211 protein-coding genes, 3 tRNA genes and 2 pseudogenes (2 of these 216 cut by a window edge) are annotated in these 225,264 nt (G+C 64.5%); 88 read left to right on the top strand and 128 right to left on the bottom strand.

Annotation, left to right across the window (positions count from 1 at the left end; translation table 11 throughout):
* On the top strand, window positions 1-387 hold the 3' portion of the coding sequence (locus JQ580_RS01895; protein ID WP_212278054.1) for an ABC transporter ATP-binding protein. Its footprint begins 345 nt before the window's first position; 387 of the gene's 732 nt are visible here — the last part of the coding sequence; its start codon lies beyond the left edge, outside the window; the stop codon is at window positions 385-387.
* A gap of 180 nt (window positions 388-567) precedes the next feature.
* Here the strand turns inward: JQ580_RS01895 and JQ580_RS01890 are convergent, their stop codons facing one another.
* Window positions 568-1,206 carry a pyridoxamine 5'-phosphate oxidase family protein gene (locus JQ580_RS01890; protein WP_212278053.1) on the bottom strand — a complete coding sequence of 213 codons (639 nt, stop codon included), beginning with the start codon at window positions 1,204-1,206 and terminating at the stop codon, window positions 568-570.
* A 120-nt stretch (window positions 1,207-1,326) separates the two neighbouring features.
* Between JQ580_RS01890 and JQ580_RS01885 the strand changes: the two genes are divergently transcribed.
* Window positions 1,327-2,211, top strand: a complete 885-nt coding sequence (locus JQ580_RS01885) for a LysR family transcriptional regulator (protein ID WP_212278052.1) — start codon at window positions 1,327-1,329, stop codon at window positions 2,209-2,211.
* 151 nt (window positions 2,212-2,362) lie between these two features.
* Here the strand turns inward: JQ580_RS01885 and JQ580_RS01880 are convergent, their stop codons facing one another.
* Both JQ580_RS01880 and pobA read right to left on the bottom strand, forming a co-directional pair.
* Window positions 2,363-2,782 (bottom strand): PaaI family thioesterase, encoded by a 420-nt coding sequence (locus tag JQ580_RS01880; protein WP_212278051.1) that lies wholly within the window; start codon window positions 2,780-2,782, stop codon window positions 2,363-2,365.
* Between the two features lie 212 nt (window positions 2,783-2,994).
* Window positions 2,995-4,164, bottom strand: coding sequence for a 4-hydroxybenzoate 3-monooxygenase (gene pobA, locus JQ580_RS01875; RefSeq protein WP_212278050.1), 1,170 nt, complete (start codon window positions 4,162-4,164; stop codon window positions 2,995-2,997).
* A gap of 266 nt (window positions 4,165-4,430) precedes the next feature.
* Here pobA and JQ580_RS01870 point away from each other — a divergent pair, with 266 nt between their 5' ends.
* The 9 genes from JQ580_RS01870 (at window position 4,431) to JQ580_RS01830 (ending at window position 13,419) form a co-directional block, all read left to right on the top strand.
* Window positions 4,431-5,447 carry a TRAP transporter substrate-binding protein gene (locus tag JQ580_RS01870; RefSeq protein ID WP_212278049.1) on the top strand — a complete coding sequence of 339 codons (1,017 nt, stop codon included), beginning with the start codon at window positions 4,431-4,433 and terminating at the stop codon, window positions 5,445-5,447.
* 279 nt (window positions 5,448-5,726) lie between these two features.
* Window positions 5,727-6,236, top strand: coding sequence for a TRAP transporter small permease (locus JQ580_RS01865; protein WP_212278048.1), 510 nt, complete (start codon window positions 5,727-5,729; stop codon window positions 6,234-6,236).
* A gap of 2 nt (window positions 6,237-6,238) precedes the next feature.
* On the top strand, window positions 6,239-7,558 hold the full coding sequence (locus tag JQ580_RS01860; protein ID WP_212278047.1) for a TRAP transporter large permease: 1,320 nt from the start codon (window positions 6,239-6,241) through the stop codon (window positions 7,556-7,558).
* 12 nt (window positions 7,559-7,570) lie between these two features.
* Complete coding sequence (locus JQ580_RS01855; RefSeq protein WP_212278046.1) at window positions 7,571-8,032, top strand: DUF3237 domain-containing protein; 462 nt, start codon at window positions 7,571-7,573, stop codon at window positions 8,030-8,032.
* A 236-nt stretch (window positions 8,033-8,268) separates the two neighbouring features.
* Window positions 8,269-9,078 carry a crotonase/enoyl-CoA hydratase family protein gene (locus JQ580_RS01850; protein ID WP_094976671.1) on the top strand — a complete coding sequence of 270 codons (810 nt, stop codon included), beginning with the start codon at window positions 8,269-8,271 and terminating at the stop codon, window positions 9,076-9,078.
* The gene (locus tag JQ580_RS01845) at window positions 9,075-10,958 is read left to right on the top strand and encodes a feruloyl-CoA synthase (protein ID WP_212278045.1); all 1,884 of its coding nucleotides are present in this window, start codon (window positions 9,075-9,077) and stop codon (window positions 10,956-10,958) included. Before JQ580_RS01850 ends, JQ580_RS01845 begins: the two co-directional genes overlap by 4 nt.
* A gap of 25 nt (window positions 10,959-10,983) precedes the next feature.
* Window positions 10,984-11,745 carry an SDR family NAD(P)-dependent oxidoreductase gene (locus JQ580_RS01840; protein ID WP_166476237.1) on the top strand — a complete coding sequence of 254 codons (762 nt, stop codon included), beginning with the start codon at window positions 10,984-10,986 and terminating at the stop codon, window positions 11,743-11,745.
* A 12-nt stretch (window positions 11,746-11,757) separates the two neighbouring features.
* On the top strand, window positions 11,758-12,177 hold the full coding sequence (locus JQ580_RS01835) for an acyl-CoA thioesterase (RefSeq protein WP_094976668.1): 420 nt from the start codon (window positions 11,758-11,760) through the stop codon (window positions 12,175-12,177).
* A 90-nt stretch (window positions 12,178-12,267) separates the two neighbouring features.
* Complete coding sequence (locus tag JQ580_RS01830) at window positions 12,268-13,419, top strand: ABC transporter substrate-binding protein (RefSeq protein WP_212278044.1); 1,152 nt, start codon at window positions 12,268-12,270, stop codon at window positions 13,417-13,419.
* A 195-nt stretch (window positions 13,420-13,614) separates the two neighbouring features.
* Here JQ580_RS01830 and JQ580_RS01825 read toward each other — a convergent pair whose 3' ends face one another.
* Entirely contained in the window at window positions 13,615-14,343 is a 729-nt protein-coding gene (locus JQ580_RS01825) for a glutathione S-transferase family protein (RefSeq protein ID WP_212278043.1), read from the bottom strand.
* 29 nt (window positions 14,344-14,372) lie between these two features.
* Complete coding sequence (locus JQ580_RS01820) at window positions 14,373-14,633, bottom strand: hypothetical protein (RefSeq protein WP_212278042.1); 261 nt, start codon at window positions 14,631-14,633, stop codon at window positions 14,373-14,375.
* A 113-nt stretch (window positions 14,634-14,746) separates the two neighbouring features.
* On the opposite strand from JQ580_RS01820, the gene JQ580_RS01815 reads away from it, so the two are divergent.
* Entirely contained in the window at window positions 14,747-15,445 is a 699-nt protein-coding gene (locus tag JQ580_RS01815; RefSeq protein ID WP_097660039.1) for a helix-turn-helix transcriptional regulator, read from the top strand.
* A gap of 16 nt (window positions 15,446-15,461) precedes the next feature.
* Window positions 15,462-15,785, top strand: coding sequence for a YkgJ family cysteine cluster protein (locus JQ580_RS01810; RefSeq protein ID WP_212278041.1), 324 nt, complete (start codon window positions 15,462-15,464; stop codon window positions 15,783-15,785).
* Here the strand turns inward: JQ580_RS01810 and JQ580_RS01805 are convergent.
* Together JQ580_RS01805 and JQ580_RS01800 are read right to left on the bottom strand one after the other, a co-directional pair.
* Window positions 15,782-16,180 carry a hypothetical protein gene (locus JQ580_RS01805; RefSeq protein WP_212278040.1) on the bottom strand — a complete coding sequence of 133 codons (399 nt, stop codon included), beginning with the start codon at window positions 16,178-16,180 and terminating at the stop codon, window positions 15,782-15,784. The two genes, JQ580_RS01810 and JQ580_RS01805, sit on opposite strands and share 4 nt — an antisense overlap.
* Window positions 16,181-16,450: 270 nt before the next feature.
* Window positions 16,451-16,798, bottom strand: a complete 348-nt coding sequence (locus JQ580_RS01800; RefSeq protein WP_212279174.1) for a DUF3307 domain-containing protein — start codon at window positions 16,796-16,798, stop codon at window positions 16,451-16,453.
* 416 nt (window positions 16,799-17,214) lie between these two features.
* On the opposite strand from JQ580_RS01800, the gene JQ580_RS01795 reads away from it, so the two are divergent.
* The 3 genes from JQ580_RS01795 to JQ580_RS01785 all read left to right on the top strand — a co-directional run bounded on the left by JQ580_RS01795 (window position 17,215) and on the right by JQ580_RS01785 (window position 20,705).
* The gene (locus JQ580_RS01795; protein ID WP_212278039.1) at window positions 17,215-18,660 is read left to right on the top strand and encodes a TAXI family TRAP transporter solute-binding subunit; all 1,446 of its coding nucleotides are present in this window, start codon (window positions 17,215-17,217) and stop codon (window positions 18,658-18,660) included.
* Window positions 18,661-18,800: 140 nt separating this feature from the next.
* Window positions 18,801-19,907, top strand: coding sequence for a cyclic nucleotide-gated ion channel (locus JQ580_RS01790; protein WP_212278038.1), 1,107 nt, complete (start codon window positions 18,801-18,803; stop codon window positions 19,905-19,907).
* 12 nt (window positions 19,908-19,919) lie between these two features.
* Window positions 19,920-20,705 (top strand): enoyl-CoA hydratase/isomerase family protein, encoded by a 786-nt coding sequence (locus tag JQ580_RS01785; protein WP_212278037.1) that lies wholly within the window; start codon window positions 19,920-19,922, stop codon window positions 20,703-20,705.
* 9 nt (window positions 20,706-20,714) lie between these two features.
* Here the strand turns inward: JQ580_RS01785 and JQ580_RS01780 are convergent, their stop codons facing one another.
* Window positions 20,715-21,359, bottom strand: a complete 645-nt coding sequence (locus JQ580_RS01780; protein WP_212278036.1) for a glutathione S-transferase family protein — start codon at window positions 21,357-21,359, stop codon at window positions 20,715-20,717.
* Window positions 21,360-21,445: 86 nt separating this feature from the next.
* Between JQ580_RS01780 and JQ580_RS01775 the strand changes: the two genes are divergently transcribed.
* Complete coding sequence (locus tag JQ580_RS01775) at window positions 21,446-22,426, top strand: helix-turn-helix transcriptional regulator (RefSeq protein WP_212278035.1); 981 nt, start codon at window positions 21,446-21,448, stop codon at window positions 22,424-22,426.
* A gap of 138 nt (window positions 22,427-22,564) precedes the next feature.
* Window positions 22,565-22,810: a hypothetical protein gene (locus JQ580_RS01770; protein WP_212278034.1), complete on the top strand. Its 246-nt coding sequence runs from the start codon at window positions 22,565-22,567 to the stop codon at window positions 22,808-22,810.
* A gap of 56 nt (window positions 22,811-22,866) precedes the next feature.
* Here the strand turns inward: JQ580_RS01770 and JQ580_RS01765 are convergent, their stop codons facing one another.
* The 5 genes from JQ580_RS01765 to JQ580_RS01745 form a co-directional block, all read right to left on the bottom strand.
* Window positions 22,867-24,099, bottom strand: coding sequence for an EAL domain-containing response regulator (locus tag JQ580_RS01765; protein WP_212278033.1), 1,233 nt, complete (start codon window positions 24,097-24,099; stop codon window positions 22,867-22,869).
* A gap of 273 nt (window positions 24,100-24,372) precedes the next feature.
* Entirely contained in the window at window positions 24,373-25,338 is a 966-nt protein-coding gene (locus JQ580_RS01760) for a fatty acid desaturase (RefSeq protein ID WP_212278032.1), read from the bottom strand.
* 14 nt (window positions 25,339-25,352) lie between these two features.
* Window positions 25,353-26,363: an alpha/beta fold hydrolase gene (locus JQ580_RS01755; RefSeq protein WP_212278031.1), complete on the bottom strand. Its 1,011-nt coding sequence runs from the start codon at window positions 26,361-26,363 to the stop codon at window positions 25,353-25,355.
* A 156-nt stretch (window positions 26,364-26,519) separates the two neighbouring features.
* Entirely contained in the window at window positions 26,520-27,323 is an 804-nt protein-coding gene (locus tag JQ580_RS01750; RefSeq protein WP_212278030.1) for an MBL fold metallo-hydrolase, read from the bottom strand.
* Between the two features lie 306 nt (window positions 27,324-27,629).
* Entirely contained in the window at window positions 27,630-28,481 is an 852-nt protein-coding gene (locus JQ580_RS01745; RefSeq protein ID WP_212278029.1) for an outer membrane protein, read from the bottom strand.
* A 509-nt stretch (window positions 28,482-28,990) separates the two neighbouring features.
* Here JQ580_RS01745 and JQ580_RS01740 point away from each other — a divergent pair.
* A complete protein-coding gene (locus JQ580_RS01740) occupies window positions 28,991-29,710 on the top strand; it encodes a helix-turn-helix transcriptional regulator (RefSeq protein WP_249133893.1) in 720 nt (239 codons plus the stop codon).
* Between the two features lie 55 nt (window positions 29,711-29,765).
* On the opposite strand, the gene JQ580_RS01735 is transcribed toward JQ580_RS01740, so the two are convergent.
* On the bottom strand, window positions 29,766-30,773 hold the full coding sequence (locus tag JQ580_RS01735) for a zinc-dependent alcohol dehydrogenase family protein (RefSeq protein WP_212278027.1): 1,008 nt from the start codon (window positions 30,771-30,773) through the stop codon (window positions 29,766-29,768).
* Between the two features lie 15 nt (window positions 30,774-30,788).
* On the bottom strand, window positions 30,789-32,402 hold the full coding sequence (locus JQ580_RS01730) for an acyl-CoA synthetase (RefSeq protein WP_212278026.1): 1,614 nt from the start codon (window positions 32,400-32,402) through the stop codon (window positions 30,789-30,791).
* A gap of 207 nt (window positions 32,403-32,609) precedes the next feature.
* Here JQ580_RS01730 and JQ580_RS01725 point away from each other — a divergent pair, with 207 nt between their 5' ends.
* The 4 genes from JQ580_RS01725 to JQ580_RS01710 all read left to right on the top strand — a co-directional run bounded on the left by JQ580_RS01725 (window position 32,610) and on the right by JQ580_RS01710 (window position 39,013).
* Entirely contained in the window at window positions 32,610-33,815 is a 1,206-nt protein-coding gene (locus tag JQ580_RS01725; protein WP_212278025.1) for an ABC transporter substrate-binding protein, read from the top strand.
* A 247-nt stretch (window positions 33,816-34,062) separates the two neighbouring features.
* Window positions 34,063-35,130, top strand: a complete 1,068-nt coding sequence (locus JQ580_RS01720; protein ID WP_212278024.1) for an HlyD family secretion protein — start codon at window positions 34,063-34,065, stop codon at window positions 35,128-35,130.
* Complete coding sequence (gene rbbA / locus JQ580_RS01715; protein ID WP_212278023.1) at window positions 35,127-37,898, top strand: ribosome-associated ATPase/putative transporter RbbA; 2,772 nt, start codon at window positions 35,127-35,129, stop codon at window positions 37,896-37,898. The genes JQ580_RS01720 and rbbA overlap by 4 nt, the downstream gene beginning before the upstream one ends.
* 2 nt (window positions 37,899-37,900) lie before the next feature.
* Window positions 37,901-39,013 (top strand): ABC transporter permease, encoded by a 1,113-nt coding sequence (locus JQ580_RS01710; protein ID WP_212278022.1) that lies wholly within the window; start codon window positions 37,901-37,903, stop codon window positions 39,011-39,013.
* Window positions 39,014-39,022: 9 nt separating this feature from the next.
* Here the strand turns inward: JQ580_RS01710 and JQ580_RS01705 are convergent, their stop codons facing one another.
* The 3 genes from JQ580_RS01705 to JQ580_RS01695 form a co-directional block, all read right to left on the bottom strand.
* Window positions 39,023-39,511, bottom strand: a complete 489-nt coding sequence (locus tag JQ580_RS01705) for a DUF2059 domain-containing protein (protein ID WP_212278021.1) — start codon at window positions 39,509-39,511, stop codon at window positions 39,023-39,025.
* 29 nt (window positions 39,512-39,540) lie between these two features.
* Entirely contained in the window at window positions 39,541-40,755 is a 1,215-nt protein-coding gene (locus tag JQ580_RS01700; protein ID WP_212278020.1) for an OpgC domain-containing protein, read from the bottom strand.
* Between the two features lie 315 nt (window positions 40,756-41,070).
* Complete coding sequence (locus JQ580_RS01695) at window positions 41,071-44,124, bottom strand: ATP-binding protein (protein ID WP_212278019.1); 3,054 nt, start codon at window positions 44,122-44,124, stop codon at window positions 41,071-41,073.
* A gap of 290 nt (window positions 44,125-44,414) precedes the next feature.
* Between JQ580_RS01695 and JQ580_RS01690 the strand changes: the two genes are divergently transcribed.
* The gene (locus JQ580_RS01690; RefSeq protein WP_212278018.1) at window positions 44,415-44,906 is read left to right on the top strand and encodes a hypothetical protein; all 492 of its coding nucleotides are present in this window, start codon (window positions 44,415-44,417) and stop codon (window positions 44,904-44,906) included.
* Between the two features lie 178 nt (window positions 44,907-45,084).
* Here the strand turns inward: JQ580_RS01690 and dusA are convergent, their stop codons facing one another.
* Together dusA and JQ580_RS01680 are read right to left on the bottom strand one after the other, a co-directional pair.
* Window positions 45,085-46,032, bottom strand: a complete 948-nt coding sequence (dusA, locus tag JQ580_RS01685; protein WP_212279173.1) for a tRNA dihydrouridine(20/20a) synthase DusA — start codon at window positions 46,030-46,032, stop codon at window positions 45,085-45,087.
* Window positions 46,033-46,458: 426 nt separating this feature from the next.
* Window positions 46,459-46,535, bottom strand: a tRNA-Met gene (locus JQ580_RS01680).
* 368 nt (window positions 46,536-46,903) lie between these two features.
* Between JQ580_RS01680 and JQ580_RS01675 the strand changes: the two genes are divergently transcribed.
* Together JQ580_RS01675 and JQ580_RS01670 are read left to right on the top strand one after the other, a co-directional pair.
* Complete coding sequence (locus JQ580_RS01675; protein ID WP_249133990.1) at window positions 46,904-48,280, top strand: coniferyl aldehyde dehydrogenase; 1,377 nt, start codon at window positions 46,904-46,906, stop codon at window positions 48,278-48,280.
* A gap of 113 nt (window positions 48,281-48,393) precedes the next feature.
* On the top strand, window positions 48,394-49,986 hold the full coding sequence (locus JQ580_RS01670) for a GMC family oxidoreductase (RefSeq protein WP_212278016.1): 1,593 nt from the start codon (window positions 48,394-48,396) through the stop codon (window positions 49,984-49,986).
* Window positions 49,987-50,023: 37 nt separating this feature from the next.
* Here the strand turns inward: JQ580_RS01670 and JQ580_RS01665 are convergent, their stop codons facing one another.
* Window positions 50,024-50,785, bottom strand: a complete 762-nt coding sequence (locus JQ580_RS01665; protein WP_212278015.1) for an SDR family oxidoreductase — start codon at window positions 50,783-50,785, stop codon at window positions 50,024-50,026.
* A 119-nt stretch (window positions 50,786-50,904) separates the two neighbouring features.
* Here JQ580_RS01665 and JQ580_RS01660 point away from each other — a divergent pair, with 119 nt between their 5' ends.
* Entirely contained in the window at window positions 50,905-51,417 is a 513-nt protein-coding gene (locus JQ580_RS01660; protein ID WP_212278014.1) for a CvpA family protein, read from the top strand.
* Between the two features lie 125 nt (window positions 51,418-51,542).
* Window positions 51,543-52,325 carry an SDR family oxidoreductase gene (locus JQ580_RS01655; RefSeq protein ID WP_212278013.1) on the top strand — a complete coding sequence of 261 codons (783 nt, stop codon included), beginning with the start codon at window positions 51,543-51,545 and terminating at the stop codon, window positions 52,323-52,325.
* 136 nt (window positions 52,326-52,461) lie between these two features.
* On the opposite strand, the gene JQ580_RS01650 is transcribed toward JQ580_RS01655, so the two are convergent.
* A complete protein-coding gene (locus tag JQ580_RS01650; protein WP_212278012.1) occupies window positions 52,462-52,938 on the bottom strand; it encodes a DUF3775 domain-containing protein in 477 nt (158 codons plus the stop codon).
* Window positions 52,939-53,051: 113 nt separating this feature from the next.
* Between JQ580_RS01650 and JQ580_RS01645 the strand changes: the two genes are divergently transcribed.
* The 9 genes and pseudogenes from JQ580_RS01645 to JQ580_RS01605 all read left to right on the top strand — a co-directional run bounded on the left by JQ580_RS01645 (window position 53,052) and on the right by JQ580_RS01605 (window position 62,787).
* Window positions 53,052-53,900 carry an MBL fold metallo-hydrolase gene (locus JQ580_RS01645; RefSeq protein ID WP_212278011.1) on the top strand — a complete coding sequence of 283 codons (849 nt, stop codon included), beginning with the start codon at window positions 53,052-53,054 and terminating at the stop codon, window positions 53,898-53,900.
* 144 nt (window positions 53,901-54,044) lie between these two features.
* Entirely contained in the window at window positions 54,045-54,887 is an 843-nt protein-coding gene (locus JQ580_RS01640) for a fumarylacetoacetate hydrolase family protein (protein WP_212278010.1), read from the top strand.
* A 157-nt stretch (window positions 54,888-55,044) separates the two neighbouring features.
* Window positions 55,045-55,656 carry a glutathione S-transferase family protein gene (locus tag JQ580_RS01635; RefSeq protein WP_212278009.1) on the top strand — a complete coding sequence of 204 codons (612 nt, stop codon included), beginning with the start codon at window positions 55,045-55,047 and terminating at the stop codon, window positions 55,654-55,656.
* 15 nt (window positions 55,657-55,671) lie between these two features.
* Complete coding sequence (locus JQ580_RS01630; protein ID WP_212278008.1) at window positions 55,672-56,541, top strand: MBL fold metallo-hydrolase; 870 nt, start codon at window positions 55,672-55,674, stop codon at window positions 56,539-56,541.
* Window positions 56,542-56,664: 123 nt separating this feature from the next.
* Complete coding sequence (locus JQ580_RS01625; RefSeq protein WP_212278007.1) at window positions 56,665-57,813, top strand: alpha/beta hydrolase; 1,149 nt, start codon at window positions 56,665-56,667, stop codon at window positions 57,811-57,813.
* 67 nt (window positions 57,814-57,880) lie between these two features.
* Window positions 57,881-58,852, top strand: a complete 972-nt coding sequence (gene mbfA, locus JQ580_RS01620; RefSeq protein ID WP_212278006.1) for an iron exporter MbfA — start codon at window positions 57,881-57,883, stop codon at window positions 58,850-58,852.
* A 178-nt stretch (window positions 58,853-59,030) separates the two neighbouring features.
* A pseudogene (locus JQ580_RS01615) lies at window positions 59,031-59,561 on the top strand (cytochrome b).
* A gap of 90 nt (window positions 59,562-59,651) precedes the next feature.
* Entirely contained in the window at window positions 59,652-61,124 is a 1,473-nt protein-coding gene (locus JQ580_RS01610) for an amidase (protein WP_212278005.1), read from the top strand.
* Between the two features lie 292 nt (window positions 61,125-61,416).
* Window positions 61,417-62,787, top strand: coding sequence for a hypothetical protein (locus JQ580_RS01605; RefSeq protein WP_212278004.1), 1,371 nt, complete (start codon window positions 61,417-61,419; stop codon window positions 62,785-62,787).
* A gap of 33 nt (window positions 62,788-62,820) precedes the next feature.
* On the opposite strand, the gene JQ580_RS01600 is transcribed toward JQ580_RS01605, so the two are convergent.
* Both JQ580_RS01600 and JQ580_RS01595 read right to left on the bottom strand, forming a co-directional pair.
* Window positions 62,821-63,909: a Zn-dependent alcohol dehydrogenase gene (locus JQ580_RS01600; protein WP_212278003.1), complete on the bottom strand. Its 1,089-nt coding sequence runs from the start codon at window positions 63,907-63,909 to the stop codon at window positions 62,821-62,823.
* A gap of 44 nt (window positions 63,910-63,953) precedes the next feature.
* Complete coding sequence (locus JQ580_RS01595) at window positions 63,954-65,738, bottom strand: acyl-CoA dehydrogenase family protein (protein ID WP_212278002.1); 1,785 nt, start codon at window positions 65,736-65,738, stop codon at window positions 63,954-63,956.
* Window positions 65,739-65,969: 231 nt separating this feature from the next.
* On the opposite strand from JQ580_RS01595, the gene JQ580_RS01590 reads away from it, so the two are divergent.
* Both JQ580_RS01590 and JQ580_RS01585 read left to right on the top strand, forming a co-directional pair.
* Window positions 65,970-66,671: an SDR family NAD(P)-dependent oxidoreductase gene (locus JQ580_RS01590; RefSeq protein ID WP_212278001.1), complete on the top strand. Its 702-nt coding sequence runs from the start codon at window positions 65,970-65,972 to the stop codon at window positions 66,669-66,671.
* A 114-nt stretch (window positions 66,672-66,785) separates the two neighbouring features.
* Window positions 66,786-67,616 carry an enoyl-CoA hydratase gene (locus JQ580_RS01585; protein WP_212278000.1) on the top strand — a complete coding sequence of 277 codons (831 nt, stop codon included), beginning with the start codon at window positions 66,786-66,788 and terminating at the stop codon, window positions 67,614-67,616.
* A 185-nt stretch (window positions 67,617-67,801) separates the two neighbouring features.
* On the opposite strand, the gene JQ580_RS01580 is transcribed toward JQ580_RS01585, so the two are convergent.
* On the bottom strand, window positions 67,802-68,425 hold the full coding sequence (locus JQ580_RS01580) for a GNAT family N-acetyltransferase (protein ID WP_212277999.1): 624 nt from the start codon (window positions 68,423-68,425) through the stop codon (window positions 67,802-67,804).
* A gap of 69 nt (window positions 68,426-68,494) precedes the next feature.
* Window positions 68,495-68,698, bottom strand: coding sequence for a DUF1127 domain-containing protein (locus JQ580_RS01575; protein ID WP_212277998.1), 204 nt, complete (start codon window positions 68,696-68,698; stop codon window positions 68,495-68,497).
* A gap of 110 nt (window positions 68,699-68,808) precedes the next feature.
* Here JQ580_RS01575 and JQ580_RS01570 point away from each other — a divergent pair, with 110 nt between their 5' ends.
* Both JQ580_RS01570 and tcuC read left to right on the top strand, forming a co-directional pair.
* Window positions 68,809-69,708 (top strand): transcriptional regulator GcvA, encoded by a 900-nt coding sequence (locus tag JQ580_RS01570; RefSeq protein WP_212277997.1) that lies wholly within the window; start codon window positions 68,809-68,811, stop codon window positions 69,706-69,708.
* A 141-nt stretch (window positions 69,709-69,849) separates the two neighbouring features.
* Window positions 69,850-71,175 carry an MFS transporter gene (gene tcuC / locus JQ580_RS01565; RefSeq protein WP_212277996.1) on the top strand — a complete coding sequence of 442 codons (1,326 nt, stop codon included), beginning with the start codon at window positions 69,850-69,852 and terminating at the stop codon, window positions 71,173-71,175.
* A 50-nt stretch (window positions 71,176-71,225) separates the two neighbouring features.
* Here the strand turns inward: tcuC and JQ580_RS01560 are convergent, their stop codons facing one another.
* Genes JQ580_RS01560 through JQ580_RS01550 form a run of 3 tightly spaced genes read right to left on the bottom strand, consistent with a single transcriptional unit; the run spans window position 71,226 to window position 73,832 of the window.
* Window positions 71,226-71,639 carry a Rieske (2Fe-2S) protein gene (locus JQ580_RS01560; RefSeq protein WP_212277995.1) on the bottom strand — a complete coding sequence of 138 codons (414 nt, stop codon included), beginning with the start codon at window positions 71,637-71,639 and terminating at the stop codon, window positions 71,226-71,228.
* Entirely contained in the window at window positions 71,639-72,748 is a 1,110-nt protein-coding gene (locus tag JQ580_RS01555; RefSeq protein WP_166476270.1) for an amidohydrolase family protein, read from the bottom strand. Before JQ580_RS01555 ends, JQ580_RS01560 begins: the two co-directional genes overlap by 1 nt.
* A gap of 25 nt (window positions 72,749-72,773) precedes the next feature.
* A complete protein-coding gene (locus tag JQ580_RS01550; RefSeq protein ID WP_212277994.1) occupies window positions 72,774-73,832 on the bottom strand; it encodes an amidohydrolase family protein in 1,059 nt (352 codons plus the stop codon).
* A 168-nt stretch (window positions 73,833-74,000) separates the two neighbouring features.
* Here JQ580_RS01550 and JQ580_RS01545 point away from each other — a divergent pair, with 168 nt between their 5' ends.
* Window positions 74,001-74,483, top strand: a complete 483-nt coding sequence (locus tag JQ580_RS01545) for a CinA family protein (protein WP_212277993.1) — start codon at window positions 74,001-74,003, stop codon at window positions 74,481-74,483.
* A gap of 114 nt (window positions 74,484-74,597) precedes the next feature.
* On the opposite strand, the gene JQ580_RS01540 is transcribed toward JQ580_RS01545, so the two are convergent.
* The 12 genes from JQ580_RS01540 to JQ580_RS01485 all read right to left on the bottom strand — a co-directional run bounded on the left by JQ580_RS01540 (window position 74,598) and on the right by JQ580_RS01485 (window position 87,802).
* Window positions 74,598-74,873 carry a DUF1488 family protein gene (locus JQ580_RS01540; RefSeq protein WP_212277992.1) on the bottom strand — a complete coding sequence of 92 codons (276 nt, stop codon included), beginning with the start codon at window positions 74,871-74,873 and terminating at the stop codon, window positions 74,598-74,600.
* 79 nt (window positions 74,874-74,952) lie between these two features.
* Complete coding sequence (locus JQ580_RS01535) at window positions 74,953-76,422, bottom strand: AMP nucleosidase (RefSeq protein ID WP_212277991.1); 1,470 nt, start codon at window positions 76,420-76,422, stop codon at window positions 74,953-74,955.
* A gap of 126 nt (window positions 76,423-76,548) precedes the next feature.
* A complete protein-coding gene (locus JQ580_RS01530; protein ID WP_212277990.1) occupies window positions 76,549-77,880 on the bottom strand; it encodes an HlyD family type I secretion periplasmic adaptor subunit in 1,332 nt (443 codons plus the stop codon).
* Entirely contained in the window at window positions 77,877-79,625 is a 1,749-nt protein-coding gene (locus JQ580_RS01525; protein ID WP_212277989.1) for a type I secretion system permease/ATPase, read from the bottom strand. Before JQ580_RS01525 ends, JQ580_RS01530 begins: the two co-directional genes overlap by 4 nt.
* Window positions 79,626-79,882: 257 nt before the next feature.
* Window positions 79,883-80,152 carry a GlsB/YeaQ/YmgE family stress response membrane protein gene (locus tag JQ580_RS01520; RefSeq protein ID WP_106947916.1) on the bottom strand — a complete coding sequence of 90 codons (270 nt, stop codon included), beginning with the start codon at window positions 80,150-80,152 and terminating at the stop codon, window positions 79,883-79,885.
* A gap of 217 nt (window positions 80,153-80,369) precedes the next feature.
* Entirely contained in the window at window positions 80,370-81,347 is a 978-nt protein-coding gene (locus tag JQ580_RS01515) for an ABC transporter ATP-binding protein (RefSeq protein ID WP_212277988.1), read from the bottom strand.
* The gene (locus JQ580_RS01510; RefSeq protein ID WP_212277987.1) at window positions 81,344-82,759 is read right to left on the bottom strand and encodes an amidase; all 1,416 of its coding nucleotides are present in this window, start codon (window positions 82,757-82,759) and stop codon (window positions 81,344-81,346) included. Before JQ580_RS01510 ends, JQ580_RS01515 begins: the two co-directional genes overlap by 4 nt.
* Window positions 82,756-82,953 (bottom strand): hypothetical protein, encoded by a 198-nt coding sequence (locus JQ580_RS01505; RefSeq protein ID WP_212277986.1) that lies wholly within the window; start codon window positions 82,951-82,953, stop codon window positions 82,756-82,758. Before JQ580_RS01505 ends, JQ580_RS01510 begins: the two co-directional genes overlap by 4 nt.
* On the bottom strand, window positions 82,950-84,011 hold the full coding sequence (locus tag JQ580_RS01500; protein WP_212277985.1) for an ABC transporter ATP-binding protein: 1,062 nt from the start codon (window positions 84,009-84,011) through the stop codon (window positions 82,950-82,952). Before JQ580_RS01500 ends, JQ580_RS01505 begins: the two co-directional genes overlap by 4 nt.
* Window positions 84,012-84,091: 80 nt before the next feature.
* Window positions 84,092-84,994 (bottom strand): ABC transporter permease, encoded by a 903-nt coding sequence (locus tag JQ580_RS01495; protein WP_212277984.1) that lies wholly within the window; start codon window positions 84,992-84,994, stop codon window positions 84,092-84,094.
* Between the two features lie 3 nt (window positions 84,995-84,997).
* Window positions 84,998-85,951 (bottom strand): ABC transporter permease, encoded by a 954-nt coding sequence (locus JQ580_RS01490; protein ID WP_212277983.1) that lies wholly within the window; start codon window positions 85,949-85,951, stop codon window positions 84,998-85,000.
* Between the two features lie 195 nt (window positions 85,952-86,146).
* Window positions 86,147-87,802 carry an ABC transporter substrate-binding protein gene (locus JQ580_RS01485; protein WP_212277982.1) on the bottom strand — a complete coding sequence of 552 codons (1,656 nt, stop codon included), beginning with the start codon at window positions 87,800-87,802 and terminating at the stop codon, window positions 86,147-86,149.
* Window positions 87,803-88,002: 200 nt separating this feature from the next.
* On the opposite strand from JQ580_RS01485, the gene JQ580_RS01480 reads away from it, so the two are divergent.
* Window positions 88,003-89,598 carry an ABC transporter substrate-binding protein gene (locus tag JQ580_RS01480; protein ID WP_212277981.1) on the top strand — a complete coding sequence of 532 codons (1,596 nt, stop codon included), beginning with the start codon at window positions 88,003-88,005 and terminating at the stop codon, window positions 89,596-89,598.
* Between the two features lie 122 nt (window positions 89,599-89,720).
* On the opposite strand, the gene JQ580_RS01475 is transcribed toward JQ580_RS01480, so the two are convergent.
* On the bottom strand, window positions 89,721-91,952 hold the full coding sequence (locus tag JQ580_RS01475; protein WP_212277980.1) for a CHASE2 domain-containing protein: 2,232 nt from the start codon (window positions 91,950-91,952) through the stop codon (window positions 89,721-89,723).
* A 136-nt stretch (window positions 91,953-92,088) separates the two neighbouring features.
* A complete protein-coding gene (locus JQ580_RS01470; RefSeq protein WP_409363189.1) occupies window positions 92,089-99,153 on the bottom strand; it encodes a VCBS domain-containing protein in 7,065 nt (2,354 codons plus the stop codon).
* 621 nt (window positions 99,154-99,774) lie between these two features.
* Between JQ580_RS01470 and JQ580_RS01465 the strand changes: the two genes are divergently transcribed.
* Both JQ580_RS01465 and JQ580_RS01460 read left to right on the top strand, forming a co-directional pair.
* Window positions 99,775-100,506 (top strand): transglutaminase-like cysteine peptidase, encoded by a 732-nt coding sequence (locus JQ580_RS01465; RefSeq protein ID WP_212277978.1) that lies wholly within the window; start codon window positions 99,775-99,777, stop codon window positions 100,504-100,506.
* Between the two features lie 86 nt (window positions 100,507-100,592).
* Window positions 100,593-101,705, top strand: coding sequence for a lysozyme inhibitor LprI family protein (locus JQ580_RS01460; protein WP_212277977.1), 1,113 nt, complete (start codon window positions 100,593-100,595; stop codon window positions 101,703-101,705).
* A gap of 195 nt (window positions 101,706-101,900) precedes the next feature.
* On the opposite strand, the gene JQ580_RS01455 is transcribed toward JQ580_RS01460, so the two are convergent.
* The 6 genes from JQ580_RS01455 to JQ580_RS01430 all read right to left on the bottom strand — a co-directional run bounded on the left by JQ580_RS01455 (window position 101,901) and on the right by JQ580_RS01430 (window position 108,747).
* A complete protein-coding gene (locus JQ580_RS01455; protein ID WP_212277976.1) occupies window positions 101,901-103,100 on the bottom strand; it encodes an ABC transporter substrate-binding protein in 1,200 nt (399 codons plus the stop codon).
* A gap of 137 nt (window positions 103,101-103,237) precedes the next feature.
* The gene (locus JQ580_RS01450) at window positions 103,238-105,076 is read right to left on the bottom strand and encodes an AMP-dependent synthetase/ligase (protein ID WP_212277975.1); all 1,839 of its coding nucleotides are present in this window, start codon (window positions 105,074-105,076) and stop codon (window positions 103,238-103,240) included.
* Between the two features lie 91 nt (window positions 105,077-105,167).
* Window positions 105,168-105,956 (bottom strand): ABC transporter ATP-binding protein, encoded by a 789-nt coding sequence (locus JQ580_RS01445; RefSeq protein ID WP_212277974.1) that lies wholly within the window; start codon window positions 105,954-105,956, stop codon window positions 105,168-105,170.
* Between the two features lie 3 nt (window positions 105,957-105,959).
* Complete coding sequence (locus tag JQ580_RS01440; RefSeq protein ID WP_094976599.1) at window positions 105,960-106,718, bottom strand: ABC transporter ATP-binding protein; 759 nt, start codon at window positions 106,716-106,718, stop codon at window positions 105,960-105,962.
* Window positions 106,715-107,866: a branched-chain amino acid ABC transporter permease gene (locus JQ580_RS01435; protein ID WP_212277973.1), complete on the bottom strand. Its 1,152-nt coding sequence runs from the start codon at window positions 107,864-107,866 to the stop codon at window positions 106,715-106,717. Before JQ580_RS01435 ends, JQ580_RS01440 begins: the two co-directional genes overlap by 4 nt.
* Before the next feature lie 5 nt (window positions 107,867-107,871).
* Window positions 107,872-108,747: a branched-chain amino acid ABC transporter permease gene (locus JQ580_RS01430; protein ID WP_018321344.1), complete on the bottom strand. Its 876-nt coding sequence runs from the start codon at window positions 108,745-108,747 to the stop codon at window positions 107,872-107,874.
* Window positions 108,748-109,020: 273 nt separating this feature from the next.
* On the opposite strand from JQ580_RS01430, the gene JQ580_RS01425 reads away from it, so the two are divergent.
* The 5 genes from JQ580_RS01425 to JQ580_RS01405 all read left to right on the top strand — a co-directional run bounded on the left by JQ580_RS01425 (window position 109,021) and on the right by JQ580_RS01405 (window position 113,951).
* Complete coding sequence (locus JQ580_RS01425) at window positions 109,021-109,770, top strand: ABC transporter ATP-binding protein (RefSeq protein ID WP_212279172.1); 750 nt, start codon at window positions 109,021-109,023, stop codon at window positions 109,768-109,770.
* Window positions 109,767-111,296, top strand: coding sequence for a permease (locus tag JQ580_RS01420; protein ID WP_212277972.1), 1,530 nt, complete (start codon window positions 109,767-109,769; stop codon window positions 111,294-111,296). Before JQ580_RS01425 ends, JQ580_RS01420 begins: the two co-directional genes overlap by 4 nt.
* A gap of 91 nt (window positions 111,297-111,387) precedes the next feature.
* Window positions 111,388-112,200: an MBL fold metallo-hydrolase gene (locus JQ580_RS01415; RefSeq protein WP_212277971.1), complete on the top strand. Its 813-nt coding sequence runs from the start codon at window positions 111,388-111,390 to the stop codon at window positions 112,198-112,200.
* A gap of 64 nt (window positions 112,201-112,264) precedes the next feature.
* Window positions 112,265-112,786, top strand: coding sequence for a hypothetical protein (locus JQ580_RS01410; protein WP_212277970.1), 522 nt, complete (start codon window positions 112,265-112,267; stop codon window positions 112,784-112,786).
* Window positions 112,787-112,898: 112 nt separating this feature from the next.
* A complete protein-coding gene (locus JQ580_RS01405) occupies window positions 112,899-113,951 on the top strand; it encodes an amidohydrolase family protein (protein ID WP_212277969.1) in 1,053 nt (350 codons plus the stop codon).
* Between the two features lie 81 nt (window positions 113,952-114,032).
* On the opposite strand, the gene JQ580_RS01400 is transcribed toward JQ580_RS01405, so the two are convergent.
* Entirely contained in the window at window positions 114,033-114,488 is a 456-nt protein-coding gene (locus JQ580_RS01400) for a cupin domain-containing protein (RefSeq protein ID WP_212277968.1), read from the bottom strand.
* A 236-nt stretch (window positions 114,489-114,724) separates the two neighbouring features.
* Here JQ580_RS01400 and JQ580_RS01395 point away from each other — a divergent pair, with 236 nt between their 5' ends.
* The gene (locus tag JQ580_RS01395) at window positions 114,725-115,279 is read left to right on the top strand and encodes a hypothetical protein (protein ID WP_212277967.1); all 555 of its coding nucleotides are present in this window, start codon (window positions 114,725-114,727) and stop codon (window positions 115,277-115,279) included.
* Window positions 115,280-115,442: 163 nt separating this feature from the next.
* Here the strand turns inward: JQ580_RS01395 and JQ580_RS01390 are convergent, their stop codons facing one another.
* On the bottom strand, window positions 115,443-116,699 hold the full coding sequence (locus JQ580_RS01390; protein ID WP_212277966.1) for an aminopeptidase: 1,257 nt from the start codon (window positions 116,697-116,699) through the stop codon (window positions 115,443-115,445).
* A 113-nt stretch (window positions 116,700-116,812) separates the two neighbouring features.
* Window positions 116,813-118,174, bottom strand: coding sequence for a 3-carboxy-cis,cis-muconate cycloisomerase (gene pcaB, locus JQ580_RS01385; protein WP_212277965.1), 1,362 nt, complete (start codon window positions 118,172-118,174; stop codon window positions 116,813-116,815).
* Window positions 118,175-118,649: 475 nt separating this feature from the next.
* Between pcaB and JQ580_RS01380 the strand changes: the two genes are divergently transcribed.
* Entirely contained in the window at window positions 118,650-120,209 is a 1,560-nt protein-coding gene (locus tag JQ580_RS01380; RefSeq protein WP_212277964.1) for a winged helix-turn-helix domain-containing tetratricopeptide repeat protein, read from the top strand.
* A gap of 49 nt (window positions 120,210-120,258) precedes the next feature.
* Here JQ580_RS01380 and JQ580_RS01375 read toward each other — a convergent pair whose 3' ends face one another.
* The 4 genes from JQ580_RS01375 to JQ580_RS01360 form a co-directional block, all read right to left on the bottom strand.
* Window positions 120,259-120,960 (bottom strand): hypothetical protein, encoded by a 702-nt coding sequence (locus tag JQ580_RS01375; protein ID WP_212277963.1) that lies wholly within the window; start codon window positions 120,958-120,960, stop codon window positions 120,259-120,261.
* An 87-nt stretch (window positions 120,961-121,047) separates the two neighbouring features.
* On the bottom strand, window positions 121,048-121,764 hold the full coding sequence (locus tag JQ580_RS01370; protein ID WP_212277962.1) for a hypothetical protein: 717 nt from the start codon (window positions 121,762-121,764) through the stop codon (window positions 121,048-121,050).
* Window positions 121,765-121,899: 135 nt separating this feature from the next.
* The gene (locus JQ580_RS01365; protein ID WP_212277961.1) at window positions 121,900-122,148 is read right to left on the bottom strand and encodes a hypothetical protein; all 249 of its coding nucleotides are present in this window, start codon (window positions 122,146-122,148) and stop codon (window positions 121,900-121,902) included.
* A gap of 138 nt (window positions 122,149-122,286) precedes the next feature.
* On the bottom strand, window positions 122,287-123,261 hold the full coding sequence (locus JQ580_RS01360; protein WP_212277960.1) for an NAD(P)H-dependent flavin oxidoreductase: 975 nt from the start codon (window positions 123,259-123,261) through the stop codon (window positions 122,287-122,289).
* Between the two features lie 124 nt (window positions 123,262-123,385).
* On the opposite strand from JQ580_RS01360, the gene JQ580_RS01355 reads away from it, so the two are divergent.
* Window positions 123,386-124,948 carry an AMP-binding protein gene (locus JQ580_RS01355; RefSeq protein WP_212277959.1) on the top strand — a complete coding sequence of 521 codons (1,563 nt, stop codon included), beginning with the start codon at window positions 123,386-123,388 and terminating at the stop codon, window positions 124,946-124,948.
* Window positions 124,949-124,969: 21 nt separating this feature from the next.
* On the opposite strand, the gene JQ580_RS01350 is transcribed toward JQ580_RS01355, so the two are convergent.
* The 9 genes from JQ580_RS01350 to JQ580_RS01310 all read right to left on the bottom strand — a co-directional run bounded on the left by JQ580_RS01350 (window position 124,970) and on the right by JQ580_RS01310 (window position 134,454).
* Window positions 124,970-127,024, bottom strand: coding sequence for a hybrid sensor histidine kinase/response regulator (locus tag JQ580_RS01350; RefSeq protein WP_212277958.1), 2,055 nt, complete (start codon window positions 127,022-127,024; stop codon window positions 124,970-124,972).
* Window positions 127,021-128,520, bottom strand: a complete 1,500-nt coding sequence (locus tag JQ580_RS01345; RefSeq protein WP_212277957.1) for an ATPase domain-containing protein — start codon at window positions 128,518-128,520, stop codon at window positions 127,021-127,023. Before JQ580_RS01345 ends, JQ580_RS01350 begins: the two co-directional genes overlap by 4 nt.
* Window positions 128,521-128,681: 161 nt before the next feature.
* The gene (locus JQ580_RS01340; RefSeq protein ID WP_212277956.1) at window positions 128,682-129,455 is read right to left on the bottom strand and encodes a thioesterase family protein; all 774 of its coding nucleotides are present in this window, start codon (window positions 129,453-129,455) and stop codon (window positions 128,682-128,684) included.
* Between the two features lie 147 nt (window positions 129,456-129,602).
* Complete coding sequence (locus JQ580_RS01335; RefSeq protein ID WP_212277955.1) at window positions 129,603-130,571, bottom strand: NAD(P)H-dependent flavin oxidoreductase; 969 nt, start codon at window positions 130,569-130,571, stop codon at window positions 129,603-129,605.
* Window positions 130,572-130,832: 261 nt separating this feature from the next.
* On the bottom strand, window positions 130,833-132,233 hold the full coding sequence (locus JQ580_RS01330) for an aspartate ammonia-lyase (RefSeq protein WP_212277954.1): 1,401 nt from the start codon (window positions 132,231-132,233) through the stop codon (window positions 130,833-130,835).
* Between the two features lie 28 nt (window positions 132,234-132,261).
* Window positions 132,262-132,780, bottom strand: a complete 519-nt coding sequence (locus JQ580_RS01325; RefSeq protein WP_212277953.1) for a hypothetical protein — start codon at window positions 132,778-132,780, stop codon at window positions 132,262-132,264.
* Window positions 132,781-132,827: 47 nt separating this feature from the next.
* Window positions 132,828-133,430 (bottom strand): YqaA family protein, encoded by a 603-nt coding sequence (locus tag JQ580_RS01320; RefSeq protein WP_212277952.1) that lies wholly within the window; start codon window positions 133,428-133,430, stop codon window positions 132,828-132,830.
* Between the two features lie 133 nt (window positions 133,431-133,563).
* Window positions 133,564-133,968: a phosphoribosyl-ATP diphosphatase gene (hisE, locus tag JQ580_RS01315; protein WP_063200315.1), complete on the bottom strand. Its 405-nt coding sequence runs from the start codon at window positions 133,966-133,968 to the stop codon at window positions 133,564-133,566.
* A 117-nt stretch (window positions 133,969-134,085) separates the two neighbouring features.
* Window positions 134,086-134,454: a hypothetical protein gene (locus tag JQ580_RS01310; protein WP_212277951.1), complete on the bottom strand. Its 369-nt coding sequence runs from the start codon at window positions 134,452-134,454 to the stop codon at window positions 134,086-134,088.
* A 225-nt stretch (window positions 134,455-134,679) separates the two neighbouring features.
* Between JQ580_RS01310 and JQ580_RS01305 the strand changes: the two genes are divergently transcribed.
* The 6 genes and pseudogenes from JQ580_RS01305 to JQ580_RS01280 all read left to right on the top strand — a co-directional run bounded on the left by JQ580_RS01305 (window position 134,680) and on the right by JQ580_RS01280 (window position 142,302).
* Entirely contained in the window at window positions 134,680-135,729 is a 1,050-nt protein-coding gene (locus tag JQ580_RS01305) for an ABC transporter substrate-binding protein (RefSeq protein ID WP_212277950.1), read from the top strand.
* An 84-nt stretch (window positions 135,730-135,813) separates the two neighbouring features.
* The gene (locus JQ580_RS01300; RefSeq protein ID WP_212277949.1) at window positions 135,814-137,610 is read left to right on the top strand and encodes a glucan ABC transporter ATP-binding protein/ permease; all 1,797 of its coding nucleotides are present in this window, start codon (window positions 135,814-135,816) and stop codon (window positions 137,608-137,610) included.
* A gap of 189 nt (window positions 137,611-137,799) precedes the next feature.
* The gene (locus JQ580_RS01295) at window positions 137,800-139,272 is read left to right on the top strand and encodes a D-alanyl-D-alanine carboxypeptidase family protein (RefSeq protein WP_212277948.1); all 1,473 of its coding nucleotides are present in this window, start codon (window positions 137,800-137,802) and stop codon (window positions 139,270-139,272) included.
* A gap of 189 nt (window positions 139,273-139,461) precedes the next feature.
* Window positions 139,462-141,147 carry a long-chain fatty acid--CoA ligase gene (locus JQ580_RS01290; RefSeq protein WP_212277947.1) on the top strand — a complete coding sequence of 562 codons (1,686 nt, stop codon included), beginning with the start codon at window positions 139,462-139,464 and terminating at the stop codon, window positions 141,145-141,147.
* Window positions 141,148-141,163: 16 nt separating this feature from the next.
* Window positions 141,164-141,718, top strand: a pseudogene (locus tag JQ580_RS01285) (DUF924 family protein).
* Window positions 141,719-141,816: 98 nt separating this feature from the next.
* Window positions 141,817-142,302: a peroxiredoxin gene (locus JQ580_RS01280; protein ID WP_212277946.1), complete on the top strand. Its 486-nt coding sequence runs from the start codon at window positions 141,817-141,819 to the stop codon at window positions 142,300-142,302.
* Window positions 142,303-142,462: 160 nt separating this feature from the next.
* Here JQ580_RS01280 and rnhA read toward each other — a convergent pair whose 3' ends face one another.
* The 3 genes from rnhA to ispH are packed head-to-tail and all read right to left on the bottom strand — an operon-like array spanning window position 142,463 to window position 144,882.
* Complete coding sequence (gene rnhA, locus JQ580_RS01275) at window positions 142,463-142,927, bottom strand: ribonuclease HI (protein ID WP_212277945.1); 465 nt, start codon at window positions 142,925-142,927, stop codon at window positions 142,463-142,465.
* Window positions 142,924-143,907 (bottom strand): homoserine kinase, encoded by a 984-nt coding sequence (locus JQ580_RS01270; RefSeq protein WP_212277944.1) that lies wholly within the window; start codon window positions 143,905-143,907, stop codon window positions 142,924-142,926. The genes rnhA and JQ580_RS01270 overlap by 4 nt, the downstream gene beginning before the upstream one ends.
* 6 nt (window positions 143,908-143,913) lie before the next feature.
* Complete coding sequence (gene ispH, locus JQ580_RS01265) at window positions 143,914-144,882, bottom strand: 4-hydroxy-3-methylbut-2-enyl diphosphate reductase (RefSeq protein ID WP_106947874.1); 969 nt, start codon at window positions 144,880-144,882, stop codon at window positions 143,914-143,916.
* A 243-nt stretch (window positions 144,883-145,125) separates the two neighbouring features.
* Here ispH and JQ580_RS01260 point away from each other — a divergent pair, with 243 nt between their 5' ends.
* Window positions 145,126-145,818, top strand: a complete 693-nt coding sequence (locus JQ580_RS01260) for a DUF1013 domain-containing protein (RefSeq protein ID WP_162307747.1) — start codon at window positions 145,126-145,128, stop codon at window positions 145,816-145,818.
* 120 nt (window positions 145,819-145,938) lie between these two features.
* Here the strand turns inward: JQ580_RS01260 and JQ580_RS01255 are convergent, their stop codons facing one another.
* The 5 genes from JQ580_RS01255 to JQ580_RS01235 all read right to left on the bottom strand — a co-directional run bounded on the left by JQ580_RS01255 (window position 145,939) and on the right by JQ580_RS01235 (window position 151,769).
* On the bottom strand, window positions 145,939-146,685 hold the full coding sequence (locus JQ580_RS01255) for an OmpW/AlkL family protein (RefSeq protein ID WP_212277943.1): 747 nt from the start codon (window positions 146,683-146,685) through the stop codon (window positions 145,939-145,941).
* A gap of 181 nt (window positions 146,686-146,866) precedes the next feature.
* Window positions 146,867-147,133: a hypothetical protein gene (locus JQ580_RS01250; RefSeq protein WP_106947872.1), complete on the bottom strand. Its 267-nt coding sequence runs from the start codon at window positions 147,131-147,133 to the stop codon at window positions 146,867-146,869.
* 118 nt (window positions 147,134-147,251) lie between these two features.
* The gene (locus JQ580_RS01245; RefSeq protein WP_212277942.1) at window positions 147,252-149,162 is read right to left on the bottom strand and encodes a propionyl-CoA synthetase; all 1,911 of its coding nucleotides are present in this window, start codon (window positions 149,160-149,162) and stop codon (window positions 147,252-147,254) included.
* A gap of 273 nt (window positions 149,163-149,435) precedes the next feature.
* Window positions 149,436-150,821, bottom strand: a complete 1,386-nt coding sequence (locus tag JQ580_RS01240; protein WP_212277941.1) for a tetratricopeptide repeat protein — start codon at window positions 150,819-150,821, stop codon at window positions 149,436-149,438.
* 183 nt (window positions 150,822-151,004) lie between these two features.
* Window positions 151,005-151,769 (bottom strand): tetratricopeptide repeat protein, encoded by a 765-nt coding sequence (locus JQ580_RS01235; protein WP_212277940.1) that lies wholly within the window; start codon window positions 151,767-151,769, stop codon window positions 151,005-151,007.
* A 115-nt stretch (window positions 151,770-151,884) separates the two neighbouring features.
* On the opposite strand from JQ580_RS01235, the gene JQ580_RS01230 reads away from it, so the two are divergent.
* On the top strand, window positions 151,885-153,462 hold the full coding sequence (locus JQ580_RS01230) for a cation:proton antiporter (protein ID WP_212277939.1): 1,578 nt from the start codon (window positions 151,885-151,887) through the stop codon (window positions 153,460-153,462).
* 101 nt (window positions 153,463-153,563) lie between these two features.
* Entirely contained in the window at window positions 153,564-154,334 is a 771-nt protein-coding gene (locus JQ580_RS01225; protein ID WP_212277938.1) for a hypothetical protein, read from the top strand.
* A gap of 54 nt (window positions 154,335-154,388) precedes the next feature.
* Here JQ580_RS01225 and JQ580_RS01220 read toward each other — a convergent pair whose 3' ends face one another.
* The 5 genes from JQ580_RS01220 to JQ580_RS01200 all read right to left on the bottom strand — a co-directional run bounded on the left by JQ580_RS01220 (window position 154,389) and on the right by JQ580_RS01200 (window position 159,702).
* Window positions 154,389-155,195, bottom strand: a complete 807-nt coding sequence (locus JQ580_RS01220) for an SDR family NAD(P)-dependent oxidoreductase (protein WP_212277937.1) — start codon at window positions 155,193-155,195, stop codon at window positions 154,389-154,391.
* Between the two features lie 87 nt (window positions 155,196-155,282).
* Entirely contained in the window at window positions 155,283-155,696 is a 414-nt protein-coding gene (locus tag JQ580_RS01215) for a DUF1850 domain-containing protein (RefSeq protein ID WP_212277936.1), read from the bottom strand.
* On the bottom strand, window positions 155,657-157,774 hold the full coding sequence (locus JQ580_RS01210) for a TRAP transporter permease (protein ID WP_212277935.1): 2,118 nt from the start codon (window positions 157,772-157,774) through the stop codon (window positions 155,657-155,659). The genes JQ580_RS01215 and JQ580_RS01210 overlap by 40 nt, the downstream gene beginning before the upstream one ends.
* Window positions 157,775-157,933: 159 nt before the next feature.
* Window positions 157,934-158,881 carry a TAXI family TRAP transporter solute-binding subunit gene (locus JQ580_RS01205; RefSeq protein ID WP_212277934.1) on the bottom strand — a complete coding sequence of 316 codons (948 nt, stop codon included), beginning with the start codon at window positions 158,879-158,881 and terminating at the stop codon, window positions 157,934-157,936.
* A gap of 341 nt (window positions 158,882-159,222) precedes the next feature.
* Complete coding sequence (locus JQ580_RS01200; protein WP_212277933.1) at window positions 159,223-159,702, bottom strand: hypothetical protein; 480 nt, start codon at window positions 159,700-159,702, stop codon at window positions 159,223-159,225.
* Between the two features lie 195 nt (window positions 159,703-159,897).
* Between JQ580_RS01200 and JQ580_RS01195 the strand changes: the two genes are divergently transcribed.
* Window positions 159,898-160,212 (top strand): hypothetical protein, encoded by a 315-nt coding sequence (locus JQ580_RS01195; protein ID WP_212277932.1) that lies wholly within the window; start codon window positions 159,898-159,900, stop codon window positions 160,210-160,212.
* A gap of 162 nt (window positions 160,213-160,374) precedes the next feature.
* Here JQ580_RS01195 and JQ580_RS01190 read toward each other — a convergent pair whose 3' ends face one another.
* Both JQ580_RS01190 and JQ580_RS01185 read right to left on the bottom strand, forming a co-directional pair.
* Entirely contained in the window at window positions 160,375-161,589 is a 1,215-nt protein-coding gene (locus tag JQ580_RS01190) for a hypothetical protein (RefSeq protein ID WP_212277931.1), read from the bottom strand.
* 53 nt (window positions 161,590-161,642) lie between these two features.
* On the bottom strand, window positions 161,643-162,269 hold the full coding sequence (locus tag JQ580_RS01185; RefSeq protein WP_212277930.1) for an NUDIX hydrolase: 627 nt from the start codon (window positions 162,267-162,269) through the stop codon (window positions 161,643-161,645).
* A 71-nt stretch (window positions 162,270-162,340) separates the two neighbouring features.
* Here JQ580_RS01185 and JQ580_RS01180 point away from each other — a divergent pair, with 71 nt between their 5' ends.
* The 4 genes from JQ580_RS01180 (at window position 162,341) to JQ580_RS01165 (ending at window position 166,171) form a co-directional block, all read left to right on the top strand.
* The gene (locus JQ580_RS01180; protein ID WP_212277929.1) at window positions 162,341-162,766 is read left to right on the top strand and encodes a PaaI family thioesterase; all 426 of its coding nucleotides are present in this window, start codon (window positions 162,341-162,343) and stop codon (window positions 162,764-162,766) included.
* A 291-nt stretch (window positions 162,767-163,057) separates the two neighbouring features.
* Window positions 163,058-164,080 carry an aldo/keto reductase gene (locus tag JQ580_RS01175; protein ID WP_212277928.1) on the top strand — a complete coding sequence of 341 codons (1,023 nt, stop codon included), beginning with the start codon at window positions 163,058-163,060 and terminating at the stop codon, window positions 164,078-164,080.
* A gap of 15 nt (window positions 164,081-164,095) precedes the next feature.
* Entirely contained in the window at window positions 164,096-165,409 is a 1,314-nt protein-coding gene (locus tag JQ580_RS01170; protein ID WP_212277927.1) for a tetratricopeptide repeat protein, read from the top strand.
* A 165-nt stretch (window positions 165,410-165,574) separates the two neighbouring features.
* Window positions 165,575-166,171: a hypothetical protein gene (locus tag JQ580_RS01165; protein ID WP_212277926.1), complete on the top strand. Its 597-nt coding sequence runs from the start codon at window positions 165,575-165,577 to the stop codon at window positions 166,169-166,171.
* Between the two features lie 3 nt (window positions 166,172-166,174).
* Here JQ580_RS01165 and JQ580_RS01160 read toward each other — a convergent pair whose 3' ends face one another.
* Both JQ580_RS01160 and JQ580_RS01155 read right to left on the bottom strand, forming a co-directional pair.
* Window positions 166,175-167,734: an oleate hydratase gene (locus JQ580_RS01160; RefSeq protein ID WP_212277925.1), complete on the bottom strand. Its 1,560-nt coding sequence runs from the start codon at window positions 167,732-167,734 to the stop codon at window positions 166,175-166,177.
* A 94-nt stretch (window positions 167,735-167,828) separates the two neighbouring features.
* Window positions 167,829-169,655: an AMP-dependent synthetase/ligase gene (locus JQ580_RS01155; RefSeq protein ID WP_212277924.1), complete on the bottom strand. Its 1,827-nt coding sequence runs from the start codon at window positions 169,653-169,655 to the stop codon at window positions 167,829-167,831.
* Window positions 169,656-169,897: 242 nt separating this feature from the next.
* On the opposite strand from JQ580_RS01155, the gene JQ580_RS01150 reads away from it, so the two are divergent.
* Both JQ580_RS01150 and JQ580_RS01145 read left to right on the top strand, forming a co-directional pair.
* Window positions 169,898-170,467, top strand: a complete 570-nt coding sequence (locus JQ580_RS01150) for a cysteine hydrolase family protein (protein WP_212279171.1) — start codon at window positions 169,898-169,900, stop codon at window positions 170,465-170,467.
* Between the two features lie 165 nt (window positions 170,468-170,632).
* Window positions 170,633-170,953: a hypothetical protein gene (locus JQ580_RS01145; RefSeq protein WP_212277923.1), complete on the top strand. Its 321-nt coding sequence runs from the start codon at window positions 170,633-170,635 to the stop codon at window positions 170,951-170,953.
* Window positions 170,954-170,987: 34 nt separating this feature from the next.
* Here JQ580_RS01145 and JQ580_RS01140 read toward each other — a convergent pair whose 3' ends face one another.
* The 5 genes from JQ580_RS01140 to JQ580_RS01120 form a co-directional block, all read right to left on the bottom strand.
* Window positions 170,988-172,259 carry a flavin monoamine oxidase family protein gene (locus JQ580_RS01140; RefSeq protein WP_212277922.1) on the bottom strand — a complete coding sequence of 424 codons (1,272 nt, stop codon included), beginning with the start codon at window positions 172,257-172,259 and terminating at the stop codon, window positions 170,988-170,990.
* Between the two features lie 9 nt (window positions 172,260-172,268).
* The gene (locus JQ580_RS01135) at window positions 172,269-172,976 is read right to left on the bottom strand and encodes a dihydrofolate reductase family protein (protein ID WP_212277921.1); all 708 of its coding nucleotides are present in this window, start codon (window positions 172,974-172,976) and stop codon (window positions 172,269-172,271) included.
* Window positions 172,977-172,997: 21 nt separating this feature from the next.
* The gene (locus JQ580_RS01130) at window positions 172,998-173,660 is read right to left on the bottom strand and encodes an FABP family protein (RefSeq protein WP_212277920.1); all 663 of its coding nucleotides are present in this window, start codon (window positions 173,658-173,660) and stop codon (window positions 172,998-173,000) included.
* A gap of 173 nt (window positions 173,661-173,833) precedes the next feature.
* Complete coding sequence (locus JQ580_RS01125; protein ID WP_212277919.1) at window positions 173,834-174,013, bottom strand: hypothetical protein; 180 nt, start codon at window positions 174,011-174,013, stop codon at window positions 173,834-173,836.
* A gap of 166 nt (window positions 174,014-174,179) precedes the next feature.
* Entirely contained in the window at window positions 174,180-174,677 is a 498-nt protein-coding gene (locus JQ580_RS01120) for a hypothetical protein (protein ID WP_212277918.1), read from the bottom strand.
* Between the two features lie 343 nt (window positions 174,678-175,020).
* Between JQ580_RS01120 and JQ580_RS01115 the strand changes: the two genes are divergently transcribed.
* A complete protein-coding gene (locus JQ580_RS01115; RefSeq protein ID WP_212277917.1) occupies window positions 175,021-176,166 on the top strand; it encodes a helix-turn-helix transcriptional regulator in 1,146 nt (381 codons plus the stop codon).
* A gap of 13 nt (window positions 176,167-176,179) precedes the next feature.
* Here JQ580_RS01115 and JQ580_RS01110 read toward each other — a convergent pair whose 3' ends face one another.
* Complete coding sequence (locus tag JQ580_RS01110; RefSeq protein WP_212277916.1) at window positions 176,180-176,428, bottom strand: hypothetical protein; 249 nt, start codon at window positions 176,426-176,428, stop codon at window positions 176,180-176,182.
* Between the two features lie 298 nt (window positions 176,429-176,726).
* Between JQ580_RS01110 and JQ580_RS01105 the strand changes: the two genes are divergently transcribed.
* From JQ580_RS01105 to JQ580_RS01090, 4 genes are all read left to right on the top strand, one after another.
* Complete coding sequence (locus JQ580_RS01105; protein ID WP_212279170.1) at window positions 176,727-177,272, top strand: sigma-70 family RNA polymerase sigma factor; 546 nt, start codon at window positions 176,727-176,729, stop codon at window positions 177,270-177,272.
* Window positions 177,269-177,910 carry a ChrR family anti-sigma-E factor gene (locus JQ580_RS01100; RefSeq protein WP_212277915.1) on the top strand — a complete coding sequence of 214 codons (642 nt, stop codon included), beginning with the start codon at window positions 177,269-177,271 and terminating at the stop codon, window positions 177,908-177,910. The genes JQ580_RS01105 and JQ580_RS01100 overlap by 4 nt, the downstream gene beginning before the upstream one ends.
* A gap of 79 nt (window positions 177,911-177,989) precedes the next feature.
* Entirely contained in the window at window positions 177,990-178,574 is a 585-nt protein-coding gene (locus tag JQ580_RS01095) for an RNA polymerase sigma factor (RefSeq protein ID WP_212277914.1), read from the top strand.
* Window positions 178,575-178,593: 19 nt separating this feature from the next.
* The gene (locus JQ580_RS01090; protein ID WP_212277913.1) at window positions 178,594-178,893 is read left to right on the top strand and encodes a hypothetical protein; all 300 of its coding nucleotides are present in this window, start codon (window positions 178,594-178,596) and stop codon (window positions 178,891-178,893) included.
* A 36-nt stretch (window positions 178,894-178,929) separates the two neighbouring features.
* Here JQ580_RS01090 and JQ580_RS01085 read toward each other — a convergent pair whose 3' ends face one another.
* Window positions 178,930-179,319 (bottom strand): DUF2177 family protein, encoded by a 390-nt coding sequence (locus JQ580_RS01085; RefSeq protein WP_311981879.1) that lies wholly within the window; start codon window positions 179,317-179,319, stop codon window positions 178,930-178,932.
* Window positions 179,320-179,455: 136 nt separating this feature from the next.
* Window positions 179,456-180,226 carry a DUF1295 domain-containing protein gene (locus JQ580_RS01080; protein WP_409363188.1) on the bottom strand — a complete coding sequence of 257 codons (771 nt, stop codon included), beginning with the start codon at window positions 180,224-180,226 and terminating at the stop codon, window positions 179,456-179,458.
* Between the two features lie 202 nt (window positions 180,227-180,428).
* Here JQ580_RS01080 and JQ580_RS01075 point away from each other — a divergent pair, with 202 nt between their 5' ends.
* From JQ580_RS01075 to JQ580_RS01065, 3 genes are read left to right on the top strand one after another with little or no spacing between them, the layout of a single operon-like run.
* Complete coding sequence (locus JQ580_RS01075) at window positions 180,429-181,742, top strand: NAD(P)/FAD-dependent oxidoreductase (RefSeq protein ID WP_212277910.1); 1,314 nt, start codon at window positions 180,429-180,431, stop codon at window positions 181,740-181,742.
* 4 nt (window positions 181,743-181,746) lie between these two features.
* Entirely contained in the window at window positions 181,747-182,535 is a 789-nt protein-coding gene (locus JQ580_RS01070) for a DUF1365 domain-containing protein (protein ID WP_212277909.1), read from the top strand.
* Between the two features lie 3 nt (window positions 182,536-182,538).
* A complete protein-coding gene (locus JQ580_RS01065) occupies window positions 182,539-183,756 on the top strand; it encodes an SAM-dependent methyltransferase (protein WP_212277908.1) in 1,218 nt (405 codons plus the stop codon).
* Between the two features lie 62 nt (window positions 183,757-183,818).
* Here JQ580_RS01065 and JQ580_RS01060 read toward each other — a convergent pair.
* The 13 genes from JQ580_RS01060 to JQ580_RS01000 form a co-directional block, all read right to left on the bottom strand.
* Window positions 183,819-183,894: transfer RNA gene (locus JQ580_RS01060), tRNA-Phe, on the bottom strand.
* A 174-nt stretch (window positions 183,895-184,068) separates the two neighbouring features.
* A complete protein-coding gene (gene yacG, locus JQ580_RS01055) occupies window positions 184,069-184,251 on the bottom strand; it encodes a DNA gyrase inhibitor YacG (protein WP_212279169.1) in 183 nt (60 codons plus the stop codon).
* 138 nt (window positions 184,252-184,389) lie between these two features.
* Window positions 184,390-185,019 carry a Maf-like protein gene (locus tag JQ580_RS01050; RefSeq protein ID WP_212277907.1) on the bottom strand — a complete coding sequence of 210 codons (630 nt, stop codon included), beginning with the start codon at window positions 185,017-185,019 and terminating at the stop codon, window positions 184,390-184,392.
* 280 nt (window positions 185,020-185,299) lie between these two features.
* Entirely contained in the window at window positions 185,300-185,767 is a 468-nt protein-coding gene (locus JQ580_RS01045; RefSeq protein WP_212277906.1) for an arsenate-mycothiol transferase ArsC, read from the bottom strand.
* A gap of 6 nt (window positions 185,768-185,773) precedes the next feature.
* The gene (locus JQ580_RS01040) at window positions 185,774-186,271 is read right to left on the bottom strand and encodes a UPF0262 family protein (RefSeq protein ID WP_212277905.1); all 498 of its coding nucleotides are present in this window, start codon (window positions 186,269-186,271) and stop codon (window positions 185,774-185,776) included.
* A complete protein-coding gene (gene hisD, locus JQ580_RS01035) occupies window positions 186,268-187,563 on the bottom strand; it encodes a histidinol dehydrogenase (RefSeq protein WP_212277904.1) in 1,296 nt (431 codons plus the stop codon). The genes JQ580_RS01040 and hisD overlap by 4 nt, the downstream gene beginning before the upstream one ends.
* Before the next feature lie 145 nt (window positions 187,564-187,708).
* The gene (locus tag JQ580_RS01030) at window positions 187,709-188,158 is read right to left on the bottom strand and encodes a DUF2948 family protein (protein WP_212277903.1); all 450 of its coding nucleotides are present in this window, start codon (window positions 188,156-188,158) and stop codon (window positions 187,709-187,711) included.
* A gap of 81 nt (window positions 188,159-188,239) precedes the next feature.
* Window positions 188,240-188,899, bottom strand: coding sequence for an NAD-dependent epimerase/dehydratase family protein (locus JQ580_RS01025; protein WP_212277902.1), 660 nt, complete (start codon window positions 188,897-188,899; stop codon window positions 188,240-188,242).
* Between the two features lie 103 nt (window positions 188,900-189,002).
* A complete protein-coding gene (locus JQ580_RS01020; protein ID WP_212277901.1) occupies window positions 189,003-189,827 on the bottom strand; it encodes an alpha/beta fold hydrolase in 825 nt (274 codons plus the stop codon).
* 128 nt (window positions 189,828-189,955) lie between these two features.
* Complete coding sequence (locus tag JQ580_RS01015) at window positions 189,956-190,465, bottom strand: hypothetical protein (protein ID WP_212277900.1); 510 nt, start codon at window positions 190,463-190,465, stop codon at window positions 189,956-189,958.
* A 195-nt stretch (window positions 190,466-190,660) separates the two neighbouring features.
* Complete coding sequence (locus tag JQ580_RS01010) at window positions 190,661-190,969, bottom strand: EthD family reductase (RefSeq protein ID WP_100175035.1); 309 nt, start codon at window positions 190,967-190,969, stop codon at window positions 190,661-190,663.
* A 230-nt stretch (window positions 190,970-191,199) separates the two neighbouring features.
* Window positions 191,200-192,906 carry an FAD-dependent oxidoreductase gene (locus JQ580_RS01005; RefSeq protein ID WP_212279168.1) on the bottom strand — a complete coding sequence of 569 codons (1,707 nt, stop codon included), beginning with the start codon at window positions 192,904-192,906 and terminating at the stop codon, window positions 191,200-191,202.
* A gap of 11 nt (window positions 192,907-192,917) precedes the next feature.
* Window positions 192,918-193,118: a hypothetical protein gene (locus JQ580_RS01000; RefSeq protein WP_212277899.1), complete on the bottom strand. Its 201-nt coding sequence runs from the start codon at window positions 193,116-193,118 to the stop codon at window positions 192,918-192,920.
* 316 nt (window positions 193,119-193,434) lie between these two features.
* Between JQ580_RS01000 and JQ580_RS00995 the strand changes: the two genes are divergently transcribed.
* Both JQ580_RS00995 and JQ580_RS00990 read left to right on the top strand, forming a co-directional pair.
* A tRNA-Thr gene (locus tag JQ580_RS00995) sits at window positions 193,435-193,509 on the top strand.
* Window positions 193,510-193,568: 59 nt separating this feature from the next.
* Window positions 193,569-193,919 carry a RidA family protein gene (locus JQ580_RS00990; RefSeq protein ID WP_212277898.1) on the top strand — a complete coding sequence of 117 codons (351 nt, stop codon included), beginning with the start codon at window positions 193,569-193,571 and terminating at the stop codon, window positions 193,917-193,919.
* Between the two features lie 1,025 nt (window positions 193,920-194,944).
* Here JQ580_RS00990 and JQ580_RS00985 read toward each other — a convergent pair.
* From JQ580_RS00985 to JQ580_RS00975, 3 genes are all read right to left on the bottom strand, one after another.
* Complete coding sequence (locus JQ580_RS00985; RefSeq protein ID WP_212277897.1) at window positions 194,945-195,421, bottom strand: cyclic nucleotide-binding domain-containing protein; 477 nt, start codon at window positions 195,419-195,421, stop codon at window positions 194,945-194,947.
* A gap of 149 nt (window positions 195,422-195,570) precedes the next feature.
* Window positions 195,571-196,209 (bottom strand): ferric reductase-like transmembrane domain-containing protein, encoded by a 639-nt coding sequence (locus JQ580_RS00980; RefSeq protein WP_212277896.1) that lies wholly within the window; start codon window positions 196,207-196,209, stop codon window positions 195,571-195,573.
* Between the two features lie 13 nt (window positions 196,210-196,222).
* Window positions 196,223-196,726 carry a peptidase associated/transthyretin-like domain-containing protein gene (locus JQ580_RS00975; RefSeq protein WP_212277895.1) on the bottom strand — a complete coding sequence of 168 codons (504 nt, stop codon included), beginning with the start codon at window positions 196,724-196,726 and terminating at the stop codon, window positions 196,223-196,225.
* A 299-nt stretch (window positions 196,727-197,025) separates the two neighbouring features.
* Here JQ580_RS00975 and JQ580_RS00970 point away from each other — a divergent pair, with 299 nt between their 5' ends.
* Entirely contained in the window at window positions 197,026-198,033 is a 1,008-nt protein-coding gene (locus JQ580_RS00970) for an LLM class flavin-dependent oxidoreductase (protein WP_212277894.1), read from the top strand.
* A gap of 192 nt (window positions 198,034-198,225) precedes the next feature.
* Here JQ580_RS00970 and JQ580_RS00965 read toward each other — a convergent pair whose 3' ends face one another.
* From JQ580_RS00965 to JQ580_RS00940, 6 genes are read right to left on the bottom strand one after another with little or no spacing between them, the layout of a single operon-like run.
* The gene (locus tag JQ580_RS00965) at window positions 198,226-199,101 is read right to left on the bottom strand and encodes an amidohydrolase family protein (protein ID WP_212277893.1); all 876 of its coding nucleotides are present in this window, start codon (window positions 199,099-199,101) and stop codon (window positions 198,226-198,228) included.
* 11 nt (window positions 199,102-199,112) lie between these two features.
* A complete protein-coding gene (locus JQ580_RS00960) occupies window positions 199,113-199,508 on the bottom strand; it encodes a RidA family protein (RefSeq protein WP_212277892.1) in 396 nt (131 codons plus the stop codon).
* A 24-nt stretch (window positions 199,509-199,532) separates the two neighbouring features.
* Entirely contained in the window at window positions 199,533-200,336 is an 804-nt protein-coding gene (gene hpaH, locus JQ580_RS00955) for a 2-oxo-hept-4-ene-1,7-dioate hydratase (protein ID WP_212277891.1), read from the bottom strand.
* 3 nt (window positions 200,337-200,339) lie between these two features.
* The gene (locus JQ580_RS00950; protein WP_212277890.1) at window positions 200,340-201,200 is read right to left on the bottom strand and encodes a fumarylacetoacetate hydrolase family protein; all 861 of its coding nucleotides are present in this window, start codon (window positions 201,198-201,200) and stop codon (window positions 200,340-200,342) included.
* Window positions 201,201-201,245: 45 nt separating this feature from the next.
* Window positions 201,246-201,863: a flavin reductase family protein gene (locus JQ580_RS00945; RefSeq protein ID WP_212277889.1), complete on the bottom strand. Its 618-nt coding sequence runs from the start codon at window positions 201,861-201,863 to the stop codon at window positions 201,246-201,248.
* A gap of 3 nt (window positions 201,864-201,866) precedes the next feature.
* A complete protein-coding gene (locus JQ580_RS00940) occupies window positions 201,867-202,832 on the bottom strand; it encodes a Bug family tripartite tricarboxylate transporter substrate binding protein (protein ID WP_212277888.1) in 966 nt (321 codons plus the stop codon).
* 126 nt (window positions 202,833-202,958) lie between these two features.
* Here JQ580_RS00940 and JQ580_RS00935 point away from each other — a divergent pair, with 126 nt between their 5' ends.
* The 4 genes from JQ580_RS00935 (at window position 202,959) to JQ580_RS00920 (ending at window position 207,033) form a co-directional block, all read left to right on the top strand.
* Window positions 202,959-203,750: an IclR family transcriptional regulator gene (locus JQ580_RS00935; RefSeq protein WP_212277887.1), complete on the top strand. Its 792-nt coding sequence runs from the start codon at window positions 202,959-202,961 to the stop codon at window positions 203,748-203,750.
* A gap of 153 nt (window positions 203,751-203,903) precedes the next feature.
* Complete coding sequence (locus tag JQ580_RS00930) at window positions 203,904-205,199, top strand: O-acetylhomoserine aminocarboxypropyltransferase (RefSeq protein WP_212277886.1); 1,296 nt, start codon at window positions 203,904-203,906, stop codon at window positions 205,197-205,199.
* Between the two features lie 4 nt (window positions 205,200-205,203).
* Entirely contained in the window at window positions 205,204-205,986 is a 783-nt protein-coding gene (locus tag JQ580_RS00925) for an alpha/beta fold hydrolase (RefSeq protein WP_212277885.1), read from the top strand.
* A 315-nt stretch (window positions 205,987-206,301) separates the two neighbouring features.
* Window positions 206,302-207,033 (top strand): SDR family NAD(P)-dependent oxidoreductase, encoded by a 732-nt coding sequence (locus JQ580_RS00920; protein ID WP_212277884.1) that lies wholly within the window; start codon window positions 206,302-206,304, stop codon window positions 207,031-207,033.
* Between the two features lie 125 nt (window positions 207,034-207,158).
* On the opposite strand, the gene JQ580_RS00915 is transcribed toward JQ580_RS00920, so the two are convergent.
* Genes JQ580_RS00915 through phnG form a run of 9 tightly spaced genes read right to left on the bottom strand, consistent with a single transcriptional unit; the run spans window position 207,159 to window position 214,130 of the window.
* Complete coding sequence (locus JQ580_RS00915; protein ID WP_212277883.1) at window positions 207,159-207,770, bottom strand: pyridoxamine 5'-phosphate oxidase family protein; 612 nt, start codon at window positions 207,768-207,770, stop codon at window positions 207,159-207,161.
* Between the two features lie 22 nt (window positions 207,771-207,792).
* Window positions 207,793-208,389, bottom strand: a complete 597-nt coding sequence (gene phnN, locus JQ580_RS00910; RefSeq protein ID WP_212277882.1) for a phosphonate metabolism protein/1,5-bisphosphokinase (PRPP-forming) PhnN — start codon at window positions 208,387-208,389, stop codon at window positions 207,793-207,795.
* Window positions 208,386-209,543: an alpha-D-ribose 1-methylphosphonate 5-triphosphate diphosphatase gene (locus JQ580_RS00905; protein ID WP_212277881.1), complete on the bottom strand. Its 1,158-nt coding sequence runs from the start codon at window positions 209,541-209,543 to the stop codon at window positions 208,386-208,388. The genes phnN and JQ580_RS00905 overlap by 4 nt, the downstream gene beginning before the upstream one ends.
* Before the next feature lie 11 nt (window positions 209,544-209,554).
* Window positions 209,555-210,253: a phosphonate C-P lyase system protein PhnL gene (phnL, locus tag JQ580_RS00900; protein WP_212277880.1), complete on the bottom strand. Its 699-nt coding sequence runs from the start codon at window positions 210,251-210,253 to the stop codon at window positions 209,555-209,557.
* Window positions 210,254-210,261: 8 nt separating this feature from the next.
* Window positions 210,262-211,059 carry a phosphonate C-P lyase system protein PhnK gene (phnK, locus tag JQ580_RS00895; RefSeq protein ID WP_212277879.1) on the bottom strand — a complete coding sequence of 266 codons (798 nt, stop codon included), beginning with the start codon at window positions 211,057-211,059 and terminating at the stop codon, window positions 210,262-210,264.
* Entirely contained in the window at window positions 211,052-211,948 is an 897-nt protein-coding gene (locus tag JQ580_RS00890; RefSeq protein WP_212277878.1) for an alpha-D-ribose 1-methylphosphonate 5-phosphate C-P-lyase PhnJ, read from the bottom strand. The genes phnK and JQ580_RS00890 overlap by 8 nt, the downstream gene beginning before the upstream one ends.
* Window positions 211,945-213,048: a carbon-phosphorus lyase complex subunit gene (locus JQ580_RS00885; RefSeq protein WP_212277877.1), complete on the bottom strand. Its 1,104-nt coding sequence runs from the start codon at window positions 213,046-213,048 to the stop codon at window positions 211,945-211,947. The genes JQ580_RS00890 and JQ580_RS00885 overlap by 4 nt, the downstream gene beginning before the upstream one ends.
* 4 nt (window positions 213,049-213,052) lie before the next feature.
* Window positions 213,053-213,661 (bottom strand): phosphonate C-P lyase system protein PhnH, encoded by a 609-nt coding sequence (phnH, locus tag JQ580_RS00880; RefSeq protein WP_212277876.1) that lies wholly within the window; start codon window positions 213,659-213,661, stop codon window positions 213,053-213,055.
* A gap of 4 nt (window positions 213,662-213,665) precedes the next feature.
* Window positions 213,666-214,130, bottom strand: a complete 465-nt coding sequence (gene phnG / locus JQ580_RS00875) for a phosphonate C-P lyase system protein PhnG (RefSeq protein ID WP_212277875.1) — start codon at window positions 214,128-214,130, stop codon at window positions 213,666-213,668.
* A 118-nt stretch (window positions 214,131-214,248) separates the two neighbouring features.
* Between phnG and phnF the strand changes: the two genes are divergently transcribed.
* Window positions 214,249-214,980 (top strand): phosphonate metabolism transcriptional regulator PhnF, encoded by a 732-nt coding sequence (phnF, locus tag JQ580_RS00870; RefSeq protein ID WP_212277874.1) that lies wholly within the window; start codon window positions 214,249-214,251, stop codon window positions 214,978-214,980.
* A gap of 150 nt (window positions 214,981-215,130) precedes the next feature.
* On the opposite strand, the gene phnE (JQ580_RS00865) is transcribed toward phnF, so the two are convergent.
* The 4 genes from phnE (JQ580_RS00865) to phnC all read right to left on the bottom strand — a co-directional run bounded on the left by phnE (JQ580_RS00865) (window position 215,131) and on the right by phnC (window position 218,739).
* The gene (phnE, locus tag JQ580_RS00865) at window positions 215,131-215,979 is read right to left on the bottom strand and encodes a phosphonate ABC transporter, permease protein PhnE (protein ID WP_212277873.1); all 849 of its coding nucleotides are present in this window, start codon (window positions 215,977-215,979) and stop codon (window positions 215,131-215,133) included.
* Window positions 215,976-216,860, bottom strand: coding sequence for a phosphonate ABC transporter, permease protein PhnE (phnE, locus tag JQ580_RS00860; RefSeq protein ID WP_212277872.1), 885 nt, complete (start codon window positions 216,858-216,860; stop codon window positions 215,976-215,978). The genes phnE (JQ580_RS00865) and phnE (JQ580_RS00860) overlap by 4 nt, the downstream gene beginning before the upstream one ends.
* 72 nt (window positions 216,861-216,932) lie before the next feature.
* Window positions 216,933-217,868 (bottom strand): phosphonate ABC transporter substrate-binding protein, encoded by a 936-nt coding sequence (gene phnD, locus JQ580_RS00855; RefSeq protein WP_212277871.1) that lies wholly within the window; start codon window positions 217,866-217,868, stop codon window positions 216,933-216,935.
* Between the two features lie 61 nt (window positions 217,869-217,929).
* Window positions 217,930-218,739 carry a phosphonate ABC transporter ATP-binding protein gene (gene phnC, locus JQ580_RS00850; protein WP_212277870.1) on the bottom strand — a complete coding sequence of 270 codons (810 nt, stop codon included), beginning with the start codon at window positions 218,737-218,739 and terminating at the stop codon, window positions 217,930-217,932.
* A 173-nt stretch (window positions 218,740-218,912) separates the two neighbouring features.
* Here phnC and JQ580_RS00845 point away from each other — a divergent pair, with 173 nt between their 5' ends.
* Genes JQ580_RS00845 through JQ580_RS00835 form a run of 3 tightly spaced genes read left to right on the top strand, consistent with a single transcriptional unit; the run spans window position 218,913 to window position 221,479 of the window.
* Window positions 218,913-219,572 (top strand): LbetaH domain-containing protein, encoded by a 660-nt coding sequence (locus JQ580_RS00845; RefSeq protein WP_212277869.1) that lies wholly within the window; start codon window positions 218,913-218,915, stop codon window positions 219,570-219,572.
* Entirely contained in the window at window positions 219,569-220,762 is a 1,194-nt protein-coding gene (locus JQ580_RS00840) for an alpha-D-ribose 1-methylphosphonate 5-triphosphate diphosphatase (RefSeq protein ID WP_212277868.1), read from the top strand. The genes JQ580_RS00845 and JQ580_RS00840 overlap by 4 nt, the downstream gene beginning before the upstream one ends.
* An 18-nt stretch (window positions 220,763-220,780) precedes the next feature.
* Window positions 220,781-221,479, top strand: a complete 699-nt coding sequence (locus tag JQ580_RS00835; protein WP_212277867.1) for a DUF1045 domain-containing protein — start codon at window positions 220,781-220,783, stop codon at window positions 221,477-221,479.
* 128 nt (window positions 221,480-221,607) lie between these two features.
* Here JQ580_RS00835 and JQ580_RS00830 read toward each other — a convergent pair whose 3' ends face one another.
* The 3 genes from JQ580_RS00830 to JQ580_RS00820 all read right to left on the bottom strand — a co-directional run.
* Window positions 221,608-222,546 (bottom strand): dihydrodipicolinate synthase family protein, encoded by a 939-nt coding sequence (locus JQ580_RS00830; RefSeq protein WP_212277866.1) that lies wholly within the window; start codon window positions 222,544-222,546, stop codon window positions 221,608-221,610.
* Between the two features lie 131 nt (window positions 222,547-222,677).
* A complete protein-coding gene (locus JQ580_RS00825) occupies window positions 222,678-224,759 on the bottom strand; it encodes a methyl-accepting chemotaxis protein (RefSeq protein WP_212277865.1) in 2,082 nt (693 codons plus the stop codon).
* 107 nt (window positions 224,760-224,866) lie between these two features.
* Window positions 224,867-225,264: the 3' portion of an enoyl-CoA hydratase gene (locus JQ580_RS00820; RefSeq protein ID WP_212277864.1), read on the bottom strand. Its footprint extends 373 nt past the window's final position; only the last 398 of its 771 coding nucleotides appear in the window; the start codon falls outside the window, past its right edge; the stop codon is at window positions 224,867-224,869.

Raw genomic sequence — 225,264 nt, 5'->3', positions numbered from 1 at the left:
GAGCGCGTCTACTCGCTGTTTCCGCGATTGAAAGAGCGGCGCAAGCAGTTCGCCGGCACGCTCTCCGGCGGCGAGCAGCAGATGCTCGCGATGGGCCGCGCGCTGATGGGTGAGCCGAAACTGCTGATGCTGGACGAGCCGAGCCTCGGCCTCGCCCCGATCATCGTCGCCGACATCTTCCGCATCGTCACCGAGCTGCGCGCCGCGGGCGTCTCCGTGCTGCTGGTCGAGCAGAACGCCCAGGCCGCGCTCAAGATCGCGGACCAGGCCTACGTGATGGAGCTCGGCGAGTTCGTGCTCAGCGGCAGGGCCAGCGACATCGCGGCCAACGAGCGGGTGGCAGCGAGCTATCTCGGCTTCCAGCACGAAGGCGAGAGTGTGATTTAGCTGAGAACTCGTTATTCCCTTCGCCACTTGTTGCAGGAGAAGGTGGCGCGGAGCGCCGGATGAGGGTTCTCTCAACTTGCAACACCGCTCGAGGGGATAGAACCCCTCACCCGGCTTCGATGCATGTATCGAAGCCACCCTCTCCCACAAGGGGAGAGGGTGTGTAGCCCACACTCCGCTCTAGCTTTCGTTGACAGATAACCCCTTCTCACCCTTCAACGCCGCCACCTCTGCCTCCAGCTCCGCAATTCTCGCATCCCTCGCCGCCAGTGCCGCAGCGACATCGCCCGCGTCGAACTTCTGGGGAATGTGCTGCGGGCAGTTGGTGTCCCAGGCTTCGATCTTGAACAGGATCACCTGCTCCGGCCGTGCGCGGTAGCCCTTCGGCATCAGCGACGTGGTCAGCGCCTCGTCATCCTCGACCACGCGGGCCTCACCCCAGAGCTTCACCCGGCGGCGATGGGCGTAGTCCATCACGAAGATGTAGGCCTTGGGATTCTCCGAGAGATTGCCCTGGGTGATAAACTGCTGATTGCCGGCATAGTCCGCAAAGGCGAGCGTCTGCTTGTCCAGGACCCTGAGGAAGCCCTTCGGGCCGCCGCGGTGCTGGATATAGGGCTGGCCATCGGCCGATGCGGTGGCGAGGTAAAAGCTGTTCGCGTCCGCGAGAAAGGCCTCGAGGTTTTCGTCGACCTCGGTGCGCCAGCCGCGTTGCTCAACGCGGCCATAGGCCTCGCGCGACCCCTTGCGCGCCTGGATCGCCTTCACCGCGGGGGTGAAGGCAACGTCGCTGGCATAAGTTGGGACTGTTGTCGTCATCGGAACATCTCCTGAATTCCGGCGCATTGCTGCGTCTTTCGCCGCTTAAAATGGACCTTTCGCCGATCAAAACAATCTGCCCGCTTGACACTTCATCATTGCAATATATGCAATAATTAAATGGATCGCCTCGAAGCCATGCACGTCTTCGTCACCGTCGCCGATCTCAGCGGCTTTGCGCCGGCGGCGCGCAAGCTGCAATTGTCACCGTCGGCCGTAACGCGGCTGATCGCGGCGTTGGAGGAGCATCTCGGCGCCCGACTGCTGCAGCGGACCACGCGGCAGGTGAGATTGACTGACGTGGGCACGCGTTACCTGGAGCGTGCACGGCGGATTCTCGCCGACGTCGAGGAGGCCGACGGCTCCGCGCGGGAGGAGCGCAACCGGCCCAGCGGACGGTTGGTGGTCTCGGCGCCGGTCGGCTTCGGCCGGCTGCATGTCGGGCCGGTCATGACGGCCTATCTCAAGCGCTATCCCGAGGTCGGCGCGGAATTGCGCCTGTCCGACCATCTCGTCAATCTCGTGGAGGACGCCGTCGATGTCGCGGTGCGGATCGGTCACCTCGCCGATTCCTCGCTGGTGGCGCGTCAGGTCGGCGAGATGCGGCGGATCGTGGTAGCGACGCCGGGCTATCTGAAGCGCCATGGCGAGCCGAAGACGCCGGACGCATTGCTCCAACACCAGACCATCCAGTTCGGCCCAATCGCCGGCTGGCATTTCGTGCAGGACGGCCGCGACGTCGAGGTCGCACCATCGCCCCGCTTCATCAGCAACAGCGCCGACGCCGCCCTGCAATACGCCGAGGCCGGCGGCGGCGTAACGCGCGTGCTGGCCTATCAGGCCGCCGAGGGGCTGAAGCGCGGACGGCTGAAGATCGTGCTGGCGAAGTTCGAGCAGCCGGCGCTGCCGATCCACATCATCTACCCGACCTCGCGCCTGCTCTCGGCCAAGGTGCGCGCGTTCGTTGATCTCGTGGTGGAAACGGCGGAGTGGAGGTTTGGGTGACGGTCTCGCGTCCCGGACGCGCTGCAGCGTGCAACGCTGCTGCGCTGAGCCCGGCCCCAAAAATCCGTACCATAAGCTGCAGATAGAGATGGGCCCCGGCTCTGCAGCGCACCGCTCAGAAGCGCTGCGCTGCGTCCGGGGTACGAGAGCATCACGCCTTCTTCGGAACGACGCGAAAGGCCCCGCTCGCCCGCGCGATCACGGCGTCATCGGCCCTCACCAGGCATTGCGCAAAACAAATCGTGTTGCCGGTCTTGATCGCCTCACCTTCCACCGCGAGCCATTGGCCGATCTGGGCGGCACCGACATAGTCGACCGACAGCGAGATCGTGACGAACGACGTCGTCCAGCCCGTTGCCTGGGCACAGCTGTAGCCCATGGCGGCATCGGCCAGCGCGGCGATCAGGCCTCCATGGATCAGCCCGCGCGCGTTGGTGTGCGGCGTTGCCAGCCGCAATCCGACGGTGACGCCCTTGTCGGTCTTTTTCGAGTAGAGCGGCTCCCAGGGATCAGTGAGCGGCGCTTTGCGGAAATGCGGCTCGAAGCCGGCGGGAATGTCGGTGTCGGTCATGGCGATCTCGCGTCCTCGGTTACCGGCATTGAACGCGAACGAGGGAACGAAAGCATCACCTACAAAGCTTTAAACGGAAATTGAGCAGGTGTTTGAAACGACCTCCGCCGTCATTGCGAGGAGCTCTTGCGACGAAGCAATCCAGACTGTCTCCGCGGAGGGATTTCTGGATTGCTTCGCTACGCTCTCAATGACGATGCAGAACAACCATCCTAAAACGGCAATCCCACGTAATTCTCCGACAGCGACGTCATCGCGGCCTTTGACTGCGTGACGTAATCGAGTTCGGCGAGCTGAATGCGCGCACCGATGCTGCCGTTATCGGGGAATTTGTGCAGCATCGAGGTCATCCACCACGAGAAGCGCACCGCCTTCCAGACCCGCGCGAGCGCCGTTGCAGAATAGGCATCGAGCCCGGCGCTGGATTTCTCGTCGTAGAATTCGCGCAGCGCGGTCGAGAGATAATGCGCGTCGCTGGCGGCGAGGTTCAGCCCCTTCGCGCCGGTCGGCGGCACGATGTGGGCGGCGTCGCCGCACAGGAACAGCTTGCCGAAACGCATCGGCTCGGCGACGAAGCTGCGCAATGGCGCGATGCTCTTCTCGATCGAAGGGCCCGTGACGAGGCTGTCGGCCGCCTCCTGGTCGAGCCTGCGCTTCAATTCGTCCCAGAAACGGTCGTCCGGCCATTGGTCGACATGGTCGTCGAGCGAACACTGCACATAATAGCGGCTGCGCTTCGTCGAGCGCATGGTGCAAAGCGCAAAGCCGCGGGCATGGTTGGAGTAAATCAGCTCGTGACTGACCGGCGGCGTATCAGAGAGGATGCCGAGCCAGCCGAATGGATAGACCCGCTCGAACTCCTCGATCGCGGATCTCGGAACGCTGGCACGGCTGACGCCATGGAAACCGTCGCAGCCGGCGATGAAATTGCAATCCAGCGTGTGGGTGACGCCGTCCTTCACCCAGGTTACGCGCGGGTGACTGCCGTCAAAATCATGCGGCTGCACGTCCTTGGCCTCGTAGACCGACGTAAGACCCGCAGCTTTCCGCGCATTCATCAAATCGAGCGTGACCTCGGTCTGGCCGTAGATCATGACCGTCTTGCCGGTCGCGCCCTTCATGTCGATGCGGTGACGACGGCCTGAGAAGGCAAGCTCGATGCCTTCATGCACCAGGCCCTCGGCATGCGCCCGGGCGCCGGCCCCAATCCGGTCGAGCAGCCCGACGGTTCCTTCCTCCAGAAGGCCGGCGCGGATTCGACCGAGCACGTAATCCGGGCTCTGCCGCTCCAGGATGACATTGTCGATGCCGTGGGCATGAAGCAATTGCCCAAGCAACAATCCGGCCGGCCCGGCCCCGATGATTGCGACTTTTGTCCGCAATACTTGCTCCTCCCTGTCCCTTAGGCTTTCGTCGCAGCCCGCTTGTCGCGTTGCCCTGCGCAGGATAATTATATCATATAACAGTTGGGCAAAAGGGAGTGCTGGTCGCGCGAACGGCGACAATTCTTTCAACAGGGCTGACGGTTAAGGATGCGACAGGGGGTGCGCGCCAGTTCCGGCTTGAACACGTCGGCCATTTAGATAACATGTTAATTAATGAGACCGGGCCATCGAAGCCCGCTGTCGACAACAGGGAGAGACGTGTGATGAGGAAAGCCTGTCTGGCTTTGCTGCTGGCAGCAAGCGTGACGCCCGCGTTCGCGCAGGACAAGACCTTCGATTTGAAGATCTCGCACTGGGTGCCGGCCTCGCACCCGCTGCAGAAATCGCTGGAAGACTGGGCGGCCGCAGTCGAGAAGGATTCCGGCGGCACCATCAAAGGCAAGGTGTTTCCGGCTCAGCAACTCGGCAAGGCGTTCGACCATTACGACATGGCGCGCGACGGCATTGCTGACGTCACCTACGTCAATCCCGGTTACCAGCCCGGCCGCTTCCCGATCATCGGTGCCGGCGAGCTGCCCTTCCTGATCTCGGATGCCAAAGGCGGCTCCATGGGCCTGGACGCCTGGTATCGCAAATATGCCGAGAAGGAGATGAAGGACGTCAAATATTGCCTGGCGTTCGTCCACTCGCCCTCCTCGTTCCATTCCAAGACCAAGAAGATCGTCATGCCCGAGGACGTGAAGGGCATGAAGATCCGCCCGGCGCACGCCACCATGGCGAACTTCGTGACATCGCTCGGCGGCACTAACGTGCAATCCTCCGCGCCTGAGGTCCGCGACATCATCGAGCGCGGCGTCGCCGACGGCGTCACGTTCCCATGGGGGTCGCTGGTCCTGTTCGGCATCGACAAGGTGACCAAGTTCGACATGGAGGCGCCGCTCTACACCACGACCTTCGTGTTCGTCATGAACAAGGACAAGTACAATGCGATGTCCGACAAGCAGAAGGCAGCGATCGACAAGAACTGCTCGGTCGAGATGGCCGGCGTGGTCGGCGAGCACTGGGGCAAGTTCGAGGATGCCGGCATTGACAAGGTGAAGGCGGAATCCGGCCACGAGGTCTACAAGCTGACGGCGGAGCAGACCGCCGCCTGGAAAAAGGCCGCCGAGCCGCTGGTGAAGACCTGGTCCGAGGGCGCCAAGAAGGCCGGCGCCGATCCCGATGCCGCGCTGACCGAGCTCAAGGCCTCGCTGAAGAAGTACAACGCGCTGGCGGAGTGACGGCGAACTGCGGCCACGCACTCGCTGCACCTCTCCCGCTTGCGGGAGAGGTCGGTGCGATCGGGCGATGCGAAGCATCGACCCGCGCGCCGGGTGAGGGCTTTCTCATCTAGGGGATTGTCCCGCTGTGGAGACACCCTTTCCCATAGCCGATGCTTCGCATCGGCGTCGTCTTAAAGAACGGCGGCCGAAGGCCGCCTATCCCTCCCCCGCAAGCGGGGGAGGGAGCGCACCTCGATCGCGGACACATCGCAAACCCGTCGGAAGGATTTTTTCCCCATGAAGCGCTCCTGGATGGACCGCATCATCGACACCATCGAATGGATCGCGGCCGGCTTCGTCGGCATCGTCGCGCTCGACATCTTCCTGTCGGTGCTGCTGCGCAACACGCTGAACTACTCGATCCCCGATTCCTTCGACATCGGCCGCTTGCTGCTCGGCATCCTCATCTTTTGGGGGATCGCAGCGACCTCCTATCGCGGCACCCACATCACGGTCGACCTCGTCTGGGGCAATGTCGGCCCGCGCCACCAGCGCTGGATCGACGTGTTCGCGACCCTGGTGCTGCTGTTCGTCGTGACCGTGCAGACCTGGACGCTGTTCGACAAGGTGCGCGGCACCTACAACGACAACGTCCAGACCTTCGACATGCACATGCCGACATGGCCGTTCTTTGCGGTCGCATGGATCGGCGATGCCGCGGCCGTGCTGCTGATCGCAATCCGCACCTACCGCCTGATCTTTCATCCCGAAGACATGCACGATCCCAAATTGAAGGCGACGGAGTAATCATGAGCACCGATGCCGTCGCCTTAATCGGCTTCGTTTCCCTGTTCGTCCTGATGCTGTTGCGCGTGCCGGTCGGCATGGCCATGGGCCTCGTCGGCGTCTCCGGCTTCGCCTATCTCGTCAACGGCAACGCGGCGCTGAAGCTGGTCGGCCAGACCTCGATGCGCACGGTGACCGACTACACCTTCGGCGTCATCCCGATGTTCCTGCTGATGGGCTCGTTCGTGTCCAATTCCGGCATGAGCCGCGAGCTGTTCCGCGCCGCCAACGGTTTCGTCGGACATTTGCGCGGCGGGCTCGGCATTGCCACCGTCGGCGCCTGCGGCGGCTTTGCCGCGATCTGCGGTTCGTCGGTGGCAACTGCCGCCACCTTCTCCGCCGTCGCCTACCCAGAGATGCGCCGCTTCGGCTATCCGCAATCCTTTGCCACCGGCGTGATCGCCGCCGGCGGCACGCTGGGCGCAATGCTGCCGCCTTCAACCGTGCTTGCGGTGTACGGCATCATCACCGAGCAGGACATCGGAAAGCTCTTCATCGCCGGCATCATCCCGGGCCTGCTGGCGATGAGCATGTACATGATCACGATCTTCCTGATCGGCTATTTTCGTCCCGACTTCCTGCCGAAGGGCAAGTTGACGCCATGGCGCGAGCGCTTTGCGGGCCTGAAGGAGATCTGGGCGCCGGTACTGCTGTTCATCTTCGTGATCGGCGGCCTCTACGGCCTGCCCTTTTTGCCACGCTTCACGCCGACCGAGGCCGGCGGTGTCGGCGCCGCCGGCGCGTTCATCATCGGCGTGCTGACCGGACGGCTCGACCGCGAGAAGATCCTGGCCTCGCTGCTGCAGGCGACGCGCACCGCGGCCGCCGTCTTCACCGTGCTGATCGGCGCGCTGATCTTCGGCTATTTCCTCACGGTGACGCAGACGCCGCAGAAGGTGACGGAATTCCTCACCGGCCTCGGCCTTGGCCCTTACGGCGTGCTGGCGCTGATCATGGTGATGTATCTCGTGCTCGGTTGCCTGATGGATGCCATGGCGATGATCATCCTCACGGTGCCGATCATCTTCCCCGTCATCACGCATCTCGGTTTTGACCCGATCTGGTTCGGCGTCATCATCGTGATGACCGTCGAACTCGGCTTGATCCATCCGCCGGTGGGCATGAACGTCTTTGTCATCAAGAGCGTGGTGAAGGACGTCTCCTTCTCCACGATCTTCAAGGGCGTGATTCCGTTCGTCGTGACGGACCTGATCCGCCTCGTGATCCTGATCGCCTTCCCGCTGCTGGCGACCTGGCTGCCGACGCGAATGATGGCGCATTGAAGAGGTGAAGCGATGACCACGCCGACGCTCGAGACCAAATACGTCTTCACCGTCACCGCGCGCATCGGCGACGTCGTCACCGCCGGTGAGACCGGCATCGGCGTTCGCCGCATCATCCCTATCATCGGCGGCGAAGTCACGGGCGCGATATCAGGCAAGGTGCTGCCGTTCGGCGCCGACTTCCAGACCATTCGCCCCAACGAGCTGATCGACCTTGAAGCCAAATACGCCTTCGAAACCAACGACGGTGCGGTCGTCTATGTCGAGAACAAGGGCATGCGCTTCGGTCCCGTCGAGCTGCTGCAGAAGCTCAAGCGCGGCGAGCCGGTCGATCCCAAGCTGATCTACTTCCGCACCGTGCCGAAATTCGAGACCGGGCATCAGACGTATCGCTGGCTGATGGAGCACATCTTCGTCGGCTCGGCCGCGCGCCATGCGGATCGCGTCGTGATCGACGTGCATCAGGTGATGTGAGGAAGGCCCTCACCGCGTCATTGCGAGCGCAGCGAAGCATTCCAGAGTCCGTCCGCGGAAACATTCTGGATTGCTTCGCTGCGCTCGCAATGACGGAGGTGGGGCAGTCGCGCGTCAAATTCCTGCAAGTCCGCTGGACGCCGGGTCAAAGCCCCTGCCCCGGGGTGATATAGTCCACCCCTCCTTGACTCCCCAAGAATTCGTTATACAACATAACTATTCTAACAAGGACGCAAATGACACAGGGAAACGCCGAGACCGCTGACGCGGGCGCCTCCGGGCTACTCCGGATCGAGAGGGCGGACCGGGTTCTGACCGTGGGTCTGAACCGGCCGGCCAAGCGCAATGCGCTCAACGACGGCATCATCCTGGAAATCGGCGAGTGCTTTGCGTCGCTGCCCGAGGATATCGGGGCGGTCGTCATCCACGGCATCGGCGATCATTTCTCCTCGGGCCTCGACCTGTCCGAGCTGACCGAGCATGACGCCACCGGCGGCCTGCTGCATTCCCAGATGTGGCACCGGGTGTTCGACCGCATCCAGTACAGCCGGGTCCCCGTGATCGCAGCCCTCAGGGGCGCCGTGATCGGCGGCGGGCTGGAGCTCGCCTGCTCGGCGCATATCCGCGTCGCCGAACCCTCGACCTATTTTGCGCTTCCGGAAGGACAGCGCGGCATTTTCGTCGGCGGCGGCGGCTCGGTGCGGCTGCCGCGACTGATCGGCGTCGCCCGGATGATGGACATGATGCTGACGGGCCGCGTCTACAGTGCGACCGAAGGCGCGTCCTACGGTTTCGCGCAATATGTCACGGAGGCCGGCAACGGGCTCGGCAAGGCGATGGAGCTTGCAACCAAGGTCGCTTCCAACGCGCCGCTGACGAACTTCGCCGTGCTGCAGGCGCTGCCGATGATCGCGGAGGCCAATCCGCAGACCGGCCTGCTGATGGAATCGCTGATGGCGACGGTCGCGCAGAGCGACAAGGAGGCAAAGCGCAGGATCCGCGAATTCCTCGAACACAAGACCGCAAAGGTGAAGCCGAAGTCATGAGCGCGCAGCCGTCCTCTTCCAGCATGGAGCGCGGCGCGAGCACTTTCCCGCTGCGGCCCATCTCGTTCGGCGATCCCGCCGTCAACATCGAGCGGCGCGACGACGGCACGATCTACCTCAGGCCGAAGCAGCCGCTCGGCGACTATCCGGTGCGTCTCACCGACCGCCTGCATCATTGGGCCACCACGACGCCGGACCGCGTCTTCATGGCCGAACGCGACGGCGCCCGCTTCTGGCGCAAGATCACCTATGCCGAGCTGCTCGTCGCAAGCCGTCACATTGCATCGGGCCTGATCGCGCGCGGCCTGTCGGCGGAGCGGCCGGTCGTCATCCTCTCGGGCAATTCGATCGATCACGCCCTGCTAGCGTTCGGCGCGTTCTACGCCGGCATTCCGTTCTGCCCGGTGTCGCCAGCCTATTCGCTGGTGTCGAAGGACTACGGCAAGCTGTCCTATCTGATGAAGCTGCTGACGCCCGGCCTCGTCTTCGCCGAGGATGCCGACAAGTTCGCCGATGCGCTTGCCGCCAACGTCTCGCTCGGCACCGAGATCGCCGCTTCCTACGGCCACGTGCCGGGCCGCGACGTCACCACGCTCGCCGACCTCATGGCGACGCCGATCCGCGCCGATCTCGACGATGTCCATGGCAGGATCGGCCCGGACACGATCGCAAAATTCCTGCTGACCTCGGGCTCGACCGGCAACCCCAAGGCCGTCATCAACACCCAGCGCATGATCTGCGCCAACCAGGTGATGCTGCGCGAGACACTCGCCTTCCTCAAGGACGAGCCGCCCGTCATCATCGACTGGCTGCCCTGGAATCACACTTTCGGCGGCAACCACAATATCGGGCTGACGCTCTACAACGGCGGCTCGATGTATCTGGACGCCGGCAAGCCAATGCCCGGCGGCATCGAGGAGACCGTGCGCAATCTCCAGGAGATTTCGCCGACGGTCTATTTCAACGTGCCGAAGGGTTATGAATCGCTGCTGCCCTATCTGCGCGACGACCAGGGCCTGCGCGCAAAGTTCTTCGACCGCCTGCATGCGATGTTCTTCTCGGGCGCCGCGCTGTCGCCGTTCATCTGGGACAGCCTCGACGAGCTCGCCGTGAAGGAAAAAGGCTATCGTGTGCCGATGCTGACCGGCCTGGGCGCGACCGAGACCGCGCCGTTCTTCATGTCGGTCAATCCGCGCACCAGCCGCTCCGGCCATGTCGGCCTGCCGGTATTGGGCAACGACGCCAAATTGGTGCCGAACAACGGCAAGCTGGAAGTGCGCGCGAAGGGGCCGAACGTGATGCCCGGCTATTGGCGGCAGCCCGACATCACCGCGAAATCCTTCGACGAGGAAGGATTTTACAAGATGGGCGACGCGCTGAAGCCGTCCGATCCCGATGATTTCAACGCCGGATTCGATTTCGACGGCCGCGTCGGCGAAGACTTCAAGCTCGCCAGCGGCACCTGGGTCAGCGTCGGCCCCTTGCGCGCGCGCCTCACGGCGGCCTGCGCCCCGCTGGTGCGCGACGTCGTCATCGCCGGCATCAACCGCGACGAGGTCTCAGCGCTCGTGGTGCTCGACCTCGACGGCTGCCGGCTGGTCAACCCGACGCTGCCCACCGACGATCTCGTCGTCGCGACGCGCGACCGGCTGGTCCGTGAAGCCTTTCGCGAGCGCCTGACCCGTTTCCTCAGCCAGGCCACCGGCTCCTCGACGCGGATCACGCGTGCAATCCTGATGGACGCGCCGCTCTCGATCGACAAGGGCGAGGTCACCGACAAGGGCTCGATCAACCAGCGCGCGGTGCTCGAGCATCGCACCGAGTTGATCGAGGAGCTCTACGCTGCCAATCCGTCGGACCGTGTGATATCGGTCGGATAAGAAACCACCGCACCAGGAGAACGCCATGTTGTTGAAGGATCAGGCAGCCATCGTCACCGGCGGCGCATCGGGACTGGGCGCTGCCACCGCGCGAAAGCTGGCGGCGCAGGGCGCCAAGGTCGCAGTGTTCGACCTCAACGCCAAGCTCGCCGAGACCGTCGCTGCCGAGATCAAGGGCGTCGCAATCACCTGCGATGTCTCCGATGCCGCCTCGGCCGAAGCCGCGGTCGCGCAGGCCGCCAAGGCCCACGGTCCGGCCCGCGTGCTGGTCAATTGCGCCGGCATCGGCGTTGCCAAGCGCGTGGTCGGCCGCGACGGCCCGATGGCGCTCGCCGATTTCGACAAGGTGATCAAGGTCAATCTGATCGGCACCTTCAACATGCTGCGCCTGGCCGCCACCGAGATGTCCAAGCTGGAGCCGCAGGCGACCGGCGAGCGCGGCGTCATCATCAACACGGCCTCGGTCGCCGCCTATGACGGCCAGATCGGGCAATCGGCTTATTCCGCGTCCAAGGGCGGCATCGTCGGCATGACGCTGCCGATCGCGCGCGAGCTCGCGCAATTCGGCGTCCGCGTGCTCACCATCGCGCCCGGCCTGTTCCTGACTCCGCTGCTGGCGAACCTGCCTCAGGAAGCCCAGGACTCGCTCGCCGCCGCCATCCCCTTCCCGCGCCGGCTCGGCCATGCCGACGAATTCGCCGCGCTCGCTTTGCACATGGTCGAGAATTCGTACCTGAACGGCGAAGTGGTGCGCCTCGACGGCTCGCTGCGCATGGCGCCGAAATAAGGTCCGCGACACATGTTCGTGAACCGGCGCGAGGTCCAGATCCAGTGGGGCGATTGCGACCCCGCCAACATCGTCTATTACCCGCGCTATTTCGCGATGTTCGACGATTCGACTTCGACCCTGTTCGAGGTCGCCGGGTTCTCCAAGCAGGACCTGGTCCGCAAATACGGCCTGGTGGGCATCCCCATGGTCGACACGCGGTCCAAGTTCTACATCCCCTCGACCTATGGCGACTGGATCACCATCGAAACGAAGATCGAGAGCATCAAGCGATCGAGCTTCGAGGTGAAGCACAACGTCTACAAGGGCGAGGCGCTGGCGATCGAGGGTTTCGAAACCCGCGTTCTGGTCGGCCGCGATCCCGTTAACCCCGACAAGCTGAAATCGGCACCGTTCCCGGCGGAAATGGTAGCCAAGTTCACAGGGAGCTAAGTGCGGAGCTAAATCGCCGCATCACCAAAAGAGGGGGCTGAATTACCCCCCGATTTCTGCTTTCAAAGAAACACGTAAAGGGAGGAATAGATGAAACGCTTTTACCTGACCGCCGCCATTGCGGCTGCGACGCTTGCCCTGCCGGCGCTGCCCGCGCTGGCCCAGACCAGCGAAATCACCATCGGTATCACCACCACCACGACCGGCCCCGGCGCCGCGCTGGGCATTCCCGAGCGTAACGCGCTGGAATTCGTGCCGAAGGAAATCGGCGGCGTGCCGCTGAAGGTGATCGTGCTCGACGACGGCGGCGATCCCACCACCGCGACCACCAACGCCCGCCGCTTCGTGACCGAATCCAAAGCCGACATCATCATGGGCTCGGCGCTGACGCCGCCGACGATCGCGGTCTCCAACGTCGCCAACGAAGCCGGCATTCCGCATTTCGGTCTCGCGCCGTTCCCGATCACGCCCGAGCGCATGAAGTGGTCGGTGGCGATGCCGCAGCCGATTCCGATCGTCGGCAAGGTGCTGTACGACCACATGAAGTCCAAGGGCGTGAAGACGCTCGGCTATATCGGCTACTCCGACTCCTATGGCGACCTCTGGTTCAACGATTTGAAGGCCCAGGCCGTGCCGATGGGCATGACCATCGTCGACGAGGAGCGTTTCGCCCGTCCCGACACCTCGGTGACCGGACAGGTGCTGAAGCTGGTTGCCGCCAATCCCGACGCGATCCTGGTCGGCGCATCCGGCACCGCGGCCGCGCTGCCGCAGACCGAGCTTCGCGAACGCGGCTACAAGGGCTTGATCTACCAGACCCACGGCGCCGCCAGCATGGATTTCATCCGTATCGCCGGCAAGGCGGCGGAAGGCGTGCTGATGGCCTCGGGCCCCGTGATGGATCCGGAAGACCAGCCGGACAGCGCACTCACCAAGAAGCCGGGCCTGGCGCTCAACGCGGCCTATGAGGCCAAGTATGGTCCCAACAGCCGCAGCCAGTTCGCCGGACATTCGTACGATGCGTTCGAGATCCTGAAGCGGATCGTGCCGGTGGCACTGAAGACGGCCAAGCCGGGCACGCCGGAATTCCGCGAAGCGATCCGTCAGGCGCTGCTGTCGGAGAAGGACCTCGCGGCGAGCCAGGGCGTCTACAACTTCACCGAAAAAGACCGCTACGGCGTCGACGAGCGCGCCCGCATCCTGCTCACGGTGAAGGACGGCAAGTACTCGCTGGTGAAGTAAGCGCAGTAGCAGCTCTGAAACAACGAGAACCGGCCCCGACGGGCCGGCTCTTTTGTTTCGTGCGTCTAGAATGGCATTGCCACTGAGGTCGTCATGGCCGGGCTTGTCCCGGCCATCCACGCCTTGCCACGCGGCGCGAAGAACGTGGATGCCCGGGACAAGCCCGGGCATGACGAAGCGGATACGCTGCGTTCCTCACGCTGCCTGCCGCAGCGGGGTCCAGCCGAACTCCGGATAGTACTTGTCCATCATGCGATCGACATAGGCAGTGAGGTTCGGAAAGCCCTCGGCACGCTCGCGCAGGGCCGATTCGAAGAACGGCGAGAGGATGCCGGCGAGCATGCCGAAGGCGGTGGCGTCGACGCCGCAGGGCTTGCTGCCCATCAGATACGACTTGTCGCCAAGCTGCACCGAGAGCGCGAACAGCGAGCGCGCGGCAAGGGCGACGTCGTCATCGGGCCCATGACGGCCGAGCCCCGAGAGCAGATAGTTCTCGGCGACGCGGAATTGCGCATCCTCGCGCAGCTTCTCGCGATTGTGCTCCGGTGCGCCGTCGAAGAAATGCGCAGGGCCCTTGGCGAAATTGACCGGATCGACCCAGCGCGCGCCGACCAGTCCCCAATAGACGTGGTGCTCGATCATGCGTTCGAACGCCCAAGCCTGCGCCCGCTCCTGCACGGAGAAACCGGCGTCGAAATCGAAGCCGTAGCGGCGCTCGATATGGGCGCGGATGAAGGTGGAATCGGCCACCGCCTCACCGCCGTCGTCGATGAACGGCAACTGCCCCTTGGGGGAGGCCGGCGGCATCGCCCGCTCCTTCCGGTAGGGCAATCCCGCCATCTTGAGCTGCACCTCCGTCTTGGTGACGAAAGGGCTGATTTCCGGCAGGCCGAAGCCGGCGCCAAATCCGTAGAGCGTGATCATGAAGCTTCTCCTGAACCAGTTGACGGAACCTAGTGACGGGCTGCTGCCACCATGGTGGCAGCAGCCGTGATATCTTCTGCGAAGCGGGCGCCCCGCCAGGCACGGCTCATCACCTGCCGGGCCAGCGCGTCCGCAGCCTGGATCAGCGAGCGCGCCACCACGCTTGCGAGGGCAAACCGGAGGTCGACGGCCATGAGATCGAGTGAAACGAGGCGGCCGAACGCGGATGCGGACCACGCCTGTGCCCGCAACACCGGAATCGCCGGGCCGAAATGGGTCGGAATGATCATGGACAAATCCCCTTCAGTCGATGTGTCGTCCCGGTATAGAACCCCCCTGCTGCCAACATCCTGTCAGCAGCCGCGCGCCGCCTTTTGAGAAGAAGACCAACGAGAGACCCGTCATGAGACGCGCCGACCGGCTGTTTCAGATCATCCAGGTGCTGAGGCGCACCCGTAAGCCGCTGACGGCGGATGCCATCGCGGCCGAGCTCGAGACCTCGAAGCGCACGATCTATCGCGATATCGCGACGCTGATCGGCCAGCGCGTGCCGATCCGCGGTGAGGCCGGCATGGGCTACATCCTGGAAAAGGGTTTCGACCTGCCGCCCTTGATGCTGACGCCCGACGAGATCGAGGCGGCAGTGCTGGGCGCACAATGGGTCGCCGGCCACGCCGATTCGGCACTGGCACGTGCGGCCGAGGATCTGATGGCCAAGATTGCCGACACCGTGCCCGAGCGCCTGCGTCCCTTCGTGCTGGAGCCGGCAAGCCGGGCACGACCGAGCTGGAACAGGGAGCCGGACCGCCTCGACATGGTACGCACGCGCACCCAGATCCACGAAGGCAAGAAGATCATGCTGCGCTATCGTGACGAGCAGGGGCGCGCCAGCGAGCGCATGATCTGGCCGATCTCGGTCGGCTATCTCGAGGCCGTGCGGCTGCTGGCGGCCTGGTGCGAGCTACGCGGCGACTTCCGCAGCTTCCGCACCGACCGCGTGGTCGATGCCAACTATCTCGATGAAAAATATCCGGAGCGGCGCGACGTGCTACGTGCGAGATGGCGGCAGAGCCTGGTCTGGGGCCCGCCCAAAGACACCTGAGGAATACGTAACAAGGATGGAAGAGAGCTCCCCCATCGATCTGTCGAGCTGTTGCCAGAGTTGCGGCGCTTGCTGCGGCTATTCGGCCAACTGGCCGCGCTTCTCGATCGAGAGCGACGAAGAGCTCGCCGCAATTCCGGAAGCGCTGGTCAACGACCGCCAATCCGGCATGCGCTGCGAGGGCAATCGCTGCTCGGCCTTGCAGGGGGACATTGGAAAAGCGACCGCATGCGGCATCTATGCGGTACGGCCTGAGGTGTGCCGCACCTGCATGCCGGGCGACGCCGAATGCGCGATGGCGCGGCGGAAGTTCGGGCTTCCGGCGATCGAAGCGAGTTAGGCTGGAACGGCTTCGCTGATGTCGTCGTCGATCTCGTCGTCCAGCGGTGCGAGCACCGAGAGCGGCTTGGTCGACAGCGTGATCGGCTTGCGTCCGCCCGACAGCGACGGCGAGGATTTCGCCGTGCTTTCGCGCGACAGCGCATAGAGCGTCGAGCCGACGCGGCCGCCGTTCTCGATCAGGTCCCGCTCGCTACAGCTTCCCGCGATCGCGACCGCCAGCGAATGCAGATGGCTGCGGCGATAGCAGAACAGCGCCAGCTTGGCGCGTGCGTCCGGGGAAACACTCTCGACCAGCCTCGGCAGGCCGCTCTCGCTGGCGCGATACATCTCGCCGAGGAGTTCGTCCTGAACCGGGCAGGAATCGCTTTCAAAGGCGTCGCGGCTTGAAAACATTGCAGTTCTCCCTCGACTCCGAAGATGCAGTGCAATTCTCTAATGAAAGGTTAACCAACCCCTCCGGTAGTCACCCGGTGTACTTGCGCGCCCGCCGCGAATCAGGAGGTCGGCAGTGAGCTTCCCGCGGCCGTTCTTGGAGACGCCCACGTTCGGCGGGCTCTTCAGGATGAAGTCTGGAGCAGCAGACAGAGCCTCCCCGCAGGGTGAGGAAGCGCGCAGCGCCGTCGCGAACCAGGCAGGCCCGACCGTCGCCCCGAGGCACTCGCCTCAGTTCGCAGCCATGAAGATGGACAAGCCGATGCCGGTGAGATGATGCAGCGCCTGGTCGACGCCGAGCAGAGTCCAGAACCAGGGATGCGCGAGGTCGACGCCGAAATTGGCCGAGACCAGTCCCTTGGCGCGGTCGATCGTGATGTGGATCACGAAGTCGATGAAGGCAACGAACCAGAATTTCGGCGCCACGATCAAAATCAGCGGCAGCGCAACCGCCAAGTGAACCAGGCAATGCACCAGAAGCGGCAGGGCCCAGCCGTGCTTCTGGTCCTTGCCATGCGCCATCCAGGCGGTCTGAAGGACGAAATCGGCGATGATGTGCTTGAAGGTGAGCAGCAACATCCAGCCAATGAGCGCTTCGACCGGAACCGCCGATGACATGGGTGGAAACGACAAGGCCGACGCCCTCATTGAGCTGACAAGAAAAATTGGAGCGTTCAGCGCAACTTCTTCTTGGACCGGTCAAATCGCCGGGACCTTTGATTTATGACATCTCCCGTGTCGGAATGCAGCCGGGGGGAACCGGAAAATCGCCAAGTGTGGCTAACCGGTGATAGGATGCCTTTCGCCGAGGCCGGACCGAGTAAGGTTACCCTCGGCTCGAAATTTGCTTTCCAAACCTGGCACGCTATCATTGCCGGCACCGATTATCGTTCTTTTTTCAGAGCTTTAGGAATTGCAGGGCGCCCGCCGCGATCACGTCCGCGAGCCGCCCGTCACCCGCGAATAAGGCCAGAGTGCAGCCATGAGTACTGACCATGAGTACTGAAGGCCCCGCCGCATCTCCGATCGAGCCGCCGCCGCGGCGCCCCAAGGTGATCAAGACCAATCAGCAACAGGTCTTCCTCTACGTCGTGCTGACCCTGCTGCTGTCGCTCGCCACCGTCTGGGGCGGCCGCGCCTTGCTGCACAATTCGGAGACGCTGACCTTTGCCGTCGGCGCCCCAAACAGCGACGAGGCGCTGTTCGCAGCCAAGCTCGCTGCCGTGCTGAAGACCAACGCCTCGCGCTTCCGGATCAAGGTCGTCAACAACCCCGACAACGCCAAGGCGATCGCGCAGTTCGATCGCAAGCAGGCCGACCTCGCCGTCCTGCGCACCGACGCCAAGGTGCCGCTGCGGGCGCGCACGCTTGCGATCCTCGAGCACGATCTCGTGCTTCTGCTCGGCCCCGGCACCAAGTACATCAAGTCAATCGCCGAGCTGAAGAAAAAGAAGATTGCCGTCGTCGCAGACAGCGAAGCCTCGCTCGCCTTCGTCCGCAGCATTCTCGACATCCCCGAAGGTCCCGACGCCGCGAAGATCCAGATGGCGCCGCAAGGCATGACGCTCGACAAGCTGTTTGCCCCGTCAAACGGCTTTGGTGCGGTGATTGCCATCGTCCATGCATCCAGGGCCGTGCGTGACAAGGCCTATGAACAGGTCGCCAGGCGCGGCGGCTTCACGCTCAACGCGATCGACGAGGCCAAGGCGCTGGCGCGCAGGCTTCCCGGCATTTCCAGCGAGACGCTGACGGCGGGCACGCTGTCGACCTCGCCGCAGATTCCCGACGACGACCTCGACACGATCGGGCTCGAATGGCTGCTGGTCGCGCAATCCAGGATGGCGGCCTCGACGGCGGGCGAGCTGGCGCGCACCATCTACGAGAACAAATCCGCGCTCGGACTCGACAACGGCTTTGCCAGCAGAATTGAGCCGGCGTCGACCGAGAAGGACGCCTTCGTGATGGCGCACCAGGGGGCGGCCGACTACATCAACGACGACACCAAGTCGTTCATGGATAAGTATAGCGACCTGATGTATCTGGGCGCCGCCGCGCTCAGCGTCATCGGCTCGATCTTCGCGGCGATCTACGCCAAGATCACCCGCATCGCCCCCGAGAAAGCCAGCGAACTCTCCACCGCCATTCTCGACATCGGCGAGCGGATCGAGCACGCCCACTCCCTGGACCAGCTTGAATGTCTGCAGGACGAGCTGGAGGGCATTTTGCGCGGCGCCGTCATCGGCCTGAGGGACGGCACGATCAGCACCGACGGGCTCGACACCTTCAAGCTCGGCTATGAATTCGTCCGCGACGAGATCGGCATGCGCCGCGACTATCTGAAGCGCCATGCCGGCGAAACCGAGAAGCCGGTGCGCGAGGACGGCCCTGCCCAGCACGACGACAGCAATGTCGTGGTGGTGAAGACCGCCCAGAGCGCCTGACGGCACGCCGGTCGGCCGCCCGCTGCTGCGCAGATAAAGCCTGCCCCCTCGTTGACGGCCTCCGCACAGGCAGGCACTTTGGCGCCGCCGTCCCAGCCGGGACTCGTAAGACAAGTCCCGATACCGAGCCGCCTTCCCGCATGTCCAAGCCGTTGACTACCGCTCTGGCCCAGTTCACGGCCGCCACGGCCGGCCGCAACATGACCAAGGCGGCCTATGTCGCGGTGACCGGCGGGGTGCTCAGCATGGTGCTGCTGACGGACAAGCGGGCCGACGGGGCGCACAATTGGGTCAGTGGCCTGCTCTGGGCCTGCCTCGCCTATTTCGTGTTCGAATGGCTGGTTCGGCTGCGCCATATGGCGCGGCAGGGACGGCTGTCGCTCTATGTGTCCTCCTCCGCCGGGCTGGTCGATGCAATCGGGGCGCTGGCCGTGCCGGTCGCGCTGCTCCTTGGCATCGAACCCAGAACGGCCTGGCTCCTCAGCGTGCTCTGGGTGCTGAAGGTGGTGCCGGGCATCCCCGGCCTGCGGCAGCTTCGCCGCGTGCTGGTGCTGGAATCGGGCCCCTTGCTCAGCGTGCTCGTGATCTTCCTGATGGTGGTCTTCCTCGCCTCCGTCGCCGAATATTTCCTGGAGCGGGACGTGCAGCCGCAGACCTTCGGCAGCGTGCCGGCGGCGCTGTGGTGGGCGGTGGTCACCTTGACGACGACAGGTTATGGCGACGTCGTGCCGGTCACGCCGCTCGGCCGCATCGTGGCGGCGGCGGTGATGATCTCCGGCCTCGGCGTGTTCGGTCTCTGGACCGGTATTCTGGCGACAGGTTTTGCCGCCGAGACGCGGCGCGATAATTTCCTCAAGACTTGGGAGGCTGTCAGCCGGGTGCCGTTCTTCGCGGCCCTCGGGCCCTCAGCGATTGCCGACGTCACCCACATGCTGCGGACCATGGAGTTGCCGGCGCGCACTTTGGTCATCCGCAAGGGCGCGCAGGGCGACTGCATGTATTTTATCGCCGCCGGCGAGGTCGAGGTCGACCTGCCCGGCAAGAAGGTGCAACTCGGCGAAGGCGCCTTCTTCGGCGAGATGGCGCTGCTCGGCAACAATTTGCGCGGCGCCAATGTCTCGACCACGAAAGTGTCGCGGCTTCTGGTGCTCGACCTCGTCGACTTCCGCGTGCTGATGGCACGCCATCCCGATCTTGCCGAGACTATCGACGCTGAGGCGAAGCGGCGCGCCCTCGAAAACAAGTAAAAGGAGACAAGGATGTCGGACATCACCGACGCAGCCACCGGCCCCGTGCTCGAACGCGACGGCGCACGCGCCACCATCCGCCTCAACCGGCCGAAGCATCTCAACCGCCTGCAGGCTGAGGATCTCGTCGAGATTGTCAAGCTGTTCGACCAGGTCGAGGCCGATCCTGCGATCCGCGTGCTGGTGCTGACCGGTACCGGCCGCGCATTCTCCGCGGGCTACGACCTCAATTCGGTCGCCGAGCGCGCGGTGAGCGCAAGCGCGCAGCCGAGCGCGGGCTCCGCGTTCGAGGTGGTCGTCAACCGTCTGGAGGATTTGGGCGTGCCGACGATCTGCCGGCTCAACGGCGGCGTCTATGGCGGCTCGACCGATCTTGCACTCGCCTGCGATTTCCGCATCGGCATCGATACCGCCGAGATGTTCATGCCGGCGGCCCGGCTCGGGCTGCATTACTACAGGAGCGGCATCAAGCGCTACGTGACCCGGCTTGGCGTCGACAATGCGAAGAAGCTGTTCTTGACGGCGCAGAAGATCAGCGCGCCGGAGATGCTGCGCATCGGTTATCTCACCGCAATGGTGCCCGAGGAGGCGCTCGACGAGGAAGTCGACAAGCTCGCCAACATTCTCGCCGGAAACGCACCCCAGGCGATGCGCGGCATGAAGCGCGCAATCAACGAATTCGCCCGCGGCGAGCTCAATGAAGCCGCCGCCGACCAGCGTCACCGCGACAGCATGCGCGGCGACGAGATCAAGGAAGGCATCAAGGCGTTCGCGGAGAAGCGAGCGCCGCGGTTTTGAGCGTGCCCCTTATCCTCCAACAGCCGCCGCGTGCTGCGCCGCCATCTCGTCGTCCGCCGCATTGATGCGCTGGAACGCAGGCCGTGCGGTCATGCGCTCGGCATAGCGGACGAACACGTCCTTCTTCGGGACGATGCCGAACATCATGGTCCAGCTGAACGCTACGCCCCACAGCACATCCGCCGCCGTCATCCGCTCGCCGAGCAGATAAGGCCCCTTCGACAGCTGCGCTTCCAGCGCGCCGAGCATGGTGTCGTAGTCGGCATAGGGTGATTGCGTGATCGGCGCCGGCTCGCGCTGCATGAACTTGTCGATCAGCGCCGGCTCGAAGGATGAGCCGTAGTAAGCGATCCAGCGTAGATAGGGCCCGCGCAACGGATCGTTCAGCGCCGGCGTCAGACCTGCCTGCGGGAAGAGATCGGCGAGATAGATGGTGATCGCGACCTGCTCGGTCACGAGGGCTCCGCCGTGGCTGATCGCCGGGACCTTTCCAAGCGGATTGATGGCGAGGTAAGCCGGCTGACGCTGCTCGCCGGCTTTCATGTTGAGGACATGCAGATCGTAGGGCGCCCCGAGTTCCTCCAGCAGAACGCGCGTGCCGGTGGCGCGGCTCTGCGGCGAATAATGCAAGGTCACACGGTTTGAATCGGTCATGGCGCATCCTCTCTGGCCTGCTGGCGATGGCGGAGCTTGTAGCGCGCCATACCTGACATCCTGTGTCAGGTATGGTTTAAGCAATCATGCGCGCGAGCCGGATGTTGTCGATCCTCACCACCCTCCAGGCCAGGGGGCAGGTCACTGCGCCTGAGCTCGCAGAGGCCTGCGAGGTCTCGGTCCGCACGATCTATCGCGACATCGACGCGCTCGCCGCGTCCGGCGTTCCCGTCTACGCCGACCGTGGCGCGGAAGGCGGCTACCGTCTGCTCGACGGTTATCGCGTGCGGCTGAACGGCCTGTCGCCGAGCGAGGCCGAGACGCTGTTTCTGGCAGGCTTGCCGGGCCCGGCGGCAGCGCTTGGGCTGGATGCGGCAATGATCGCGGCCCAGAACAAGCTGATGGCGGCGCTGCCAGTCCACCTGCGCCAGGATGCCAGGGGGATGCAGGAGCGCTTTCACCTGGACGCGCCGGGCTGGTTCGGCGAGGCCGAAGAGCCGAAGCATCTGCGCACGATTGCAGGCGCCGTGCTGCGCGGGACGCTGATCAAGATCCGCTATCAGAGCTGGCGCGCGGAAAAGCAGCGTCGCCTCGCGCCGCTCGGCCTCGTGCTGAAGGGCGGCAGCTGGTATCTGGCCGGACAAGTCGACAGCAGCGTGCGCACGTACCGCATCGCGCGCGTGCTGGACTGCACCGCGCTCGACGATCGCTTCGATCGTCCCGCCGATTTCGATCTTGCCGGCTATTGGCAGGCCGCGACGCTCCGCCTCGAAGCGGAGATGCATCCCAATGTCGCGATCGTCAGGCTGTCGCCGTTCGGCGTCAAACTGCTGGACGCACTGAGCCAGCCTTACGTCAAGGCGCGCATCGAGATCGAGGAGACCACCGACGTGGACGGCTGGCGCATCGCGCGCGTGCCCGTCGGCAAGACGTCCTGGCACGCCGCGTCCGAATTGCTGCGGCTTGGTTCCGAGGTCGAGGTGCTGGAGCCCGTCGATCTCCGCGACAAGATGGCCGAAATGACAGAGGCGATGGCTGCGCGCTACCGCGCGGCGCGGAAAACATGATGCCGGCATATTTTGCCGAAGCCCACGAAACAGTCCTGAAACACGATTCTCCCCTTGCCGTGTGAACGCATTCGCATTTCGGCCCGACCGAGATGCAGGGACACAACAACGGCCCTAGCGCCACACTGGAGAATGAAAATGTTTCGTAAGCTTGCTCTTGGCCTGATCGCTGCCGGTTCGCTCGGCGTCGCCGCTCTCGCGCCCACCGCGGCGTCGGCCCACGGCATTCACCCCCACTGGCATCATGGCTGGGGTCCGGGCTTTGGCTTTGGCGGGATCTACGTCAACACCGGCGTGAGCAACTGCTACCAGGAGCGCCTCGTACGGACCCGCCACGGCTTGCGCGTGCGCGTCGTGAATGTCTGCGCCTACGGGATCTACTGAGCCCGCCTGCATCGGTCGACGCAGCCCCGGTCGTTTCGCGACCGGGGCTCGCCGTTTCAGACCGCGAGCGCCGTCGGCGTCGCGGATGCGGCCTGGTCGTCCACGAGAGCATTGCGTTCAGAGATCCATCGCTCGGCGCGCGAGCGCCGGAGCGATGGCGCAAACAGGAAGCCCTGTGCGACGTCACAGCCGATCCGCCGGACGATCTCAAGCGCCTCCGGGCTCTCGACGCCTTCGGCCACCACTTTCATGTTGAACGCCTTCGCGAGCGCCACGGAAGCATCGACGATCTTCATCATGTCGTCGTCGGATTCACAGCCCTTGATGAAGGACTGGTCGATCTTCAGCTCGCTGAACGGAAGCCGCGCCAAGGCCGCCAGCGACGAATAGCCGGTGCCGAAATCGTCGATGGCCGTGCCGATCCTCTTGATCCGCAGCCGCACCAGAATGTCGTTGGCGCGGTCGACGTCGGCCATGGCCGAGGTCTCGGTGATTTCCACCGTCAGCGACGAAGGGGAGACGTTCTCGCGGCGCAGGATCTCCTCGATCCGCTCGGGCAGGGCCAGGTCCGACATCAGCGTGCCCGAGATGTTGACCGCGATGGTGAAACCGGGATTGCGCTCGATCAGCTTGCGGCCCTGCGACATCGCCGACGACAGGATGCAATCGGTCAACTGGGGCATCAGGCCGGCCGCCTCGGCGATTGGAATGAAGACCATCGGCGAGACCATCCCGAATTCAGCCGTGCGCCAGCGCGCCAGCGCCTCGGCGCCGACGACCCTGCCGGTCTGGAGCGCGACCTTCGGCTGAAACTCGACGAAGAATTCGCCGTCGGCGAGGCCTCGCAAGATCCTGTCCGACACGATCGGGAACTGCGGCGAGGCGGACTTCGCGGCCGGCGGCGTGCGCTGTGGTAATTCCAGTGCGCTGCGCAGGCGGTTCAGATCCAGCGGCTTCGTCAGGCATCCGCCGAGCGACAGCTTCAACCCGTTTGCGAGCCGTCGCGTCGCTTTCATGATGCGATCATCGCAGCCGCTGATGATCACGATCGACATCGCGCGGAGGCCGGCTTCCGCGACGAAGCGCAACAACTCCACCCCGTCATGCTCACCGAGCGACAGGTCGAGTGCCATGATTTCGAAGGTGTCGCGGGCCAGAATTTCGGTTGCAGCCTCATAGGAGGAAGCAACGACCGTCTCGTAACCAAGCTTCGCCCCGATCTTGCCGATCAGAACGCGTTGCACCAGATCGTCGTCGACCACCAGAAGACGGCCTCTCGTCGCACTCATCACCCAGCTCTCCACACGTCGGCGGCGTTGATGTCGCCAACGTAGAGCAGCGGCCTAGCTTGGTCATGAATACAAGACGGCTAAAACTTTCCAGATCCGGAAGGAATCGTTAGGTATAATTTTCGGCCGCTGTAAGCCGTTGAATTTCTAAGCATTTATGCGATGCCCGACGGAACGGTATTCCAATGTTCTGCGCCATGCGCAAGCGCAATGAACACGTCGTAAAACTTGCTATCGGAACCCGGCAGATGCCCGACAAATTACGGGACGTCGTCAGCGACGTTCGTCAATCGGGCCGGCCTCCAGCTGCCGACGAAACCAGATCCAGGTCTCACGCGTCGTTCTGATGTAACCGCGACCGCGATGGACGATCTCGCCGTCCACGATTGCGTTAAGCTTCGGCAGTGCGTGAAACGGGATCGAGGGGTAGGCGTGGTGCTCGACATGGTAGGGCATGTTCCACGCGAACCATTTGACGATCGCCGCGGTGTAGGTGGTGCGGGTATTCTGGAAAGCGCTGCGCGTGCGCTCGCAGCCGGTATGCTCGGCATAGAGATAGGGCCGTAGGAAGAACTGCCCGACGACCAGCGGAACGATCCAGACCCAGAGCAGCAAGGCCGAGGAGCACCACAGCGACAGCGCGAGCAGCAGTGCATAGAGCGCGATATAGGCACGCGCCTCTCGCACGATGACGGCGCGCTTGCTTTCGGGGATCCAGGGCACGGTGACCTTGCCGGTGATCGCATGGCCGAGCATCAGCCGGAGGCGGCCGGCGACCTGGAGCACACCGCTATAGGCGATCGCGAGCTGCGTGTCGGATGTCGGCTTCACCCCGACGATCAATTCGGGATCCTTGTCCGGATCCTGGGTGTAGCGGTGATGGTCCCAGTGAAACAGGCAGTAATATTCGTAGGGCAATCCGATGAGGAAAGCCGAGAGATAACCGACGACGAGGTTGAGGCTCCGGCTCCTGAACGCGGTCTTGTGCGCGGTCTCGTGCACCGCCATGAACAGGAAAGCGATGACATAGCCCTGTACCGCCATCAGCGGCAGCGCCCAGAGCACGCCCCATGTCGACGAAATCTTCCAGATCAGCGTTCCCACCAGCAAGATCACGCCATAATGGCCGAGGCTCTGCGCCGCACCCCGGAGATCGGAGCGAACCGACAGCTCGCGCAGCATCGCCGGTGACAGCGGCTTCAGGCGGTGGCCGGACTCTGAAACGGTTGCGTCGGTCATGATCGATGCCTGCCTTACTTGCCGAGAAGCGCCGCGACCTCGGCCCTGAGAAAGGCCTGGTCGCGAAGATTGCCGATGGGGTTGCCGGCGCGATGGCCATGCAGCGACGGGATCGGATGCAGTACCGCCGATCTCGCGCCAGTCAGCCGGCCGAGTTCGTCTTCGTTGTCGCGGACATCGAAATAGCGATCGGTCGCGCCCGGCATCAGCAGCATGTGCGCCTTGATCGCCGCCAGCGCGCGATCGAAATCGCCAGCGAAGGTCGCACAGCGGCTGATGTCGCCATTCTGCCAGATGCCGACCTGCGCCATCAGATCATTGGCATCGCGGCGGGCGAACGTCGTATCCCAGACGCGGGCGAGATAATCCTCAAGCGAGGTGAAGCCGGCCTCGCGCCAGAGCTCGTCGCGATAGAAGCCATGCGACATCGCCCAGCCGGCATAGACCCGCCCCATGGCGCGATAGCCGGCAACCGGCTTCTCCACGAAGCGGCCGTCGCGGAAGGCGGGATCGGCAGTGAGCGCGGCCTTCACGCTCTCTAGGAAGACGTAATTGTAGGGCGCGCAACGCGCGCTGCCGCAGACCACGGCTGCACGTTGCACCATGTCAGGATGCAGCGCCGCCCAATGATAAGCCTGCATGCCGCCCATCGACCAGCCATAGACCAAGGCAAGCTTCGCGATGCCGAAGCGCTCGGTGAGCAGCCGGTGCTGGACCGCGATGGCATCGTGATAACTCACCTCGGGAAACGGCACTGCTGTATTCGACGGCGACGACGACAGGCCATTGCCGAACAGGTTCGGGATGACGATGAAGTAGCGCGTGGGATCGAGCACGCTCTCCGGACCAATCAGCCATTCGGTGTCCGTGTGCTGCGCGCTGAATGAGGTCGGATAGAGGATGACGTTGTCTTTGGCCGGGTTCAGCGTGCCGTAGGTCTTGTAGGCGAGCTTCATCGAGGGGAAGACGGTCCCGGACTGGAGGGTGACGTCGCCGGCCTCGAAGATCTCGTAGTGCGCCGTCATGAACCGAACTCCGCCCGCAGCAAAGAATACGCCGCTGACGCGGCAATGCATCGATCATGCCGGGTTCCGCGGACGCGCCCTTGCGCCACGCTCTTATAACTGTACTTTTAGTACAGTTAAGATGGGCCGGCAAGATAAATCCGAACGCCCGCCCATTCACGCGATGGCCGCCAGATAGCGCTCCACTGACGCCGCAAAGGCGGCCTTGGCGCCGCCAGCGATGTTGCAACCCCACCAGGCGCCATAAATGCGGTCGAAGGCGAGCGGCGCGACGGCGGCCGCGATCCGCCGCACCGCAGCAGCATTGAGCGGGATGTAGTTGGGGTAGGAATACATGAAGCTGACGAAGCGGCGGTCCATCGTCACCTGGGCGATGTCGCCGGTGAGCAGCGCGCCCCTGCCATCCGCACTGCGCGCCGAGTGCAGCATGGTGGCGCCGGCGAAATGTCCGCCGGTGCGCAGCAGCCGGACATCGTCGGAGATGCGGAGGCTCTCACCGGTCCAGTGCACGATCGAAGGATGCGGCCGCGTGACGAAGGCGCGATCGTCGGCGTGCAGATAGACCGGCACGCCGCCAAAGGCGTCGCTCCAGTCGGCGGCCGCGCCGTAGTAATGCGGATGCGAGATCGCGATCGCCTTCAGCCCGCCGAGTGCTGCGACATGTGGGATGACGTCGTCGGTCGCGAGCGGAATGCAATCCCACATCACGCAGCCGTCGCCTTGAGGCACCAGTAGCGCGCGCTGCCCGATGGCGAAGCTCGGCTCCAGGCCGATCCCGGTGAGGCCGAGATCGTCGCGTTGCACCAGCCGGTGTCCGCGCGCCAGCTCCTCACGCGTGAGAAAGGTCTGCCCGCTCCAGTTCACGAACTGCCGCTCGTCCTCGCAGATCACGCAGGAGGCCGGCGGATTTGCACCATTCGGGAATTGCGCGCCGCAGGTTTCGCAGGTCCAGAAAGGCATGGCCAGAGCTCCGTGGGAAGAGCCCAGGATGGCATTGCGAACACGCGTTCAGCAAGGTCGACGAGCAGCAGCGGCGTGACTGGAACCGACGCGGCGGGCGTCAGTAACGTTCGGATCAACGCCACAACGATCGGCCTAGAAGGCGCGAGCATGATCGGCATGCAGTCGGGCGTTGGATCGGCGTCATCCTTCAGGCGCGCAGCCGGTCGACCGGGCTGATCGGCGGTTTCGGTCTTGCATCGATGGCGTTGTGGCTGGCCTTCGGCGCGACGATGAAGACTTTCAGCTTCGCCGCTATCACCGACATCATGGCGCAAATTGCCGGTTCAGACCGATCCTGAAGGTATGGAGCTCGATGTCGCTGGCGGCGAGGCTCGTCGCGGGAATGGACAGGGAAAGCTGACGACCAAGGTTAAGATACAAATACTCCGCCTTGAACGACCAGTGCGGCGCGAACGCCCACTCTCCGCCGCCGCCGACCGCGTAGCCGAGATTGTAACCACTCGCCGAGGCATGACCGTCCAGTGCGCCGGGGAGACCGGGAATTGGGAAATTATTGGTCAGCCTGACATGGCTGCTGTCGAGACGTGCCTTGACGTGCGCCCAGGCGAGACCGCCTGTCGCGTAGAACAGCCAGTTGTGGCTGGCATAACCGAGGCGGCCGCGCAGCGTGCCGAGATAATCGATGTCCTGGGTCACCGTCACGGTGCCGGTGTAATTGTCGAAATCGCCGACCAGGAAGACCGGGCGGAACGCATAAGAGCCGGACGCGCGTCCGCCGATCCCGGCGGCACTGATGTCTGCCTCGACGCCGGCGACCAGATGCCCGCTCTGCCAATTGTAACCCGCCTGCAACCCGCCCAGCCAGCCCGACTGACCGACACCAAGCGCGAACGGCGCAGATGACGTCGAGGTCAGCTTGTTCACGCCGGGAAACAGCGCCGGAAGCGCACTGGGATCGACCCGCGCCGCATTGCCGTCGCCGGTGCCGTAGCCCACATGAACACCCGCATAGAAGCCCGTCCAGCTGAAGCCGACCGGCAGCGGCGCAGGCGGCGCCTTCAGCGCGACGTCGGCAGCCGTTGCATCGGCAGCGCAAGCCGCCCCAAGACCAAGCGCCAGCAGAGCCTGCAGCAGATAGCGCGCACGAGGTGTCATCTGTCATTCCCTTCCAATCGGTCGATCACTCACGGACGACGATAGGCAGGAAGCGATTTGCGTTCGTGGCAGGGAGCGCAGCGCGGGATGGACTGAAATGAAAGGCCGCCGCAAAGCTGGAGCCTGTTGCGATCCGGGCACACGGGATGCGGCACCTGGTCGCGTCTCAGCGCGCCATCGCGAATGGCTTATCACGCAATCCCGCGCTTTTGGCGTTGCGGCGCAGCGGACCGACGATACAACCTGCAGACATCGCCAACTCACCGCCTCTCCGATCAATGATCCAGCCTCAACTCTCGTTCGACGGCGACCCGAATGGCCCGGCCTATGAAAGATGGCGCGAGCAGTTCTGCCGTCAGGTCGCGAATGTCGATTTCGTCCCGGTTGGAGAAGGGCGCGTTCACCGGACCATTGCGCCGGCCATCCTTCCCCGCCTCAGACTCTCCGCCTCGTTCGGCTCGCCGATATCTTTCGTGTCGCTGGGGACGAATGACGAACTGGTGATTACGATGTCGCCCAATTCAGCGCTGAGCGGCGCCATGGGGAAGCGTCCCCTGGAGGTTGCCGCGGGCGACGTCACGATCGGCGACCCCTCGATCAAGGGCGCCCAGATCACCCAGATGGGGCACGGCCATTTTCAGACCGCGCTGCTACCGCGCAAGGCGTTGCTGCGCGCCTGCCCGAATGCCGAGGACCTGATTGCAGGATCGATCCCCGGCGCCAATCCAATCACCTCGATGTTCCTCCGATACTACGATCTCGCGCATGCCTATGCCGACAAGCTCGCGGCCGCGGAGCTCGATGCTGTCTCGCAGCATTTGTTCGATCTTGCGGTGTTGATGATCGGGGCCCGCGGCGACGTCGCCGAGGAAGCGCGGACGCGTGGCCTTGCCGCAGCGCGTCTGGAGACGCTCAAATCCGACATCCTGGCGCAGCTGGACAGCCCCGCGCTGTCGCTCGCCGGCCTGTCGGCCGCGCATCGGGTCAGCCCGCGCACGATCCAGTTGCTGTTCGAGCAGGCCGGCATCACCTATAGCGGCTTCGTGCTGGAGCAGCGCTTGCTGCGCGCCGAGCGTCTGCTCCAAAACCCAGCCATGCGCACCCGCAAGATCATCGAGATCGCCCATCTCGCGGGCTTTCACGACGTCTCATACTTCCATCGCGCATTTCGCCGCCGCTTCGGGCAAACGCCGGACGACGTCAGGAAACTCTCCGGCGAGAGCAAGTAGAGCTTCTTTTTTAACGCGTCGTCTTAACGCAAACCCTTTTTCGCTCGAAAGCGCTTTAGTCGAATTCGACCACGATCTTGCCGAAGTGGCCGCCCTGCTGCATCAACCGCAGCGCATCCGGTACGGCATTGAAGCTGCACACACGATCGACCACCGGCTTCATTCCGTTGCGTTCGATTGCGGCCGTCATCCCCTCGAACATGCGGCGGCTTCCGACGGAGAGGCCGATGACGTGCAGGTTTTTGGCGAACAGGCTCGGTATCGCGATCTGCTGCGAGAAGCCCGTGAGCACGCCGATCACCAGGATCGTGCCACCGACGCGCACGGCCTCGAGCGATTGCGCGAAGGTGTCTTTGCCGCCGACTTCGACGACGTGATTCACCCCTCCGCCGGTCCATGCCGCAGCGGCCTTGCCCCATTCCGGTACTGAACAATAGTTGATGGTGTGGTCGGCACCGAGCGCCCTGGCGCGTTCGAGCTTCTCGTCGCTCGACGACGTCACAATCACGCCGGCGCCGGCGAGCTTCGCGAATTGCAGCGCGAAGATCGAGACTCCGCCGGTGCCCTGCACCAGCACGGTATCACCGGGCTTCACACGCGCTTCTTCGAACAATGCACGCCAGGCGGTGAGCCCGGCGCAGGGCAGCGTCGCGGCCTCCCGGAACGACAGATGCGAGGGCATCCGGCTGACACCCTCGGCATCGAGCACCATCGCCTCCTGCAGCACGCCGGGCCGCGTGCCGCCGAGCGCGTAACGGCGGCTGGCCGCCGAAACCTGTCCGTCGATCCAGGACTGGAAGAACATCGGACAGACGCGATCGCCTGTCGCAACGCGGGTGACGCCGTCGCCGATTGCGACCACCTCGCCCGCTCCGTCCGAGAACGGGATCAGCGGCAATCGGGTGACGCCGCCCTTGCCGCCGATCGTAAGCAGATCGCGATAGTTGAGCGCTGCCGCCTTCATCCGCACCGCGACCTGGCCCGGTCCTGGCGCAGGCTCCGGCAGATCGGCCAGCTCCATCCCCTCGATCGACCAGTCCCGCGCGACCTGCCAGGCTTTCATGGGAAGCGCTCCCTCTCAGGTGCCAAAGCTCTTCTGCACCGCCTTGTCCAGCGTCTCGCCGCCGACAAACCGCTGGCGCAGCTCGCGCTTGAGCAGCTTGCCGCTCGGGTTCTTCGGCAAGGCCTCCACGAAGATGACGCGCTTGGGCACCTTGAAATGCGCCATCTGTCCGGCGCAATGCTTGATGACGGCTTCCTCGTCGAGCTTCTCGCCGTTCTTCACGACGACGATCGCGGTTACTGCCTCGATCCAGCGCGGATCGGGCAGGCCGACCACGGCGACCTCCGAGACCGCGGGGATGCGATAAACCATCTCCTCGACCTCCCGGCTGGCGACATTCTCGCCCCCGGTCTTGATCATGTCCTTGACGCGATCAACCACGGTGATGTGGCCCTCCTCATCGACGGTGGCGAGATCGCCGGAGTGGAACCAGCCGCCGGAGAATGCCGCCGCGGTCTTTTCAGGATCGTTATAATAGCCGGAGAGCAGATGCGGCGAGCGGTGCACGATTTCGCCGACCTCGCCGACCTTCACATTTTCCATTGCCGAGTTGACCACGCGGGTTTCGACATTGAGAACAGGCTTGCCGGCCGAGCCTGCCTTGCGCAGCTGGTCCTCCGGCCGCAGCACGGTCGCGAGCGGCGCAATCTCGGTCTGGCCATAGAAATTCCAGAACTTGACCTTGGGCAGGCGGCGCTGGAGCTCGAGCAGGACTTCCACCGGCATGATCGAGGCGCCGTAATAACCCTTCTGCAAGGTCGACAGATCGGTCTTGTCGAAATTCGGTGAGCGCAACATCGCAATCCAGATCGTCGGCGGCGCGAAGAACGATGTGATCTTGTGGGCCTGGATCAGAGCCAGGATGTTGTCGGCGGTCGGCTTGCCGGTGATGACGCCGGAGGCGCCGAGATAGATTTGGGGCCCGAGGAACACATCCAGCTGGGCACAGTGATAGAGCGGCAGCGCGTGCAGGAACTTGTCGTCCACGCTCATGCCGCCGTCGATGATGCAGCTGACATACTGCCACATCACGGCTTCATGGGTCAGCATCGCGCCCTTGGGTAGCGATTCCGTGCCGCTGGTGTAGACGATCTGTGCGAGATCGCGGCTGTCGACCGAGGCGTCGGGGGACGAAACGTTGGGATCAAGCAGGTCGTCGAAGCTGGTGATATCAGCGGGCGCCGACGTGGGATCCTCGCCCGGCAGCCAGATCATCTTTTCGACCGCGCAGTCCTTGGCGCTGGCTACGCGCGCCTGCTCGACGAAATCGGGGCCGGTCGCGAGCAGTTCCGCGCCGGAGCTCTTCAGGATGAAATTGATCTCGTCCGGATTGAGCATGAAGTTGATCGGCACCAGCACCGCGCCGATCCGTGCCACCGCAAAGCGCAGCGCCGCGAAGGCATGCGAATTGCGCGAGAGCACCGCGATGCGGTCACCCTTCTTGGCGCCGAGGCCGAGAAGGCCACGGCCGAGCCGGTTGCAGATCGCGTCCATCTCGGCAAATGTCCAGCTGACACGACCGCAGCTCACCGCAAGCTTGTCCGGTTCGCGGCTTGCAGAACGGCGCAGGAGATCACCGATCGAATGCTCGCGCGCCTTCGCGATGGTGGCTGCAGTGTCGCTCGACATTTCCGTTCCCCTGGACTCTTGTTGTCGACGCAGATGCCGGCTTCGACAGCCTCGGCATGTGCGCCCTTTTGGATCTGCGCAAAGCGTAATGGCCGCAACAGGCCGCGTCAAATCGGCCCGCCCCGGCGCCATCACGCAAGACTTGGCGCGTCAGCAGTGCGAATCTAGGTGTGTGCGCCAACAATAATTTCACGGGGGAAAATGTTCATGAAACGGAATGCGGGCGTTGCCGTTGCGATTGGATTGCTGTTGACGTCCTCGATCGGTTCGGCTTCGGCCCAGCAGGCGCCGCTGAAGATCGGCGTGCTCTCCGACTTTTCCTCGGTCTATTCCGATATCGGCGGCATGGGAAATGTCGAAGCTACCAAGATGGCGATCGAGGATTTCGGCGGCCAGATGTTCGGCAAACCGATCGACATGGTGTCGGCCGACGTCCTCAACAAGCCCGACGTCGCCTCCACCATCGCCCGCAAATGGTGGGAGACCGAGGGCGTCGACATGATCATCGACCTGCCGACCTCGGCGACCGCACTTGCGGTGATGGAGCTGTCGAAGCAGTACGAGAAGATCATGATCGTGACGGACGCGGCGAGCTCAGACATCACCGGCAAGTCCTGCTCGCCCTACACGGCGCACTGGACCTACGACACCTACTCCAATGCCCACACCGTCGGCAGCGCCATCGTCAAGAACGGCGGCGACAGCTGGTTTTTCCTGACCGCCGACTACGTGTTCGGCCACTCGATCGAGCGCGACACCGGCGATGTCGTGAAGGCGGCGGGCGGCAAGGTGCTCGGCAGCGTCAAGCATCCGCTCAACACCGCCGACTTCTCCTCGTTCCTGCTCCAGGCCCAGGCGTCCAAGGCGAAGATCATCGGCCTCGCCAATGGCGGCGGCGACACCATCAACGCGATCAAGCAGGCCGGCGAGTTCGGTATTGTCGCCGGCGGCCAGAATCTGGCGGCGATCGTGATGTTCATCTCCGACGTACACAGCCTGGGCCTAAAGCTCGCGCAAGGCCTGATCATCACCGAGGCCTATTACTGGGATCTCAACGACAAGACCCGCGCTTTCGGCAAGCGCTTCATCGAGCGCGTCAAGCGCATGCCGACAATGAACCAGGCCGCCACCTACAGCGCGACGCTGCATTACCTCAAGGCTGTCCAGGCCGCGGGCACCAGGGACACCAAGACGGTGATGGCGAAGATGCGCGAGCTGCCCGTGAAGGACGCCTTTACCGACAATGGCATCCTGCGCGAGGACGGCCGGATGGTGCACAGCATGTACCTGTTCCAGGTGAAGAAGCCGGAAGAATCGAAGGGGCCGTGGGATTATTACAAGCTGCTCGCCGAGGTACCGGCCGACCAGGCGTTTCGTCCCCTGAAGGATGGCGGCTGCCCCCTTGTGAAATGAAGCGGCCCGGATTGCGCCGATCGCAATCCGTTCAGCAAGCCTTGCTCGTCCGCTCACCCCCATCGGGGCGGACGAGTTGCACCGATGGCGCGTAGCTCAAATTAGAGGCAAGAACGCTTCGCGCCGGCGTCTGATCTGCATCAAGTTGCGGTGCAAAGTTTGGCTGCAATGTTGAGGTCGCCCCTCCGCAAAATGAGCGGCCGGGCGCGTCTCAACAGTGGGCGCCGCTTCACGGCGTTTTGAACAGATGAACTTCACTCCGGGTCGCGTTATTGCCGCGATCGCCGTTCTCGTTGCGGGCGGTGGCTATTATTATTGGCAGCACCGCGATACCAACTCGCTGCCGGCAGGCTTCGCCCGCGGCAATGGCCGGATCGAAGCGGTCGAGATCGACATCGCCACCAAGACGCCGGGACGAATCCGCGAGATCCTGGTCAACGAAGGCGACTTCGTGCGTGCGGGCCAAGTTCTGGCACGCATGGACACCGAGCAGTTGCAGGCCCAGCGCCGCCAAGCCGAGGCGCAGCTCCAGCGCGCATCCATCAATGTCGAGACCGCGAAGAGCCTGGTGAACCAGCGCGAAGCCGAACGCAAGGCCGCCGAGGCCGTGGTCGACCAGCGCATCGCCCAACTCGACACCACGAGCCGCAAGCTCGATCGCTCCGAGCAATTGATCAAAACGAGTGCGGTGTCGCAGCAGGTGCTGGATGACGACCGCGCCGCCAACGCCACGGCGAAGGCGGCGCTCGCCGCCTCGCACGCCCAGGTCGCCGCATCGGAAGCCGCGATCAGCTCCTCCCGTGCGATGGTGATCGATGCCGGCGCTGCAGTCGACGCCGCGAAGGCTGCGATCGAAAGCATCAACGCCGACCTCAATGACAGCGTGCTGAAGTCGCCGCGCGACGGCCGCGTCCAATATCGCGTCTCGCAGCCCGGCGAGGTGCTCGCCGCCGGCGGCCGCGTCCTCAACATGGTCGATCTTGGCGACGTCTACATGACATTCTTCCTGCCGACGGCCGATGCCGGCCGCGTCGCCATCGGCGCCGAGGTCCGCCTCGTGCTCGACGCCATCTCGCAATATGTGATTCCCGCCAAGGCCACCTTCGTCGCCGACGTCGCGCAATTCACGCCGAAGACCGTCGAGACCGAGGAGGAGCGCCAGAAGCTGATGTTCCGGATCAAGGCCCATATCGCACCCGAGCTGCTGAGCCAGCACATCGAGCATGTGAAGACCGGCCTGCCCGGCATGGCCTATGTGCAGCTCGATCCAGCCGCGCAATGGCCCGACAATCTCAAGATCAAGCTGACCCGATGAGCGCGACTGGCACAGTCGATGCATCGGCTGCCGCCGGCAGCGTGGTGCAGCTGGAAGGCGTCGGCCTGAGCTATGGCAAGGCCCGGGCGCTCGATGCCATCACGCTCGACCTTCCGTCAGGCTGCATGGTCGGACTGATCGGCCCCGACGGCGTCGGCAAATCCAGCCTGCTCTCGCTGATCGCTGGGGCCCGCGCGATCCAGCAGGGACGCGTCAACGTCCTCGGCGGCGATATGGCGAGTTCGCGCCATCGCCGCAACGTGTGCCCCGACATCGCCTATATGCCGCAGGGCCTCGGCAGGAATCTGTACCCGACGCTGTCGGTGTTCGAGAACATCGATTTCTTCGGCCGCCTGTTTGGACACGGCAAGGTCGAGCGGAACAGGCGGATTGCCGGCCTGCTGCGCGACACCGGACTGGCACCCTTCGCCGACCGGCCGGCGGCAAATCTCTCCGGCGGCATGAAGCAGAAGCTCGGCCTGTGCTGCGCGCTGATCCATGATCCAGAGCTCCTGATCCTGGACGAGCCGACCACCGGCGTCGATCCGCTGTCGCGCCGTCAGTTCTGGGAATTGATCGCCTCGATCCGACAGGGCCGGCCCGGCATGAGCGTGATCGTCTCGACCGCCTACATGGAAGAGGCCGCGCAGTTCGACGTTCTGGTCGCGATGAACGCCGGCCGCGTGCTGGCGACCGGAACGCCCGCCGAGCTCAAGCAGCAGACCGGGGCCGATACGCTCGATGAGGCCTTCATCCGCCTCTTGCCCGACGCGGATCGCGGCAATCATACCGCTGTGGTGATCCCGCCGCGGGACGACGACCACGACGAGATCGCGATCGAGGCCGACCACCTGACCCGACGGTTCGACGGCTTCGTCGCCGTTGACGACGTCAGCTTCCGCATCAGCAAGGGCGAGATCTTCGGTTTCCTCGGCTCGAACGGGTGCGGCAAGACCACGACCATGAAGATGCTCACCGGCCTGTTGCCGGTCAGCGAGGGCACCGCGCGGCTGTTCGGCAACACCATCGATGCCCGCGACATGTCGGTGCGGCGGCGCATCGGCTACATGTCGCAGGGCTTCTCGCTCTATTCGGAGCTCACGGTCGCGCAAAATCTCGACCTGCACGCGCGGCTGTTCGAGCTGCCGGTAGAAGCCATCGCCGCGCGCATCGAAGAGATGGTCGCCCGGTTCGACCTTGCCGGCGTCATCGACGCCCTGCCGGATGCCCTGCCGCTCGGGCTGCGGCAGCGACTGTCGCTGGCGGTCGCCATGATCCATGCGCCCGACATCCTCATCCTCGACGAGCCGACTTCGGGCGTGGATCCGGTCGCCCGCGACGGCTTCTGGCAGATCCTCGCCGAGCTCTCCCGCAAGGACAACGTCACCATCTTCGTCTCGACCCATTTCATGAACGAGGCCGAGCGCTGCGACCGGGTCTCGCTGATGCATGCGGGCAAGGTTTTGACGTCGGACACACCGGCGGCGATCGTAGCGGCGCGCGGTACTACGACGCTGGAACAGGCCTTCATCGCCTGCCTGGAAGAAGCAATCGCGGACACGCCGGAGCCGGCCGGCCAACCTTCGATCGCGTCGCCCCTACCGGCCGAAACGCCGGAGCCATCACGCAAGCGGGGCGCGACATTCAATCCGACGCGCATGCTCGCCTATTCCCGGCGCGAAGCACTCGAGCTGCGGCGCGATCCGATCCGCGCCACGCTCGCGATCCTCGGCAGCGTGCTGCTGCTGTTCGTGCTCGGCTACGGCATCAGCATGGACGTCGAGAACCTGACCTTCGCCGTGCTCGACCGCGACGACAGCGCGATTAGCCGCGACTACAGCCTCCAGATCGCGGGCTCGCGGTATTTCACCGAGAAATCCCCGATCATCGACTATGCCGATCTCGACCGCCGGATGCGCGCCGGCGAGATCGGCCTCGCCATCGAGCTGCCGCCCGGTTTCGGCCGCGACGTCAGCCGCGGCCGGCATGTCGATATCGGCGCCTGGGTCGACGGCGCCAATCCGACGCGGGCCGAAACGCTGCGCTCCTATGCCCAGGCGATCCACGCCACCTGGCTCGCGCAGAAGGGCCGCGAGCTCTATGGGGAGGCCGCAATCGCCGGCTCCTATCAGCTCCAGCTGCGCTACCGCTACAATCCCGACGTCCGAAGCGTCGTCGCCATGGCGCCTGGCATCATTCCGCTGCTCCTGATCATGATTCCGGCGGTCCTCGCCGCACTCGCCGTCGTGCGCGAGAAGGAGCTCGGCTCGATCGTCAATTTCTACGTGACCCCCGTGACGCGGCTTGAATTCCTGCTCGGCACGCAGCTGCCCTATGTCGTGCTGGCCTTTGCCAACTTCCTGCTGCTGGTCGGATTTGCGCTCACCGTGTTCCGAGTGCCCTTCACCGGCAGCTTCCCGACTTACGCGGTTGCCGCGTTGCTCTACGTCACGGCCACCACCGGCATCGGGCTGGTGATCTCGGCCTTCATGAAGAGCCAGATCGCCGCGTTGTTCGGCACCGTGCTGATCACGTTGATTCCCGCGATCCAGTATTCCGGCCTGATCGATCCGGTCTCCTCGTTGCAGGGGACGGGCAAGATGATCGGTCTTGTCTATCCGACCAGCTATTTCGTGACGATCTCGCGCGGAACGTTCTCGAAGGCGCTTGGATTCGCCACGCTTCACAACGAGCTGTTGGCGCTCGCCGTCATGATACCCGTGCTCGTGACCGCAGGTGCCCTGCTCCTGAAGAAACAGGCACGCTGACCATGCGTCTCGACAACTTGCTCCAGCTCGGAATCAAGGAATTGCGCGGCCTGGCGCGCGACCCCGTGTTGCTCGTGCTCATCGCGTATTCCTTCACGTTTGCGGTCTATGAGGGTGCCAACACGCTGCCGGAGACCTTGAACCGCGCCGCGATCGCCGTTGTCGACGAAGACCATTCGCCGATCTCGACGCGCATCGCGATGGCGTTCACCGCCCCCTACTTCTCCACGCCTCGGCTCATCTCGCAATATGAGATGGACCGACGGATGGATGCCGGCCTCGACACCTTCGCCCTCGACATCCCACCGGACTTCCAGAGCGACCTCCTGGCGCGAAAGGCACCGACGATTCAGCTCAATGTCGACGCGACGCGCATCTCGCAGGCTTTCAACGGCGGCGGTTATGTCGAGCAGATCGTCGATGCCGAGATCGCGGAGTTCCTGGCGCGCGCCCGCGAAGCCCGGAAACCGCAGATCGACCTTGCGTTGCGCGTCCGTTTCAATCCGGAGCTGAAGAGGTCCTGGTTCGGCGCGATCGACCACCTCATCATGTCGATCACGATGCTCTCGATCATCCTGACCGGCGCGGCGCTGATCCGGGAGCGCGAGCCCGGCACGATCGAGCACCTGCTGGTGATGCCGGTGACGCCGCTGGAGATCATGGTGAGCAAGGTCTGGTCGATGGGCGCCGTGGTGCTGGTCGCCACCGCCCTGTCGATCGCCTTCGTGGTCAAAGGCTGGCTGGACGTCACGATCGACGGCTCGGTGGCGCTGTTTCTCCTGGGGACGGCACTTCAACTGTTTGCGACCACCAGCATGGGCATCTTTCTCGCCACCGTCGCCGGATCGATGCCGCAGTTCGGGCTGCTGCTCATCATGATCCTGCTGCCGCTGCAGACCCTGTCGGGCAGCATGACGCCGCGGGAAAGCATGCCGCAATTCGTCCAGGACATCATGCTGGCAGCGCCCAACACGCATTTCGTGATGCTCGCGCAGGCGATCCTGTTTCGCGGTGCCGGCCTGGAGGCGGTGTGGCCGCAGCTGGCCGCGCTCGCCGTGATCGGGGGCGTCTTCTTCGTGATCGCGCTGCGGCGCTTCCGCGCGTTCCTGGCTTAGGCCTCGGCTTCAAAGCTTGTGCCCCTTCTGGCGCAGCGCCTCGATCAGGCGCTGCTTCAGTTCGTCGGCGGCCTTCTGGCTGACGTCCTGGCTGATCTGCGCACTCGCCTGCGCCAGCGCGTCCGACTTCTCCAGAAACTTCTTGCCGGCCGGATGGGCATAGAACGCGTCGATCTGGCGCAGCTCGTCCACGCTGAAGCTTTGGGCATAGACCACCGCGATCTGCTCGACCATGGACGCAACGAACGGAGCATAGATGTCGGAGCCGGGTGCCGTCACCGCATCGTAGTCGCGCTCCATCTCCGGCCTGTCCTGCGCGATCACGGGCCGAAGCTTGAGCAGAAGCTGCGGCAGCAATACGCGGTAATGATCGGCGACCTTCAAGGTGACGACGAGCTTGCGCGCCGCGCTCATCGCCTCCGGCGACGGCGCCTGCGCCGACGCACCGCAGACGAGAAGCAGGAGCGTGCCGGCGATCGTCAACAAGCGTTTGGACATGGGGCTCTCCAGGACATGCGGACGATGCTTCAGCGGTTCGCGGGAGCCGCGCGTGCGGTCGCGGCTTGCGCGCTTTCGACGATCTCGGGCTCCTCGACCTCGGTCACCTTCACGAACAGGTCCGGCACGCGTTTGGCGCGGTCGAGCAGCCAGGCCGCGCCGATCATGATGGCGATACCGACGATGGAGACGGCGAGCTGCTCCAAGACGCCTTTTGTGTATTGCGTCAGGATCCAGTGCGCCGAGAATGACAGGAATACGCCGAGGCAGAAGATCGGCAGCGAATGCTGGCCGCAGAGGATGACGGGCCGCAGCCAGACGCCGTGCAGCACCCGCCATTTGCGCGAGATGAAATGGGTCACCCAGATCGCCAGCGCCAGGAAGTGCGTGAAGCGCAGCATGTCGAGGTCGGTCTTGTCGATCGGGTAGATCGCCTTGATCATCCATTTCGGGATCAGCGCCTCGAGCGCGGGGATGTGCCAAGTCATCACGATCAGCAGCGCGAAGACGAGCCAGGCCGCGGCCAGCCCCATCGCCGCCCGCGACCACACCCATCTGGCGACCTTGTCGATCTGGCCGACGCCGCACCAGGCCGCGAACACGAACATCAGCTGCCAGCAGAACGGGTTGAAGTACCAGGTGGTGCCGGGCGGATAGGAGGCGATGTTCCAGTTGAACCAGCGCGACAGCACGTAGAGCACGACGGAGGCGGCGAGCGTCAGGTTCGGCCGGCGCACCAGGCACCAGACCATGAAGGGCGAGGCGAGCACCAGCATGATGTAGAGCGGCAGCACGTCGAGATTGACCGGCTTGTATTTCAGCAGGATCGCCTGCCCGATCAGCTCGTCCGGATGCGACAGGAAGTTGAACACGTTGAACTCGTGCTGGTACATCGGATTGTCGAAGCGCCGCGCGGTGCGGGCGATCTGCGCGGTGAACAGTAGGAACAGCATGATGTGCGCGACATAGAGCTCCGCCGCCCGCCGCCACAGCCGCTTCAATGCGGCGAGAAACCAGCCGCCGGCCACGATCGGTCCATAGATCCAGCCGACCAGATAGCCGGAGATGAAGACGAAGAATTCGGCGGCATCGCTGAAGCCGTAATTGCGCAGCGTCAGCCAGGCCACGACGTCGTGCGGGATGTGATCGAGGAAGATCATCCACAAGCCGATGCCGCGGAAGAGATCGAGCCTGAGGTCGCGCTCGACCGGCGCCAACAAAGCTGACTGGTCCCGTATGATCATGGCCCCGCCTCGTCCGATGGGCGTCGCGCCATGGCGGCGCCGGCAAAATGCAATGCTAAAAAATGCAGATCAAAAGTCACCTGGCCCTGCGACTGGTCCCGACGGTAGCCGACCTTGGATTCGGTGCAAGGGCTTCGGCACTGCGGTGTGCGAGGCTGCCTGTCGCAGCCGCCCGGCGACCGGCCCGATCAAAATTCTCGAAAACAACCCCATGCACAGTAGCTAACCCTTTGTGCTGCCTATGAAAATTTTTGGACATTTTGGGCCGATGATTCGGTCCGCGGCGGCGCAGTGCAGACCCGATCGGACGCAGCGTCAGATGAGCTCGCTGCCCTGGCCGAGCACCTCGGTCAGCATCGCCTCGGCCTTGCGCTGGAGCGGCCGCGCGCCGCTCTCGGAGGCGATCGCGACGGCGGATCGCAGGGACGCAAGAATGGCTGCCCTGCTCTCCGCACTGGAGGCCGGCGTCACGACGGCCTCGCCGAGCAGGGCTTCGGCCTCGAGGCCCGAAAACCCCTGCTGCCGGGCGGTATTGCGGGCCTCGCGCAGCATGTTCTGCGCGGCCCTGACATCGCCGAGGCGACAGGTCGCGAGTGCAAGGTAGATCGAGCTGCGCAGCACCGCCGAGGTATAGCCGACCGCCTTGGCCTCTTCGCGCGCCTCGGCCAGAACGCCGCGCGCCCGGTCGAACAGTCCCTGCTCCAGATAGGCCATGCCGAGGTGGCAGGCGAGCACCGGCACGAACAGGCGGATGCCGTGCTTCTGCGCCAGGACAAAACCGTCCTCGAGAATGGCGGCGGCCGCCGCCGGATCGCCCCGGCCGAGCATCAGCCAGCCCCCGCTATAGGCGGCTCCCGCAAGATCGTACGGACGATTGGTCTCCGCCGCGATCGCGGCGGCCTGGCGCTGGAGCTGCTCGGCGGCGTCGAACTCGCCCATGACCGTGTGGGTAAAGCTCTTCATCATGCAGCAGAGCAGCAGCAAGTTCCTTGGCGTCGTCCCGATCGGAGCGCTGGCTTCCGGTCCAGCCAATTGAGCGTGCGCCAATGCCACCGTCCGCTCTGCTTCGTGGTAACGGCCGGCAAGGAAATAGGCTTGCCCGAGACCATATCTCGCAAGATTGAGCCACCCCAGATTGCCCCACCGTTCCGCGAGGCGGACGACCTCTTCATTGACCGCGACCGCTTCGACCGGGGCTCCATAGAAGTTCTGCGCGCCGGCCCTGACCGTCATCGCGGCAACCTTGCGTCCGATGTCATCGATCGCGTCGGCCCGCCGTTCGGCTTCCTTGCCCAGGTCCAGCCATTCGGCGACATGGCCGGACGCGATGAATGCCGAGCGCGCCTCCATCCGCAGATCGATCGCGTCGGCCTCCCGCGACACCCTCATCGGCGTCTTGTCGAGCGAGCCCATGGCGATTTCGAAATAGTTGGCCGCGTCCGCAAAAGCCGACCGGCTCAAACATTTTCGTCCGGCGCTCCTGCCGTGGACAAAGGCCTTGTGCCAATCCTTGGCGCGCACCGCGTGATAGCACAGCGTATCGGGCTCATCCGCGCAGGTTTCGTCGCTCTCCAGCGTCCGAAGAATGCGCGCGTGAATCTCCTCGCGCACCTTTTCGACCATCGAGTCGTATGTGACCTGGCGAACCATCTCGTGTCGAAATTCGAGTTCGTCGCCCAATTCGCTGTCGATCCTGACCAGCAGCTCGGCGCGATCAAGCGCGGCAAGGCAGTCCTGGACGTGACCCTCGGGAAACTCGACGAGCTTGCGCAGCATGGCTACGGTCGATCGCGGCCCAAGCGCTGCCGCGATCTGCAACACGGAACGTTCCTGTCGCGACACGCGATCGAGGCGTGCTGCGATCACGCCCTGGATGCTCGAGGGGATACCGAGCTCGTCGATGGGACGCATGAGTGCGAGATCGCCCCATTGGCCGCGAAGCGTCCCACTATCCCTCAGCCCACGGCAGACCTCCTCGATGAACAGAGGCACATTGGCCGTGTGCGAAATGATCCGGGTCTTGAGATCGTCGTTCGCGGTCGACGGACCGAGCATGTCTGCCAGCATAGCCAGCCCCGAATCGTCGTCGAGCGGCCGCATCGCCACGATTTCGGCGTGGCAGCGCGCGATCCACACCGGCATTCCGTTCGGCCTGGAGGTGAGGAGCACGAGAAGACCGGGCGCCTGCAACGAAGCAATCGCGGCCACGACCGTATCGCTGGCCCGGTCGATCCAATGCAGGTCCTCGAGCAAAAGGACCGCGCGCTGACGGCGAGCAAGGCCCTCGACGACGGCGCAGCTCGCATCGGAGATCGCGCGCCCCCGAGCGTGAGGCTCAAGCTGATTCCACTCAGGCTCCGAGATCGGCAGATCCAGCACGGCATCGAGGGCGCTTTGCTGGATCGGTGGCAGATCGCTTCGCGGATCCCCGGAGCCATCCGGATCTTTCGCGGCCGCCTCCAGCAACGAGAGCAGGAGGCGCTTCAGCGTACTGAACGGAGCGCCCTGGAGGTTCGGGCTGCATTCGGCATCGACCAGGCGCCAGCCCTCGGCCTTGCGCTCCTGGGCGAACTCGTGCGCCAGCCGCGACTTGCCGATGCCCGCATCACCCAGCAGCAGGACCGTCTGACGGCCGGCACCCACGCTGGCTGCGGCGCGGCCGAGCAGCGCGCGCTCCGTGACACGATCGACGAACCGCGACACGCTGCGCGCGCGCCGCACCCGCCAACTCGAGAGATCGCTGGCGCCGACGATCCGGTAGACCGGCAGGGGCTGGTTGAAGCCACGCAGAGTCCTGTCGCCCAGGAATTCGAAACGGACATGCCCATCCGCAAGCTTCTGGCAGGCTTCCGACACATAGATCTGATTCGCTTCCGCCGCCGATTCCAGCCGCGCGGCCAGATGCTGGGCGGCCCCGCCGATCTCGTAGACCCTGGAAAACTCGCTGGCGACCATGTACGCGACGACATGTCCGGAATGGAGGCCAACCCGCACCTGCAGGCTGGAATCGCCGAGGCTCCCAACGCGCCGGACGAGTTCGAGCGCCGCGTGACAGGCCAGTGGGGCATGGTTGTCGTCCGCAATGGGAGCGCCGAACACCGCGGCGATCCCATCACCGAGCTCCTTGCTGACAATGCCCCCGAACTGACGCACCGCCCCTCTCATCGCGGCCAGGGCCGGCTCAAGGCGCGAGATCGCCGCCTCCGGCTCCAGCTCGGCCACTAGCCCGGTCGAATCCACGACGTCGGCACGGAGAATGGTGACGAACCGGCGCTCGCTGTCGGGATCGGAGCGTCGCACGGCCAGCCCGCATTTCGCGCACCAGCTATCGCTCGGGTCGATCGTCGCCTGACATGCGACACAATGCATTCCTGAGCCTTCAAAAGTCACGACGGCATCCTATGCCGACCGGTGCTCGCGACGGAGCCTCGCGTAGAATACCTATCGGGACATGCATGGCAATCGACCTTGCAGCGAAACATAGCTGTGTCGTCCAAGGTGGCTCTCTGGACGAAATGCATTTTCGGGTGGTAGCTTCGCCGTCGCGCGAAAATGGGGCCGCGCGTTGGTGGGGCGCCGAGGCTTTTCATAACGGCCAACGAGCTTTTGCTGGGCTGCACGATTCCCTGATTGATTAGATCGTTTCGAAGGACAAGAGGATGGGCGGAAGGACATATAGCGGCAAGGCATTTCGAGACTTGATGAACGCCAATTACTATCCCCTGGCGAACATGAAAAAGAGCGTCGCCAAGCTCAAGGCATCCGACGACATCGACCTGGCGACCCTGGAATACGGCCAGTACCATTTGATCCTGAACCCGCCATCGAGATGGCCGCAGGGAAGCGCCAAGTACTGGCATAAGGAAAAGGGCCGGGCCCGCCTCGACCTCAGCACCCAGCCGAACACGGTGCCGCTGTCCAGGGACGAGCCGGGCGTGATTCCCCTGACGCGCTGCGATCTGCTCGATGCCTGCGTCCGGAAATGCTTCAACTCCGAGCCGCCGATCCCGATGAAGACCAACATCATCGTCCACGCGCCGAGCGACGCCTACGCCCACCGGCACGAGATCCGGCTGGAGTGGGAATACAAGAAGGGTTCGGACAAGCCGACGCTACTCTATCTGACGATGGTCTGTCCGTACAAGGATTGATCCCCCATCCACCCCGGAAGCGAATGCCTCTGATCTCGTCGCCGGCCTCGCCGAGGTGAAGGGAGACAGTCCGTTGCCGCCGCGCGCATGGGCGCGCGGGCCGGCAGACCGGCTGGGCTGCTATCGCGAAAAGGGGACAACCGGCGAAGCGCAAAGTCTTCAGGCCGCGGACGACGCGTTAAGCAGCCTGCGTGAACGCCAGCTTGCCGATCGCATCTCTCAATACGTTCGTGTCTGCCCCCGGCCGGGTCGCTTGCTCGGCAAGATGTCGGCGGAACGATCGCGCGCCGGGGACCGCGTGGAATGCGCCGACGAAATGCCGCGTGATCGCGTGCAGCCGCGTACCGCGTGAAAGCTGCCGCTCGACATAGGGCATCATCGCCTCGAGGGCGTCCTGCATGGTCTCGTGAGGCGACAACTCGCCGAAGATGTCGGCATCCACCGAGAGTAACCGCCACGGCTCCTGATATGCCGCGCGGCCGAGCATCACGCCGTCGACATGCGCAAGATGCTTTCTCGCTTCGTCGATGCTCAGGATGCCGCCATTGATGATGATGGGCACGTCCGGCATCGCACGCTTGAGACGATAGACGCGGTCATAGTCGAGCGGAGGGATGTCACGGTTCTCCTTCGGCGACAGGCCGTTGAGCCAGGCTTTCCGTGCATGCACGATCAGCGTATCGCAACCAGCGGCGACCACTGCCCGCGCCAGAGTATCGAGCGCGACTTCTGGATCCTGGTCGTCGATCCCGATGCGGCATTTCACCGTCACGGGAATGGCGACCGCCTGTTTCATCGCGGCGACGCACTCGGCCACCACTTGCGGCTCCGCCATCAGGCAGGCACCGAAGCGGCCGTCCTTCACCCGATCGGACGGACAGCCGACATTGAGATTGATCTCGTCATAGCCGAAGCCCTCGCCGATCCGCGCGGCCTCCGCGAGGTCGCTCGCGTTCGAGCCGCCAAGCTGCAACGCGAGCGGGTGCTCGACCTGGTCGAACCCAAGCAGCCGTTCCCGGTCGCCATGAATGACGGCGCCGGTCGTGAGCATTTCCGTGTAGAGCAACGCCGACCGGGACAGGTGGCGGTGGAACACCCGACAATGGCGATCAGTCCAGTCCATCATCGGCGCCACGGAGAAGCGACTTGGCGAGATCTGCAAACTTGCTGCCTCTTTGGGGGAACGTGCTTCCGGCCTGGGAAATACCGCGGGGGTCACCACAATTCAACCCGAGCCGGCCCTCGCAGTACCCGACCAAGCAGGCCCATTTGCGCACAGAGCTCTTCAAGCTGATGCGCAGCAGGAAGCGATGTTTTTGATTTTTCGAGATCAACCCTCCCTGAAAAAGGACAGGGATGAGCCATTGTCAGGCTGCCGTCGAGACGCCGGCGCGTTCGTAGTCGCAACGAAGCTTTCGGAGCACTCGCACTGATATTGTCAGGTCCGGCCGAGGGTGGAGCGGCGCCGCTCGACCCTGCACACACTCCCCGAAACAGAAATGACCCGCGCGATGCGGGCCATTTTTCGTATCAGATCCGGTCGATCCGAATTTGGTTGCGGGGATAGGATTTGAACCTATGACCTTCAGGTTATGAGCCTGACGAGCTACCGGGCTGCTCCACCCCGCGTTAAACACTTGCTTTGCCCTCGGCTGGATCCCGGGGACGGTTGGTTGAGGCCGGCGCTGTTCGCGTGGCTTTTCTCGTCCGTCCCAAAGGCTTCCTTGGAAGGCAACCCGGGGCAAAGCCCGTCGGGTGCTGGGCGTATGTATCAAGGCGGGCTGTCTTTGGAAAGGGCTGAGGGAACGTTTTTTTCGACTTTATGACAGGGGAATCGACCAATTTCCGCTGCGTTCCCTGCGCTCTTGCCAGAAGTTCCACAAAGAGCCAGCTTGCAGCAACAAGATTGAAGCCGAAACGCTTCTTGAGGGAGGAACGCCGTGGACAGATCCCTGACGAGCGCCCCGGTCGGAGCGCTGGAGGAGGCCTTCCACGCCATGGTGGGGCGGTCGCGGGACGAGCCGCCCGCCGGCCTCGCCGAGCGGCTCGACCGGCTGGCGCGGCTGCGGGCCGTGTTGGCCGACAACGAGGAGCGCTTCCGGCAGGCGATCTCGGCCGATTTCGGCCACCGCTCGGCGGTCGAGACCACCATCGCAGAGACAATGCTGGTGTTTTCCGAGATCCGGCACGCCACCAAGCACTTGAAGAGCTGGATGGCGCCGCAGCGGGTCGCGACCGCGCTGCAATTCCTGCCAGCGCGCAACCGGCTGATACCGCAGCCGCTCGGCGTCGCCGGCATCATCGCGCCCTGGAATTATCCGCTCCAGCTCACGCTCGCGCCGGCGATCGGCGCGCTCGCTGCCGGCAATCGCGTCCTGATCAAGCCGAGCGAGCTCACCCCGCGTTTCGCAGGCCTGCTGAAGGAGACGGTTGCCGCGCGATTCGATGCGACCGAGCTGCTGGTCACCGGCATCGAGGGCGGGATCGCAGAGGCATTTGCGCGCCTGCCGTTTGATCACCTCGTGTTCACGGGCTCGACCCGGGTCGGGCGGATCGTGGCGGAGGCCGCGGGGCGTAACCTCACGCCGGTCACCCTCGAGCTCGGTGGCAAGTCGCCTGCGATCGTCGACGCCTCGGCCGACCTCGAGGAAGCGGCCGAGCGCATCGCCTATGGCAAATTGCTCAACGCCGGGCAGACCTGCATCGCGCCGGATTACGTGCTGGTGCCCGAACCCGCGCTGCAGGCCTTTGCCGAGAAGGTGCGCGCCCATATGCGGCGGATGTTCGGCACCGATCCCTCAAACAAGGACTACACCTCGATCATCTCGGACCGGCACTATGCCCGGCTCGAGGGCCTCGTCGCGGATGCGGCGCAGCGCGGCGCAAAGATCCTGCAACCGGCGAAGGCGGACGATCCCAACTGGAAAGCACACCGCAAATTCCCGCCAACGCTGATCGTCGGTGCGACCGACGAAATGGCGGCGATGCAGGAGGAGATTTTTGGGCCGGTGCTGCCGATTCTTTTCTATCGCGACCCAACTGAGGCCATCGCTTTCATCAACCATCGCGACCGGCCGCTGGCGCTGTACTGGTTCGGCAAGGATGGCGCCGCACGCGACGACGTGCTGGCGCGCACCGTATCCGGCGGCGTCACCATCAACGACTGCCTGTTTCACTTTGCGCAAATCAACCAGCCGATGGGCGGCGTCGGCGCATCCGGCACCGGCGCCTATCACGGCGAATGGGGCTTTCGCACGTTCAGCAAGCTGAAGCCGGTGTTCTACCGTTCCAAGTTCAACCGCCTCGCCGATCTCTATCCGCCTTATGGCGGCAAGATCGCGCGGCTGGAGAAGTTGATGCGGTTCATGTCGTAGCTGTCAGACATTGCGAGCGCAGGGAAGCAATCCAGACTGCCCCTGCGGAGGGATGCAGGATTGCTTCGTTGCGCTCGCAATGACGAGAAGAAATATAAAGGGGGAAACAAACATTGACCGACACATTCGATTTCGTCGTCGTGGGCGCGGGCTCCGGCGGATGCGCGGTGGCGGGGCGGCTATCGGAGGATGCGGCGACGTCCGTGGCGCTGCTCGATGCCGGCGGCAAGAACGACAGCTGGCGGATCACCACACCATTCGGACTTGCCCTGCCCTACAAGACGGCCAATTGGGCCTTCGACACGGTGCCGCAAAAGGGATTGAACGGCCGCATCGGCTATCAGCCGCGCGGCAAGGGCCTTGGCGGCTCCTCGGCAATCAACGCCATGGTCTACATCCGCGGCCATCGCTCCGACTACGATCACTGGGCTTCGCTCGGCAATGCCGGCTGGTCGTATGCGGACGTGCTGCCCTATTTCAAGCGCTCGGAGAACAACTCCGATTTCGACGGCGAGTATCATGGCAAGGGCGGCCCGCTGCATGTCAACAGGCTGCGCTCGGACAATCCGATCCATGACATCTTCCATCAGGCCGCGCGCGAGGCGCAGTTTCGCATCCGCGACGACTTCAATGGTGATGACCATGAAGGGCTCGGCAGCTACCAGGCGACGCAGCACAATGGCGAGCGCTGGAGCGCGGCGCGGGCATATGTTCAGCCTCACATGGACAAGCGCGCGAATCTGCGCGTCGAGACGGGCGCGCACGCCACCAAAATCCTGTTCGAAGGACGGCGCGCGGTCGGCATCGAATATCGGCAGGGCAAGCAGACAAAGCAGATGCGCGCGCGCCGCGCGGTGATCCTTGCCGGCGGCGCCTTCCAGTCACCGCAATTGCTGATGCTGTCGGGCATCGGCGACGGCGATGCGCTTCGACCGCACGGCATTGGCGCCGTCCATCATCTGCCGGGCGTCGGGCGCAATCTGCAGGACCACCCGGATTTCGTGTTCGTCTACGCCTCCGACTATCCGCACTTCGTTCATGCCTCGCTCGGCCGGCTGACGTCCCTGCTCCGCGCCATCCAGCAATATCGCCGCGAACGGCGCGGCCTGATGACCACCAATTTTGCCGAGTGCGGCGGTTTTCTGAGAACCCGGCCTGACCTCGACGTACCGGACATCCAGCTCCACTTCGTCATCGCGATGCTCGACGACCACGGCCGTAAAAAGCACAAGGAGGCGGGCTTCTCGTGCCATGTCTGCCTGTTGCGACCGAAGAGCCGCGGCAGCGTCTTTTTGAAGAGCGCCGATCCGCTCGCGGCGCCCCTGATCGATCCGAATTTTCTCGGCGAGGAAGAAGACGTCGAGGGGATGGTCGCAGGCTTCAAGACCACGCGCCGCCTGATGGAGACGCCGGCGCTGCGCGCGCTGCAGAAGAAGGATATGTTCACGTCCGACGTGCGGACCGACGACGACATCCGCAACATTTTGCGCGAGCGCGTCGACACCGTCTATCACCCCGTCGGCACCTGCAAGATGGGGACGGATGCGATGGCCGTGGTCGATCCGGCGCTGAAGGTGCACGGCGTCGAAGGATTACGCATCGTCGACGCCTCGATCATGCCGACGCTGATCGGGGGCAACACCAATGCGCCGACCATCATGATCGGGGAGAAGGCAGCGGATATGATCAGGGCGGAGATGCGGTAGCTCTCTCGCTTCCGTCATTGCGAGCGTGCGTGTCGGCTCAATTCAGCAGGAACCCGCCATCGACCGTCACCACGCTTCCCGTCATGTACCGCGACGCGTTCGAGGCCAGCAGCAGGATCGCGCCGTCGAGATCGGACTCGGCGCCGACGCGGCGCTGCGGGATGCGTTTGGCGAGACGTTCGCCTGCGGGCGCCGACCAGAAGGCGTGGTTCATCTCGGTGTCGATATAGCCGGGCGCGAGCGCGTTGATGCGGATGTTCTGGCCGGCGAGTTCCAGCGCCATCGCCTTCGTCGCCTGGATGATGCCGGCCTTGGAGATCGCGTAAGGCGACACCGCTTTCAACACACCGGTGCCGAGCACGGAGGCGATGTTGACGATGTTGCCTGGCTGCTTGCGCGCGATCATGCGCCGCGCGACCTCGGTTGCCAGGAAATAGGCGCCCTTCAGATTGGCACCGATCACCGCGTCCCAATCCGCTTCGGTCTGCTCGGTCGCAAGCTTCTCGATGGCGATGCCGGCATTGTTGATCAGCACGGTGACGGGACCGAGCGCGGCCTCAGCCGCGTCGACGGCCCGCGCGATCGAGGCGATGTCGGTGACGTCGAGCGCGATCGCGGCGGCGCGGCCGCCCTTGCCGCGGATCTCTTCCTCCAGGCTCTTCAGCTTGTCGGCCTGACGCGCCGCGAGGGCGACCGCCGCCCCATGGGCCGCCAGCACCCGGGCAAATTGCCGCCCCAGGCCCTGGCTCGCGCCCGTGACGAGGATGGTTTCTTTACTGACATCGAATAGGTCTGACATGACGATTTCCCCGGCGTAACCCTCGAGCTTTTGGAGCATCAATACAGACGATTTTATCGATCTGAAACCGGAATGATCGGTCCGGCGTTCATTCGTTTCACCGAGGCAAGTTTCTTCTGATGAACAGTTTCGATCTTGCCGTCTATGCCGCGCTCGCCATCGCAGTCGGCTTCGGTTTCAGGACCGGCCTGCTCCGCGGCGCCATGACCATCCTCGCCTATCTCCTCGCCGCGCCGATCGCGGTGGCGCTGATGCCGTTGATCGTGCCGCAGATCGCCGGCAATCCGAACGCGCCATGGCTGCAGAACTGGATCTGGTTGTTCGGCATCTTCGTCGTGGTCGGCATGCTGTTCGGTTATATCGGCGGCCTGGCGCTGAACGACACGATCCGCGACGCCGGCATCGGCGACCGGCTCGGCGGCGCCGCGCTCGGCGCCGTGAGGGTCGGCCTCGTCGCCACCACCCTGGTGCTGGTGTTCGACCAAATCGTGCCGGCCAACAGGCAGCCGCCCTTTCTCGCCGGCTCGCATCTGCGGCCGCTGTTCTCGACGGCGGGTCAGATGGGCTTCAAGTCGCTGCCACCGGAGGCGGCCTCCGCGATCGACCGCCTCAAGCAGGAACGGCGGATCTAGAGCGGATTTGCATCGCCGCGCCGAGCGCCATGCATTTTGACGCGGGCCCATGCCTTATCAGTGGCGCCGATGTTGGCTAGAGTGCCGCCATCCAAAACCTGCCTGCAATTTACGGGAGTGAAACTGTGGATCTTGGGATCAAAGGTCGCCGCGCCATCGTCTGCGCATCCAGCAAGGGCCTCGGGCGTGCCTGCGCCATTTCGCTGGCGGAGGCCGGCGTCGACGTCACGCTCACCGCACGCGGTGCCGAAGCCTTGAAGAAGACGGCGGACGAGATTCGTAAAGCCTATCCCGACGTGAAGGTCACCGAGATCGTCGGCGACATCACGACCCCGGCCGGCCGCGAGGCCGTGCTGAAGGCGTGCCCCGAGCCCGACATCCTGATCAACAATGCCGGCGGCCCGCCCCCCGGCGATTTCCGCAACTGGACCCGCGACGACTGGATCAAGGCGATCGACGCCAACATGCTGACCCCGATCGAACTGATCAAGGCGACCGTGGACGGCATGATGGCGCGCAAGTTCGGCCGCATCGTCAACATCACCTCGGCGGCGGTGAAGGCGCCGATCGACATCCTCGGCCTCTCCAACGGCGCGCGCGCCGGCCTCACCGGCTTTATCGCCGGCCTGTCGCGCAAGACCGTGATCAACAACGTCACCATCAACGGCCTGCTGCCCGGCCCGTTCGAGACGGATCGCCTGACCAGCACCGCGAAGGGTGAAGCCGACAAGCGCGGCACGACGCCCGAGCAGATCCTGGCCGAGCGCGCCAAGCTCAACCCCGCCGGCCGCTTCGGCCAGCCGGACGAGTTCGGTTACGCCTGCGCCTTCCTGTGCGGCGCCAAGGCCGGCTTCATCACCGGCCAGAACATCCTGCTGGACGGCGGCGCTTTCCCGGGGACGCTGTAAGCGCGATTGCGGGCCCGAAGCTTCCGCATCGTCATGGCCGGGCTTGTCCCGGCCATCCACGATTTGCCGCAGAGCACGAAGAACGAATGCCCGGGACAAGCCCGGGCATGACGACCCTTTAGCAGACAGCTGAATATCACCGCTGCTTTGTCGGCTCGTCTTCGTCCTGCTGACTGGGAGCGGAGGAATCGGCCGTCGTACGCTCGTCGGTCCAGTCGATGCCGAATTCGTCGAGCCCGTTGGCGAGCAGATCGCCCAGCATGGGATCACCGAGCAGGTAGCGCACGGTTTCGCGGCGCGGGCTGCCGTATTCACTTCGCGCCTCCACCGCGCGGGCGCGCAAATCGTCCCAATCGTCAATGGTGCCGTCGCCGCGGCCGAGCCAGGTCAGCGCGACGAGATCAAGCTGCTCGTCCTCGTTCAAGGCGATGATGAAGCCGCCAAGCTCCTGGACGACCGGATCGGAGCCGTCGTCCTCCAGGACATCGAGCGCATCGTCATCGCCGGGGTTGGAGCCGGAATCCGGATCGGAATTCCCTTCCTTGACGTCGAATTCACGTGCCTTCTCGATGATGAACGCGAGCTTTTCAGTCGAAATTGCAAGCTCTGGCATGGCTCCTCCTCCGGTTCCCGCGATAACGCCGCATCGCGTCAGATGATCCATTGCGCGTCATGGCGGAAAACCGCATGTTTCGGCGCCAAAGCACTAACATGGGAACGCAGCGGATGCAGTGGAAGGTCGGCCAGGTCAAAATCACCAAGGTCGTGGAGCTGGAGACGGTGGGCTCGACCCGCTTCATCCTGCCGCTCGCGAGCAATGCGGAGATCCAGAAGCTGCCCTGGCTGATCCCGCATTTCGCCACCGACGAGGGCCGGCTGAAAATGTCGATCCATTCGCTGGTGGTGGAGACGCCGTCGCGCCGCATCGTGGTCGACACCGGCCTCGGCAACGACAAGCAGGGCCGCAACGTGCCGACCTGGAACAACCGTACCACGCCGTTCATGGAGACCATGGCCGCGGCGGGCTTTGCCCCCGACAGCATCGACACGGTGCTCTGCACACATCTTCATGTCGATCATGTCGGCTGGAATACGAAGCTGGTCGACGGCCGATGGGAGCCCACCTTTGCAAACGCGCGCTACGTTTTCGGCAGGACCGAATACGAACACTGGCTGGATCATTCGACCGAGCCGGACAAGCGCGCCGTGTTCGAGGATTCCGTGAAGCCGATCGTCGAGGCCGGCAAGGCCGATCTGGTCCCGAGCGATCATCGGCTGTGCGAAGAGATCAGCATGATCCCGACCCCCGGCCACAGTCCCGGCCATATGAGCGTTCTCATCCGCTCGGACGACGAGCAGGCCCTGCTGACCGGCGACGTCGCCCATCACCCCTGCCAGATGGCGCATCTCGACTGGTCATCGACCGCGGATTCCGACCAGACGCAGTCGGCTGCGACGCGGGCAACGCTGTTCGGCCGCTTTGCCGACACGCCGACGCTGGTGATCGGCGGGCACTTTTCAGCCGGCCACATCAAGCGGGAGGGGGATGCGTTCAGATTCGACGCGCTGGCATAGGTCGGTTGCCCCGAACGCGAATGTCACGTCCCTACCGCCGAATGGAAGGGCTGCAATGCACCGCTTTTCGGCGGTTGAATTTCCCGCCGCCCTGTTCCATGAAGCTATTAACCGATCGGTCCAAATCTCCAGGGAGAAACGAGAATGAAGCTTGTTCGTTACGGCGAAAAAGGTGCTGAAAAGCCCGGCCTGATCGACAAATCCGGCCAGTTGCGCGACCTGTCGGCGCATCTGAAGGACCTCACCGGTGAGGCCTATTCGCCCGAGAGCCTCAAGAAGCTGGCAGGCCTCGATCCGGCCTCGCTGCCCGCGGTCTCCGGCAAGCCCCGTTTCGGTGCCCCCGTGACCGGCATCTCGAAATTCGTCGCGATCGGCCTCAACTATTCCGACCACGCCAAGGAGACCGGCGCCGACATCCCGAGCGAGCCGATCATCTTCATGAAGGCCAACACCTCGCTGTCCGGCCCGAACGATGCGGTCGAAAAGCCCCGCGGCTCGACCAAGCTCGACTGGGAAGTCGAGATCGCCTGCATCATCGGCACTCGTGCGAAATACGTCTCGGAAGCGGACGCGCTGAACTACGTCGCCGGCTATTGCGTCTGCAACGACGTCTCCGAGCGCGCCTTCCAGATCGAGCGCCTGGGACAGTGGACCAAGGGCAAGTCGCACGACACGTTCGGCCCGCTCGGCCCCTGGCTCGCCACCAAGGACGAGATCAACGACGTGCAGAACCTGTCGATGTGGCTGGACGTCAACGGTCAGCGCCGCCAGACGGGTTCGACCAAGACCATGATCTTCTCCATGGCCAAGTGCATCTCCTACGTCTCGCAGTTCATGACCCTGCTGCCCGGCGACATCATCACGACAGGCACCCCGCCCGGCGTCGGCCTCGGCATGAAGCCGCCGACCTTCCTCAATGTCGGCGACGTCGTGACCCTCGGCATCGAGGGCCTCGGCGAGCAGCGGCAGGAGATCATCGCGGCGTAAGCCGCACGCGTGTCACGCTCCATCGTCATGCCCGGGCTTGACCCGGGCATCCACGTCTCACAGTCTTGCCGCGCAGCGACGCGTGGATTGCCGGGTCAGGACCGGCCATGACGGAGGAGACACCGTTCGCACAAGATCGATTGCAGGGATGGCCCCCATGAAACTCTCTTTCTCTCCCGCCTCGCCCTTTGCCCGCAAGGTGCGCATCGCCGCGATCGAGCTCGGTCTGATCGACAAGATCGAATTCACGCCCGCAAGCGTCGCGCCTGGCACGGCCAATGAAGACTATTCGAAGATCACGCCGCTGAAGAAATTGCCGGTGCTGACCACCAATGACGGCGACGTCATTTTGGACTCCTACGTCATCGTCGAATATCTCAACGAGATCGCCGGCGGCGCCCTGATCCCCGATTACGGTCCTGCCCGCTGGAAGGCCAAGACCAATCATTCCCTGCTCAACGGCATGCTCGATTCCATGCTGCTGTGCCGTTACGAGAAGATGGTGCGGCCGCAGGGCCTGCAATGGCAGGCATGGTCCGACGACCATTGGAACAGGGCGTGGACCGGCATGGCGCGGTTCGAGAGCATGCCTGAGGTTTTGAACGGCCCGTTCGACATCTCGCAGATCGGACTCGTCTGCGTGCTCGGCTATGCCGACTTCCGCTTCGCCGATTGCGGCTGGCGCAAGGCCTATCCGAAGCTCGACGCCTTCCACCAGAAAATGCTGGAGCGACCGTCGGTCAAGATCTCGGTGCCCCCGGCAGCGTAAACAACTGGAGTCCTCATGAGCCTGAAGTTCTCGGTCGGCGACCTCACCATCCATCGCATCATCGAGCAGGAGACCACGTTCCTGCCGGCGCTGGAGATGTTACCGGGGTTGACGCCGGAGGTACTGGCCGAGAACCGCGCATGGATGCAGCAGGCAAAGGCCTTGGACGAGCAGGACACTCTAATCCTGTGTTTCCAGTCCTATGTGATCAAGACGCCGCATCATACCATTCTGGTCGACAGTTGCATCGGCAACGACAAGCCGCGGCCGCAGCGGCCGAAATGGAACATGAAGACGGACGACACTTATTTGCGCGGACTCGCCAGCGCCGGGTTTGCGCCTGACGACATCGACTTCGTGATGTGCACGCATCTCCATGTCGACCACGTCGGCTGGAACACGCGGCTGGAGAACGGCCGCTGGGTGCCGACCTTCCCCAAGGCGCGCTACGTGTTCGGCAAGCAGGAGTTCGACTACTGGACCGAGCAGAATGCGAAGGCGGAGGTCGCCCCCTTCGTCGACAGTGTGCTGCCGGTGGTCGAGGCCAGGCGCCACGAGGTGGTTGGCAACGAGCATGAGATCGGTGATCACGTCCGCATCCTGCCGACGCCGGGCCACACGCCAGGCCATGTCGCGTTCACGTTTGGTCGCGGCAGGGACGATGCCGTGTTCTCCGGCGATCTCATGCACTCGCCGATCCAGGCACTTTATCCGGAGATGTCGGTGAAGTTCGACGTCGACCCGGCCGCGGCGGCAACCACCCGCCGCAGCTTCCTGGAGCGCTATTGCGACACCGACACGCTGTGCTGCACCGCGCATTTCCCCTCGCCATCGGTGGGGCAGATCAAGCGCAAGGGCAGCGGGTTCGTCTGCGCGGCGGTCTAGCGCGCGGCGATCGCCCTGCTTCCGTCATCCCCGGGCTTGTCCCGGGCATCAACGTTCTTAAGATCGACCGCAACGACGAACGTGGATGGCGGGGACAAGCCCGGCCCTGACGAGGAAACACCGATGGCCAATCTCCCCGACATCCCTCTGCCCGCCGGAATCCGCTCGCGCACGATCGACGGCATCAATGGCTTGCGCATGCATGTACTGGAGGCGGGCTTCGAGACCAAGGGCCGTCCCTGCATCCTGCTGTTGCACGGTTTTCCGGAGCTCGCCTTCTCTTGGCGCAAGGTGATGCCGACGCTGGCTACGGCCGGCTATCACGTGATCGCGCCGGACCAGCGCGGCTATGGCCGCACCACGGGCTGGACAGCGGACTATGACGGCGACCTCACGCCATTCTCGCTGCTCAACCTCGTACGCGATGCGCTCGCCCTGGTGTCGGCGTTCGGCTACACGCAGGTCGATCTGGCCGGGCATGATTTCGGCAGCCCGGTCGCGGCCTGGTGCGCACTGATCCGGCCCGACGTGTTTCGCTCGGTGACGCTAATGAGCGCGCCGTTCGGCGGAGCGCCATCGCTGCCGTTCAATACGGTCGACGCGCCGGCGACGCCGCCCACCGAAGACCCCGTGCACCATGAGCTCGCCGCGTTGCCGCGTCCGCGCAAGCACTATCAATGGTACTATTCGACGCGCGCGGCGAACGGGGACATGCAGCACGCGCCGCAGGGCCTGCACGATTTCCTGCGCTCTTATTATCATCACAAGAGCGCCGACTGGACCGACAACAAGCCGTATCCGCTGAAATCGTGGTCAGCGGGCGAGCTGGCAAAGCTGCCGACCTACTATGTGATGGATGCCGGCGAGACCATGGCCGAAACGGTCGCAAAGGAGATGCCCTCGGCCGCGGCGATCGCCGCCAATCGATGGCTGCCGGACAGCGACCTTGCGTACTACGCCGCCGAATATGGCCGCACGGGATTCCAGGGCGGGCTGCAATGGTACCGCTACGGCACCACGGGCATGCTCAACAGCGAGATGCTATTGTTCGCGGGCCGGAGCATCGACGTGCCCTCATGCTTCATCTCGGGCAAGCAGGATTGGGGCACTTATCAGCGCCCCGGCACCTTCGAGGCGATGCAGGGGCGCGGCTGCACGAAGATGCTCGGCTGCCATCTCGTCGACGGCGCCGGCCATTGGGTCCAGCAGGAACAGCCCGCGGAGGTGAGCCGGCTGCTGCTCGATTTCCTCGCCCAGGCCGACACGGCCTGATTTGACCCGGCTACGGAGGCGCCCTATATAGTTTAGAATGGTTCTAAACTTCTAAAACAGGCCCGCCGTGAAGAATTTTGCCGACTTGACCGAGCGCGAGGTGCTCGCGGTCGCGATCTCCTCCGAGGAGGAGGACAGCCGCATTTACATGACCTTCGCGGAGGACCTGAAGGAGCGCTATCCGGACTCTGCCAAGCTGTTCGAGCAGATGGCCGAAGAGGAGCGTGGCCATCGCCACATGCTGCTGGAACTCTATGAGCAGCGCTTCGGCCCGCATCTGCCGCCGATCCGGCGCGAGGACGTCAAGGGATTCCTGCGCCGCCGCCCGGTCTGGCTGACCAAGAACCTGTCGCTCGACGCCATCCGCAGGGAAGTCGAGACCATGGAGATGCAGGCGGAGCGCTTCTATGTGAAGGCCGCCGAGCAGGCCCAGGACGTCGGCGTGCGTCGGCTGCTCGGCGATCTCGCCGAGGCCGAGAAAGGTCACGAGGAGACTGCCGCAAAGCTGACCGGCGAGATCCTGAACTCCGACGTCCGCGCCGAGGAGGACCGCACCAACCGCCGCATGTTCGTGCTGCAGTATGTGCAGCCGGGCCTCGCCGGCCTGATGGACGGCTCGGTGTCGACGCTGGCGCCGCTGTTTGCGGCGGCCTTCGCCACGCACCAGAACTGGCAAACCTTCCTCGTCGGTCTTGCCGCCTCGATCGGCGCCGGCATCAGCATGGGGTTTGCGGAAGCGCTCTCGGATGACGGCTCGCTGACAGGCCGCGGCTCGCCCTGGCTGCGCGGTCTCACCTGCGGGGCGATGACGACGCTCGGCGGGCTCGGCCACACCTTGCCTTATCTCGTGCCGGACCATTGGGCCAACGCGTTCTGGATCGCGACCGCGATCGCCGGCGTCGTCGTGTTCTTCGAATTGTGGGCAATCGCCTTCATCCGCGCGCGCTACATGGACACGCCGTTCCTCCAGGCCGTGTTCCAGATCGTGCTCGGCGGCGCCATCGTGCTGGCGGTGGGGATATTGATCGGGGCGGCGTAGCCGGCGGCGATGAGCGACATCGTTCACACACCGTCGGCCGGATCGCGAACTGGCCGATCGCGGCGATGGCGGCATTTCCAATGCGCGCATCAACAGCGGCCCCGTCAATCCTTTCGCACGCGCCTTGCGCGCAGCTTCCAACCCTACAGCTAAGCGATCGCCAGAGATCGGACACCTCATGACGGTCCAACTCCATTACGGGACACCGGCCAGAATCTTCCATTGGCTCATCGTGGCGCTGCTCGCCGTGCAGTATCCGATCGGCTGGTTTATGCCTGACCTGCATCGCGGCATGACGCCCGGTGCCGCGATGACGTTTCACCTCTCGATCGGGCTCACTATTCTGGGGCTGACAGCGCTGCGACTGATCTGGCGACTGACCCATCCTGTCGCGCCTGAAACTTCGCTGCCGGCCTGACAGCGCGTGAGCTCAGAAGCGGTGCACTGGCTGCTCTATGCACTGGTGCTCGCGACGACGATTTCAGGCTGGCTGTTTGCGTCCTTTCGCGGATGGTCCGTGTCGTTCTTTTACCTCATGCCACTGCCGATGCTGGCGTCCGACAACGCCGCCGCGGGACGCACGATCGACGGCTTGCATCAGGCCTCGGAATGGGCGCTTCTCGTCATGGTCGGGATTCATGTTGCAGCAGCGCTCGCGCACATGTTCATTTATCGCGATGGCGTCATGCAGCGGATGCTTCCCAGGTAGTTTTTGTAACAGGATAAATGCAGTCGTACGACGGTTGCGACATCAGGAAAAACTGCGCATCATCTCATCAATGTAACGCAGGAGCATGCCGTGGCCAGATCGGAATGGAGTTTCAAGAGCGCGGTCAAACTGTCGGCCGCGTTGGCCGCAAAGAAGGTCTCCGCGGTCGAGCTTACCCAGGATGCCATCGACCGCATTGAGCGTCACGACGGCAAGGTCAACGCGATCTGTGTGCGCGATTTCGACCGCGCGCTGAATGCCGCGCGCGATGCGGACGCCGCCCTGGCGCGCGGCGATCGCAAGCCCCTGCTGGGCCTGCCCGTCACGGTGAAAGAATCCTTCAACATTGCAGGCCTGCCCACCACTTGGGGCTGGACGCCGCAAAAGGATTTCAAGCCGATGGAGGACGCGCTGTCGATCTCCCGGGTGAAGAACGCAGGCGGCGTCATTCTCGGCAAGACCAACGTTCCCGTGGGCCTGGGGGACTGGCAGAGCTACAACGACATCTACGGCACGACCAACAATCCGTACGATCTCGGCCGCACGCCCGGCGGCTCATCGGGCGGCTCGTCGGCAGCGCTGGCGGCCGGCTACGGACCGCTCTCGCTCGGATCCGACATCGGCGGCTCGCTGCGCGTGCCCGCATTCCATTGCGGGGTCTATGCGCACAAGCCGACCTACAATCTCTGCCCGACGCGCGGTCATACGCCGCCGCCATTTCCGGCGATCCCGATGGAACGCGATATGGCGGTGATCGGTCCGATGGCCCGGAGTGCGGCCGATCTGACGCTGCTGCTGGACGTGATGGCCGGTCCCGATCCAACCGACCTGGGCGTCGGCTACAAGCTCGCGCTGCCGGAGGCACGCCACGACAAGCTGAAGGATTTCCGCCTGCTCGTGATCGACAGCCATCCGTTGCTGCCCGCGAATGCCGAAATTCGCGGCGCGATCGAGACGCTGGCCGGGCGATTGACGGGCGCCGGCGCGAGCATCGCGCGCGAAAGCCCGCTATTTCCCGACTTCCGCGAGGCCACGCGCCTCTACATGCGCATGCTGATGAGCTTCCTAGGCGCCTTCTTTCCGCCCGACATCCTCGCCGGCGCGCGGGCCGGCGCGGCGCAGTTCTCACCAGACGACAAGAGCCTTGCCGCCGAGCGACTGCGCGGCATGACCAGCACCCATCAGGCCTGGGTGTTCGACGAGGGCGCGCGCGCCGGACTGCGCGCGCAGTGGCGGCAATTGTTCAGGACATTCGATGCGGTGATCTGTCCGATCATGCCGACCCCCGCCTATCCGCATGACCATTCGCCGGAGCAGGAGAAGCGCCGGATCAATATCGACGGCAAGGACCATGTCTATCCGGACCAGCTTGCCTGGCCCGGCATCGCCACGCTGACGGGCTTGCCGGCCACGGCTGTTCCGCTGGGTTTGTCCAAGGACGGCCTGCCGGTCGGCGTGCAGATCATCGGCCCCTTCCTCGAAGACCGCACGCCGCTCAGGCTCGCTGAGTTGATCGAGCGTGAATTCGGCGGGTTCACGCCGCCGAAAATGTTCGACGATTAGGGCTCCCATCGGAGCGAGGGGACCTTGCCACCAAGCAATCCAGACTGCATCGGCGGAGGCGTTGCTGGGTTGCTTGCCACCCATAAATCAATCGCTAACCAAACAATCTTTTCCCGCGCGATGTGCCAGCCGCACATCTGACGTTTATCCGGCTGGCAATTGTTCGCCCCTAGACATTGCAAGGTCACGGCGGCCCCTTCCTCGGAGAGGGCGTCGCAGGGGCGCGTTGCGAAATCCGGGGTGCTGCCGAGCCTGGTGAAGGCGACCGCTCAAATCCAGCAAGAGTGATTGCGTGATAAAGGACACAATCGAAATAGGCGCGCTGCGCGATCCCTATCATCGCGCCAATCCGGACGAAACGCTGCCCGAGAGATGGCGCACTCCGATGGCCATCGCGATCGGATGCGGGCTTTTAGGCATCGTGCTCCGCTACCTGGCGCGGGAACACGCGACCGCCGACGCCGCCGAATACATCACCTGGTATAGCTTTGCGCGAGATCAAGGCATTGGCGGGCTGGCCGAGGCTTTCACCAACTACACGCCGTTTTACAGCTACCTCCTGCTGATCGCCGCCCGGTTTGACTGGTTGGGCCAGCCGCTGTCCCTCGTGAAGATGATCTCGGTCGTCTTCGAGTTCGGCTGCGCCATCGTTGTGGCCCGGATGGTCTGGCGCGTTACAAGCGTGCCGCTGCGCGCATCGCTCGCCTTCTGCGCGGTGTGGCTTGCGCCGACGGTGCTCTTCAACGGCTCCATGTGGGGACAGGCCGATTCGATCTGGACCTTCTTCGCGCTGATTTCCGTGGCGATGTTCATGCGGGACCGAAACGGCGTTGTGCCGTTCGCGGTCGCCTGTTCGGTGAAGGCCCAAGCCGTCTTCCTGGGGCCGTTCGTGTTGGGCATGATCCTGCGTCGCAGGATCCATTTGGCATGGCTTGCCGCACTTCCGGCGGCCTATGCGCTCCTCGCCATTCCAGTCCTCGTCGCCGGCAGATCCCTGCTCTCCGTGCTCGGGGTCTATCTCGACCAGGCTCACACCTTTCACCGCCTCACGATGAACGCGGCGAATATCTGGGTGTTCGCCGGCGGAACGCCGTACGCGGTCGGAGTTGCCGCCGGCCTCGTGCTCGCGGCGGCGAGCGGACTTGCCCTGTCGATCTTCATCGCACAGTCCAAGCGGACGGGCCCGGAGTTCATTCTGCTCGTCGCGTGTGTCTCCCTCGTCCTCATGCCCTACCTGCTTCCGAAGATGCACGAGCGCTATTTTTATGCGTTCGAGCTCGCATCCATCGCGCTGGCCTGCCTCAATCTGCGCTATCTGCCTTTCGCGGTGATTGCCCAGGTCGATGGCGTGCTATCCTATCTCGCATTCGACAGCGGGATCGTCATGGGCCTGTTGCCGGCGGCGCTCTGCAACACCGTGCTCGTGTTCTACCTCGTGCTCGATCTCCGCCACGGCAAGATCGGATTTCGCTTTGCGAGGTTTGCCTGGCTCGGCTTCGCTGCATCGACTGCGGGATTGTTCTCCTATCTGCTGTTCGCGGGTCCCGGCCTGAACGTATCCCTCGCTTATATGCTCGTCGCGGGACTCGCCACGGCCATGACGCTGCTGCTCGTGAAGGAGACACGCTGCGCTTCGGCCGAGGCGCTCGCCGCGTCGCATTGACCCGCGGTGCGGGCGACGACGGCGTCCGTCGCGCTAGCTATCGAATACGATCACGCTGCGCAGCGTCTTGCCGGCTTTCATGTTGGCGAAGCCGTCGTTGATCTCCGAAAGCTTCAGCTTGGCCGAGATCCAGTCCTCCAGGTGCAGTCGTCCGCGCAGGTAGAAATCCACCAGCCTCGGCATGTCGACCCGGAAGTGGTTCGAGCCCATCGAGGAGCCCTGGATCTTGCGCTCGCGCAGGAAATCAAAGCCGTGTAGTTCGATCTTCTGGCCGAACGGGATCATGCCGACGATGGTGGCGGTGCCGCCGGAGGCGAGCATGCCGAACGCCTGCTCTGCGGTTTCCTTGCGGCCGAGCACCTCGAAGGAATGATGCACGCCGCCATTGGTGAGATCGCGCACCTGCTTCACGACGTCACCGTCGGCCGGATTGATGATGTCGGTGGCGCCCAGCTTGGTCGCGAGCTGGAGCTTGGCAGGATTGGTGTCGATGGCGATGATGCGGCCGGCGCCTGCGATCTGTGCGCCGTTGATCGCGGCCATGCCGACGCCGCCACAGCCGATCACCGCCACGGTTTCACCCGCCGTCACCTTCGCTGTATTCACCACGGCGCCATAGCCGGTGATGACGCCGCAGCCGATCAGCGCGGCGAGATCGAGCGGCATCTCTTTACGGATTTTGACGATGGCGTTCTCGTGCACCAGCATCTGTTCGGCAAAGGACGAGAGGTTGAGGAACTGGTGCAGCTTCTCAGGCCTGGACCACTGCATCCGGTTTGAGACGCCCGGCAGCAGCTTAACTGTGATGTCGGTGCAGAGCACGGTGCGGCCCGTGGTGCAGTTGTCGCAGGTGCCGCAGAATACCGACAGGCAGGTGACGACGTGGTCACCCGGCTTGACGTAAGTGACATCGGAGCCGACCTGCTCGACGACGCCGGCGGACTCGTGGCCGAGTACCGCGGGCAGCGGATGCGGATAAAGCCCTTCCATGAAATGCAGGTCGGAGTGACAAAGCCCGGCAACCGTGGTGCGGATGAGGACTTCGCGCGGGCCCGGCTTCGGCAGGCTGACATCCTCGATGACCAGCGGCTTGTTGACTTCATAGAGGACGGCGGCCTTCATCGAGCACTCCCTGTCGCTTTTTTTGGTTTGAACGCGAGCGCAGCCTACGCCGCCAGAACCAGTTCGCCAACCTCGCTCATGCTGGCTGAGCCGTCACCGAGCAGCAGCGCGGCGATCCTGGCTTGCGTGGCATTTTCCGTGAGCCGGAACGGATCGCTCGGTGACACCCGATGATCGATCACCAGCCGCGACAACAGCAGCCGACGCGCATCGCCGCGCATGTCGTGGACGCGGTGCGCTTCCCAGGCCAGCGCGACGGCGCTGGCAACATGGTAGAGCGAGCTCGTCGCCCGACGCGCATCGGCTTCGTTCTCGGATTTTGCCGCAACCTCGCGCGCGAAGCCGACGGCGCGATCGACCAGACCGCGCAGCTTGTCGCGCCAGGCCTGCGGCACTGACGCGCTGTCATCGAGCCGGGCATGCAGATCGGCTGCGAGTGCGGATTCCGCGCCATGGCGGCCGACCGCGCGCCTGAGCGCATCGATCGCGACGATGTTGCCGGTGCCTTCCCAGACCGAACCGAGATGCGCATCGCGCAGCAGGCGCGGCGTGGCGAACTCCTCGACATAGCCGATGCCGCCACGCATCTCGAGCGCATCGCCGCAGACCTTTCGCGCGTCGCGGGTGGCGCGGAATTTCAGGGTCGGCGTCAGGATCCGCAACAATGCCGCCGCATCCTGGCTCCCGGCCTCGGCGCGGTCGAGTGCGTCCGCGGTGAGGAAGCTCATCGACAGCGCCTGCTCGACCGGCAGCATGATCTTCAGCATCTGACGCCGGCCGAGCGGCAGGTCGATGATGCGGTTGCCGAACACGACGCGGTTGGTCGCGACCGTCATGGCGTCGTGATAGGCGCGGCGCATCAGCGCGGTGGATTTCACGCCGTTGGAGAGCCGCGACGAGTTCACCATCTCGGCCATCTGCACGAAGCCGCGGTCGAGCTTGCCGACCGCATAGGCGATCGCACCTTCGAGCTTGATCTCGCCCGAGGCCATCGAGCGCGTGCCGAGCTTGTCCTTCAGGCGCACGATCCGGTAGTGGTTCTGCGACCCATCGTCGAGGAAGCGCGGCATCAGGAACAGGCCGACGCCGCGCGTGCCGGGGCCGGCGCCTTCGGGGCGCGCCAGCAGCATCACGACTTTCGCATCTGCATTCGAGCAGAACCATTTCTCGCCATGGAGGCGCCAATGGTCGCCCTCCCGCACCGCGCGGGTGGTCAGGGTGCCGACGTCGGAGCCGCCCTCTTTTTCGGTCATGAACTGGCCGCCCTGCGTCAGCTTGCTCATGTCGGTCGAGGTCAGGCCGTCGAGATATTTGGCCTTCAGCGCCTCGTCGCCGAAATTCGCCAGCAACTTCGCGCAGCCGTCGGTGACGTTGATCGGGCAGCCCATCCCGAATTCGGTCTGGTTGAAAAGAAACGTGAAGGCGTGCTTGGCGACGACAGGGTATTTGTCCGGCCAGCCCATGATGCCCTTGCGGAGCGAAAGCGCGTGAATGCCGAATTCGCCGAACGCTGCGTTTTCAAGCTCACGGTAGGCCGGATGATATTCGATCCACTGCACGTCGCGGCCGAACTTGTCGCGCTGGTGCAGCACCGGCGTGTGCCGGTCGGCAAGCCGCGCGCACTCGTCGAGGCGGCCTCCGGCGAGCTCGCCGAGGCGGTCGAGATGCGGCTCGATGTGACGAAACAGCGCGTCCGGCAGGTGGATGCGCAACACGTCGGCCAGCGCCGGATCGGCGCGGTAGAAATTCATGCCTGACGTATCGGGCGCCAGCAGGCCGGATGATGCGGCCGCCACATCTCTTTCTTGCCCCGTGACCGGCTTGTGCATGATCGTCCTCTTCGTTCCTGCCCCTGCGAACATTTTGCGCTGATTTGGCGCTTGCCGCGTTGAATGATGTCGATCATGCTCCAGGCAAGAGAAGCGATAAAGCCGCAAATTGTCAGGGAGGCATGAGCGCCGCGAAGGAGCAATTCGCTCTGCGGAATTGTCATCACCGCGGCTGGTCGTCAGCCCGAACCGTGCATAGATCAGCGGCTCCCGTCTTCGAGAGATCACGCCATGGAACATCCGAAATACAAGATCGCTCTCATCGTCGGCGCCGGTGAAGGCCTGAGCGCCTCGCTGGCACGGCTGCTCTCCAAGCAGGGCATCCGCGTCGCGCTGGCCGCGCGAAAGATCGAGAAGCTCGGTGCGCTTTGTAGCGAGACCGGCGCCAGAGCCTATGCCTGCAACGCGACCGAGCCCGATGAGGTCGAGCGGCTGTTCGGCCTCGTCGAGCGCGAGATCGGCACGCCGGACCTCGTCGTCTACAACGCCAGCGGCCGCACCCGCGGGCCGTTCGTCGATCTCGTCCCAGTCGACGTCGCGCAAGCCATCGCCGTCAGCGCCTATGGCGGTTTCCTGGTGGCGCAGCAGGCGGCCAAGCGCATGCTGCCGAACAAGCACGGCGCCATCCTGTTCACCGGCGCCTCCGCCAGCGTCAAGGGCTACGCGCAGTCCGCCTCGTTCGCGATGGGCAAGTTCGCGTTGCGCGGCCTCGCGCAGAGCCTGGCGCGCGAATTGTCGCCGCAAGGCGTCCATGTCGCGCACTTCGTCATCGACGGCGGCATCCGCAGTGCGGCGAGGACGGAAGCCGAAGACAAGCCGGACTCGATGCTCGATCCCGATGCGATCGCGGAGAGCTATTGGAACGTATTGCAGCAGCCGCGCAGCGCCTGGAGCTGGGAGCTCGAGCTGCGCCCCTGGGTAGAGACGTTTTGAGGTCGAGGTCGTAGGGTGGGTCAGCCGCAGGCGAAACCCACCTCTCAATCTCCGCGCTGACTGAAGTGATGGGTTACCCACCCTACGAGAAGCAAACGAAAGCAGGGAGGAACAATGACCACGGAAACCACCATCGACACCGGCACCAGCGAGCTCCTCTGCGTCATCCGCGATCGCGTCGCGATCATCACGCTGAACCGGCCGGAGGCGCGCAATTCACTGTCGGATGCGCTCACCCCGGCGCTGCGCACGATGATCCGGAGCTGCGGCGAGGATCGCAATGTCGGCGCGCTCTTGATTACGGGAGCGGGAGAAGCGTTCTGCGCCGGCGGCAACGTCAAGGGCATGGGCGCGCATCGCGACAAGGCAAAGCTCGAGATGCCGCTTGAAGATCGCATCGCCGATCTGCAGGAGCGACAGCGGCTACTCACCGGCGCGCTGGTGTCTGTGCGCAAGCCGACCATCGCCGCCCTGCCCGGCCCCGCGGTCGGCGCCGGGCTTGCCATCGCCATGGCCTGCGACATCCGCATCGCCGCGCAATCGGCTTTCGTCGCCACCGGCTATGCCCGCATCGCGCTGAGCGGTGATTACGGCATTGCCTGGCTGCTCACCCGTCTGGTCGGCACTGCGCGGGCGCGGGAGCTGATGTTCACCGGCGATCGCGTCAATGCCGCGCGCGCTGAGGCGATCGGCCTCGTCAACCGCGTCGTGCCTGACAATAAACTGCAGGCCGAAGCCTTTGCGTTGGCAAAGTCGCTTGCCGAGGGCCCGCGTTTGGCGCTGCGCTACATGAAAGACAATCTCGACGAGGCCGTGCTGTTCGACTTCGAAACCGCGCGAGACCACGAGGCCGAGCGGCTGATCCGCCTGACCACCACCGCCGATCACAAGGAGGCGGTGCAGGCCTTCATCGAGAAGCGCAAAGCTGTGTTCACGGGGAAGTAGCTCCAAAACAGGACTGTCATTCCGCGGCGATGCGCAGCATCGACCCCGAAATCCATTCGACCGCAAAACGCGCGTCGTGATGGCTTCCGGGTTCGCGCTGAGCGCGCCCCGGAATGACGATGCAGAGAGACCGCTAAGCAAAAAGATGCCCGGCTCTGGCTTGGCCAGGCCGGGCTGCAGTTGTGTCAGACCGAGGCTGAGGGGCTATCGGCCTGACGGGAAAGAGCGGCGAGGCGCCAGCTGGCGCAGGGAATGCCTTTGGGCGCGACGCTGATCTCCTTGTCGAAGCGCACCAGCTTCCAATCATCGGGGTGATTGACGAAGGCGAAGCCGGATTTGCGGGCGAGCAAGATCATGGTCTCGTTGGAGCGCAGCGTCTCGCCGAAGATACGCACGGCGCCAAGCGCGGCGGCGCGGCATTCGAGATTCTTCATCAGCGCAGTGGCGATGCCACGGCCCTGCCAGCGATCATGGACCGACAGGCCGAATTCGAGCGTCGCGCTTTCGGCATGCAGCGCGTAACGCGCCTCGGCGACGATGGTCTCGAAGCCATCGACCATCATGGTCGCGACGACGGTGAAGCGTTCGCGCTCACCGATCTGGAGGAAGTCGCGCAGCAGGCCGTTCGGCAGCTCACTGATGGCGCCGAAGAAGCGGTTGTAGCGGGAGCGGGTCGAGAGGGAGCGGAAATAGTGCTGCAGCTCGTCGGTATCGCGCGGCTCGACGAAGCGGACATTGACCACCGCGCCGTCGCGCGTGCGCAGCGTGTCCGAATATTGCTTCAGATCTTCCAGGCGAAGAGCGGCCATGACACGTTCTCGGGAGGAAAAAGGACCGCCGGCGCCCCTGTTGTCAGGCGGCGCCGGCCTGGCGGCCAATCAGGCCCGCCAGAAGGGTTTCTCGGCCTCATAGGCGACGTCGGACCAGGACAGCCCGACGTCTTGGAGATCGCGCGCGGTCCAGTGGGCGAGTTCGCGCCTGGTGCGGTAGCGCTCGTGCCAGACGTGAAGGGTCTCGCCGATCTGCTGGATCAAGCTGGGCGCATGATGATTTGTCATCGAACTGTGGGTCAAAGTAGACATTTTGAGCTCCTTGAGCTAACTTGAGAGCCAATATCTCCTTCTTGGTGCACTGCCACAAACGACAATTTGTACCTCTTCGCATGAATTAACGTCATGTATCCTGCTGCCAGATGACTGCCAGATTGCCCTCCCTCAACGGATTGCGGGCGTTCGAGGCGGCCGCGCGCCATCTCAGCTTCACGCTGGCAGCCTCCGAGTTGAACGTGACGCAGACCGCGATCAGCCATCAGATCCGCAGGCTCGAGGAGGAGCTCGGCATCCGCCTCTTCATCCGGCAGAACCGCGCGCTGGCGCTGACGCCGGAAGCGCGCGACTATTTGCCGGGGGTCCGCGCCGCCTTCAACGACCTCCGGCTGGCCACCGATCGTCTGCTGCGCAAGGACGACGACAAGGTACTGACGGTCTCGACGCTGGCCTCGCTCGCCGCAAAATGGCTGCTGCCGCGACTGACCGATTTTCAGGAAAGCCATCCCGGCATCGAGGTGCGCATCACCACGTCCACCAGCCTGGTCGATTTCCAGCGCGACAATGTCGATGCCGCCATTCGCTATGGCCGCGGCCAATGGCCCGGCCTGCGAGCCGACTGGCTGATGGCGGATGAGCTGTTTCCAGTGTGTAGCCCGTCGCTGCTGCGCGGCGACAAGCCGCTGCGCCAACCGGAGGATTTGCGGGGCTATCCGCTGCTGCACACCTCGAACGCCAACAGCGACGATTGGCGGCTATGGCTGACTGCGGCGGGACTCCCGGCCGATATCGCGCGGCAGCCCGGCATCACCTTCGACATGATCTTCATGACCATCCAGGCCGCGATCGACGGCATCGGCGTGGCGATGGGACGGACCTCCTACGTCAAGGACGACATCGCCAAGGGCCGCCTCGTGGTTCCCTTCAAGATCGCGCTGCCGGCCGATGCCGGCTTCTACCTGGTCGCACCCGAGGGCCGCCGCGAACCGCCGAAGCTGACCGCATTTCGCCAATGGATGCTCGCTGCAGCGCAAAATAAAGCCTGAAAATTCATCAGCTTCCGCGGCAAAATGGATTGACTCCCAACGTCCTGCGCGGGATGGGATGAGACAGATTGTCGCAGCATCGATCAGTTGCCCTACCGTGAATGAGTTCCGGTCCGGCCACGTCTCGAAGGGAGCAATGCCATGGCTGGATCAGCAACCAATCCGCCTGAGGTCAAGTCGCGCATCGGCGCGATCCTGCGTGCCACCTCAGGCAACTTCCTCGAACAATTCGACTTCTTCCTGTTCGGCTTCTATGCGGCCGCGATCGGCAAGGCGTTCTTCCCGTCCTCTGACGAAACGGCATCGCTGCTCAACACCTTCGGCGTATTCTGGCTCGGCGCATTGATGCGGCCGGTCGGCGCGATCGTGCTCGGGTCCTATATCGACCGCATCGGCCGCCGCCAGGGCCTGATCGTCACGCTCGGGATCATGGCTATCGGTACCGTCGTCATCGCGTTCTGTCCGAGCTATGCGACCATCGGCATCGCCGCGCCCATCATCGTGCTGATCGGACGTTTGCTGCAGGGCTTCTCCGCGGGCGTCGAACTCGGCGGCGTGTCGGTTTATCTCTCTGAGATCTCCACGCCCGGCAATCGCGGATTCTACACGTCGTTCCAGTCGTCGAGCCAGCAGGTCGCGATCTTCGTGGCGTCGATCATCGGCTTTCTTCTGTCCGAGGTGATGCCGGCCGACACCGTCGCCGCCTGGGGCTGGCGCATTCCCTTCTTCGTCGGCTGCCTGATCATCCCCCTGATCTTCTTCCTGCGGCGGACACTGGAGGAGACGCCCGCCTTCCTCGCCATGAAGAAGCATCCGACGGCCAGCGAGGTGTTCGCTTCCGCGCTCGCCAACTGGCGCATCGTCATCCTCGGCATGATGATCGCGATCCTGACCACCACGACGTTCTACTTCGTCACGGTGTACACGCCGACCTTCGGCAAGACCGTGCTGAAGCTGTCGACGCAGGAGGCGCTGCTGGTGACGCTGCTCGTTGCCGTGGCCAACTTCTTCTGGAACCCGGTCGGCGGCGCGCTGTCCGACCGCATCGGCCGCAAGCCGGTGCTGCTCGCCATCGCCTGCCTGTCGCTGGTGACGGCCTATCCGGCGCTGCACTGGCTGGTGGCGGCTCCGAGCTTCGGCAAGCTGCTCGCAGTCGAGATGATGTTCTCGTTCTATTTCGGCGTCTACAGCGGCACCATGCTCGGCGCGCTGGTCGAGATCGTGCCGGCGCATGTCCGCACCACCTGCTTCTCGCTCGCCTTCGCGCTCGCCGCCGCGCTGTTCGGCACCTTCACGCCGTTCGCCTCGACCTTGCTGATCGAGCATACCGGCGACAAGGCATCGCCCGGTTATTGGCTGATGCTCGCGGCCGTGCTCGGCATCATCGCGGCAGCGACGGTGTATCGGGGCGGCGGCCAGGCGGTGCCGACGTATGATGCGGTGGCGGAGCCTGTGGCGGGGCATTAGCTTGGCGTCATTCGCTGACGCCTCGAAGAAGCGAGCCCGGACTGACGGGCTTATAGCTCCACAACCACGTAATCGCTCTCGACCCTCACCGGGATCGTCTCGGCGACATACGGCCCCTTCACGACGCTCGCACCCGGCTCGACGTGGGCCGGATAGGCCTTCACGCGGAAGCGGCGCGGATCGCAATAGGACTGGCCGGTGCGGATGTCGAACTCCCAACCGTGCCAGGGGCAGCGGATGATCTCGCCAAGCTTCGTGTACTCGATCTCGCCGGGCTCCTTCGACTGGGCAAGACCGATCAACGGGCCCTCGCACAGCGCCGCGCCCTGATGCGGGCAGCGGTTCATCAGACCGAAATATTCGCCCTTGATGTTGAAGACCGCGATCGGCCGTCCGTCGATCTCCAGGAACTTTCGCGTGCCGGGCGGCAACTCGTCGACCGGCGCGATCACATGCCGCGCCATCAACTTATTCCGTACAACTTCTTCGCATTGCCGAGATAGAACGCCTCGCGATTGGCCTCGCTGACGCCGGCCGGCAGCACGCGCGACGGCTCGTCGTAATCCCAATGCGGATAGTCGGTCGCGAACAGCAGGCGATCCCAGCCGATCCAGTTGATGACGTCGAACAGGTCCTCGCGGCGTTCAGGATCCTCCATCGGCTGCGTGGTCCACCATACCTGCTCGCGGATATATTCCGACGGCGGCCGCTTCACATGCGGCACTTCGCTCCTGAGCCGCTGCCAGACCTTGTCGAGCCGCCACGCCAGCGACGGCGCCCAGCCGAAGCCGGCCTCGATCATCACCATCTTCAGTTTCGGGAAACGCTCGAACACCCCTTCCAACACGAGGCTTGCCAGTGCCGATTGCTGGCACTGCGAATGGCCCACCATCTCCTCGATGTAATAGGACGGCCAGCCCGACGGCGTGATGGGGTTGCCGCCGAAGCCGAAGGCGTGGACGCCGACGGGAAGGCCGGCTTCCTCCGCGGCCTGGTAGATCGGCCAGTAACGGCGCTGGCCGAGCGGCTCGACATTGCGGCTGAGCAGCAGCACCTGCACGAAATTCTTGTCGCCGGCGCGCTCGCGGATTTCGGCGGCGGCCGAGAGCCCATCCTCATTGCCGACGACGATGGACGCTTTCAGCCGCTTGTCCTTGCTGGTCCATTTGTCGATCTGCCAGTCGTTGATCGCCGAGCACAACGCGGCCGAAAGCTCGTGATTGCGGATGCCCTGCCCGGTGTTGAGCGGATTGAGGACGCCGAGCTGCACGTTGTTGGGATCGAGCAACTGCTTCTGCATGAACGACAGCGAGGAGCCCTGCGGGCCGCCCTCTGGCGGATAGGCATCGCGGCGCGAGGCGTTGGGCTGGGCCTTCGGATAGGGCGGGCCCTCCATCATGCCCTGATAGGCATGGACGCCGTAGATCTCGAGATGATGCTGCCAGCGCTTGGCAAGATAGGGATAGAGCTCGGTGCGGGTGGCGCGCGCCGGATGGATGTCGCAGTCCGCGATCGCGGTTTTGACGGTCAGCGGGGAAGCGGCTTCTTGGCTCTCGCGGAATTGGATATTCATCGCCTTGCCTCCTTTGGCAGCGGGCTCATGTCAGGCGGGGATAGGTCGCATGCGGATTTTCGATCATGATCTTGCGCACGAGATCGGGGGTGAGACCTTCGGGCAGCGCGTCCTGGCCATCGAACTGCCAGTGCGGATAGTCCGTGGAGAATAGGACCAATTCGTCGGACTGCATATGATCAAACAGGCGAATTAATGTCTCGGCCTCCGGCGGCGCATCGAATGGCTGCAAGGAGAAGCGGATGTTGCTGCGCACAATATCCAGCGGGGCGCGATCGACCCAAGGCGTCTCCATCCGCACCCCGCGCCAGAACTTGTGCAAGCGCCAGAGATAGGGGGAGATCCAGGAGACGCCGGATTCCAGCATGACCATTTTCAGGCGCGGATATTTGGCAAATACGCCCTCGACGATCAGGCTGGTGAGCTGGGTCTGGAACGCCTGAGCCTGACCGACATAGTCCTCGATGTGGTAGGAGCCCCATCCAACGGCGGTCGGCGGATTGTGATAGGCGGAACCCGCGTGAATGCCGACGGGAAGCTCCAGCCGTTCCGCCGCTTCATAGATCGGCCACAGCGCGCGCTTGCCGAGCGGCGTATCGCCCATCACCAGCATCAACACCTGGACGAAGCGCTTGTCCTGCGCGCAGCGTTCGAGCTCGGCCACGGCCTTCTCGACGCTTTGCGTCGGGATTACGATCGAGCCGCGCAGCCGCTTGTCGCGATCGAGCCACTCCTTCACCAGCCAGTCGTTCAGCGCGCGGCAGAAGGCAGCCTGCAAATCTTCCGAGAACACCATCTGCACGCCATAGAGCGGATTGCAGATGGCGAGCTCGAGCTGGAAGGCATCGAGCACATGGCGCTGCAGGTCCTCGAGTCTTTCGCCCGGTTTGCCGCTCTCGGGGCGCCAGTCGGGCCGCGCCGTGATCGGTGAATTCTGCGGATAGGATTGCGAGACGAGGTCGACCATGCCGCGCGTCGTCACCTGATCGCGCCAATAGTCGTTCAAATACGGTAGCAGGCTGGTCAGATGCGGCACGGCCGGATGCACGTCGCAATCCACCCCGCCGGCGATCAGGGACGCCATCACGTCTCCTCGTTGCGTTTCCTCGTGACATTACTTTGCGCAGCGCTTCACCGCGCTGTCTTGCGCCTGCCATTCAAGCAGGCCTGCCCGTCGTCCGCAACTCGGCCAAGGCGATTGGCATATGCTAGGAAGGCGCAGCTCGGTTGCGGGGCAGGAGAGGATCAAGGGATGAAAGAGCTCGTCAGCATTGCGGAACAGGTCGCGGCCCAACTGATCGCGCGCAAACAGACCATTGCGGTGGCCGAATCCTCGACCGGCGGCCTGATCTCGGCGAGCCTGCTCGCGGTCCCCGGCGCCTCCGCCTATTACCTCGGCGGGGCCGTCGTCTACACCCGCGATGCCAGGCGCGTGCTGATGGATATTTCGGACGAAGGAATGAAGGGCTTTCGCTCCTCTTCGGAGCCCTACGCGCAACTGCTGGCCGACCAGATGCGCAGCCGCTTCAACGCCGACTGGGGCCTGTCCGAGACCGGAGCTGCCGGCCCCACCGGAAACCGCTACGGCGACGCCGCCGGCCACAGCTGCATGGCGGTGAGCGGACCCGTGACGGAGGTGATGACGCTGGAGACGGGAAGCAGTGACCGGCTTGCAAATATGCAGGTGTTCGCGGCGACGGCGTTGAAGTTGTTGTTGAGGAAATTGGAGGGGTGACCGGAGGCAGGATCGTCATGGCCGGGCTTGTCCCGGCCATCCACGCAAAGCGGCACGCGGGAGAGACGAGGATGCCCGGGCCAAGCTCGGGCATGACGACGAAGAGTAGGACGATCACCGCCTCAAATGCCGCATGAAAATCCGCACCACATATCCCGGCACCCGAGGTGCCTCGTCGTAGATGTCGGACGCGATCCGTTCGATGGTCTCGCGCAGGGACAGGAACTGCGCCTGACGCGCGCTGCTTTCTGTACCCTGCATTCCCGCGAGCTCATCCATCGCGGCGTCGCTGATCTGGCACTGCACGATCTCGTCGCCGCTCAGCATGGTGAAGCGAAAGGCGAGCCGTTCGAGGTCATGGCCGATGACCCTGTCGCGCATCAGTGGCATCAAGTCGTCCCGGCCCGGCCCCGCGCCGGACAATGCTGAAGATCTCTCCGCTCGTCAGCGGCAGACAGATTCTTCGCTCCTACTGGAACGCGACTTCGGCAAAACTGCGGAGCTTTCGCGAATGCAGCCGCTCGGATTCCTGCTGCTTGAGCCGCTCCAGCGCCTTCAGCCCGATCTCGAGATGCTGTCCGACGCGGCGACGGTAGAATTCGCTGGCCATGCCCGCGAGCTTGATCTCGCCGTGCAGCGGCTTGTCGGAAACGCAGAGCAGCGTGCCGTAGGGGACCCGGAAGCGGTAACCGTTGGCGGCGATCGCGGCCGATTCCATGTCGAGCGCGACCGCGCGCGATTGGGACAGGCGGCGAATTACCTCGGGCCCGCTGATCTCCCAATTGCGGTTGTCGACGCTGGCCACGGTCCCGGTGCGCATCAGGCGCTTGAGCTCGAAACCTTCGAGGCCGGTGACGTCCTCGACCGCCTCTTCCAGTGCGACCTGCATCTCGGCCAGCGCCGGGATCGGCACCCAGAGCGGCAGCTCGCGGTCGAGCACGTGGTCTTCGCGCACATAGCCGTGGGCGAGCACGTAGTCGCCGAGCCGCTGCGTGTTGCGCAGACCGGCGCAATGGCCGAGCATGAGCCAAGCATGCGGGCGCAGCACGGCGACATGATCAGTGACATTGCGCGCGTTGGACGGGCCGGTGCCGATGTTGATCAGGGTGATGCCGCGATAGCCGGGCGCGACCAGATGGAAGGCCGGCATCTGCGGCATTCGCGCCGGTGCATCCCCGCTGGTGGCACCGCCGCTTCGCGTGATGACGTTGCCGGGCGCGACGAAGGCATCGAGGCCAGCCTCTCCCGCCTGGAGCCGCTGCTGGCAGAGTTGCGCGAAGGCGTCGACATAGAACTGGTAGTTGGTGAAGATGACAAAATTCTGGAAATGCTCGGGGTCGGTGCCGGTGTAATGATAGAGCCGGCGCAATGAGTAATCGACGCGGGCGGCGCGGAACAGCGACAGCGGCTCGGGCGCGCCGGGTTGAAGCTCGAAGGTGCCGTCGGCAATCGAATCGTCCATGGTGCCGAGATCGGGCACATCGAACGCGTCGCGCAGCGATCGCGCGACAGGCGAATTCTCGCTCGTCGTGATCGCAGCTTCGATGTTGATGTCGCGGCGATAGGCGAAGTGGATCGGAATCGGCTCGGCGGATTCGCCGATCTCGACGGGCACGCCGTGATTCTGGATGAGGAGGCCGATCTGCTCGGTCAGGTAGGTACGAAACAAATCCGGCCGCGTCACGCTGGTCTCGTGCACGCCGGGGCCGGCAACAAAGCCGTAAGCGAGGCGCGAATCCAGCCGCGCATGCGTCGCCGTGGTGACGCGCACGAATGGATAATAGGCCCGCACCCGTGTCGTGACCGCCTCGCCGTTGACGTAGGCTTCGAATCGGTCGCGCAGAAATCGGGTGTTGCGCTCGTAGATCTCTTCGAGCCGAGCCACGGCAAGTGAGGCGTCGGAGAAGGATTCTTTGGCGATGGTGGGTGGGGATTGCATGGATCGACTGCCGGGTTGCTGAGGCTCGAGTCGAACTATAGCAAAGAAGTCACGAGGGTGGGTTAGCGCAGCGTCACCCACCACCACTCCTTCCGCCTACCGCACCCTACCAGAGCCTTTCGCGCGTCACTTCTCGCGGAACGCCCGCATCAGCTGGTCGTGCAGCGGCTTCATCAGGTAGGACAGCATGGTGCGATCGCCGGTCTGGACGAAGGCTTCCACGGGCATGCCCGGGATCATCTTGACGTCGCCGAGACGGGCGATCTCCTCGGCCGGCATCGTGACACGGATGGTATAGTAGCTTTGCCCGGTGCGCTGGTCGGTGGTGACGTCGGGCGACACGCGGCTGACGAGGCCGTTGAGCTCGGGCGTGGTGCGCTGGTTGAACGCGGAGAGGCGCAGCAACGTCTTCTGGCCGATCTGGAGCTTGTCGATATCGACCGGATTGACCTTGGCCTCGACCTGGAGATCGTCGGCCTGCGGCACGATCAGCATGAGCGCGTCGCCTGCGGTGACGACGCCGCCGACGGTGTGCACGTTGGATTGCAGCACCATGCCGTCCTGCGGCGCGCGGATGTCGATGCGGCGAAGCTGGTCTTCGGCCGCGACCTTGCGCTCGATCAGTTCGCCGATCTTGTCATTGGTCTCGCGCAAATCCTTGGAGACCTCGCTTACCACGTCCTTGTCGACCTGGATGATCTGGAGCTCGGTCTCGGTGATCTTGCCCTTGGCCTGGGCGCGCGAGGCGATGTACTGCGCGCGTTCGCCGTTGAGACGGGCCGAGTCGCGTTCGAGCTGGGTCAGGCGCGAAAGCTGCACCAGACGCTTGTCGTAGAGATCGCGCACACCGGTGAGCTCGTTCTGCACCAGCGCGATCTCCTGGTCCTTGGCCTTCTCCTGGGCGCTGAGGCCGGCGATCTCCTCGTTGAGCTGGGTGATGCGTTCGCGCAGCTGTGCCTTCTGTCCGGCGCGGCCGTTGACGCGGACGTCGAACAGCTTGGTTTCGGCAGAGAGCAGCAGCTTGACGTCGGTATCCCCGGCGCGATCGAGCAGAGCTTGCGGAAATTCGATCCTGTCGACACCACGCTGCTCGGCCTGCAGGCGCGCCGCACGCGCCAGCGCGCCGTCGAGATTCTTGGTGACGATGGCGAGATTTGCCTTGGTCACGGTATCGTCGAGCCGCACCACGATGTCGCCGGCCTTGACCAGGTCGCCGTCGCGGGCGCGCACCTCGCCGACCACGCCGCCGGTCGGATGCTGCACCTTCTTGACGTTGGATTCGACCACGATCTGGCCCGGCGCGATCAGCGCGCCCGAAATCAGCACGGTCGAAGCCCAGCCGCCGAGACCGACGACCAGGACCACCACGATGCCAAGTCCGAGCAGGAGGTGGAACTTGATCGACTCGCGCACGGTCTTCGCGGCTGGCTTCGCGCCGCCAATGGCCATCGTACTCATGGCTTGGCCACTCCGCCTTCGCTGACGATCTTGATTGGTGCCTGCGGGGTCACGCGCGGCTGCAGCACCTGGGCGAGCACCTGCTCCTTCGGGCCGAACGCCTGCATGCGGCCGTCGCGCAGCACCAGGACCTGATCGACCGCCTCGACGCCGATCGGGCGGTGCGCGACCACGACGACGATGGCGCCGCGCTCGCGGGCGGCGCGAACGGCGCGGGTCAACGCCTCGTCGCCTTCGGTGTCGAGATTGGAGTTCGGCTCGTCGAGCACGATCAGGAAAGGATTGCCGTAGAGCGCGCGCGCCAACGCCACGCGCTGAGCCTGACCTGCGGAGAGCGAAGTTCCCTGCTCGCCGACTTGCGTGTTGTAGCCCTCGCGCATCTTGATGATCATCTCGTGCACGCCGGCCTCCTTGGCCGCGGCGATGATGGCATCGGAAGTGGCCTCGGGATCGAACCGGCTGATGTTCTGGGCGATGGTGCCGCCGAACAATTCGACGTCCTGCGGCAGATAACCGATGTGCCGGCCAAGCATGTCGGACGACCATTGATCGAGCGCCGCGCCGTCGAGCCGCACCTTGCCGCGGACCGGTTGCCAGACCCCGACCAGCGCGCGAATCAGCGACGACTTGCCGGACCCGCTGGGGCCGATCACGCCGAGACCGTTGCCGGCTACGAGCGCGAAGGTGATGTCCTGCACGATGAGGCGCTGGTCGCCGGGCGGAACCATGGCGACACCTTCGACCGAGAGCCGGCTGGTGGGCGCCTGCAACTGGGTCGGCATCGTCTGCGCCGGCATCTGCTCCAGCAGGCGGGTAAGGCGGTGCCAGCTCTGGCGGGCCGCGACGAAGGATTTCCAGTGCGCAATGGCAAGATCGACCGGCGCCAGCGCGCGGGCCGACAGGATAGAGCCGGCGATGATGATGCCGGCGGTCGCCTCCTGGTGGATGACGAGATAGGCGCCGACCGCGAGCACGGCCGACTGCAGCATCATGCGCAGCACCTTTGCGACCGCCCCAAGACCGCCCGCGACGTCGCTCGCGCGCTGATTGCCGGCGAGATATTTTTCGTTGGCCTCGCTCCATCGCGCGTTCATCCGGCCGGCCATGCCCATCGACACCATCACTTCGGCGTTGCGGCGGCTGGCCTGCGCGAGATCGTTGCGCTGCGCGGCAAGGCCCATCGCGTCTTTCGCCGGCTGGCGGGACATGAACTCGGTGACCAGCGTCAGCCCGACCAGGATGACGGCGCCGACGAGCGCGGTGACGCCGATCATGACGTGGAAGGCGAAGCAGATGGCGAGATAGAGCGGCAGCCAGGGCAAGTCGAAGAACGCGCTCGGCCCCATGCCGCCGAGGAAGGAGCGGACGTTGTCGAGATCACGCAGCGGCTGGAGGCCTTCGTTGCGACTGCCGACCAGAAGCGGCAGGCGGACGATGGTGTCGAACACGCGCTTGTTGAGGGATTCGTCGAGCGCGGTGCCGATCCGCCCCAGGATCCGGTTGCGGATCATGTCGAGCACGCCCTGCGCCATATAAAGGAAGCTGGCGAGGATGATGAGGCCGACCAGGGTCGGAACGCTGCGGCTCGGCAGCACCCGATCGTAGACCTCCAGCATGAAGATCGACCCGGTCAGATAGAGCAGGTTGATCATGCAGCTCATCAAGCCGACGCCGATGAACGCCGTGCGACAGGCGCGCAAGGCGTCACCGAGCTCTGAACGGCGGACGCCGGGACCGGCTGCCATCAGTCTGATCTCTTTCAGGTGGGGGCCAGGGCCCCTGATTTCATAAGCAATTCAGGGTACGCGCCCCGAATTAACATCCCATTGGCACTGCGTCCAACGCCGGGGTGCATCGCGAACCCCGATGCGCCACATCTACCCGTGGCGGCCCGGTGCGCAAGCCCGGTATTTCACAGTCTTTGCGGCTTTTTGGTGCAAAGCGGCCGCCCCTCCCGGTCCGGGAGAGGCGGCCAGTTCCGGTCGGTCGAGCCGGACAGCTGCTAAAGCCGGCCGCCGCCACGCACCAGCCGCACCACCAGCAGCAGGATGACCGCGCCGATGGCCGAATAAACGATCTCGGACACCAGACCCGTGCCGATGCGAATGCCGAGCTTTGGAAAAAGAAGGCTCGCGACCAGCGCGCCGCAGATGCCGATGACGATATCGCCGATGATCCCGAAGCCTGCGCCACGCACGATCTTGCCGGCAAGCCAACCGGCGACGAGGCCGACGAACAGGATGACGAGTAGGCCTTCGTTGGAAATGTGCATCGGTGAGGTCCCTCTCCATGAAAGGCCGCATGGAACGGGAACCGCGATGAATGGGGTGTGAATGGTATCGCTTCAGCGGGCTCCGACCAAAAAGTCGTAAAACAACCCCATGCACAGTGGACCGTCGTTCGCCTGCCGTCCCCGGTGAATTGTGACAACCCGGTGTTGCCGCAGCGGAATTTCAAAGGAGGGAGAGCAGCGGCGGCAGCGCTCAAGATTATGACAGTGCCGCCGCCTGCTCCGCCAGCACGCACCGCGCCGCCCGGCCCGGCCCGACTGCCACATTGGCAGGCAACTGCTCCAGGCAACGAGGCTGCGCCACGGCGCAGCGCGGGGCGAAGGAGCAGTTGTGGGGCTTCTCGGCCAGCGAGGGCGGCGTGCCGGGGATGGTTTCGAGCCGCGCGCCACGCTTGGCGCCGTGAATGGTCGAGGCGAGCAAGCCCTTGGCATAGGGATGCACGGGGGTGCGGACGATGTCGCGAAGCGTGCCCTGCTCGACGATCTGCCCGGCATACATCACCGCGACCCGGTCGCAGATCTCGATCGCCACGCCAATGTCGTGGGTGACGAAGATGACGGACATGCCGAACTCGCGCTGCAGCTCGCGCAGCAACAGCAGGATCTGGATCTGCACGGTGGCATCGAGTGCGGTGGTCGGCTCGTCGGCCAGCAGGATCTTGGGCCGGCAGGCCAGCGCCAGCGCAATCATCGCGCGCTGGCGCATGCCCCCGGACATCTCGTGCGGATAAACGTCGAGCCGGCGCTTCGCGGACGGAATGCGCACGACCTCGAGCATCTCGAGCGCACGCGCCCTGCCATCTGCGTAGCTCTTGCCTTCGTGACGCACGACGCTCTCGGCGATCTGCGCACCGATGGTGTAGACCGGATCCAGCGCCAACGCCGGCTCCTGGAAGATCATCGACACGGTCTGGCCGCGGAACGACGACAACTCCTCCTCGTTCATGGCGAGCACGTCGCGGCCCATGACGTTGACGCTGCCCGATATCTGCGTGCGCTTCTTCGGCAACAGCCGCATCAGCGCGCGCAGGGTCACGCTCTTGCCCGAGCCGGATTCGCCGAGCAGGCCTAGCACCTCGCTGTTGCCCAGCGACAGACTGAGGTCGTTCACGGCATAGACCGTGCGCTCGCCGGTGAAGCGGATGTTGAGGCCTGAAATCTCGACGAGGTTTGTCATGACGGCAGTTTCGGCAGTCGATCGTGAAAATCGGTGACGCGCTGGAAGGCGGCGCCGATGGTGAGCAGGGTCGCCTCATCAAACGAGCGGCCGATGAGCTGCATGCCGACCGGCAGGCCGCCTTTTGTAAAACCGGAGGGGACCGTGAGCGACGGCAGGCCGAGGAAGTTCACCGGGCGGGTGAAGAGCGTCAGCCGCTGCACCATCGCCGGCGCGTTCGGGCCGCCGCCGACATCGCTCTCCTCGATCGTCGGTGCAGGCACTGGGGATGCCGGCGCGATCACCGCATTGACGCCTGCTGTCGCTGCATTGTGCGCCGCGAGCGCGGGCCCGCGCCAGCGCATCGCCTCGAGATAGGTGATGGCGGGAACGGCAAGACCGTTCTGCAGCCGCATCAGCACCTGCGGACCGTAATCCTGCGGCCGTTCGATCATCCAGCGCTTGTGGAAGGCGGCAGCTTCGGCCGCGAGCACGAGCTGGCTCGCCGAGGACAATTGCCGCTGGTCCGGCAACTCGACCTTGACGATGTCGGCGCCTTCGCGCTTGAGCACCGCGATGGTCTCGTCCAGCACGCGCGCGACTTCGGCGTCGAGATCGTCGACATAGAACGAGGTGGGCACACCGATCTTGAGGCCCTTCAGCGAGCCCTTGGTCGCGCCGACATAATCCGACAGGGGCTCGTGGCTGCAGGTCGAGTCCGCCGGATCGGGGCCGGCCATCAGCGCCAGCAACAGCGCACAATCCTCCGCGGTGCGGGCAAGCGGGCCGACGGTGTCGAGCGATTGCGACAGCGGCATCGCGCCGGCGCGGCTGACGCGGCTCCAGGTCGTCTTCAACCCCGTGACGCCGCAGAAATGCGCGGGCATGCGAATCGAGCCGCCAGTGTCGGAGCCGAGCGCCGCAAACGTCAGGCGCGCTGCGACCGACGAGCCGGAGCCGGACGAGGAGCCGCCGGTGATGTGGGCGACATTCCAGGGATTGCGCACCGGGCCGTAGTGGGCGTTATGCCCGGTCGGGCCATAGGCGAATTCGGCCAGATGCAGCGTGCCGAGCCTGATCTGGCCGGCGTCCTTCAACCGCTGCAACGCCGTGGAGGTCACGGTCGGCACGAAATCGCGGCGGATCAGCGATCCGCAGGTGGCGACGTGGCCGGCATCGTAATACATGTCCTTGTGAGCGAGCGGCACGCCATGCAGGGGGCCACGGACATCGCCCTTGGCCAGCTCGGCATCGGCGGCATCCGCCGCCTTCAATGCAGCCTCGGCCTCAATCGACATGAAGGCGTTGAGATGCGGCTGCCACTGCGCGACACGGTGCAGCAGCGCGCGCGTCACCTCATGCGAGGACACCTGCTTCATCGCGATCGCGCGCGCGACCTCGGCAAGCGTCATCAATGCAGGCTCGGTTCTCATTTCGACACCTTCTGCGCCTGCACGACCGGATAGAGCGCGGGCTCGAGATCGAACGGCAGCGTGCCGGCGATAGCCGCGAAGCCCTCGAAGGCGGGCCCGATGGAACTGGAGATGCGCGTCGCGATCTCGTCATCGACGGGGACCCCGGCGATCTGCGCGATCAGCTTGATCTCTTTCGGTGTTGGTCTCGTCATGCGGTGTTCTCCCTGGGCGCGCGGCTATGGCCTGAACCCGGTATCGCCATGTAGCACGCGGCCTCGTGGCCCATCTTATCGAGCGCGACGAGCTTTGGTGTCGCATTTGCGCAGAGCGGCTCCGCAAACGGACAACGGGTATGGAAGCGGCAGCCCGGGGGCGGATCGATCGGATTGGGCGGATCGCCCGTGATCGGCGGCTGCTCGGTACGCCTGTCGGGGTCGGACGACGGCATCGCCGCGAGGAGTGCGCGCGTGTAGGGATGCGCGGGGCTATCCCAGACCTGGTCGACCGGGCCGAGCTCGACGACTTCTCCGAGATACATCACCAGCACGCGATCGCTGATGTAGCGCACGACGTTGAGGTCGTGGCTGATGAAAAGATAAGTGAGCCCGAATTCGCGCTTGAGGTCCGCCAGCAAGTTGAGTACCTGCGCCTCGACGGATTTGTCGAGCGCGGAGACGGCTTCGTCCAGGATCACCAGCCGCGGCGAGAGCGCCAGCGCGCGCGCGATGTTGACGCGCTGGCGTTGGCCGCCGGAGATCTCGTGCGGATAGCGGTTGGCGAAGTTTGCAGGGACCAAGCCGACCTTGCCGAGCAGTTCGCGCGCCAGGGTGCGCGCCGCGCCGTCGGCCATGCCGTGCACCTTCGGGCCGAAGGCGATCGATTCCTCGATCGTCAGGCGTGGATTGAGCGAGGCATAGGAGTCCTGGAACACCATCTGCATGCCGCGGCGCAATTCGCGCAAGGAGAGCGACTGGCCGACCGTCATGCCGTCATAGATGATGTCGCCGGTGTCGCGCGGCATCAGATGCATCAACAACCGTGCGGTGGTGGACTTGCCGCAGCCGGATTCGCCGACGATGCCGACGGTCTCGCCCTTGGCGACGGAGAAGGACACGTTGTCGACGGCGCGCACGGTTCGCTTCGCGGCGAACAGGCCGCCGCGTACCGGAAAATGCTTCGTCAGGCCGTTGACCTGCAGCAGCGGCTGCGCGACGCCGCCGAGGTCTTTGATCGGCTCCAGCATGGCGACCGGGGTGTTGCTCTCACTCATAGGCACCGTCCTTTACTCTCCCCATCGGGGAGAGGTGGACGGAGAACGCGGCAGCACATTGCGCATCTGTCATCATCATCTCAGTTCCTGATGTCCATGGCGCTGCGCAAGCCGTCCGAGAGCAGGTTGAAGCAGATCGAGACCGCGAAGATCATGGCGCCCGGCAATGCGGCGACCCATGGATTGATGTAGATCGCGGTGCGGAGCGTGTTGAGCATCAGGCCCCATTCAGGCTCCGGCGGCTTGGTACCGAGGCCGAGGAAGGAGAGACCTGCCGCCAGAATCATCGAGACCGAAATGAGACTGGTGGCGTAGACGAAGATCGAACCAAGAACGTTGCCGAGGATGTGCACGCGCATGATGGTCAAGGGCCCGGCGCCCGAAGCGCGCGCGGCCTCGACGAAGTCCATGTTGCGCACCCCCGTGGTGACGCTCTCGGCAACGCGGGTGATCTGCGGCACGAACACGACCGTCAAGGACACGATGGAATTGAGGATGCCGGCGCCGAGTGCGCCGGAGATCGCAATCGCCAGCAGCACCGAGGGAAAGGCGTAGAAGACGTCGATCGTGCGCATGATCGCGGTGTTGAGCTTGCCGCCGACATATCCGGCGACGAGACCCAGCGAGGTGCCGATGCAGAACGCAAGGATCACGGGCAGGATGCCGATCACCAACGACAGCCGCCCGCCATAGATCAGGCGCGCCAGCATGTCGCGGCCGAGTTCGTCGGTGCCGAGCGGGTAGCCTGCCGTGCCGATGTGGCGCAGGCGGCGGATCATCGAGCCCTTGTACGGATCTTCCAGGCCGAGCCATGGCGCGAGAATCGCGGACAGGAAGATCAGCAGCAGCACCAGCGCGCAGGCCATGCTGACCTTGTCGCGCCGGATGCGGCGGCCGACGGTCGCCCAATAGCCGCGCGCCTTGGTGGCGGGTGCGGCCTGGAGCGCGGCATCGCTGGTGGCAGACAACGGAAGCTCGCTCATCGGCTAGCCCCGCTTGATGCGCGGGTCGATCGCGGCTTGGGCGATGTCGACCATGAGATTGAGGAACACGAAGAACAGCGCCAGGATCAGGATCGTGCCCTGCAGCAGCGGCAGATCGCGCTGGAAGATCGCGGAGTTGAGCAGGAAGCCCGAGCCCGGCCAGGAGAACACGGTCTCGATCAAAATCGAGCCGCCGAGCATGTAACCCAATTGAAGCCCCATCACCGCCAGCGCGGTCGGAGCGGCGTTCTTGATGACGTGGCGGAACACGCCGCGCTCATGCAGCCCCTTGGCGCGCAAGGCCTCGACGAAATCCTGGCTGAGGATGTCGCCGGTCAGCGCGCGCACCGTGCGGGTGACGATGCCCATCGGAATCACCGACGTCGTGATCGCCGGCAGCACGAGATATTTCAGATGCGCCCAATCCCACGCCCAGGAGTTGGAACCGTTCGGACCGGCGCCGACCGCGGGCAGCCAGTTGAGCTGCACCGAGAAGATGATGACGAGCACCATGCCGAGCCAGTAATGCGGCACCGACACGCCCGCGATGGCAAAGGAGGTCGCGAGCTTGTCGATCCAGGTCTCGCGGAAATAGCCGGCGATCAGACCGAGCAGGATGCCCATGGTGAAGCCGATGATCGCGGCGGCAATCGCCAGCGTGACGGTGTTGCCGACGGCGCGCAAGACTTCGGCGAGCACGGGGCGTCCCGTCGCGATGGAATTGCCGAGATCGCCGTGCAGCGCGCGCACCAGCCACAAGCCGAATTGCACGGGCAGCGGGCGATCAAAACCATAGGCGGACCGGAGCTGCGCCGCGAGCTCCTGCGAGGCATCTGCGGGGAGCACCGCGACCAGCGGATCGCCCGGCGTGATGTGCACGAGCAGAAAGCACACCAGCGCGACGCTGATGACGATCGGAATGACGTAGACGATGCGTCTGGCGATGTAGGCGAGCACGTCGGATTCTTTCTTCCCCTCTCCCCTTGTGGGAGAAGGTGGCGCGAGGCGCCGGATGAGGGGTATCTGTCCTCGGGTACAATCGTTGCTAATGCGCGAGGGTCATCCGCGGAAAGAGACCCCTCACCCGGCTTCGCTATCGCGAAGCCACCCTCTCCCACAAGGGGAGAGGGTGCACCGAGTGTGTTGCTTAAACTACTGCATCGACACCAGCGAGAAGTCGATGAACCAGCTCTTCGGCTGCACGACGCCTTTGATCTTCGGGCTCATCGCGCGGGGACCGACGTCGTGGGCGACGTAGAGGAAGGCGGCGTCATCGACGGAGGCGGCGTGCAGCTCGGCGAGCGCGGCGTCACGCGCGGTGGGGTCGAAGGTCTGCCGGGCCTTTTTCACCAGCTCGTCGAACTTGGGATCGTTGATGAAGCCCCAATTGTTCGAGACCGGCGGCGCCATGCTCGACTGCAGGAAGCGAACGAGCGCGAAAAACGGATCCATCGCCGAGTAGGTGACGTTGGTCGCGTTCGAGCCGTTGGCCGAAGCATCCTTGGCGCCGCGGCGCCAGTTGGTGAACAGCGTATTCCACTCGATGACGTCGAGCTTCACGTCGAAATAGCATTCGGCGAGGGCCTGCTGGAGATATTCGTTCATCGGCAGCGGTTGCATCTGGCCCGAGCCGGAGGCCGAGGTCTGCACCTTGACGGCCAGCTTCTTGTCGGGACCGAAGCCGGCCTCCTTCATCAGCTTCTGCGCCGCCGCCTTGTCGTACTTGATCTCGAAGGTCGGCTTGCCGCGCCAGGGATGGCCCGGCTCGAACGAGCCGGTCGCGGGCACCATCAGGCCGGCGAGCAGGCCGTCCTTGAGGCCCTCGCGATCAACGCAGAGATTGGCGGCCTTGCGGACGCGGATGTCGTTCCAGGGCGAGCCTTCGATGCGCGAGAACTGCCACGGCCAGACATGCGGCTGCTCGTTGGCGTAGAGCTTGAAGCCGCGCTGCTTCAACTCGGGCAGCGCGTCCGGCGCCGGCGCCTCGATCCAATCGACCTGCCCGGAAAGCAGCGCCGCGGTGCGGGCGTTGGCTTCCGGCATCGGGACCAGGACCATCTTGTCGACCTTCGGCACGCGCGCCTTGTCCCAATAGCTCGCGTTCTTCACGAGCTCGAGCCGTTCGCGCGGCGTGAAGCTCGCCATCTTCCACGGGCCAGTGCCCGCGGCGTCCTTGGCAAACGCAGTCCATGCGGCCTGCGACTTCGCCTTGGCATCGGCGCCTTCTGCCTTCTCATAGAAGTGCTGCCACTTCGCCGGGCTTGCCATGAACAGATTGGTGAGGTTGATCGGCAGGAAGCTGTCGGGCTCCTTGGTGGTGAGCTCGACCGTCATGTCATCGATCTTCCTGGCAGAGGCCAGCGTCGGCATGCGCGAGGCCGTGACACCGACCTGGCTGGCGTCGAACTGCGGGGCGTCCTGCTTCAGCACCTTCTCGACGTTCCACACCACCGCATCGGCATTGAAGGGCGAACCGTCGTGGAAGGTGACGCCGGGACGCAGCTTGAAGGTCCATTTGGTCTTGTCGGCATCGTCGACCTTCCATTCGGTCGCGAGGCCGGGAATCACAACGCTCGCCTTCTCGGCGGAGGACAGGTCCCAGCCGGTCAGCGCGTCGTACATGGTGAGGCCGGTGAAGCGGTTGCCCTCAAAGCCCTGGTCGGGCTGGCCCAGCGTGCGCGGAATATCGGCAGCGGTCATGCCGATGCGCAGCACGGTCTCGGCGCTGACAGCACGCGGCCAAGCAGCCGCCGTGGTTAGAGCGAGCACCGCGATCAATGCCGCGCGTGTGGTCTTCTTCATAAGCATCGCCTCAATCCTTTTCCGGCTTCAATGACTATTTTTGATGCAATCGTATGCAATGGCTATGCCAAAGAAAAACTTATTCTGCGATTTGGCCCTGCGGCGACAAGTCCTTAGGAACTGGAGGCGGGTGCACGTGCGGCACTGCCTATTCTGGCATCAAGATTGCAGGTTCAGCTCTCGAAATCCCCTGGGAGCTCTGGATTATGCGTACTCGTCTATCGATTTGTTTCGCCGTGCTTGCACTGGCGTTGTCCGCAATCTCGGCGCGCGCCGAAACGGTGGTGCGCTACGGCATCTCGATGGCGGACATCCCGCTGACCACGGGGCAGCCCGATCGCGGCGCCGGCGCCTATCAATTCACGGCCTATACGATCTACGATCCGCTGGTCGCTTGGGAAATGGATGTCGCCGATCGCCCAGGCAAGCTGGTGCCGGGGCTTGCGACCGAGTGGAAGGTTGACGATACCGACAAGACCAAATGGCGCTTCACGTTGCGCAAGGGCGTCAAGTTTCACGACGGCAGCGAGTTCAATGCCGACGCGGTGATCTGGAACCTGGACAAGGTGCTCAACGACAAGGCGCCGCAATTCGACAAGCGGCAGAGCGCGCAGGTGAAGACCCGTCTGCCCTCGGTTGCAGGCTACGCCAAGATCGATGACCTCACCGTGGAGATCACCACCAAGGCGATCGATTCCTTCTTCCCCTACCAGATGCTGTGGTTCCTGGTGTCGAGCCCGGCGCAATATGACAAGCTCGGCAAGGATTGGGACAAGTTCGCCAGCCAGCCGTCCGGTACCGGCCCGTTCAAGTTGACCAAGCTGGTGCCGCGCGAGCTCGCCGAGCTCAGCAAGAATCCGGACTACTGGAACAAGAAGCGCATTCCCAAGGTCGACAAGCTCGTGCTGGTGCCGATGCCCGAAGCGCTGACGCGCACCAACGCCCTGCTCGCCGGACAGGTGGACCTGATCGAGACGCCGGCGCCGGATGCCGTGCCGCAGCTGAAAGCCGCCGGCATGAAGATGGTCGACAACGTCACGCCGCATGTCTGGAATTATCATCTCAGCGTGCTCCCCGGCTCGCCTTGGACCGATATCCGGCTACGCAAGGCGCTGAACCTCGCAATCAACCGCGATGAAGTCGTCGGTTTGATGAACGGCCTCGCAAAACCCGCCAAGGGCCAGGTCGACCCGTCGAGCCCTTGGTTCGGCAAGCCGAGCTTCGACATCAAGTATGATCTAGCTGCCGCCAAGAAGCTGGTCGAAGAGGCCGGCTACTCCAAGGCCAAGCCGCTGAAGACCACCTTCATCATCGCGCAGGGCGGCACCGGCCAGATGCTATCGCTGCCGATGAACGAATTCCTGCAGCAGAGCTTCAAGGAGATCGGCATCGACATCGACTTCAAGGTCGTCGAGCTCGAGACGCTCTATACGCATTGGCGCAAGGGTGCGGCGGACGAGATGAACGCCGGCATCACCGCCAACAACATCGCCTATGTCACCTCGGATCCGCTCTACGCCATCGTCCGCTTCTTCCATTCCGGCCAGATCGCGCCGGTCGGCGTCAACTGGGGCGGCTACAAGAACCCGAAGGTGGATGCGCTGATCGACGAAGCCAAGCAGACATTCGACAGCGCCAAGCAGGACGAATTGCTGGCGCAGGCGCATGCGCTGATCGTGGACGACGCCACGCTGGTCTGGGTCGTCCACGACACCAACCCGCACGCGCTGTCGCCGAAAATCAAGCAGTTCGTGCAGGCGCAGCACTGGTTCCAGGATCTGACGACGATCGGGATGGAGTGAGGGGCGGCCAACACCGCTGCCGCAGCGTGGGCAAAGCGGAAGCGTGCCCACCATTCGCTCTTCATCGCAACTAAACGGTGGGCACTTCGCTTTGCCCACCCTACGAAAGCGGGGACGTCGCCTTACTTCGTCAGCAGTGCGTACGCCCCGTTCCACCCTTCCGGCGGTGGATTGAGCTGGAAATCCTTGATGCGGGCCTCGTAGAGCCCGAACAGTTTTTCAAGCGTGTCGGCATCCTCGCTGCGGCGGCCGCGTTCGATCGCATCGAGTGCGCCCTGCCAGTCGCGGGCGCGGTAACAGGCGAGCGTCTCGATGGTGATGTTGCGCAGGCGCTGGAAGGCGGCCGAATGCATCACGTCCTCGCGGCCGGCGATGGCGTAGATCACCTCGGGCTCGGTCTTGCCCTTGACCATGATGAAGTCGAGCTCGAGGATCGCGAACTTGTCCTTGGCGGCAAGCGCAGTCCTGGATCCCACGATGATGGGAAAGCCGTATTCCTTCGACTGGCCTTCCAGTCGTGAAGCCAGGTTTACGCTGTCGCCGAGCACCGAATAGTTCTTCTTCAGGTCCGAGCCCATGTTGCCGACCACGCCGATGCCGGTGTTGAGGCCGATGCCGACATTGAGGGGGATGTAGACATGGCCGCCCTCGGCGGCCTCCAGCTCGCGCTCCTTGTTGACCGCGTCGATCTGCTCGAGCATCTGGATCGCGGCCTCGCAGGCGTTGACCTCGTGCTCGGGATCGTCGAGCGGCGCGTTCCAGAACGCCATGATGGCGTCGCCCATGTATTTGTCGATATAGCCCTTCCGCTCGATGATCACGTCGGTCAGCGGCGTCAGGAACCGGTTCATCAGCGCGATCAGGCCCTGCGGGTCATGCTTGTAGCTCTCCGAGATCGTGGTGAAGCCGCGCACGTCCGAGAACATGATCGTCATCTCGCGCTCCTCGCCGCCGAGCACGAGCTTCTCCGGCGACTGCGCCAGTTGCTCGACCAGGACCGGCGACATGTATTGCGCGAACTGTCCGCGGATCTGCACGCGCTGGCGCTGCTCGCGCACGAAGCTGGCGAAGATCAGCGTCAGATACACCGCCGTGGTCGAGAGCAGCGGATAGGTAAAATCGATGAGGTAGCGGTACTGCGCGTAGAAGAACCAGGACACGCCGATCAGGATGGCGGCGAAGGTCGCACCCGCGAGCACCAGGCGCACTGGGCCGAGATTCGGCGTGAAGATGATCACCAGGATGCCGATGAAGAGCGCGGCGAGCAACTCGACGCCGAGGGCATAGTTCGGCTGGGAGATCACCGCGCCGCTCAGCACGCTTTCCAGCACCTGGGCGTGGATCTCGACCCCCGGCATGGCCCGCGAGACCGGCGTTGTCTTGATGTCGTTCAATCCGCCCGCGGAGGTGCCGACCAGCACCAGCTTGCCGGCGATCCTGGAAGGCGCCAGGCTATTGTCGAGCACGTCGACCGCGGACACGTAGATCGAAGGATCCCGCCGGGCATAGTGCACCCAGAGTTGACCGTTCTTGTCGGTCGGAATCTCCGCCCCCTTGAGCCGGATCGACCTGATGCCGGCCTTGTCGGTGCGGACCAGCAAGGTCGGGGTCCCCGTGACGACGCGCAACATCTCGAGGCTGAGCGAGGGCATGATGTTGCCCTGGGCGCGCATGATCATCGGCACGCGGCGGATCAGTCCGTCACGCTCGGTCCGGATCGAGAACAGCCCGCGACCGGCCGCGATCTTCTCGATGATCGGCACGTTGCGGAGCAGACCGGGGAATTCGAACAGGAAGCGCTCGGCGCCCTCCTCCCCGACCGTGGCCACCCCCGTGAACGGAAGCGATTTGTCGAGCTCGGACAGGACCTCCGGCAACCCGGTCTCGCCCAGCACGACGCGGGAGCGCTTGATCGCGTCGGCGAGGACCTGGTCGTTGCTCGGCAGCTCGCGCAGCTTGGTGCGGGTGGCGTCGTCCAGATAGCGCATCTGGCTCGCGACCAGATCCGGGTTGAGCCGGTCGGGTTCGGAGAATACCACGTCGAAACCGATCGCCACAGCGCCGCTATTGGTGAGGTTCTGGATCAGATCGGCGATGCGCGTACGCGGCCACGGCCACTGGCCGAGCCTGGCGAGGCTCTTGTCGTCGATGTCGACGATGACGACGGGCCGCGCCGTCTTGTGGCGCGGATCGATCAGCTGAAACATGTCGAAGGTGCGCAGCCGCAATTCCTGGATCGGCGGCGGATCCCACAGGCGGGCGCCGGCGAACACGACCAGCAGCGCGAGGCACATCAGCCGCGCAAAGCCCAGCTTCCGCGCAAACCACCGTCGCAGGATATTGAGACGTTTCATGCCAATCGGACTTCCGGCAACCGCTTCGGCTTCGATCTCGGATCGCAATGGCACAGATGGCCACGGTCCGGCGACACAGGATAGGGGTTTTTTGCCGCGATCAAAGCGGAATGACCAGTCGCGCGCCCCGACGTCTCTAGCTCACATGAAGGATAAAGTCGCTGGCGTGGAGATTGCCTGCGACGGTGTTCTTCAGGAGGATCTTGTCGCTGCTATCGAGCGTGAGCAACGTATCGGTGCCCTGCTGCTCAGCGAGCTGAGAGATCTGAGTCCACGAGGTGATGCTGGTAAACTGCCGCAAATCGATCTTGTCGAGGCCGGTCTCGAAATCGTTCACGGTGTGCTGGACCGTGTCCTGCGACGACGTCGGCGCGAACACGAACTGGTCTTTCGCGCCGCCACCGGTCAGCTCGTCGCTCGACTCGGTCGCGAAAATGACGTCCTTGCCGCTGGTGCCTTGCAGCGTCATGTCCGGACTGTCGGCGCCCTCAACGAAGATGAAGTTGACAGTGTCGTAGTGGCCGGCTGAGTCGGCGACAGTCAGCGTGATCCGGTCGGTCGCGGGCGGCTGCGGGTACTCATCGGTGCTGGCGCCAATCGGATCATAGGTGATGCCCGCTCCATCCCCGAGGGCCGCATTGATCTGCTCGAGCGAGCCGGTCGTCGGGTAGATACTGACGGTGCTCACATCCGGATGGGCGGTCGACAATGTGACGGTGAACGTATCCGCCGCAGCGCCCGCATCGGTGTCGATGACGACAAGATCAGTGACGATATCGTTGCTGTTCTCGATGATGTGCTCGACGTGGAAGCGCGTGGTGTCGATGACTGGGCCGCTGTCGTCGTTCGCCCCGGTCACATCCACCGTGAGCGTTGCGCTGGCGGTCGCACCATGCGCGTCCGTGGTCTGCACCGTGAACGTGTCCGTATAAAGCCCATCCGGCAGCGCGTTGATGGCCTCTGCATTGGCAATGTAGCTGTAGTTGCCGTGGTTATCGACCGTCAGCGAGCCGTAGTGTCCCGCAACGGTCGTGGCCGCGTGCTGATCCGCGTTGAGGACGGCATAAGTCAGCGTCGCCGTCTCGCCGGTATCGGCATCGTGGCCCGACAGCGTGCCGGTCAAATCGGAGAAGGTGTCGGCCGCAGCGGTGTCCGTGAGCGGCCCGATGTGGAGATCGGCAAGCGTCGGCGCGTCGTTCGTGCCGGCGATGTTGACGGTGACGACTGCGCCAGCGCCCGCGCCGGCAGCATCGGCCGGAACGATGGTATATTGCAGCGACAGCGTCTGGCCGGCACCGAGGAAGTCGAAGGCCTGCCCCTGCGAATTGAAGGTCCAGGTGAATTGCGTATGGGTGGCGGTGCCGTCGAGGATGTCACCGGACGGAACCGAGAGATAGTTCAGCAGGTCGGTATGCGACAGCCCGCCGACGCTGTCCGCTTGCGCCACGCCGTCGAGAGTCACTTGCAGTTCGCTGACAGACACCGTGACGTGATCGATGGCGTCGACGTCGGAAACCGCCAGAACGCCACGCGTCACATGGCCGGCATCGGTTTCCATCAGATCTGCTAATGCGCCGCCCGGCCCGGAGGTGCCGCTTGCCCAGTCCGCGTCGCCCTCGATCACGAGGCTCTTGGCGGAGTTGACCGCATTGGAGGCCGTGGTCCCGCTGCCGTCGCTAAGCTGGTAGTATCCGGCCAGATTCGTCTCGTTCCCGGTGAGCGCGGTGAAGTCGATCGACTGGATCTGCACTTGCGTGAGCGCGGTGGTCCAGACGCTGACATCGGCGATCGAGCCAGTAAAGCCTTGCGCCCCGAAGCCGGGAGCGTATCTGTCGCTCGCTCCCCCGATCATCATGTAGGACGGGTCCTGACCACTGCCGATCGAATTCGCGCCTCCGCTGTGGGAATAGACGGCATTGCCATCGACGTAGAGCGTGAAGGTGCCCTGGTCGCGCGTCAGGGCGAGGTTATGCCATTGCCCGGCGGTGAGCGCGAAGCCCGTATCCTGAATATCGACGCCTCCTTCGAGGATTTCGATCTCAAGGCTGCCGTTGACGACGGTTCCGATCAGGCCGAAACCGGCGGACGAGGTATTGCCGTTGTAGAACAAGACCTGGCCGTCGGGCGCAGCGCTCCCGTTCCAGTTCACCCAGCCATCCAGCGTCACGCCGTCGGTGGCAACCGTCGGCACCTCGCCCACCGCAATCGTCTGGCCGTCGAAGTTCATGTAGTCCGCGGTGACATAAGACACCGCCGGCGCATCGTTGGTGCCGGTGATCGTGACGGTGACGTCCTGGCTGACCTTGCCGCCGTGCGGGTCGTCGAACGTCACGGTATAGACCTGGGTGATGGTCTGCCCTTCCGCCAGCGACTGCAGCACTGGATCGCTGTTGTCGAGCGTGAAGTGCCAGCCGAGCGTCGCGCCATTGTCCGTGTCGGTAGCGGATTCAGACACCGAATCGATCGAGAACGTGCCGATATGCGAGTTCGCTCCGAAGCCAGGCAGGTCCGTGCTGACGGACGACGATTTGAACGACCACTCCGCCGTGTGGGTGTCGGTCAGATCGACATCCTGGATCGCCAGCGTGCCGCCGGTCGCCAGCGAGCCGCTGTCGTCCTCGTTGACCGTACCCTTTGCTGCGTCGGCATCGCTGGTGACCGTCGGTGCGTCATTCGCGCCGTTGATCGTGACGGTCACGTCCTGCGCGATCTGCGCGCCGTGATCGTCGGTAAAGGTGACAGTGTAGACCTGGGTGATGGTCTGGCCCTGCGCCAGCGATTGCAGCGTCGCGTTGCCGTTGTCGAGGCTGAAGTGCCAGCCCAGCGTTGCGCCGCTATCGGCGTCGTTGTTGAACTCGGCGACGGAGGTGTCGATCGTGAAGGTGCCGAGCGGCGTGTCGTTGTCGAAGCCCGGCAGATGCGCGGTCGACGTCGAAGTTTTGAGCGCCCCTTCTGCGGTGTGGGTATCGATCAGGTCGCGGTCCTGGATCGCCAGAGTACCGCTGATCGACAGCGTCGCGCTGGCATCCTCGGTCACCGTACCCGCGGCGGCATCTGCATCGCTCGTGATGGTCGGTGAGTCGTTGGTCCCGGTGATCGTGACCGTGACGTCTTGCGAAACCTGCGCACCGTTATTGTCGGTGAAGGTGACGGTGTAGACCTGCGTGATGGCCTGGCCCTCGGCCAGCGACTGCAGCACCGGATCGTTGTCGTTGAGAGCGAAATGCCAACCGAGCGTCGCCCCATTGCTGGTGTCGTCGTTCGCTTCAGTCACCGACGGATCGATCGTGAAGGTCCCGAGCGGCGTGCTGCCATCGAAGCCCGGCAGGTGCGCCGTCGATGTCGCCGACTTGAACGCCGCCTGCGCGGTATGGGTGTCAATCAGGTCGAGGTCCTGGATCGCCAGAGTACCGCTGATCGACAGCGTCGCGCTGGCATCCTCGGTCACACTCCCCGAGGCGGCGTCTGCATCGCTCGTGATGGTCGGCGCGTCGTTGGTTCCGGTGATGGTGACCGTGACGTCCTGCGAGACTTGCGCACCGTTATTGTCGGTGAAGGTGACGGTGTAGACCTGGGTGATGGTCTGGCCCTCGGCCAGCGACTGCAGCACCGGATCGTTGTCGTTGAGAACGAAATGCCAGCCGAGCGTCGCCCCATTGCTGGTGTCGTCGTTCGCTTCGGTCACCGACGGATCGATCGAGAAGGTCCCGAGCGGCGTGCTGCCATCGAAGCCCGGCAGGTGCGCCGTCGATGTCGCCGACTTGAACGCCGCCTGCGCGGTATGGGTGTCGATCAGATCGAGGTCCTGGATCGCCAGCGTGCCGCCAGCGGTCAGCGTCGGCGTGCTGGAGTCTTCGGTCACGCTTCCCGCTGCGGCGTCTGCATCGCTCGTGATGGTCGGTGAGTCGTTGGTCCCGGTGATCGTGACCGTGACGTCTTGCGAAACCTGCGCACCGTTATTGTCGGTGAAGGTGACGGTGTAGACCTGCGTGATGGTCTGGCCCTCGGCCAGCGACTGCAGCACCGGATCGTTGTCGTTGAGAGCGAAATGCCAACCGAGCGTCGCCCCATTGCTGGTGTCGTCGTTCGCTTCAGTCACCGACGGATCGATCGTGAAGGTCCCGAGCGGCGTGCTGCCATCGAAGCCCGGCAGGTGCGCGGTCGATGTCGCCGACTTGAACGCCGCCTGCGCGGTATGGGTGTCGATCAGGTCGAGGTCCTGGATCGCCAACGTGCCGCCGGTCGACAACGTTGGCGTGGCGGCGTCCTCGGTGACGCCGCCCGCCGCGGCGTCTGCGTCGCTCGTGATGGTCGGCGTGTCGTTGGTCCCGGTGATGGTCACCGTGACGTCCTGCGAAACCTGCGCACCGTTATTGTCGGTGAAGGTGACGGTGTAGACCTGGGTGATGGTCTGGCCCTTGGCCAGCGACTGCAGCACCGGTTCGTTGTCGTTGAGAGCGAAATGCCAGCCGAGCGTCGCCCCGTTGCTGGTGTCGTCGTTCGCTTCAGTCACCGACGGATCGATCGAGAAGGTCCCGAGCGGCGTGCTGCCATCGAAGCCCGGCAGGTGCGCGGTCGATGTCGCCGACTTGAACGCCGCCTGCGCGGTGTGGGTATCGATCAGGTCGAGGTCCTGAATCGCCAGCGTGCCGCCAGCGGTCAGCGTCGGCGTCGCAGCATCTTCGGTCACCGTACCCGCGGCGGCGTCTGCATCGCTCGTGATGGTCGGCGCGTCGTTGGTTCCGGTGATCGTGACCGTGACATCCTGAGTCACCGTTCCACCGTGATGGTCGTCCACCGTGACGGTGTAGACCTGCGTGATGGTCTGGCCCTTGGCCAGCGACTGCAGCACCGGATCGTTGTCGCTGAGCGTGAAGGTCCAGCCCACCGACCCCCGAGAGCTGGCTCCCGGACTTTCGACCACGGGGGCAAGCGCGAACGTGCCGATATGCGAGATGCCGTCGCTGAAGCCAGGCAGATGCGCGCTCGAGGCCGTCGACTTCAGCGAGAAACTCGCGGTGTGCGTATCGGTGAGATCGGGGTCGTTGAATGTGATGGTGCCGTTGGCCGCAAGCGTGGCCCCCGTATCCTCGGTCACCCCACCCGCCGGGGTGGTGTCGTCCGCGACGATCGTCGGCACATCGTTGGTGCCCTCGACATTGACGTCCGCACCGTTGATCGAGACGGTGACCGGCGTGCTGACGACACCGCCGTGCCCGTCATCGACCTGCACCACGTAATTGAGGGTCAGTTTCTCGCCTTTGGCGAGGAAGTCGAACAGATGGTCGGGTACGCTGTAAGTCCAGGTGGCCGAGCCGTTGTTGCTGTTCCCTGCCCCCTGCACCACGGTCAGCGGAACCTCGACGGCGGCGATCGCCGCGAGCTGCTGTGGCGTCAGGGTCGACGTGACATCGTTGCCTTCGGCATCAAGATATTTGAACGGCTGGGTCGACGAGAGCGCAGCGCTCACGATCGGCCGGTCGGTCAGGTCGACGTCAGTGAAAGTGACGGTCCCGGTGATGGTGTCGAGCGCCTCGTTGCCGGTCCCGATCTTCTCGATGACGATTCCGCCCGACGTCGCGACCGTGGGCTTGTCGTTGGTGCCCGTGATCGTGATCGTGATCGGGATGAACTTGGACTCGGGGCTGACCGCGAAATTGGTGTCGACACGGACGATGTAGGTCAGCGTCAGGGTTTCGCCGGCCGCCAGGAAGTCGAAGACCTTGTCCGGGATCGTGTAGGTCCAGACCGCCGAGCCGTTGTTGGTGTTGCCGGCGTCGGGCGCGACGTTGATCTGGATCTGCGTCGCCGCGATGTCCTGCTTTTGCAGCGCAGAGAGCGAACTGGTGACGTCGTGCTGGCCGGCATCCTTGTAGACGTAGTTCGGCGCGTCGGCGAGGCTGATGCTCGTCGTCGGTCGGTCGCCGAGGTTCTGATCAAGGAATCTGATCAGGCCGGAAATCGTATCGGAATGCGTGTCGCCGGTCACGTCGGCACGCTCTGTCAACGCGAATGCCGAGGTCACCTTGCCGCTGGCGTCGAAGCTCTGCACAATCGGCTGGCCGGGAATGCGCGTGGCCGCGGGCGGTGGCGTGCTAGGCGTCTCCGATCCCTGCGTATTGAGGTTGACGAAGGTCGCCGTCACGACGGCGCCGGACGCCGACTTGAACACCACGTCCTGGCTCATCGGCGTGAGTGTGTCGGTGAAGTTCGTGGTCAGCTTGGTGTTGGTATTGTTGTCGGTGAATTTCAGCGTGAACACGTCGGTGATCAGCTTCTGAACGTCCGGCGACATCAGCGCGTTGGAGATCGAGACGTTGCCGCCGCTGATCTGGATCATCTGGCCGGCCTGATTGACCGTCGCGATCGGCAGCAGCGTCACCTTGTCGAACAGGATGTAGGAGCCCGTCGTGCCGTTCGGCTCGACCAGCACCTGGAAGCTCGCCTGCGGCTGCGGATCGCCGCCGCCGGCGGGAACGACGAAGTTGATCTGGGTCAGCACGGCCGTGCCGCGGATGCCCATGGTGGCAACCGGCGTGTCGATCTTCATGTCGCCGTGCTTGGCGGTCTCGCCGGCGACGAAGGTGATGGTGCCGGCGACCAGGCTCAACAGCGAGGAGTTGCTGGAACCGTTGGGGTCGTAGACCATCTCGTTCAGCACCATCCGCGCATTGGAGGACAGGCCGAACACGGTGCCGTCGATGAAGGTGATGCCGAGCGTCGAATCCGATCCGGTCGAGACCACGTCGCCCTTCTCGACGTTGTCGCCGTTGTTCAGGATGACCGAGACGCCGTTGCGGATCGCGGTCGCGCTGCCCGCAAGCTTGGTGACATGGCCGATGACCTGGGCCGCGGCCGCGCCGCCGGGGGCGGCTTGTGCGACCTGGACATAGCCTGTGAGCGCGTTGACGATGTCGCCGGTGAGATGGGCGCCGTCGGGCGAGGCCAGCGCGGCGCGCTTTTCGCCCCTGAAATAATCGTGAACGACGAACTCGTGCCCCTCATGGGACAGCACGAGATCCAGGCCCGCGCGCTTGAACTCGCCGTTGAAGATCAGGTTGGGATCGGGAACAACGAACGCGCCATCGGGCACGTGACCATGCGCTTTCGCCGTGAACGAATCGACATGGCTACCGGCGGGCGAACGGGAACCCTGGCCGTCCAAAGAGATCGCGGCGTCAAATTGGCCAGCGTAGTTCAACCGGGCACCGTAAAAAGAGTTAAAATTTAAGTAAGTATCGACCGCCTAAGCTTGCATAGCATTAGCAAGTCCTTAGGGATACCATCTATTGCTTGTGTGATTTTGCATCACTTGGCCATTCGAGGCCCCTGCTGGTTGACGAACCACAGAGAAGCGCAAGTAATCCCTCAAATATTTGGTGGTCGAATTCGGCCTGATTCCGCGCATTTCCAGTCATCCAAAGTATCCCTCCGAATTTTTATGGGAGAGATACTTGCGTCATCTTCCCTTCACGAGGTCCCGCTGCATCCTGCGGCAAATACGGAGTTAAATCTGTGATCTAACTAACAGAACCCCATGAAATGGGGGGTCGTTAGCTATACGGATACAGATTCGCCCCCCACAACCTGCGTCTGCAATTGGCTCTATTTCGCGGCAGCCAGCCCCCACCTAGCCGGCGAATCGTAAAATTTTACGCAATTCGGGCAGACCCGTTTCAGCCTGTTCCCCGGTTTCGGGACCCCAGCCGGGCGCGTTAAGCAGAACAAAACGGCCCGCCTCGCACTATCTCCGCGAAAGCAACAAAGCCCGGCACGTTTCAGGTCGAGGGGGACTTGGGCCGAAGCCGGAAGGGGATGTCAGATGGAGACGGCTGCTCACTCGCGCGCCTGGCGCGCAATCCTTGTCCTGTGCGGATTGATCCTGTGTGGATCAGCCGCCGAGCTTCGCGCCGGCACGCTGCTGTCGCCGGGCGCAGGCGTTCTCGTGCGCAAATCCGCCGAGCCGTTCGGGGTGTTCGCCTTCGCCATCTCCACCGGCGGTCTGCAACAGAAATGGCTCGCGCTGAAGGATGAACTTGACGGCGACATGGTTCAGCTCGCGCTATGCGACGGCGACCGGGACAATTGCGCCTCGCCTGCGGCCCTGAAGCTGCTCGCCATCGTCGACCAGGCCCGCGCCCGCGACGGCCGCGCCCGGCTCGGCGAGACGAACCGCGCCATCAACCTTGCCATCCGGGCCGCCGATGACGGCATCAACGACGTCTGGAGCTCGCCGCTTGCGACCTTCGCGCGCGGCGCCGGGGATTGCGAGGACTATGCCATCGCCAAGCTGGCCGCACTGCGGCTGGCGGGCGTCGCCGCCGCGGACCTCCGCATCCTCGTGGTGCGCGACGTCAAGGCCGGCGAGGAGCACGCAGTTGTCGCCGCGCGTCTCGACGGTCATTGGCTGATGCTCGACAACCGCCGCATGGCAATGGTCGAGGACGACGCTGCGCGGAGCTACCAGCCGCTGTTCGCGCTCCACCAATCGGCCGTGCTGAAATATGTCGACGAGCCGGTGCAGGTCTCCATGATGTCCGCCGCGGCGCGTTGATTTCTTCGGGCGACCTCGCCTACAAAGCCATTTCACCGCGCGATCCCAGACGCTAGCATGGTGACTTCCATGCGGGGGTGAGGGGAATGCGGTTCATCGTGCTGTCCTTGCTTGCGCTGCTGGCGCTCGCCGCTCCCGCATCCGCGCAGTCCGACCGATCCATCGCCGACAGGCTGCCGCTGTTTGCCAAGAACAACTGCCAGCAGATTCGCGACCCCGGCAATCAATTGTTCTGCGGCGATGCCGCGCTTGCCGCCGCCGCCGAGAAGCTGAACACGGCGATCGAGGCGCGTCTCGCCCGCCTGCCCGATCGCCTGCCCGCGATCGAGGAGAACGCGGTCTGGAACCGCCAGCGCAATCTCGGCTGCGGCATCGTCGGCCAGACCGCAGTCCGCCCCGACGATTTCGAGCGGGTGAAGGCCTGCCTGCTCAAGGTGACCGAGGAGCGCGCCGCGATCCTGCGTGATCCTGATTTCGACTGCCTTGCAGCCAACACCGCAGCCGGCGCGCTGATCTGCGCGGATCCGTCGCTGGCGCTTGCCGAAACGGAGCTCAATGGCCAGGCGCTCGGCCTGATCGGCAAGCTCGACCCGACCGCGGCCCGCTTTGCCTTCGCCGAATACGGTCGGTGGACCCGGGAGCGCGATCGCAAGTGCAATCTCGTCGGCAAGGAGAACGTGCCGCTCCAGGAGCTCGAATCCGCAGAGGATTGTCTCTCCGAGCAGTTGAAGCGCAGGACCGAGGAAATTCGCGCGGCGAAGGGCGACCCCAAGAAGGTGTTCGGCCGGCAGGTTGCGGCACGCATCCCCGACACCGACGCCGTGGACTTCTGCGCGGCGCGCATCCATGCGGCCAATTCGTGCGGCAGCTTCCTCCGCATCAACCGCGTCTACGCGCTCGACAGCCAGGTGACCGAGCAGGAAGCGCAGGTCACCGGTGAAATCGAGATGGCCGTGCTGGCGCCCTTCACCATGTGCAGCAAGGTCGCCTCAAGCTGCACCGGCACCTGCTGGGACGCCCGGACGGGTCGTCCGCAGCCGGGCGCCGCCAACAGAGAGCGCTCGGCTGAAGCCTTCAACGTGACGCGCCGCCTGAGGATTCAGCGAACCTTCGCCTTCGTCAAAGCCGCCGACGGCTGGCGCTGCCGGGAGGACGAATTGGCGCCGGTGAATTCGGGTACGGCGAGCGGGGGATCGTAGCAGTCTCTCCACGCGTTGCGCTTTCTTCCTCCCCTCTGTGGAAGAAGGTGGCGCGCACGAGCGCGCCGGATGAGGGGTTCTCGCTACTCGCAAGCCTGCTGGTAAGGATAGACCCCCCTCACCCGGCTTCGCTGTCGCGAAGCCACCCTCTCCCACAAGGGAGAGGGTAAACCGCTCGCCGCGAGAGAGTTCGCATCAGAACATCAGATTGTCCTTCACCAGCACCCAGCGGCCGCCCTTGACCTGCTGGACCTGGGTGATGGTGTTGGCGAGGTGGTCGGTCTTGGAGAACTTGGTCGGCGGCGAGTTGAAGATGTCGAGGAATTTTTCGCCCGACTCCAGCGAGTCCAGCATCTTCTGACCCGTGAGATCCTTGCCCGCCTTCTGCGCGTAGAAGGCGAAGGTCATCATCGCGTTGTAGCCGATGATCGCCTGGGTGTTGGCGTCAGTGCCGAACATCTTCTTGTAGTTGACGAGCCAATCCTTGACCTTGCCCTTCGCAGTGTCTTCATAGGGAATCTCGAAGCCGCTTGCGGCGTAGAGGCCTTCGACCGCCTCTTTGCCGAGCATTGGCACCTCCATGACATTGGTGGGCGTGGCGCCGAGGAAGGTGACGTCCCAGCCGAGCTTCTTGGCCTCGGTCATGGCGCCGATGGGCTCACGCAGCACCGCGCCGAGCACGACGAGGTCACAGCCGTCGGACTTCATCTTGGCGATCTGCGCACTGAAATCGGAGGCGCCGCGCTTGTAGCTCGTGATCGATGCCGGCTGCACCTTCATCGCGGTGAGCTGCTGGTTGAAGCCGTCAAGCACGTTCTTTCCGTACTCGTCGTCCTGATGCATGATGCAGGGCTTTTTGAAATTCTTCCACTCCATCATGTATTTCAGTGCCGCACGCGTGCTCTCGACATAGGGCAGCAGATTGTTGAACTTGAGCCGTTCCTGCGGCTTGGCCGGATCGAACTTGAAGGTGAACTCGGCCGCCGTGAGCGGAAACAGCTGAAGCACGCCGGCATCGAGCAGGATGTCCTGCGCGGCCAGCACGGTCGGAGACCCCATCGGTCCGATCATCGCGAAGATCTTGTCCCGCTCGATCAGTTTTTGCGAAGCCAGCACGGCCTTCTTCGGATCGTAGCCGCTGTCCTCGACGACCAAACGGATCTTGCGGCCGTTGACGCCTCCAGACGCGTTGATCTCCTCGACCGCCATCTTCAGGCCGTTGGAGACCGGGACGCCCCAGCCCTTGATCGGACCCGAGAGGTCCTGATGGGTGCCGACGACGATCTCGGTTGCCGAGATGCCTTCGTTTGTGACCTTGGTTTGCGCCGCGGCTGGCAGACAGGTGAGCACCACGGCGCCCACAGCAAGGCCGAATGCGCTGAACGATTTCGACATTGACGTCTCCTCTCCTAAAGGCCCGTGTAGGACGAAGGGCGAGGGCCGTCGCTCCTTCGCTTTCTCGAATGATATGTTTTTTGCGCATGCCCCCTCTCGGGAAACCGGGTCCCACTTTTCCGGGGCATGCGCATGCCTCACGCCACCGCGCGCTCGCGATACATCGCCTCGATCTCGGCGGCGTAGCGCTTATTCACGAAGCCGCGCTTCAGCTTCATGGTCGGCGTCAGCTCCTCGTCCTCCGGCGTGAGCTGGCGCTCGATCAGGTAGAATTTCTTGATGGTCTCGACGCGGGCGAAATTGCCGTTGACCTGCTCGATCTCGCGGCCGATCAGGTCCTGGATCTCCGTCGCCCGGCACAGGCTCGCGTAATTGGTGAAGGGAATGTCGTGATCCTGGGCGAACTTCTCGACATTCTCCTGGTCGATCATCACGAGGCAGGTGAGATAGGGCCTCTTGTCGCCGATCACGACGGCATCGGAGATATAGGGCGAGAATTTCAGCTGGTTCTCGATCTCGGACGGCGTGATGTTCTTGCCGCCGGAGGTGATGATGATGTCCTTCATCCGGTCGGTGATCCGGACAAAGCCCTCGTTGTCGATGGTGCCGACGTCACCGGTATGCAGCCAGCCGCGCGAATCGATGGTCTCAGCGGTCTTCTCCGGCTGGTTGAGATAACCCATGAACAGGAAGTCGCCCTTGATGAGGATCTCGCCCTCGGGCGACAGCGCGACCTCTCCCCAGGGCACGGCGGTACCGACCGAGCCGAGCTTGACCCTTTCGGCGGGCATCATGGTGGCGACGCCGCAATTCTCGGTCTGGCCGTAAACCTCGTGGATGTCGATGCCGAGCGCGAGATACCAGCGGATCAGTTCCGGCGCGATAGGCGCGGCACCGGTGAAGGCGGTGCGACAGCGATCAAGCCCCATCATGCGGCGAATGTTGCGGAATGCGAGCCGGTAAGCGACGCGGTTCGCGAAGCGCAACGACAGCGGCGGCGGCTTGCCCTCGATCCGATAATCGACCATGCGGTAGCCGACGGCGATCGCGCGGCGATAGACCCATTGCTGCAGCGGCGTCGCATCCTTCAGCGCGATGGTGATGGCGGAGTAGAATTTCTCCCAGATGCGCGGGACCGCGAGGAAGATGGTCGGCTGCACCTCGCGCAGATTGTCCGGCACGGTCTCCGGGCTCTCGGCGAAATTCATCACCGAGCCGAGCGCGACCGAGATGTAGTAGCCGCCGATGCGCTCCGCGACGTGGCAGAGCGGCAGGAAGATCAGCCGGTCCTCGTCCTGTCGCGCTGGGATGAAGTCGTTGGCGTGCCGCATCTGGTGCGTCACGCTGCGGTTGGCGTGCATCGCGCCCTTGGGCGGGCCGGTCGTGCCTGAGGTATAGACCAGGATGGCGAGATCGCCGGCACTGCGACTGTCGATCATCTCCTGCCACAGCGTCTCACGGCCGACCATGTGATTGCGGCCGAGCGCCCGAAACTCGTCGAGCGACATCACCATGTCGTCGGAGAAGCCGCTGAGGCCTTCCATGTCGAACACGATGATCCTCTGCAGGCTCGCGCAGCGCACGCGGCAGGCGAGTATCTTGTCGAGCTGCTCCTCGTCCTCGGCGAAGATCACCTTTGTGCGGGAATCGTTGACGAGATATTCGACCTGGGACGACGCGTCGGTCGGATAGATTCCGGAGGAGACGCCGCCCGCGCACAGGATGCCCATGTCGGCATGAACCCATTCCGGCACGGCGTTGGCGATGATGGAGGCGACGTCGCCGGGCATGAAGCCCGTCGCATGAAGCGCGTAGGCGATCTCTTTCGAAATTGCGAGCCATTCGCGCCAGCTGGTCGGCTGCCAGATGCCGAATTTCTTCTCGCGGATGGCCGGCCGATCGCCCCGCGTCTCCGCAGCACGCAAGAAGCTCTTCGCAATCGTATCAGCGACCGTCAGCACCGCCGGTCCGGCCATGCGCCTCTCCTCCCTGTCGCCTGCCTCCGCTGCCTGCCTTGTCGGCGGTCTCTGTTGCGGATGACAGGCTCATCTTACTGCCAGCTTGTCCTCACCGCCACGTCTTCTTCTTCTTCCAGCGTCGCTCGCCTCGCGCGCCCGCTTCCTTGGCGCCAAGGTAGAACTCCTGGATGTCCTGGGAATGCATCAAGCGGTCGCAGCTGTCGTTCATCACGATGCGGCCGATCTCCAGCACGTAGCCGTAATGCGCCGTCTCCAGCGCCACCTTGGCGTTCTGCTCCACCAGCAGGATCGACATGCCCTGCTCCTCGTTGACGCGGCGGATGATGGTGAAGATCTCCTTCACCAGCAGCGGCGACAGGCCGAGCGAGGGCTCGTCGAGCAGCAGCAGCGTCGGCCGGTTCATCAGAGCGCGTCCGATCGCGAGCATCTGCTGCTCGCCGCCGGAGAGCTGGCCGGCCGGCTGGTTGATGCGCTCCTTCAACCGCGGGAAATAGCCGTAGACGCGCTCCAGATCCTCCACCACACCGTCGCGGTCCTTGCGTGGATAAGCGCCCATCATCAGGTTCTCGCGTACCGACAGGAACGGGAACACCTCGCGCCCCTCCGGCACATGGCTGAGACCGAGCCGCACGATCCGGTCCGCCTCCATGCGCTGGATCGGCTTGCCCAGGAATTCGATCGAGCCCTTCTGCGGATCGAGAATGCCGGAGATGGTCTTCAGCACAGTGGTCTTGCCGGCGCCGTTGGCGCCCAGCAGCGTGACGATGCGGCCGCGCGGCACTTCCAGCGAGATGCCGCGGATCGCCATGATCGGCCCATAGTAGCTCTCGATGTTGGAGAGTTTCAGGATGATCTCGGGCTTGACGGCGGCGTCCATGCGTCAGGCTCCCAGATACGCTGCAACGACATCGGGATGTTGCTGCACCTCGGCAGGCGAGCCCATCGCCAGCACCCTACCGTAGTTCAGCGCGATGACGCGGTCGGAGACGCGGTTGACGAGCGACATGTCATGCTCAACCATGAGTACGGTGACGCCGAGCTCGCTCTTCATATCGCGGATCCAGAACGACATGTCGTCGGTCTCCTCGACATTGAGGCCCGAAGACGGCTCGTCGAGCAGGATCAGCTTCGGCTCCGAGCACAGCGCGCGCGCCAGCTCGATCACCTTGCGTACGCCGTAGGGCAGGCCGGAGATCAGCTTGTCGCGATAGGGCTCGAGATCGAGGAATTCGATGACCTGCTCGACCCTGCGGCGGTGCACCTTTTCGTTGGCCCGCACGCTCGGCAGGAACAGCAGTTCCTGCCAGAGCTGCGTGGTCGAATGCCGATGGCGGCCGACCAGCAGGTTCGACAGCACGGTCGCATTCTCGAACAGCTCGATGTTCTGGAAGGTCCGGGCGATGCCGAGCCTGGCGATGTCGTAGGGCGGCTCTTCCGTGATGTCCTGGTCCTCGAAGAAGATGCGGCCCGAGGTCGGCCGGTAGATGCGCGAGATCAGGTTGAAGATCGAGCTCTTGCCCGCGCCGTTGGGGCCGATGATCGAGAGTATCTCGCCCCTCTCGACCGCGAACGAGACCGCATCGACCGCCTTGAGGCCCCCGAAATGCAGCGACAAATTCTCGGCGCGGAAATAGCTCATCGGTTCCGCTCCGACTTCACGTAGATCTTCTGCCGCTTGAATGTGGCGCGCTTGTAGAGCGGGAACAGCTGGAAGAATAGCTTGATCTTCAGCCAACGACCGTAGAGCCCGAGCGGCTCGAACAGCACGAACAGCACGATGATGATGCCGTAGATTGCGCCTTTCAGGCCGTTGAGCGAGGCAAAGGCCGCGACGGTCGATTTGATGTTGCCCGCAGTGGCCGGGCCGGCGCCGAACGTCGCCGCGACCCCGGCGATCATGCCGGGCATGTCATCCTTGAGGTATGTCAGGAACGGATCGATCATCACGATGAAGATCGCCCCCAGCACCGCACCGTGCAGGCTGAACGTGCCGCCAATCAGGATCACGATGATGAACTCGATCGAGAGCTGCAGCGTGAACATCTCGGGCGAGATGAAGGAGAGCTTGTGCGCGAACAGCACGCCGGCAAAGCCGGTGATGGCCGCGGAGATCGCAAAGGACTTCACCTTGTAGAGCGCGACGTTGACGCCCATGCTGCGCGCCGCCGTTTCGCTGTCTCGGATCGCAACGAAGGCACGCCCCGTGGGCGAGCGCAGCAGATTGAGCGTGCCGACGATGGTCAGCACCAGCACGGCGAGACAGAGAAAATAAAAAGTGGGGCTGTCGCGCGGCACCGTGACGCCGAGCAACGACAGCGTCTTGACCCGCATGCCCTCGTTGCCGTTGGTCACGCTTTCCCAGCGCGCCAGGATCTCCTCGACGATCAGGGCAAAGGAGATGGTGGCGATGACGAGGTAGATGCCGGTCAAGCGCAGCGCGGGAAAGCCGACCATCGCGCCGATGATGCCGGTCAAACCTCCGGCAGCAAGGAAATAGACCGGGAACGGGACGTTATACTTCTGCAAATAGGCCGCCGTGTAAGCCCCGATGGCAAGGAAGGCGGCGTGGCCGAGCGACGCCTGGCCGGTAAAGCCGGTCAGGATCAGCAGCGCGACGCCGACGGTCGCATAGATGCAGACGAAGACGAGTTGGCTCATCAGATAGCTGGAGAGCACAAAAGGCGCGATCACCAGCAAGGCGAGCAGGACGCCGTAGGAGACGTAATAGCCCGAATGCGGAAACAGCTTGATGTCGTCCTCATAGTCGGTCTTGAACAGAAAGCGCATGGCGTTCAGACCTTCTTGCGGACGTGGTGGCCGAACAGGCCTTCGGGCTTCAGGAGCAGCACGGCGAGCAGCACGAGATACGGCGCGACATCCTTCCAGCCTTCTGGCAGGTAGAAGCCGGCCATGCTCTCGATCACGCCGATCAGGACGCCGCCGACCACGGCGCCCGGGATCGAGCCGAAGCCGCCGAGCACGGCCGCGGGAAACGCCTTCAGGCCAAGGACGAGGCCGACATTGGAGTGGATGAAGGTGATAGGCGCCAGCAACACACCGGCGCAGGTGGCGACCGCCGCGCTGATCGCCCAGACGATCGACACCACGCGTTTGACCGGAATGCCCATGTAATAGGCCGCCAGCATGTTCTCGGAACTCGCGCGCATCGCAGTGCCAAGCGTGGTCTTGTTGAAGAACAGATAGAGCAGCGTGCACAGGATCATCGTCGCCGCGATCACCGACAGCTTGTCGTAGGCCAGCACCAGCGAACCGATGCGCAGCACGCCCTGGCTGAACGGCGTCTCGATCTTCAGATCATCGGTGCCCCAGATCATGCCGGCGACCGAGCGCAGAAAATAGCCGAGGCCGATGGTGGCCATGATGATCGAGAATTGCGGATAGCCGAGGATCGGCCGCACCACCACGCGCTCCGCCAGCATTCCGAACAGCGCCATTGCGGCCACCGCACCGGCAAAGCCGATCCAGTAGTTCAGGCCCATCATGCCGATAAAGGTGAAAGCGAAGAACCCGCCGAGCATCATCAGATCGCCCTGGGCGAAGTTGACGACCTCGGTAGCCTTGTAGACGAGCACGAAGCCGAGCGCGATCAGGCCGTAGACGCAGCCGAGCGCAACACCGCTGACAAGCTGCTGAACGAAATCCAGCATTGACGCGCGTCCTCCCGATACAACCGACGGCTCTTCTGACCGCCTTGCCGCATCTTGTGTCCAGTCGCTACGCAGTCGTTTCGCCGCGTTAGCGCCATTTGTCCGGAACCAATTCAGCCTGAACCGTTCAGCGCTGTCAACAAACGGTGACTTGCACGGCGACTTGCCATTAGTCCAATCCGGATGACGGAATTTGCGGCAGCGCGATTCACGGTGCCGAAACATCTTCAGGTCATTGTCGCGAGCGATGCAAAACCGGATGGTGTGGCCGTCATGAAGCCGGACAGCTCGGCGCTGGAAGTAAAGGGGTTAACGAAGCGTTTTGACCGTCTGGCGGTCGATAGCCTCGATCTCACCATCCACGCCGGCGAATTCTATGCGCTGGTGGGCCCCAACGGCGCCGGCAAGACCACCACTTTACGCATGGTTGCTGGCCTCTTGCGTCCCGACGCGGGCGCGGTGTCGATCTTCGGCATCGATGCGCTCGAAAGCCCCGTCGCCGCCAAGCAGGTGATGGCGTGGGTCTCCGACGAACCGATGATCTACGACAAGCTGACCCCGCTCGAATATCTCGAATTCGTCGCCGGCCTCTGGGGCATCGCCCCGTCGCTCTCGGAGCCGGTCGCGCAGGACTTGCTCTCATCGCTCGGTCTTGAGTCGCACCGGCACGAGCGCTGCGAAGGCTTTTCCAAGGGCATGCGCCAGAAGGTCGCGCTCGCCGGCGCGCTGGTGCACGATCCCCGCCTCATCATCCTCGACGAGCCGCTGACCGGGCTCGACGCCGTCTCCGCCCGCCACGTCAAGGGCCTTCTCAGCGCGCGCGTCCACGCCGGCTGCACCGTCATCATGACCACCCATATTCTCGAGGTCGCCGAGCGCATGGCAGACCGCATCGGCGTGATCGCCTCGGGCCGGCTCGTCGCCGAGGGCACGCTGACCGAGTTGCGCCGGCAGAACGGCCATGCCGACACCAGCCTGGAGGATCTCTTCATCACGCTGGTGACGCTTTCGGAAGCCGCATGAGCTCGGCAACCGCGCTGTCGTGGTTCGCGCGCCACGAGCTTCGGCTCGCCTGGCGCGAATGGTTCGCCATGATGACCGGAGGACGGCGCAAGCGGGCGCGCGCCGCAATCATCGGTATGGTCTGCTTTGCGGCACTGCTGCACTTGCCGGCCTGGGCAGTGATCGGCCGCTTCGCCGATCTGCAGCTGCCGCTCGACAAATCCTCGCTGATCGTGATCTCGGCGACCATCTTCCTCGCCTGGACCCTGATGCTGTCGCAAGCGATCGAATCGGTGACGCGGGTATTCTATGCCCGCGCCGATCTCGACCTGATCATGTCCTCGCCGGCGACGCTCGCCAATCTGTTCTCGGTCCGCATCGCCGCGATCGCGCTGACCGTCACCCTGATTGCGCTGCTGTTCTCGACGCCCTTCATCGACGTGCTGGTAATCGGCGGCGGCGCGCGCTGGCTCAGCGCGTTCGGAGTGGTCGTCGCCATGGGCCTGTCGGCCGCGGCAGTCGCGATCGCCGTCACCATCCTGTTGTTTCGGCTGATCGGCCCGGCGCGGACACGCCTGATCGCCCAGATCCTCGCCGCGATCATCGGCGCCGGCTTCGTGATCGCGCTCCAGGTCGCCGCGATCATGTCCTACGGCACGCTGTCGCGCTTCACGATCCTGACCTCGCGCAGCGTGGCCGCGCATGCCCCAGATGTCGACAGCATCTGGTGGTGGCCGGCGCGGGCGGCGATGGGCGACAGCGAAGCGCTATTGCTGCTTCTCGCGCTCGCACTGGTGCTGCTGGGAAGCGTCATGGCGATCTTCTCGCACCGCTTTGCCGACACGGCGATCGATGCCGCGGCCTACGGCAGCTCCGGCAGCAAGCGCGCGAAGGAGCGTCCGTTCCGCGGCGGGTCGCGGCAGCAGGCGCTGCGGCGCAAGGAATTCTTGCTGCTCTGGCGCGATCCCTGGCTGATCTCGCAGACCCTGATGCAGCTGCTCTATCTGGTGCCGCCGGCCTTGCTGCTCTGGCGCAATTTTGCCGACAGCTCCGCGGCGCTGACGCTGATTACGCCAGTCGTGGTGATGGCGGCTGGACAGCTTGCCGGCGGGCTGGCCTGGCTGACGATCTCGGGCGAGGACGCCCCCGACCTGGTCGCGACTGCGCCGCTGACGCCATCCAGCGTCATCCGCGCCAAGATCGAGGTGGTGCTGATCGCGATCGCCGTCATCTTCTGCCCGCTGCTCGCCGCGCTCGCGTTCGCCGCTCCGGTCCAGGCTGCGATCACTGGCGCCGCGATCATTATCAGCGCGGCCTCCGCGACCGCAATCCAGCTCTGGTTCCGGGTGCAGGCCCGGCGCAGCCAATTCCGCCGCCGCCAGACCTCGTCGCGGCTGGCCACGTTCGCCGAAGCCTTCTCCTCGATCGGCTGGGCGGCCAGCGCCGCGCTGCTACTTGCTCTGCCGATCGCCGGCCTTGTCAGCGGGCTGATCACCGCGAGCCTCGTCGCGATCACCTGGAAGTTCAGCCCGAAGCGCGAGCAATAGGTGCGACACGGACGCGCTGTCGATCCTACCCCATTGGCGCGGCGCTGCATTGCACGCTAGACTTCGCCGTGAAGTCATCGGGGACGGATCCATGCGGCGACTGGTTTCGGCGGCTCTGGCGCTGTTCGGCGCATTCCTGACACCTGCCCTCGCCCAGCAGCCACAGCGCAGCGAGTGCCTGGCGATGGCCAACGCGGCCCCGCGGGCCACGCCGGTTGCCTTTCGGCCGGCAGCCGGCACGGCTGAAGTCGAGATCACCTATGCCGGCCACTCCACCTATTTCCTCGACACGCCCGGCGGCTTGCGCATCGCGACCGACTACAGTGGCGCCTACCAGGTCGGACGGTTGCCAGACGTCGTCACCATGAACCGGGCCCACAGCACGCATTACTCCCTGTTCCCCGACAGGCGCATTCCCCACGTGCTGCATGGTTGGGGGGAGGACGGCAAGCCGGCGATCGTGTCGGAGCGCCTCAGCGACACCTTCATCCGCAACGTCACCACCGACATTCGCCGCTATTTCGGCGACGATGCCGGCACCGATATGATCCGCGACGGCAATTCGATTTTCATCTTCGAGGTCGCCGGCCTCTGCATCGGCCACCTCGGCAACCTCCATCACAAGCTCGACGACAGCCATTTCGCGCAAATCGGACGGCTCGACATCGTGATGGTGCCGATCGACGGCACCTACACCATGTCCCTGGACGGCATCTCCGACATCACCAAGCGGCTGCGCGCATCGGTGGTGCTGCCGATGCACCGCTTTGCCACCCCGCTCGACGATTTCATGCACCGCATCGGCCAGCAGTTCGAGATCGACCGGCGCTCGGGGCGGTCGTTCCGGATGTCGCGGGATGCGCTGCCGCCAAAGCCGACGGTAATCATCCTCGACGGGGTCTGAGGCGCAATTTTCTCCAAGCCGGCCGTCGCCGTTCGGTGCTGATCTCCCGCGAGAGGAGATCGACATGACCGATTTTGCGAGATTGTTACACGCCGATGGCCCGAATCGGGAGCATGCCGCGGCGCTCCAGCTTTACGGCCGCTTCGTCGGTGACTGGGACGCCGAGGTCACCGCCCACGGTCCCGATGGGACGAAGCATACCGCCCCCGGCGAAATCCATTTCGGCTGGGTGCTGCAGGGCCGCGCCGTCCAGGACGTCTGGATCATTCCGCGGCCCGCGGGCGCGCCGGCCTTTCCGATCGCCGGCAATTGGTACGGCACGACATTGCGGGTCTATGATCCCACCATGTCCGCATGGCGGATTTGCTGGTTCGATCCCGCGCGCTCAGTGTTCCGCCAGCAGATCGGCCGTCCGCACGGACAGGACATCGTGCAGGAGGGAACGACCGAGGCCGGCGAGCTGACGCGCTGGAGCTTTACTGAGATCACCGCCGATTCCTTCCATTGGCTCGGTGAGGCCAAGCCAAGCGCCGCGGCCGACTGGCGGCTGATGGTCGACGTGCAGGCGAGGCGGCGGAAGGGCTGACCAAGGCACCGCTGTGCTCGCCAAGACGGAGGCGGTTGCACAACGCGCGCGGCTGCAGGACGATATGAGATGTTAGGCTCCCCTCACAACAAACGCGAGGGAGCGAACGCCGATGGCTGCAAGCAGTGTACCCGCCAATACGAGCGGGCTGTTCGTCGAGCCGCGCGAGGACTGGCTCGCGCTGCATCAGGAGGAGATCATCGATCCCTCGCGGCCAATCGTCGATCCCCACCATCATCTGTGGAATCGCGGGCACCGCTATCTGATCGAGGAGATGGCTGATGACATCGCCTCCGGCCACAACGTGATTGCGACCGTCTATGTCGACTGTCGCTCGATGTATCGCGCGCACGGGCCGGAGGCATTCCGGCCCGTCGGCGAGGTCGAGTTCGCCAACGGCGTCGCCGCGATGAGCGCGAGCGGCGGCTACGGCAAGGCTGCGATCTGCGCCGGCATTGTCAGCCACGCCAATCTGTTGCTCGGCGACGCCGTAAAGGGGGTGCTGGAGGCCGAGATTGCGGCCGGCAACGGCCGCTTCCGCGGCATCAGGCATTCCTCCGCCTGGGATGAGGATCCCCTCGTCGCCGGCATGTATGCGACCCGGCCGAAGGGATTGTTGCAGGAGGCAGCCTTCCGCCAGGGATTTGCCTGCCTCGCGCCGCTGGACCTCAGCTTCGATGCCTGGTTGTTTCATCCGCAGATCGGTGAGCTCGCCGCGTTGGCACGCGCCTTCCCCGATACCAGCATCGTGCTCGATCATTGCGGCGGCCCGGCCGGCGTCGGCCGCTTCGCAGGAAAGCGCAACGAGGTGTTTGCACAATGGTGCGCCTCGATCCGTGACATCGCGAAATGCGAGAACGTGGTGGTGAAGCTCGGCGGCCTCGCCATGTGCCTGCTCGGCTACGACTTCCATTTGCGCGAGAGACCACCGACATCCGAGGAGCTTGCCACGGCGTGGCGGCCCTATGTCGAGACCTGCATCGAGGCGTTCGGCCCGAAACGTGCGATGTTCGAAAGCAACTTCCCGCCGGACAAGGGCCAGTGCAGCTACCAGGTGATCTTCAACGCCTTCAAGCGGATCGCCTCGCCGTTCAGCGAGGCCGAAAAGACGGCCCTGTTCTCGCAGACGGCAGCCGAAGTCTACCGGCTCGAGCTGCCGTCCTGACGAGAAGAGGGGCCGGGATGTTGATCCCGACCCCTCTTCGTCGTGGCGCTGGGAAGCGTCCTTGAAACGTTGTTGGATGCTCTAGCCGGCACCCAGCAGGGAGGCCGGACGGCGCTCGCCGGTCAAGGCGAAGATCTTCTTGAGCTTGTTGACGGCGCGGATCAGGAAGCCGATCATCACCGGATTGGTCTTGCGGCAAAAGGCGATCTTCTTGACGTGGCCTTCGACATGCCATTTGGCATGCGCACCGTCGCGGAAGAAGATCACGTCGCCGGGGCCGTAGCGCTTGGGCGGCATGCCGTCGCTTTCGAGCACGATCGATCCTTCCATGATCATGATCGTCTCGTCGATATCGTAGTACCAGTTGAAGCGGCCTTCGGTGCACTGCCAGATGATGGTCGAGGCGGTGCCGTCGGCACTGGTAGACAGGATATGCGAGCGCGACACGGGATTGCCCTCGATGATCCAGGACGGCTCGATCGGCCGCAGCTCGAGCTCAACATTGCAACTACCGATTTCAATCAATGAACGCGACATCTTCTGCCCCAGGGGATATAATAAAGTATTGCCGGGTCTCGGCCCGGATCGTTTCCAAAGATGCTTGGAACGCTAGTCATCGGTTTTTAATTCTTTCTTACGCCGGCCCCGACAATCAGCCGTAAGTTGCAGGCGCGAAGCGTTAACGCGGCGATTTCCCTGCAAATTCGAGCACATGAACCGATCTTTTCCGGGGTGCGACAAAGTGCGCGGAAGCTTGAAACGGAGCCACGCCGATGCCCCTCTCGCCCGAGGTCGTGACGTCCAACCATGAGGCCGTCGCCTGGCTGGTCAGTCTCGACGTCTTCTTCGCGCCGGACGACGAGCCCTGGTTCACCATCGACGGCATCGAGGCCCCCCGGCAGATCGGCCGTGACGGCTCCGGAGGCGCCTTCGTGTTGCTCCCGCCGCAGAATGTACTTTATGTCTCGTCGGAGGGCCGGGCCGGAATCATCGCCGATACGTTCGAGGCGTTCGTCCAGTTGGTCATCGCCCGCCCCTATTGGCTCGACGTCCTCAAATTTTCGGGCGGCGGCGACCTCGGGGAGATGCGGCGTGCGGCGGAGGCGCTGGAGGCGACGCTCGACGACGAGAACGCGATCAACGAAGCCCGCGAGAAGATTCGCAAGAGCCTCGACCTGGACGAGGCGGACGATCCGGTCGGCGCGCTCTACGAGGCGATCGCTGCGTCCGACGCCATCGTGCGGGCCACCGACGGCAGCCCGTTTACGACGCTTTTCAACCGTTTCAGCATCGACAACAATCCGATGCTGCGCAACGCGGCGGCGTGAACGTTCCGGCAGAGGTCGAGCGGTCTCATGGACATATAAATGCCCGCTGAACGATCGCCGCGCACTCCGTCCTCATCCTGAGGCGCCCGCCCGTGGCGGGCGTCTCGATGGATGGTCACAAGAACGCGTCTGCTATCGCGCTTCCGATCGGAGTGGAGAAGTCCTACTTCGCCCACTCGCCCTTGCGGAATACCGGTACCTTGCTGCCATCTGGCAGGATGCCGTCGATATCGGTCTCGGCCGTGCCGATCATCCAGTCGATATGGATCAGGCTCTGGTTGCCACCTTGCGCGGCGATCTGCTGCGGGGTGAGCTGCGCGCCGTTGACGAAGCACTTCGAATAGCACTGGCCGAGCGCGATGTGGGACGCTGCGTTCTCGTCGAACAGCGTGTTGTAGAACAGCAGCCCGCTCTGCGAGATCGGCGAGGAGTGCGGCACCAACGCCACTTCGCCGAGGCGCCGGGCGCCCTCGTCAGTGTCGAGCACCTTGTTCAGCACCTCTGCGCCGCGCGAAGCCTTGGCGTCGACGATCTTGCCGTCTTCGAAGCGCACCGCAATGTTGTCGATCAGCGTGCCCTGATAGGAGAGCGGCTTCGAGCTCACGACGTGGCCGTAGACGCGCCGGCAATGCGGCGTGGTGAAGACCTCTTCGGTCGGGATGTTCGCGTTGCAGCTGATCCCGTTCTTGGAGAGCGAGGCGCCGCCCTCCCATTCGTGGCCGTCGGCAAGGCCGATGGTGAGATCGGTGCCCGGCCCCGAATACTGAAGCGCGCGAAAGCGTTGGCCGTTGAGCCAGTTGGTGCGCTCGCGCAGCACCGCATTGTGGCTCGCCCAATTGCCCATCGCATCCTCGCGATCGACGCGCGATGCTGCGAAGATCGCATCGGCGAGCTTGCCGACTGCGACGTCCTCGGGATCGCCAGGAAACACCTGCTTCGCCCAGGACAGGCTCGGATAGGCGATGATGTTCCAGTTGGTGTCGAAATTGACGATCTTTTCCAGCGCGGGCTGGTAGGCCATCGAATTCGCCTTGCTGGCGCGCGCGACCTTGGAAGGATCCTCGCCCGACAGCAGCATCGGATTATCGCCGACGATGGCGAGCCGCGCGGTGTTGTCCGAGAATGCCTTGGCCATGCCCTCGTAGAGCCAGTTGGCAGCGCGATCGAAGCTGTTGTCGTGGCCGTGACGATAGCGCGCCAGCGTCATCTCCTCGTCCGACAGAATCGGCGTCACGATACCGGCGCCGGCCTTGTAGGCATGTACGGCAATCCGCCGCACCAGCGGCAGCGCGATCGCGGGTGCCGTCAGAAGCAGATCCTGTCCCGGCCGCAAGCCCAAACCCACCTTCACCGCCACCTCGGCCAGCCGGTCGAGTTTCACGGGATCGATGTGAGCGGTGGAATTGCGCTGATCAGTCATGCGTAGCCCTCTGCCGAAAGTCTCTCATTCAATCTAAGTCTAGCATCGCGGGACGCAAGTGCGCGAGCACCTTGCGACATGAGGAAGGTACGCGGTTTCACGCATTTTGGTTTTCAACGCGTTGCCGATTTCAGCACCCTGTCGACCATGGCGGGCGCGAGTCCCAGGTAATTTTTCGGTGAGGTGAGCGCCTCGATTGTGGCACCATCGATGCGGCTTGAGATCCGCGTGTCCGCAGACAGCGCATCGGCGAGGCTCATGCCCTTTTCGTTGGCCTGACGGCAGGCGTCATAGACCACGTCATGGGCCTCCTGCCGGCCGAGTTGCGGTGCGAGCCCCATCATGACCGCCTCGGCCACGATCAGGCCGCGGCTGACGGCGAGATTATCGTTCATCTTCGCTTCGTCCACGATCAGGCCCGCGAGCGCGAACTTCGCCTGGTGCAGCGCGCCGGCGGTCAGCACGAAGCTTTCCGGGATCGCCATCCATTCGGCATGCCAGGGGCCCGTGGCGCGCTCGAAATCCTGCACCATGGCGTCGAGCATCAGGCCGGCGTGCTGGCGTACCGCCTTGGACGCCGCCAGCATCAGCTCCGACGAGATCGGGTTGCGCTTCTGCGGCATGGTCGACGAGGCACCGCGCCCCTTGACAAAGGGCTCGTAGACCTCGGCGAATTCGGTCGAGGCCATGATCATGATGTCGAGCGCGATCTTGCCGAGCGACCCCGTGACGAGGGCGAGAAAATTCACGCCTTCCGCAAATCCGTCGCGTGCGACGTGCCAGGTCGAGGCGGGAATGCCGAGTCCAAGCTCCGCGCAGAGCGCCTCCTGCACCTCAAAGCCCTTGTCGCCGAGCGAGGCCAAGGTGCCGGCAGCGCCGGCGAACTGGCCGACCAGCACGCGCGGCTTTAATTGCGCCAGACGCTCGGCGTGGCGATCGAACATGGCGAGCCAGATCGCGGTCTTGTAGCCGAAGGTTACTGGCAGCGCCTGCTGGAGATGGGTGCGGCCAGCCATCGGCGTGTCGCGATGGCGCTTCGAAAGATCGGCGAGAATCTTGCGCAGCTCCGCGATATCGCGCGCGACGATCTCCAGCGCCGCGCGGAGCTGCAGCACCACCGCGGTGTCCATGATATCCTGCGTCGTCGCTCCCCAATGCACGTAGCGCCCCGCCTCACCGCACTGCTTCACCATCTGGTGCACCAGAGGGAGGATCGGATAGCCGACGATGTCGGTCTCCTGCCTGAGCAGATCGAAATCGAACGCCGTGACGTCGGTCCGCGCCGCGATCTGTTCGGCGGCCTCCCGCGGAATCACGCCGCACTTCGCTTCCGCTTTCGCCAATGCCACCTCGACCTCGGCATAGCGTGCGACCAGCGCGATGTCGGAAAACACCTCCCGCATTTCAGGCGTCCCGAAGGCGTCGCGGAACAGCAGGGAATCGATCACGGTGGTGGCGGCAGGAAAGGCGGGCATGGGCGTTTCTTTGGTTGGCGATTTGTATGCACGTCAGCTTACGCAGGTGACGGGGTTCGGCAATGGACATTCGCCGTTCGCCACACATTCGGGGTGGTGAACGATGCTCGCGTCTCCGTGCGTCCTACTGGCAACTCGTCATTCCGGGGGGACGATGAACAGCAGCGCCTTGGGAGCCACTCCTCGAAGGATGAGTGGCATCGATGCAGCCGGGCCGTCGCCTTAAGAGAGCGCCGAAGTAGTGGCCACCTCACGGGCACGGGATCGATTGTGACATCGGCTCGATCAGGCTCGGCGCCTCGCCACCGCGACACCTGACGGAAACCGCGCAAAATCCCGCCCCGGCTGTATTCCCCGCGAAAACAGCCATCACGCAATCGTGGTGAACCGGATCGACCGCTGACTAGACTTACAGACTTCAAGCACGAGTCCATTTTATCTTTGCCCTTTTTGTCATGAAGCCTGAGTTTTGGACGTGCAGTTTCTGTTCCGTGACCACCTTCTCGATACTGACCGGCGCGAGCTGAGCCGCGAGCAGGTTCCAATTGCTGTGGAGCCGCAGGTCTTCGATCTCGTCGTCCACCTCATGCAGAACCGTGACCGGGTGGTCAGCAAGGACGAACTGATCGACAAGATCTGGCACGGGCGCAGCGTCTCCGAATCCACCCTGACCAGCCGAATCAACGCGGCGCGGAAGGCTGTCGGCGACAGTGGCGCAAGCCAGGCGCTGATACGCACGATTGCCCGCAAGGGGTTTCGCTTCGTAGGCGATGTCGAAGCCAAGGACGGCGCGATCGCGCCAGAAACTGGTCACGCCGCCTGGGCGCACCGCCCAATGCTCGCGCTTCCCGAGCGACCCGCGATCGCAGTGCTGCCCTTCAGCAATATGAGCGGCGAAGCCGGGCAGGACTATTTCTCCGACGGCATCAGCGAGGACATCATCACCGCGCTGTCGAAGCTGCGCTGGTTCTTCGTCATCGCGCGCAACTCGTCCTTTGTCTACAAGGGCCGTGCCGTGCATATCCGCGAGGTCGCGCGCGAACTGGGGGTGCGCTACGTGGTCGAGGGCAGCGTGCGACGGAGCGGCGAGCGGGTGCGCATCTCGGCCCAGCTCAACGACGTTTCGACCGGGAGCCACCTCTGGGCCGAGCGTTACGATCGCGAGCTCGCCGACATTTTCGCCGTGCAGGACGAAATCACCGAGGCCATCGTCGCCGCGATCGAGCCGCAACTTTATGCCGCCGAAAGTTTTCGCGCCCAGCAGAAGCCGCCAGGCAGCCTGGATGCCTGGGACCTCGTGATGCGCGCCTTGTCGCATTACTGGCGCAGCACGCGCGAGGACAATGCCGCCGCGCAAGGTCTGCTCGAAAAAGCCGTCGCGATCGATCCCGCCTATGGCAAGGCGCTGGGCCTGCTGGCGACCAGCCACATCTTCGGCGCGCATATGGGCTGGGCCGACATGGCCGCGACCGTGCCGATCGCCGAACGCGCGGCGCTCGCGGCGGTGGAGGCCGATCGCGAGGATGCCTGGGCCCATCACGGCCTCGCCTACACCTATCTGTTCCGCCGCCGCTTCGACGACGCGCTTGCCGAGTTCGAATTGGCGCTGCAGCTCAATCCGAACTTCGCCATGGCTCATGCCTTTCACGGCGTGACGCTGTGCTACGCCGGACGATGGCAGGACGGAGATGAGGCCGCACGCCGCGCTTTGAGGCTCAGCCCGCGCGATCCCCTTGCGGCGGTCTATAGCGGGGTTGCGGCCTATGCACGGTTCATCGGCCGTGACTACGACGGAGCCGTGCAGCTGGCGCGGGAGTCGATGCGGCGGCGTGGCGATTTCGTCGGCGCGCACCGCGTGCTGACCGCCGCTGCCGGCATGTCAGGAGATCTAGCGCTCGCGGCGAGCGCTCTTGAGGGACTGCGCCGCGCCCAGCCCGAGGTCTCACTCGCCTGGATCACGCGAGAGTTGCCGATGCTGCGGGACGAAGACCGTGCGCATTATCTTGAGGGGTTGCGGCGTGCGGGATTGACGTAACCGCGGCGCGCCAGGGGGGCGCGCCGTCTCCCGTAGCCGCAATCACGTGCTAATCGTCGTCGGACCCGAACAGCCTGATCTGAGGCGAGCCGCCGCGAGGCCGGCCGGCATAATCACGCGAATCGGAATCCGCACGTATATTGCGCGCGACGTCGTCCCAATCGGTGCGGTCGCGCGGGCCGCGTTGTTCGCGGATATCATAATGGCGGCGCTCGGCCCAGCGCTCACGGCGCTCCACCCGGCGCCGCTCGGACGCTGTACGTTTCACGTCGGAATCTTTCGCCTTGGCATAAGCGTTCTCGGGCGCAGAGGCCGGCTCGGTCGAGGCCTGCTGCTCGGCAGGTTTTGCGGCGTACGAAGACGATGCTATGGCCGGCTTAGATTGTTCCTTTGACTGTTCCTTGGACGGCTCAACCGCGGCCGCTTGTGAGGGCGGCGGTGCCGGCGATTCGGCCTTTGCCTGAGCGGGCTGCGCGTCGGCACCCGGCTTCGCTTCGGCCTGCGCCGGCGCGGCGACCATTGCGCCGAAGGCTTGCGACCCCGTGAGATAATTGACGCGTTCCGACGGCGCGCTCGCCTGCGGCGCCGCGCCAGCGGATTCGGCGCGCTGCGCCATTTTGCTGGTGTCCGGGCCCTGTTTGGAGGCGACCGGGTTCATGATGTTGCCGGCAACGATGCCGCCCCCAAGACCGATGGCAATGGCGGCGATAATGGTTCCGGCACCCACGAAATAGGCTGTCGAGGCGCGCATTGATCTACTCCCTCTTTGGGGCGAGCAACGCGCGTCGATTGCCAGATGTTCCTGATGTAGGCGCGGTTCCTGGAGGAAACCCGCGCGTCAGATCTGCTGCGCGACCTTCTCGAGCCCGATCAGACGGGCGAGCTTGCGCACTTCTTCCTTTTGATCGTCACGAAGCTGGAACAGCAGCGGCATAGCAGCCGACTTCAATTGCTGGACCTCGTCGCAGTTCGGATCGATCTGAGCGCTGGGCGGCGCGTTCGGATTGGAAAGCTTGTTGGCCGAGATCTTGCGGACGACGTTGCGCAACGCAGACTCGACCGAAGGCCAGTAATATTCCTGCGACGAAGAGAGCTTCAGGCGATCCCTGATGCCGGCGATCTGTGCGTCGGACAGCAGGGTGTAATGTTTCTGCGGCTGCGGCTTGGCGACGACCTTCGGCTTGGCCGGAACTTCGACGGCGGGAACTTCCGCCGCAGCCGGCGCTTCGGACAGGCTCGCCGCCTTGGGCATCGGAAAGTCGGATGGCGTAGCGGCCGCGAAGGCCTGGCGCAGCGGCTCGGCCAGCACCGGGGCTTGCGCGAGCCTGTCGGCCGGCACCTGAACCGGCTCGATCGCGGCTGAAGCCAGGGCCAGGGTCGGAACCAGACGGTCGGCCTTGGCGGCGCGGTTGGTGGCCAGGGGCTTGGCAGCAGGCACCTGCGAGATCATCTCTTCGCTGACGCTGGGCACGCTGTCGCGGCCAAGGATGGCAGTGGTGGCAGCGCCGAGAACGAGGAAGCAGGTCAACACAACGATGGTGATGGCTTTGGACAAACGTCTCTCCGGGAACCGCCGCTTCACGAGTTTGTTAACGCTGCCAGCGAAAAGGGAACGAAATAAGGCTTGAGTGTGCCTTCGTTGCGACAATCAGTATGCCTGCAACGACAAGCGGCGCAAAATCCAATGAAATCAAGCAGCTGAGGCCAGATCGTAGGCATCCTGGATGTCCGCGACGATCTCCGAGGCCTCCCAGACCCCGCGTGGCTCGACGGATTGTAGCGTCACCGTCCAATTGCCGCCGCGGCGGGTTCGGGGGACACTGACGATGTCGAAGCGGACGTTGCGGCACAGCGGATGACGCGCCAAGGCATGAGCGACGCGGACGCGGATTTCGTCCAGCGAAGCCGCTGTCTTGCTGTTGAGAAAATCGAAGTCCATCGCCTGTCCCTCTCGGCCCTGTCGGGTGCGTGGAGGGATTCTTGGCCGGCGTTGGTTAATCTGCCGTTAAATGGGGCGTCCCGAGCGAGCGCTCGATTAACCGTGATCGGGATAAGCGTACCGGCTCTTCCCGCAATTCTACGGGGAAAAGCGCACTCTCGCTTCGCGATATTCGGCCGCCGTCCGCGCGACGAGATCGTCGACGGCGAGCACTTCGGTGACCCCAGACGTGGAATGCCCGCCGCTCCAGATGTCGCGCCAGCGCTTCGGCCTACTCTCGCGCGCGGCCACGTCGATATCCTCGGCGATGTTGATCGCCCCGCGGGCCGGCAAATCATCCGGATCGAGCCCGGCGGACACGATCGACGGCCGCAGCATGCTGGTCTGCAAGCCGGTGAATGCCGTAGTGAGAAGGATGTCGTCGGCACTGCTATCGACCAGCATCCGCTTGTAGCGCTCGTCCGCCATGCTCTCCCGCGTCGCGATGAATTTGGTGCCCATATAAGCGAGATCGCAGCCGAGCACTTCGGCCGCGTGCAACGCATGGCCGTCACTGATGCCGCCGGCGAGCACGACGATGCCATCATAGAATGCGCGCACCGCGCGGACGAAGGCGAACGGGTTGAGCCAGCCTGTCTGGCCTCCCGCGCCTGCCGTGAGCAGCACGAGCCCGTCGGCGCCTGCTTCCGCCGCACGTTCGGCGTGGCGGATCGAAGCGACATCCGCCAGCACCAGTGCGCCGACGTCATGCAGCGGCTGCAACACCGACGCGGGCGAACCGACCGAGGTGATGACGATCTCCGGCCTGTGCCGCAACAGCACGGCGAGATCCTTCCCGAGCCTCGCGTTGGAGCGATGCACGATCAGGTTCGGACAAAGCGGTGCCGCGCGGCGTCCGGTCTGGTCTTCGTGCTGGCGCAGCCGCGCCGCGATCGCGGCGAGCCATTCATCGAGTTGCTCCGCGCTGCGGCAATTCGCGGTGGGGAAGCTGCCGATCACGCCGTTGCGGCAGGCCGCGACCATGAGCTCGACACCCGACACCAGGAACATCGGAGCCGCGATCAGCGGCAGAGCCAGACGATCGCCGAAGCGTTGCAGTCGATCGGGCGTCACACAAATCTCCTCGTCACGCATGCATCGCCGCGCGGGCTTTGTTGTTTTCTCCCGCAGTCTCTGTGCTAGCGTCACCGGCAACATTGGCACGCCAGAAGCCTGTGACAAAGCAACGAGGAAACATATGTCCGATCCGCTTCACGCATCGTCTCCGACTTGTGCGCAGACGCTACGGGCGCTGTCGCGCTATCCCGGCCGCACCGCGTTCGCCTGGCCCGGGGGATCGCTGAGCTATCAGGGCACGATCGACCTGATCGGACGCATCCAAGGCGTGTTCATGCGGCTTGGCCTGCCGCCCGGTGCGCGCGTCGCCTTCCTCACCGCGAACCGCGCCGACACCTGGTGCGCCGGCGTCGCCGCGCAATTGGGCCGGCTCTGCATCACCTGGCTGCATCCGCTGGGGTCGCTGGAGGACCAGCTGTTCCAGCTCGAGGACTCCGAGGCCGAGATGCTGGTGGTCGATGCGGCCGCCTTCCGCGACCGCGGGGGCGAGCTTACTGCGCGGGCGACCCGGCTGAAGGCGGTGTTCACCATGGGACCGGCCGGCTACGGCGTCGATCTGCTGGCGGCCATCGAAAGCGCGGGACACGCCAGCGCAACCTGCCTCGCCAGCCTCGACGACCTCTCCACGCTGAACTACACCGGCGGCACCACCGGCAAATCCAAGGGCGCGCTGCGCTATCACCGCGAGAATGCCGGAGCCGCCGCCGCGATCCTCGCCGATTTCGAGATCCCCGAGGCCGCACGCTACCTCACGGTCGCCCCGATCAGCCATGTCGCCGGCACGAAGGTGCTGCCGACCCTGATGCGCGGCGGCACGGTGCACATGCTGAAGGGTTTCGATCCCGAGGCCGTGCTAGCCACGATCGCGCGCGAGCGCATCAACTTCACGCTGTTCGTGCCGACCATGATCTACGTGCTGCTCGACCATCCCGCGCTCGGCACCACCGACCTGTCCTCGCTCGAGCTGGTGCTCTACGGGGCGTCGGCGATGTCGCCGAGCCGACTGGTCGAGGGCATCGAGCGCATCGGACCGGTGTTCTCGCAGCTCTACGGCCAGACCGAATGCTACCCGGTCTCGGTGCTGCGCAAGGCGGATCACGATCTTAAGGCCCCAGAGCTATTTTTGTCCTGCGGCTTTCCGATCGCAGCCTGCGAGGTCAAGATCCTCGGCGACGACGACCAGGAGGTGAAGACGGGCGAGGCGGGTGAAATCTGCGTGCGCGCCCCGCATGTGATGGCAGAGTACTGGAAGCGGCCCGACATCACGGCCGAGACGTTGAAGAACGGCTGGGTCCACACCGGCGACATCGCGCGCAAGGACGAGCGCGGCTACATGTTCATCCTCGACCGCAAGAAGGACATGATCGTATCAGGAGGCTTCAACATCTTCCCGCGCGAGGTCGAGGACGTGCTGTCGCAGCATGCCGACGTCGCGATGGTCGCGGTCGTCGGCATTCCCGACGAGAAATGGGGCGAAGCCGTCACCGCCATCATCGTTCCGCGCGAGGGCGCAAGGCCCGATCCAGACGAGTTGATCAACCTCGTGAAGACCCGAAAAGGCTCGGCGCATGCGCCGAAGCAGATCCAGTTCGTCAAGCAGCTGCCGATGACCGGCGTCGGCAAGGTCGACAAGAAAGTGCTGCGCGCGGGCTTCTGGAGCGGACGGGACCGGATGGTGGGGTAAGCGCGGCAAAGCCGCACGGCTTCAGCGGAGCATCTGATCGAGGCGATCGCGGAGCTGATCCTGATGGTAAGGCTTCGCCAACCTCGGCAGATCCAGCTGGGTTCCCTCGGGCAGTTCGGCATATCCAGTGGCCAGCAGAATCGGCAGTGATGGTCGCAACTGACGAGAGGCGGCGGCCAGTTCGAGCCCGGTCATGCCGGGCATGACGTGATCGGTCACCATGAGATCGATTTGCTCCCCGCTGCGAATGATATCGAGAGCGTGCAGGCCCGAGCTGACTCCGATGACGCGGTGCCCGAGATCTTCGAGCATCTCGGTGGTCGACATGGCGATCAGCGGATCGTCGTCGACAAAAAGGATGACGGCAGATCGGCCGGCCTGTCGCCGCACCGGGACAGGCGCCTCCGCTTTCGGAAGCTGGGTGGCGACCGGAAGAATCAGGGTTGCCGTGGTCCCAACTCCGACCTCGCTGGAAAGCTGAAGGGCGCCGCCGAGCTGCACGGCAAGACCGTGCACCATCGAAAGGCCAAGTCCGGTTCCTTTTCCAACCGGCTTCGATGAAAAGAACGGCTCTACCGCCCGCTTCAACGTCTCGGCAGACATGCCTTCGCCAGTGTCGATCACGGACAGCGCGAGATACTGGCCTGGCGGCAGCCGCGCCTCTTCGTTCCCCTGATCTTCGCGAATGCGGATTTCGATCGAGCCCCCATCGGGCATCGCGTCGCGCGCGTTGATGGCGAGGTTCAAGATCGCAAGTTCAAGCTGGTTGGAATCGACCCGTGCCGGGGGCACGCGATCGGGAACGTCCAGGCGCAGCTCGACCCGGGGACCAAGCGAGCGCTCGAGCAGATCGCTCATCCCCCGGATCAAAGTACCGAGGTCGACCGCTTCCGCCCGCAGATCCTGCTGGCGGGCGAACGCGAGCAGACGTTGCGTCAACGAGGCCCCCCGTTCCGCGCCCTGCAATGCGCCGTCGATCAGCCGGCGCAGGCGCGGGTCGTCCGGGATACGCTTGCGCAGCAGGTCGAGATTGCCCATCACGGCCATCAACAGATTGTTGAAGTCGTGCGCGACCCCGCCGGTCAACTGACCGATGGTCTCCATCTTCTGCGCCTGCCGCAATTGATCCTGCGCTCTTTCGCGCGCAGCTACCTCGGTCATCAGATCCGCGGTGCGCTGCTCGACGCGCTGCTCGAGTGTGGCCGTAAGTTCGGCCAGCGCGGTCCGTTCTGCAGCAAGCTGGGCCAGCAGATTTTCGCGCTCGATCTCGGCGATTTTTCGCGCGGTGATGTCGGAGCACACCCCGACCAGCGATCGCACAGTGCCGTCGGGCCGAAGCACCGCCCGCGCTCTGATATCCACCCAATGCTGGGAGCCGTCCGGCCAGACGTTTCGATATTCGATGCTGTAATCGCCGCCACCGGCGACGGCGCGGTCGAACACGGTCTGCCGGCGGGCGCGGTCGTCCGGGTGCACGGATTCGAGCAGGTCGTGGTAGGAGAATTCCTGCTCTGGCCGTCGCCCGAAGAACTGCTTGCAGGTATTGGAGGCCTCGAGCCTCAGGGAGGGCAGATGCAATTCGAGTGCACCGAGCCGACCGGCACTCAATGCCGTCTGCAGCAGGCCTTCGCTCTCGGTGAGGGTCTCAAGGATCGCGCGTGACTGGTACTGGCGGCGCCGTCCTCGGATCGCCGATCCTACGACGCTGACCAGCGTGGTCGGATGGAACGGTCGTTCGATGAACGTCACATTGCCGAGCGCCTGACCGAGTCGCATGGCGTCGGGATTGCGTTCCGGACCGCCGCCCTGGCGGGTGAGCAAAACGATCGGAAAGTCCGACCATGAGGGCTGGTCGTTCAGCCACCTGACGAGGCTGCGCAAGTCTGCGGTTTTCACGGCTTCGTTGGCGATGATGGCAAGCCCCGCACCGGCCGCCATCTCGCGAACGAGCGCATCGAGGTCGGGGCAGACGTCAGCCGCAAAGCCTGCTTCGCGGATCAGGCTCGCTGCGACAGTTGCGTCGCGGCCTGTCGGAGCAAGGACAAGAGCACGTTCGGACGTGTCGCCCGGTCTCACGCACCAGGCTCCTGGAGCAGAGGTCGCGGGTCGCCCATGTAAACGGGCACGCCGCGCAGAACGCCCTGGAATTCCTCGAGAGGCTCGCCGATGGCCAGACCACGACCGCCGATGCGGAACTCGCGGATGGTCGATTCATGCTGGCCCATTCGTTTCTTGATCACGGATATCGCACGTCGCACGCTGCCCAGCGCTTCGAAATAGCGCAGCAGGATGACCGTATCGGCGAGATAGGTGACGTCGACCGGCGCCCGCATGTCACCGACGAGGCCGTGCTGGGCAACCGTCATGAATGTCGCGGCACCACGGCGATTTAGATATTGCAGCAGTTCGTGCATGTGGAGAATGAGCGAATTCTCCTCGGGCATGGCAGCCTGATAGCCATTGAGACTGTCGATGACGACGGCCTTGATGCCCTCCTCGTCGACCCGCTTGCGGACCATATGCGCGAACTCCCCCGGGGAGAGTTCGGCCGCGTCCACTTGTTCGATCGCGATGCTGCCGTTCCGCCGCAGCGCGTCAAGATCGATTCCGATGCCTTTCATGCGCGTAAACAGCAGACCGAGCTCCTCGTCGAACACGAACAGCGCTGCTTTCTCGCCCCGCGCCACCGCCGCGACGGCGAACACGATCGCAATGAGGGATTTGCCCGTACCCGATGGTCCGAGAACGAGCGTGCTCGAGCCCGTTTCCACCCCACCGCCCAGCAACTGGTCGAAGCCCGGAATCCCGCTGGAAAACGTCGTGCGCCGCAAATCCGCCCGGTGCTCGGACGCAACCAGCCGCGGAAACACGTTCAAGCCACCCGTGGTGATGGTTGCGTCGTGGTAACCGCCGCGAAACTTGGTGCCGCGATACTTGATGACGCGGACACGTCGGCGCTCCGCGCCATAATCCGGAGCGAGTTCCTCAAGGCGCAGAACCGCATGCGCGACGCTGTGGACGGTCTTGTCGGCGACATCGGCCGTGAGATCGTCGAGAAGCATCACGGTCGTATTGAACCTGGAGAAAAAATGCTTGATGGCCAGAATTTGCCTGCGGTAGCGCAACGAGCTCTGCGCGAGCAGCCGGATTTCAGAAAGACTGTCGAGCACGACGCGGTGCGGCTTGATCCGATCGACCGCCTCGAAAATCTGCTTGGTCGTCTCGCCGAGTTCGAGATCGGAGGAGTAGAGAAGGCTCTGCTGCTGTTCTGAATCAAGGAGGCTCTCGGGGGGCAGCAGTTCGAAGACAGTAATTCCCTCGTCCAGCGTCCAGCCGTGCGAAGTCGCGCCTTCGCGTAACTCACGCTCCGTCTCGGACAAGGTGATGTACAGGCACCTCTCGCCGGCCTTGGTGCCCTCTCGCAGGAATTGCAGCGCCACCGTCGTCTTGCCCGTACCGGGCGCACCTTCGACGAGGAATACGTGTCCGCGCGACAACCCCCCGGACAGGATGTTGTCCAGGCCCCAAACTCCAGTTTGGGCCCTTGCTGAAAAGTCCTTAATCGAAGCCATATTTTCCCTCTACGGGGATAAAACCGGGAACGGAACAATCGGTTCCGCGCTTCGATCATCACGACCTATGCAGCTTGGCGCCCAGGCCATTTCCGAAAATTTTTCAAAGAAATGGAACGGATCCGGCCCCGCATTCATACCGGCCGAGGAGTTGGAAGGTTCTATCGCTTCTCGATGACGAGGCTCTGCACCGCACGGCCAAAATAGCCCTGCCGATCCGCAAGCCGCGACATCGCAAGGCCGGCGCCGTCGGGCCCGATCGAGGATTCACCGTCGAGCAAGATCCACTCGCCGACCGGCTGGCGCGAAAAGTTCACCGTGAGGTCGGCGTTGATGTAGGTCCAGGCGCGAAAATCGAGAGTCGAGGCGGTGCCGTTGGAGAAGTCGGCTGCGACGAGGGCACGCATCGCCTGCGAGATCGCTTCGCCTTCGATCAGCGGATGGTCGACGCGAAACCAGATCGCGCCGGCGCCGGCCTGGCCGAAGCGGCCGCGCGCGGCGCGCATCGAAACCGAACGCACGAACGGGCTGGTGGCGGCATGGCCGTCCTCGACCAGCGAGTCCTCCGGCAAGGGCAGCGTCAACGGCATGGCCTTGACCTCGTCGGGCAATGACAGTGCCTGACGCCTGATTTTGAGCACGCTGGCACCGACGACCTGCACGCCGTCGGCGAGCAGCTTGATCTGGCAGAGCTGGATCTTGCGGCCCTCGCGCAGCACGTCAGCCACGATCGTCAGCGGCGCGATCGGCACCGGACGCATCAGATCGATGGTGACGCGCGCGATGTCCATCGCAACGGGCGTCGGAATGCGTTCGGCCGCCCATGTCACCAGCGAGGCCGGCGCCGAGCCGTGCTGCATGCGCCGGTCCCAGGGACCGGCAGCATCCGGGCTGGTGACAACGCTGTTGCCGTCGACGCGGTAGATCGGGGGCATGCTTTCATCGGTCTCAGTTGACGTTCCCCGGGCGCTGCACAGCGCGTCGCGGCGCGCTGCTGATCTGGGGTCCATGCATTGCGGCGATGGGTCCCGGCTCTGCGCAACAGCGTTGAACGCTGCAGCAGGTCCGGGACACGAGCGCGATTATAGCGGCGGATCGATCGCCTCGTCGTATTCCTTCTTGAAGCGGGCGATAAGTTCGGCGGCAGGGACGACGCCCTCGATGCTGCCGATGCCCTGGCCCGAGCCCCAGATTTCCTTCCAGGCTTTCGGCTTGGCGCGCTCGCCGGAAGCGTCGGTGCCGAAATTCATCTTGGAGGGATCGGAGGTCGGCAGGTTGTCCGGATCCATGCCGGCGGCGAGGATCGAGGGCTTCAGGTAATTGCCGTGCACACCGGTGAAGAGGTTGGAATAGACGATGTCGTCGGCGGTCGAGCCTGCGATCATCTCCTTGTACTTCTCCACCGCGTTGGCTTCCTTGGTGGCGATGAAAGCGGAGCCGATATAGGCGAAGTCGGCGCCCAGAATGCGCGCGGCGCGGATTGCCCGGCCGTTGCCGATGGCGCCCGACAGTGCGATCGGACCATCGAACCACTTTCGTGTCTCAGCAACGAAGGCCAGAGGCGAGATGGTGCCGGCGTGACCGCCGGCGCCGGCCGCGACCAGGATCAGGCCGTCGGCGCCCTTCTCGATCGCCTTGTGCGCGAATTTCTGGTTGATCACGTCGTGAAAGACGATGCCGCCCCAGCCGTGCACCGCCTGGTTCAGCTCCTCGCGCGCGCCGAGCGAGGAGATCACCATCGGGACCTTGTACTTGGCGCAGAGCTGCATGTCGTGATCAAGCCGGTTGTTCGACTTGTGCACGATCTGGTTGACTGCGAACGGAGCCGACGGCTTGTCGGGATGGGCACGGTCATAGGTCGCGAGTTCTTCGGTGATCCGCGCCAGCCATTCGTCGAGCAACTCCGGCGGCCGCGCATTCAGCGACGGAAACGAGCCGACCACACCTGCCTTGCACTGCGCGATCACGAGATCGGGCACCGAGATGATGAAGAGTGGCGAGCCGATCACGGGGATCGACAGGCGTCCTTTGAACAAGGCAGGCATGGACATTACGGTAAGATCCTCTGTTGGCCGGTCGATGGAAGGTTGACCGCCATACCAACAAGGCAATCTTTCCACTGTCAAGTATTGCGTTTTGTCGCCGCACCGGCAGCAACCGTCAGGACAATTCCAACGCGCGGAATTCCCCTTCCGTCATTCCGGGGCGACGCGCAGCGTCGAGCCCGGAATCCATCGGGCCACAGCGCAAATGGGGAAATGGATTGCGGGCTTGCACTATGCGCGCCCCGGAATGACGCGAGAGATCCGAGCCTACCCCAGCAGATCGGGATTGATCAGCCGCTCGAACGAAAACATCTCGTCCCACTTCTCCTGGGTCAGCAGCTTGCGCTCGACCACCACGATCTGATGTAGCGACTTGCCGCTCTTGTAGCCCTCGCGCGCAATCTCGGCGCATTGCTTGTAGCCGAGCAGCGGCTTCAGCACCGTGACGATGCCGAGCGAATTCAGCACAATGTTGCGGGTGTGCTCCTCGTTGGCGGTGATGCCGACGACGCAATTCTCGCGCAGGCTGTTGACCGCCCGCTCCATGGTGCGGATCGAGAAGAACAGCGCGAACGAGATCACCGGCTCCATCACGTTGAGCTGGAGCTGGCCTGCCGAAGCCGCCAGCGTTACAGTGGTGTCGAGCCCGATGACGAGGAAGCTGGTCTGGTTGACGACTTCAGGGATGACGGGATTGACCTTGCCCGGCATGATCGAGGAGCCCGGCTGCAATTGCGGCAGGTTGATCTCGTTGAAGCCGGCGCGCGGTCCGGAAGCGAGCAGGCGGATGTCGTTGCAAATCTTGGTCAGCTTGCTCGCGGTGCGCTTGAGCACGCCGGAGAGCTGCACATAAGCGCCGGTGTCCGAGGTCGCCTCGACCAGGTCGCCGGCGAGGATGAAGTCGACGCCGGTCAGCGCGCTGAGATGGCGAACGGCGAGCTTGGGATAACCGTGTGCCGCCGTGACGGAGGTACCGATCGCGGTGGCGCCGAGATTGATCTCGCGCAGCAGCGCCCGAGCCTCGGAGATGCGATCGACCTCCTCGCCCATGGTCGTGCCCCATCCCCGGAATTCGGCCCCGAGCGACATCGGCACCGCGTCCTGCAGATGCGTGCGGCCCATCTTCAGCACACGGTCGAACTCGCGGCCCTTGGCGAAGAAGGCTTCCTGCAACTGGCGCAGCGCGGTCATGTAGCTTTCCAGCCTCAGGATCAGCGCGAGGCGAAAGGCGGTCGGATAGGTGTCGTTGGTCGACTGGCCGTAATTGACGTGATCGTTGGGGCTGACGTGCTGGTAGTCCCCCTTTTTGAAGCCGAGCGATTCCAGCGCGAGGTTGGCGATCACCTCGTTGGCGTTCATGTTGGTGGAGGTGCCGGCGCCGCCCTGGATGAAGTCGGTGACGAACTGGTCCATCATGTCGCCGGCGATGACCCGGTCGCAGCCGACGATGATGGCGTCGGCGACCTTGGCGTCGATCGCGCCGAGGTCGCGGTTGGCCATGGCAGCGGCCTTCTTGACGTAGCCGAGCGCCTTCACGAAGAAAGGCTCCTGGTTCATCGGAATGCCGGTGATGTGGAAGTTCTCCTTACCCCGGATGGTCTGGACGCCGTAATAGATGTCGTCGGCGATCTCACGCTGTCCGAGGAAGTCCTGCTCCGTACGGCTCATGGGCGCTCCTTGGTTCGCGCGAGTGGCCTCAGTTCTGGCACAGCGCGCTGGTCACGAAAGTATCGGTGCGGCAGTCATCCGGCTTACGTTGCCTGCCTGGAATGAGAACCTTGGCCGAGCATTTTTCCGCGGAATCGGCGTTCAGGCTCTTGCCTTCCTTGTAGCCCTTGCTCTGGCAGAGCTGGTCGGCGGCCTGCTTGCAATCAGGCGCGCCGTTGGACGATGCCGGGCAGGCGATGCGCCCCGACACCATTGTCGAGGGCTTCGCCAGCCGCGACAGGTCGTTCATGGTCTCGCTGGGGGTTTTGATCGGCGGCAGGATCGAAGGCAGCTTGTCGAACAGCTTGCCCACTTCATTGATCAGCCCGGGATTTTCTTCGGGCGGGGGCGTCGAGGGCGGCGGCGCAGCCTGGGGCCCTTGCTCCTGCAAGCCAAGCGACGGCGGCGCCGATTGCGACCACCCGCTCCCGCAAGCAGCGAGCAGGAGCAGCACTGCTGACATCAGCGTCCCGAGCTGTGCAGCCGGATTGCCGGATCGAACCTTCATGATGGCAACCGTAGCCGAAGCCGACCCTGCGGCAAAGCGCCGTGGATCTAGATTAGCTTGATCGCCACCACGAAGCCGAGCACCAGCACGGCAGCACCGACCGCCACCACGAGACCGAGATGCTTCTCGATCTTCACGCGGATCCAGTCGCCATATCGGTTGAGCAGGATCGCGACGATAAAGAAGCGTCCGCCACGCGCGACGATCGAGCAAAGGATGAACAGGAGGAGATTGTAGCCGGCAAAGCCCGAGGTGATGGTGACCAGCTTGTAGGGGATGGGTGTCAGCCCCTTGAGCAGGATGATCACCGCGCCCCATTCTGCATAGGAGGCGCGAAAGGCGTCGACCTTGCCGCCGAGGCCATAGACCTGAATCAGCCATTGGCCGACCGAGTCGAACAGCAGTGCACCGATGGCGTAGCCGACGATGCCGCCGAGCACCGAGGTGACGGTACAGACCATCGCATAGAGCCAGGCGCGCTGCGGGCGCGCCAGCGACATCGGGATCAGCATCACATCCGGCGGGACCGGAAAGAAGGAGCTCTCGGCGAAAGACACGGCTCCCATGATCCAGAGCGCGTAGGGCTTATGGGCGGCGTCGATGCACCAATCATAGATACGTTTCAGCATGGCGCCGCGATGAAGCACCATGGGACGGATTTGTCCATCGTGAGTTTTGTGACGTTCCAGCGTGATCCGGAAAAATGCGTAGCGGTTTCCAGGGAGCCTACGCTCAAACAATAGCTTGAAGCGCGATGACGATACGTTCCAATTTCATCGGGCCTCAGTGGCGCTTGCGCGCGGTGCGGCCCTCAAGCGCGACAATCGGCCGCCTGGCAGCCACGCGCGGTGACGCGACTTTAGGCAGCTTCATCGACGATTTCGGCAGCTTCTCGGCGATGCCGAGCATGTCTTCCCGCCGCGTCATCTCGCGCCAAACGTCCTCGGGGCGCACGCCCGCAGAGGCCCAGAGCACGGTGAGATTGTACAAGAGGTCGGCGCTTTCCCGGATCACGGCATCGGTGTCGCCATTGACCGCATCGATCACGACCTCAATGGCCTCTTCGGCGAGCTTCTTTGCCATTTTCGAGGGCCCGCGCTGAAACAGCCGGGCCGTCCGCGACGTTGCCGGATCAAGATCTCTGGCCGCGAGCACAGCCAGATATAGCCGCTCAAGCGAATCACTCATGGTACTCGAAACTACTCTAAACAAATGGCGGGCGTGTTAACGTCCGACAACAAAAGCAGAAAATAGGCCGCCGCGGCAAGCGCGACGGCCTGTTCAGGTTAAGCTTGGGAGAGCTGCTTAGTAGCAGGTCGAAATGTTGCCCTGACCGCCCTGCGCAGACTGGTACGGGCCGCCGCAACGGTGATACGGGCGCGGACCGATGTAGGAGTCGCCGCCGTAATAGACCGGACCTTCGTCGTAATAGACCGGGCCGCCGCCATAGTAGGCCGGGGCGTCATAGGCATAGGCATCACGGGTGGCGGCGATCGCAAGGCCGGTGCCGATGGCGCCGGCGATGGCCGCACCGGCAAAAGCCGCTCCACCTCCGCCATGCCAGTGGCGACCGCCGGCATAGGAAGCTGTCGGGGCAACCGCGCTCAACGCCAGCACCGCGGCAGTGGCAAGAACGGCCTTGCGGCCGGTAAACTTCGAAAAGCGGTCAAACATGTTCTGGACCCTCCTTGGGACCTCGAATGGTGCCTGCAGACAGGCTCATGTGTCTCAAACACCGGCATCCCATGTTGGGTTCCCCAACCCCAACACAAGCTGAATGGGGTTGCGTGATCGTGACGCAACCGCCGCTCATCCGCCGTTCATGTTGGCGCGGAGAGACTGGCCGAAGCCGGCGGCGCGAGCGTCACGAAACCCAACAATGCGGAACCGGCGCAATCGATGTCAGGATTCAGTACGACCGCCCTCCGTTGCCTTCTGGCTCTATCGATCTCGCTTGCAACGCTCGTCGCTCGCGATGTCGGTGCGGCCGAGACCGCTGCGCCGTCCGTTGCCATCCATTTCACATTTGACCGTCCGTTGGACGCCAGTATGGCGCCATTCTTCCTTGCGGCGAAGGACGGCAGGTTCAGTGCCGAACGTCTCAATGTGTCCTTCAACAGCGCAACCGGATCGCCGGAGGCGCTCGCGAGCGTCGCCAAGGGCGACAGCGAGCTTGCGCTCGTCGACATCAACGAGTTGATCCGGTTTCGCGACAAGGAAGACTCAGCGCCGGTCAAGGCAGTGTTCGTGCTGTTCAACCGCGCGCCCTACGCGATCGTCGCGCGCAGGAGCCGCGGCATCGAGCTATTACCCAATATCGACGGCAAGACCGTCGGCGTCGCCGACGGCGATCTGTCGATGCGACTGTGGCCGGCGCTGGCGCAGCAGAACGGCATCAAGGCATCGCGTGTCAAATTCCACAAGATCAGCGCTGCGGTCCGCGAGCCGATCCTGTCCGCGGGACAGGTCGATGCGGTCGCGGGCTTCAACTATCTCTCCGCGGTAAACCTGCGCGACCGCGGCGTGCCCGGAGCCGATCTCGTCGTGCTGCGTTTTGCCGACTATGGCTGCGAGGCCTATGGCTTCGCCGTGGTGGCCAATCCCGCCTTCGCCACGGCGAAGCCGGACGCCGTGAAAGGCTTCGTCCGTGCCTTGATCGCCGGCATCAATGCGACCGTCGCGGAGCCCGCGCGTGCGGCGGACGAGGCCACGAGCCGCATTGACGGCGGCGACCGCGACCTGGAGCGGGCGCGCCTGCGCACCGCCCTCGTCGACAACATCCTGACCGACGAGGTCAAGCGCACCGGCCTCGGCGGCGTCGAGCCCACGCGCCTGGAGCGCTCGATCGACCAGATCGCGCAGGACTTCAAATTCCGCAAGCGGCCCACGCCAGGCGATATCTTCGACGACCGATTCCTGCCGCCGGTCGCGGGGCGGCTGATCAATTGAGCAAAACCCGCAGCTTCCACTGTATCTCGCAGGCGATCCCTGCTTAGAATACGGGCCCCGTTATCCCCCGAGTTGCCGCTCCGCATGTCTATTTTCAGCCTCTACACCCGCGTTCTCGAACTGCTCGGCAAGGAGGCGCGGCTGGGCTGGCTGCTGGCGTTCGCGAATCTCCTGCTGGCCGCCTCGCAATTCGCCGAGCCCGTCCTGTTCGGCCGCATCGTCGACGTGCTCTCGGGCAAGACGGTAGCAGGCTCCAGCTCGGCCTGGCCGTTCCTGCTGGCCTGGGTCGCATTCGGGCTCTTCACCATCCTGTGTAGCGCGCTCGTGGCCCTGCAGGCGGACCGGCTCTCCCACCGCCAGCGCCAGGCCGTGCTGACCGACTATTTCGAGCACATCCTGCAATTGCCGCTGACCTTCCACTCCGGCACCCATTCGGGTCGGCTGATGAAGGTGATGCTCAATGGCACCGACGCGCTGTGGCGGCTGTGGGTCGGCTTCTTCCGCGAGCATTTTGCCGCGATCCTGTCGGTCGTGGTGCTGCTGCCGCTGTCGCTCTATCTGAACTGGCGGCTCGCGATCCTGCTGTTCGTGCTTTGCGTCGTGTTCACGGCACTGACCACTTTCGTCGTGCGCAGGACCTTCGGCATGCAGATGCAGGTCGAAGAGCACTACAGCGAGCTGTCAGCGCGCGCCTCGGACGCGCTCGGCAACGTCGCGCTGGTGCAGAGTTTCGTGCGGGTCGAATCAGAGGTGAAGGGACTACGCTCCGTGGCCGACGAGTTGCTGGCCGCACAGATGCCGGTGCTGTCCTGGTGGGCGCTCGTCACCGTCATTACGCGCGCCTCCACGACCATCACCGTGCTGGCGATCTTCACGCTCGGCATCGCACTGCACGACCGGGGGCTGACATCGGTCGGCGAGATCGTGATGTTCGTGAGCTTTGCCACGCTGCTGATCCAGAAGCTCGAGCAGGTCGTGAGCTTCATCAACAACGTGTTCATGGAGGCGCCCCGCCTGCGCGAATTCTTCAATGTGCTCGACGCCGTGCCCGCGGTGCACGATCGGCCCGATGCGATCGATGCCGGCAGGCTGTCCGGCCTCGTCGAGTTCAACGACGTCTCTTTTTCCTATGACGGCAAGCGGCCGGCAATCGAGGATCTCACCTTCACCGCGCTGCCCGGCCAGACCATCGCGCTGGTCGGCCCGACCGGCGCCGGAAAATCCACAGCAATCGCGCTCCTGCATCGCGCCTTCGACCCCCAATCCGGCTTCATCAGGATCGACGGCATGGACGTGCGCGGCATCACGCTGACCTCGCTGCGTCGGAATATCGGTGTCGTGTTCCAGGAGGCGCTGCTGTTCAACCGCTCGATCGAGGAGAACTTGCGCGTCGGCAAGCCGGACGCGACCGAAGCGGAGATGCGCAAGGCGGCCGAGCGAGCGCAGGCGCTCGATTTCATCGAGCGCAGCGGCGGCTTTGCGACCAATGCCGGCGAGCGCGGCCGCATGCTGTCCGGCGGCGAGCGGCAGCGCCTGTCGATCGCCCGCGCGCTGTTGAAGGATCCGCCGATCCTGATCCTGGACGAGGCCACCAGCGCGCTCGACGCCGTCACCGAGGCCAAGGTGAATGCCGCTCTCGACGAAGTGATGAAGGGCCGCACCACCTTCGTGATCGCCCATCGCCTCTCCACCATCCGCAACGCCACGCGGATCCTGGTGTTCGAGAACGGGCGGGTGATCGAAAGCGGAACTTTCGATGAACTCGTGGCCAAGGGCGGCCATTTCGCCGAACTCGCCAAGGCCCAGTTCATGGTTCATGAGACCGCACGGGCCAGCGTGACAGCCGCAGAGGCTGCTGCGACTGCTGCCAAGGCCCCCTAGCAAGTCCTCACAGGATCGTCGAAATTCGGCCTATTTCATTGCGGAATACCCCGCTCATGCCCCTGTTCTCGACGCACCAGCCGGTATAGGTTTGCGGCGCCGCAAGCGGCGGCGCTGGATTTCAGAACCGACAATCAGATCGCGAGCACCGCCCGTATCAGGCGGGTCTCCAAGGACCGGAATCGGATAGTGCACGCCCTACGCCCGCTGCTTCGTAAATCCCTGTTCAACCTGTTCGCCGCGACGCTCGCAGGTGCCGCGCTCCTCGCACCACGCGCGGCGAGCGCCGAAGCCCTGCTGCTGATCGAGGCCGACAGCGGTAAGGTGCTGCAGGCGGAGAACGCGACCATTCCCTGGTATCCGGCCTCCGTCACCAAGATCATGACCGCCTATGTGACGCTGAAGGCGATCAAGGAAGGCAGGCTGACGCTCGACACGCTGCTCACGGTATCGCCGACGGCGGCCTCGCAATCCCCCTCGAAGATGGGGTTCCGTCCGGGAACGCAGCTCACCGTCGACAACGCGCTGAAGATGATGATGGTCAAGTCCGCGAACGACATGGCCGTGGTGCTCGCCGAAGGCGTCGGCGGTTCGATCGACGGTTTCTCCGCGATGATGAACGATACCGCGAAGAAGCTCGGCATGACGCAGACCAGCTACGTCAATCCGAACGGCCTGCCCGCCGACGGCCAGATCACCTCGGCGCGCGACCTCGGCATCCTGGCGCGCTCGTTCCTGCGCGACCTGCCGGAATACGAATACTTCGTCCACATCCCGGCGATCCGCTTCGGCAAGCGCGTCACGGGTAATTTCAACAAGCTGATCGGTCGCTATCCGGGCGCCGACGGTTTCAAGACCGGCTTCATCTGTGCCTCCGGCTACAATCTCGTCGCCTCCGCGACCCGCAACGGCCGAAGGCTGATCGCGGTGGTGCTCGGCTCCAGCTCCGGCACGGCGCGCGCGGTGAAGGCGGCCCAGCTGCTGGAGCGCGGCTTCAGCCAAGACAATCTGACGTGGCTGCGCCCCTCGCTCGGCACGGTCGACAACCTCGTGCCGGTCGACGCCTCGCCACCGAACCTGCGCGACGAGATGTGCGGCGGCCATCGCAAGCGGCCGGCCAGTGACGACGACGACGCGCTGATTGCGGCCAATGGCGGCGCCAGCGGATCGGCCTCGGCCACCGGTGGCGAAGCCCAGGTGACCTTCTTCACCGCCGGCCTCCAGCCGCCCCTGATGAAGGCTTCCGAACTGATGGCTCAGGCTCCTGCGGCGACCGAGCCCGTGCTGGTCTATACCGGCCCCACCCGCACCGGCACCGCCCTGATCGCGGCCGTCGCGGCCGATGCCGACCAACAGACGGCGTCGAAGCCGCGTGGCAAGAAGTCGCGCGTCGCCAAGAAACCCGATGCGGCCGACAAGCCGAAGGACGCGGGCAAGGACGCGAAGGACACCAAGACGGCTGCGGCGAAGCCTGTTGCCAAGCCGGCTGAGGGCAAGACCAACGACAAGAGCGAGGCGAAAACTGCGGTGAAGCCGGCGGCGCCCAAGCATGCTGCCGCCAAGCACGACGCTGCGGCAAAACCAGCCGAGAAGCCTGCGGCAAGTAGCCCCGCCAAGCCCAAGGCTGCGACCAAGCCCGCCAAGCCGGCCAACAACAGTTAACGCCGCACCGACCCGGCGCCACGCGCTTCGCAGCTGCGGCAGCGCGGCTTCTGGACGATTCCAGTAGCCACTCCCTGACCTTTGCCCTAAGCCTCGACGACTTGCCACCCGTTCCGGCAGGCTCGATACTGGTGGCAATGAGGCAAGCCCGAGACACAGCGGGCTCTGGTAGATGAGGGGAGTTTTTCCATGGAGCGCATCTGGCTCAAGCAGTATCCGCCCGGCGTGCCTGCCGATATCGAGCCGACCCAATACGCATCGCTGGTCGACCTTTTTGAAGAGAGCTTCACCAAGTTCGCCGACCGCAAGGCGTTCGTCTGCATGGACAAGTCCATCAGCTATCGCGACCTCGACCAGATGTCGGTCGCGCTCGCTGCCTATCTGCAGGGCCGCGGCCTGCAGCGCGGCGCCCGCATCGCCATCATGATGCCGAACGTGCTGCAATATCCGGTCGCGACCGCTGCCGTGCTGCGCGCCGGTTTCGCGGTGGTCAACGTCAATCCGCTCTACACTCCACGCGAGCTCGAGCACCAGCTCAAGGATTCCGGCGCCGAAGCCATCATCGTGCTGGAGAATTTCGCCCACACCGTCGAGCAGGTGATTGCCAGGACACAGGTCAAGCACGTCATCGTCGCGGCCATGGGCGATCTGCTCGGCTTCAAGGGCGTGATCGTCAATCTCGTCGTCCGCCGCGTCAAGAAGATGGTACCGGCCTGGTCGCTGCCCGGCTCGGTCTCCTTCAACGACGCGCTCTCGGCCGGCCGCGGCATGACATTCAACAAGCCGAAACTTTCGCCGGGCGACGTCGCCTTCCTGCAATATACCGGCGGCACCACCGGGGTCTCCAAGGGCGCCACGCTGCTCCACCGCAACATTGTCGCCAACGTCCTGCAGAACGACGCCTGGCTCCAGCCGGCGCTCGCGGCGCCGCCGCATGTCGACCAGCTCATGATCGTCTGCGCGCTGCCGCTCTATCACATCTTCGCGCTGACGGCCTGCTACCTGCTCGCGGTGCGCGCCGGCGGCTGCAATCTCCTGATCCCCAACCCGCGCGATATCCCCGGCTTCGTCAAGGAGCTGGCGAAATACCAGGTCAACAGCTTCCCGGCCGTGAACACGCTCTACAACGGCCTGATGCACCACCCTGATTTCAAGAAGCTCGACTTCTCCAAGCTGAAGATCTCGAACGGCGGCGGCATGGCGGTGCAGCGTCCCGTCGCCGATCAATGGAAGGCGATCACCGGCTGCTTCATCGCGGAGGGTTACGGTCTGTCGGAGACTTCGCCGACGCTGACCTGCAATCCGGCCACGGCAACCGAGTTTACGGGGACGATCGGCATTCCTGTGCCCTCGACCTACATCTCGATCCGCGACGACGATGGCAACGAAGTCCCGCTCGGCCAGGCCGGCGAAATCTGCGCCAAGGGCCCGCAGGTGATGTCGGGCTACTGGAACAGGCCCGAGGAGACCGCAAAGGTGATGACCGCGGACGGCTATTTCCGTACCGGCGACATCGGCATCATGGACGAGAAGGGCTACACCAAGATCGTCGACCGGAAGAAGGACATGATCCTGGTCTCCGGCTTCAACGTCTATCCGAACGAGATCGAGGAAGTGATCGCGAGCCATCCGGGCGTGCTCGAATGTGCCGTAATCGGCATTCCCGATTCCAAGTCGGGCGAGGCGGTGAAGGCTTTCGTGGTGAAGAAGGATCCAAACCTCACCGCCGAGGCCGTGATCAAGTTCTGTCACGAGCAGCTCACCGGCTACAAGGTGCCCAAGCACATCGAATTCCGCAGCGACCTGCCGAAAACCAATGTCGGCAAGATCCTGCGTCGCGAACTGCGCGACGAGAAGAAGGCTCAGGCGGCGTAAGTCCCGCCTCCCGCTGTTGACTGACGTCAGGGACATCACGCCGGCCGACATTCTCGCGTTCTGGCGCGAGGCCGGCCGCGAGCGCTGGTACACGCGCGACGATGCCTTCGATGCTGAGGTCAGGCGCAGATTTCTCGCGCTCTGACAGAAGGCGATCGTCGGCAAGCTGGCATCATGGGAAGCAAGCGATGACGGCGCACTCGCGCTCATCATCGTGCTCGACCAATTCCCCCGCAACATGTTCCGCGGTACGCCCCAGGCCTTTGCCAGCGATGGCCTGGCGCGTAACGTCGCCCGCCGTGCCATCGACCGAGGCGTCGATACCCGGGTCGATCCGGTCCTGCTCGAATTCCTGTATCTGCCCTTCATGCATTCGGAGCACCTGCCCGACCAGCTGCATTGCGTGGCGCTGTTTCAGAACACCGACAATGCCGAAAACCTGAAATACGCCCGGGAGCATGCCGACATCATCAGGCGGTTCGGCCGGTTTCCCCACCGCAACCGCCTGCTCGGCCGCGACAGCACCGAGGAAGAACAGGCCTTCCTCGACAAGGGTGGCTTCGCCGGTTGATGACACGGAAGGGCCCCCTCGCCCCCTCGCTCACCGGCAATATTGTGCAGGCCCGCCGCACGGTCTAATAAGCAGGATCGATATCCAGGGAGACGACAATGGCGATCCAGATTGGCGACAAGCTGCCCGAGGCGAAATTCCGCGTGATGACGGCGGAAGGCCCGCAGGTGAAGACCACCGACGATATCTTCAAGGGCAAGAAGGTGGCGCTGTTCGCGGTGCCCGGCGCCTACACGGGCACCTGCCACAAGATGCATTTGCCGAGCATCTTCCTCAACGCCTATGCCATGAAGGACAAGGGCGTCGACACCATCGCCATCGTGTCGGTCAACGACGCCTTCGTCATGAACGCCTGGAAGCGCGACACCGACCAGCGCGACGAGGCGATCTTCCTCGCCGACGGCAATGCCGATTTCACCAAGGCGATCGGCATGGAGCTCGATGCCTCCGGCAACGGCCTCGGCATCCGCTCCAAGCGCTATTCGATGCTGGTCGAGGACGGCGTGGTCAAGAAGCTGAACCTCGAGGCGATGCCCGGCAAGGTCGAAGTCTCCGGCGGCGATACGCTGCTCGGGCAGCTGTAAGGCTGTCGCCGCTCTCGGGTCACATATGACACTGTCATGCCCCGCGAAGGCGGGGCATCCAGTGTTGCAGAGGCTTCGAGATTCATGACGACTGCTGCGGCGTAATGGATCGCCCGGTCAAGCCGGGCGATGACGGCAGAGAGTGCGGCGTCTTCGTTGCCTACTCCGCCAGCCTCTGCTGCAACCTGGCCTTCACGATCCCATCCCGCGCCAGCTGATCCGCACGCTCGTTCTCGGGATGCCCGGCATGCCCCTTGACCCAGTGCCAGCGGACCTCGTGCTGCTTCAGCGCGGCGTCCAGGCGCTGCCATAGCTCGACATTCTTGACCGGCTTCTTGTCGGCGGTGCGCCAGCCGTTGCGCTTCCAGCCGTGGATCCAGCCGGTGATGCCCTGCCGGACATATTGGCTGTCGGTGTAGAGATCGACCGTGCACGGCTTTTTCAGCGCCTCGAGCGCCGAGATCGCCGCCATCAGCTCCATCTGGTTGTTGGTGGTGTGGCGCTCGCCGCCGTTCAGCTCTTTTTCCCTGTCGCCGAACTTCAGGATCGCGCCCCAGCCGCCCGGCCCCGGATTTCCCGAGCAGGCGCCGTCGGTAAAGATCGTGACGTTGGGAAGCTCGCTCACGCCACCAGCCCTGACGGCATCAGCCCGTAATCGCGTACGCTGATCACGCTCTGGTGGAAGCGAAGCTTGCGGACATACTCCAGCGGATCCTTTGGCTTGACCAGCGCGCCTTCGGGCACGTTGAGCCAGTCGACCAGCCGCGTCAGCAGGAAGCGGATCGCAGCACCACGGGCCAGCAGCGGCAGCGCAGCCTCTTCCGCGTCCGAGAGCTTTCGCACGCGGCCATAGGCGTTGAGGAAGGCGCGCGCCTTGGTGACATTGAAGGAATGATCGGGCTCGAAGCACCAGGCGTTGAGGCAGATCGCGACGTCATAGGCCAGCATGTCGTTGCAGGCGAAGGTGAAGTCAATGATCCCCGAGAGCTGGTCGCCGAGGAAGAAGACGTTGTCGTTGAAAAGGTCGGCGTGGATCACGCCCTCCGGCAGATTGCTCGGCCAGATCCCGCTCGAGAGATAGTCGAGCTCGGTCGCCAGGAACGCGCGCAGGCCCGGCTGTACTTCATCGGCGCGGTTTGACGCCGCATCGAACAGCGGCCGCCAGCCCGCGACCGAGAGCGCATTGGCGCGCCTGATCGTAAAATTCGCTCCGGCCAGATGCATCTTCGCGAGCGCCCCGCCGACACCGGCGCAATGGGCCACGTTCGGCTTGCGCGGCCACATGCCTTCGAGAAAGGTGATGGTCGCCGCGGGACGCCCCGACAGTTCGCGCAGCGCCTCGCCGTCTCTTCCCTTCACCGGCAGCGGGCAGTTGATACCGTGCTCGGCCAGATGCGTCATCAGGGCGAGGAAGAACGGCAGATCGTTCTTCGCCACACGCTTCTCGTAGAGCGTGAGGATGAACGACCCCTGGCTCGTATGCAGCAGGAAATTGGTGTTCTCGACGCCCTCGGCGATGCCCTTGTAGGAGAGCAGTTCGCCGAGATCGTATTGCTTCAGGAAATCCGCAAGCTCGTCGGCGGCAACGTCGGTGTAGACCGCCATAGAGGTCTACTCGGCGGCGGCTTCGGGGCGCACCTGACGCGGCAGCGGGAAGAATTCGTTTTCCTCTGCGGCCGAGACCGTCTCCACATGCAGCGTGTAGCGCTCGGCGAATGCATCCATGATCTCTTCGACGATCACTTCCGGCGCCGAAGCGCCCGCGGTGATGCCGAGGCTCGAGATGTTGCTGAACCGCTCCCAATCGAGGTCAGCCGCCCGCTGCGCCAGCACTGCGATCTTGCAGCCTTCGCGCTCGGCGACCTCACGCAGGCGCTGCGAGTTCGACGAATTGGGCGCACCGACGACGATGAGCGCGTCGACCACCGGCGCCACCTTCTTCACCGCGAGCTGGCGGTTGGTGGTGGCGTAGCAGATGTCTTCCTTGTGCGGCCCGTTGATGTTCGGGAAGCGCTCCTTGAGCAGGGCAACGATCTCCGCTGTGTCGTCGATCGACAGCGTGGTCTGGGTCACGAAGGCGAGGTTGTTGGGGTCCTTCGGGGAGATGGTCTTGGCGTCCTCGGCGGTCTCGATCAGGGTCACGGCGCCAGTCGGAAGCTGGCCGAGCGTGCCGACCACCTCGGGGTGATGGGAGTGGCCGATCAGGAAGATCTCGCGGCCACGCTTGAAGTGGATCGCGGCCTCGCGGTGCACCTTGGTCACCAGCGGGCAGGTCGCATCCAGCGAGAACAGATTGCGGGACTGGGCGTCGGCCGGAACCGACTTCGGCACGCCGTGGGCCGAGAACACCACCGGCGCGGAGGTGTTTTCCGGGATTTCGGCGAGCTCCTCGACGAAGATCGCGCCCTTCTTCTTCAACCCGTCGACGACATACTTGTTGTGCACAATCTCATGGCGAACGTAGACGGGCGCGCCGTACTTATCGAGCGCCCGTTCGACGGTGTCGATCGCCCGTACCACCCCCGCGCAGAAGCCACGGGGAGAACAAAGCACGATCTTGAGGTCTGGTTTGGCTGACATTGAGCGATCTCGGGACCGAATCACCTCGCCAAATGGGCGGGAAGCGGTCGATGGATTGAATAGGGCTTAGGTACGGGCCTACAGGGAATTGGGCCCCCTTTCGGGCGCTGTCAAGGCACTATCTATAGCAGAACCATTGCGTGGCTACCCCCTCCGGGCTTATATAGCGCGAATTCCCAGTCATCGCTGATGACCACCGGCTTCGCCTCCAGAGGGGTGGGCGAAGCACAAAGGAGATTTGCCATGAGCAACGCACCTCTGATGCCCAAGGCGACCGCCGTCTGGCTGCTCGACAACACCGCGCTGACCTTTGACCAGGTCGCCGATTTCACCAAGATGCATCCCCTCGAGGTGCGTGCGATCGCTGACGGCGACGCTGCCCAGGGCATCAAGGGCATGGATCCCCTCTCCAACGGCCAGCTGACCCGTGAGGAGATCGAGAAGGGCGAAAAGAACCCGGATTATCGGCTCCGGCTGCAGGAGAGCAAGGTGGTCCTGCCGCCCCAGCCCAAGCGCAAGGGTCCGCGCTACACCCCGGTCTCGCGCCGCCATGAGCGTCCGAGCGCCATCCTCTGGCTGCTGCGCAACCATGCCGAACTCAAGGACGCCCAGATCATGCGCCTGGTCGGCACCACCAAGAGCACCATCGCGAGCGTGCGGGACCGGACCCACTGGAACACCTCCCAGCTGACCCCGATCGACCCCGTTACCCTTGGTCTCTGCTCGCAGATCGAGCTCGATTTCGAGGTGGCGCGCGCCGCCAAGGAGAAGCCGATCGACGCCGCCTATGGCGGCGCCACCCTGCTGCCGGCGTCCGAGACCACCAAGAAGGACGAGTTCGAGCCGGCCGAGCGATCGAGCGACGATCTCAACCTCGACGCCGTGTTCGCCAAGCTGAAGACGCTCGGCGGCAAGAAGCAGGACGAGGAGGAGTAAGACTCTCCCTCTCTCTCGTTATCGAAACGCAAAACGCGGCGGGAAACCCGCCGCGTTTTTGTTTTGTGGTGAGGGAGCGCACGGCCAGTTGGGGCCACAGCTCGTCCCCGAGCAGCGCTCTCAGAACTTGTACGTCACGCCGGCGCCGACCAGCCACGGATCGATATGCGCGGTGCCGGTGACCGGCAGGCCGGAGACGGTCGCGCTGTAGTCCGGACGCAGCCAGAGCTTCTTGACGTCGACGTTGAGACCCCAGTGACGGTCGATCATGTAGTCGAAGCCGAACTGCACGGCGCCGCCCCAGGCATTGCTGACGTGGAGGGCCGTGGTCGTCACCGCCCCTACCGGCGGTCCGACGATGACCGCCGGCACGTTGGCCGCGGAATTGTTGAAGAACACGGTGTAGTTCACGCCGGCGCCGACATAGGGCTTGAACGCGCCGAACTGGTCGAAGTGATATTGCAGCGTCAGCGTCGGCGGCAGCAGCGTGGTCTTGCCGATCGGCAGGTTCGCGAGCGAACCGGTGCCGCTGATCGAGTGCCGGGTCACGCCGAGGATCAGTTCGGCCGCGATGTTCTTGGTGAAGAAATAGCTGATGTCGAGCTCGGGGACGACCTGGTCGCTGATCGAGAGGCCGGAATTCGGCGAGGACAGCGAGGGCACGCCCGCCACGTTGACGGTTGAGCCACCGCCATCCGGCAGCACGCCGAGCACGCGCAGACGCACCATCCAAGGATTGAACGCCTCGACCGGCGGCGGCGCCTTCTTGTAAACCGGCAAATCGGCAGCTTGCACTGATGCAAAAGTGCCCGCGAGCATCGCGCCGACCGTCGCAAGCCGCGCCAGGTTTCTTGTCGTTCTCTGCATTGTAGTCCCCTTCAGCCATCTTCCGCGCGTCGTTGCGCGATATGAGCGTCTGAGCAGAAAGGGGGCGGCGGAGGATTTGACGCCGATCAAATTGGACGAAACGCGCCACGATTTGGCCGCAGCGTTGCAGATCTGTCACGACCAGTGCGCGTGAAAATGCAGGATGATACCGCGCCCGATTTCAGGGCCGATCGGGATGGTTCAGCATGTATTCGCCGAGGTCGCGCTGGCGTCGGTCGGCACGGGCGGTGGCGGCGTTGCGCTGGACGTCGCGGTCCTTGCGGCAGGCCACGTATTCCGGCGAGCCCTGTGCATTGCCCCGGCTCAGGCAAACCGCATCGTCATCGTCGCCACCCACCGCCACCGGCGTCTGATAGCGCGCGGAGCAGGCGGAGAGAGCAATGGCGAGCAGGGAGATGGCCCCGTACTGCGCGAGCTTGGCTGACATCGGTTGGTCCTGTCTCATTCGTCATTGCCGGGCTTGCCCCGGCAATCCATCGAAATCAAGGCAGTTGCTTGCCCATTGATGGATGCCCGGGTCAAGCCCGGGCATGACGGAGAGCACGTCACACCCGCCCCTTCAGCGCCTCCCCGATCTCGTCAAGCGCCTTGGGATCCTCGATCGTCGCCGGCATGGTCCAGCTATCGCCGTCGGCGATCTTCTTGATGGTGCCGCGCAAGATCTTGCCGGAGCGGGTCTTGGGCAGGCGGCCGACGGTGATGGCGAGCTTGAAGGCCGCGACCGGGCCGAGCTTGTCGCGCACCAGCGCGATGATCTCCTTCTCGATCTCGGCAGGCGCACGCTTCACGCCGGTCTTGAGCACGAGGAAGCCGCAGGGCACCTCGCCCTTGATCGCGTCCTTGACGCCGAGCACGGCGCATTCGGCGACATCGGGATGTGAAGCCAGGATCTCCTCCATGCCGCCGGTGGAGAGCCGATGGCCGGCAACGTTGATGATATCGTCGGTGCGGCCCATGACGAAGACATAGCCGTCCTCGTCCTTGTAGCCCGCATCGGAGGTTTTGTAGTAGCCGGGGAATTCGCTGAGATAAGCTTCCCTGAAGCGCTCGTCCTGATTCCACAGCGTCGGCAGACAACCCGGCGGCATCGGCAGCTTGATGACGATCGAGCCCATGGTGTTGGGGCCGACCGGCTTCGCCGCCTCGTCGACCACGTCGACCTGATAGCCCGGCATCGGCACCGTCGGCGAGCCGTGTTTCACCGGCAGCATGCCGAGCCCGACCGGGTTGCCGGCGATGCACCAGCCGGTCTCGGTCTGCCACCAATGGTCGATCACCGGCACCTTCAGCTGCTGCTCCGCCCATTCGACGGTCGGCGGGTCGGCTCGCTCGCCAGCGAGGAACAGGGTGCGGAATTTCGACAGGTCGTGTTTCCGGATGAACTTTCCTTCCGGATCGTCTTTCCGGATCGCGCGGAACGCGGTCGGCGCGGTGAAGAACGCAACCGCCTTGTGCTCGGCGATGACGCGCCAGAATGCGCCGGCATCGGGCGTGCCGACCGGCTTGCCCTCATACATGATCGTCGTTGCGCCGTGCAGCAGTGGGCCGTAGACGATGTAGCTGTGGCCGACCACCCAGCCGATGTCGGAGCCACACCACCACACTTCGCCGGGCTTGACGCCATAGAGGTTGAACATCGACCATTTTATCGCGACGAGATGGCCGCCATTGTCGCGCACGACGCCCTTCGGAATGCCCGTGGTTCCCGAGGTGTAGAGGATGTAGAGCGGATCGGTGGCGGGGACAGGCACGCAAGCGGCCTTCTTGCCGTCGTTGATCGCCTTGCGGCGCAGGCTCGCCCAATCATAGTCCCTGCCCGGGGTCATGTCGCAGGTGAGTTGCGGACGTTGCAGCACGATGCAGGCCTTCGGCTTGCTGCCGGCAAGCTTGATCGCTTCGTCGAGCAGCGGCTTGTACTGCACGATGCGGCCGGGCTCGATGCCGCAGCTTGCGGAGAGGATGAGTTTCGGCTGCGCGTCGTCGATGCGGGTGGCAAGCTCCTTCGCCGCAAAGCCTCCGAACACCACGGAGTGCACCGCACCGATGCGCGCGCAGGCAAGCATGGCGACCACGGCCTCCGGCACCATCGGCATATAGAGGATGACGCGATCGCCCTTGGCAACGCCGAAATCCTGCATGACGGCGCCAAGCGCCTGCACCTCGTGCAGCAATTCGGCATAGGTGAGTTTGGTGACGCTGCCCGCCAGCGGCGAATCATGGATCAGCGCGACCTGGTCGGCGCGGCCGCGTTCGACATGGCGGTCGAGCGCGTTGTAGCAGGTATTGACGACACCGCCGGCGAACCAGCGGCCGTAGATTCCTTGCGAGGGATCGAAGATCGTCTTCGGCGGCTCGATCCAGTCGATCTCTTTCGCCGCGTCGGCCCAGAAGCCTTCGGGATCGGCCAGCGAGCGCGCATGGACTTCTTGATAACGACTCTTACCGTCGGCGTTCATTCCCGCGCTCCCATCCCTTTATTCGCCTGTGCCCTGAACCTTGTGGCAGGACGGGCGTCCCGCCATGACCAGGATCAATCGCAGGCCTTGCTTAGGGGCTATTTTCCCGGGAACGGGCCGCGGTTCAAGCTGAAAAGGATGGGCCAATTCTCCCTCTCCCCATCTTGACCGGGAGAGGGTCGGGCTGAGGGGCTGCATCCGCAATCCCGGTAAGAGCCGGACCGACGGAGAATCGCGCTCACCCGACAGGCGGGGAGAGGTGAAGAGCCCGCCTCAACTCTCCGTCGCATTCAGCTTCTGCAATCGCTCCTGCATGACCTTCTTCAGATCATAGCCCGGGCGACCGAAGCTGGCATTGCGGAGGCTGAGGAATTCGCGCTGGGTCTTGCGCAGCTCGCTGGCCGAGCGCTTGCTCGCCGATTTCAGCGCGCGCTCGTAGGTCTCGGCGATCTGGCGGTCGAGCATGCTGAGTTGCGAATCGGCGCAGATCACCTTCTCGACCTCGCGTTTGGCCGTCGCGCAAGCGAAGGACGGGCCATTGCCGGAGGCGGCCGCGAGAGGGCGCTGCGGCTCATCTCCGAATTTCGCGATCTCAGCGATCATGATGCGGCGGCCGTTGGCAGCGTTCTCGTTGCCAGGATCGAGCTTGAGAGCCGTCTCGTAATCGGCCAGCGCTTTCTTGCGCTCGCCCATTTTTTTGTAGAGCACCGCGCGGTTGTTGTAGGCCAGCGCGAAATTCGGATCGAGCCTCAGCGCAGCCTCGTAATCGCCGAGCGCGGCTCCGAGCTCACCCTTGAACTGGTAGGAATCGCCGCGATTGGTGAAGAAGTTCGGTCGGGGCGCCAGGCGCAGCGCCTGGTCATAATCGGCGATCGCCTTGTCGTACTCTTTCATCGCGGCATAGGTGAGCCCGCGATTGTCAAAGTATTCGGGCACCTTGGGATCGAGCCTGATCGCCTCGCCGTCGTCGGCCACGGCCTTGTCAAGCTGTCCGAGCTTCTTGTATGCGGCGCCGCGGTTGGTGTAGGTGCGGGGACGGTTGGGATCGAGCCGCAGCGCCTCGCTGAGATCCTTGATCGCCTTCTCGTTGTCACCACCGAGATAGTAGTTCACGCCGCGGTCGGACCATGCCTGCGCATCATCCGGCTTCAGTTTGATCGCCTGGTCGTAATCGGCGAGCGCACGGTCGAGCCTGCGCTGGGTGGTGTAGACGACACCGCGCAGCTCGTAGGCTTCCGCATCCTGCGGATCGAGCTCGATCGCCTTGCTGAGGTCGGCCGCCGCACGATTGAGGTCGCCGCCCGCCTCGCGCAGGAGGTCGCCGCGCAAGCGCCAGGCCTTTGCATTCCTGCCGTCGAGCGCAATGGCGCGGTCAATGTCCCGCAGGGCTTGTGTGAGGCCGCCCGAGGTGCGGGCATGCGCGTCGGCACGAACCAGCAGCGCCGCGGCGCGGTCGGACGTTGAGTTCGAGGCCTGGTCGATGATGCTGCTGCAAGCCGGGATCAGCTCCGCAGGAGCAGCCTTGCTGCCCATGACGCAATCGGCGCCCGCCGAGGCGGGAGCTCCAAGGACGAGGCTCATTGCCGCCCCGAGAAGAAAGGCGCGAAGCGAGATTGTCGCAAGCGAAAGCGCTTGCGCGGAAGAATGCGTGCCGCGCATGACATAGGGCTCCGTGGCGTCGGGTTCTCACCATTGTCGCGGCAGGAAGAGGATGGGTTCAAAATCGCCTGTGTCCGCGCCGTCATGGTCGGGTTTGTCCGGTCATCCGCGTCTTGCGCGCGGCACAAAGAAGGCGGCTGCCCGGACGAGCCCGGGCATGACGGTCTCTCGTGAAGCAAGGGCCTAATACCCGTCCACGCCGTTGATCCGCCGCAGCCGCTCCTGCATCGCCTTCTTCAAATCATATCCCGGCCGGCCGTACGCCGCATTGCGGCGGGCGATGAACTCATCCTGTTCGCGCTGGAGACTCTTCGCTTCCGTCGGATTGCGCGCCTCCCGGATTGTTCGCGCGTTTGATCCATAGATCTCCCGATCGAGATCGGCGAGCTCGCGGTTGCCGCAGATCGCCTTTTCCACGGCACGCGCCGCTCTCCTGCAATTGAAGCTCGGCTTGCCGGCGACCGCCATCTGCGCGCCGATCCGCTCGATCTCGCGCGCCATGGCCTTATGATTGGCCTTGGCTTTCTCGTGGTTCGGATCGATCTTCAGTGCCGCGCCGAAATCCTGCACCGCCTTGGGCTTGTCGCCCTTCCTCAGCCAGAGCTCGCCGCGCGCATTCCAGATGTCGGCGAGCGCAGGGTCGAGCGAAAGAACGCGGCTGTCGTCGGCGATGGCGCGGTCGACCTGGTCATGCCGCGCATGGAGCGCGGCGCGCGCGACCAGAGCCTTGATCAGATCCGCCTTCGCCGTCTTCTCATTGTCGATCACGGCCGCGCAGGACGTCGCGGCCTTGTCCATGTCATCGGCTGCGGCCGCCGCGAGGCATGAGGCGACATCGACCTGTATCACCGCAGCCGGCTCGCCGCCGGTCGCAGCCCGGGCGGCATGGAACGACATCGCGCAAAACAATATGGCAGCTGACGCGTGAATGAGGTTTTGAAAACGCATGTTTCTTGCTGTTGGAAGTCCGCTTGAGTCTTGCCCTTAGCCTTGCCCTAAGCCTTGGCTTAAGTCTTGCCTCGGGGACGCACTATCCATCATACGGCCGAATTGGTGCTAGCTTGTGGCGCCGCTCAAACCGGCTTCGGGAATCATCGTGTCGACATTCGAATGGATCATCGCGCTTCTGCTCGGCGCCGTTGCCTTATCGGCGCTGGCGCGGCGGATCAAGGTCCCCTACCCGACCTTTCTCGCCATCGGCGGCGCGCTGATCGCTTTCGTGCCGAACAGCCCGTCCTGGGCGCTGGAGCCGGACCTCGCATTGGCGCTTTTTGTCGCACCGGTGTTGCTCGATGCGGCCTTCGACACCTCGCTCCGCGATTTGCGCAACAATTGGGTTCCGGTGTCGACCTTGGTCGTCGCCGCGGTCGGCCTGACCACGGCCGGCGTCGCCTTCGTCGCGCACCGGCTGATGCCCGGGATGCCATGGGGCGCCGCGGTCGCGCTCGGTGCCATCGTGGCGCCGCCCGATGCGGCCGCCGCGGTCGCGATCCTGAGCCAGGTCAAGCTGCCCCATCGCATGGTGAAGGTTTTGGAGGGCGAAAGCCTGCTGAACGACGCGAGCGCGCTCCTGATCTATCGCATCGCGGTTGGTGCGGTCGCCACAGAGCATCTGACCTGGAGTCAGGTCGCGCCGACCATGGCGCTGGCGCTGGTCGGCAGCGTCGTCGCCGGCCTGCTCGCGGGCTACATCGTTCCGCTGCTCCTGGAGCGCGTCAAGGAAGCGCCGAGCGCGATCATCGTGCAGTTCGCCACCACTTTCATGGTGTGGATCGCCGCGGAGCATCTCGGCCTCTCCGGCATTCTCACCATCGTCGTCTATGCCATGACGATGGCGCGCTCGGCGGGGCAGCGCATGCCGGCGCGGCTGCGGGTGCCGTCCTATGCGGTCTGGGAGACGACCGTGTTCGTGCTCAACGTACTGGCCTTCATGCTGATCGGCATGCAGATGCGGCCGATCTGGACACGATTGGATGCGGACGTGCGCTGGGAATATTGTGTGGCCGCCGCGTGGATCCTGCTCACCGTGGTGCTGGTCCGACTGCTCTGGGTAACGTTCTATCGCACGATCCTGCGCGTGTTCGTGGCGCGGGGATTCTTTCATCCCAAGGACCCCAAGGCCGTGGCCTCGCCGAAGGGCGGTCTCATCATCTCCTGGTGCGGCATGCGCGGCCTCGTCACGCTCGCAACCGCCTTCGCCCTGCCGGAGAATTTTCCCTATCGCGACTTCATCGTCTTCATCGCCTTTGCGGTGGTGCTGGGGTCGCTGGTGATCCAGGGCCTGACGCTGCGGCCACTGATCCTGGCGTTCGGCCTCAAAGACGATGATCCCGTCGGCACCGAGGTCGCGCGCGCGCGTGCCGTCGGCTATCGTGCCGCGCTCGATGCGATCGAGAGCGATCCGTCCGAGGAGGCGGAGATCCTGCGGCTCGAATATCGCGCCATCCTGATGCAAGCCGAGGGCGATCCCAACGGCGGCATCGCCAATGGCGAACTGCCCGCCGACCCCCTGCGCCGCCGCGCCATCGCGGCCGCACGCAAATCGATCGTTGAGCTCCGCGCCACCGAAGTGATCGGCGACGACGCGTTCCACCGACTTGAAGAGGAGCTCGATCGCGCAGAATTGAGCGCGGGGGGATAGCGCACAGCACCAAAAACTACGCAGTCGTCCCGGACAAACGAAGCGCCGATTTCTGACGAGAGCGGTTTGAACCAAATTCCGCTTTCCCAGACACACTCCTCATGACGACCCTGACCGACGACCGTCGTGTACGCGCGCGAGATGCGGCGCCTGCACGATATTTTTACCTGCACATGTCCCTGGCCTGCGCGGCCACCGCGTTTCTCGGCTTCGCACCGACCTATTGGGTCCCGCTCGCCAACCGGACGCTCTCCGCAAGCCCCGTGATTCACTTTCACGGGCTCTTGTTCTTTACCTGGTCCCTCTATTTCGTGCTTCAAACCTGGCTCGCGGCCTCGGGCCGCGTGGTCAATCACCGCTCGCTGGGCATCGCCGGCGTGTCACTCGCCACCGCGATGACGATCTTCGGCTTCCTCGCCTCCGTGCACGTGATGCAGCATTCCGCGGCCCTCGGCCAGCGCGAGGCCGGCATCGGATTCTCGATCGTGCCGATGAGCGGGATCGCGTTCTTCGCAATCGTCTTCGTGCTGGCGATCACGAACATGCGCAAGCCCGAAATTCACAAGCGCCTGATGCTCCTGGCCGCAGTCTCGATCCTCGATGCCGCGATCGCCCGCTGGTTCCTGACCTTCCTCGCGCCTCCTGGACCGCCCGGCCCGCCGCCGGTACCGGTGACGATCGCACCAGCGGTCGTCGCCTCGCTGCTGCTCGTGGTCGCGATGGTGCGCGACTGGCGCAGCGAGGGCCGTGTGCATCCGGTCTACATCTATGGCACGCTGGCGCTGCTGGCGGTGAAGGTACTGAACTGGCCGATCAGCGAAACGGCCGCGTGGCACTCATTCGCCGGCGGGATTTTGGCGCTGGCGCAGTAGGTCGCCAAACACTCCGCTGTCGTCCCGGCCCCGGGACGACAGCGGAGATTGAAATTACGACCCCGCCTTGCACGTGATCCCGCCGTCCACCACCAGCTCGATCCCCGTCACATATTTCGACTCGTCTGACGCCAGGAACAGCGCCGCATTGGCCACGTCCCAAGCCTCGCCCATGTGGCCCATCGGCACCTGCGCATCGCGGGCGCGCCACATCGCTTCGACGTCGCCCTTGGCATAGCTGTTGGCGAGACCCGCCGAGTGCTCCACCATCGGCGTCTTCATCAGGCCGGGCAGGATTGCATTCACCCGCACATGGCTCTTCGCGAACTCGACCGCGGTGGAGCGCGTGAGCTGGTTCATCGCCGCTTTGCTGGCGTTGTAGCTGACATAGGAAATCCCGACATGGCGTATCGAGGCGATCGAAGAGATGTTGATGATCGAGCCGCCGCCCTGCTTCACCATCACGGGAATGACATGCTTCATGGCGAGATAGGCGCTCTTGAGGTTGACGCTGAAGACGCGGTCCCAGCTCTCCTCGGTGACCTCGACCACGCTGCCCATCTCGGCGATGCCGACATTGTTGTCGAGCACGTCGATGCGGCCATAGGCCTTCAGACACGCCGCCACCATCGCCTCGATCTCGTTCGCGCGAGACACGTCGGCCGTGAAGGCGATCGCCTTGCCGCCTTCGCCGGTGATGATCTCTGCAGTCTCCTCGGCCGCGGCGCCGTTGCGGTCGACGCAAAACACCTGCGCGCCCTCGCGCGCAAAGGTCACCGCGGTGGCCTTGCCATTGCCCCAGCCCGGTCCGATCGAACCGGCCCCCACCACCATCGCAACCTTGCCCTTGAGCCGATCCATCCTGTGTATCCTTGTTGTTCTTGTAGCCCGGATAAGCGCAGCGATATCGGGAGCAGCCGTTCCCGCACATCGCTCCGCTCATGCGGGCTACGGATCCTTGCAGACTTTCATCGTGGTGACGTTAGCACCTATGGGATGCCCGACAATCTCCGACAGCGTCCGGCATTGTCCATCATGGCAAAGCCGCCACTCCCCGGCGGCGCCCGAATTACCGAGCACGACCTCCAGCATCGGCGCACGCGCGGGCTGCCACTGAAACCAGCCGTCGACCAACTGCGCCTCGGGCGGCGGCTCCATGCCGGGGCCGGTGCCCTTGACGCGGGCCTGCACCAGTTCGAGGCCGGCGGGAGTGACGCGCCAGTCCTCCTGCCAGTCCACTTTCGCGATCGAATGCGTCCAGACGAGCGTGAACGCGGACAGCGCCAGCGCCTTCACGCCGCCGGCGGTGGCGAAGCAGAGGCTCACACCGCCTCGACAGGCGCAGGCGGGCGCTGCCGCCATTGCCACAGCACGATGGCCGCAGCGAGCGCGAACCCCGCGGTGTCGCTGAGCTGGAAGTCGCCGAGCAGGCAGAATGCGGCGCCGAGCGCGACCAGGCGTTCGATCAGCGTCAGGCGCGTGAACAGGAAACCGATCGCCACCATGCCGAACAGGGCGATCGCCACCAGGGCTTTCACGCTCGCCAATGCCACCGCACCATAGAAACCGAGCTTGGCTGCCATTGGATCGCCGGCCTGCAGCATCAAGGCCGGCGAATAGACGAAGATGAACGGAATGACATAGCCGGCGAGCGCGATGCGCATCGCCTCCCAGCCGATCTTGTCCGGATTCTCCTTGGCGATCGGCGCCGCCGCGAGCGCGGCCAGCGCCACCGGGGGCGAGAGGTCGGCCATGATGCCGTAGTAGAACGCGAACATGTGGCTCGCGATCAGCGGCACACCGAGCTTTGCCAGCGCGGGCGCGGCGAGCGCCGCGGTGATGATGTAGGTCGGGATGGTCGGGATGCCGGTGCCGAGCAGGATCGACAGCAGCATCGTCATGATCAGCGCCAGGAACAGGCTCTTCTCGCCCAGCCCGATCACCCAGCCGCCGAAGATGGTGCCGACGCCGGTCTGCGACATCATGCCGATGATGACGCCGACGATGGCGCAGGCCATGCCGACGGTGATGGCGGATTTGGCGCTTTCGGCCAGCGCATCGCGGCACTCGCGCAAGGCCTTGAACCCGCCACGCACGAAAGCGGCAATCACGATCAGCCCGACCACGACGCTCGCGACCGGCACGATCTTGAGACCGTCACGCGACAGCGCGGCGACGATGAGCGCAAGTCCGACCCAGAAGATGATGCGGATCACATTCGAGGAGGCGCCGGTGGTAATGGCGGTGCCGAGGATCAGCGCCACCGTCAGCGCAAGGCCCATGCTTCCGGCATAGAGCGGCGTAAAACCCTCGAACAGCATGTAGACGAGCGCGGCAAGCGGCAGTACGAGGTACCAGCGCGTCACCAGCGCCTTCCAGGCGCTCGGGATTTCCGAGCGCTTCATGCCGACGAGGCCGTGCTTGCCGGCTTCCAGATGCACCATCCAGAACGCGGACGCGAAATAGAGAATGGCGGGTATCGCCGCCGCCTTGACGATCTCGGAATATTGCACGCCGAGCGTCTCGGCCATGATGAAGGCGACCGCGCCCATCACCGGCGGCATGATCTGGCCGCCCATCGAGGCCGTGGCTTCGACGCCGGCGGCGAACGCGCGGCGATAGCCGAACCGGATCATCAAGGGAATCGTGAACTGGCCGACGGTGACGACATTGGCGACACCGGAGCCGGAGATCGTGCCCATCATGCCAGAGGCGAACACCGCGACTTTCGCGGGTCCGCCGCGGGTGCGGCCGAACAGGCCGAGCGAAACGTCGGTGAACAGCTGGATCATGCCGGCGCGCTCCAGAAACGAGCCGAACAATATGAACAGGAAGATGTAGGTCGCCGACACGTAGATCGGCACGCCGTAGAAGCCCTCGGTGCCGAACGACAGATGCGTGATGATCTGGTCGAAATCGTAGCCGCGATGGTTGAGCGGCGACGGCAGATATTGGCCGAAGAACCAGTAGACCAGGCACGCGCCGCACATCAGCGGCAGCGCCGCGCCCATCAGGCGCCGCGTGCCCTCGAAGATCAGTACGGCCAGCACCGTCCCGACCACGAGATCGAGCCGCGTCGGATCCCCGTCGCGCGCGATCAAATCCGCGTAGAAGATCCACTGGTAGAGCCCGCAGAGAAAGCCGGCGCCGCCGACCGCCCAGCCGAGCGCGCGGCCGGCGGTGCTCTTCGCGGTGAAGTTGGCGATCAGGCCGAAGGTGAGCAGGACGAGGAAGCCGACATGGACGCCGCGCACCACCTGGCTCGGCAGATAGTTGAAGGCAGCGACATAGAGCTGGAAGGTCGCAAAGGCGATGCCGATCCAATAGGCAAGCGCCCCCCACCCGCGCGGGCCGAAGCCTTCCGGGAAACCGTGCTCGAAATTGTCGAACTCAACCTTGATCTTTTCCGGCGCCGGCGCCGGGCCCTCTGCCTGCAACATTGATATGTCCCCACCGTCCAGCGCTTATAGCGTTCGCTTGGCGTCTGCAGCCCGTGATGCCCGGGCTTGTCCCGGGCACCCACGAGCTTTCTCACCGAGTCCTAGAACGTGGATGGCCGGGACAAGCCCGGCCATGACGTCCGATGATGAGAACCGACCCTACTTGATCAGCCCTTTTTCCTTGTAATAGCGGATCGCGCCGGGGTGCAGCGGAACCGGGCTGCCGGTCGCGGCGGTCTCGAGCTTGATCTCCTTGCCGGCCGCGTGCGCGTTCTGCAATTCCGGCAGCGATTCGTAGATCAGCTTGGTCATCTGATAGGCCAGATCGTCCGACACGGTCGAATTCGTGACGAGGTAGTTGATCACGGCCGCGGTCGGCACGTCCTTGTCCTGGCCGGTATAGGTGTTGGCCGGAATGATCGCGGAAACGAAGGGCGGGCCGATCTTGTCGACGGTCTCCTTCGGCACCGACACCACCGTGATCGGGCTCGAGGTCGACAGATCCTTCAGCGAGGCGACGCCGAGACCGGCCGATTGCAGCGTCGCTGCGAGCTGGCGGTTCTTCATGAGATCGACCGATTCGGCGAACGGCAGATATTCGACCTTGCCGAGATCCTTGTAGCTCATGCCGGCGGCGGCCAGGATCGCACGCGAATTCAGCTCGGTGCCGGACTTCGGCGCACCGACGGAGAGGCTTTTGCCTTTGAGGTCGGCCAGCGTCTTGATGCCGGATTCAGCGGTCGCGACGATCTGGATGTAGTTCGGATAGATCGCGCCGATGGTGCGGAGCTTGTCGAGCTTGGTCTTGAAACCCGCCTCCTCGTCGCCGTCCCAGGCGGCCTTGAGCGAATCGCCCAGCGTGAAGGCCAGCTCACCACGGCCCTGCTGCAGCAGGATCAGATTTTCGACCGACGCCTTGGTGGCCTGCACCTGCGTCTTCACGTTCGGAATCTTGTCGCCGTAGATCTTTCCGATCGCGACCCCGAGCGGATAATAGACGCCGGAGGTACCGCCGGTCAGCACGTTGATGAAGGATTGCGCCTGCGCGCAAGGTGCCGACGCCGCCAGAGCAAGAGCCGCGGCCGCGCCGAAAATGGTCCGTTTCATGGTTGTTGTTCTCCCCAAACCGGCGGCGAAATTGGCCGGATGAGGGATGCGGGTCAACCCATCCAAAAGATAAAGCTGAGCTGCGGTAAACGGCCGATCCGGCTCGATTTTTCGGGAACCCGCGGGTGCGGCGAGGTGGCGCAGTCGCTAGCGGCACATCCTATGAGGGCCCGCCAACGGCGCGCCCTCAAGCTAAAGGCGGAGTGCGTAGCACCATTTCGGCAGGGAAGGCTGCATACAGCCTCATCGTGAGGAGGCCGCGGGAGCTGTTGTCCGAAGGACGAGGGCTTTCTCGGACCCGGCCAATCTGCGGCGGCTCGCTGTTGGCAGGTGCGGCGCCCTCACTGGAACGTCATGTCCAGGCACTTGGAGATGTCGGAACCGAGGCCGGACGAGATGGTGATGCAGCCGCGGATCTTCTGTGCGCCGACGTCGGCGGCCCAGACCGAATAGCCGCCGGGGCCGAAGAACGAATTGGTGTTCGGCGGCTCGGTCTCGGTCGCGTCGAAATCATACTTGCCGTCGGTCTCGAAGATGCGCGGCTTCTTGGTGCAGCCTCCGTCGGTCTGGACGTTGATGACTTCCTTGTTGTCGCGGGTCAGCGCCAGCGACACCTGGCAGCGGAAGTATTCCGAGGTCTTGGTGTTGAAGAGATAGGTGTAGGATTTGCAGGTCGCCGTGTTCAGCTTGCCCGGGGCAAGGCCGCGGCTGCACGAAATGCGCTGGTTGTGGCTGAGCTGGTAATCATCGGCCTGGGCCGCCGGCGCGAGCGCCGTCAACGACAATGCAGCAGCCCAGCAAAGTTTAATCACATGGCGCATCCGAATCATCCCTGCCAATGGTTTTGTCGAGTTGCGTTCTAGACGGAAAGCGGAACATAGTCGCGAGGGGACGAAGGGAAAATCACAAACTGCTGGGCAAGACGTGAAGCGCTGCGGCGCTTTCGCAAATTGACCCTGATATGCCGTTCGTGATTTGTTCAAGCCCGATGCCCCAACGGCGGGGAGGATGGGATCATGGCATTTTCAACCAAGACATTTGCATTTGTTTCGGCAGCACTCGTAACGCTCGGCGCCTTCGCCGGGCCTGCTTTCGCGCAAGCCCCGGCGACGCCGTGGGAGCTCAAGCCCGACACGGGCTACGCCTATGACAAGGACGGCAAGACCTTTTCCTACAAGATGGGCACGAGCAACGCCGGCGAGCTCCTGAAGGGCGCCAAGAAGGTCCCGCGGGGCACGCTGTTCTTCATCGGGCATAACGGCCAACTCTATATGCGCAGCGGCCCATACCTGGAAGGCGACGGCAAGTTCAAGTTTGGCCCGGATCAGTAAAAGGCTTGAGCTGGCAGGCGATAGCGGCGCTTAGCACTCAGGTCTCGTCCGCCTCGTGCGCAATTGCGCACTGGGGCGACAGTTGTGCCTGAATCGAGAGGCCGCGGCGTCCTGGATGCCCTGCCTTCGCGGGCATGACAGCGGAGGTCATGGCAAACGCTTTTAGAACGCCGCCGCCATCTCCCTTGCGCCAGGTTTGTTGCTGTTCGAATCCATCCGGTCGTCCGTCACGGCGAGCAGCTTCGCCACGGTGTTGTGCCGGATCGCAACCGGGTTGCGCTCGTAACCGCCGCGCTGGAAGAAGTTCGAGGTCGGCACCTGCTCGCGCATGGCCTGCGGCATCGTCACCATATCGAGCCCGGTGCCATCGCCGGTGAGGTTCATCATCTCGAGCTCGGCTGCGGTGAGCGGTCGGGTGTAGCCTTTGGCGCGGGCGAACAGCACCGAGGTCAGGAGCTTGTGGGTCTGCAGCATCGGCCCGACATCGATGTCGAGCACCATGGCATGCATGGCCCAGCCCTGCGCGGTGTTGCCGATCTTCTCGTGCTCCGACCAGGTGTCGGGCACGGACTTCGCATGCGCCACCATCTTCTTCAGCACGACGAGCTTGTGCTCGAGCGACTGGCGCGCCGGTCCCGACGTCCGCGCCACCTTCTCGGAGAGCGCGCGAATGAGTTCATGCCCCTGCTCTGCCAGCAGCTCGACGCTGTTGGTGGTCAGGAGCTGGTTGTAGCCCATCGCGGTCGAGATCGCGCGCTTGCCGCCATGCTCGATTCCCGCCTGCACGTCATGATTGCCGGTGCCGCCGGTCTCGAACGAATACACCCGCACCGCCTGCTCCCGGGTCAGCCCGGAGGCCAGCGCGTAGCGCGCATAGGCGCGCTTGAACTCGATCTCGCTCGCCGGGCGCTGCGGCGTGAACTGGTAGAGCTCCTGCGCCGCGCGCAGGAAATCGGCGACCACCGGGATCGGCTTCTTCGCGGGACGGTCCGGCGTCTCCTCCGGCTCCGGATTGACCGGCTTCTTCGGCCCGTTATAGAGCGGCGGATGCTCCAGCACGTAATCGTCGAGCGTGACCTGCTGCCCGCTGCGCCGCTTGGCGTTACGGCCCTTCCGCTTCTCCGAGATCTGGCTCCAATAGGCACCGGCCTCGGCGTCGAAGGCCGCGCGCGCCGCCTGATATTCCGCAAGCTTGCGGCGATATTCGAGCACAGCGGGCGAAGCCCCCGCGCTTTGCGCGAAAAACTGCGACAGCAGCTGGGCATTGGCATTGCGGACCGTCGGCGGCAGCGCGTCGGTCTCGCCACGCGCAGCAGGCACGAGCAAGGTGAGCGCAAGTGGAACCAGCGCAAGCTTGTTTCGAATCGAATGATGCATGCTGCCCTCTTAGCAGGCATCCGGTAACCGTCACGTTAACGTGCCGTTTACCTTCATTTCCAGGCGAAAACCGGCTGTTCCAGCTCGGTAACGCGGGTCTGCCGCCCGGCCAGCACCTCGCGGAACTGGTAGATCAGGGCGGCCGTCGGCGCGTGGATCAGGCTCATCTGGTGATGAAAGCGGATGACGCGGCGGGTGCTTTCGGGGATCGCCGCGAAATCGAACGCCTCGTCGCGCTCGATCGTGTCGAGCGCGATACGATAGACGGAGGCGACCTCGTCCGGGTTTGGCCTGATCGCGGCGCTGTCGGCCGCCCACACCACCACCGGAGTGATGAGATAGCCGGAGCGGGTCGGATAATCGTCGAGCAGACCGAGCACCGCGTCGGCAGAAAGCTTGAGCGCGAGCTCCTCGTCGAGCTCCCGCAACGCCGCCTCGACCGGCGTCTCGCCGGCATCGCAGCGTCCGCCCGGCAGCGCCCACTGACCGCGATGCGCGCGCAGGCTCGATGCGCGCTTGGTGAGCAGGAAGGCGGTGTCATCGCCCTCATTGGCTTCAGTCAGCGCGAGCACCACCGCGGCGCGCTTCAGCGCCGACGGCGCAGCCTCGTCAGGCAGCCGCGCGAAGGAGGCGCAGGCGGCTTCGATATTCCGTCTGGTGGCATCTCCAAAAGGTCTCATGATGCTTGACTACACCAGGACCGCATCTGATGAAACGAGGAGAGAGACGCGTTGCAGGGATGTACGAAAAGATGACGAGCAAGGCCGCGACAAGGCTCAAATCAGACGGCTGGAGCATCCTCGAAACCACCGGCTTCATGCACCTGATCGGGCCCCTGTGGGAGCGCAAGGTCGACGGTCATTACGAGTTCGCGCTCGCGACCGAGGACAAGCACCACAACCGCCGCGGCATGGTCCAGGGCGGCGTGATGATGACCTTCGCCGATCGCACCTGCGGCATGACCGCCCGCTACGTCTCCGGCAAGGAATACATGGCGACGGTGCAGCTCGACACCCATTTCGTCGAGGCTGGTCAGATCGGCGACATCCTGATCTCCCGCCCCCACGTGGTGCGCGCGACCCGCAGCCTGATCTTCATGAGCACCGAGGTGACCGTGGATGGTCGCTGCATCGTGATGGCGAACGGCGTGTTCAAGATCTTGAAGGGCCCGGGCTAGGCGTCGTCAGGCCGCAACCACGCACCTCGCTGTCATTCCCCGCAAAGGCGGGGAATCCAGTACGCCGCGGCCTCTCCCTATCCCAGCGCCGTCTCTGGAATACTGGATCGCACGCCTTCGCGGGCGATGACACCGAGTATGACGCATGAGCGTGCCCCAACCTGGTCATTGCGAACGCAGTGAAGCAATCCAGCATCTTTCCGCGGACGCAGCTCTGAATTGCTTCGTTACGCTCGCAATGACGGCTCTAGCTGGCTATGCTGCGCCCCAACGAAAGCGTTGAGGACGCCCATGCAATACCGTCAGCTCGGCCGCAGCGGCCTGAAAGTGTCGCCGATCTGCCTGGGCACCATGATGTTCGGCGGCCCGACCGATGAAGCCGCGTCGAAACGGATCGTCGACAAGGCGCACGGCGCAGGGATCAATTTCATCGACACGGCGGACGCTTATTCGAAGGGGGGCTCCGAGGAGGTCGTCGGCCGCGCCATCGCAAGCAATCGCCACGCCTGGGTGCTCGCGACGAAACTCGCCAATCCCATGAACGCTGGGATAGGCAAGGATCCCAATCGCGGCGGGCTGTCACGGCGCTGGGTGTTGCAAGCCGCCGACGAGAGCCTCAAGCGGCTCGGCACCGATTACATCGATATCTACTATCTGCACAAGGAAGACCATGCGACGGCGCTGGAGGAGACGGTGCGCGCGATGGGCGACCTGATCCGCGCCGGCAAGGTACGCTATTTCGGCGTATCGAACTATCGGGCCTGGCGCGTTGCCGAGATCTGCAACATCTGTGATCGCCTCGGCATCGACCGACCCGCGGTGAGCCAGCCCTATTACAATGCGATGAACCGCATGCCCGAGGTCGAGCACTTCCCGGCCTGCTCCTATTACGGCCTCGGCATCGTGCCCTACAGTCCGCTGGCGCGCGGCGTGCTCACCGGCAAATACAAGCCGGATGCCGCGCCCGACAGGGAAACGCGCGCCGGCCGGAATGACACTCGCATGATGCAGACCGAATGGCGGCCGGAATCACTGCAACTTGCGCAGGAAATCAAGTCTCATGCCGAGAAGAAAGGCATTTCGGCCGGCCAGTTCGCGGTCGCCTGGGTACTCAACTCCGCCTTCGTCTCAGCCGTCATCGCCGGCCCCCGGACCGAGGAGCAGTGGGACGGCTACATCAGCGCGCTCGACTATCGCTTCACCGCCGACGACGAGGCCCTGATCGACCGGCTGGTCGTGCCGGGCCACCCTTCGACGCCCGGCTACAACGATCCCGCCTACCCGATCGAAGGCCGCCGCGCGCGGACGGCGTGAGAGGGGGAGGCGACGATGGCGCTCGAAGATCGCTACGGCCTGCCGCTCTCCACCAACTCCGATGCGGCCGCATCCGCCTATCGCGAAGGCGTCGATCTCATGCTCGCGGGTTGGACCGGCACGGCGGAGACGCTGGAGCGCGCGATTGCGGCCGACCCGGATTTCGCGCTTCCCCATATCGCCCGTGCCCGCGTGCACGCCTTCTACCAGCAGGGCGATCTGGCCCGGAGCAAGGCGGCGCACGCGCGCGAGCTGGTCGCCAGGCGCGGCACGGAGCGCGAGCGCTCGCATGTCGAGACGCTGGCGCTGGCGATCGAGGGACGGCTGCCTGAGGCGATCGCATCGACGCTGAGACACATCGAGAGCTGGCCGCGCGATGCCCTGGTGCTGTCGCTGCCGCTCGGTGCGTTCGGACTGTTCGCCTTCTCCGGCATGGCCGACCACGACCGCGCGCGGCATGAGCTGTGCGAGCGCGTGGCGCAGCGTTACGGCGAGGACTGGTGGTTTCTCACCATGGCCGGTTGGGCGATGACGGAGAATGGCGACGTCGCACGCGGCCGCGCCGTGACCGAGCGCGGCTTCAATATGCGCCGGGCCAACGCCCACGCCGCGCATGCGGTGCTGCACGCGATGTTCGAAGACGGTTCGATCGAGGCGGCCGACCGCCTCGTCGACGACTGGATTCCCTCTTACGACCGCGCCGGAATCCTGCACGGGCATATCCGCTGGCACCAGGCGCTTGGCGCACTGGAGCATGGCGATGCGGCGCGCGCGTTGTCGATCTATGCCGACGTGCTGCAGCCGTCCGTCACGCAGGCACCGCCGCTCAACCTCGTGACCGACGCGGCGTCGCTTCTGTGGCGCCTGTCGGCATACGGACACACTGTGCCGAAAGCGCTGTGGCTCGACGCCGAGGTCAGCGCGCAAAGGCTCTTTCCGAAAGCGAGCCTGTCCTTCGCCGACATCCACATGGCCCTGTTCGCGGCGGCGACGCAAAACCACGCCGCGCTGGGCGCGCGCCTTGCGACCATCGAGCAGCGCCTTGCCGAGGGCAAGCTGCCGGCCGGCCCCGTGGTGCCTGCGATCATCCGCGCGCTGGCGGCCTTTGCCGAGGAGGATTACGGGGTTTGCGCGCAAACGCTCGCGCCCGTTCTCGGCGAGGTCGTGCGGATCGGCGGCAGCCACGCCCAGCGCGAACTGATCGAGGACACCTATATCGTCGCCCTCATGCGCAGCGGCGAGCTCGCCCGCGCCCGCACACTGCTGGACGCCCGCCTGCACCGTCGGCCCTCGCTTCGCGACAGGCGCTGGCAGGCGGCGACAGGTTAGCGCTGCCACGAAAAAAACACCGGCCTGACGGCAAGTGCCTGCGGGACGGCTTGGGCGATTTGGACGAATCGCCGTCGGGGTGACGCGGTGGTATTCCAGAGAGAGCTTGCAGGACAAACGCGATCGCGATCGATTTGCGATTCCACCTTGGGGATGGGATTCGCGATGCGCGTCTGCAGGCAGCCGCAGGTCGCCGCGCTGGTGCTGAGCGCGACCCTTGCTGCCGTGGCAAGCCCTTGTTTCGCCGAACCTTTGAGCCCGACTCGGGTCAACAATCCGCAAATTCCGCAGAATTCCTACATCGACTTGCTGGCGCTGATGTCCGGCCACTGCAAGACGCTCAAGGTCGCCGGTCGCACCTTTGCCTGCAAGACGGTCGCCTACGCCCATGGCGACAAGGGCCGGGTCAATTTCTCGGTCGCGGTCGACGACCCTTCCGATGCCAGTCACGTCGTGTCGTTTTCGGGCGAGAACGGCAAGCGGGCCGACGACAATTCCTACGAGTTGCCGATCGACCGCATGCTGCTCAACTCCAAGGACCGGCCGAAGGTCGACGGCCTGCCGGTGCCGGCCGAGCAGACCTCGACGGGCCTCTGCCGCCAGACCGGCAATTTCGCTGCGAAGAAGGTCAACGATGTCACCTGCTCCGCCACCGACAGCGAGGGCCGCCGCTACGAACTGTTGTTCGTCTCCGACGGCACGCCGGTGAGCGTGCGCCGCATCCGGCAGTCGGCGCCGTCGATCCAGGATCCGTTCAAGTAGCCCTCACGCGAACGCTTTCTCCAGCGTCGCGAAGATTACAGCCAGCGATTTGTCGTGCCGCGTCACCGGCGGCACCGGGCGATCGATCTTCATCAGCTGATAGACCGCCATCTGCGCCGCGCGCACCGAATATTCCACGGTGAACACGACGTCGTCGGGGATTTCGACGAACTGGCTGACGAAGGCGAGGTTGACCGAGTTCGTCGGCACCGGAAGCGGCCGGTCGGCCAGATGGCGCGGCATGAACATGCTGGTGATGTAGGGCATGCGGCAGGGAATGCAGATCGCGTCCTCGAACACCGCAGGATCGAAGTTCAAATGACCGCACAGCTCCTTCAGGATCTCCGCGCCGCCGCATTCGGACATCGGCTTGGCGACGAAATTGCCGACGCGAACGGGATGCAGCGCGTACCCCCAGAACACCTGGACGTTCTTCGGCTGACCGGCGAAATGCGGCTGGTGATAGAGCACGACCGACATCAGCCAGTTGGAATCCTTGAACGTAACGAGGCCGCCCGTGCCCGCCTTGTTGCCGGAGAACGCCTCCATCCGGTCGAAGAAGCGTGGATCGCAGCAGGTAACGGTGAAGGACAGCCAATAGGATTCCGGGATCGAGCTGTTGAACACGGTGGGATTGCCGAATTCGGGACGCCCCTGCGCGATCGTCTCCCACAGCGCCCAGCCATGGCTGTCTTTCTTGGTCAGATGCGGCGGCGGCTCGGTCATGGTGCCGAGGCTCGATGCGTCCGTCATCGAGCCGTTCTGGAAGAACACGAGATCGCCGTCTTCGAGCCGGACATTGGCCGTGCGGCCGTCGCGGTCAAGCACGAGCTGGCGCACCCGCAGGCGTCCGTCCGAGTCTTCGATCGCCATGTCGGTGACTTCGGTGCCGCGCACGAACTGCACACCTTGCCGCTTGAGCCAGTCCACCAGCGGCTGCACGATCGCATCATACTGATTGTAGACGGTGCGCTTGACGCCGGCGAGCGTCTCGATGCGCGGAAACTCGCTCATGAAGCGGTGCAGATAGCGCTTCAGCTCGACCGCGCTGTGCCAGGGCTGGAACGCGAAGGTGGTCTGCCACATGTACCAGAAATTGGACTCGAAGAATTTCGGCGAGAGCCAGTCGGTGATGCGGCTGTTGCCGAGCGCCTCTTCCGAGGCCTCGGTGAGCCGCAGCAACTCGAGCCGGTCGCGCGCGGAAAACCCCATATGCGAGACGTCGACCTTGAAGCGGTTGCGGTCCACCAGCCGCGCCTGCGAGTGCGCCGGGTTCTCCAGGTTGAACGCGATGGTCTCGTCGCGGACGCTGAGGCCGGGATGCTCGAGCGAGGGAATGCTGGAGAGCAGATCCCAGGTGCATTCGTAATGGTCGGTGGTGAGCATGCGCCCGCCGCGCAGCGAATAGGCGCCGTTCGCGAGCAGCGCGCCGTCGAGGCTGCCGCCGACCAGCGGCTGGGCCTCGTAGATCACGATGTCACGCCCCGCCTGCTGCGCGTCGCGGATCAGGAACGCCGCGCCCGCGAGCGATCCAATGCCACCGCCGATGAAATACGCCTTCATGACCTGCCTCGATGACCGTTCGAACTCGGCGATGACATTGCACCGCGAGGCAGCGACCCAGGTTGCGCTGGATCAAGCGGGACACGAGGCGACATCACGTCGACGTTATCGCCGCAGGCTTCTTCGCATAAACGTGTTCGATCTCCTCCGCGAATCGGCGCTCGAGCGCAGGCCGCTTGTTCTTCAGCGTCGGCGTGAGCAGGCCGCTTGCGATGGTCCACGGGTCAAGCGTCCACCACACCGCGCGCGGTGTCGCGTAGGACGGATAAGACTTCACGGTCGCCGCTATTCTCGACAGCAGCGCAGCCCGTTCCGCCGCGCCGCCTTGCTTGCCGCTAGCGGCCAGCCTTTCCTTCTCCTGCACCCAGGCTTTCGCATTGAGCACCACCAGCGCGGTGAGGAACGGCCGCTGCTCGCCGACCACAAGCGCCTGCTCGAACAGGGGATCGGTGAGGATCGCGGTCTCCAGGTCCACCGGCGCGATCTTTTCGCCCGTCGACGTCACCAGGATATCCTTGATGCGGCCGGTGATGGTGATGCGCCCGTTCTCGATTCGGGCCTGGTCGCCGGTATGCAGCCAGCCGTCGGCGTCCTTGACGCGGCGCGTCTCCGCCGGCTTGTGCCAATAGCCGACCATCACGCTGGGACCGCGTACCAGCAATTCGTCGTTCTCGCCCAGCTTGACCTCGACGCCGTCGAGGACATGGCCGACCGAGTGCGGATCATTGTCGTCGATGGTGTTGACGGAGACCACCGGCGAGGTCTCGGTCATGCCGTAGCCCTGAAGCACGTCGAGCCCGAGCGCAAGGAACAGGCGAATGACGGGTGCGGCGATCGGCGCGCCGCCGGAGACCGCGACACGCAGGCGGCCGCCCAGCTGGGCCAGCACCTTGTCGGCGACGATCCGCTTCAGCAGCGGCCAGGCCAGCCGCTCGAGCAGCGACGGCACGCCATGCCGCTGCCGCGCATCGAAACGCCGCCCTCCGACGGCGATGGTGAGGTCGAGCAGCGCGCGCTCGATGCTTCCCGCTGAAGCGCGATGCTGCATGATCAGCGCGTAGATGCGCTCGTAGATCCTGGGCACCGAGACCAGCACCGTCGGCCGCACATGCTTCAGATCCTCCGAGAGTTGCGGCACCGAGCGGGCATAGGCGACGCAGGCGCCGGCCGCAATCGGGTAGTAATAGCCGCCGGTGCGCTCGAACGTGTGCGAGAGCGGCAGGAAGGACAGGAAGACGTCGCCAGGTTCGGCGGCGATGCGGTGCGCGATCGTCTTCACATTAGCGACCACGTTGGCGTGTGACAGCATCACGCCCTTCGGCCGCCCGGTCGTGCCCGAGGTGTAGACGATGGCGGCAAGGTCGTCCGGCTGTATCGCGACGTCGGGCAGCGGCGCGCTCGCGCCGGGGGCCTGCGCGAGCCAGTGGTCGAGCCCGACGATACGCCCATCCGGCGTGATCAGCCCGCCTGCATCCGCGCAGACGACACGTTTGAGATGGTCGAGCGACTGGCCGGTCGCCACGATCGCCTGCCAGCGCTCCAGCGTATCGACGAACAGCAGCAGCGCGCCGGAATCGACCAAGACGTAGGCGATGCTATCGGGGTTGTCGACGGCATGCATCGGCACCGGCACGAGGCCGCGCGACAGCGCAGCCTGGTCCATGGCGATATGCGCGATGCCGTTCGGCATCAGGATGGCGACCCGCTCGCCCGGCGCAAACTCCTCCGCTGCGAGCGAGCGCCGCCACAGCTCGAATTCCGCATCGATCTCGTGCCAGGACTGGCTGATCCAGCGCTGCGCGGTCGCATCGAAATGTCGATACGCCTCCGCTGTCGGCGTCGCCCTGACGCGCCAGCGCAAGAGTTGCGGCAGCGTCCTGATCCCGGCAAGTCCGTCCGGTCGACTCGTCGGTTCGGGCATGGCGTCCTTTCGCAACTCGGTCGGTACTGCATCCATGTGGGACGTGGACATTAGACCGGCCAGTTCCCGCCGCTTTGATCCTCAGCAAGGTGGCGCAACTCACTCCGTATCCCGGCCACGGTGCAGCGCGGAGCACTGTTTCCGCAGCCGGGCACAAGCCGTCTCGAAACGAGGGAAGTTTGGCATTGCGCACCATTTCCGTCGCCCCTCATATTCGCATCCGCAGCCCGCGAGAACTCTCCATGCCTCACCCCCTCCCCGCCCTCATCGTCGTCGACGTCCAGCGCGCGTTCGACGAATGGGAAGCGGCGGGAAAGCGGCGCAACAATCCGGATGCGGTGGCGCGCATCGCTGATCTGCTGGGGGCTTTCAGGACGCACGGCGCGCCGATCTTTCATATCCGCCATGAAGGCACGAAGTCGACTTCGCCGTTTCTGCCGTCGCGGTCCGGCTATGCCGTCAAGGACGAGGCCCGCGAGCAGCCGGGCGAGACCGTGATCGTCAAGCGCGTCAACAGTGCCTTCATCGGCACCGACCTGGAGCAGCGCCTGCGTGCTGGCCGCATCGGCACGCTCGTGATCTGCGGTGCCACCACCAATCACTGCGTGGAGACGACAACGCGGATGGCCGGTAATCTCGCCTTCGACGCGCACCTGGTGCGCGATGCGACATGGACCTTCGACCGCATCGGGCCCGACGGCGACGAGCATTCAGCCGAGGAAATCCATGCGATGACGCTGTCGAACCTCAACGGAGAGTTTGCGCGCATCGTCACAACCGCCGACGTGGTCGCGTCATTCGCGGCCAAGTAATGGCAGCAATGCGATCAAAGCCGACGATGCGACAATAGATGTCGCTGCGTACGCTCATTCGCCGCACATCGCACGCCGTGCTGCGTCGTTTCGACGCCCGCGCTAGCCGGAACGGAGCAGACACCCATCTGTTGTCTCACGACATTCAACTGGAGTGATGACACCATGAAGTATCTCATTGTCGCGATCGCGGTCGGGGCTGCGGCGCTTGCCGGCGGATCGGCGGCGAACGCGGCCGGCAACTCGAGCGCAAAGCAGAACGCGCCCGCTGCCCAATCGACCGACATCAGCGCGCAGCACCGGCACCATGGACATCGCCATCATCATTGGCGTCCTCACCACCGCCATCACGGCTATTATCGTCCGCACCACCGGAACTATGGTTATTATCCGCGCCATCACGGCTACTACGGCGGCGGACCGTATGGTTATTACGGCGGCGGCGGTCCCGGCGTGACGTTCAGCTTCGGCGGCGGACGCTGGTAAGAGATGAGGCCCGCAGAAATGCGGGCCTTTTTCTTTAGCCTCGCAGGATAAGTCCCGCCGTCATCAACCCGCTCGCCAGCGCGGCTTCCACCGTGCCCATGTCACGGCCGCGATAGAGCGCTTCTCCGGAGAACAGCACCCGACCATCGGCGCGCGCGAGAATTTCTTGTGCAGCGCGCGTTCGTGGCGTCGCCCAGGAATAGGCCCCGCGGGCAAAGGGATCATGCGCCCAGTTGGTCGCCGCCGCGGCCACGAGATCGCGCGCGACGTCTTCGCGCGACAGCTTGAAGATGGCGGCGAGCGAATCGAGTCCGGCCTCGACCAATCCTTGCGGATCGAGGCTGTCCAACCCTGCCGTGCGCGGGCCGCCGAACCAGCCGGTCAGCACGGCTTGCCCTCTCGGATATTGCGTCCACCACACCGGGATGGCCCTCTCCGACAACAGGAAGGTCATGCCCGCCAGATCCAGGTGTCGCTCTTGCCACCATGGCCGCGCGAAGCACAGCAGGATCTTGATGACGTTGCCGAAGCCGATGTCGCCCGCCGCAGCAAGCTTCTCGCGTACGCTCGCCGGCAGCGCCACCTCGCGCAGCAAAGGCAACGGTACCGTGAGGATCACGCGATCGCAGCCATGGACATCGCCGCCGACGCAGCGAACGGCCGCCCTATCGCTGTTATCCTCGATCGCCGAGACTACGCAGCCGAGCTGGAGAGTCACTCCCAACCGGCGGCAGTCAGCCACCAGGAAGTCGATCAGCGCGCCATAGCCGCCATCGATGCGCGCCTGCGCGGCGTGCCCGCCATCCATCCATTCCTCGCGCAGCGCCAGCGTCGAGGCGCGCTCGGGGTCGGCCGCGTCGTAGCCCTCGACCATCCGCTCGATCGAACGGCGCATCGGCGCGTATTTCTCCCCGGCGAAATGCCGGCGCAGGAATTCGGCGACGGGGAGATCTTCCTTCAGGTCCCGAAGCACGGCTTGCAGCTCGGCTTCGTGCGGATCGTCGCGGTCTTCGCGCGAGAGCGTCGTCCCGTCGAAGCTCCACCGCTCGCCTGCGATTTCGTGAAGGGACAGCCCGGCCTCGCGCAGCAACCCGCGCGTGACCGGTGCCTCGCCATGGACGAATTCGGCGCCGGCTTCGGCGCGATAGCCGAACTCCGCGTCCGGCAACGGATGGATACGGCCGCCGCAACGCTCGCGCGCCTCCAGCACCGTCACCTTGCGGCCGGCCCGCGCCAGCTCGCGCGCCGCCATCAGGCCGGCTGCCCCCGCGCCAACGATGACGATATGCTGTGATGCCTCGGGCATGACCGCGCCTTACCGGCTCACGGCTTGCGGATCGTTCTCGATCAGGTAACGCAACAGCAGGACGCCGCCGCCGAGTTCGCGCGTGCTCTCCAGCGACATCGCGGCGATCGGTGCGCGCTTATCGCTATCGGCCTCCGTCGAAGAGAACACGAAGGGCGCGCCCGTGGCGCCGTCGATCGCGGGGCTGAGGATCAGATTGAACTCGTCGATCAGACCAGCCCGCAGGAACGCGCCATTGGCGACGCCGCCGCCTTCGACCAGCAGCCGCTTCACCCCGAGTTCGTGGTGGAGGATGTCGAGCGCCAGCGCCAGATCGAGCTCGGATTGGCCGGCGAAGATGTAGGATACGCCCTCGCCGCGCAGGCCGGCGAGATGCGAATCCGGCACGCCCTCGGTCAGCACGACGACGATCGGATCGCCGCCGATGTCCGGGCGGCCCCAGCCGATCTTGCCCTGCGCATCGAGCACGATTCCATAGGTCTTGGCGTCGCGCCGCGCGAACCAGTTTTCACGCGGCAGCTTCATGTCCGTCGCGGGGTAGGGCTGGCCCTTGGCAAACTCCGAGCCGGTGACGCGGCCGATCACCCAGGCATCGCCGCCGAGTTCGTCATGGATCTTCTCGAACCAGTCCGTGCCCGCACCCTTCGGGCGCCAGCGACTGGGATGCGTGCGGCCATCGAGGCTGGAATGCATCAGGCAGATGACATAGGGCTTCATGCTGGTCTCCGACGCCGCGCTTCACACCGCCGGCCCATCGGCCCTGGCACGATCATTCACGATCACCGCGAGCGGATTGAGCTTTGGAGGCGCGACGAGCTGCAGCGTGTTGGTGTCGCGATGGTCGAACGGCGCGCCGCGCACGAACAACGCGGTCTGGATCAGATAGGTCCAGCTGCCGTCGTCGTTGAAGGTGATGTCGCAACGATAGGAGTCGGTGCGGAACGCCTGTTCCAGAAAATCCGTGGAGCAGATGCCGTAGCCGGTGTCGCCGCGCTTTGCGGCGACCGAGATCTCCCTGTCGTCGGGCCCGGCCCTGCCCGAGGCCAGCAGCACCTGCCCACGCGGAATCGCCAGCGTCTGCATGATCAGCCCGGTCGCGGGCTCCCACAGCCAATAGCCGACCTGGTCGTGGAAGGTGATGTCTTCTTCGGGCGTGTTGATGTGGATGTGATAGCGCAGCCCGTACAACAGCTGCGGCCCGTTGGCCTGCGGATCGATCGGGTCCATACGGATGCGCTCGATGAAGGTCCGCCGCTCCGGCCCCGCCGCCTTCGGATTGATGTCGATACCCTTGTCCGCCTGCCAATGCCCCGCGAGACGGCGGAGCGGACCGAGATTGGCAAGGCCGTCGGGCGAGACGTCCTCGGGCTCGGTGAAGATATCGGCGGGAATGGGGAGCATGGCGGCCTCGCGGGAAGTTGCGGAGGCAGCCATAGCATGGCGGCGGGAACCTGGCGCGTGCTCAAGCCGCACAATCGCGAATGGACATCCGCGCCACGCGCAGAGGATGGTCGGACCTCGCATGACGCGACACGGAGCCGAACCTGTCCGGTTCGGCTCCGCCGCCGGGACGCTTAGTGCCGGTGATCGCGGACCTCGGGCTGCGTGCGGTGGTCCCTGACGATGGTCTGAGTGCGGTGGTCGCGCACGATGGGCGGGTCGCGATGATCGCGCACGATGGTCAGTGCGCTCGCCGGCGTCACCGCACCTGCCAACATGATCGCCGCGAAAGCCGCAAGGATGGTATTGCGCATGAGACTTGTCCTTTGCCTGGTGGATCACTGCGAACCACCTGACGGCAAAGCTAGGTTGGCCCGTGGGAAAAAAATGTGTCACGGGTCACGCGCTGGGTTCATCGCCTCCGCTGGCAATCGCGCGTCGTTCGATCGGAGGAGAGGCACGCGAGCAGCCGCAGCAACGTCAACGCCAGCCCGCCGCCAACGCCACGCTGCTGCAATACGCTGATGTCTCACCTGACCGCCAGCCGGTGAGGCGCCCGGCTTCCTTGCACTCGTCGTAACTCTTGTAGTTGCCGACATTGCGGCATGTTGCCGAATACACGCCGCCCGTGGCGCTGCAGCCAACCCAGGGCTGGTTGCCCGTCTTGAAGCTAGATTGGCAACCGCCGACACAGTTGTTCGTCGTGGCGGCAAGCCTGGCAAGCTTCGCGGCATCCGAGTTCGTTGCGGCCGATGCCGGGGTTGGCGAGGTTGCGACGACCCTGGTACTGCGGCCAACGGCATGATGGGCGGCCCGGTGCGGCCTCGCCATCTGCTTCGGTGCCTCGACCGTGACGCTGGGAAGCCTGGTGTCGGCGGGCGTCGGTTGCGACTCTGCCGTTCCACTCAGACCGCACATCAGCAGAGCTATCGACGGGATGGCGACGGCGGAACGCGCAACAACGCTTGACAACGTCATGACCATATCCCTCCAAAAACGGGAGACGGTTAATTCCATCCCCCGGGGGAATGCTAACACACGCGATTCGAAGTTGCGTTGTATAAAATTGCAACTCGGTCAGGGTTGCCAACCGCATGCGCACCACGGCTGCCGTGATTTTAATCAGACGCCGAGGGGCCCGACATTCACAACGCTCCATGATTGCTGCCGACGAAACCCAAGCACTTGTGTTCGGCGTTCCCTTTTGCGCTTTGGATCGCAATGATAAACTCGGTCGGTTGCGCCCCTACCGTCGCCGGATGACGCCGTTTCGCTATGCGGCTTCTGAATAACGTCAGTGATTTCATGTGAGCAATTCGGAATGCAGCAGCAGGCTTCGGTCGAAAAATTCTCGGATCTCATCGGTGGGATCTATGATTGCGTGATCACACCCGGGCGCTGGACCACAGTTCTCGACGAGATCTGCACCGAGTTCGGCTTCGCCACCGGCGCGCTCTCGGTTGCCAGCCTCACCAACATGAAGGCCGTAGTGAACGCGGTCTCCGGATCCGACCTCTCACTGATGGCCTGGAACGCGATCGCTTACGGGCCCGATATCATCGAGCTCTGGGGCGGCGCGGCGCGTATCCAGCAATATCCGTTGGGCGAGCCAATCGTTCAGTCCCAGGCCGTCGGACAGGACGTCATCTCCAGCAACCGCTATTACCGCGAGTGGGCCATGCCCAAGGGCCTGTTCGATGCCGTTGCCGTCGGCCTTGTTCGCGACAAGGCGATGGTCGGAAATGCGATCTTCAGCCAACACGAATCAGCCGGCCCCATCGACGATGGGCAAATCGGCGGGTTGCGGCTTCTGGCTCCCCACATCCGACGCGCCGTGACGATCAGCAATCTGTTCGATATGAAGGCGGTGGAGGCCGCGACATTCGCCGCAACAGTCGAAGCCTTGGCGGTCGGCGTCGTGCTGGCAGACGAAGATTCGAATATCGTTCACAGCAACGCCGCCGCCACCGCGATGCTCGATGCCGGAGAGCCGATTCTGGCGCAAGATGGCCGGATCGCCGTTCAGTCCACGGCAACCACCACGGCATTGCAATCGGCCATCGCGCAAGCGGCGCAGGACGAGGCGACACTCGGCCAGAAGGGCATCGGCATTCCAATCCCGCGCCCGAGCGGCGATCCTCTCGTCATCCATGTGCTGCCGCTGCGGCGCAGCCCGATGCGATCCGGCCTGATCCAGCGAGCCACCGCCGCCGTGTTCGTGGCGTCAGCTTCCGGGCCGCCGCGACTGCCGCACGATGCGCTCGTCCAGCTCTATGATCTCACGCCGGCCGAGATTCGCATCTTCGAACTCATCTGCGATGGACAGACGCGTGACGCCATCTCCACGATGCTTGGCGTGTCCATCAGCACCGTGAAAAGCCATCTCATCCACGTCTTCGAAAAGACGGGCTGCCGGCGTCAGGTCGACCTGGTGAGGCTGGCGAAGTCGCTGACCTTTCCGGTGTAGCAGGAGACCGCTCTCAAGCCGCTTCCGACACCGAGTTCGCCCGTTGCTCGAGCATGCCGATCGTGGCGACCAGATTGTCGCGGCGCGCGCGAAGATTGAGTGCGAGCAGCGGATACGTCGGCGCAAGCGCGTCGAACACGCCGGCTTTGGCTTCTTCCTCGAGGATATCGGTGTTCAACAGCCGCACGCGCCACCACAAATCGGCGATCAGCGCATCGAGCCGGTGTTCGCCGGCAGTACCAGAACGGGACATTTCTTGCATCGCATGCCTCAACTTGAAACGGGCCTCGCTGCCGAAGCCCGGCTTTGGTCATGACTGAGCAAGCCGGGTGCCAGATGCGGAGCGCGATCTCCGCGAGGTTATGGAACCCGCAACAACAGGCATTTTCCGGTGATCCGGCAGCCCTTCTCGGTCGTTTTCAGCCCAAGAGGTCGCTTGTCGAGGCGCTATGATCGCTGCTATCCGGACTCTAGAGGTGCCAATCCGGGCTGGGGCCGGTTTACCCCGGAGGGTTGTGGCGCGGCTGTCGATTGGCGCGAGCAAAGGGCCGAAGGTAAAGGTGGACTGGGCTGATTTGATCGGACGCGTCGCCTCCGACGGTGACCGGGAGGCCTTCAAGCGGCTGTTTGAGCATTTCGCGCCTCGCATCAAGGGGCTGATGCTCAAGGCCGGTTGCAGCTCCGATGAGGCGGAAGAGATCGCCCAGAGCACCATGATCGCCGTTTGGCGAAAGGCGCACCAGTTCGATCCAGCGACAGCGGGTGCGCCGGCCTGGATCTTCACGATCGCGCGCAACCTGCGGATCGATCTATTTCGCCGCAGGGCGCGGACAGAGCGGCTGCAAACCGATTCCGAGCTGCCTGATGCGCCGGATCAAGCCGACGCAGCCGATGTGCTGATGTCGCGCGTACAGGACGCGGCGCGGATCGCCTCGGCCATCAAGCAACTGTCGGCAGAGCAATCCACGGTGGTGAGGCTGTCGTTCATCGAGGAGCGGCCGCACCCGGAGATCGCGAGCACCCTCGGGATTCCCCTCGGAACGGTCAAGTCAAGGATCAGGCTCGCGATGAACCGGTTGCGAGACATTTTGGACGAAGAAGCATGACGATCAGCCATCATCCGCCGGAAGAGCTTCTGGCCGATTTCGCGGCCGGCAATCTGGAAGAGGCTCATCAACTTGTTGTCGGAGTGCATGTGGCGGGATGCCCACGGTGCGCCCGCTTCGTGCGGGCCATCGAGCAGCTTGCGGGTGCCGCGCTGGAGGATGTCGAGCCGGTGCCGGTCGCTCCCGATGCGTTCGACCGCGTGATGGCGCAAATTCATCTGTCTCCGGCGGAGACCCCCGCGCCCCCCCTCGCGTCTGACATCGACCATGATCTTCCGCCGGCACTGCGGAACTATCGCATCGGTAAGCCCCGGCGCGTGGCGCCCGGTCTCAGCATGAGACCGATCGAGCTGTCCGGTTCAGGCAGCGCACGCGCCTTCCTGCTTCGGTCAGCACCGGGCTCGCGCATGCTCGAGCACAGCCATACCGGCACCGAGCTGACGCTGGTGCTCGAGGGCAGCTTCAGCCATGAGGGCGGCCGCTTTGGCCCCGGGGATTTCGACTATGGCGACGACGAGGTCGATCATCGTCCCATCGTCGGCGACGAAGGGCCCTGTCTCTGCCTGGTCGCGATGACCGGCGACCTGCGCATGAACGGGTTGCTCGGCCGGCTGATCGGGCCATTCGTGCGCCTGTGATTATGCCTCGTCATTCTCTTGTCGGGTGATCCGGACCTGCGTCCGAAGCGTTCTCTTGGAAACGCAACGGAGACAGGACATGGCTGGTTCGAACCCGCCAAGCCACGGACGAAGCGAGGAACTGCCCGAACTGCTGGCGCGCGTCTCCAAAGGCGATACACGTGCTTTCGCGGAGTTGCATACATTGATGCGCGGCAGGCTGGGCCGGATCGCGCTCGCCGTTGGAGCCGCGCCGCACGACGTCGATGATATCCTCCAGGACAGTTTTCTGAAGATCTGGCGCAATGCCTCCCGGTTCGATTCCGGACGGGCCCCCGCCATGGCCTGGATGTCCGCGATCGTCCGAAATACCGCCATCGATCATCTGCGGACTCGCCGACAACCGAGCGTCGAATTGGAGAAGGCGCTTGCGGTCGCGACCGACTCTCCGCAGTCACCGACAGAGGAATTCGATTACGCCTTCGCCGAACCCGTTGCCCGCGGCGCGCTGGCCCGCTTGCCGGAAGATCGCCGCAGGCTGGTCGCTCTGGCCTATCTTGAAGGCGAGAGCCGCGCGAGCCTGTCGCTGCGTTTTGGTGTGCCGGTGGGCACCATCAAGACCTGGCTGCACCGAACCATTTTAGTGGTGCGCAAGGATTGCCTGGCCACAATGGCGGCGGCCTGAAGGCGGCAGGAAAGCGTGCATGGCCGCAGAGATCATTGAGTTTCCCGAACGTGGACGCGACCGGCTCACCTCCTCGATCGCGCGGCTCGAAACCATCGCGAGAGAAGTCGAGCGAATCGTGGCCGACGAGCCTGAGGCCGGCGTCGACCGGCTGCTCGCAATCATGGAGCGCATGGGCGACCAATTGGTCGATCTTGCAAGCCTCGTGCTCGACGAGGAGTCGAAGCAGCAGGCTCAGAAGGCCTTCATATCCTTGTCCGACAAGATCGCGGAAACCAGGTTAGCGTTCGAGCAGGTCGGAGACCGGACGCGCAACTGACGCGACGGCAGGCTGATGTGACTCGGCGCCCGTCGCTCAGTGCGACAGCTTTTGAGCGACGAGAAACCCGATCCAAGCACTGATGCCGGCAAGGAACGAGCCCCAGCAAACATCCGCAAGGGTCAACCCGGTCGACCAATTCCGCAGCGTCGCCTGATTGGTCAGATCGTAGGTCGCATAGGTGAAACAGCCCAGCAGTAGGCCGGATGTGAAGGCGCGCAGCGCGCCGCCATCTTGCTGCGCAGGCAACACGGCAAACCAGATCAAGCCCAGGGGATACAGCAGGTAGAACGCGGCCGCGGCCGGCAGATCGGGCTTAGCCCGCAACATGTCGCCCAGCACGGGCCGATAAAGCTTGTCGACCATGATGGTCAGCCAGACCATGTCCACGGCGACGAAGGTCACGGCCACCGCGAGATAGGTCAAGAAAAGAGTCATGTCGTGTTTCCCGTCGCCCTGAGCCGGCCGGCTTGTCGAGCGGGCCGCCAAATTAACGATCCGGGAGCCGCGTCGGATCACATCGATGATTCATTCGGCTTTGCGGCGCTGCTACCAGGGTCGATCACGGATCCCGCCGCGGCGGCCATGGGAAGAACGCACTGGTGCGGGCCTGATAGCGGCGAAAGCGGTCGCCGCGCGATTTTAGCATCTGCTCCTCGAGCGGGGGTATGCCCGTCACGTGGACCAGGATCCAGTACATGATCGCAGGCGCTGCCAAGCTGGCCCACCCCCATGGATAGTCCGCCGATACCGCGATGACCGGGTAAGCCAGCCATCCCAGCCATTCGAAGAAATAATTCGGGTGACGCGACCAGCGCCACAAGCCGACATCGCAGACAAGCCCCTTGTTCGCTGGGTTGCGCTTGAACTGCCGCAACTGCCGGTCCGCCAAGGCCTCGCCGGCAACGGCAACCAGGATGATGACGATCCCGGCGTAGTCCTGCAGCCGCAATTCGAGCCCGGGCGCATGCGCCGCAATGAAGACGGCGAACGGCAGCGGCAACGAGACCAGCGCCTGCGATTGCAGGAAGAGGAACATGCGGCGCGGCGCATCGGCGCCCCACTCGCGCGCATAATTCGCATAGCGGGGATCGTCGATCCCGGCTGCGGAGCGTTGCGCGATGTGCGTCCCAAGCCGCACCGACCAAAGCAGCACGAGTCCCGCCACGAGCACCCGGCGGGCCGGCGAACCATCGTCCAGCGGCCACAAGGCTGCGGCCGCGCCCACGAGGCCGGTCGCGTAGGACCAGATGGCATCGACCCAGCCGGAATTGCCGGTGCGCTGCTGAACGACCCAGGCCAGTGCCATTAGGAGGCAGAAGGCCAGCGCCATGCCGGCGATCGCCTGAACGTATATAAAAAACATGCTCTCACCGATTCGACCTCTGCCGATACGTCGCCTCCGCGGGGTGGTTTCGCCCGCGGCGGCGGGTTCCCGACGATCCAGCCAAGTGATCCGGGCGATCGCACCAAACGTTTCCTGTCAGGTGCTTCATGGACCGTAGCTGGCGGTACCTCAGTGGGGGCGAAAGAGAATGCGTTTGGCCGTGATCGGGACGGGAATTGCCGGCAACGCCGCCGCCTGGCTCCTGTCGAAGCGTTACGCCGTCACCGTTTATGAGCGCGAGAGGCAGGCCGGGGGACATAGCCACACCGTTCGCATCGACTATGACGGCGAGCCTCTCGACGTCGATGTCGGCTTCATCGTGTTCAACGAGACGAACTATCCGCAATTGACCTCGTTGTTCTCCCATCTGGGCGTGAACACGGTCGAGACCTGCATGAGCTTCGCCCTTTCCGCCGATCAAGGCCGGTTCGAATGGCGGGGTGGCGGCGAGACTGCCCTGGAGACAGTCCGCGGCCTGTTCGCCCAGCCACGCAACCTCGCTTCGCCGTCATATTTTCGCATGCTGGCGGAGGTCGCGCGGTTCAACCGGCAGGCCGTGACCGATCTGCGCGCCGGCCGGCTGCACGACCTGACGCTCGGCGAATATCTTCGCGTGCAATCGTTCGGGCCGCGACTGTTCTCCGACTATCTCGGCCCGATGGGCGCGGCCATCTGGTCGTCCTCGTCCGACGACATTCTGTCCTTTCCGGCGGAGAACTTCGTGGCCTTCTTCGACAATCATCGGCTGTTGCACCTCGATCGGCCGCGCTGGCGGACCGTGGAGGGCGGTAGCCGGCGCTATGTCGACAAGCTGACCGCTTCGTTCGCGCACAACATTCGGCTGGGTCACGCGGTAACTTCTATCGACCGCACCGGGCATGGCGTAACCGTCCGCGATAGTCATGGCGGTCAGGAGAGTTACGATGCCGTGGTGATGGCCTGTCACAGCGATCAGGCCCTGGCTGCGCTGTCGGATGCCGACGCCGAAGAGCGTTCCATTCTCGGCGCGATCAGATATGCTCCGAACACCATTTACCTGCACCGTGACCCCAGCCTGATGCCGAAGCGGCGGCAGGCCTGGGCATCCTGGAACTTCCTGCGATGGCCGCGGCAAATGCCAGCCCAGAACGATGTCGCGGTGACCTATTGGATGAACCGTCTGCAGGGCATCGACGACCGCAAGCCGGTGTTCGTCAGCCTCAACCCCCCGTTCGAGCCTTCGGCCGATCTGACGTTCGGAAAGTTCAGCTTCGATCACCCGCAATACGATCTGGCAGCATTCGCGGCGCAACGACGGCTTCCCACCATCCAGGGCCGTCGCCAAACCTGGTTCTGCGGCGCCTGGACCGGCTATGGCTTTCACGAGGACGGCTTGCAGGCCGGCATCTCCGTCGCCGAGGCACTTGGCAGCGAGGTTCCGTGGCGCCAGCCGGAGCCCTTGCTGGCCGAGGCTGCCGAGTGAAGCGATGATCGCAGCGAAACCAGCCAGAGTGGAGGACGCGACCGCGCCCGCCGCGCTCTATTGGGGAAAGGTGATGCACGCGCGATGGCGGCCCGTGGTGCACAGGTTCACCTATCGCGTGATGACCCTGCTGATCGATCTCGACAGGTTGAACGAAGCCGATCGCCAGTCCCGGCTGTTCGGCGTCAATCGATCAGCAGCTTTCAGCTTCCACGAGTGCGATCACGGCGAAGGCACAAGCGCGGGCCTTGGTCAACACGCCCGGCGCCTCGCAGCGGATCGCGGCATCGACCTCTCGGGAGGCCGCGTCCTGCTTCTCTGTTATCCCAGGGTGCTCGGCTACGTGTTCAACCCGCTTTCAGTCTACTTCTGCTATGCGGCGTCCGGCGCTCTTGCGCTGCTGATCTACGAAGTCCGCAATACCTTCGGCGAAATGCATTCCTACGTCCTGCCGGTAAAGGAGGTTGCCGCGGGCTGTGCCATACGGCAAACCCAGGCGAAGCAGTTCTACGTCTCGCCCTTCATGGAGATGGAAACACAGTACCGCTTCAGCGTTTCTCCACCGCAGCGGGACGTGAAAGTCCGGATCTTGCAGAGCGGCGATAAAGGCCCGATGTTTGCAGCAGCATTCTCCGGACGACGTCGTCCCCTGACCAGCCGCTCCCTCCTGGCGGCGCTGGTCGGCCTGCCCTTCCTGACGTTCAAGGTGATCGCAGCCATTCATTGGGAAGCGATGCGGCTCTGGCTGAAAGGTGTTCCCTACGTGCCTCGTTTGAAACAACGTGAGATCTAGACCATGGACCTCACTGCTACCCATCAGGCCATGCAATTCGATGGCGTCCCGTTCTTTGGCCGACTGGCCCTGCGCCTGGCCTCGCAACTTCGGTGCGGCACCGTTCACGTGCGCCTGCCCGACCACAGGACGGTGACGCTGCGTGGCCAGCTTCCGGGTCCCTCGGCCACGATCGAGCTCAATAATTACAGGTTCGCGCGCAGCCTCGTCATCGGTGGCGATATTGGCATGGCCGAGGCCTATATTCGCGGCGACTGGACCACGCCCGATCTCGCGCAGCTTCTCTACGTGCTCTGTCTCAACGAAGATCTGGTCGACAACGCCTTTGCCGGCAACATGCTGGTCCGCCTGTGCCGGCGCGCAGTCCATCTCCTGCGCCGCAACACAAGGCAGGGATCGCGGCACAACATCCACCGTCACTACGATCTCGGCAACGAGTTCTTCGCGGCGTGGCTCGATTCCAGCATGACCTATTCATCGGCCTTGTTTCCGGCCGAGACAGTGGACCTTCCCGCCGCGCAACAGCACAAATACGAGCAGCTGGCGCAGGCCATCGAACTGCAGCCCGGTCAGAGCGTGCTCGAAATCGGATGCGGCTGGGGCGGCTTCGCCGAATTCGCCGCCAAGACCTATGGCGCCAGGGTGCTGGCGCTTACCATCAGCAGAGAGCAGCATGAGTTTGCCCGTCGACGAATCCATGAAGCCGGGCTCGCCGAGAAAGTCGAGATCCGACTGCAGGATTATCGCGACCAGGACGGCCGCTTCGACCGGATCGCCTCGATCGAGATGATCGAGGCCGTCGGCGAGCAGTTCTGGCCGACCTATTTCAATCAGCTGAACCAGCGGCTCAAGCCCGGCGGTCTCGCCGGCATCCAGGCCATCACCGTCAGCGACGAACTCTTCGGCAGCTATCGGCAGCGCGTCGACTTCATCCAGCGCTACATCTTCCCGGGCGGCATGCTGCCGTCGACGAACATTCTGCGCGCGCTCGGCGAACGCTTCGACATGCCCGTCATCCGCGAGCGCGTCTTCGGCCAGGACTACGCCAAGACTCTCGCCCTCTGGCGGGACAATTTCAGCCAGGCCTGGACCGACCTGACCGCGCTCGGATTCGACGAGCCGTTTCGGCGGCTGTGGGAATATTACCTGTGTTACTGCGAGGCGGGGTTCAGGGCGGGGAAGATCGACGTCGGGCAGTTGGTGTTTGCGCGGCGGGGGTAAGGCGGGCCGGAAACAGCGGCGCTGACAAGCGATGCCACGTCTGCAGATGCTTCAGGAAGCAATGGTGCCCAGGGGCGGAATCGAACCACCGACACTGCGATTTTCAGTCGCATGCTCTACCAACTGAGCTACCTGGGCTTGCTCCAAGAGAGGGGCCAAAGCCCATCGAGCGGGCGGTTTATAGTGGGCCGGAGGCGGCCTGTCCACCCGGCTTCGGCAAGTGGCTTCGCCGAGCATGGCCCGGCTGTGTACAAGCTGCCGCGGCTGGGGGGCGGCGGCGTGCACAACCGAACAAGCAATTGATATTGTTATTTATTCTACGTCATCGACTTCGTCGTCGCGGCCGGGGATGACGTAGGAGCCTTTCAGCCAGCGGTTCAAATCGACGTCCCGGCAGCGCGAGGAGCAGAACGGGCGGGTAGACTCCGACTGCGGCTTGCCGCAGATCGGGCAGGTTTTGAGCGGGCCGGCGGGCTTTTTGACCTGGTCGTTCATCATTGTCGGCAGCTTGCACGGAGTGAAAGGGTTTCAAGGGCCTGTCGGGCAACGGGTTCCGCGGGCGGCAGGGCACACGCCGCGTCAGGCATTCTACTGTGCATGGGATCGTTTTCGAGATTCTGCTCGGCGGGCGGCTCACACCGCGGTGACGTTGAGCCAGCCGAAGCGGATCGGGAAACCCTCGCCGCCAAGCAGCGTGGTAGTCTCGTAGAGCGGCAGGCCGACGACGTTGGTGTAGGACCCCACCATCTTCACCACGAAGGAGCCGGCGATGCCCTGCACGGCATAGCCGCCGGCTTTGCCGCGCCATTCGCCGGAGCCGATATAGGCCTGGATGTCGTCCTCCGAGAGCCGCTTGAAGCGGACGCGGGTCTCGACCAGGCGCTGGCGGAACGCCTCGCGCGGCGTCACCAGGGTGATCGCAGTGTAGACGCGGTGGTTGCGGCCCGACAGCAGCCGCAGGCACTGCGCGGCTTCGTCCACCAGATTGGCCTTGGGCAGGATGCGGCGGCCGACCGCGACCACCGTGTCGGCGGCGAGGATGAAGGCGCCGCGCAGCTCGTCGTCGAGCTGCACCGATTTGAGCGCCGCATCGGCCTTGGCCCGCGCAAGCCGATTGGCGCAGGCGCGCGGCAGCTCGCCCCGCTTCGGCGTCTCGTCGACGTCGGCCGGCCGGAGCGCGTCCGGCTCGATGCCGGCCTGGTTGAGCAGCGACAGGCGCCGCGGCGAACCGGAGGCAAGTACGAATTTGGGGCGGCCAAGCATCAGGTGATTTGGGGGATGAGCAGGGGGTGAATTGCGCGCGGAACCTATCGGAAGGGGGCTGATTTCACAACCCGGGAACCGGGAGTTTGGTGATTCGAGGTTTCCGACAGCATGTGCCTTCCATCTGTGACGCCGGTGTTACGGGTGGTCTGGTGTCCCAGACGCGGCGCGGCATGAAATGCTGCGACGCTGAGCCGAACTCACCAGCCTGCTTGCAATGAGATTTGCCCCGGCTCTGCAGCGTATCTGTTGCACGCCGCGCCGCGTCCGGGGCACGAGATCAGCCTGACGCCGCGCCGACCTTCGAGAATCGCTTGCGGATTCGCATCGACAGCTGGTCGCAGACGTCGCGATAGGCGGCGAGCTTCTGGTCGCGGCTGCCCTCGATCGTCGTAGGATCCTGCGTCGGCCAATATTCGACGTCGGCCGCGAGCGTCCGCGTCAGCTCCAGCGCCTTGTGGTGCGCCTCCGGCGAGAGCGTGATGATGAGGTCGAAATTCAGCCCCTCCCAGTCCTCCAGCTCCTCGAAGGTCTGCGGCTTGTGGGCGGAGATGTCCTGGCCGAGCTCGGCCATCACGGACACTGCGAACGGATCGAGCTCGCCCTTCCGCGTGCCCGCTGACTTCACGTAGAGCCCTTGCGGAAACATGTGCTGCAGCAGGCTCTCGGCCATCGGCGATCGCACGCTGTTCATCGCGCAGGCGAACAGCACGGACTGCGGATTGCTTGCGCGTGGCGGCGCAGCCATCCGCGATTAGCCTTTCCAATGCAGGACGGTGATGAGCGTGAACAGCCGGCGCGAGGTCTCGAAGTCGACCCGTACCTTGCCCTTCAACCGCTCCTGCAGCGTGCGCGATCCCTCGTCATGGATGCCGCGGCGGCCCATGTCGATAGCCTCGATCTTGTCGGGGGTCGCGGTGCGGATCGCCTGGTAGTAGCTGTCGCATATCATGAAATAGTCTTTCACGATCCGCCGGAACGGCGTCAGCGACAACAGATGCGCGACCACGGGCGTGCCGTCCTCGCGACGGATGTCGAACATCAGGCGGTTGCCGGTGATGCCGAGATGCAGCGTGAACGGACCCTTGCCCTCGGCGCCGTCGGGCGCGAACAGGTTCTGCTCGATCAGGTCGTAGATCGCGATCGCGCGCTCGTGCTCGATGTCGGGCCCGGAACGGCCGATCGAGTCCTCGTCGAGCGTGACGCCGACGATGCGATTGCTGGAGTCGTCCTGTTCGGGCAGCTCTGTCATGACAGATTGAGGCGCAATCCAATCGAACGCGAATGGGCGTCCAGCCCCTCGGCCTTGCCGAGCGTCATTGCGGCGGGTCCGAGCGCACGCAGCTGATCCGGGCCGCATTTCAGGATCGAGGTGCGCTTGATGAAGTCGTGCACCGACAGCCCCGAGGAGAATCGCGCCGAGCGCGCCGTCGGCAGCACGTGGTTGGAGCCGCCGACATAGTCGCCGATCGCCTCCGGCGTATGCGGCCCGAGGAACACCGCGCCGGCATTGCGGATCTTCGCCGCCAACGCGTCGGGATCCACGGTCATGATCTCGAGATGCTCGGCGGCGATCGCGTCCGCGAGCGGAATGGCATCGGCGAGGGTCTTCACCATGATGATGGCACCGAAATCGGCCCAGGAGCTGCCTGCGATCGCGGCGCGCGGCAGCGTCTTCAGCTGCGCCTCCACCGCCTTTTCGACGTCGGCTGCGAGGCGGGCCGAGTCGGTGATCAGGATCGATTGGGCACTGGCGTCGTGCTCGGCCTGCGCCAGGAGATCGGCAGCGATCCAGTCGGCATTGCCGGTGTCGTCGGCGATCACCAGCACTTCGGAGGGACCTGCGATCATGTCGATGCCGACCTTGCCGAACACCAGCCGCTTGGCGGCGGCGACATAGGCATTGCCGGGCCCGACGATCTTGGCGACCGGCGCGATCGTCGCGGTGCCGTGCGCCAGCGCCGCCACGGCCTGCGCGCCGCCGACACGGTAGATCTCGGTGACGCCGCCGAGCTGCGCCGCCGCCAGCACCAGCGGATTGAGCTTGCCGTCGGGCGAGGGCACCACCATCACCAGGCGCGAGACACCGGCGACCCGTGCAGGCACCGCGTTCATCAGCACCGAGGACGGATAGGCCGCGGTGCCGCCGGGCACATAGAGGCCGGCCGATTCGATCGCGGTGTAACGCCAGCCGAGTTCGACGCCGAGCGGATCGGTGAAGCGCTCGTCCTTCGGCAATTGGCGGCGGTGATAGGTCTCGATGCGGTCCCGCGCGAGCTTGAGCGCATCCAGCGTCGCGGCATCGCAGGCCTTGGTCGCCGCCTCGATCTCGTCGGCGGTGACGCGTAGGCCGGATGCGTCCAGCGTCAACCGGTCGAACTTGGCGGTGGCCTCGAGCAACGCGGCATCGCCCCGCTTTGCCACGTCGTCGACGATCGTGCGCGCGGCGGCCTCGACGTCGGCCGAGGCCTCGCGCTTGGCGCCGAGGAAGGCCGCGAATCGCTGGTCAAAATCGGCGCTGCTGCGGTCGAGGCGAACGGGCATGTCTGGCTTGGCTTCTGGCTGGTCTTTGGGGCGGGTTGGCGCACCAGGTCCCCTGCTCAATGGCGCGGCAGGGAAGCGGCGTCAACCCTCGCAAGCCGTCGTTCCGGCGCGGGCCTGAGCCAGCGCGGCTGGTATACCGGGGGCCTCACAGCTCCCCCTCGATCTCCGGCCCCGTCCCGAGCGTGTCATCCCCGAGGTCCGTTAGCTCGCATTCCAGGCATTCGACGTCGAGCCGGACGGCGCCGCCTTCCGCGAACAACAGCAACGCGCTGCCGCCGGGCTCCGCCTCGCGCCCGTCTCTCGGGTGAAATTCGATGCCGACAAGGTCCATGACAGTTTCGGGCGCAGCCAGGTCGATGTTGCGCGCCTTGCAGGCGAGGACGCGGTCGAAGCGGAGCGCAGAGACCAGCCGGCGCGGCTCGGCCTCGCCCTCCAGCGTCTGCTCCCAGTCGAGCCGGCTCATGCCGACCACGAGCCGCTTCTCGCCTTGCCGCCAGATGATGTCGGAGACCTGAACCCGGGCATCCTGGACATGGGTCGAGATCACGGCGAGATCGTCGGCGTCGAGGGCGATCAGTTTGAGCTGGGGCGACATCGCCGACGCTTCTCCTTCGGAATGGACGGGCTCAACGCGGACCGGCGCCGAAATTTCCGCTCAAACTAACGGGCCGGCAGGCTAGAGGCTATTGATATCCGCCATCTCCAGCACCTTCCGTGGATACCCCTCGCGGGCGACCCGGATCATGGCGCGGCCGATCTGCTCGGTCGAAGTGACCAGCCGCGGCGAGATCCGGCGCAGCACCGGCCACAGCGGCGCGGTTGCGGCATAGACCGCCTGCACCCAGGCAGTCTTGGACCGGGCGCCGTGCAGCGGCTGGATCGCACCGGGCCGGAACATATAGGCAGCCCTGAACGGCAGCTTGAGCAGGTCGTTCTCGGTCTTGCCCTTGATCCGCGCCCACATCCGCGATCCCTGCTCGGTGGAATCGGTGCCGGCGCCGGTGACATAGGTGAACACCATCTGCGGGTTGAGCCGCGCCAGCGTCGTCGCAGCCGCGAGCGTGAGACCATAGGTGAGATGGCGATAGCGCTCTTCGCTCATGCCGATCGAGGACACGCCAAGGCAGAAGAAGCAGGCATCGAAGCCGGTGAGCCGGGTTTCGATCGCCGAATAGTCTAGGAAATTGCCGTGGATGATCTCGGTGAGCTTGGCGTTGCGCACGCCGATCGGGCTGCGGCCGACCACCAGCACCTGGTCGATGCCGGCATCGACCAGGCATTCGCGCAAGACGCCCTGCCCGACCATGCCGGTCGCGCCGAAGATGATGACTCGCATCGGGATGTCCCCCAGGGCATCGCCGCTCATGCGGCGACCGCCCTGCCGCAAGAATACACCGGCCGGCGTTTTCGTGCGATCAGGGCGATCTCGAGGAGGCGCCTTACTCCCTGAAGAACGCCAGCAGGTCGGCGTTGATGGTTTCGGCGTGCGTGGTCGGCATGCCGTGCGGGAAACCCTTGTAGGTCTTCAGCGTGCCCTTCTTCAGCAGCTTGGCCGAGAGCGGCGCGGAATCGGCGTAGGGCACGATCTGATCGTCGTCGCCGTGCATCACCAGCACGGGCACGGAGATCTTCTTCAGATCCTCCGTGAAGTCGGTCTGCGAGAACGCGACGATGCCGTCGTAATGCGCCTTGGCGCCGCCCATCATGCCCTGACGCCACCAGTTCTGGATCACCGCTTCCGACGGTTTGGCGCCGGGACGGTTGTAGCCGTAGAACGGGCCGGTGGGGAGGTCGCGATAGAATTGCGTGCGGCTGGCGGCGAGCTGGTTTTGCAGATCGTCGAACACACTCTTCGGCAGGCCGCCGGGATTGGCCGCGGTCTGCACCATCAGCGGCGGCACCGCGGAGAGGATCGCAGCCTTTGCCACCCGGCTCTCGCCATGGCGCGCGATGTAATGCACGACTTCGCCGCCGCCGGTGGAATGACCGACATGGATGGCGTTCTTGAGGTCGAGATGCGCGGTGACGGCCGCGAGATCGTCGGCATAGTGATCCATGTCGTGCCCGTCGGAAACCTGGGACGAGCGGCCGTGGCCGCGGCGGTCATGGGCGATGACGCGATAGCCGTGGTTGGCGAAGAAGATCATCTGCGCGTCCCAGTCGTCGGCCGACAACGGCCAGCCGTGGCTGAACACGATCGGCTGGCCGCTGCCCCAGTCCTTGTAGAAGATCTCGACGCCGTCTTTGGTGGTGATGGTGGGCATGATCGCTCTCTTTCAGTGAAGTTCGATTGCGTTGCGCGTGAACAGGAACGCGTCGACGTTGCGCACATAATCGCGCGAGCTGCCGAATGCGACGCCTCGCATCGACCGGGACGTTGAGAATCGTGTGATCAGGCAAATGCCATCGGCTTGAAGCGGCGCCAGGCACCGATGGTGAGCACGACGAAGAACACCAGCACGACGCCCTGCACCACCGCGAACACCGGACCCGACGGCGGCGCGGGCGCGACGGCCGGCGCGAGCGCGGCAAGCGCCGGTATCTTGAGGAACGACTGGATCACCAGCACGAAGACGTTGAAATAGAGCGAGATCATCGCGGTCACGATATAGATCGGACGCCATGCGCCCGTGAGCTTCATGCCGTACAGCGCGAAGCAGGCCATCGCGAGCAGTACCAGCGAGATGATGCCGATGATGTGCGAGGGCAGCAGCTTCTCGAACGGAAACAGGAAGCCGGTGGCGCTGGTCAGGATCGTGAACAGCATAAAGATCGCGGTCAGGCCCGGCATCGACTTCGAGCCGAGCAGGCCGAACATCACGACGAGGCCGGCGACGATGCCGATCAGGCTGATGACGACATGGACCAACGTGAAGGCGGGCAAGCTCAAGCCAAGGACCATGACATCGTCTCCTAATCGTCCGGCATTAAAATTCAGGAGATTAGTATTACGACCCTCATGGGATTACCACCTGCGTTGTCGTCACATGCAGGTGCGAAGCCATGCGCCATCGTGCGAATCGACAAGCGCATGGCTGATTTTTTTGCACCGCTGTCACAAACGACAGCAATTTTTGACGAAAGTTGAATCGAACCCTCACACTTCCTTGGTGTCGAAGATCAGCAGATCGGCGCCGCCGCTGGCGAATTTCGGCACGTCGCCTGCGGCCGCCTTGCCGGCTTCGCTGCCGAAGGCCTTCTGGATGTCGCCCACGCTGTCGAAGGTGAGAATGGCGACGAGATGAATCCCCGACGGTCCGGCGGGGGAGCCGACCGCGCCCGTGCTGACCGCGTACTTCTTCAAGCCGGGAAGTTTCTTGGCGAGCGGAATGTGGGTCTCGGCATAATGCTTGTCGAAGGCGGCAGCATCCTTGGGCGTCTTGTAGAGCACGACGAGTTCGGCCATTGAGTCCTCCCTTTTGAATCTTTGTTCTTCCACGCGCGATTGGCTTCGCGACGACCGGATAGTCCGTGGGACACGGCAAGATGGCAAGCCTCATTCGACTTGCCATTCGCTTGTCTTGTCCTTGACGAGAACCTCGTTCCGCTACCGATGGACTCGAAACGAGGCTCTAGATTCTTGTTTTGGTGCGTTTTCTTGACGCGAACCAGACTCCACTTTGCTTGAAAACGCTTTCAAAGCGACGGCTTTGCGGCGTCACCGAGATAGCCGTGCAGGGAGGCCACGACCTGGGCGCCCTCGCCGATGGCGCCGCCGACCCGCTTGACCGAGCCGGAACGAACGTCTCCGACGGCATAGACGCCGGGCACGGAGGTCTCGAGCGGCGCCACCAGCTTGCCTTGGTTTTGCTCGGACTGCGCACCGGTCACGACGAAGCCGGCGCGGTCGAGCGTCACGCCGCAGCCGTCGAGCCAGGAGGTGGCGGGGTCGGCGCCGACGAACAGGAACAGATTGCGGATGTCGGCAGAATCCTCGTCATCGGACAGTCGGCTCTTCCAGCGGATTCGCCGCAGCAGCCCGGCCTCGTCGCCCTCGAGCGCCGTGATTTCGGTGTTGAACATCAATTCGATGTTCGGGGTCGCTTCGATGCGCTCAATCAGATAGCGCGACATGCTGGCGCCGAGGCCGCCGCCGCGAATGATCATCAGGACTTTTTTGGCATGCCCCGACAGGAACACCGCGGCCTGCCCAGCCGAATTGCCGGCGCCGACCAGCGCCACCTCCTCGCCGGCGCACAGCTTCGCCTCGACCGGCGAGGCCCAGTACCAGACGCCGCGGCCTTCGAACTTGTCGAGATTGTCGATCTCCGGCCGGCGATAGCGCGCGCCGCTCGCAACCACCACCGCCCGCGCGCGCAGGGGATCGCAGCCCTCGAGCGCGACCGCGAAGGCGCCGTCCTTGCGCGTGCAGTCGAGCGACTGCACCGTCACGGGAATCATGATGTCGGCGCCGAATTTCTGCGCCTGCGTGAACGCCCGCGCGGTCAGGGCCTGGCCGGAGATGCCGGTGGGGAAACCCAGATAGTTCTCAATTCGCGCGCTGGCGCCGGCCTGGCCGCCAAAAGCCCGGATGTCGAGCACGGCGACGGACAGTCCTTCGGACGCCCCATACACGGCGGTCGCGAGCCCGGCCGGGCCGCAGCCGACCACCGCGACGTCGTAGATGCGGTCGTTGCGCGGACCGCCGATCATGCCGATTGCGCGCGCGAGCTCGGTCTCGCCGGGATTGCGCAGCACGTTGCCATCAGGCGCGACGACCAGCGGCCAGTCTTCGGGCTTCGGCGAATAGCGCGCGATCAGTTCGGCCGCGTCGCGGTCGCGCTCGGGATCGAGCAAATGGTGCGGCTGGCCGTTGCGGGTGAGGAAACCCTGCAGGCGCACCACGCCGGCCGAATGCGACGGGCCGATTAGCACCACGCCGCCGACGCCGGCCTGCAGCAGATTGACCCGCCGCAGGATCAGCGCGCGCATGATGCGCTCGCCGAGCTCGGCCTCGGCCACCAGCAGCGCACGCAGCCGCTCCGGCGGCAGCAGCAGCGTCTCGACATCGCCCTCGGCGCGGCCGTCAACCAGCGCCGGCCGGCCGGAAAGCTGGCTGAGTTCGGCCAGGAATTGTCCCGGCCCCTGATCGATCAGTGGCGTGACGTTGCCGAGCCCGTCGCGCTGGGTGATGGCGACATGGCCCTTCAGCACAACGAACATGCCCGGCCCGACTTTGCCGGTCTCGAACAGCAATTCGCCATCCTCAAAGGTGCGAACTTCGCCGAAATGCCTGACCCGCTCGATCTCGGCGGGCGTCAGCGTCGGAAAGGTCTGCTCGGGGCGGATGAAGCGCGACATCAGCGTTTCACCGTCATTGGGTTGCTGTCCGTTCTGCCCCATCGTCTTCTCACTCATTCCGAATTCCAGGTGCCGGCATTGCCGGCGGTCCCCTCATTCAGGGAACCATCTTCAGTCTGCGAGGGCTCGCTGCCCGCGGCGCGTTCCCGCGCCTGCAGCTTGCGCCGTTTGAGGTTTTCGCGCAGCGCCGATTTCAGCCGGTCGTCCCGGGACGTCCTCGCCCGGTTCGTGCTCTTGTCGGTCTCGTCGGCCATCAGGGGTCCACTACATCGGTCGGCGGCAGGATGCCACCGAATGGCGACAGCTCAAGAGGCGAGCGCGATCCAATCGTGCGAAACGCGAAATGGATCGAATCCGATGCCTGGAGCAACTGGCCAGTTGGCGGGGATATCGGAACCCGAATCGCCGAAAAGTCGGCGTTTTCGCGCCGAAATGGGCATTCTTGCCCCGATATCGGCCCGATTTTCTCGGTTTGACCGGCCTAGCAAGCTTGCACAGGAGGGGGGCTTGTGGCAGATATCGCCCCGCTTGGTAGCGCCCCCTCGGGCGCCCGATTCTTCACCAGCACATGCTGCCGTAGCTCAGTGGTAGAGCACTCCATTGGTAATGGAGAGGTCGACAGTTCAATCCTGTCTGGCAGCACCATTTTCCCCATCGAAGCGAGCCCTCCCTTTAGCGTGCCCGCAACACCCATGGATGCGATCGTGATCAATCGTTCCCTGCCCTATGAAGGACTGCTCCACGAGATCGTCGAGCACAACGGCGTGCTCTATCTCGGCGGCATCGTCCCTGAAGATGCGGGGCTCGACATGACGGGCCAGGCCGACGATGTGCTGCGACAGTTGAAGACGCTGCTCGATGGCGCCGGCTCCGATCTCTCCTGCGTTCTGCAGGTGACGATCTTCATGGCTGATCTCGCCGACAAGGCGGCGTTCAACGAGGTGTGGAAGCGCTATTTCACCGCGAACCATCTGCCGGCGCGTGCGGCCGTGGGCGTAGCGGATCTCGGCCCGGGCGTCAGGCTGGAGCTGACTGCGATCGCCGCCCGCAAGTGATACCCGAGCGACGTCGCCGAGGCGCGACGCTTCGGTCATTTCTGAATTCACACGTGAAGCAGCGTTCTCGCGGCTTGAAACGCCCGAGTTTTGCTCTCCTCTTTCGCCCTCTCTTGTGAAGAGGGCGCAGGGAAGACCGGGTGCCGGCTGGCACCCATGACCCGCTGCGCGAAGAATTTGCACACGCAAATGCGCAGGCGGACAACAGGTGGGCCGGAAAACACCCGGCCTTCCCTGCGCGATGGGTTGACGGCCTATGCCCGCTCTCCCCGGAGCCGAATTCCTTCTGGCCTCCGTCACCTCGCGAAAACCGATGCACCGCGTCCGGTTGGCCGATGCATCTTCGCGAAGGCTTGGCTGTAGCAACGACAGCCAGGACCACGTGGTTTAGCCGTACGCGACGGCGCCGTTCGTCACACGGAGAAAGACCTCACGGGGATTACCCGCCCTGGTCCCGCCTTGCCGTGCCCGACGCAGCCGCGTCCACCGCACCCCGGCCCACGTTCGTTGCGACATACGATCGCCCCTCTCCTCGGGCCGGGATGGCGGAAATATGCCGCAATTCCGAATTTCGGTAAAGTGGAATATTTTTGCGACGGGGTCTTGACGGGCTTGCGGTGTTTCGCCCGACGGGTCGCGATCGGGCCCGGGTAAGGTTAATCCTTCCTTTCGATTGTCGGTAAAATTTTATCTATTATGGTCTTCGTCATTCGTGACGACGACCAGGGGCTTCAAATAGTGTTTGCGTTTTTCTTGATCGCGACCGGGACTGCGCTGCTTCTCTCCGGCATTGTCGCCTTCGGTTTTCACAGAAATTCACTTCACTCGATGGCGTTGCTGTAGCCGTATCAGGGCGCGGGCTCGCGAGTCGGGCGGCTTGTCCGCAAGCGCACTGCGCCCTCCGTCATTGCGAGCGTAGCGAAGCAATCCAGGATCTTTCCGCGGACAGAGTCTGGATTGCTTCGTCGCTAGAGCTCCTCGCAATGACGAGTTGAGAGACCTTCGTCATCCCATCCTATGCATGATCAATTGTCGTTATCCGCTGTGCGCCTCGCGAACCGATCGTCCGCACGGCGCAGCCGGCGACACAGCTCCCGGTTGATGTTCTGCAGCACGATCACATAGGCGTGGATGTCGGCCTTGTAGCAGGCGTAGAGATTTTGCGCGGTCAGCTCGTACAACACTGTCGGACCTTCCGCGACCACGGTGGCTGAGCGATTCTGCATTTCGATTAGCGTCATCTCTCCGAAGAAGTCACCGGGCTGCAGCAGGGAAATCGGGATGACACGGCCCGCCTTCGTCCGCTTGCTCACTGCGAGACGCCCGGATTTGACGATGAACATCGAGCGGCCCGGCTCGCCTTCCGACACGACGGTGCTTCCGGCCTCGAAGCTGCGCTCGACCAGCATCGACATCAGGAGGTCGAGGCTCGGCTGCGGCAGACCGCCGAAAAACGGCGTACCGAGCAGGAACGCTTTCAGATCGGGGGCCGTCACGGTCATTACGCGAGGTTACGCCGCGTCGCCGACTGCGGCAAGCAGAGCTGCGGAAGCCCGGATGGAGCGCAAGCGTAATCCGGGGCCGTCAGCCACGGATGCAGTCGTCCCGGAGTGCGCTTTGCTTCATCCGGGCGACGACTCTCGGCGCGGCGTCACTGCCGCGCGCCGCTCTCCCCGCGTAGCGCCCTTCGCTTTCGCCACACCTGCAGGTCGATCATGACCTTTGCAGTTACCGCAAGGACCAAGACGCACAACGCCACTTTCGACACCGTCTCCATCGTCCCTTCGATCAAAAGGCAATGGACCACGCTGCCCGCGACGATGACGATCGCCAGCGGCATGTGAATGAAGCGCCAGGTTCGCGGTCGCAATTCCAACCGCCGGCGCAGGGACGCCAGCAGCGCAACAATGAAGATCGCCCACATCGCGGTCACGCCAAAGGGCGAGAACGGCGTCGGCGAGGCGTAGGTCAGGGCGTCGATCATGTCGGGCGGGCTGGTGATCCAGAGCCCAGCGACGTGGATCACCACGGCCAGCACCAGCGCGCCGCCGATCCAGTGATGGGCGCGCCGGCCGCGATAGGCCGACAACGGCGGCAGATAGCCGCCGATCAGCAGGGGCTGCACCAGCACGAGAGCGAGCGCAACGATTCCGGCAAATCCGGAGAGGACGTAGACCGGCCCGCGCCATGCGAGTTGCTCGCTTGTCGCAGCCAGCGCGACCGGCACGCCGATCGCCAAAGCAAGGGCAATCCAGATCAGGATCACCCGTGCCGATCTCCATCCCATCATTTGCTGGCCCGGATCAGGCCGGCTGCAGGACGAAATGCGCCTCGAGGCTGGTTTCCTTGGCGCTCCGCATCACCGGCCGCAGGAACACGGTTTTGAATTCGCCGCTGTCATAGGCGAGGTGCCCGTGCGGCTGGCCGAAGATCGGAATGATCTGCGGCATCTCCAGCCGGAACTTGCCGTCCTTGTCGGTGAGCGTGGCGCCATGGCTCTGCGGCTCGTGCTCCTGGCCCTCGACCGTGTGCGCCCAGATCTGGATGCGCTGCCCGGCGAGGGGAGCGCCGTCGCCGGCGCGGCGCACGGTGCCGCTCATCCAGAAGCCGCCTTTGCCGATGCGATCCACGACCGCGGCGCCCTTGCGGTAATTGTTCGCACCACCCGACATCGACTCGGTCGGTGCGACGCCTGCCGCGCGGGCGGGCAGCAGCATGCCCGGCATGCTGGTCGCGAGAACGCCGGTTGTCAGAACGGAGCCGCCGGCGACCAGCAGGTTGCGGCGGTTGAGTACGACCTTGGTCATGTGGGTTCCTCCCGGCGTCGGCTGCGATTGTGCCCCGACCGCATTGGGACACGAGTCCGCCGTGTCATGTCGGCGCAAGACTACAACAATGGGCGGGAAACGCCCAGCTGACGCCACGGGCGCCACAGGTCGCAATAACAGTGTTGTGAACGGGTTCGGGCCGCTCGAACGGCGTCCTGCAGGAGCGAGCGATGCGGCCGCTATCGAAGCGTTGCTCGATGGCATGACAAAGTGCTCTACCCATCCCGCGCGCGGACATTACATGTGGTCGCACACCCCTTTCCGCCGGTACCCGCCCCATGATCCCCTTCTCAGTGCTCGACCTCGCGCCTATCCGCCAAGGCGGCGACGCGGCGCAGGCGTTCCGCAACTCGCTCGATCTCGCCCGGCACGCCGAAGGCTGGGGCTTCAAGCGGTTCTGGCTGGCCGAGCATCACAACATGACGGGAATCGCGAGCGCTGCGACATCGGTGGTGATCGGCCACATCGCGGGCGGAACGACAACGATCCGCGTCGGTTCCGGTGGCATCATGCTGCCGAACCATTCGCCCCTGGTCATCGCCGAGCAGTTCGGCACGCTGGCTTCGCTCCATCCCGGGCGGATCGATCTCGGGCTCGGGCGTGCGCCGGGCACGGATCAGTTCACCGCACGTGCGCTGCGGCGCGACCTTGCCACCAGTTCCGAGAATTTCCCGCAGGACGTGCTGGAATTGCAGGCTTTGCTCGGCGACGTGCAGCCGAACCAGACGATCCGCGCCGTGCCCGGCATGGGAACGAAAGTGCCGCTGTGGATCCTGGGATCGAGCACCTTTGGCGCGCAGCTCGCAGGCATGCTCGGCCTGCCCTTCGCCTTCGCCTCGCATTTCGCGCCGCAGATGATGATGCCGGCGCTGCGCGAATATCGCGCGCGCTTCGAGCCCTCGGCGCAGCTCGACAAGCCCTATGCGATGGTCGGGGTCAACGTGTTCGCCGCCGACAGCGACGCGGAGGCGCAGCGGATGTTCTCTTCGCTACAGCAGCAGTTCATCAATCTGCGCCGCGGCACGCCCGGCCCGCTGCCGCCGCCAGTGGACGACATGGATGCGCTGTGGTCGCCGGCGGAGAAGGCCATGGTCGGCCAGTCGCTGTCATGCTCCGCGGTCGGCTCGCCCGATGTGGTCGAAACCAAGCTCAAGGCGCTGATCGCTGATACCGGTGCGGACGAGCTGATGACGACGGGACAGATCTACGATCACGCCGCGCGGCTGCGCTCGTTCGAGATCGCGGCCGGGGTGCGGGACCGGCTGGCGAAGCAGCCCGTGGTGTGAACGCGTTGAACGCTCGGCCGCGCCTAGCTGTACAACGGTGAAGGTGCGCTCCCTCCCCCGCTTGCGGGGGAGAGTTGGGGAGAGGGTGTCTCAACAATGGGACAATCCCCGAGAGGAAAGAGCCCTCACCCCGACCCTCATCCGCAAGCGGGTAGAGAGAGCCGCCGCGTTCGTGGCCGGCCCTTGAAAACTTTAATCCGCAAACCCGAACAGCTTTGCCGGATTGTGCACCAGGATCTTCTCCAGCTCGGCCTGGTCCGCGACATAGCGGTACATCAACTCGAGCAGGTCGGCGTCGTTCGGCGGCTGCTTGACAGAGACCGGATGTGGCCAGTCGCTGGCCCAGACGCAGCGGTCGACAGCGGCTTCGATGTAGGCGCGCGCGATCGGAATCACGTCGTCGTAGGGCGCACCCGTCTTCGAGGTCTTCTCGCCGAGCGACAGCATCACCCAGAAATTGCCCTTGGCCAGCAGCTCGAGCATCTTGCGCAGGTTCGGATCGGCCTTGCCGGCCTCGGGATCGGGGCGGGCCATGTGGTCGATCAGCACGGGCACGTCGAGATTCTCGTACTTGGCGACGCTCGACATGATGCCGTCCTTCTCCGGCTGGATCTTGACGTACCAGCCAAGCTCGCGGATGCGCGCGATGGCGCGGGCGAAATCGGCATCCGACAGCACGGCGCCGAGCTCCTGGCGAAAGCTGAAGCGCGCGCCGCGCACGCCGGCATCATGCAGCTTGGCGAGGTAAGAGTCGCTCGCCTCGGCGAACACCAGCGCGTTGGCGCAGCCACGATAGTTCGGCCCCATCGCAGCGAGGCCGTCGAGCACGACGGCATGATCGGCGCCATAGGTCGTGGTCTGCACGATGATGCCGCGCTCGATGCCGAGCGCCTTGTGCATGCGCAGCGCCGCTTCCCAGGTCGCGGTCGGCATCCGATAGGCGGCGCCGGGACGCTCAGGATATTTGTCGATGGGACCCAGCACGTGAAACTGGCTGTCCACGGTCTTCGGCGGCGGCGCCTTGCTGGGGCGGCGCGGGTTGGGATCGAACGGCAGATAGGTCGGCATGCGAAACTCCCTCAGTCAATCACGGCGGTGAAGTCGCACTGCACCAGCGCGCCGCCGTCCATGTTGTCCATCGGCAGCGCGTGACGCGCGGGCCGGGAGTGCTCGTCCGGAAACATCTTGAGCCATTCGACATTGACGGGCCCGCGATTGCCGCGGTCCTTCAGCCACACCGTCATCTTGATGATGTCGTCGGTGGTGCCGCCGGCAGCTTCCACCGTCGCCTTCATGTGCGCGAACATGTTGGCGCATTGGGCGTCGAGACTTTCCGGCATCGCATTGGTCGCGGGATCGCGACCGAGGATGACGCCCGACATCACGAGATTGCCGATGCGGCAGGCGTTCGGAATCGGATTGACGTGCTTGAAGCCGCCGATGTGGATGCTCCTGCGCCGTGACTGACCACTCATGGTGCGCTCCCTCCTGTTATTGCTTCAGACGAACTGGCATGACACAGAGCCAAACGGGCCGTAATCGGCATGGAACGTGTCACCGCGGCGGATGTCGACCGGCCGCGTGAACGATCCCGCCAGCACGACCTCGCCGGCGGCGAGATGCTCGTCATGCGGCGCGAGGCGGTTGGCGAGCCAGGCGATGCCGTTGGCGGGATGATTGAGCACGCCGGCGGCAAGCCCGGTTTCCTCGACCTCGCCGTTGCGGAACAGCAGCGCGCCGATCCAGCGCAGATCCGCATCCATCGGGCGAATCGGCCGACCGCCGAGCACCAGCGCGGCATTCGCCGCATTGTCCGAGATCGTGTCCATGACCTTGCGCATCTTGCCGGTCTCGGGATCGACGCGATGCATGCGCGTCTCCAGGATCTCCAGCGCGGGCGTGACGTAGTCGGTGGCGTTGAGCACGTCGAAGATGGTACAGTCCGGCCCGCGCAGGGGCGCCTTCAGCACGAAGGCGAGCTCGACTTCGATGCGCGGCGCGTGGAAGCGGTCGAACGGAATGGGCGTCGCGTCGGCATAGAACATGTCGGCGAACAGCACGCCGTAGTCGGGCTCGGAGATGCCGACCGCGTTTTGCATTGCCTTCGAGGTCAGGCCGATCTTGTGACCCTTGATGATGCGGCCGCGGCCAAGCTGCAACTTCGTCCAGGCGCGCTGGACGGCGTAGGCGTCCTCAATCGCGAAATCGGGATACTCCTTCGTGAACATCGGGATCAGCGTCTTGGTGCGCTCGGCCTCGTCCAGGCGCGCGGCGAGGCGTTCGATCGTGACGGCATCGAGCATGGTCTATTGCTCCGCCGCGACGGTGTTGCGCAGCACGCCGATGCGGCTCGACTCGACCTCGACGACATCGCCAACCCCGAGCCAGCGCGGCGGGTCGAAGCGAACGCCGGCGCCCGTCGGCGTGCCGGTCACGATCATGTCGCCGGGTTTCAGCGTCGCGAAGGTCGAGAGATAGGAGATCAGGTAATCGAACGGGAACATCAGCCGCTCGGTCGAGTCCTGCTGTCGCACCTCGCCGTTGACGCGGGTGGTGAGGTCATGAGGTCCGCGCGGATCGAGCTCGTCCGACGTGACGATCCACGGACCGATGCTGCCGGAGCGATCGAAATTCTTGCCTTGCGTGACGTTGAACTTGCCGTGGCGCAGCCAGTCGCGGATGGTGCCCTCGTTGCACAGCGTCATGCCGAAGATGTGCGCCCAGGCCTGCTCGCGCGGGATGTGGCGGCCGCCCTGCCCGATCACGATGACGAGCTCGCCTTCATAGTCCAGCTGCTCGGAGACCTTCGGCTTCTCCAGCGGCTGGCCGGAGCCGGTCATCGATGACATGCTGCGCACGAACAGGCTCGGATATTTGGGCAGGTCCGAATTGTCTTTATATTCGGCGTTGCGCTCCGCGTAGTTGACGCCGATGCACCACAACTTTTCCGGTGCCAGCACCGGCGGCAACAGCACGAGGTCGTCGATCACATAGTCCGGCTTCGCGCCCGCAATCGCTTCCTGCGCATCGGACAGCGCGTTGGCCGCGATCAGCGCCTTCACGTCGGAAAAGTCGCGGCCGATTCGCTTCGTCAGGTCGACGACACCGCCTTCGACAGCGGCGCCATAGCGAGGCTCTCCGTCCAAGAGATAGCTTACGAGTCGCATGGCGTTTTCTCCAATGGTGACTACGGCGGCGCAATGAGCGCGCGCTCAGTCTTTCGATTTGGGCGTCTGGAATACGGTGTTCAGCGTCACGATCTCGCCGAGGCTGGCGTAACGGGGACCGCTGATGCGCGCGATCGGGTCGAGCGCCTTGGTTTCGACCTTGCCGTCGTTCACGAGCCCGTCGCGCAAATGGAACATCACGACCTCGCCGACGATCAGCCGGCTCCTGGCCTCGCCGAACTCAAGGCACTGCCGAAAGCGGCATTCCATCGCCACGGGCGCTGCGGCCAACCGCGGCACCTTGATGCGCTCGCAGGGCAGCGTCTCCAGCCCGAGATGCTCGACTTCGCTGATTTCGGGCGGATGCTCGATCGAGGAATCGTGCAGCGCCTGCATCAGCGGCGTATCGGCGATGTGGATGACATACTCCTCGGTATCGAGGATGTTGTGCGCCGTATCCTTGTAGTCCGCGCCCTTGCGGCCGACGCTGATGGCCAGCATCGGCGGCTTCTGCGACACGAAGGTGAAGGCGCTGAACGGGGCGAGGTTGAGCACGCCCGTTCGCGACAGGCTCGTCACCCAGGCGATCGGACGCGGCACCACGATGCCGGTCATCAGGCGATAGATGCGCTCGGCGCCGAGCTCGGCCGGATCGATCCGCATCGATCAATCCGCCCTGATGTTGGCCTTGCGCACGACCGGAATCCACTTGGCGTCCTCGCGCACGAGATAGGCCTTGAACTCGTCCGGCGTCATCGCGACCGCTTCGCCGCCGAGCTTCTCGAATTTGTCGACCACCGCCGGATCCTTCAGGATCGCAGCCAGCGTCTCGTGCAGCTTGTCGATGACGGGCGCCGGCGTGCCGGCCGGCGCGAACAGGCCGGTGAAGGTCTGGCCGTCGAAATCCTTGTAGCCGAGTTCGGCGAAGGTCGGCACGTCGGGCAGCGACTTCAGCCGGTGCGGGCTGGTCACGGCGAGCGCGCGGAACAGGCCGGCCTTGATGTGCTGGAGGCTGACCGTGAGCTGGTCGAACGCGAACTGTACCTGGCCGCCGAGCAGATCGTTGATCGCCGGCGCGTTGCCACGGTAGTGCGCGGTGACCCATTGCAGGCCGAGATTATCCTGCATCAGTTCGCTGAGCAGATGATTGGTCGTGCCGGGGCCGGGCGAGGCCATGGTCAGCTTGCTGGGCTCGCGCTTGGCGAGGTCAATGAATTCCTTGAACGTGTTGGCCTGCACCGACGGATGGACCTCGAGCACCAGCGGCGTCATCGAGATCGTCGAGATCGGCATGAAGTCCTTTTTCCAATTATAGGCTTCGCGCTTGTTGATCTCGGTCGCGAACAGCACCGGGCCGTTGGCGCCGACGAACAGCGTGTAGCCGTCAGGCGCCGACTTCGCGAAGGCTTCGCCAGCAATCATGCCGCCGGCGCCGGCCTTGTTTTCGATGATGAAGGGCTGGCCGAGCTTTTCCTGAAGCTTGTCGGCGACGATGCGTGCGGCGGTGTCGACATTGCCGCCGGCCGGATAGGGCACGATCAGCTTGACGCTGCGCGCCGGCCATTGCTGAGCCGATGCAGGACCCGACAGGATCGCGGTCATGGCGGCTATGGCAATTGCGATTAATCTCATGTTAACCTCCCGGCAGCGCTTCCGTTTCACGTTGCGTGCGGCGATGCGCACGGCAACTCGATTGGGGCGCAATCTCCAGACGCGCGCTTGTCCTGTCGAGTGAATTGTGGCGTTCTTGTCCATATTATGGACAGGACGAGACTCACCCGTAACGCGATGGAGCCACGGCAGGGCGCACAGGCGATCCGGCGCGCGCTCGCAGTGCTGCGTATTCTCGCCGCAGGCCGCGAGGACGGAGTGCCATTGGCCGAGGTGATCCGGGCAACCGGCCTCACCCGCCCCACCGTGCATCGCATCGTCCACGTACTGATCGAAGAAGGCATCGTCGAGCGGCACGAACGGAACGGCCGCTACGCCATCGGCAACCAGGTGCCGGAACTGGCGCTGGCACGGCCGCGGCCGACGCGGCTGCTGATCGCCGCCAATCCGTCGCTGCAACGTGCTTCCGCCGAAATCGGCGACACGCTGTTCCTGACGGTGCGCACGGGAAACGACACGTTGTGCGTCGATCGCAGGATCGGAATCTATCCGATCCAGGTGCTGTCGATCGAGGTCGGCGCGCGCCGGCCGCTCGGCGTTTCCAGTGCCGGCGTCGCCATCCTCGCCGCCATGCCGGCGCCGGAGGCGCGAAAGATCGTCGCAGCCAACGAGAAGAGGTTCGAGGCCTACAAGACCGACGTGGCGACCGTCCTCGGTGAGGTGACCGCCGCGCGACGGCTGGGATACGGCCTGAGGGAGATCGGCCTCGTGCAGGGGACGAAATCGATCTCGACCTGGATCAAGACGCCGGACGGGCGACCAGCCGCAGCCATCACCGTCTCGGCCGTCAGGACGAGGCTCGGACCAAGGCGTGAGCAGGAGGTCGCGGAGATATTGCTGCGCGAGGCGCGGACCATCGAGCAGGCGATCGGGGGTTAAGCTGCGCCAGAAATGGTTGTACTCATGCTGCAACGACGTCATCGCCGGGCTTGTCCCGGGCATGACGACGTCCTGCGAATAGTCAATGGGCTGACGCCGCACTCCGTTTTATGGCACAACGCCCCCAGCACCGACCGACCAACGAGGCCATGCATGCCCGCGCCAAAGCCGCCTGCCTTCGAGACCCTGAGCCTGCATGCGGGCCAGCATCCGGATCCCGCGACCGGGGCTCGCGCGGTGCCGATCTACCAGACCACGTCCTACGTGTTTCAGGATTCCGATCACGCCGCGGCGCTGTTCAACCTGGAGCGCGCCGGCCACATCTATACGCGCATCTCGAACCCGACCACCGGCGTGCTGGAGGAGCGGCTCGCCGCGCTCGAAGGCGGCGTCGGCGCGATCTGCACCGCAAGCGGCATGGCCGCGCTGCATCTGGCGATCGCGACACTGCTGAGCGCCGGCGATCACATCGTGGCGTCGAGCTCGCTCTATGGCGGCACCATCAACCTGCTGGCACACACGCTGCCGCGCTTCGGCATCACCACCAGCTTCGTCAAGCCGCGCGACCTCGATGCGTTCCGCGCGGCGATCAAGCCCAACACGAAGCTCGTGATCGGCGAGACCATCGGCAATCCCGGCCTGGAAGTGCTCGACATTTCTGAGGTCGCGGCGATCGCCCATGAGGCGAAGATTCCGCTGCTGATCGACAACACCTTTGCCACGCCCTATCTCAGCCGGCCGATCGAACTCGGTGCCGACATCGTGATGCATTCGGCCACCAAATGGATCGGCGGCCACGGCATCGCGATCGGCGGCGCCATCATCGACGGCGGCCGCTTCGACTGGCGCGCGTCAGGCAAGTTCGGCGTGCTGACCGAGCCGTATGGCGGCTATCACGGCATCGTCTTCGACGAGCAGTTCGGGACCGCCGCCTTCATCATGCGCGCACGCACCGAGGGCCTGCGCGATTTCGGCGCCTGCCTGTCGCCAACCAACGCGTTCCAGCTACTGCAGGGCGTGGAGACGCTGGGCGTGCGCATGGACCGCCACATGCATAACACGCATCTGGTGCTGGAAGCGCTGCAATCCAACAAGGCGGTCGACTGGGTGTTGCATCCCTCGCTGGAGACGCACACGGATTATCAGCTCGCCAAGCAGCTCTTGCCGCGCGGCGCGGGCTCGATCATCTCCTTCGGCATCAAGGGCGGCCGGCCCGCGGGCCGCAAGTTCATCGAGAGCCTGCGCATGATCAGCCATCTCGCCAATGTCGGCGACGCCAAGACGCTGGTGATCCACCCGGCCTCGACCACGCATCAGCAGATGGATGCCGAACAGCTCAAGGCAGCCGGCATTGGCGAAGAACTGGTCCGTCTCTCGGTCGGCATCGAGACGGCAAGCGACATCATCGACGATCTCGCGCAGGCGCTGCGCATCTCGCAGAAGGTCTGACCTCATGAAGCTCTCCGTCAACGGCCTCGAGGTGTTCGTCGCAACCGGCGGCCGCGAGTTCGACAAGTCGCTGCCTGCAGTCGTCTTCCTCCATGGCGCCGGCTTCGACCATTCGACCTGGGCGCTGCACACGCGCTGGTTCGCCCATCACGGGTTCGGCGTGCTGGCGCCGGATCTTCCGGGCCACGGCCGCTCCAGCGGACCTTCGCTCGGCAGCATCGCCGAGATGGCCGACTGGACCGCGGCGCTGCTTGATGCGGCGGGAGCTGCGAAGGCACATCTGATCGGCCATTCCATGGGATCGCTGATTTCGTTGGAGACGGCGGCGCGCCATCCCGACAAGGTCAGCGCGCTGAGCCTGATCGGCACCGCCGCGACCATGACGGTCGGCCCGGATCTGCTGAAGGCGGCGGAGGCCAACTCGCAGGATGCCAACGACATGGTCTCGATCTGGGGCCTCGGCTTCAACGCCGAACTTGGCGGCAGCCTCGCGCCGGGCCTGTGGATGCATGGCGGCGCGCAGGCGGTGCTGAAGGCGTGCGAGCCGGGCGTGCTGTTCCGGGATCTCTCCGCGTGCAATGCCTATGCGAATGCACTGACCGCCGCCGCAAGTGTGAAGGTGCCGACAACGCTCATTCTCGGCGAGCGCGACATGATGACCCCGGCGAAGGCCGGCAAGGCGCTGGCTGCTGCCATCCCGCATGCGAAAACCGTCATCGTGAAAGGCGCCGGCCACATGATCATGGCCGAGCGGCCGGACGAATTGCTGGCGGCCTTACGGAACTGAAAAGGATCAATCGTCAACGTCGTGCGTTTCGATTGCGATCGGCCTGTCCGAGCCGCGCCGCGCGGGCGTCGATCTGCCGCCACCGCGCAAGGGGCGCACCAAGACGTCGACCCGCCGCAGCGCCAAATACGCTTATGAGGTGGGCCAGGGCGAGCGCACCCCGAAGCGCCGCCAAGGTCCGTTCCACAGCCGCAATGAAGGCAGCGCGCACCAGGGCGCGTCGCGGGAGCTGACACCGTGTAGCGACCTTGTGAGTTGAACGACAGCGGCTGCCGTTCGACGATCGGGCTATCGTCGGATCAATTGGAGCATGACATGTCGAACAATCTCGCTGGACGCACGGCGCTCGTGACCGGCGGCTCGCGCGGGATTGGGGCAGCCGTCTGTCGAGCACTGGCCGCATCAGGCGCAGCAGTGGCAATCAACTGCCGCGAGCAGATCGGGCAGGCCGAACAGGTGGCGGGCGAAATCGTCAAGCACGGCGGCCACGCCATTGTCGTTGCCGCCGACGTCTCGCAGCGCGAGGCTGTGGCCGACATGATCCGGCGGGTGACGGCCGGGCTCGGGCCGATCGATATCCTGGTCAACAATGCCGGCATCGCCATCACGCGCGGCGTCGACGATCTCACCGAGGAGGATTTCGATCGCACCATTCTGGTCAATCTGAAATCCGCGTTCCTGTGCACGCAGGCGGTGCTGCCGTCGATGCGCGCGCGAAAATGGGGCCGCATCGTCAACATCTCCTCCGGTGCTGCGCGCGGCGCCGGCTCGATCGGCCCGCACTACAATGCATCCAAGGCAGGCCTGGAAGGTCTCACGCGAGGCTATGCAGCTCGCCTGGTGAAGGAAGGCATTACGGTCAACGCGGTCGCACCTTCCCTGATCGAGACCGACATGATGAGCGGCCAGCCACAGCTCGTCAGCCGCATCCCGCTCGGCCGTTTCGGTACCGCCGAGGAGGTGGCGCAGGCGGTGATGCTGCTGGTGGACAATGCCTATATGACCGGGCAGACCATCGCGCTGAGCGGCGGGATGGCGTTTAACTGACGGGGACACTGTGAAGGCGGGCTTGTCCCGGCCGTCGACGCCTTGCCATGTAGCGCAAGACGTGGATGCCCGGGACAAGCCCGGGCAAGACGATATCTTTACGGAGGCGCGGCGTTTGAAGCACCTTACCACATCGTCGCCGCCGCCCGTTCCGGCCAGATGCGATCGTACTCCGCGCCGCCGACCTTGTTGTCGCTCATCTCGGCGAGGATCTGGCCGGGCGTGGGCAGCGTCTTCGGGTCAATGCGCTTGTCGGGATTCCAGAGATCGGAGCGGACGATGGCGCGGGCGCACTGGAAGTAGATTTCATCGACCGTCATCACCATGACGCTGCGCGGCGCCTTGCCCTCGACCTTGAACGAGGCCAGCACCTCGGGATCGACCGAGAGATGCGCGCGGCCGTTGACGCGCACCGCGTTGCCCGAGCCGGGGATCAGGAACATCAATGACACGCGCGGGTCGCGCACGATGTTGCGCAGGGAATCGACCCGGTTGTTGCCGCGGCGATCCGGCAGCATCAGCGTCCTGGGATCATGGATCCGGACGAAGCCGGGCAGGTCGCCACGCGGCGAGCAGTCGATGCCCTCCGGCCCGATGGTGGCGAGCGCCGCGAACGGCGCCTTCTCGATGAAGATCCGATAAAGCGGGGTGACGTGGTCGGCGACTTTCACGGTCGAGGCGTCACCGACGTCACCGTAGATGGCCTCCAGCTGTTCGACCGTTTCAATCACCGTCATTCCGCTCTCCCTGCCGTGGCGGCTAATCCTGCCAGCCTTCGTTCCTGATCACTCGCACCAGCTGGCGGGCGTGATATTCCGCGCTGCCGGCATTGAGGATGGTGACATCGGCCTGCGCCGACCTGTCGTCGACGCTGCGGGTGAGGCGTTCGGCGATGTCGCCGTCGCTCTGCCGCGCCCTTGCGGCCAGCCGCGCGGCCAGCACGTCCGGCGGCGCCGTGATCGCGACCACCACGACATCAACATAGGTCTGGCGCAACGCGCCGATCACGGTACGCGAAACGTTGGCGACGACCGTGCGGCCGGCGCGGATATCGTCGTTGATGTCGAGCGGCAGGGCATAGGAATGCCCGTGCGCGTCCCAATGCACGGCGAAATCGCCATGCTCGCAGGCGCGGCGGAATTGGTCCGGACCGAGCGCGACATTGTCTTCGTCGGCGGAGGATTCACGCGTCACGATTCGGCGCGGAAAGACGATGTCATGATCGTCAACGCAGGCCGCCTGTGCCAGTCGCAGCAGCGTGTCCTTGCCGGCGCCGCTGGGGCCGACCACCAGCACGAGCCGGCCGGGGCCGATCGCGCCGGCCTGCCCGTCCGCCATGGTCGCTGTCTCGCTCATGCGACGCGGCTTCCTTCGCGCCAGACGCTGCGGACCACGGGAATCTGGCCTGCGACATGCACGCGAATGAGGTCCGCGCGCTTGCCGATCGCGACCTCGCCGCGGTCGGTAAGGCCGACCGCCTCGGCCGGCGCCTTGGTGACCGTGCGGATCGCCGCTGGAAGGCTGATGGCGGGGACATGCTCGGGCAGTTGCAGCGCCCCCATCAGGAGGCTCGACGGAATGTAGTCCGAGGACAGGATATCGAGCAGGCCTTCACGGGCGAGATCGACCGCGGCGATGTTGCCGGAGTGCGAGCCGCCGCGCACCACGTTCGGTGCGCCCATCAGGATGTCGATGCCGGCCTCGTGCAGGCCGCGCGCGGCCTCCAGCGTGGTCGGAAATTCCGCCACCGAGACGCGATCGCGCACGGCGTCGGCGACGTTCTCCTCCGTGGTGTCGTCGTGGCTCGCCAGCGGAATTTTATGCGAATGCGCCAGAGACACGATCTCGCGCATGTTCGCCGCGGCATATTTCTTCTGGTACTCGAAGCGCTTGGCAAACAGCTCGTCGAGCTCGGCATCGGTCTTGCCGCCGCCCTTGCCGCGGTAATAATCGCGCAGCTTGACCTCGTCGCGGAACTGGCGCTGGCCCGGCGTGTGGTCCATCAGCGACATCAGCTTGACGTCGGGACGGTCGATCAGCTCCTTGGCTTCCTCGACCACGCTCGGCATCGGGATTTCGCAGCGCAGATGCAGGAAGTGGTCGGCGCGCAGCAGGCTGGCCTCGCGCGCGGTCGTGATCGCGGCGGCGAGCACGCCGGCGCGGCCGTCGACTTCCTCGGCGCCGTCCTCGCGCCAGACCCGGAGCGAGTCGAACACGGTGGTGATGCCCGACGTCGCAAGCTGCCCGTCATAGGAGATCACGGCGGCGACCGGATTCCAGAACACCTTCGGGCGCGGCACGTAATGGGCTTCGAGATGATCGGTGTGGAGCTCGATCAGGCCCGGCATGATGAGGTCGCCGCCGGCATCCTCGGCACCCGCAGGCGCGGTGCCCTCGCCGATCTCGGCGATGCACCCGTCGGCAAGAGCAAGCCAGCCCTGCTCGATCACCCGGTCCGCCAGCACGATCCTGGCGTTGGCGATCACAATGTCCTTCGGCTTGGCGTTCATTTCCCTGTCCCTCAGGCCGCGGCGGCGAAGCTGGTGACGTCGACGATGCGGTCGGCAATCAGATGGCGGATTTCGTCGTCATGGACAATGGCGACCATGGCTGTGCCCTGGCGCTTCTTCTCGGACACCAGCTCGACCACCACCGCGCGGTTGGCGGCGTCGAGCGAGGCGGTCGGCTCGTCCAGCAGCAGGATCGGCAGGTCCGAGATGAAGCCGCGCGCGATGTTGACGCGCTGCTGCTCGCCGCCGGAAAAGGTCGCGGGCGGAAGTTGCCACAGACGCTCGGGGATGTTGAGCCGGTGCAATAACTCGCCGGCGCGGGCCTGCGCCTCGGTGCGGCTCATGCCGTTCACGATCAGCGGCTCAGCGACGACGTCGATGGTGGCCACGCGCGGCACGGCGCGAAGGAACTGGCTGACATAGCCGATGGTGGAACGGCGGACGTTGAGCACCTGCCGCGGCTCGGCGCTGGCGAGATCGATCAGCGCGCCGCGGTGGCGGATGCCGATGCGGCCGCTATCGCATCGGTAATTGCCGAAGATCATCTTGAGAATCGACGACTTGCCGGCGCCTGATGGCCCCGACAGCACGACGCACTCCCCCGGATTGACCTGGAAGGTCACACCGCTGACCACGGGTAATTCGATGCCGCCCTGCAGGTGCATCGTAAAAGTCTTTTTGGCGTTGGCGACGTCGATCATAGCGGTCATCTCTGAGCTCATGGCGGCAGGATCGAGGAAACGAGGAGTTGGGTATAGGGCTCGCGGGGATCGTCGAGGACCTGATCGGTAAGACCGGTCTCGATGACGCGGCCGCCCTTCATCACCATGACGCGGTGCGAGAGCAGCCGCGCAACCGCGAGATCGTGGGTGACGATGATAACGGCGAGCTGCAGCTCGGCGACAAGGCTACGCAGGAGGTCGAGCAGGCGTGCCTGCACGGAGACGTCGAGGCCGCCGGTCGGCTCGTCCATGAACACCAGGCGCGGCTCGGTAACGAGGTTGCGGGCGATCTGGAGCCGCTGGCGCATGCCGCCGGAATAAGTCCGCGGTGCATCGTCGATGCGCGCGGTGTCGATCTCGACGCGCGTGAGCCAGTCGGAGGCAGTCTCGCGGATGCGGCCGTAGTGATTCCAACCCACCGCCATCAGCCGTTCGCCGACATTGGCGCCGGCCGAGACCGCCATGCGCAGGCCCTGCGCGGGATCCTGATGCACGAAGCCCCAGTCGGTACGATACAGGAAGCGCCGCTCGGCCTCGCCGAGCGAAGCGAGATCGCGGGCGACGCCGTCGCGCATCCGGTAGGACACGTGGCCAGCGCTGGCCGCAAGTTGGCCCGAGAGGAGTTGCAGCAGCGTCGACTTGCCCGAACCTGATTCTCCCACGATCGCCAGCACCTCGCCGGGATAGAGCGCGAAGGAGACGTCGCGGCATGCGGCAATGCGGCCGAAGGATTTGCTGATAGAGGTCGCAACCAGCAGCGGCTGGTCGTTTTCGAGCGCGGCCTGATCAACCATTTATGCCTCCTTGCGCCTTCTCCTTGTAGGGCGCAGCGCTGAGGCTGCCGTGATGGCCGGCGGCCTGGCGGCTCTCGCAATAGTCGGTGTCCGAGCACACGAACATCCGCCCGCCCTTGTCGTCGGTGACGATCTCGTCGAGATAGGAATCTTCGGCCGCGCACAGCGCGCAGGGCGCGTTGAAGCGGTAGGGCTCGAACGGGTGGTCATCGAAATCGAGCGACACCACCTGCGTATAGGGCGGGATCGCATAGATGCGCTTCTCGCGGCCGGCACCGAACAATTGCAGCGCCGGGCAATTATCCATCTTGGGATTGTCGAATTTCGGCGTCGGCGACGGGTCCATCACGTAGCGCGCGTTGACCTTGACCGGATAGGCGTAAGCGGTCGCGATGTGGCCGAAGCGGGCGATGTCCTCATAGAGCTTCACATGCATCAGGCCGTATTCGGCGAGCGCGTGCATGCGCCGCGTCTCTGTCTCGCGCGGCTCGAGGAAGCGCAACGGCTCCGGGATCGGCACCTGATAAACCAGCACCTGATTCTCGCTCAGCGCCGTCTCGGGGATGCGGTGACGGGTCTGGATCACAGTCGCATCTTCGGTCGCCGTGGTGGTGGCGACGCCGGCGGTCTTGGCGAAGAATTTGCGGATCGAGATCGCGTTGGTGGTGTCGTCGGATCCCTGGTCGATCACCTTCAGCACGTCGGCGGGCCCGAGGATCGCGGCGGTGACCTGCACACCGCCGGTGCCCCAGCCATAGGGCATTGGCATCTCGCGGCTGGCGAACGGCACCTGATAGCCGGGAATCGCGATCGCTTTCAGGATGGCGCGGCGGATCATCCGCTTGGTCTGCTCGTCGAGATAGGCGAAGTTGTAGGCGGGCGCGTTCATTCCGCGGCCTCCTTCATGGCGTCAGGCGCCTGGGCATCGGTGAATTCCTTGCGCAGCTTGCGGAGCAGGCCGAGCTCGGACTGGAAGTCGACGTAATGCGGCAGCTTCAGATGCTCGACGAAGCCGGTGGCCTGGACGTTGTCCGAATGCGACATCACGAATTCTTCATCCTGCGCCGGGGCCAACGCCTCTTCGCCGAGCTCGCGGGCACGAAGCGCGCGATCGACCAGCGCCATCGACATGGTCTTGCGCTCGCTCTGGCCGAAGGCGAGGCCATAGCCACGGGTGAAGCACGGCGCTTCGGTCGCAGAGCCCTTGAACTGGTTGACCATCTGGCATTCGGTGAGTTCGATCGAGCCGAGCGGCACGGCGAAGCCGACATCCTCCGCCAAAAACTCCACCTCGACCTCGCCGAAGCGAATCTCGCCGGCGAAGGGATGGTTGCGGCCGTAGCCGCGCTGGGTGGAATAGCCCATCGCCAGCAGGAAGCCCTCGTCGCCGCGCGCGAGGTTTTGCAGCCGCAGATCGCGATCCGCCGGAAAATTCAGCGGCTCGCGGGTGAGATCGCCGACGCTGGCGCCGTCCTCGGCCTGCGGCGAGGATTCGATCAGGCCATCACGGCCGAGAATGTCGGTCACGCGCGGCGTCGGCGCCGTGGACGCATCAGCCATTGCCGGCGCCTCCGGCACAAAACCTTGCGCGAGCGCGGGATCGAGCAGGCGGTGGGTGTAATCGAAGGTTGGTCCAAGGATCTGGCCGCCCGGAATGTCCTTGAAGGTCGAGGACACCCGCCGCTGCACCCGCATCGCGCCGGTGTCGACCGGCTCGCTGGCGCCAAAACGGGGCAAGGTGGCGCGGAAGGCGCGAACCAGGAAGATCGCCTCGATCAGGTCACCGCGCGCCTGCTTGATCGCGAGCGCCGCGAGCTCGCGGTCGTAGAGCGAGCCTTCGCTCATGACGCGGTCCACGGCGAGCCCAAGCTGTTCCGAGATCTGGTCGAGTGTGATTTCCGGAACGCTTTGGTCGCCCCGCCGCTTGTCTGCGAGCAGGCGATGGGCGTTCTCGATGGCGCGTTCGCCGCCTTTGACTGCGACATACATGCTTCTAGCTTTCCTTGCTCACGATGCGCGTGGTGCGCGGGATCGCGACCAATGCGTCATCGGCGACCAGCACCACATCGATGCCGCGCGGAAACAGCGACTCATTGACGTGCAGGCGCTCGAACAGATCGAACGGCTTGACCGACGCATGCAGCATCGCGACGCCGTCGATGCCGGGGCCGCGCAGCTCGAAACTGCGGCCTGTCTCGAGGCTGTCGACCTGCAGGATCAATGTGGTGGATCGGTCCGGGTATTCGCTGGTGCCGAGCGCGAAGCGTTCGAGCGGCGGCAGCGCACCGCCGTCACTGATCAGCGCAAAACTCGCAATCGAGGAATCCTGCACCACCGGCGCGCCGGTGTGGAATTTCAGCCATTTCACCAATTCCAGGCTTTCCGCTATCCGCGCGTCGAGCCAGAGCGGCGTATCGTGGTCGAACAGCGTCAGCGCGATCGCGGCGGTGCCGCGCATCATCATAGCGGGCGCTCCAGCCACGGGGACAATGCGCTGGACCGAGCCAGGCCGCGCCATCGCATCCATCACCGAGCGAAAGGTCGATTGCGCCGACAGCACCTTGTCGGCGAAGCCCGGCGGCAATTCCGCAATCGTCGTCATGATCTCACCCCTCACCGCGCACCATGGTGTAGAAATCGACCTTCGTTGCGGCGGTCTCCGCCGCCGCCTGCTTGCGGCGAATCATAAGCTGCTCACGCAACGGCGCGATAACGTCCCGCTCCACCACGGCGCCAAAATCCCGAGACTGCACCAGCGCATCACACAGGGCGATCAGCCGCGCCTTCTCGCCGTCGCGCCCGAGCGTGTAGCCAAACCCGACCTCGCCGCTCGCCAGCCGCACCGCGGCGCGCGACACCGTCGCTTCGCCGAGATTGAACGGCGCGCCGTCCCCGCCGACCCTGCCGCGCAGCATGACGAGGCCGTTTTCGGGCGCGCGCAGATCCTGATGGGCAGGCAGGACGAAGTCGCGGAGGCGGGCGGCGATCTCGCCCGCCTCCGCGTGCGCCAGCACGGCCATGGCGGCCTGGCGCTGGGCTTGCTGGTTGTTGTGCTGGGTCACCTGATCCACTGAACTTTCCGACCGAACTTGCCGCTTCGAAGTTGTCTATGTTAATAGACAACTTCATAAGGGAGCGCCATGACTGTTTCGTGACAAAGCTGTGATTTCTGGAGTAGGTTGCCGCGACATGAGCATGCAGGACACCGCCTCGTCGGGCGTCGCGCTTTGGCGCCTCGTCGCCGACGGCATCGAGCGCGGCATCGCCGACGGCCGTTTCGCGGCCGGCGACAAACTGCCGGGCGAGATGGAGATCGCCGAAACCTATCGGGTGAACCGCCACACCGTGCGGCGCGCGCTAGCAGCCCTTGCCGAGCGCGGCCTGGTGCGTGCCGAGCGCGGCAGCGGAACCTATGTCGAGGCGCAGAAACTCGCTTATCCCCTGCGCTCGCGCACCCGCTTCTCCGAGATCGTCGGGGCCGGTGGCCGCGAGCCGCGCGGACAGTTGATCGAGGCGACGGACGATGTCGCGACCCGTGAGTTGGCGCGCGAGCTCGGCCTGAAGACCGGCGCGCCGCTGGTGCGGATCGAGGCGATCAGGCTGGCCGACCGCACGCCGATCTGCGTCTCCACGACGTGGCTGTCGGCTGAGCTGTTTCCGAATGCGGGGGCGGTCTTCGCGGCGACGCGCTCGATGACGAAGCTGCTGGAACATTACGGCGTGCGCGACTATCGACGCGGTGCAACGAGGATCACGGCCGGCATCGTGGATGCGACCGACGCCGCGCGGCTCGATCTGGCACTCGGACGGCCGATCCTGGTGGTCGACGCGACCGACCACGATCTCGACGGCAAGCCGCTGATGACCAAGCATTCGCGCTTCGCCGCGGAGCGGGTGGAGTTTTTGGTGGAGAACGGGTGACGCTGCTTGTTCTCTTCCCCTTGCCCCTTCCGGGAGAGGGTGGCTCGCCGCGATAGCGGCGAGACGGGCGAGGGGTATGTGTCCGCCAATACCGATTGAATTTGAGGAGGCGTACCCCTCATCCGGCGCCTCGCGCACAAGGGAAGAAAGTTACGCCACCGCCCGCTTTCCAATGATCGCAAAGCGCAGCTTCCCCGAGATGAAATCGATCGCGGCGACCGCGACCAGGATCATCAGGATCAGGAACGACACCTTCTGCCATTCCAGCACGCGGATCTGCTCGGCAAGCTGAAGCCCGATCCCGCCGGCGCCGACGATGCCGATGATGGTGGCCGAGCGCGTGTTGGATTCAATGAAATAGAGCACCTGGCCGGCGATGACCGGCAACACCTGCGGCAGCAGGCCGAACCGGATCTCGTGCAAGGGGCTGCCGCCGGAAGCGCGGATGCCTTCGACCTGCTTCTGGTCGGCCCCCTCGATCGCCTCGGAGAACAGCTTGCCGAAGGCGCCGAAATCCGACACCGCGATGGCGAGCACGCCGGCGAACGGGCCGAGCCCGACGACGTTGATCCACACCAGCGCCCAGATCAGCGTATCGACCCCGCGGATCGAATCGAGGAAGCGCCGAACAGGAAACCGAAGCAGCTTCGACGGCACCACGTTGCGCGCCGCGAGCAGGCTGACCGGCAGTGCGAACACAGCCGCGAGCGTCGTGCCGAGCAGCGCGATCGACAGCGTCTCGCCGAGCGCCTTCAGATAGACCGGCAGTGACGAGCCGGGGTCGGGCGGGATCATCATCAAGGTGATCCAGCCGAGCTGGCTCAGACCGGCGAGGAAGCGCGACGGCGAGAAGTCGAGATCGACCAGGCCGTAAACGAAAATCGCGAACGCTGCGACGATCATCGCCGGCGTGGCCAGCCGCGCCGAGGCGGGCCGGTCGAACACATCGGGGTAGCGTGCGCGAAGCTCTCGCGTGTCGACGGCTTGCGGCTTCGTCACGTCCGCGCCTCCCTGCCGAACAGGCGGCCGCGTAGCCAGCCGGTGCTGATGTCGATGATGAAGACCGTGACGATGATCGTCAGCAGGATCGCGCTGACGTCGGAGTAATAGAACTTGCGGATCGCGACGACGAGCTCCTGGCCGATGCCGCCGGCACCGACGAAACCCATCACGGAGGCTTCGCGGACGTTGATCTCGAAGCGCAGCAGCGCGTAGCTGGCATAGCCCGCAGTCACCTGCGGCACGATTGCGAAGCGCATGCAGGACAGCCAGCTCGCGCCGGTCGAGCGGATGCCTTCGACCGGCTTCATGTCGGCATTCTCGACGATCTCCGAGAACAGCTTGCCGAGCGCGCCGGTGGAGTGGATCGCGATCGCCAGCACGCCCGCCATCGGTCCGAGCCCGAAGGCGATCACGAAGATCAGCGCGAAGACGATGCCCGGAACGGTGCGGGCGAATTCGAGCAGGCGCCGGACGACGAAGCGCAGCCAGGGCGCGGGCGAGGTGTTTTCAGCCGCGAAAAAGTTCAGGCAAAATGCCAAGGTCGCGCCGATCAGCGTGCCGACATAGGAGATCAGCAGCGTCTCGCCAAGCATCTTCAACCATTTGCGCCAGCCCCAGAACCACTCGCCGGCATCGGTCCAGACGCGCTGGCCGCTGTCCAGCGTGAAGATACGGTCGAAATAGCTGAGGAAGTTGCCGAAGTAAGTGAAGAGCGTGCGCAAGTTCACTTCCGCGCCGATCGCCGCGAGAAGCAGCGCCACGGCAAAGATCGCGGCCCCGACCAGGACGCGAAGCCGCCGCCGCCCGACCGCCTGGCGATAGGCGGCGTTGAGCACGGCGAGCTGCTGCTCGGGCAGGATCGAAACCGCTGTTGTCATCGACCTGAAAGGGTTCCCGTCAAAGAAAGAGCCGGGTCGGTCGACCCGGCTCCAGGTGCCTCGTCCCGAAACTCAGGACGCCTTCTTTTTACGCAACGCGTCGACGAACTTGATCAGCTCGATCGTGCCATCCCAGTCCTTGGTGGTAGCGGGATGAAAGCCCTTCTTCTGGCCGTCGGAGAGACGGTCGAACGCGGCCTTGTCCTTGGCAGGGGCGTCGAAGAACGCCTTGGCGATGGCGGCCTTGGCCTCCTCCGGCAGGTCGGCATTGTACGCGTAGGGGCCGTTGATGATCGGCGCCGACTTGTGAACGATGCGGAAGTCGTCCTTCTTCATCGCCGAGCCGTCGGCATTCTTCAGCATGCCCTTGGTCAGCATCTGCGCCAGCGTGGAATCGTCGTCGCTGGTCCATTGGTTAGCGGCAACGTCGACCGTGCCCTGCGACAGCGCCAGCATCGCGTTCTCGTGGCTGCCGGTGAAGACGACCTTGCTGAAATAGCCCTCGGCATCATGGATGCCCATCTTGTCGAGCTCGAAGCGCGGTACGTTGTTGCCCGAGGTCGAGTTCGGGTCGACGAGGCCGAGATTCTTGCCCTTGAGCTGGTCGATGCTCTTGTAGGCGCTGTTCGCCTTGACGAAGAACACCGAATAATAGCCAGTCGAGCCGTCGGCGTTGATGTCGTTGGCGAAGGCGTCGGTCGTGACGCCGGTCAGGCGGGCGCGGGCGAACGAGGCCGAGCCGTAGCTGGCGATATGGATGTTGCCGGCACGTTGGCCCTCGATGACCGCGGCGTAGTCGTTGGCGATGCGCAGCGTGACCTTCACGCCCAGTTCCTTGGAGAGATAGCTCACGAACGGCGCCCAGCGCTCGGTGACGCCGGAGGCGTTCTCGGCCGGCACGACGGCGAACGTCAGCTCGGGAAATTTCGTCTTCCAGTCTTCGGCGAAAGCGGACGAGGTAAACGCGAGCGCGGCAGCGCCGGCAAGAATCAATCTGCGAGTGATCATGATACCCTCTTCATCGGTTGGGGTCGGTTGACGCAAAACTGCAACTAAACGGTTGGCGGGCTCAGGCGGCGGCCGCCGTTCCAAGCTCGGGAATGCCCTCGGGCGCCGGCACCGGCGCACCGCCCATGACGTCGGCGGCTTCGAGATCGTAGAGCTCGCGCGCGACGTGGTCGGTCAGCTCGGCCGGCGCGCCGTCGAACACCACGCGGCCCTGCGCCATGCCGATCAGGCGGTCGCAATAGCTGCGGGCGAGATCGAGCGAATGCAGGTTGCAGAGCACGGTGATGCCGAAATGCTTGTTGATGCGCAGCAGCGCATCCATCACGATCCTGGTGTTGCGCGGATCGAGCGAGGCAATCGGCTCGTCGGCGAGGATGATGTCGGGTTGCTGCACTAGCGCGCGGGCGATCGCGACGCGTTGCTGCTGGCCGCCGGAGAGCTGGTCGGCGCGCTGAGCGGCGAGCGATGCGATATCGAACTGCTCGAGCGCCGACATCGCCAGCGCCTTGTCCTGCTCCGGCCAGATCTGCGACAGCGAGCGCCAAGCCGGCATCGTCGCAAGGCGCCCCATCAGGACGTTGGTGAGCACATCGAGCCGGCCGACCAGGTTGAACTGCTGGAAGATCATGGCGGAACGCGCCCGCCACTGCCGCAATTCCTTGCCGCGCAGCGCGGTGACGTCGATGCCGTCGAACAGGATGCGGCCTTGCGTCGGCGTCGCGAGACGATTGATGGTTCGCAGCAGCGTCGACTTGCCGGCGCCGGACCGTCCGATCACACCGACGAAGCCGCCGGGGGAGACTTGAAACGAAGCGTCGTCCACCGCGGCTTTCACGCCGAAGCGACACGTCAGACCTTCCACCACCAGCATGCACGGCTCCAGATTAGCTGGGGTCCACCGCTAACGCCGGCGCTTGACACTTGTGTGACACCGGCATTGCAGTGCGGCGATCCTCCACACCTCATCCCCGGTCATCGCCATGTCATGACATCGTCATCAAGCCGCTCGAAGAGGAACGCCCGCCCTCGCGCCTCGGATGCAACATGGCCGCCAAAGCTCTCTCGGTTCAGCCGACCATCGACCCCTCCGCCAAGCTGCACGAGGCCCGGCTCGGCGCCTTTACCGAGGTCGGCGCCCGCACGATCCTGCACGATGTCGCGATGGGCGATTACTCCTACGTCGTCAACGATTCCCAGATCACCTACACCACCATCGGAAAGTTCTGCTCGATCGCGGCGATGACGCGCATCAATCCTGGCAATCATCCGATGCACCGCGCCACCCAAGCGCATTTCACCTATCGCTCCAGCGCCTATTTCGAAGGCGAGAACGACGATGCCGAGTTCTTCGACTGGCGGCGCCAGCATCACATCCACATCGGCCACGACGTCTGGATCGGCCATGGCGCGATCGTGCTGCCGGGCCGCAACATCGGCACCGGCGCGGTGATCGCGGCCGGCGCCATCGTCACCAAGGACGTGCCGGCCTATACCATCGTCGCCGGCAATCCGGCCCGTATCGTGCGGCGGCGGTTCTCGGAAGAGATCGCCGGGCGGCTCGCGCAGCTAGCGTGGTGGGACTGGGATCACGACAAGTTGCGTGAAGCCCTGCCCGATTTCCGCAAGCTCGGGATTGAAGATTTTCTTGCGACATACGAAGCACGGACAACTCCCTCAACCAGCAAACGAAGCGCGGTCGCGTGACAGACATTTTCCTGGAAGGTGGTCGGGCCCTGATCGGGGCCGAGTTCGCCGAAACCTCGCTGCTCGTCTCCGGAACGGACATTGCGGAGGTTGATGGCGCTCGTGGCCGGGCGCGGCTGGCGATCGACGCCCGCAACCTGCTCGTGCTGCCCGGCATCGTCGATCTGCATGGCGATGCCTTCGAGCGGCAGATGATGCCGCGCGCCGGCGTCGACTTTCCGATCGACGTCGCGCTCGCCGACAGCGACCGCCAGGCGATCAGCAACGGCATCACCACGGTGTTTCACGCCACCACCTGCTCCTGGGAGCCGGGCCTGCGCAGCGCCGACAATGCGCGCGGCCTGATGGAGGCGATCGAGCGCCAGCGCCCGCAATTCGCCGCCGACACCCGCTTCCACCTGCGGCACGAGACCTACAATCTCGATGCCGAAGACGAGATCAGCCTGTGGCTCTCGGAGGGCCGCGTCGATCTGTTCGCCTTCAACGACCATATGGACGGCACGGTCGCCGACATGGCCAAGCCGCGCAAGCGCAACCGCATGGTCGAGCGCACCGGGCTGTCAGCCGAGGCCTTCGACCAGCTGGTCGAACGCGTTGTCTCGCGCGCCCAGGAGGTGCCGGCTTCGGTTGCGCGGTTGGCGGCCGCGGCGCGCGCGGCCGAGGTGCGGATGCTTTCGCACGACGATGCGACGCCGGCGATGCGCCAGCAGTTTCGCGAGCTCGGCGCCGGCATCGCGGAGTTTCCGATCAACGAGGAAACCGCGCGGGCGGCGGCAAGCCACGGCGATGCCATCGTCTACGGCGCGCCGAACGTCGTGCGCGGCGGCAGCCACACCGGCTGGACCAGGGCGTCCGACATGATCGCCAAGGGGCTCTGCTCGGTGCTGGCGTCGGACTATTACTATCCGGCGCAGCTGCTCGCCGCGTTCCGGCTTGCCGCCGATGGCGTGCTGCCGCTGACCGAGGCCTGGAGCCTGGTCTCGGCTGGGCCGGCGCGCGCCACCGGTCTTGCCGATCGCGGCGTGCTTGCGGAAGGCTGCCGCGCCGACATTCTGCTGGTCGACGACAGCGTGAAGCTGCGGCCGCGGCTGATCGCGGTGATCTCAGGCGGAAAGCTCGTGCATCTCACCGACGCGACACGGCTGCTGACTGCCGTGCCAGCGCCGCGCGAGGCTGTCGTCGCGGCCTAAAGTGGTTATGCTGCGCCGATGACAGGTTTTCCCCGCTACGCGATCTATTTCGCCGCAGGCCGCGACGCCGCGCTCTCCTGCTTCGGCGCCGAGCTGCTCGGCTATGATGCCTACACCGGCAACGAATTGCCGTTGCCTCATGATGTACTGCATGTCGCGCCGGACTGGCGCGACATCAGCGCCGATCCCCGCAAATACGGCTTTCACGCCACGCTGAAGGCGCCGATGGCGCTCGCATCAGGCAGGACCGAAGCGGAGCTGATGGCCGCCTGCGCGGTATTCGCCGGCAAGGCGCGGCCGCTTCCGGTGATCCGGCCGATTGTGGACGCCATCAGCGGCTTCATCGCCGTCATTCCGGCCGAGCCGGTCGATGCGCTCCAGCGCCTCGCCGCGGACTGCGTTCGCGACTTCGATTTGTTTCGCGCCGCACTGTCGGCGGAAGATCGTGCGCGACGCGGGCCCGAGAAGCTGAGCGAGCGGCAGCGCGACTATCTCGACCGCTGGGGCTACCCCTATGTGATGGAAGAATTCCGATTCCACATGACGCTGACGGGGCGCCTGGATGCGGAGCGCCGCGGGCCGATCCTGGAGATGCTGCAAGCAAGGTTTGCGGCGCTGGGGATCGGGACGCTGGCGATCGACCGCATCGCGCTGTTTCGGCAGGATGATGCGAAGGCGCGGTTTCGGGTCGTTGGCGAATGGGAGTTGGTGCGTTAGCCTCAGCGAACCCCGTCATTGCGAGCGCAGCAAAGCAATCCAGACTGTCACTGCGGGACGCAGTCTGGATTGCTTCACCGCTTCGCTCCTCGCAATGACGACGGCGAGACCGATCGCGGCAGCGAGACCTACTTCCCCCACCGCAGCGCCAGCGCGTCGCGCTCTTTCGCAAGCTCCAAGAGACCCGCTTTCGTCGCCGGATGCAGCGGCTGGAGCGGATGCCTCACCGCGTCGGACTTGATCACGCCGCCGGCCTGCATCATCGCCTTGCAGGCGATCAGGCCGCATTGGCGGTTCTCATAATTGATCAGCGGAAGCCAGCGTTCATAGGCGGCCTTCGCTTTCTCGCGGTCGCCGGCGAAATAGGGATCGACGATCTGGCGGATGCCGTCGGGATAGCCGCCGCCGGTCATCGCGCCGGTGGCGCCGGCATCGAGATCGGCCAGCAGCGTGATCGCCTCTTCGCCGTCCCACGGGCCCTCGATGTCCTTGCCGCCCGCCTCGATCAGGCTGCGAAGCTTTGAGGCCGCCCCCGGCACCTCAATCTTGAAGTAACGGATGTTGGTGAGGTCGCGAGCCAGCCGCGCCAGCAGTTCGACCGACAACGGCGTGCCCGCGACCGGCGCATCCTGAATCATGATCGGAATGGTGATGGCGCCCGACAGCACCTTGAAGAACTCGACGATGCCCTTCTCGGGCACCCGGAAGGTCGCGCCGTGATAGGGCGGCATCACCATCACCATGGCAGCGCCCGCGGCTTCGGCCTGTTGACTGCGCGCGGCGCAGACAGCCGAGCTGAAATGCGTGGTGGTGACGATCACGGGAACCCGGCCCGCGACATGCTCCAGCACCGCATGCATTACGGTTTCGCGCTCGGCGTCGGTGAGCACGAACTGCTCGGAAAAATTGGCGAGGATGCAGAGGCCGTTCGAGCCGGCGTCGATCATGAAATCGATGCAGCGACGCTGGCCTTCGAGGTCGAGCTCGCCGCGTTCGTCGAAGATGGTGGGCGCGACCGGGAATACGCCGCGATAGGGGCGCTGGGCCTTGTCTGGGGTGACCGGCATCGAACTCTCCATCCCTGATATGTCTTGCGTCTGTCGCCGCGCTCACGGAGCGAGGCGGCCCAGATGTAGCCGCCGCGCGGACCGGCGGCAATGCCGAACGCACGACGTCAGGCTGGAGGGATAAAGCGAGACTACGCAGTCTTGACTGCGCCCAGGAAGCCCTCGACCGCGACGCGGAGACGGTCGGCGTCGGCCGACATCTTCTTGACCGATTCCGACAACACCGTTCCGGCGTTGCCGGTCTCTTGATTGAGCCTGGCGACGCTGCCGATGGTGTCGGTCACTTCGCGGGTGCCCTGCGCGGCCTGCTGGAAGTTGCGCGAGATCTCGGTGGTGGCCGCGCGCTGCTGCTCGACGGCGGCGGCAATCGCCGTCATCTTCTCGTCGATTCCGCTGATCGAACCGCCGATCGATCGGATGGCTGCAACCGCCTGGCCCGTCGCGCCCTGGATCTCCTCGACCTGGCGCGAGATTTCCTCGGTGGCGGTCGCCGTCTGCGCCGCAAGGCTCTTGACCTCGCCGGCGACCACGGCAAAGCCGCGACCGGCTTCGCCCGCGCGTGCGGCCTCGATGGTCGCGTTCAGTGCGAGAAGATTGGTCTGACCGGCGATGGCGTGAATCATCTTCACGACTTCGCTGATGCGGCCTGCGGTCTGGTCGAGGATCTCGACCGTCGCGTTGGTCCTTTCGGCCTGCGACACCGCCTCACGCGCTTCGCGGGCGCTGGACTGCACCTGCGCGGAAATCTCGCCGACGGAAGCGGACAGTTCTTCGGTCGCCGCCGCGATGGTCTCGAGATTGTTTGTGGCCTGTTCGGCGGCGGACGAGACCGCGGAGGTCTGGCTGCTCGATTGCGAGACCAGCGAGCGCACGCCGGTTGCGGTGGCATCGAGCTCCCGCGTCGAGGCCACGACACTCTGGATCACCGCCTGCACGGTGTCGTCAAAACTACGGCAGGCTTCGTCGACGGTCCCGGAGCGGGCCAGTTGCAAGGCCTGCTGAGATTCACGCTCCCGGCCCAGGCGCTCGGCCGTCGCCGCGCTCTCGCGCAGGCTTTCGAGGGCCGCAGCCATGGTGCCGAATTCGTCGGGATGCCGGGATTGCGGCACCGGCGTCGCATAGTCGCGCGCGCTGATGCGGGCGATGGCGTCGAGAATGGCGCGAACCGGACGCATCAGGCGGTTGCGCACCACGAACACGCCGGCCAGCGTCACGGCCAGCGCGAGCAGGAAAGCGAACGACTGCACGATCAGGTTGATGAGGGCTTTCTGCTGGACGGCCTCGGCACGCGCGATCGACTGGTCGAGGGCCGTGTTGGCGACCGCAACGATGGGCGCAAAGGGCGACTGGCACAGCGCGTTCCATTCCGCGGGGGGCATCGCCGGCTTGCCGCTGCCGTCGAAATTCCTGGTGAGTTCGTTGATCTGCTTGAGGACGCCATCGGTCTTGGCCTTGGCATCTGTCGCTGCCGTCACCAGTGCCGCCGGCGCGTCAGGCGCAGCCAGCAACTCGGCCATGCCTGCCCAGCCGGAGGTGATGGTGCCGTCCCATTGCGCCACAGACCGCTTCTGGGCGTCGTCGAGCGGCTTGCTGCCGTTGACATTCGAGCGGAGCGACGAGCAATGGATGCCATAGCGATCGCGCACCTGCCAGGCGAAGCGGCGCACCTGAATCATGCGTGCAATATAGGGATCGTTCATCCAGGCACGGTTCGACACCGCGGTGGAGGCGAGATTCGCGGTGTCGATCACCTTGGTGACGGCATCGTACCAGGAATTCGTCCGCTCGATCTTGCGCTCGGCGCGCGGAAGCTTGGCCTCGTCGTAGAACAGCTGGAACTGCGGCGACGCCTCATTCCAGCGCTGCTTCAACGTGTTGGCAAGTTCGTCGCGACGCGCGAAGTCCACGGTCGCGAGCGCGGCACTGATGCCGTCGTAGCCGCCCTGCTCGGCCTTCTCGGCGGCGCCGAGCTTGGCACGTGGATCGTCCTCGCCGAGCAGCGCGCTCTGGGCGTCGCCGCGATTGTTGCGCAGCGCGAGCACGCCATGGAAGATCGCCTTGTCGGCTGCGGCAAGCCGCTCGGTCTCGAGGCTCTCGCTATAGCGGCCGAACGCCCCCGCCATCTGGAACGCCGTCGAGGCCAGCGCGCCGATCGCCAGCAGAGCCATCAATGTCAGGAGAAGCGAGCTTACCGATTTCTTAAACATTGCCATGGGGGCGAGGACCTACGTTCAAGGTAGGTTCACCTTGCACCGCGACATGCCAAGGTTTGGTTAAGCTTCTTATCAAATGAGAATCACCGGCGCCGAGGCCGCCGGTTTCACGCGACCTTGGTGAAATCGGGCGGGCGGCGCTCGGCAAAAGCCGTAAACGCCTCACGTGCCTCGGCGGTGCGCAGGCGCCGCGCGAACTGCTCGCCTTCGGCCTGCATCTGGGCCAGCAGCACCTCGCCATTGCGCATCAGCTTCTTGGTCGCGGTGAGCGCACCGGCCGGCTGGCGGGCAAGGCGCTGCGCCAGCGCAAGCGCCTCGGCATCGAGCTTGTCGAGCGGCACGACGCGGTTGGCAAGCCCCCATTCCAGCGCGGCCTGCGCCGTCACGGTCTCGCCCAGCGCGAACATCTCGTAGGCGCGGGCATAGCCGATGCGCGCCGGCATCAGCAGGCTCGACGCGGCCTCCGGCACCAGCGCCAGGCTGACGAAGGGCGTCGACAATTGGG

It is taken from the genome of Bradyrhizobium sp. SZCCT0148 (assembly GCF_018129985.1).
Taxonomy (GTDB): Bacteria; Pseudomonadota; Alphaproteobacteria; order Rhizobiales; family Xanthobacteraceae; genus Bradyrhizobium; species Bradyrhizobium japonicum_H.
This window is presented reverse-complemented; position numbering and strand designations above follow the sequence as displayed.

What these genes read in the sequence shown, in the direction of transcription:
- JQ580_RS01735 (WP_212278027.1), bottom strand. Translation starts at nt 30,773, where the DNA reads ATGAAAGCCTGGCAGGTCGCGCGGGACTGGTCGATCGAGGGGATGGAG.
- JQ580_RS01130 (WP_212277920.1), bottom strand. Translation starts at nt 173,660, where the DNA reads ATGCTCCCCATTCCCGCCGATATCTTCACCGAGCCCGAGGACGTCTCG.
- JQ580_RS01590 (WP_212278001.1), top strand. Translation starts at nt 65,970, where the DNA reads ATGGAACATCCGAAATACAAGATCGCTCTCATCGTCGGCGCCGGTGAA.
- tcuC (WP_212277996.1), top strand. Translation starts at nt 69,850, where the DNA reads ATGGCTGGATCAGCAACCAATCCGCCTGAGGTCAAGTCGCGCATCGGC.
- JQ580_RS01550 (WP_212277994.1), bottom strand. Translation starts at nt 73,832, where the DNA reads ATGGCGTCCCTGATCGCCGGCGGGGTGGATTGCGACGTGCATCCGGCC.
- JQ580_RS01675 (WP_249133990.1), top strand. Translation starts at nt 46,904, where the DNA reads ATGGTGGGGCGGTCGCGGGACGAGCCGCCCGCCGGCCTCGCCGAGCGG.
- JQ580_RS01100 (WP_212277915.1), top strand. Translation starts at nt 177,269, where the DNA reads ATGACGATCAGCCATCATCCGCCGGAAGAGCTTCTGGCCGATTTCGCG.
- JQ580_RS00925 (WP_212277885.1), top strand. Translation starts at nt 205,204, where the DNA reads ATGAAGCTCTCCGTCAACGGCCTCGAGGTGTTCGTCGCAACCGGCGGC.
- JQ580_RS01570 (WP_212277997.1), top strand. Translation starts at nt 68,809, where the DNA reads ATGACTGCCAGATTGCCCTCCCTCAACGGATTGCGGGCGTTCGAGGCG.
- JQ580_RS01175 (WP_212277928.1), top strand. Translation starts at nt 163,058, where the DNA reads ATGCAATACCGTCAGCTCGGCCGCAGCGGCCTGAAAGTGTCGCCGATC.
- JQ580_RS01870 (WP_212278049.1), top strand. Translation starts at nt 4,431, where the DNA reads ATGAGGAAAGCCTGTCTGGCTTTGCTGCTGGCAGCAAGCGTGACGCCC.
- JQ580_RS00975 (WP_212277895.1), bottom strand. Translation starts at nt 196,726, where the DNA reads ATGACCAAGGTCGTACTCAACCGCCGCAACCTGCTGGTCGCCGGCGGC.
- JQ580_RS01245 (WP_212277942.1), bottom strand. Translation starts at nt 149,162, where the DNA reads ATGAACGCCGACGGTAAGAGTCGTTATCAAGAAGTCCATGCGCGCTCG.
- JQ580_RS01045 (WP_212277906.1), bottom strand. Translation starts at nt 185,767, where the DNA reads ATGGCTGCGCCGCCACGCGCAAGCAATCCGCAGTCCGTGCTGTTCGCC.
- JQ580_RS01535 (WP_212277991.1), bottom strand. Translation starts at nt 76,422, where the DNA reads ATGCAATCCCCACCCACCATCGCCAAAGAATCCTTCTCCGACGCCTCA.
- phnK (WP_212277879.1), bottom strand. Translation starts at nt 211,059, where the DNA reads ATGGTTGATCAGGCCGCGCTCGAAAACGACCAGCCGCTGCTGGTTGCG.
- JQ580_RS01430 (WP_018321344.1), bottom strand. Translation starts at nt 108,747, where the DNA reads ATGCTGGATTTCGTTCAGCAGCTTGTCAGCGGTGTTGCGCTCGGCTGC.
- JQ580_RS01830 (WP_212278044.1), top strand. Translation starts at nt 12,268, where the DNA reads ATGAAACGCTTTTACCTGACCGCCGCCATTGCGGCTGCGACGCTTGCC.
- JQ580_RS01415 (WP_212277971.1), top strand. Translation starts at nt 111,388, where the DNA reads ATGCGGCGACTGGTTTCGGCGGCTCTGGCGCTGTTCGGCGCATTCCTG.
- JQ580_RS01575 (WP_212277998.1), bottom strand. Translation starts at nt 68,698, where the DNA reads ATGTCTACTTTGACCCACAGTTCGATGACAAATCATCATGCGCCCAGC.
- JQ580_RS01630 (WP_212278008.1), top strand. Translation starts at nt 55,672, where the DNA reads ATGAGCCTGAAGTTCTCGGTCGGCGACCTCACCATCCATCGCATCATC.
- JQ580_RS01185 (WP_212277930.1), bottom strand. Translation starts at nt 162,269, where the DNA reads ATGAGACCTTTTGGAGATGCCACCAGACGGAATATCGAAGCCGCCTGC.
- JQ580_RS01710 (WP_212278022.1), top strand. Translation starts at nt 37,901, where the DNA reads ATGCGTCTCGACAACTTGCTCCAGCTCGGAATCAAGGAATTGCGCGGC.
- JQ580_RS01650 (WP_212278012.1), bottom strand. Translation starts at nt 52,938, where the DNA reads ATGCCAGAGCTTGCAATTTCGACTGAAAAGCTCGCGTTCATCATCGAG.
- pcaB (WP_212277965.1), bottom strand. Translation starts at nt 118,174, where the DNA reads ATGCCCGCCTTTCCTGCCGCCACCACCGTGATCGATTCCCTGCTGTTC.
- JQ580_RS01290 (WP_212277947.1), top strand. Translation starts at nt 139,462, where the DNA reads ATGGAGCGCATCTGGCTCAAGCAGTATCCGCCCGGCGTGCCTGCCGAT.
- JQ580_RS01260 (WP_162307747.1), top strand. Translation starts at nt 145,126, where the DNA reads ATGAGCAACGCACCTCTGATGCCCAAGGCGACCGCCGTCTGGCTGCTC.
- JQ580_RS01050 (WP_212277907.1), bottom strand. Translation starts at nt 185,019, where the DNA reads ATGCTTGGCCGCCCCAAATTCGTACTTGCCTCCGGTTCGCCGCGGCGC.
- JQ580_RS01720 (WP_212278024.1), top strand. Translation starts at nt 34,063, where the DNA reads ATGAACTTCACTCCGGGTCGCGTTATTGCCGCGATCGCCGTTCTCGTT.
- JQ580_RS01660 (WP_212278014.1), top strand. Translation starts at nt 50,905, where the DNA reads ATGAACAGTTTCGATCTTGCCGTCTATGCCGCGCTCGCCATCGCAGTC.
- JQ580_RS01160 (WP_212277925.1), bottom strand. Translation starts at nt 167,734, where the DNA reads ATGAAGGCGTATTTCATCGGCGGTGGCATTGGATCGCTCGCGGGCGCG.
- JQ580_RS00935 (WP_212277887.1), top strand. Translation starts at nt 202,959, where the DNA reads ATGGACAGGACGAGACTCACCCGTAACGCGATGGAGCCACGGCAGGGC.
- JQ580_RS01115 (WP_212277917.1), top strand. Translation starts at nt 175,021, where the DNA reads ATGCAGCAGCAGGCTTCGGTCGAAAAATTCTCGGATCTCATCGGTGGG.
- JQ580_RS00950 (WP_212277890.1), bottom strand. Translation starts at nt 201,200, where the DNA reads ATGCGACTCGTAAGCTATCTCTTGGACGGAGAGCCTCGCTATGGCGCC.
- JQ580_RS01200 (WP_212277933.1), bottom strand. Translation starts at nt 159,702, where the DNA reads ATGCGCCATGTGATTAAACTTTGCTGGGCTGCTGCATTGTCGTTGACG.
- JQ580_RS01775 (WP_212278035.1), top strand. Translation starts at nt 21,446, where the DNA reads ATGCGCGCGAGCCGGATGTTGTCGATCCTCACCACCCTCCAGGCCAGG.
- JQ580_RS01485 (WP_212277982.1), bottom strand. Translation starts at nt 87,802, where the DNA reads ATGCTTATGAAGAAGACCACACGCGCGGCATTGATCGCGGTGCTCGCT.
- JQ580_RS01460 (WP_212277977.1), top strand. Translation starts at nt 100,593, where the DNA reads ATGCGGTTCATCGTGCTGTCCTTGCTTGCGCTGCTGGCGCTCGCCGCT.
- JQ580_RS01305 (WP_212277950.1), top strand. Translation starts at nt 134,680, where the DNA reads ATGTCAGGATTCAGTACGACCGCCCTCCGTTGCCTTCTGGCTCTATCG.
- JQ580_RS00940 (WP_212277888.1), bottom strand. Translation starts at nt 202,832, where the DNA reads ATGAGATTAATCGCAATTGCCATAGCCGCCATGACCGCGATCCTGTCG.
- JQ580_RS00830 (WP_212277866.1), bottom strand. Translation starts at nt 222,546, where the DNA reads ATGCCGGTCACCCCAGACAAGGCCCAGCGCCCCTATCGCGGCGTATTC.
- JQ580_RS01040 (WP_212277905.1), bottom strand. Translation starts at nt 186,271, where the DNA reads ATGACAGAGCTGCCCGAACAGGACGACTCCAGCAATCGCATCGTCGGC.
- JQ580_RS01795 (WP_212278039.1), top strand. Translation starts at nt 17,215, where the DNA reads ATGAGTACTGAAGGCCCCGCCGCATCTCCGATCGAGCCGCCGCCGCGG.
- JQ580_RS01405 (WP_212277969.1), top strand. Translation starts at nt 112,899, where the DNA reads ATGGCTGCAAGCAGTGTACCCGCCAATACGAGCGGGCTGTTCGTCGAG.
- JQ580_RS01865 (WP_212278048.1), top strand. Translation starts at nt 5,727, where the DNA reads ATGAAGCGCTCCTGGATGGACCGCATCATCGACACCATCGAATGGATC.
- JQ580_RS01210 (WP_212277935.1), bottom strand. Translation starts at nt 157,774, where the DNA reads ATGTTGCAGGCAGAGGGCCCGGCGCCGGCGCCGGAAAAGATCAAGGTT.
- JQ580_RS00905 (WP_212277881.1), bottom strand. Translation starts at nt 209,543, where the DNA reads ATGAACGCCAAGCCGAAGGACATTGTGATCGCCAACGCCAGGATCGTG.
- JQ580_RS00825 (WP_212277865.1), bottom strand. Translation starts at nt 224,759, where the DNA reads ATGGCAATGTTTAAGAAATCGGTAAGCTCGCTTCTCCTGACATTGATG.
- JQ580_RS01640 (WP_212278010.1), top strand. Translation starts at nt 54,045, where the DNA reads ATGAAGCTTGTTCGTTACGGCGAAAAAGGTGCTGAAAAGCCCGGCCTG.
- JQ580_RS01235 (WP_212277940.1), bottom strand. Translation starts at nt 151,769, where the DNA reads ATGCGTTTTCAAAACCTCATTCACGCGTCAGCTGCCATATTGTTTTGC.
- JQ580_RS01880 (WP_212278051.1), bottom strand. Translation starts at nt 2,782, where the DNA reads ATGACCGACACCGACATTCCCGCCGGCTTCGAGCCGCATTTCCGCAAA.
- JQ580_RS01020 (WP_212277901.1), bottom strand. Translation starts at nt 189,827, where the DNA reads ATGCCCACCATCACCACCAAAGACGGCGTCGAGATCTTCTACAAGGAC.
- JQ580_RS00930 (WP_212277886.1), top strand. Translation starts at nt 203,904, where the DNA reads ATGCCCGCGCCAAAGCCGCCTGCCTTCGAGACCCTGAGCCTGCATGCG.
- JQ580_RS01465 (WP_212277978.1), top strand. Translation starts at nt 99,775, where the DNA reads ATGGAGACGGCTGCTCACTCGCGCGCCTGGCGCGCAATCCTTGTCCTG.
- JQ580_RS01440 (WP_094976599.1), bottom strand. Translation starts at nt 106,718, where the DNA reads ATGAGCTATTTCCGCGCCGAGAATTTGTCGCTGCATTTCGGGGGCCTC.
- JQ580_RS01190 (WP_212277931.1), bottom strand. Translation starts at nt 161,589, where the DNA reads ATGCATCATTCGATTCGAAACAAGCTTGCGCTGGTTCCACTTGCGCTC.
- JQ580_RS01065 (WP_212277908.1), top strand. Translation starts at nt 182,539, where the DNA reads ATGGACCTCACTGCTACCCATCAGGCCATGCAATTCGATGGCGTCCCG.
- phnN (WP_212277882.1), bottom strand. Translation starts at nt 208,389, where the DNA reads ATGAGCGAGACAGCGACCATGGCGGACGGGCAGGCCGGCGCGATCGGC.
- JQ580_RS01595 (WP_212278002.1), bottom strand. Translation starts at nt 65,738, where the DNA reads ATGCACAAGCCGGTCACGGGGCAAGAAAGAGATGTGGCGGCCGCATCA.
- JQ580_RS01325 (WP_212277953.1), bottom strand. Translation starts at nt 132,780, where the DNA reads ATGAAGGTTCGATCCGGCAATCCGGCTGCACAGCTCGGGACGCTGATG.
- JQ580_RS01025 (WP_212277902.1), bottom strand. Translation starts at nt 188,899, where the DNA reads ATGCGAGTCATCATCTTCGGCGCGACCGGCATGGTCGGGCAGGGCGTC.
- JQ580_RS01820 (WP_212278042.1), bottom strand. Translation starts at nt 14,633, where the DNA reads ATGATCATTCCGACCCATTTCGGCCCGGCGATTCCGGTGTTGCGGGCA.
- JQ580_RS01450 (WP_212277975.1), bottom strand. Translation starts at nt 105,076, where the DNA reads ATGGCCGGACCGGCGGTGCTGACGGTCGCTGATACGATTGCGAAGAGC.
- phnE (WP_212277872.1), bottom strand. Translation starts at nt 216,860, where the DNA reads ATGACAACAGCGGTTTCGATCCTGCCCGAGCAGCAGCTCGCCGTGCTC.
- JQ580_RS01280 (WP_212277946.1), top strand. Translation starts at nt 141,817, where the DNA reads ATGGCGATCCAGATTGGCGACAAGCTGCCCGAGGCGAAATTCCGCGTG.
- JQ580_RS01270 (WP_212277944.1), bottom strand. Translation starts at nt 143,907, where the DNA reads ATGGCGGTCTACACCGACGTTGCCGCCGACGAGCTTGCGGATTTCCTG.
- JQ580_RS01785 (WP_212278037.1), top strand. Translation starts at nt 19,920, where the DNA reads ATGTCGGACATCACCGACGCAGCCACCGGCCCCGTGCTCGAACGCGAC.
- JQ580_RS00980 (WP_212277896.1), bottom strand. Translation starts at nt 196,209, where the DNA reads ATGATGGGATGGAGATCGGCACGGGTGATCCTGATCTGGATTGCCCTT.
- JQ580_RS01810 (WP_212278041.1), top strand. Translation starts at nt 15,462, where the DNA reads ATGGAAGAGAGCTCCCCCATCGATCTGTCGAGCTGTTGCCAGAGTTGC.
- JQ580_RS00985 (WP_212277897.1), bottom strand. Translation starts at nt 195,421, where the DNA reads ATGACCGTGACGGCCCCCGATCTGAAAGCGTTCCTGCTCGGTACGCCG.
- JQ580_RS01635 (WP_212278009.1), top strand. Translation starts at nt 55,045, where the DNA reads ATGAAACTCTCTTTCTCTCCCGCCTCGCCCTTTGCCCGCAAGGTGCGC.
- JQ580_RS01480 (WP_212277981.1), top strand. Translation starts at nt 88,003, where the DNA reads ATGCGTACTCGTCTATCGATTTGTTTCGCCGTGCTTGCACTGGCGTTG.
- JQ580_RS01625 (WP_212278007.1), top strand. Translation starts at nt 56,665, where the DNA reads ATGGCCAATCTCCCCGACATCCCTCTGCCCGCCGGAATCCGCTCGCGC.
- JQ580_RS01840 (WP_166476237.1), top strand. Translation starts at nt 10,984, where the DNA reads ATGTTGTTGAAGGATCAGGCAGCCATCGTCACCGGCGGCGCATCGGGA.
- JQ580_RS01495 (WP_212277984.1), bottom strand. Translation starts at nt 84,994, where the DNA reads ATGAGCGAGCTTCCGTTGTCTGCCACCAGCGATGCCGCGCTCCAGGCC.
- dusA (WP_212279173.1), bottom strand. Translation starts at nt 46,032, where the DNA reads ATGATGGACTGGACTGATCGCCATTGTCGGGTGTTCCACCGCCACCTG.
- JQ580_RS01805 (WP_212278040.1), bottom strand. Translation starts at nt 16,180, where the DNA reads ATGTTTTCAAGCCGCGACGCCTTTGAAAGCGATTCCTGCCCGGTTCAG.
- JQ580_RS01505 (WP_212277986.1), bottom strand. Translation starts at nt 82,953, where the DNA reads ATGACGAGACCAACACCGAAAGAGATCAAGCTGATCGCGCAGATCGCC.
- JQ580_RS01435 (WP_212277973.1), bottom strand. Translation starts at nt 107,866, where the DNA reads ATGCGCTTTCTGTTCAAGACCGACTATGAGGACGACATCAAGCTGTTT.
- JQ580_RS01510 (WP_212277987.1), bottom strand. Translation starts at nt 82,759, where the DNA reads ATGAGAACCGAGCCTGCATTGATGACGCTTGCCGAGGTCGCGCGCGCG.
- JQ580_RS01690 (WP_212278018.1), top strand. Translation starts at nt 44,415, where the DNA reads ATGGGCGGAAGGACATATAGCGGCAAGGCATTTCGAGACTTGATGAAC.
- JQ580_RS01335 (WP_212277955.1), bottom strand. Translation starts at nt 130,571, where the DNA reads ATGTCCATGCCTGCCTTGTTCAAAGGACGCCTGTCGATCCCCGTGATC.
- JQ580_RS01195 (WP_212277932.1), top strand. Translation starts at nt 159,898, where the DNA reads ATGGCATTTTCAACCAAGACATTTGCATTTGTTTCGGCAGCACTCGTA.
- JQ580_RS01355 (WP_212277959.1), top strand. Translation starts at nt 123,386, where the DNA reads ATGTCCGATCCGCTTCACGCATCGTCTCCGACTTGTGCGCAGACGCTA.
- JQ580_RS01255 (WP_212277943.1), bottom strand. Translation starts at nt 146,685, where the DNA reads ATGCAGAGAACGACAAGAAACCTGGCGCGGCTTGCGACGGTCGGCGCG.
- JQ580_RS01345 (WP_212277957.1), bottom strand. Translation starts at nt 128,520, where the DNA reads ATGGCTTCGATTAAGGACTTTTCAGCAAGGGCCCAAACTGGAGTTTGG.
- JQ580_RS01515 (WP_212277988.1), bottom strand. Translation starts at nt 81,347, where the DNA reads ATGACAAACCTCGTCGAGATTTCAGGCCTCAACATCCGCTTCACCGGC.
- JQ580_RS01375 (WP_212277963.1), bottom strand. Translation starts at nt 120,960, where the DNA reads ATGCGCGCCTCGACAGCCTATTTCGTGGGTGCCGGAACCATTATCGCC.
- JQ580_RS01520 (WP_106947916.1), bottom strand. Translation starts at nt 80,152, where the DNA reads ATGCACATTTCCAACGAAGGCCTACTCGTCATCCTGTTCGTCGGCCTC.
- JQ580_RS01140 (WP_212277922.1), bottom strand. Translation starts at nt 172,259, where the DNA reads ATGCCCGAGGCATCACAGCATATCGTCATCGTTGGCGCGGGGGCAGCC.
- JQ580_RS01730 (WP_212278026.1), bottom strand. Translation starts at nt 32,402, where the DNA reads ATGTCGAGCGACACTGCAGCCACCATCGCGAAGGCGCGCGAGCATTCG.
- JQ580_RS01310 (WP_212277951.1), bottom strand. Translation starts at nt 134,454, where the DNA reads ATGTTTGACCGCTTTTCGAAGTTTACCGGCCGCAAGGCCGTTCTTGCC.
- JQ580_RS01890 (WP_212278053.1), bottom strand. Translation starts at nt 1,206, where the DNA reads ATGACGACAACAGTCCCAACTTATGCCAGCGACGTTGCCTTCACCCCC.
- JQ580_RS01110 (WP_212277916.1), bottom strand. Translation starts at nt 176,428, where the DNA reads ATGCAAGAAATGTCCCGTTCTGGTACTGCCGGCGAACACCGGCTCGAT.
- JQ580_RS01005 (WP_212279168.1), bottom strand. Translation starts at nt 192,906, where the DNA reads ATGGGGCAGAACGGACAGCAACCCAATGACGGTGAAACGCTGATGTCG.
- JQ580_RS01000 (WP_212277899.1), bottom strand. Translation starts at nt 193,118, where the DNA reads ATGGCCGACGAGACCGACAAGAGCACGAACCGGGCGAGGACGTCCCGG.
- JQ580_RS01390 (WP_212277966.1), bottom strand. Translation starts at nt 116,699, where the DNA reads ATGACTGATCAGCGCAATTCCACCGCTCACATCGATCCCGTGAAACTC.
- JQ580_RS01845 (WP_212278045.1), top strand. Translation starts at nt 9,075, where the DNA reads ATGAGCGCGCAGCCGTCCTCTTCCAGCATGGAGCGCGGCGCGAGCACT.
- phnC (WP_212277870.1), bottom strand. Translation starts at nt 218,739, where the DNA reads ATGCTGGTGGTGGAAGGTCTGACGTGTCGCTTCGGCGTGAAAGCCGCG.
- JQ580_RS01695 (WP_212278019.1), bottom strand. Translation starts at nt 44,124, where the DNA reads ATGCATTGTGTCGCATGTCAGGCGACGATCGACCCGAGCGATAGCTGG.
- JQ580_RS00915 (WP_212277883.1), bottom strand. Translation starts at nt 207,770, where the DNA reads ATGACGGTGATTGAAACGGTCGAACAGCTGGAGGCCATCTACGGTGAC.
- JQ580_RS01725 (WP_212278025.1), top strand. Translation starts at nt 32,610, where the DNA reads ATGAAACGGAATGCGGGCGTTGCCGTTGCGATTGGATTGCTGTTGACG.
- JQ580_RS01585 (WP_212278000.1), top strand. Translation starts at nt 66,786, where the DNA reads ATGACCACGGAAACCACCATCGACACCGGCACCAGCGAGCTCCTCTGC.
- JQ580_RS00885 (WP_212277877.1), bottom strand. Translation starts at nt 213,048, where the DNA reads ATGTATGTCGCAGTCAAAGGCGGCGAACGCGCCATCGAGAACGCCCAT.
- JQ580_RS01770 (WP_212278034.1), top strand. Translation starts at nt 22,565, where the DNA reads ATGTTTCGTAAGCTTGCTCTTGGCCTGATCGCTGCCGGTTCGCTCGGC.
- JQ580_RS01095 (WP_212277914.1), top strand. Translation starts at nt 177,990, where the DNA reads ATGGCTGGTTCGAACCCGCCAAGCCACGGACGAAGCGAGGAACTGCCC.
- JQ580_RS00920 (WP_212277884.1), top strand. Translation starts at nt 206,302, where the DNA reads ATGTCGAACAATCTCGCTGGACGCACGGCGCTCGTGACCGGCGGCTCG.
- hisD (WP_212277904.1), bottom strand. Translation starts at nt 187,563, where the DNA reads ATGCCCGTTCGCCTCGACCGCAGCAGCGCCGATTTTGACCAGCGATTC.
- JQ580_RS01545 (WP_212277993.1), top strand. Translation starts at nt 74,001, where the DNA reads ATGAAAGAGCTCGTCAGCATTGCGGAACAGGTCGCGGCCCAACTGATC.
- JQ580_RS01320 (WP_212277952.1), bottom strand. Translation starts at nt 133,430, where the DNA reads ATGGTGCTTCATCGCGGCGCCATGCTGAAACGTATCTATGATTGGTGC.
- phnF (WP_212277874.1), top strand. Translation starts at nt 214,249, where the DNA reads ATGAGCATGCAGGACACCGCCTCGTCGGGCGTCGCGCTTTGGCGCCTC.
- JQ580_RS01225 (WP_212277938.1), top strand. Translation starts at nt 153,564, where the DNA reads ATGACGACCCTGACCGACGACCGTCGTGTACGCGCGCGAGATGCGGCG.
- JQ580_RS01090 (WP_212277913.1), top strand. Translation starts at nt 178,594, where the DNA reads ATGGCCGCAGAGATCATTGAGTTTCCCGAACGTGGACGCGACCGGCTC.
- JQ580_RS00845 (WP_212277869.1), top strand. Translation starts at nt 218,913, where the DNA reads ATGGCCGCCAAAGCTCTCTCGGTTCAGCCGACCATCGACCCCTCCGCC.
- JQ580_RS01330 (WP_212277954.1), bottom strand. Translation starts at nt 132,233, where the DNA reads ATGAGCCGTACGGAGCAGGACTTCCTCGGACAGCGTGAGATCGCCGAC.
- JQ580_RS01700 (WP_212278020.1), bottom strand. Translation starts at nt 40,755, where the DNA reads ATGATCATACGGGACCAGTCAGCTTTGTTGGCGCCGGTCGAGCGCGAC.
- JQ580_RS01835 (WP_094976668.1), top strand. Translation starts at nt 11,758, where the DNA reads ATGTTCGTGAACCGGCGCGAGGTCCAGATCCAGTGGGGCGATTGCGAC.
- hisE (WP_063200315.1), bottom strand. Translation starts at nt 133,968, where the DNA reads ATGAGTGATTCGCTTGAGCGGCTATATCTGGCTGTGCTCGCGGCCAGA.
- JQ580_RS01455 (WP_212277976.1), bottom strand. Translation starts at nt 103,100, where the DNA reads ATGTCGAAATCGTTCAGCGCATTCGGCCTTGCTGTGGGCGCCGTGGTG.
- JQ580_RS01170 (WP_212277927.1), top strand. Translation starts at nt 164,096, where the DNA reads ATGGCGCTCGAAGATCGCTACGGCCTGCCGCTCTCCACCAACTCCGAT.
- JQ580_RS01790 (WP_212278038.1), top strand. Translation starts at nt 18,801, where the DNA reads ATGTCCAAGCCGTTGACTACCGCTCTGGCCCAGTTCACGGCCGCCACG.
- JQ580_RS01240 (WP_212277941.1), bottom strand. Translation starts at nt 150,821, where the DNA reads ATGCGCGGCACGCATTCTTCCGCGCAAGCGCTTTCGCTTGCGACAATC.
- JQ580_RS01445 (WP_212277974.1), bottom strand. Translation starts at nt 105,956, where the DNA reads ATGGACGCCGCCGTCAAGCCCGAGATCATCCTGAAACTCTCCAACATC.
- JQ580_RS01015 (WP_212277900.1), bottom strand. Translation starts at nt 190,465, where the DNA reads ATGGTCCTTGGCTTGAGCTTGCCCGCCTTCACGTTGGTCCATGTCGTC.
- JQ580_RS01780 (WP_212278036.1), bottom strand. Translation starts at nt 21,359, where the DNA reads ATGACCGATTCAAACCGTGTGACCTTGCATTATTCGCCGCAGAGCCGC.
- JQ580_RS01525 (WP_212277989.1), bottom strand. Translation starts at nt 79,625, where the DNA reads ATGGCAGCCGGTCCCGGCGTCCGCCGTTCAGAGCTCGGTGACGCCTTG.
- JQ580_RS01745 (WP_212278029.1), bottom strand. Translation starts at nt 28,481, where the DNA reads ATGACACCTCGTGCGCGCTATCTGCTGCAGGCTCTGCTGGCGCTTGGT.
- JQ580_RS01395 (WP_212277967.1), top strand. Translation starts at nt 114,725, where the DNA reads ATGCCCCTCTCGCCCGAGGTCGTGACGTCCAACCATGAGGCCGTCGCC.
- JQ580_RS01010 (WP_100175035.1), bottom strand. Translation starts at nt 190,969, where the DNA reads ATGGCCGAACTCGTCGTGCTCTACAAGACGCCCAAGGATGCTGCCGCC.
- JQ580_RS01120 (WP_212277918.1), bottom strand. Translation starts at nt 174,677, where the DNA reads ATGACGTTGTCAAGCGTTGTTGCGCGTTCCGCCGTCGCCATCCCGTCG.
- JQ580_RS01500 (WP_212277985.1), bottom strand. Translation starts at nt 84,011, where the DNA reads ATGAGTGAGAGCAACACCCCGGTCGCCATGCTGGAGCCGATCAAAGAC.
- yacG (WP_212279169.1), bottom strand. Translation starts at nt 184,251, where the DNA reads ATGAACGACCAGGTCAAAAAGCCCGCCGGCCCGCTCAAAACCTGCCCG.
- JQ580_RS01070 (WP_212277909.1), top strand. Translation starts at nt 181,747, where the DNA reads ATGATCGCAGCGAAACCAGCCAGAGTGGAGGACGCGACCGCGCCCGCC.
- JQ580_RS01665 (WP_212278015.1), bottom strand. Translation starts at nt 50,785, where the DNA reads ATGTCAGACCTATTCGATGTCAGTAAAGAAACCATCCTCGTCACGGGC.
- rbbA (WP_212278023.1), top strand. Translation starts at nt 35,127, where the DNA reads ATGAGCGCGACTGGCACAGTCGATGCATCGGCTGCCGCCGGCAGCGTG.
- JQ580_RS01250 (WP_106947872.1), bottom strand. Translation starts at nt 147,133, where the DNA reads ATGTCAGCCAAGCTCGCGCAGTACGGGGCCATCTCCCTGCTCGCCATT.
- JQ580_RS01165 (WP_212277926.1), top strand. Translation starts at nt 165,575, where the DNA reads ATGCGCGTCTGCAGGCAGCCGCAGGTCGCCGCGCTGGTGCTGAGCGCG.
- JQ580_RS01885 (WP_212278052.1), top strand. Translation starts at nt 1,327, where the DNA reads ATGGATCGCCTCGAAGCCATGCACGTCTTCGTCACCGTCGCCGATCTC.
- JQ580_RS01760 (WP_212278032.1), bottom strand. Translation starts at nt 25,338, where the DNA reads ATGACCGACGCAACCGTTTCAGAGTCCGGCCACCGCCTGAAGCCGCTG.
- hpaH (WP_212277891.1), bottom strand. Translation starts at nt 200,336, where the DNA reads ATGCTCGATGCCGTCACGATCGAACGCCTCGCCGCGCGCCTGGACGAG.
- JQ580_RS01580 (WP_212277999.1), bottom strand. Translation starts at nt 68,425, where the DNA reads ATGGCCGCTCTTCGCCTGGAAGATCTGAAGCAATATTCGGACACGCTG.
- JQ580_RS01150 (WP_212279171.1), top strand. Translation starts at nt 169,898, where the DNA reads ATGCCTCACCCCCTCCCCGCCCTCATCGTCGTCGACGTCCAGCGCGCG.
- JQ580_RS01420 (WP_212277972.1), top strand. Translation starts at nt 109,767, where the DNA reads ATGAGCTCGGCAACCGCGCTGTCGTGGTTCGCGCGCCACGAGCTTCGG.
- JQ580_RS01400 (WP_212277968.1), bottom strand. Translation starts at nt 114,488, where the DNA reads ATGTCGCGTTCATTGATTGAAATCGGTAGTTGCAATGTTGAGCTCGAG.
- JQ580_RS01475 (WP_212277980.1), bottom strand. Translation starts at nt 91,952, where the DNA reads ATGAAACGTCTCAATATCCTGCGACGGTGGTTTGCGCGGAAGCTGGGC.
- JQ580_RS01125 (WP_212277919.1), bottom strand. Translation starts at nt 174,013, where the DNA reads ATGCGCAATACCATCCTTGCGGCTTTCGCGGCGATCATGTTGGCAGGT.
- JQ580_RS01205 (WP_212277934.1), bottom strand. Translation starts at nt 158,881, where the DNA reads ATGAAACGGACCATTTTCGGCGCGGCCGCGGCTCTTGCTCTGGCGGCG.
- JQ580_RS01555 (WP_166476270.1), bottom strand. Translation starts at nt 72,748, where the DNA reads ATGAATATCCAATTCCGCGAGAGCCAAGAAGCCGCTTCCCCGCTGACC.
- JQ580_RS01425 (WP_212279172.1), top strand. Translation starts at nt 109,021, where the DNA reads ATGAAGCCGGACAGCTCGGCGCTGGAAGTAAAGGGGTTAACGAAGCGT.
- ispH (WP_106947874.1), bottom strand. Translation starts at nt 144,882, where the DNA reads ATGTCAGCCAAACCAGACCTCAAGATCGTGCTTTGTTCTCCCCGTGGC.
- JQ580_RS01075 (WP_212277910.1), top strand. Translation starts at nt 180,429, where the DNA reads ATGCGTTTGGCCGTGATCGGGACGGGAATTGCCGGCAACGCCGCCGCC.
- JQ580_RS01815 (WP_097660039.1), top strand. Translation starts at nt 14,747, where the DNA reads ATGAGACGCGCCGACCGGCTGTTTCAGATCATCCAGGTGCTGAGGCGC.
- JQ580_RS00960 (WP_212277892.1), bottom strand. Translation starts at nt 199,508, where the DNA reads ATGAGTGGTCAGTCACGGCGCAGGAGCATCCACATCGGCGGCTTCAAG.
- phnL (WP_212277880.1), bottom strand. Translation starts at nt 210,253, where the DNA reads ATGACCGCTATGATCGACGTCGCCAACGCCAAAAAGACTTTTACGATG.
- JQ580_RS01530 (WP_212277990.1), bottom strand. Translation starts at nt 77,880, where the DNA reads ATGAGTACGATGGCCATTGGCGGCGCGAAGCCAGCCGCGAAGACCGTG.
- JQ580_RS01365 (WP_212277961.1), bottom strand. Translation starts at nt 122,148, where the DNA reads ATGGACTTCGATTTTCTCAACAGCAAGACAGCGGCTTCGCTGGACGAA.
- phnD (WP_212277871.1), bottom strand. Translation starts at nt 217,868, where the DNA reads ATGATCACTCGCAGATTGATTCTTGCCGGCGCTGCCGCGCTCGCGTTT.
- JQ580_RS01750 (WP_212278030.1), bottom strand. Translation starts at nt 27,323, where the DNA reads ATGCCTTTCTGGACCTGCGAAACCTGCGGCGCGCAATTCCCGAATGGT.
- JQ580_RS01850 (WP_094976671.1), top strand. Translation starts at nt 8,269, where the DNA reads ATGACACAGGGAAACGCCGAGACCGCTGACGCGGGCGCCTCCGGGCTA.
- JQ580_RS01220 (WP_212277937.1), bottom strand. Translation starts at nt 155,195, where the DNA reads ATGGATCGGCTCAAGGGCAAGGTTGCGATGGTGGTGGGGGCCGGTTCG.
- JQ580_RS01855 (WP_212278046.1), top strand. Translation starts at nt 7,571, where the DNA reads ATGACCACGCCGACGCTCGAGACCAAATACGTCTTCACCGTCACCGCG.
- JQ580_RS01300 (WP_212277949.1), top strand. Translation starts at nt 135,814, where the DNA reads ATGTCTATTTTCAGCCTCTACACCCGCGTTCTCGAACTGCTCGGCAAG.
- JQ580_RS00890 (WP_212277878.1), bottom strand. Translation starts at nt 211,948, where the DNA reads ATGAACGCGCCCGCCTACAACTTCGCCTATCTCGACGAGCAGACCAAG.
- JQ580_RS00835 (WP_212277867.1), top strand. Translation starts at nt 220,781, where the DNA reads ATGACAGGTTTTCCCCGCTACGCGATCTATTTCGCCGCAGGCCGCGAC.
- JQ580_RS01825 (WP_212278043.1), bottom strand. Translation starts at nt 14,343, where the DNA reads ATGATCACGCTCTACGGATTTGGCGCCGGCTTCGGCCTGCCGGAAATC.
- JQ580_RS00965 (WP_212277893.1), bottom strand. Translation starts at nt 199,101, where the DNA reads ATGCCGACCTATCTGCCGTTCGATCCCAACCCGCGCCGCCCCAGCAAG.
- JQ580_RS01340 (WP_212277956.1), bottom strand. Translation starts at nt 129,455, where the DNA reads ATGCCCCCGATCTACCGCGTCGACGGCAACAGCGTTGTCACCAGCCCG.
- JQ580_RS01800 (WP_212279174.1), bottom strand. Translation starts at nt 16,798, where the DNA reads ATGTTGCTGCTCACCTTCAAGCACATCATCGCCGATTTCGTCCTTCAG.
- JQ580_RS01765 (WP_212278033.1), bottom strand. Translation starts at nt 24,099, where the DNA reads ATGAGTGCGACGAGAGGCCGTCTTCTGGTGGTCGACGACGATCTGGTG.
- JQ580_RS01600 (WP_212278003.1), bottom strand. Translation starts at nt 63,909, where the DNA reads ATGAAGGCCGCCGTCCTCTATGAAGTCAACAAGCCGCTGGTCATCGAG.
- JQ580_RS01860 (WP_212278047.1), top strand. Translation starts at nt 6,239, where the DNA reads ATGAGCACCGATGCCGTCGCCTTAATCGGCTTCGTTTCCCTGTTCGTC.
- JQ580_RS01740 (WP_249133893.1), top strand. Translation starts at nt 28,991, where the DNA reads ATGTCGCCCAATTCAGCGCTGAGCGGCGCCATGGGGAAGCGTCCCCTG.
- JQ580_RS01410 (WP_212277970.1), top strand. Translation starts at nt 112,265, where the DNA reads ATGACCGATTTTGCGAGATTGTTACACGCCGATGGCCCGAATCGGGAG.
- JQ580_RS00945 (WP_212277889.1), bottom strand. Translation starts at nt 201,863, where the DNA reads ATGCGGATCGATCCGGCCGAGCTCGGCGCCGAGCGCATCTATCGCCTG.
- JQ580_RS01755 (WP_212278031.1), bottom strand. Translation starts at nt 26,363, where the DNA reads ATGACGGCGCACTACGAGATCTTCGAGGCCGGCGACGTCACCCTCCAG.
- JQ580_RS01215 (WP_212277936.1), bottom strand. Translation starts at nt 155,696, where the DNA reads ATGGCGGCAGCGCCCGCCTGCGCCTGTCGAGGCGGTGTGAGCCTCTGC.
- JQ580_RS01155 (WP_212277924.1), bottom strand. Translation starts at nt 169,655, where the DNA reads ATGCCCGAACCGACGAGTCGACCGGACGGACTTGCCGGGATCAGGACG.
- JQ580_RS01030 (WP_212277903.1), bottom strand. Translation starts at nt 188,158, where the DNA reads ATGTCGCCCCAGCTCAAACTGATCGCCCTCGACGCCGACGATCTCGCC.
- JQ580_RS01180 (WP_212277929.1), top strand. Translation starts at nt 162,341, where the DNA reads ATGACGAGCAAGGCCGCGACAAGGCTCAAATCAGACGGCTGGAGCATC.
- phnH (WP_212277876.1), bottom strand. Translation starts at nt 213,661, where the DNA reads ATGACGACGATTGCGGAATTGCCGCCGGGCTTCGCCGACAAGGTGCTG.
- JQ580_RS01540 (WP_212277992.1), bottom strand. Translation starts at nt 74,873, where the DNA reads ATGCCACTGATGCGCGACAGGGTCATCGGCCATGACCTCGAACGGCTC.
- JQ580_RS00970 (WP_212277894.1), top strand. Translation starts at nt 197,026, where the DNA reads ATGATCCCCTTCTCAGTGCTCGACCTCGCGCCTATCCGCCAAGGCGGC.
- JQ580_RS01145 (WP_212277923.1), top strand. Translation starts at nt 170,633, where the DNA reads ATGAAGTATCTCATTGTCGCGATCGCGGTCGGGGCTGCGGCGCTTGCC.
- JQ580_RS01080 (WP_409363188.1), bottom strand. Translation starts at nt 180,226, where the DNA reads ATGGCGCTGGCCTTCTGCCTCCTAATGGCACTGGCCTGGGTCGTTCAG.
- JQ580_RS01135 (WP_212277921.1), bottom strand. Translation starts at nt 172,976, where the DNA reads ATGAAGCCCTATGTCATCTGCCTGATGCATTCCAGCCTCGATGGCCGC.
- JQ580_RS01705 (WP_212278021.1), bottom strand. Translation starts at nt 39,511, where the DNA reads ATGTCCAAACGCTTGTTGACGATCGCCGGCACGCTCCTGCTTCTCGTC.
- JQ580_RS01645 (WP_212278011.1), top strand. Translation starts at nt 53,052, where the DNA reads ATGCAGTGGAAGGTCGGCCAGGTCAAAATCACCAAGGTCGTGGAGCTG.
- JQ580_RS01560 (WP_212277995.1), bottom strand. Translation starts at nt 71,639, where the DNA reads ATGGCGCGGCATGTGATCGCGCCGGTCGACGAGTTGCCGCCCGGCACG.